The organism is Pseudomonas wadenswilerensis (genome assembly GCF_024749185.1).
Taxonomy (GTDB): domain Bacteria; phylum Pseudomonadota; class Gammaproteobacteria; order Pseudomonadales; family Pseudomonadaceae; genus Aquipseudomonas; species Aquipseudomonas wadenswilerensis.
Window position 1 is genome coordinate 1,972,501 of the sequence record NZ_CP087191.1, and the last position, 222,906, is coordinate 2,195,406.

Below are 222,906 nucleotides of genomic sequence, written 5' to 3' on the forward strand. Positions count from 1 at the left end.
TAAAGAAAGCGTAATAGCTCACTAGTCGAGTCGGCCTGCGCGGAAGATGTAACGGGGCTCAAACCATACACCGAAGCTACGGGTGTCACTTAGGTGACGCGGTAGAGGAGCGTTCTGTAAGCCTGTGAAGGTGAGTTGAGAAGCTTGCTGGAGGTATCAGAAGTGCGAATGCTGACATGAGTAACGACAATGGGAGTGAAAAACTCCCACGCCGAAAGACCAAGGTTTCCTGCGCAACGTTAATCGACGCAGGGTTAGTCGGTCCCTAAGGCGAGGCTGAAAAGCGTAGTCGATGGAAAACAGGTTAATATTCCTGTACTTCTAGTTATTGCGATGGAGGGACGGAGAAGGCTAGGCCAGCTTGGCGTTGGTTGTCCAAGTTTAAGGTGGTAGGCTGAGATCTTAGGTAAATCCGGGATCTTAAGGCCGAGAGCTGATGACGAGTTGCCTTTAGGCGACGAAGTGGTTGATGCCATGCTTCCAAGAAAAGCTTCTAAGCTTCAGATAACTAGGAACCGTACCCCAAACCGACACAGGTGGTTGGGTAGAGAATACCAAGGCGCTTGAGAGAACTCGGGTGAAGGAACTAGGCAAAATGGCACCGTAACTTCGGGAGAAGGTGCGCCGGTGAGGGTGAAGGACTTGCTCCGTAAGCCCATGCCGGTCGAAGATACCAGGCCGCTGCGACTGTTTATTAAAAACACAGCACTCTGCAAACACGAAAGTGGACGTATAGGGTGTGACGCCTGCCCGGTGCCGGAAGGTTAATTGATGGGGTTAGCTAACGCGAAGCTCTTGATCGAAGCCCCGGTAAACGGCGGCCGTAACTATAACGGTCCTAAGGTAGCGAAATTCCTTGTCGGGTAAGTTCCGACCTGCACGAATGGCGTAACGATGGCGGCGCTGTCTCCACCCGAGACTCAGTGAAATTGAAATCGCTGTGAAGATGCAGTGTATCCGCGGCTAGACGGAAAGACCCCGTGAACCTTTACTATAGCTTTGCACTGGACTTTGAATTTGCTTGTGTAGGATAGGTGGGAGGCTTTGAAGCGTGGACGCCAGTTCGCGTGGAGCCATCCTTGAAATACCACCCTGGCAACTTTGAGGTTCTAACTCAGGTCCGTTATCCGGATCGAGGACAGTGTATGGTGGGTAGTTTGACTGGGGCGGTCTCCTCCTAAAGAGTAACGGAGGAGTACGAAGGTGCGCTCAGACCGGTCGGAAATCGGTCGTAGAGTATAAAGGCAAAAGCGCGCTTGACTGCGAGACAGACACGTCGAGCAGGTACGAAAGTAGGTCTTAGTGATCCGGTGGTTCTGTATGGAAGGGCCATCGCTCAACGGATAAAAGGTACTCCGGGGATAACAGGCTGATACCGCCCAAGAGTTCATATCGACGGCGGTGTTTGGCACCTCGATGTCGGCTCATCACATCCTGGGGCTGAAGCCGGTCCCAAGGGTATGGCTGTTCGCCATTTAAAGTGGTACGCGAGCTGGGTTTAGAACGTCGTGAGACAGTTCGGTCCCTATCTGCCGTGGACGTTTGAGATTTGAGAGGGGCTGCTCCTAGTACGAGAGGACCGGAGTGGACGAACCTCTGGTGTTCCGGTTGTCACGCCAGTGGCATTGCCGGGTAGCTATGTTCGGAAGAGATAACCGCTGAAAGCATCTAAGCGGGAAACTTGCCTCAAGATGAGATCTCACTGGAGCCTTGAGCTCCCTGAAGGGCCGTCGAAGACTACGACGTTGATAGGTTGGGTGTGTAAGCGCTGTGAGGCGTTGAGCTAACCAATACTAATTGCCCGTGAGGCTTGACCATATAACACCCAAGCAATTTGCGTCGAATGACCAGATTGCGGTGTTGTGAAGACTGCAAAGCCGAGAATTTGTAACTCACAAGCATCACATACCCGATTCGCTGGAGTGTCTAACAAGACCTTCTGGCAACAGAATTTCTTGACGACCATAGAGCATTGGAACCACCTGATCCCATCCCGAACTCAGCAGTGAAACGATGCATCGCCGATGGTAGTGTGGGGTTTCCCCATGTGAGAGTAGGTCATCGTCAAGATTAAATTCCGAAACCCCTATCTGCGTATGCAGGTAGGGGTTTTGTCTTTCTGGGGTCTGTGGGAGCGGCGTCGCACCGCCGCTCTCACAGGACTGAAAACCAGGCCAAAAAAAACCACCCCGCAGGGTGGTCTCTTCACATCCATTTACCGACTCAGTCGCCGTAATACTCGCAACCACTGGTGCAGGTCTCATGAATGCGCACCTTGGAAAGCTCAGGCAACAGCGGCTTGACCTGGTCCCAGATCCACTTGGCGATCACTTCGCTGGTCGGGTTCTCCAGGCCAGGAATATCGTTCAGGTAGTTGTGGTCCAGTTGCTCGTACAGCGGCTTGAAGATCGCCTTGATCTCGGAGAAGTCGCGGATCCAGCCGGTATGTGGATCGAGCGGGCCAGTCAGGTGCAGGGCAACCCTGAACGAATGGCCGTGCAGGCGACCGCACTTGTGCCCTTCAGGCACGTGGGGCAGGCGGTGGGCCGATTCGAACGTAAACTCTTTAAAGATTTCCACGATGTCTTGACTCAGTAAACCAATGCTGGCGGCCAGTTTACCAGCATGGTCACTTCAGTGGTTGCAGATGCGCGTGCAGCTTGCCGGTTTCTATCAGCTCGAGCAGCTCATCGCCCAGGCGCTGGCTTTCGGCCATTGCCTTGTGCCAATAACGCTGACGGCTGCCAGCATCGCCCATGAAGCGCTTGAAGTCGCTACGATCCGGCAACTTGCCGTAGGGAAGGCTGGCCAGATACTGCGGCGAGGGTGCCAGCAGCAGCACGTTGCGCAGCCGATCAACATCGCCACGGCGCCACGGCAGGGCCTTGTCGAACCAGCCGGGGATGACCTTGTCGGTGAAGTGCGGGTAGAGCACCAGGTCATTGCCGGCGTAGGGCAGGTCCAGGTGATAGTCCAGCAAGCCGCCATCCCGATAGGTTCCCTGGCCCACGCCCGGAATATCGCGCACACCTTCCATGACCATGGGGATAGACCCGGAAGCCAGCAGGGCATGGCGCAAATTGGCGACGTCCAGGTGCAGGCAGCGCGACGGGAAGTCAGTCAATGGCTGCAGCGGCGGAGCACTGCGGGCATCATGAAGAATGATCCGCTCGAAGTGACGGGACAGGCGCGGGCGGCCGATCAGGTTGTCGGCGATCACAGACGACAGGCCCATGCCCAAGCGTCCGCGATGATCGTGAGCAAGCAATCCACGGCTCTTCACCACCATGATGTTCAGGCGATAGTCAGCACTTTCGAGGATCTGCGCGTCGCGTCCTTCGAGCAATTCATCGAGCATGCGCTCGCAGCTGCGGCTGACTTCGGCTTGAGTCACACCCTTGGCAAAGTCTTGTTCGGTGTACAGCTGCCCCAAGCGCCGCAGGGCCTGGGCCGGGTTGGGCAGGCAGGCACTGGCGAAGCGCCAGGAGCCGATCGAGGCACCGATCAGCGCCCGTTCACGCGGTGCGCCGGGCAACCACTGGCCGAACAATGCCAGGTCCAGCCCTTGGATGCCCAAGGCCTTGGGGCCGCCCGCAGCGCCTGGCAACACACCCACATCCGCTGCCTGCAAGCCACCTTCGCGTATGCGTTGCAGGGCACGGCTGCCGGCCTTGAGGGTCAGGGCCGGGTACTTGATATGGATTGCGCTCATACGGGCCTCGCGGTCTTGAGCCGGTAATTATAAAGAACAGCGTCCAGATGTGGGGCTGGGCTGCGCTATCATGTCGCCAGTTGTTTTCAGCTTCAATTAAGTTCGGTTGGGTACTCTAGGCCCCGTAGAAACATTTTTGATCTCAACGGAGAGACACGATGAAAACTTTGACTGCCCTGTTCGCCACTGCTGCCCTTGCCCTGAGCGCCAACGTTGCGCTGGCTAAAGATGTACAGCCTGACGAAGTCGTAAAACTGGTCAACGCCAAGACCATCAAGTCTCTGGACGAACTCAAGGCCGCCGCCGTGGCCAAGCACCCAGGCGCAACCGTCACCGATTCTGAGCTGGAAGACGAGTACGGTCGCTACATCTACAAGGTCGAACTGCGTGACGCCCAGAATGTCGAGTGGGATGTCCACATGGATGCCAAGACTGGTGAAATCCTCAAGGATGCCCGGGATAACTAATGACCGTTCGATTGCGAACAGCACAGACACTTCTCATTGCGCTGTTGGCCCTCTGCTCGCTGGCTTCGGCCCGTGACCTCGATCAGGATGAAGCCCTGCAACTGCGGGAGCGGGGCATCATCCTGCCGTTGGAGCAACTGCTTAAAGACGCCCTGGGACGCTATCCCGGGGCGAGGTTGCTGGAGGCGGAGCTGGAAGAGAAACACGACAGATACGAGTACGAGGTCGAATTGCTGACCCCTGAAGGCGTAGTGCGCGAGATCAAGCTCGATGCTACCAATGGAGCGCTGCTCAAAGACGAGGAAGATGACTGATGCGCCTGTTACTGGTCGAGGACAACGTGCCGTTGGCAGATGAACTGACCCAGAGCCTGCAACGCCAGGGGTATGCGGTCGACTGGCTGGCCGACGGCAGGGATGCGGTCTACCAGGGCAGCAGCGAACCCTATGACCTGATCATTCTCGACCTCGGCCTGCCCGGCTTGCCGGGCCTCGAGGTGCTGGCCCAGTGGCGCGCATCGGGGCTGTCGACACCGGTGTTGATCCTCACCGCGCGTGGCTCCTGGGCCGAGCGCATCGAGGGCCTCAAGGCCGGCGCCGATGACTACCTGAGCAAGCCGTTTCACCCGGAAGAACTGCAGCTGCGCATCCAGTCGCTGCTGCGTCGTGCCCGTGGCCTGGCCAACCAGCCGACCCTGGAAGCCGCCGGCCTGCAACTGGACGAAGGCCGCCAGTGTGTGACCCGCGCCGGTGTCGACATCCAGCTCACCGCTGCCGAGTTTCGCCTGCTGCGTTACTTCATGCTCCACCCGCAACAGATCCTCTCGAAAAGCCACCTGGCCGAGCACCTCTACGACGGTGAAACCGAGCGCGATTCCAACGTCCTGGAAGTGCACGTCAATCACCTGCGCCGCAAGCTCGGCCGCAGCGTGATCGAAACCCGCCGCGGCCAGGGTTATCGCTATGCCGGGAGCAGCGAGTGAAGTCGATCCAGGCACGCTTGAGCCTTGGCCTGATTGCGGTACTGGTGCTGGTCGGGCTGGTCCTGGCCCAGCTCAGCCTGTGGCTGTTCGAAGCCGGGCTGCAACGCTACCTGGAGACCGGCCTGCGCAAGGAAAGCGAAAACCTGCTGGTGGCGCTGGTGCGCGGCCAGACCGGCCTTGAACTGGATGAGCGACGGATTTCCTCGGCCTACAAGCGGCCGTTTTCCGGCTATTACTTTCGCATTGATTTCGACGGCGGCAGCTGGCGATCGCGTTCGTTGTGGGACATGGACATGCCAGCGCCGCAAAGCCCCGGTCTGCACACCGGACTGGAACTGGGGCCTGAAGGCCAGCAACTGCTGGTACTGCGCGCCGATTACCGGCGCCTGGGTCAGGCCATTTCCATCAGCGTCGCCCAGGACTACACCCCGGTACGGGATGGCTTCAGGCGCATGCAGCAGATCGGCCTGGGCCTGGGCCTGGTCGCGCTGTTGCTGATCCTGGTGCTGCAACGCATCACCGTGACGCGCTCTTTGCGCCCACTGGAGCGTGCCCGCGAACAGATCGCCCAGCTGCAGCAAGGCCAGCGTTCGCAGCTCGATACTCAGGTACCGACAGAACTTGAGCCCCTGGTCGCGCAGATCAACCACTTGCTGGCCCACACCGAAGACAGCCTGCGCCGTTCACGTAATGCCCTGGGCAACCTCGGTCATGCCCTCAAGACGCCTCTGGCGGTGCTGCTCAGCCTGGCCTCCAGCGAACGCCTCAAGGACCTGCCGGAAGTTCGTGCCCAGTTGCGCGACCAGCTCGAGCAGATCCAGCAGCGCCTGAGCCGCGAGCTCAACCGCGCGCGGCTGGCCGGTGACGCATTGCCGGGCGCGCAGTTTGATTGCGATGCCGAATTGCCAGGGCTGCTATCGACCCTGGGCATGATTCATGGCGAAGGCCTGGAGCTGAGCAAGCATGTGCCGCCGGGTTTGCTCCTGCCTTGGGACCGTGAGGACCTGCTGGAGCTGCTGGGCAACCTGCTGGACAACGCCTGCAAATGGGCGGACAGCGAAGTGCAGCTGAGCATCGAAGAACAGCCGCAACACTATTGCCTGTGGATCGACGACGACGGTCCCGGCATCCCGGAGACGGCCCGTGAACAAGTTCTCGAGCGCGGTACCCGGCTTGACGAGCAGGTCGATGGCCACGGCCTGGGCCTGGGTATCGTGCGCGACATCGTCGAGGCCTGGGGCGGGCAGATGCGTTTGCTGGAAAGCCCGCTGGGTGGTTTGCGGGTCAGCATCGAGCTACCGCGCAAGGTCAGATAGCATCGCGGGGCAAGCCCGCTCCCACAGACTTTGTGGGAGCGGCGGTGCGGCGATCCGACTTGACCCGCGATGAGGTCTGCAAATTCTAACCGCGCCGCACCTGCCCATACGCCTGACTAATCCGGTCAATCACCATCGCCAGCGCCACAATCGCCAACCCGGCCTCCACCCCTTTGCCAACATTGAGCGTCTGAATCCCCGCCAGTACATCTTCCCCCAACCCGCGCGCGCCAATCATCGAAGCGACCACCACCATCGACAGCGCCATCATCACCGACTGGTTGAGCCCGGCCATGATGCTCGGCATCGCCAGCGGCAGTTGCACCCGCCGCAGTCGCTGCCAGCGACTGGCGCCCAGGCCGTGGGCCGCCTGGATCAGGCTCGGGTCGATCTGGGTCAGGCCCAGTTCGGTCAGGCGGATCAACGGCGGCAGGGCGTAGATCAGGGTGGCGAAGATCGCCGGTACCTTGCCCAGGCCGAACAGCATCAGCACCGGGATCAGATAGACGAAGCTGGGCAGCGTTTGCATGACGTCGAGCACCGGCATCAGCAGCTTGCGCGCCAAGGGCCGGCTGGCCAGCAGGATGCCCACCGGGATGCCGATCAGCACGCACAGGCCGGTGCTCACCAGCACCAGCGCGCAGGTTTGCAGGAGCTTGTCCCACAGGCCGACCACGCCGATCAGAAACAACAGGCCGCTGAGCACCAGGGCGCGGGTGATGCTGCGGCTGGCGTGCCAGGTCATCAGCGCGACGATCACCAGCAACAGCCACCAGGGCGTCAGGCGCAGCAGGTTTTCCAGGCCGACCAGCACGTGCAGCAAACCATCGGAAACATTGCGCAATTGATCGCCGTAAGCCAGTACCAGCCAATCGACGAAGCGGTTAACGGCGTCGGCAAAGGAGAAGTGCAGCGCTTCGGGGAAGCCTCCACTCACAGGCTCGCCTCGACCTTGCCCGCGACTTCGGCGGGTAGCCAGGCTTTCCAGATGCCCGGGTTATCGCGCATGAACCTGAGCGCTGCCTCCTTGGGCGCCTCGCGCTTTTCGCTCATCTGCGCCAGGGTCTTGTTGAGGGTGTCGATAGGCAGGTCCACCTTGGCGAAGAACTCGACCAGTTCCGGATAATCCTTTTTGAATGGCGCCGAAACACCGATGGACAATTTTGCCGGCAGTGAACGCGTGCCTTGCGGGTGCGGATGGCTGGCGTCGGTCAGGGTCTGCCAGGCCTCGGCATTGAACGGCGGTTCCTCAAGGCGTACCAGGTCGAAACGCCCCATCAGCGGGGTAGGGCTCCAGTAGTAGAACAGCACCGGTTTGCCACGGCGTATGGCCGAGGTGATTTCGGCATCGAGTGCGGCGCCCGAGCCACTGCGAAAGTTCACATAGTCATTGTGCAGGCCGTAGGCCTTGAGCTTCTGGCTGTTGACGGTCTCGGAAGTCCAGCCGCTGGGGCTGTTGAGGAAGCGGCCCTTGTCGGGGGATTCGGGGTCCTTGAACACGGCCTTGTACTGTTTGAGGTCGGCCACCGAGCGCAGGTTCGGCGCCAGATCCTTGATCACGTACGCCGGCACATACCAGCCCTCATCGGCATTCTTCACCGTATCGCCGATGCTGAACACCTGGCCGGCCTGCTCGGCCTTGATCCAGGCGGGGCTGCGACCAGCCCATTCTTCGCCGATGACCTGGATGTCGTTGCGGGCCAGGGCCACTTCCATGCTCACGGTGCTGCCGGGCAGGGTGTCGGTGGGGTAGCCGTAGCCTTTCTCGACGATCAGCCGCAGGATCTCGGTGGTGAGGCTGCCGCTTTCCCAGGTGATGTCACCGAAGTGGATGGGCGTGGAGTTGTCGGCGGCGTGGCTGGAGGGTATCAGAGCCAGCGCAAGGAGAGCGCTGGCCAGTAGGGTAGTGATCGGCTTCATTGTGCCTCGCTCGCAGGGTAGGGAGTCTGGCAAGTGTAGTAGAGGAGAGCCGGCAGGTTTTTGTGGGAGCTGGCTTGCCAGCGATGAGGCCTGCATGAGGCTCCACCAGCGAGCGCTTTGCGCTCGATCGCTGGCAAGCCAGCTCCCACGGGGTTACACCCGGAACTGATCCATCAGCCCCTGCTGCTGGTTGGCCAGGCTGTTGAGCGACTGGCTGACCCGCGCCGATTCGTTGGCCTGTTCCGACAGCGACTCGGTGACGTCACGAATGGTCGCCACGTTGCTGTTGATCTCTTCGGCCACCGCGCTCTGCTCTTCGGCGGCGCTGGCGATCTGCAGGTTCATGTCGCTGATCACCGTGACCGCATCGCCGATCTGCTGCAGGGCCGTGACCGCCTGGCTGACCTGCTCGACGCTGCCCTGGGCCTGGCGATGGCTGCTGTCCATGGCGCCGACCACTTCACGGGTACCGGCCTGCAGCTGTTCGATGACCTGGCGGGTTTCTTCCACCGATTCCTGGGTGCGGCGGGCCAGGTTGCGGACCTCGTCGGCCACCACGGCAAAACCACGACCGGCTTCACCGGCACGGGCGGCTTCGATGGCGGCGTTGAGGGCCAGCAGGTTGGTCTGCTCGGCGATCGAGCGGATCACTTCCAGCACCGAACCGATCTTCTCGCTGTTCTCGGCCAAACCTTCGACCTGGCCCATGGCGGTACTCATGTCGGCGGCCAGGGTGTCGATGCTGCTGGTGGTGCGGTCGATCACGGCCAGGCCCTGGCGGGTGGCCTGGTCGGCGTCACGGGCTGCCTGGGCGGCTTGCGCTGCGCTGCGGGCGACGTCCTGGGCGGTGGCGCTCATTTCATGGGAGGCGGTGGCCACCTGATCGACCTGGCGATACTGCTCTTCCATGCCGGCGCTGGTCTGGCTGGCGATCGCCGAGGACTGGTCGGCGGTATCGCGGGCGGCCTGGACCGAGCGCTTGACCTCGGCAATGGTCGGCTGCAGCTTGTCGAGGAAGCGGTTGAACCAGCCGGCCAGCTCACCCAGTTCATCGCGCTTGTCGTAGGTCAGGCGGCGGGTCAGGTCGCCTTCGCCGCTGGCGATGTCCTTGAGCATGGCCGCGACGCCGAGGATCGGCCGGGTCACGGTGCGCGCCATCAGCCAGATCAGCAGCAGGCCGACGATAGCCGCCAGCAGGCCCAGGCCCAGTTCCATCAGGGTGCCGCTGGTGTTGCGCTGGTCGAGCTCTTGCTTGAGGGCTTCGGCCGGGCCGGTCAGGGCGCTTTCCGGCACATCGAGCAGCACGCCCCAGGGTTTGCCGTCGGGGATCGGCGCGAACGAGGCCAGCACTTTCAGGCGCTGGTTGTGGTGGATGCTGTGCAGCGGAGTGCTATCGCCGAGCAAGCGGATCAGCTCGGCGCCTTTTTCCATGTCGACCTGGTCAAAGCGCTGGGCCAGCTTGCTGGCGTCCGGGCTGTAACCGGCCAGCAGGCCCACGGGGCTGAGAATGCCGACCTGGGTCTGGCCCTGGTAAAGGTTGCGGCTGGCCTGTTGGCTCATGGCCTGCAGGCTGTTGAGGTTGATGTCGATGGACAGGGTGGCGATGACCTTGTCGGCCGCCATCAGCGGGAACACGATGCTGGTCATCAGCACCTGCTGGCCGTTGATTTCATAGAAGTAGGGCTCGATCACACAGACCTTGCGGGTCGTGCGCGGGCACACCGACCAGGTGTTGGCCGGCTCGCCGCTGGGGCCGATGCTGGTGTCGTTCATGTCGCGCTCAGGCAGCGCCATTGAGGTCAGCTGGCCCGGGGTCGGTTGCGACCAGTACAGGGCAAAGCGGCCTTTCTCGTTGCTGCCCAGTTCTTTCTGGTCGACGAACAGCGAGTCCTTGTTGTCCAGGGCGTTGGGCTCGAACACCAGCGACAGGCCGAGCAGGTCGGGGTTGGCCTGCAGCGCGGCGCGCACCTGGCGGGTCATGTCTTCGCGCAGGTCGAAGGCATCGAGGAAGCGCTTCTCGGCCTGCTCGCGAAGGAACAGTACCTGGCGGGAGAAGCCGGCACCGTACTGGTAGGCATCCATGAACTGGCGACGGATGTTCAAGGCCTGGACTTCACCCTGGGACTCGATGCGTCCTTGGGCCGCTTCAGTGAGCATCTGCATGCTGCTGGCCTTGACCAGTTGCGTGCTGTGCTCCATGCGGTACAGCGAGAGTCCCACCAGCAGGGTAACGATGCCGGCCAGGCACAGGCCGGCCAGCAGGGTGATCTTCCACTGAATGGAAAGTTGTCTGAACGACATGGCGAAGTCCTTTGATCCTGAAAGATTGAGGCTGCCGACTTTATCGGCTGCGATGCCGTTTTCTTTATTCAAACGTTCAATTGAAATGCGTCGTTTTCGGTCACGGAAGCGACTAATTGTCGCAGGCGCGAAATTCCGTTTTTTTGACAAGCGCGGGGGTCTGCTTCAGAGTGTGCGCCCTCCATAAAAATACCTGTCGTTCGGCCACTGCTCCCGAGCAGTCTGTCGCCGGATCGGTCGCTTTTTGTCTGGTTTCTAGAGGTCACAGAATGAATGCAGTAATTGCCGCGGTCGGCATCATGCTGGTATTGAGCCTGTCCCGCGTGCATGTGGTGATTGCCCTGATCGTGGGTGCCCTGGCGGGTGGGCTGGTCGGCGGCCTGGGCATCGAAGGCACGCTCAAGGCCTTCAACGGCGGGCTGGGTGGCGGTGCCACGGTGGCGTTGTCCTACGCTTTGCTCGGCGCCTTCGCCGTGGCCATCGCCAAGTCGGGCATGGCCCATGCCCTGGCTGATCGTGCCTTGGCCATGATCGACCGGCAGGGGCACAGCAACGGCGGCAAGGTCAAATGGCTGCTGATCGGCCTGCTGTTGGTGGTGGCAATTTCGTCGCAGAACATCCTGCCGATCCATATCGCCTTCATTCCGTTGCTGGTGCCGCCGCTGCTGTATGTGCTGACCAAGCTGCAGATCGACCGGCGCCTGGTGGCCTGTGTGATGACCTTCGGCCTGATCACCCCGTACATCTTCCTGCCGGTGGGCTTTGGCAACATATTTCTCAACCAGATCCTGCTGGGCAGTGTCAGCCGCAGCGGCGTGGATGTCAGTGGCGTCAACGTCACTCATGCCATGGCCATCCCGGCGGCGGGCATGCTCTTCGGTTTGCTGGTGGCGGTGTTCATCAGTTATCGCAAGAAGCGCGTGTATGACCTGGAGAAAATCGAGCAGGTCGAGCAGGTGGCCGTGAGCTACAACCCGCTGACCCTGCTGGTAGCGGGCTTCGCCATTGCGGCGGCGTTCATCATCCAGTTGTGGCTGGACTCGATGATCATCGGCGCCATGGCCGGCTTTCTGATCTTCTCGGTGTCGGGCATCGTGCGCTGGAAAGACACCGACGACCTGTTCACCGAAGGCATGAAGATGATGGCCATGATCGGCTTCATCATGATCGCCGCCTCGGGCTTTGCCGAGGTGATGAAAGCCACTGGTGAGGTCAAGACCCTGGTCGAGGCCTCGGCGGCCTGGATCAATCACAGTAAAGGCATCGGTGCACTGCTGATGCTGCTGGTGGGGCTGCTGGTGACCATGGGCATCGGTTCGTCGTTCTCCACCGTGCCGATCCTGGCGGCGATCTTCGTGCCGCTGTGCGTGCAACTGGGCTTCGATCCCGTAGCGACCGTGTGCATCGTCGGTACTGCCGGTGCCCTGGGCGACGCCGGTTCACCCGCGTCGGATTCGACCCTGGGGCCGACCTCGGGCCTGAACGTCGACGGTCAGCACCACCATATCTGGGACACTGTGGTACCGACCTTCATCCACTACAATCTGCCGTTGCTGGCGTTCGGTTGGCTGGCGGCGATGATGCTCTAGGGCTGCGCAGGGGCTGAGCGCAAGGCTCAGCCTTTGGCGGGTGGCGGCGAGATGCGGTTAAGCACCATGTTGCCGCTCTTGTTCTGGGTCAGGTACACCGGCAACACCTTGGGCAGGGTACTGACCAGACGCTTGATCTCGCTGGTGTTGTAGATGCCGCTGATGCGAATGCTACCGGTGCTGGTGTCAGCCAGTTGCAGGGGTTTGTCCAGGTAGCGGTTGATCATCGGCAGGGCCTGGGCCAGGCTCTGGTTGTCAAGGATCAGCTTGCCATTGCGCCAGGCCAGGCTGTTGTCCTGGCTGTAGGTCTGATCCAGGTGCGGTTCGTAATCACCCGCCCGGTAGCTGGCCTGCATGCCCGGGCCAAGGCGGTAGCTGCTGTCGCTGGCCTTGCCGTCACTGCTGACCAATACCGAACCTTCCACCAGGGTCACCTTGACCTGATCGTCATACTTCCACACGTTGAACTGGGTGCCGGTGACCCGGGTCCAGCCATTGGCCGCGTGCACCACGAAGGGATGCTGACTGTCGTGGCTGACCTTGAAGAAGGCTTCGCCCTTGATCAGCGTGACCCGACGCTCGTCCTTGTAATTGGTGAAACGCAGTTCGGTGTTGAGGTTGAGTTCGACTTCGCTGCCGTCGCTGAGCACTACGCGGCTCAGATGCTCACTGCTTTCCAGGTACTGATAGCTGTTGGGCAGCCAGCCTTGCTCCCAACCGATCCAGGCGCCAGCCGGCAGGGTCACCAGGGCGATGGCTGCGGCCGTGGCGAACCGCTGCCAGGTGCCGCGGCGGCGCTGAGGCAGGGGCACGACGTTGTCGGGGAAGGTGCGGGGCAGATGGTCGGCGGTCTGCCAGATGTCCACCATCGCCTGGTATTCCTGCAGGTGCAACGGATGAGCCGTCAGCCATTGCTCGAACGCCAGCCGCTCGGCGGCGGTGCAGTCTTCAGCTTGCAAGCGCAGGCACCACTGCGCAGCGGCATCGGTGATGGCATCATGTTCGGCGGCGCTGAGACTGGTGTGGTTCATTGAAACTCCCGGTTTTGTCCATTCTACCTTGCAGGGTAGGTGGCCGAGAACCGAGATAATGGCGAATGACTATCAGTTGTAGGTTTTTTTACCGCCAAAACCCCGTAAAACCACGGATTTGACAATGATTGCTTACAAAATCACGGACGAAAGGTAGGCCTGCGCCACCGGGCAGCAGCGCAGGCCGTTCTTCAGAACTGCGCGGCGTCAAGCTCGAACAACGAGGCACTGCCGGCACGAATGCTGGCTTGCAGCGACAGCGTCCGGGGCAACAGGCGTTCGAAAAAGAACGCCGCGCTGGCGAGCTTGGCGCCGTAAAAGTCCGGGTCTTGCACCAGCGCGTCGCGGGCGACCGCGGCCATGCGCGACCACATGTAGGCGTAGGCGACGTAGCCGAACAATTGCAGGTACTCCACAGATGCCGCGCCAATGGCATTCGGGTCGCGGCTCGCTTGCTCGCACAGCCACTGGCTGAGGTCCTCCAGCTCGTCCAGGGCGTTGAGCAGCGGCTGGCGAAAAGGCGGTTCGGTTGCGCTGAACTGGCGAATCTGCGCGGCAAAGGCCGCCAGCGCCTGGCCACCATCGGCCACGACCTTGCGCCCGAGCAGGTCCAGGGCCTGGATACCGTTGGTGCCCTCGTAGATCTGTGCGATGCGCACATCGCGCACCAGTTGCTCCTGGCCCCATTCGCGAATGTAACCATGGCCGCCGAACACCTGCTGGCCGAGCACACAGCTTTCCAGGCCGTTGTCGGTAAAGAAGGCCTTGGCCACCGGGGTCAGTAGCGCCACCTGACGTTGCGCCGCGTCGCGTTCATCGGCGTCTTCGGCGTACTTGGCGATGTCCAGTTGCTGGCCGACGTAGGTGGCGAAGGCGCGTCCGCCTTCGGTGAGGGCGCGCATGGTCAGCAACATGCGCCGCACATCCGGGTGGACGATGATCGGGTCGGCAATCCGCTCCTTGTCCTGGGCACCGGTGGCTGCCCGGCTTTGCAGGCGCTCACAGGCGTAGCGGGCGGCGTTCTGGTAAGAGGCCTCGGCACAGCCGATACCCTGGATGCCGATCGACAGGCGTTCGTAGTTCATCATCGTGAACATCGCCGCCAGGCCGCGGTTCGGTTCACCGATCAGGTAGCCGGTGGCGCCGTCGAAGTTCATCACGCAGGTGGCCGAGGCCTTGATGCCCATCTTGTGTTCGAGCGAGCCACAGCTGACCGCGTTGCTCTGGCCCAGGCTACCGTCGGCATTGACCAGGCGCTTGGGTACCAGGAACAACGAGATGCCCTTGGGCCCGGCCGGCGCATCCGGCAGCTTGGCCAGCACCAGGTGGATGATGTTGTCAGTCAGGTCCTGGTCGCCGCCAGTGATGAAGATCTTGGTGCCGCTGACCTTGTAGCTGCCATCGGCCTGGGGCTCGGCCTTGCTGCGGATGATGCCCAGGTCGGTACCGGCGTGGGGCTCGGTCAGGCACATGGTGCCGGCCCACTGGCCACTGTAGAGCGCCGGCAGGTAAGTGGCCTTGAGCGCGTCGCTGGCGTGGGCGTCGATCGCCAGGCAGCAGCCGGCGCTCAGGGCCGAGTACAGGCTGAAGCTGCAGTTGGCGGCATAGAGCATCTCTTCGAACTGCACCGCGAGCATCTTCGGCATGCCCAGGCCGCCAAATTCCGGGTTGCCGGCCAGGCCCACCCAGCCGCCGTCGCGGTAGGTCTGCCAGGCCTGGCGAAAGCCGTCCGGGGTGCGCACTGCACCGGCCTCGAACGCTACGCCCTGTTCATCGCCGCTGCGGTTGAGCGGGGCGAGCAACTGGCCGGTGATTTTCGCCGCCTCTTCGAGGATGGCCGTGGCGGTGTCGGCATCGACCCGCTCGGCCAGGGCTGGCAGGCGCGCCCACAGGGCCGGGCCATGGAACACTTCATGAAGGACAAAGCGCATGTCGCGCAGGGGAGCATTGAATTCAGGCATGGCAGTTCTCGCAGTCAAAAGGGGTCAGAGCGCCTTGGCCCAGTCGCGCAGCAGGTACTTCTGGATCTTGCCGGTAGAGGTCTTCGGCAATTCGCTGAACACCACGGTTTTCGGCAGTTTGAAGCCGGCCAGGTGCTCGCGGCAAAAGGCGATGATCTCGGCTTCGCGGGTGCCCTCGCAGCCGGCCTTGAGGGTGATATAGGCGCAAGGGGTTTCCCCCCATTTGTCATCCGGGCGGGCGACCACGGCGGCTTCGAGTACCGCCGGGTGCTTGTACAGGGTGTCTTCGACCTCGATGGTGGAGATGTTCTCGCCGCCGGAAATGATGATGTCCTTGAGCCGGTCCTTGATTTCCACGTAGCCGTCGGCATGCCACACCGCCAGGTCGCCAGTGTGGAACCAGCCGCCACGGAAGGCTTCGGCGGTGGCTTCGGGGTTTTTCAGGTAGCCCTTCATCACTGTGTTGCCGCGCATGAAGATCTCGCCCAGGGTGTTGCCGTCGCGCTGTACCGGCTCCAGGGTCTGCGGGTCGGCGACCATCAGGCCTTCGAGGGTCGGGTAGCGCACGCCCTGGCGCGACTTGATTCGCGCCCGTTCGGCCAGCGGTTGTTCATCCCATTCAGCGTGCCAGGCACAGACCGTCACTGGGCCATAGACCTCGGTCAGGCCATAGACGTGAGTGACCTTGATGCCCATTTCTTCCACCGCGCCGATGACCTTGGCCGGCGGCGCCGCGCCGGCGACCATGGCATTGACCGGGTGATCGATCGCCGCCTTGGCCGATTCGGGCATGTTGATCAGCGCATTGAGCACGATCGGCGCACCGCACAAATGGCTGACCTGATGTTCGCGGATCAGGGTGAGGATCTTCTGCGGGTCGACCCGGCGCAGGAATACATGGGTGCCGGCCAGGGCAGTGACGGTCCAGGGGTAGCACCAGCCGTTGCAGTGGAACATCGGCAGGGTCCACAGGTACACCGGGTGGTTGCCCATGGCCCAGGTCATCTGGTTGCCGAGGGCGTTGAGGTAGGCGCCGCGGTGGTGATAGACCACGCCCTTGGGGTTGCCGGTGGTGCCGGAGGTGTAGTTCAGCGAGATCGCCTGCCATTCGTCTTCGGGCCAGTGCCAGGCGAATTCGGGGTCACCTTCGGCGAGAAAGGCTTCATAGTCCAGGTCGCTGACCGCCTGGCCTTCTCCGTACTCCGGGTCATCGACATCGATCACCAGCGGCGGGTATTCCATCAGCGCCAGGGCCGCTTCAATGACCTTGTGGAACTCGCGGTCGCTGATCAGTACCTTGGCTTCGCCGTGCTCGAGCATGAACGCGATGGCCTCGGCATCCAGGCGCACGTTGAGGGCGTTGAGCACGGCGCCGATCATCGGCACGCCGAAGTGCGCTTCGAGCATGGCCGGAATGTTCGGCAGCATCACCGCCACCGTATCGCCCTGACCGATACCGCGCCCGGCCAGGGCGCTGGCCAGGCGACGGGAACGTTCGTAGGTCTGTTGCCAGTTGCGCCGGATCGCGCCGTGGATCACCGCCGGGTACTGGCCGTAGACGGCGGCGGTACGCTCGATGAAACTCAAGGGGCTCAAGGCAACATGATTGACAGGGGCGGGCGCCAGGCCCTGGGAGAAAATCGACATGAGGTCGTCCTGTGCAGGAGGCAGTCGCCCGTGGCGAACTGAAACCTCCGATGGCTGATTGTTAGCTCTGATCAGGTTTCGTGAAGGGCAGGCCCTTCCGCTGTCGCAAGTTTTACGCGAATGGCTATGGTAACTGGAAGATAGACTATAGCAATATGGTATAAATACTATAAAAGCCCTGAGGCGCCGCTTTGGATACTTCTTTCACCTTGCTGCTGGCCAAGGATCCGCAACCGAGCCTGTTGCTGGATGCTTCAGCCAGCGTACTGGCCAGCAACCCGGCCTTGCAGGCGCTGCTCGGGCCCTGGCCGCAGCGTGACGTCGAGCACTGGCTGCCGAGCAACTACCGGGCACTGGTGCGCGCCTGCCTGGAGCAAGGGCGGGCGATCAATGAGGTCGAGGCGCCGGTGGCCGGGCAGATCCTGCTCTGGACCTTCATCCCCGATGACGCCGCCCAGCAGGTGCTGGCGCGTTGTCGTGATGCCACCCTGGAGCGCCAGGGTGAACGTGACGCCAGCCAGGCCCGGCGCCTGTACCGGCTGATCACCGAGAACACCACCGACCTGATTTCCCGGCACACGCCTGACGGCAGTTTTATCGATGCCTCGCCCGCCGCGTTCCGCCTGCTGGGCTACTGGCCGGAAGAACTGCGCGGGGTGCAAGTGCAGTCGCTGTTCCATCCCCAGGATCGCCAGCAATCGTTGTTGCAGGCATCCCAGGCGCTGGAGCAGGACGGCTACCAGACCATGACCTGCCGGGTGCGGCACCGTGACGGGCGTTACCTGTGGTTCGAGATCGCCAGCCGCGCCATCCGCGAAACCTATACCGGTGCCGTGGTGGAGATTGTCAGCGTCTCGCGGGACATCAGTGTCCGTATCGAAGCCCAGGAAAACCGCCGGCGCCTGGCCGAGGTGGTCGAAGCCAACACCGACCTGGTGCTGTTCAGCGACCGCGACGGCCGGCTCAGCTACCTCAACCGCTCGGCGCGGCGGACCCTGGGGTTGCAGGGGGTAGAGCCGCTGCCCGGGTTGCACGCCTTGCTCGACCCGCAGCTGCAGCAGCGCTTGCACAGCGAAGGCTGGCAGCGTGCCGAGCAGCACGGCGTGTGGCAGGCCGAGGCGCGGCTGATCCCGCACCAGGGCGGCGCGGCGTTTCCGGTATCGCTGGTGTTGCTGGCCCATCGCGCTACCGGTGGTGAGCGCTACTACTCGCTGGTGGCCCGCGACATGACCGAGCGTGAACTGCGCGAAAGCCAGCAACGCCGCCATCAGGACGAACTGGCCCACAGCGCCCGGCTGATTACCCTGGGCGAGCTGGCCTCGGGGATTGCTCATGAAATCAACCAGCCGCTGGCGGCGGTGGTCAACTATGCCAGTGCCAGCCAGCGTTACCTGCAAGCCGTGGAGCGCGATCCGCAGGCCGCGCAACGCGTCGCCCAAGGCTTGCAGCGCATCAATGAACAGGCGACCCATGCCGCTGAAGTGATCAAGCGCTTGCGCGCCTTTTTGCGCAAGGAACCGCGACGCCTGCAGGCCTTGGCGATTGCCGATGTCGTGGCTGAAGCGGTACGCCTGTGCGACTGGGAGGCCAGCCGCGATCAGGTGAGCATCGAGCAGCGTGTGGACGAGGGGTTGCCACCGGTGTATGCCGACCGGGTGCTGCTCGAACAGGTGCTGCTTAACCTGTTGCGCAATGCCATCGACGCCAACCGTGACCAGCACGACGGCCAGGCCTCGCGTATCCTGCTCAGCGCCGAGCTTGCGGCGGGCTGGCTAACGATCCGGGTCAGCGATCAGGGGCCGGGGGTGGCGGCCGAGCGCCTGGATGGCATCTTCACCCCGTTCAACACCAGCAAGCCGGACGGCCTGGGTTTGGGCCTGAGCATGAGCCGCAGTATCGTCGAAGGCTTTGGCGGCACCTTGCAGGCACAGCCTGGCGAGGCGGGCGGATTGATCTTGTGCTGTCGGCTGGCGCCGGTGGCAAACAGTGGGGAGTGATATGCAGGAACCGCGGGTGTATGTGGTCGATGATGATCAGGGCATGCTCGATTCGACCGTGTGGTTGCTCGAGTCGGTGGGCTTGCAGGCGCTGCCGTTCACCAGTGGCCAGGCGTTTCTTGACGCCTGCGACGGCCATGTGCCGGCCTGTGTGCTGCTGGATGTGCGCATGCCGGGGATGGGCGGCTTGAGCGTGCAGGACGCGTTGCGTGCGCGGGGGATCGATTTACCGGTGATCTTTGTCAGTGGCCACGCCGATGTACCGATCGTGGTGCGGGCCTTCAAGGCCGGGGCTTGCGATTTCATCGAAAAACCCTACAACGATCAGTTACTGCTCGATAGCGTTCAGGACGCGCTCGGGCAAGTGCGCCATGCCGGGCCGCTGGAAGCGGTGCAGGCGCGTGTCGACAGCCTCACGCCCCGCGAACGTGATGTGTTCCTGCCGCTGGTGCAGGGCTATACCAATCGGGAAATTGCCGAGCAGCTGGAGGTCAGCATCAAGACGGTCGACCTGTATCGCTCGCGGGTGATGAAGCGCATGCAGGCCGATCACTTGCCGGCGCTGGTGGGGATGGCGATTGCCTGCGGGCTGGTGCAGCCGTTGAATTTGCGTTGACTGGATCGCGGGGCAAGTCGGCTCGCCCCGCGATGGGTATTAAGGTCTGCGCCCCAGCAACAAACCGACCACCAGGCCGAACCCCGCGGAAATCGCCACCGTCTGCCACGGATGGCCACCGATGTAGTCCTGGGTGGCATCCACCACTGGCTGCGCCTTGCTGCGCACGCTGGTGACCGCATCACGGGCCTGCTTCAATTTCAGTCCGATCTGGGCGCGCAGGGTTTCGGCTTCTTCGCCAACCAGTGCGGCACTGTCGTTCAGTAGTTTTTCCGACTCTTCGATCAACGCCTGCAGTTCACTGAAAGCCTGATCCTTGATTTGCTCGGCATCGCTTTGCACGGTGGTTTTCCTGGCCATGGGCGCTTCCTCGTCAGTTGATGGCATTGAACAGTGGATGCCGCCGGGCGCGGAAAGTTGCAGCGGTTTGCCGGGCCCCGGCGGCTACAGTGTAAGATAGCGCCTATTTTCCAGCGGCAGGACACCCCTCATGAGTTTCAATCTGGCCAACAAGAGCTTCGCCGAACGGGCGCAGATCGAGGACGAGAAAGCACGACTGTTCGAGCTCTGGCAGACCAACCTGGGCAAGGCCAAGGCCGACGCCGCCCGGCTGATCGCCGAAAAACCACGGCGCAAGGGCAAGTGGGCCGAATGGGTCCGGGCCGAACTGGACGGCATGTCGCCGCCCGAATACGCCAACATGGTCCGCAGTGAAGTCAACAAGCTGATGGCAGCGGCCAAGTAAGCCTCAGGCGAACACCGCCAGTACCGCTTCACGGACTTTCTCCAGCGCCGGGTCCGGTTGCCCGCCGGTGCGCCAGCCCAGTTCCACCGGATATTGCGGCAAGGCCAGCGGGCACGGCAGCACCACCAGGCCGGCGGTTTCGGCAATGGTCCGGGCGGCATGGCCGGGCAGGGTGGCCAGGCGCTCGCTGCCCTTGAGCAAGTAAGCCAGGGCAGCAAAATGGCTGGTCGACGCCGCCACCCGGCGACTCAAGCCCAGTTCGGCCAGTGCCTCGTCGACGATGCCGATAAACCCCCCTGACGACACCAGAATCTGCTCCCGCGCCACGAACTCATCCAGGCTTAATGCGCTTTGCCCGGGCGCCATGCTGTGCGGGTCGAGCAGGCACAGATAATCCCCTTCATCGAGCACCCGGCGGCTGAGCAGGCGGGCGGAAAACCCGCCTGAGGCCAGCGCCAGATCAAGGCTACGATCAAGTAAAGCGCGGGCGACGATCTGGCTGTGAGTCTGGCGAAAGATCAGCCGCAGGCCCGGCGCCAGCCGTTGCACCTGCTCGATCAAGGCCCGGCCGTAGGCAATCTCGAAATCATCGGAGAGGCCCAGGGTCACTGCCCGGCCTTCGAACTGTTCGGCTTGCGGATCGAGCAGGGCCAGGCTTTGCCGGCATTTGTTCAACGCTTCGCTGATCAGCGGCTTGAGCTGGTTGGCCCGCAGGGTTGGCGCCAGGCCACGCCCGGTGCGCATGAACAGTGGGTCGCCATAGACCTCGCGCAAACGCCGCAAGGCAGCGCTGACTGCCGATTGGGTCAGGCCCAGGCGTACGGCAGCGCGGCTGGCGCTGACTTCGTCGTGCAGGGCTTCGAAGACCTTGAGCAGGTTGAGGTCGATGTCGGTGATATTTGCAGGATTCATATCATTCAGAAACGAAGTGGGCTTTATTCATGATTGGTCCGGCGCCGACAATCTGCAATACCCATCGCCCACCCGGAGCACCCGCTAATGACCAAGTCCGTCGTCGCCGCCTTGCAGATCGGTTCATCGCCTGAAGGCAAAGCCCATACCCTGGAGCAGATCCTTGCGTACGAGCAGGCCATCAGTAACGCGGGCGCCAGCCTGGTGGTGATGCCCGAAGCGCTGCTGGGCGGTTATCCCAAGGGCGAGACCTTCGGTACGCGCCTGGGCTACCGCCTGCCCGAAGGCCGCGAGGCCTTCGCCCGCTACTTCGCCAATGCCATCGACGTACCCGGCAGCGAGACCGAGGCCCTCGCTGGGTTGTCGGCGCGTACCGGCGCCAGCCTGGTGCTCGGGGTGATCGAGCGTAGCGGCCATACCCTGTATTGCAGCGTGCTGTTCTTCGAGCCCGAGCAGGGCCTGGTGGCGGTGCACCGCAAGCTGATGCCCACCGGTACCGAGCGGTTGATCTGGGGCCGTGGCGACGGCTCGACCTTGCCGGTGATCGAAGGCCGTGCCGGGCGTATCGGCGCTGCGGTGTGCTGGGAAAACTACATGCCGCTGCTGCGCACAGCGATGTACGCCAAGGGCGTGGAGCTCTGGTGTGCACCGACGGTGGACGAGCGTGAGCTGTGGCAGATGAGCATGCGCCATATCGCCGCCGAAGGCCGTTGCTTCGTGATCAGTGCCTGCCAGGTGCAGGACTCGCCCAACGCGCTGGGCATCGAGGTCGCCGACTGGCCGGGCGAGCGCCAGCTGATTGCCGGGGGCAGCGTGATCGTCGGGCCGCTGGGTGAAGTGCTGGCCGGGCCATTGGTCGGTGAGCGCGGTCTGCTGTGTGCCCAGATCGACACCGCAGAGCTGGTGCGCGCCCGCTATGACTTCGACGTGGTCGGCCATTATGCGCGGCCGGACATCTTCGAGCTGAGCGTGGATGAGCGCAGCAAGCCCGGCGTGCGCTTCATCAACCAGGGCTGAGTCTTACCAGGGCGCGCTGGCCGGTTGTGGCAGGTTGAGCCGGCCGCTGTCGCTGAAGCGCCGGGTGCCGAAGGCGCCGCCGGCCAGCTTGCCGCGCACCGTGTAGGGCAGGCCGTCGAGGCTGCGCACCTGGCTCAGGCCCACGGCCTGGCGCAGCACCGAGAACGCGGTGATGCTCACCGGCACCACCAGCACGCCTTCGCTGAAGCGGCCGATACTGCCGCTTTGATCACTCACGCCAGCTGCCAGCGGCTGGCCGTTGACCTCAAGGTTGAGGGCGATGCCGTTGTAGTCGATCGCGGTTTCATTGGGGTTCTGCACGCGGATCTTCACCGCCATGCGCAGCTCCAGGTCCTGGCCGGGCAGGGGATCGATACCGATCACGCTGATGTTCACCGGGTCGCGGGACTGGAACAGGGCGCAGGCGTTCAGGCCGCCGATCAACAGCAGGGCCAGGCAAAGGCGTAGGAATCGGGTCACAGGCACAGCTCCAGCGCAGGAGAACAACTCCGAGTGTGGCAAATGCACAGCGGCGTTGAAAGTGCTGTGCGTTATGAAAGATACTTGTTCTCATTAACGCCCGCTAATTCCTCCCACTGGCCCATCGAATCCTTCATGTTGACGTCTCCCGTGTCCGGACTGCTTTCAAGCTTCCAGGAACATTACGATGACCTGCTGCAGTTCCTGACCCGGCGCATGAGCGACCGGCAGCGGGCCGCCGACGTCGCCCAGGAAACCTACCTGAAGCTGGTGAAGATCGAGCAGCAGGAGCTGCCGGTGCTGCATGCGCGCAGCTTCATCTTTCGCGTGGCCGGCAACCTGGCGATCGATACCCTGCGCCGCGAGCAACGCATGAGTGCCAACCTCGACGACAGCGAAGCGGCGCGCCAGGTGCCGTGCCCGGCGCCAGCGCCGGAAGCGGCGTTGCTGGCCAGTGAACGCCTGGAGCTGCTCGATGAAGCCTTGCTGCAATTGTCGGCCAATGCCCGTCAGGCGTTGCTGCTCAACCGCGTCGAAGGCCTGACCCAGGCGCAGATTGCACAACGGCTGGGCGTTTCCGAGAGCATGGTGGCAAAATACATCGGCCAGGCCTTGCGCCATTGTCGCGACTGGCTCAAACACAACCATGACTGATGCCCTTGCCATGCCCGCGCCGCAGCCGATCAGCGATTTGTCCGATGATGCCCTCGACTGGCAGGTACTGCTGCATTCGGGCAACGCCAGCGCCAGCGACCAACAACGCTACCAGCGCTGGTGCGCGCTGAGCCCGGCTCACGCCGAGGCCGCGAGCGAAGCCGAGGCGTTGTGGGCGGACCTCGGGCAGACCCGCGCGGCGGCTGAAGTCGTAGCGACGGCGCCACGTCGGCGGCGCTGGGGCTCGAAAATTGCCGCTTCGCTGGTGCTGGCGCTGGTCGGATATGGCAGTGTGCAGCAGGCACCAGCCTTGCTTGCCGACTACCACACCGGGGTTGGCCAGCAGCAACGCATCACCCTGGCCGATGGCTCGCAGGTCACCCTCAACAGTGGCAGCGCCTTGTCGGTGGATTTCAGCCGTGGCGAGCGCCGCGTTGTCCTCAAGGCCGGCGAGGCCTTGTTCGAGCCGGCCGCCGACCCGCGGCCGTTCGTGGTCGATGCCGGGGCTGAGCCCGTGCAGGGCAGCGCCGCGGTATTCAGTGTGCGCCGTGACGGTGCACGCAATCGCGTGGTGGTTGCCCAGGGCCAGGCGCGGGTCGGCGGGCAGTTGCTGGAAACATCGCCCGATGCCCGGGCGCAAACCGCCTGGCAGCGCGGCAAGCTGATCTTCAACGGCAAGCCGCTGCGTGAAGTACTGGCCGAGCTTGAGCGCTATCAGCACGGGCGTATCGTGCTGTCTGACCAGCAACTGGCGGCGCTGCAGGTCAGCGGGGTGTTTGACCTGAACGACCCTGAGGGGCTGTTGCGCACCCTTGAGCAGCGCTATGCATTGAAGGTTACCTACCTGCCCTGGCTGGCGGTGGTGTACTGACGGGTCTCATCGCTGGCAAGCCAGCTCCCACAGGTATTGCATGCACCGTACCTGTGGGAGCTGGCTTGCCAGCGATAGGGTCGTAACTGCGCAAAAAATATTTTCAAATTCCCACTGCAAGTTCTTCCCCGCCCAATCGTCGTAGTGAGACTGATCAGCAATCCATTCTCATTTACAACCATTTGCCTGGAAGACAACAGTGAAGGGTCCGCTCAAGCCAATCGCCCGTTCCACCGGTTATTTCAAACACGCCCTGCTGGCCTCCACTGCCGTTGCCGCATTGCTCGGCACGCTACAAGTGCACGCTGCCGATGCGGTAAATGCCGCCAGCACCCAGCAGGAACGTGAAGTATCCCTGGACCTGCCAGCGCAGAGCCTCGACCAGGCCCTGACCGCCTTCGCCGACCAGGCGGGCCTGCACCTGCTGTTTACCAGCCAGGACGTGGCCGGCCGGCAAAGCCCGGCGCTCAATGGCCGCTACAGCATCGCCCAGGCCCTGCAAAGCCTGCTGGCCGGCAGCGGCATGAGCTGGCAGTTCAGCGAGCAGAACACGGTGATCCTGCGCAAGAGCGCGGCGGCGCAAAGTGTCAGCCTCAAGCCCATCGAAGTCAGCGTGGCCTCGCGTACCAGCACCTCGATCAGCGAAATCCCCGGCACCGTCTGGGTGGTCGACCAACAGCAATTGCGCGAGCAGATCGACAGCGGCGTCAGCCTCAAGGAGGCCATCGGCAAACTGGTACCGGGCCTGGACCTGGCGCCGGAAGGGCGCACCAACTACGGCCAGAACATGCGCGGGCGCAACGTGCTGGTGATGATCGACGGCGTCAGCCAGAACAGCTCACGCGGGCTGTCGCGCCAGTTCGACAGCATTTCGCCGTTCAACGTCGAGCGAGTCGAAGTGCTCTCCGGCGCCAGCGCCATCTATGGCGGCGGTGCCACCGGCGGGATCATCAACATCGTCACCAAGAAGGGCGAGGCGGGGCCGGCGCGCTTTGAAACCCAGCTGGGCGCCAGCAGCGGCTTCAACAACAGCGACGACCTGTCGACCCGCATCGCCCAGTCGATCAGCGGCGGCAACGAGCGCGTCAACGCGCGCCTGGGCGTGTCCGCCGAGCAGAACGAAGCCTTCTACGACGGTGCCGGCGACCAGATATTCATCGACAACACCCAGACCGACCTGCAGTACAACCGCACCATCGACGTGCTCGGCAGCCTGGGCCTGAAATTCAACGACGAGCAGAGCCTCGACCTGCTGGCCCAATACTACGACTCGGGCAACCACGGCAGCACCGGTATCTACTTTCCCAACCTCAACTACAACGGCCCTTCGGACCTGGAAGATGCCGAGCTGCGTGGTGGCTATTCCACCGACCTAGAGCCGCGCACCAAGCGCCTGCTGCTCAATGCCAACTACCACCACAGCGATGTGCTCGGCCAGGACTTCTACCTGCAGGCCTCGTACCGCAAGGAAGACGACAACTTCTATCCGTTCCCGTACTACAACACCGGCAAACCGGCGGGCTCCAAGGGCGTGTACTTTGCCGCTTCGCAGCAGAACTTCGAGGTCAGCAGCCTCAAGGCGCTGTTCGCCAAGCAGTGGGACAGCCTCAAGCTGACCTACGGCGTGGACCTGGACCGCGAGCGCTTCAATGCCGACCAGACCACCTTCGATGCCCTGACGTCGTCCGAAAGCGGTGGCCTGGACCTGGATGAAGCCAGCAAGGCGGCGCGCTACCCCAGCTACCGGGTCGATGGCATTTCGGCCTACGCCCAGCTGGACTGGAAGGCGACCGAGAACCTGACGGTTTCCGGCGGCGCCCGGCGCCAGCAGATGGACGTCGATGTCGGCGATTTCAAGAGCGTGCCCGGCGGCAACAACGACTACCAGGTCAACCTGTTCAACCTTGGCGCCATCTACGACTTCAAGAACGGCCACCAGGTCTGGAGCAACTACGGCGAAGGTTTCGACCTGCCGGACCCGGCCAAGTACTACGGCAAGCCGGGCCTGAGTGTCGAAGACAACCCGCTGGCCGGGATCAAGAGCCGCCAGGTGGAACTGGGCTGGCGCTATGCCGACCTGGACTGGGACGCCCAGGCGGCGGTGTACTACATCTGGTCGGACAAGATCATCACCACCGACATGGCCACCCTGACCATCAACGTCGAAGAACAGAAGAGCCGCGACTTCGGCTTTGAAGGCGCGCTGACCCGCCACTTCGAAAGCGGCTGGGAGGCCGGCAGCACCCTGCACCTGGTGCGCTCGGAAGAGGAAGACAAGGACGGCGACTGGATCAAGCGCGATGCCCGTTATGCGTCGCTGTCCAAGTCCACTGCCTTCGTCGGCTGGAAGGGCGATGGCCGTAGTGCACGCCTGCAGGCCAACCACGCCTTCACCCTCAAGGACGATGCCGATCACACGATCAGCGGCTACACCACCTTCGACTTGCTGGGCAGCCAGGACACCGGCTTCGGGACCTTCAGTGCCGGCATCCAGAACCTGCTCGACAAACAGTACAGCACCGTCTGGGGCCAGCGCGCGACGCTGTTCTATTCACCGACCTACGGCCCGGCCTACCTCTACGACTACCAGGGCCGTGGCCGCACCTACACCCTGACCTGGTCGCTGGCCTACTGAGTCAGGCGAAGGCTGCCAGCAGGTCGGCCGCGAAGGCCTGCTGGGCGTCGCTGGGCACCTGGGCGCGATGGCGCACCAGCACGAACGGCACGGTGAAATCCAGCGCCGGGTCCAGGCCCTGCAACAGGCCGCGCTCAACCCAAGGCTCGGCGTAGTGGCAGGGCAGGTAGCCGATGTGCTGGCCGGAGAGGATGAAGGTCAGGGCACCGTCCACCTGCTCTGAACGGGCTGCGCCACTGGTGCCGTCAAAGGGCTCCTGGCGGCTCTGGAAACGGTAGGGGTGTTCGACCTGGTCGGCCTGCTGCAACGCCTCCAGGCTAACGTCCGGCTGGCCGGCCAGCGGATGATGGCTGGCGCAGTACAGGCGCTGGTTTTCTTCGAACAACGGCGTGTAATCGAACGCCGCCTGTTTGCCGGAAAAATAGCCGATGGCCAGGTCCAGGCGTTGCTGCAACAGTTGACGCTCAAGGTCTGCCGGCATGGCGCTGACCAGTTCCAGGCGCACCGACTCGTCACGCTGGCGAAAGCGCTCGATGGCCCGCGCCAGGCGCAAGGTCACGGTGCTTTCCTGGGCTTCGGAAATGCCGATGCGCACCTCGCCGAGCAAACGCCCGGCGACACCATTGGCCTGATGGCGAAACGCCTCGATCTGCACCAGCAGCTCGCGAGTGGCCTTGAGCAGCACTTCACCCTTGGCGGTAAGGCCAAAGCCGCCCTTGCCGCGGCTGCACAAGCGATAACCCAGACGGGTTTCCAGGCGCGCCATCTGCTGGCTGATGCTTGGCTGGCTCAGGCCCAGCACGCCCTGGGCGGCGCTGAAGCCACCAGCCTCGACTACAGTGACGAACAGCCGCAGCAGATGCAGGTCGAGGTCGTGCAGTTGTCCCAACATCAAACATTGCTCCCGATGAATGTCAGGTTAATTGACTTGCCATTTTAGTAATGTAACCCGGCAGGCATGCTGGCGGCATCCACTGACAAAGGTGCCCGACATGCGTACATCCCTGTGGTTGTTGTCCCTGGTCCTGGCCTTGCCGGTGCAGGCCGAGGAAAAAGTCCTCAATCTGTACAGTTGGGCCGACTATGTCGCCCCCGAAACCTTGCAGCGTTTCGAGCAGGAAACCGGTTACAAGGTGCGCTACGACACCTTCGACACCACCGAAGTCCTGGAAACCAAGTTGCTCACCGGTGGCAGTGGCTATGACGTCGTGGTGCCGTCCGCCAGCCTGCTGGCCCGCGCCCTGGCTGCCGGTGCCTTGCAACCGCTGCAGGCCCAGGCCATGCCCGGCTACGGCAATCTAGACAAAGACCTGCTGGCCAAGCTGGCCGAGGTCGACTCCGGCAATCAGTACGCCGTGCCCTACACCTGGGGTACCCTGGGCCTGGGCATGAACCTTGAGGCGGTGCGCCAGCGGCTGGGCGATGCACCGCTGGACAGCCTCGACCTGTTGTTCAAGCCCGAGTACGCCAGCAAGCTCAAGGATTGCGGGATTGCCATGTCCGACTCGCCCCAGGAGGTGATTGGCGTAGCCTTGAATTACCTGGGCAAGGATCCCTACAGCCGCGACAAAAACGACCTGGCGGCCGCCCAGGCGCTGCTCAAGCAACTGCAACCCTCCATCCGCTATGTCGCCAACGGCCGGCAGATCAACGACCTGGCCAACGGCAGTGTGTGCCTGGCCCTGACTTACAACGGTGACGCGGCCATGGCCGCCGACCAGGCGCAAAAGGCCGGCAAGCCGTACCGGGTGATCTATCGCATTCCCCGCGAAGGCACGCTGATCTGGCAGGACAACCTGGTCATGCCCAAGGACGCGCCGCACCCGGACGCCGCCCGCGCCTTCATTGCCTTCATGTTGCGCCCCGACTCGGTGGCGCCGTTGACCAACACGCTGTTCTTCGCCAATGCCAACCAGGCCGCCACGCCCCTGGTGGACGAGGCGGTACGCAGCGACCCGGACATCTACCCTTCGGCCGAAGTGCGCGCGCGGCTGTTTGCCGACCGCAGCATGAGCCTGGCCGACATGCGCCAGCGCACTCGCCTTTGGACCACCTTCCGTAGCCGCCAATAACAACAGACCAGGAGCCCGACCATGGACCTCGCCCCCGACAACGACCAGGCCATCACCCGCGACAGCCTCTACGGCACCATCGCCGAAAACACCTTTGCCGGCATCACCAGCTTCTCGCGCCGCCGCTACAGCCGCGACCTGCGCGGTGTCGATGTGGTGGTCAGCGGGGTGCCGTTCGACACCGCCACCAGCAACCGCCCCGGTGCGCGTTTCGGGCCGCGGGCGATTCGCGCGGCGTCGGTGCAGCAGGCCTGGGCCCGGCACTGGCCGTGGGAGTTCGACCCCTTCGAGCACCTGGCAGTGATCGACTACGGCGATTGCAACTTCGACTACGGCAGCCCGCATACCGTGCCCGAGCGCATCCAGGCCCATGCCGAGCAGATTCTCGAAGCCGGCTGCGCCATGCTCACCCTGGGCGGCGACCACTTCATCAGCTACCCGCTGCTCAAGGCCCACGCACGCAAACACGGACCGCTGGCGCTGATTCACTTCGACGCCCACAGCGACACCTGGCCGGACGAGGAGGGCCAGCGCGTCGATCACGGCACCATGTTCTGGCATGCTGCCCGTGAAGGCCTGGTGAACCCGGCGCGCTCGGTGCAGATCGGCCTGCGTACCACCAATGACGATACCCAGGGCTTTGCCGTGCTCGACGCCCGCCAGGTGCATCGCCGCGGTACCCAGGCGATCATCGAGGCGATTCGGCAACGGGTCGGCGACCAGCCGGTGTACCTGACCTTCGACATCGACTGCCTGGACCCTGCGTACGCCCCAGGCACCGGCACCCCGGTGTGTGGTGGGCTGACCACGGTGCAGGCGCTGGAAATCCTCGGCGGGCTGCGCGGTATCAACCTGGTGGGCATGGACCTGGTGGAAGTCGCGCCGGCCTACGACCATGCCGATATTACTGCCCTGGCCGGCGCGACCCTGGCCATGGAGATGCTCTGCCTGTATGCCGCCCGGCATAAGGTCGATAGCTGATCCGGTAACAAAATGAATCACCTCCGGGGGAATTCGAGGTTTCCCGGCGAACCTGTCGCGCCTTAGGCTATCCAACGCTTGGGCGCGCTGGTTTTCGGCGCCGCGTGGTGCCGGAGGTGAATACCGTGAACCGATCCCTGTCGGGCCTGGCAATGGCCCTGCTCTTGAGCTCGCCGCTGCAGGCTGCGCCCGTTGCCGCGCCGTTGCAGCTGGCGGCCAGCAACAACAACCCCTACAACAGCCCGATCATGCGCGCCAACCCCAACAGCCGACAGGGCAGCGTGCCGGCCACGCCGCCTGTGCGCGGCCCTTCGACCCAGCCCAATCCGCGCCCGCCGACCCTTGAAAACCGCGGTATCGGCAATGGCGAAAACATCCGCCGCGAACAGACCACCCCGCGCCTGGAACCCACCCGCCCGCCGCGCGCACCTGCGCCCGGGCCCTGAGTAACAGGCCCTCCCTGGAAGGAATCGCTGATGTCCCCACGCACCTGGCTACCCACCCTGATGACCGCGGCGTTGCTGCCGCTGCTGGCCCACGCCGCGCCCGAGCGCGATTTCAAGAGCGAGGAGGGCAGCGTCAAGGTCAGCACCCTCGCCGAGGGCTTGCGCAACCCCTGGGCCCTGGCATTCTTGCCGGACGGCCAGGGCATCCTGGTGACCGAGCGGGCTGGCAACCTGCGCATCGTCAGCCCCGAAGGCAAGGTCGGGGCACCACTGGGCGGCGTCCCTGAGGTGTGGGCGCAGGGCCAGGGCGGCCTGCTCGATGTGGTGCTGTCGCCGACTTTCAAGCAGGACCGCATGGTCTACTTGTCCTATGCCGAAGGCGGCGGGGAAGGCGGCACGGCCGGCACAGCGGTGGGCCGCGGGCGCTTGTCAGCAGACAGTGCCAAGCTTGAAGACTTCAACGTGATTTTCCGCCAGCAACCCAAGCTCTCCAGCGGCAACCATTTTGGCTCGCGCCTGGTGTTCGACCGCAACGGCTACCTGTTCATCGCCCTTGGCGAGAACAACCAGCGGCCGACTTCGCAGGACCTGGACAAGCTGCAGGGCAAGCTGGTGCGCATCCTCCCGGACGGCACGGTGCCCAAGGACAACCCTTTTGTCGGTCGCGATAACGTGCGCCCGGAAATCTGGTCGTTCGGCCACCGCAACCAGCAGGGCGCGGCGCTCAACCCCTGGACCGGCGAGTTGTGGACCAACGAGCACGGGCCCCGTGGCGGTGATGAGATCAACATCCCCAAGCCCGGCAAGAACTTTGGTTGGCCGATTGCCACCCATGGCATCAACTATTCGCTGATGCCGATTCCCGAAGCCAGGGGCGAGCATGTCGATGGCATGGTCGACCCGCACCATGTCTGGGAAAAATCCCCGGCCATCAGCGGCATGGCGTTTTACGACAACCCACGCTTCAAGCCGTGGGAGCACAGCCTGTTCATCGGCGCGCTGGCGGCGCAGGAGCTGATTCGCCTGGAACTCAACGGCGACAAAGTGGTGCATGAAGAGCGTTTGCTCGGCGAGCTCAAGGCGCGGATCCGCGATGTGCGGGTAGGGCCGGACGGGTATCTGTACCTGCTGACCGATGAGCGTGATGGGGCGCTGCTCAAAGTCGGGCTGGATCTTTAGAGTTGCACCGAGCCCTGTGGGAGCTGGCTTGCCTGCGATCGAGCGCGCAGCGGTCGTAATCCAGGCGCCTTCTGATGTGCAGGCTGTACTGGCCCCATCGCTGGCAAGCCAGCTCCCACAGAATGCGGGCTTGCCCCATACTGCGCTGCAGCCGCAGAATGCCTGCTTTTGCGACGGACGCCGCGCATGTCCTGCTTCTCCGAACAGTCCCCCCTGACCCTCTACCGGCAGGCCATTGCCAGCCAGGGGTTTGTCAGCGACCCGGCCCAGCTGCAGGCCGCCACGGCCCTGCAAACCTGCTTCGAGGCCCTGCAGCGCGGCGAAACCCCAACGGGTGTCTACCTCTGGGGCCCGGTCGGACGCGGCAAGACCTGGCTCATGGATCAGTTCCACGCCTGCCTGCAGGTACCGGCCCGGCGCCAGCACTTTCACCACTTCATGCGCTGGGTGCATCAACGTCTGTTCCAGCTCAACGGCACGGCCGAGCCCTTGCAGGCGCTGGCCTTGTCCCTGGCCGAAGAAATCCGCGTGCTGTGTTTTGACGAGCTGTTCGTCAACGACATCGGCGATGCGATCATTCTCGGTGGCCTGTTCCAGGTGCTGTTCGAGGCCGGGGTGGTGATCGTTGCCACTTCCAACCAGCCGCCCGAGCAGCTCTATAGCGACGGTTTCAACCGTGAGCGCTTCCTGCCGGCGATTGCCGCCATCGAGCAGCATATGCAGGTGGTCGCCGTAGCAGGGGAGCAGGACCATCGCCTGCATCCGGGCGCGGCGCAGCAACGCTACTGGGTACGCGACAACGGCCGGCCCAGTGCCCTTGAGCAGGTCTTCGCCCAGTTACGTGGTGATCAAGCGAGCGCTGGCCAGCCGCTGCAGATCGGCTCGCGCAGCTTGAACGTAGTGCAACGCTGCGACAGCGTGCTCTGGTGTCGCTACGCCGACCTCTGTGAGCAACCCTTTGCCGCCATGGATTTCATGGCCTTGTGCGACAGTTTCCAGGCCATCCTGCTGGGCGAGGTGCCGGCCCTCGGCGCCCGCCAGCGCCCGGCGAAGATTGCCCGCGGCACCGAGGATGGCGCCCAGCGGGTGGTGGCCGGGGACCGCGAACTGCCGCAGCTATCAGTACATGACGACAGCGTGCGGCGCTTCATCGCCCTGGTCGATGAATGCTACGACCGTCGAATCGCCTTGTACCTGGAAGCCGAGGTGGCGCTGGAAGCACTCTACACTCAAGGGTATCTGGAGTTCCCGTTCCGGCGTACGCTCAGCCGTTTGCGGGAGATGCAACTGCAACGCTTTTGCTGAGGAATCGATCATGGCCGAGCCTCTCTCGCACTACCTGCTGACCATGGCCTACCAGAATGGCTGGGCCAACCACAGGGTGTACAAGGCCTGCAGGCAACTGAGCCAGGACGAGTTCGTCGCCCCACGGGCGAGTTTCTTCCCGTCGATCAAGGCCACCCTCAACCACATCCTCACCGTCGACTGGTTCTACCTGCAGGCCCTCGAGTGCGAGCAGCGCGGCGAAGCGCCCGACCCGGACAGCCAGCGCTTCTTCGAGCCCGATGAGCCTTATGCCACCTGTCTGGAACTGCACGCCGAACAGGTCCAGGCCGACCACCGGCTGATCACCTACTGCAGCCAGCTGCGTGACGACCAGTTGCACCGTTACGTGAATATCGTGCGCCCCGACTGGGTGCAGCGCGAGCAACGCCTGCGCCTGCTGTCGCACCTGTTCGAGCACCAGATCCACCACCGCGGCCAGGTGCACGCGATGCTCAGTGACACCTCGGTGCGCCCGCCGCAGCTGGATGAGTTCTTCTGTGAGGATGAAGCGCACCTGCGCGCCCAGGACTTTGCCGAGCTGGGCTGGACCGAGGCGCAGATCTGGGGGCGCTAGTGCTGCATCCAGCCGAGCGTCAGCAGCGCCAGCACCAGGTAACGGCCGGCTTTGGCGACAGTGACCAGCACTAAAAAGCGCCAGAACGGCTCGCGCATGATCCCGGCAATCAGCGTCAGCGGGTCGCCGATCACCGGCATCCAGCTCAGCAGCAGCGACCACTGGCCATAGCGCTGATAACGTTGCTGGGCTTTTTCCAGCTGCTCGGGCTTGAACGGGAACCAGCGTTTGCCGCGAAGGTGCTCGATGCCGCGGCCCAGCAGCCAGTTGACGATCGAACCGAGCACGTTGCCGGCGGTGGCGATCAGCAACAGGCTGACCATGGCTTCAGGTTCGCGCAGCAGCAGGCCGACCAGCACGGCTTCCGATTGCAGCGGCAGCAAGGTGGCTGCGCCGAAGGCGCTGAGAAACAGCGCCCAATAGCTGAGCATCACGGTCAGATCAGTAGTTGGCGACCACTTCGTCCTTGCCCTCAAGGGTCAGGCCGATGACCTGGTAGGCGTCCTTGTGGTCGCCCATTTCCATGCCCGGCGAGCCCATGGGCATGCCCGGTACGGCGAGGCCCTTGAGATCGGGGCGCTTGCCCAGCAGCTTGATCTGCTCAGCCGGTACATGGCCTTCGACGAACTTGCCGTCGATCACCCCGGTGTGGCACGAGGCCAGACGCGGTGCGACACCCAGGCGCTGCTTGACCGCGCTCATGTTCGGCTCGACATGGTCATTGACCGTGTAGCCGTTGTCTTGCAGGTGCTTGATCCATTCCTTGCAGCAGCCGCAGTTGGGGTCGCGGTACACGTCGATGGTCTGCCCGGCCTGAGCCAGGGTACTCAGGGCCAGCAGGCCGAAGGCGACGATTTTCTTGCTCAGCATGGTACTTCTCCACTTCTAGAAACGCAGGCGCACACCGGCGACCAGGCGGGTCTGGCCGATATCGCCGTGCTCATCACGGATCTGTTCGGCGTTGTTGCCATAGGCCCGGTTGAAGCTGATGCCCAGGTAAGGGGCAAAGCCGCGGGTGATTTCGTAGCGCAGGCGCAGGCCGATCTCGCTGTCGGCAAGGCCGCTGCCCTGGTCCCGTGTCGCGTCGTTACGGCCGTAGAAATTGGCCTCGAGCGACGGTTCGAGGATCCAGCGATTGGTCAGCAGGATAGCGTAACTGCTCTCCAGGCGCAGCGCGGTTTGCTGGCGCTCGCCGACATAGGCGGTGGCTTCCAGCTCCAGGCCATACAGCGGCGTGCCCTGGATACCGAAGGCGGCCCAGGTTTGCCCACTGGCCGGCTTGAAGTCCTGGCGCAGACCGCCGACCAGTTCCCACCAGGGGCTGATGGCGTGCCCCCAGAGGGCCTGCAGCTCGGCCTTGTGAGTCACACCTTGTTCGCGCTCACCCTCGGTGCGCAGCCACAGGCGATCGACATCGCCGCCGATCCAGGCATTGGCGTTCCAGTTCAGGGCGCTGCTGCTCTCGAAGTTCTGGTATTCCAGTTGCTCGACGATCACCGCCCAGTTCATCTGCCGGTCATGGACCTGATGACCGGGCAGGGGCGGGAAGGCCGCCTGGCGCTCGGCGTCGGTGATCGGACGCAGTGGCGTGCGTGGAGTGCCCGGCGCCATGCTGTGGTTCATGCCTTGATGGTTCATACCTTGATGGTTCATGGCACCGTGGCCCATGGCGGCATGATCCATGACTTCGGCGCGAGCCTCTTCACTGGCCAGCAAGGCCAGCAGGGCGAGGCTGCCGAGCAGTGGGCGATTGAGAAGCTCATTCATCGACGCGTACCTCGCGGAACATGCCCATCTCCATGTGATAGAGCAGATGGCAGTGATAGGCCCAGCGCCCCAGGGCGTCCGCGCTGACCCGGTAGCTGCGCCGGCTGCCCGGCGGGATGTCGAGGGTGTGCTTGCGCACCTGGAAGCGCCCGTGTTCGTCCTCCAGGTCGCTCCACAGTCCATGCAGGTGGATCGGGTGGGCCATCATCGTGTCGTTGACCAGGGTGATGCGCAGGCGCTCGCCGTAGGTCAGGCGCAGCGGCTCGGCGTCGGAGAACTTGATGCCATTGAACGACCAGGCGAAGCGCTCCATGTGCCCGGTCAGGTGCAGTTCGATCTCCCGTGACGGCTCGCGGCCATCGGGGTCGGCGAAAGTGCTTTTGAGGTCGGCATAGGTCAGCACCCGGCGGCCGTTGTTGCGCAGGCCGATGCCCGGGTCGGCGAGGTTGGGCTTGGGGTTCATGGTCTGCATGTCGACCAGTGGGTTGCCGGTTTCGCTGGCCGGGTGCTGCTGCATGCCGGCCATCATCGAATGGTCCATGCCGGCCATCTGGCTGTGGTCCATGCCGGCCATCTGGCTGTGGTCCATGCCGCCCATGTCAGCCATGCCAGCGTGACCCATGTCGGCCATGCTCAGGATCGGCCGCGGGTCCGGTGCCGGCACCTCGGCGCTGAGGCCATTGCTGCGCGCCAGGGTGCCACGGGCGTAGCCGCTGCGGTCCATGCTCTGGGCATACAGGGTGTAGGCGGGCAGGTCACCGACCCGCACCAGTACGTCATAGGTTTCGGCCACGGCGATGCGCAACTCGTCGACCTCGACCGGCTGCACCGGTTGGCCATCGGCGGAAATGACCGTGAGCTTCAGGCCCGGAATGCGAAAATCGAAGTAGCTCATCGCCGAGCCGTTGATCAGGCGCAGGCGCACGGTGTCGCCGGGCTGGAACAGGCAGGTGAAGTTGCCGTCCGGTGGCTGGCCGTTGAGCAGGTAGGTGTAGGTGGCGGCGCTGATGTCGGCAAGGTCGGTGGGGCTCATGCGCATGGCGGCCCAGGCCTTGCGCTCGGCGACGGTTTGCCGCCAGCCGTTGCTGGCGACATCGTCGATGAAGTCACCGACGGTGCGCTTGTGATAGTTGAAGGCGTCCGACTGCTTTTTCAGGGTCGCCATCAGCTCGGCGGGGGCCTGGTCGCTCCAGTCGCTGAGCAACAGCACGTAGTCGCGCTGATAGCGATGGGCTTCGGGCTCTTTGGGTTCGATGACGATCGCCCCGTAGACCCCGGCCTGCTCCTGCAAGCCGGAATGGCTGTGGTACCAGTAGGTGCCGCTCTGCGCCAGGGTAAACCGGTAGAGGTACTCGCCACCGGGTTCGATGCCGGCAAAGCTCAGGCCCGGCACCCCGTCCATGTTGGCCGGGAGGATGATCCCGTGCCAGTGCAGCGAGGTCGGCTCGCCCAGGCGGTTGCGCACGCGCAATGTCACGGTGTCGCCTTCACGCCAGCGCAGGGTCGGGCCGGGCAGGCTGTTGTTGATGGTCAGGGCCGTGCGCGAGCGGCCAGTGATGTTCACCGGCGTTTGACCGATAAACAGCTCGAAGTGCTGGCCGCTCAGTTCATTGCTGAACACCGCAGGTGCGGCAAACGCTGGCAGGCGCCAGAGGCCGAGACCGGCCAGGGCGCTGCCGGCGGCAAAGCCCTTGACGAAGGTGCGGCGGGTCGGGTGTCGAAGCATGGGTGCCATTCCAGGGGCTGGGATGGCACGACCTTAGCCAGCACTGACTGTCAGCAAACTGAGCAGTGGATTACAGATTTGTCAGCTGCCCAGGCATGCACGCGTTCACTTGTGGCCGCAGGTCGGTATACTCCGCGCCGCACGGAGCCCACCACTATGAAGGATCAGCGATTCATGCAGGCAATCAAGGCCTATTTCAAACGCCACGGCCACGACCCGTTCAGACTTGGCCAGGGGCGTATCAGCGGTTACATTTCGGCCGCCCTCGGGCTGCTCAGCCTGCTGGCGGTATTGTGCTTTCTGTTTCCGCAGTGGCTGACCTTTGCCGAGTTCCGCAAGGTCTACAGCGTGCACTTTGCCCGCACCGCGCTGCTGATCGGGCTGATCCTGGCCTTTGCCCTGGGCACCCTGAACATCCTCCTCAACAAGCGCAAGCGCCTGGGCTTTACCGGCATCAGCGCGGCAGGGCTGGCGATGTTTCTGGGGGGCACCAACATCCAGACCGAAACCATCGGCCAGACCCCGTACTCGCTGGGCCTGGACTGGTTCGTGCTGGCGCTGCTGGTGTCGGCGATCATCTTCATCCCGCTGGAAAAGCTCTACGCCAAGGACCCGCAGCAGAACATCCTGCGCCCGCACTGGCGCACCGACCTCAGCTACTTTTTCGTCAGCCATATGCTGGTGCAGTTCATCCTCATCTTCGTCACCGCCTCGTCCGGCTGGCTGGCCGGCTGGGTGGTCTCCGACACCTTGCAGGCCAAGGTGCAAAGCTTGCCGATCGTCGTGCAGTTTCTGCTCGCGGTGTTCGTTGCCGACCTCGGCCAGTACTGGCTGCACCGCCTGTATCACGTGGTGCCGTGGATGTGGCGTTTTCATGCGGTGCATCACTCGAGCACGCACATGGACTGGCTGGCCGGTTCGCGTATCCACTTCTGCGAGATTCTCCTGACCCGCACCGGGGTGCTGGCACCGCTGATCCTGCTGGGCTTCTCGCCCCAGGCAATGAACGCCTATGTGATCCTGGTGGGCGTGCAGGCGGTGCTGGCCCATGCCAACGTGCGTATCGACGGCGGCTGGCTCAACTACCTGCTGGTACTGCCGCGCTATCACCACTGGCATCACGCCCGGCACAAGGATTACATTTACAAGAACTACGCAATCCACACGCCGCTGGTGGACATGCTGTTCGGCACCTTCAAGCTGCCGCCCAAGGAATGGCCGGCGCGTTATGGCGTGTTCGGCAAGGACCTGCCTGAAGGTATCGTGCGCCAGCACCTGTATCCGCTGCGCAAAGCCGAACCCAAGGCGCCCGTACCGCCACCGGCTGCCTGAAGCGGCTTTGTGCCCGGCCCCTGACTGCGTTAGCCTTGAGGGGTCAACGCCATTGGGGGCAAGGAGTATCCATGGACAAGGTTATCGTGATCACCGGCGCCAGCCGCGGCATTGGCGCCGCCACCGCGCGCCTGGCCGCACGCGCCGGTTACCGCATCTGCATCAACTACCTGCGTGACGACGAGGCCGCCCAGCGGGTGCTGGCCGAGGTCCGTGAACTGGGCGCCGAGGCCATTGCGGTCAAGGCCGACGTCAGTGTCGAGGACGAGATCATCCAGCTGTTCCAGCGCGTCGATGCCGAGCTGGGGCCGGTCACCGCGCTGGTCAATAACGCCGGTACCATCGGCCAGCAGAGCCGGGTCGAGGAAGTGTCGGAGTTTCGCCTGCTCAAGCTGATGAAGACCAACGTGGTCGGGCCGATGTTGTGCGCCAAGCACGCGCTGCAGCGCATGTCGACCCGCCATGGCGGGCAGGGTGGGAGCATCGTCAACGTCTCGTCGGTGGCCGCGCGGTTGGGCTCGCCCAACGAATACGTCGACTACGCTGCCTCCAAGGGCGCGCTGGACACCTTCACCCTCGGCCTGGCCAAGGAAGTGGCCGGCGAAGGTGTGCGGGTCAATGCCGTGCGCCCGGGCTACATCTTCACCGACTTCCACGCGCTCAGCGGCGACCCGGACCGGGTCAGCAAGCTCGAACCGGGCATTCCCATGGGCCGTGGCGGTCGGGCCGAAGAAGTGGCCGAGGCGATCCTCTGGCTGCTGTCAGACCAAGCTTCTTATTCGACCGGCAGCTTCCTCGACCTCGGCGGCGGGCGCTGATCAGCCCATCATCTCCTCGATGCGCTGGGCCAGGGTATCGAGGCTGAACGGCTTGGTCAGCACCCGGGTAGTGGGCTCGAAAACCCCAGTGCCGAGCACCGCCTGCTCGGCATAGCCGGTGATGAACAGTACCTTCAGCCCAGGCCGCAGTTGGCGGGCCGCGGCTACCAGTTGTTGGCCGTTCATGCCGCCGGGCATGCCGACATCGCTGATCAACAGGTCGACGGTCGCGCCGTTTTGCAGTGCATGCAGGGCGCTATGGCCGTCGCCGAATTCGATCTTGGCGTAACCCAGGTCGCTGAGTACCTCGCCGACCAGCATGCGGATGGTTGCTTCATCATCGACCAGCATCACCGTCATGTCGCGCAGGTCACGCTGCTTGCGTGCAACCGGCAGCGACTCTTTGGCCGGCAGGCTGGCGCTGTCCAGGCGTGGCAGGTACAGGTGCACACTGGTGCCCTGGCCAGGTTCCGAATACACCCGCACCTGGCCACCGGACTGGCGGACGAAACCATAGACCATCGACAGCCCCAGGCCCGTACCCTGGCCCACCGGCTTGGTGGTGAAGAACGGATCGAAGGCGCGCGCCAGCACCTGCGGTGGCATGCCGCTGCCGTTATCGCTGACGCTCAGGGCCAGGTAGTCACCGGGGGCCAGGTCCAGGTGCGCGGCGACCTGGTCGTCAGCCTGCAGATGACGGGTTTCGATGGTGATCCGGCCGCCGGCCGGCATGGCGTCACGGGCGTTGATACAGAGGTTGAGCAGGGCGTTTTCCAGTTGCGATGAGTCGATGCTGGCCCGGCACGTAGTGCTGGCGGTAAACAAATCGATCTCGATATGCGGGCCAACGCTGCGGCGGATCAATTCGGTCATGCCGCTGACCAGGCGGTTGACATCGATGGTGCGTGGTTCAAGGGTCTGGCGCCGGGAAAAGGCCAGCAGCCGGTGGACCAGGGAGGCTGCGCGGTTGCACACGTCCTGGGCGGTACGCAGGTAGGGGTCGATATGCTGGTGGCGGCCGCGCCCGAGCAGGTTGCGCGACAGCTCCAGGGAACCGCTGATGCCGGTCAGCAGGTTGTTGAAGTCATGGGCGATGCCGCCGGTGAGCTGGCCGACCGCTTCCATTTTCTGCGCCTGGCGCAGGGCCTCTTCGGTGTTGCGCAGGCGCTTTTGCTCGCGGATCCGCTCGCTGATGTCGTAGGCGAACAGGTAGGCACCGATCAGTTGCCCGTGGGCATCATGCAGCGGGCTGAAACGCAGTTCGTAATGGCGACGCTGGTCACCCTCGCCAAACTCGGTTACGTCGACGAAGGCCTCACCTTTGAGCGCCCGTGTCCAGAGCAGCAGGCCGCGGGCGCAGTCTTCGGGATGCTTGGCCATCAGTTTCGGCAAGCTGTCGCCGACACTCGGTGTCAGGCCGAAAATCTGCCGGAACTCGTCGCGGGCAGCGCGGTTGATTGCCAGCCAGCGCATGTCCAGATCCACCACCTGGATCTGCGCCAGGGTGGCTTCGACCACATCGGTGAGGATCTTGCGTTCTGCCACTGCCTGGGCAACCCGTTGTTCCAGCTCCTGGTTGAGACGCCTGAGGGCGGATTCGGCGCGCTTGCGTGCAGTCACATCCTGGAACAGCACCGCCACCTGCTTGCGGCTGGCCGGCTCCAGGCGAAAGGCGCAGATGTCCAGGTGGCGGCCGGTGACCACCAGCTCCTGGTCAAAGCGGATCGGGTTGCCGCTGTGCAGCACCGGACCGTAGCGGGCAATCCAGCCTTCCGCCTCATCGGGGACCAGCTGCCGCAGGGTTTGGCCTACCACGTTGTCGATCCCGGCATGCTTGGCGTAGGCGGCGTTGGCTTCGATGTGGATATAGTCGCTGAGCGGGCCGTGGGGGCCGTCGAAGAATTCGATGATGCAAAAGCCTTCGTCCATGGCCTCGAACAGAAATCGGTAACGCTGCTGGGTGTCGGCCAGGGCCTGATTGTCTGGCTCATGGCCTGCGCCGTTGCGTTCGGCCAGCTGTTCTTTGAGCAGATTGTTTTGCTGCTGCAACTGCTCAAGCTGCTGGCGAAGGGACTGCAGTTCGCTCGACGACATGCGCGTGTTCCGACCTGGGGACTGTGGCAAATGTAGCGTCCCGCGCAGCACTCAACAACTGCGCGGCTGCAGGTCGGGCGGATCAATGGCCGTGGTAGCGAGCGCTGGCCCATTCCCACCAGAGGGCGTTCAGTTCACAGTACGGTGCAATCCGCCCGGTGGTTTCGGCATACAGGTCGTCCCGGTCGAGTTTCGAGGGGATGAAACCCAGGCTGCGCAGGTCTCGGTCGATCAGCGCTGCGCTGCTGTCCAGCGCCTTGATCGGCTGGCGTTGGTAGGGGCGCGGGTCTTCACCGTAATACACCTTGGCCGGGCCGAAGGGTACGCCCTCAAGGCGGATATGACCGAGGTTGTTCAAATGGCCTTCAGCAATGCTGCCGTCGGCGAAGATAACCTTGTAGGCCGCGCCGGGAACCCCGCCCAGCTTGCCGTCGTCCAGGCTCAGCTCCAGCCAGTTGCTGGTGGCCGCCGGGTTGATCTGCTCCCGGCTGAGTTTGCCGGCATCGGTGGCCGCCGGATGGGTACTGACCGTACCGTGCTCGCGCAGGCTGTCGACGCGCCGCGACTGCGGTTTGCTGGTTTGCGCCGGGGTGCGCAGGCTGCTGCCCGAAGCCTCGGCAGAGCTATTGCGTTGCACCGCAAGCCACGGCATCAGGCGTTCGTCGATGCGTTCGATCAGATCGTCCAGGTGTTCGCCGGCCTGCTCCAGGTCGCTCAGCACCAGCGCCTGGCGTTGCTCATCGAGTGCCAGGAAAGCCGCACTGGCACGTACCGCCATGATGATCTGCGCAAGCTCTGCACGCAGCACCTCGGCGTTCAGGCTTTCTTCAAGCAGGGCATCCGGGCTGGTCTTCAGTTTGCAATTGAGCAGCACATGGCGCAGCAAATCGTAAAGCTGCTCGGCGTGTTTTTGCGGGTCGCGATTGACCAGGCGCAGCACGCGCTTGAGCCCGTGGCCGGGGCCGGGTACCCAGCCGAGCAGGGCCAGGGCCAGGTCAAAATAGGCGTCGTCCTGCTCCTGAGCGTCGCCAGCAAGGTCCAGGGCCAGGATCGCCTCGACCGTGTCATAGGTGTTAAGGGCCTGGGCCAGGTGTGGGATGTTGCCGGCGTCGATGGCATCGGACAGGGTCACGCCGGCAGCCTTGATGTCGTAGGCGAAGTCTTCGTCGCTGTCTTCGTCGTCCTCTTCGTCGATAACTTCTTCGTCCTCGTGCTGGTCTTCAGCGTCGCCCAGGCACTCCCAGCGTATGGCTCGGTAAACCGGCAGTTTGCGGGCGTGTTCGAGCAAGTCATGGGGGAAGATCACGTGCAGCAGTGCGCGGGTATCGATGCCGTAAAGCAGGGCCACGGCTGCCGCCTCGAACGACCAGTAGCCGACGTAGCCGCTTATATCGTCGCCATGGGTGTCGTACCAGCTGGCGTGCAGGAAGTGCTCGTACCATTGCTCGCAGTAGCCCTGCAGGCGGCTGGCCGCTTGCTCGGGGCTGGTGGCGTAGATGGTTTGCACCAGCGGCGTGGCGTAGTCCTGGTACCACTCATCGACATCGTAACGGTCGGGCAGCACCCGGCTCAGCAGGTCTTCATAGAGGGTGTCTTGTTCGGCGTAGCCGCCGTTGTCCATCAGCGCGACGAAGCGTTCGAGCAGGTCGTGGCGGCCGAGCAGGATGCACAGGCTGATGACCTGCATGCATTCGTGATGCTCTTCGACATCGTCCAGATTCAGCGGGGCGACGTCCGGTTCTTCGGCATACACCGCCATCTTGCGTTGCAGTTGCTCGTACTCTGTGATCAGCGCCTCGAGCAAGGCGGGCAGGGCGTCGAAGTCGACGCCGGCGGTATAGCTGATCAGCAGTTTGTCCAGCGCCAGGCCCTTGAGCCTTTTGCCGCTGAATACCGCTTCCTGTTCGTCGGAGCCGGCCTGCAGGCGGTTGTTGCGCAGGAATGCACGGCTTTCTTGGTCGTGTTCGAGGAAACGCTCGTAGCGTTGCGGCGAAAGAAAATGCTGTCGCTTGTGCATGCCATCCATCCCTGGGAAATTCGAGCGCGCAGGGTGCAGCAAGCGCACTCGAAGTTCAACCGCCGCTCAGAACGAACGGACGATTTTGCCCAGGGTCTCCATGGCCTTTTCCGATTGCTCGGTCCAGGGGCTGCCATAGTTCAGGCGGATGCAGTTGCGAAAGCGCCGGGTCGGCGAAAAAATCGGCCCGGGGGCGATGCTGATGCCCTGGGCCAGGGCCATCTGGAACAGTTTCAGCGAGTCCATTTGCTCGGGCAACTCCAGCCACAGGAAGTAACCGCCAGCTGGATGGCTGACCCGGGTCTGTGGCGGGAAATACCGGGCAATGGCTGCGAGCATCGCCGCCTGTTGTTCCTCCAGGGCGTAGCGCAGCCTGCGCAGGTGGCGGTCGTAGCCGCCGTGCTGCAGGTAGTCGGCGATCGCCGCCTGGGCCGGCATCGAGGCGCACAGCGAGGTCATCAGCTTCAGCCGTTCGATCTTTTGCGCATAGCGCCCGGCCGCGACCCAACCGATGCGGTAGCCGGGGGCCAGGCTCTTGGCGAAGGAGCCGCAGTGCATCACCAGGCCGTCGGTGTCGAAGGCCTTGGCCGGTTTCGGCGCCTGCTGGGCGTAGTACAGCTCGGCGTAGACGTCGTCTTCGATCAACGGCACCTGATGCTCGCGCAAGAGCTCCACAAGCTGCTGTTTCTTTTCCTCCGGCATGCTTGCGCCTACCGGGTTCTGGAAGTTGGTCATGCACCACACGGCCTTGACCGGGTGTTTGGCCAGGGTCTGGGCCAGTACCCCGAGGTCGATGCCTTCGCGCGGGTGCACGGGGATCTCCACCGCCTTGAGCTTGAGCCGCTCGAGGATCTGCAGGCAGGCATAAAACGCCGGCGCTTCGATGGCCACCAGGTCACCGGGCTCGGTCACCGCCTGCAGGCACAGGTTCAGAGCCTCCAGCGCGCCGTTGGTGATCAGCAGCTCTTCCATGGGCAGCATCAGGCCGCCGACCATGTAGCGCAGGGCAATCTGCCGACGCAGTTGCGGGTTGCCCGGCGACAGGTCGGTGACCACCATGCGCGGGTCCATCTCGCGGCTGGCGCTGGCCATGGAGCGGGCCAGGCGTGGCAGCGGGAACAGGTTGGGGCTGGGGAACGCCGAGCCGAAGGCCACGGTTTGCGGGTCCTTGATCGAGTCGAGAATCGAGAACACCAGCTCGCTGACATCCACCTCGGTGGACTCGCTGGCCTGCTCGATGATCTGCGGCTCGCTGAACTGGCGCGGCGCGTGGGCGTTGACGAAGTACCCCGAGCGTGGCCGGGCACGGATCAGCCCACGGCGCTCCAGCAGGTAGTAGGCCTGGAATACCGTGGACGGGCTGACGCCGTGGGTCTGGCTGGCATATCGCACCGACGGCACGCGCTGGCCGGGGCCGAGGACCCCGGAGCGAATCAGTTCGGCAATGTCGTCGGCGAATTTCTCGTAGCGTTTCATCATGGCTCGAAAGGTTTCGGATGCTCGGGCAGTGTATGGGATCAGCGGTTCAAAGGCGCGACAAAACGGCTGTGGGCGACGCTGCGGATGCCCGGTTCGTCGGTGTCGATCAGTTCGAAGCTGATGTCCTGGGAGCTGCTTTGTGGGCGCTCGGCCAACATCGCCACCGACACCGGCAAGTCGCTCATTTCCCCGGCTGCCAGGCTGAACTCGGTCTTGCCGTGCAGTTCGAAGCCTTCGGCGTCGAGCAGGCGCAGGCGGTAGTGCTGGGCTTGCTGGGTCTTGTTGATGACCTTGAGGGTGTAGATGTTCTCGATCTGCCCGGCATTGTTCTCACGGAACAGGCCGCGGTCCTTGATCACGTCCATCGACACCATCGGCCGCTGCTGCAGGGCGATGACCAGGGCGCCGATCATCACCACCAGGGCGGTGACGTAACCGAGCAGGCGCGGACGCAGCCAGTTGGTGGTACCACCTTGCAGGGTGTGTTCGGACTTGTAGCCGACCAGGCCGCGGGCGTAGCCCATCTTGTCCATGATCGAGTCACAGGCATCGATACAGGCAGCGCAACCGATGCACTCCATCTGCAGGCCGTCACGGATGTCGATACCGGTCGGGCAGACCTGCACGCACATGTGGCAATCGATGCAGTCGCCCAGGCCCTTGGCCTTGTGGTCGATTTCTTTCTTGCGCGGGCCGCGGGACTCGCCTCGGGCCGGGTCGTAGGCGACGGTCAGGGTGTCCTTGTCGAACATCACGCTCTGGAACCGCGCATACGGGCACATGTGCATGCACACCGCTTCACGCAGCCAGCCGGCGTTGATGTAGGTGGCGCCGGTGAAGAACAAGATCCAGAACAGGCTGACTCCGCCCAGTTGCAGGGTGAACAGTTCTTCGGCCAGCGGGCGGATCGGCGTGAAGTAGCCGACGAATGTCAGCCCGGTCAGCAGGCTGATGCCCAGCCACAGGGTGTGCTTGGCCGAGCGCCGGGCCAGTTTGTTCAGGCTCCATGGCGCGGCATCAAGCTTGATGCGCTGGTTGCGTTCACCTTCGGTGATTTTTTCGCACCACATGAAGATCCAGGTCCAGGAGCTCTGTGGGCAGGTATAGCCACACCACACCCGGCCGGCGAACACCGTGATGGCAAACAGGCCGAAGGCGCAGATGATCAACAAGGCCGAGAGCAGGATGAAATCCTGTGGCCAGAAGGTGGCGCCGAAGATGTGGAACTTGCTGTCGGCCAGGTCCCAAAGCACGGCCTGACGACCGCCCCAGTTCAACCAGACGGTGCCGAAGAACAGCAAAAACAGAAAACCCGCGCCAGCCAGGCGCAGGTTACGAAACAAGCCGGTGAAGCTACGGGTGTGGATCTGTCTGTCGCTGCTGGCAGGCTTCTTCTTGAAGGTGGAAGGCTCAGCAATTTCAACGATCTGGACGGGGATTCTATCGCTCATGGTTCGTCGCTCATCAGGCCTCGATCAGGCCAGAGCACTATGGCGCCCCATCTGTTTGCATAACAGGCTCAGGTATCTGGATAAAAACCGTATCAGATTTCTGGTCGAAACCCTGTAGGCCTTAGATTACCGAGCCTGGCTCGGATGCCTTGAGATGCCTGCGACCATCCACCGCACCCGCTACAGTGAGGGCATCGGCCTCCTGTTCGGTGATTGGCACGCGCTCGCCTTTGAGCACTGCGACAGACATGCGCAGTTCGGCGTCAGTGATGACTTCGACATCCTTGGCTTCACCCTGGACATGCATGTCGTCACTGATCAGGGTGCAGCGCTGATTGGTTTCATCTATTTCAATAGGCATGGCCGCTTCCTCATGGCTGGTGTCCTATTGCTTGAGACCGCAGCGCTGCCCCGGATACTGGCAACAACCGATCAGCGGTCAACGGCGCACTTGCCGTCACCGCCGTTGTCCACCGATTAATCCCTTCTGCATGGACAACGCCCATGGACGCCTGGTGGCATCAAGTCTGGATCACCCTGGTGGCGGAGTTCGCCGACATCACCGATGCCAAGCAGCTTACCCAGGTGACGGTGCGCCTGATCATGGCGGCGTTGCTTGGTGCCGTCCTCGGTTTTGAGCGTGAGCTCAAGGGCAAGGCCGCCGGGGTGCGCACCCATATGCTGGTAGCCCTGGGCGCGGCGCTGTTCGTGCTGGTGCCGCGCATGGCCGGGGCCGACGACGCGGCGCTGAGCCGGGTGGTACAGGGGATCGTCGCCGGGATCGGCTTTCTCGGTGCCGGCACCATTCTCAAGGGCCACGACCAGGATGCCGGGCATGTCAAAGGCCTGACCACGGCGGCGGGCTTGTGGATGACGGCGGCGATCGGCGTGGCGGCGGGCATGGGGCGTGAAGCAACGGCCGTGATCAGCACCTTGCTGGCCTTACTGGTATTGGGGGTGATGCCGCTGGTGGTAAACCGCTTCGAGAGGGACGATGAGGATGAAAACGGGGAGGGCGGGAAGCACTGAGGGGAGCCTAGGCTCCCCTCAAAGATTGTTGCGTGCTCTTTTTTTGTTATTGGAGGGCGGCCTGTTGTTGTTTTTGGCGACCGTTGCCTCTGTATCACTGGCGATCCCCATCCGGGATCAAGAGCAAACGTATTTTTTTGAGCGCTGATCTACCTTCATCATTGCTGATCCAACCGTGACCTGCGCTACCTTGGGGTAGTTTTATTGTTCTGTGTCCGGTTGCGGGGCAAGCCCCTGGAAAGCACATCCTCTCCAAAAAAATCTGTTAGCTGCGCCTCTGTCGTGTTGTTCTTGTTATGTCAGAGTCGTTTCGTCTTATTTTTATTGGGTGTGTCGCACTTTTTATTGTTCTTGTACCTGAGATATAGCAGGTGCCGTGCCAACTTTTTAAATCACAATAAAATCAATGACTTATAGGTTTCGCTGAAAATCTGGACCGAGAAATTCTGTCGATTTGTTTCCGTGTTACCCGGAATTTCCCTGAAAAGTGCGGGTGCGGTAACACCCAGGCCCTGACCTGGCTGTTACCGCCTGTGTTCAACGTGCATTACGGGCGCGTGCCACCCGCGAACCGCTGGCGCGGCCGAGCACTTCACTGATACGCAAGCCCGCGGCGATCAGGCGCTCCAGGTCTATACCGGTGTCGATGTCCAGGCCCTGGAGCATGTACAGCACGTCTTCGCTGGCAACGTTACCGCTGGCGCCCTTGGCGTAAGGACAGCCGCCAAGGCCCGCAACAGAGCTGTCGAATACACTGATACCTTCGAGCAGGCTGGCATAGACGTTGGCCAGGGCCTGGCCGTAGGTGTCATGGAAGTGACCGGCCAGTTGGTCCCGTGGCACCTGGGCGCCGACCACTTCGAACAGGCGCCGGGTCGCCCCGGGGGTGCCGGTGCCGATGGTGTCGCCCAGCGACACTTCATAGCAGCCCATGTCGTGCAGCTCGCGGGCCACCGGGGCGACCTGTTCGGCACTGATCATGCCTTCATAGGGGCAGCCCAATACACACGATACATAACCTCGTACCCGCACCCCGTGCTGGCGCGCCGCTTCCATGATCGGTACGAAGCGCTGCAGGCTGTCGCTGATCGAGCAGTTGATGTTGCGCTGGGAGAACGCCTCGGACGCGGCGGCAAACACCGCGACCTCCTTGACCCCGGCCGCCAGCGCATCTTCGAAACCACGCAGGTTCGGCGCCAGCGCTGCGTAGGTCACCCCGCTGTGTTGCTGGATATTGGCAAACACCTCGGCGGAGCCGGCCATCTGCGGTACCCACTTGGGCGAAACGAAGCTGCCCACTTCTATATAGGACAGGCCTGCCGCACTCAGGTCATCGACCAGACGCACCTTGTCGGCCACGCTGATGGGCTGGGCTTCGTTCTGCAGGCCGTCGCGCGGGCCGACTTCGACCAGGCGGACTTTTTCAGGCAATGACATGGCAGGGTTCCTCAGGGCTCAATGGCTGTTTTTCTGGTTGTTCAGGGTGGCGGCCAGGGCTTGTTCGCAGCGCTCTTCGGCGGTGTCCAGCTCCAGTTGCATCTGCTGGATGTCCAGCAGTTGCTGCTCAAGCTGGGCCCGGCGTTCGGCGATCTTGGCCAGCATGCTGTGCAGTTGCTTGAGGTTGCCGCTGGTAGGATCGTAGAGCTCGATCAGCTCTCGGCACTCGGCCAGGGAAAAACCGATGCGCTTGCCGCGCAGGATCAGCTTCAGGCTGACCTTGTCGCGGGCCGAGTAGACCCGCTCCAGGCCACGGCGTTCGGGGCTGAGCAGGCCCTGTTCTTCATAGAAGCGGATCGCCCGGGTGGTGATGTCCAGCTCGCGGGACAGGTCGGAGATGCTGTAGGTCTGGCTGCTCATTGCTTGGCTCGGTAAAAGGGCATGGAGCTAAGCTAATTGCAGGTTGACGTATACGTCAAGCAAGGATTGGCAGGGCTATGCCCTGCATCGCCGGCAACGCCGGCTTGTGTCTTGAGGTAGGAATAGAATCAGAAGTGAGAGCGGTGAATGGCAAGCTGTACGCCGGTAGTGCTTAAAGCACGTGTGGGAGCAAAGCTGCCATTCACCTCTCCACTCTGGCCCGAGCCCGAACAGTTGATTGAGCGCCTCTCGAATCACAAGCGTGGGCCAAGCCAGAGCGCTCTCACAACTGAGTGTAAGAGGGTTCAGCCATGTTGTCTTCTGTTGGAATCGACACTGCCAAAGCCACTTTGGAAATCTGCATCAAACCTCAGAAAATCCGCTTCGAAGTGGCCAACAACTCCGCAGGCTTCGAGGCGTTGCTTGAGCGTCTGAAGGACTTCAAGATCAGTCGAGTGCTGATCGAAGCGACAGGCGGCTACGAGAAAGATGTGTTGATCGCCCTGGCCTCAGCAGGACTGGAAACCATCTGCATCAACCCAGCCCGTGCCCGGAAATTCGCCGATGCCATGGGTAAAAAAGCCAAAACCGACAAGATCGACGCCGAAGTCCTTGCGGACTTCGCTGCACACCTCAGCGTTCCTCAAAGCCAACCGATCAGCCCGGAACGCGAAGAGCTGCGCGAGTTGGTGAAGCAGCGCGCCCAATTTGTGCAGAGCCGTGATGACTACAAACGGCGTCGCCTGCAATGCCGCTCGGCAATGGCGATGGCCCACTTTGATGAGCACATAGAACACCTGAAAGTGCTGATCAAACGCCTCGACGAAGAAATTGACCAGGCGATGGTGCAACTGGACGATACCAGGGCGAGTCAGTTGTTGGCGGTGAGCGGAATCGGTCGGGTAACCGCCGCAAATCTGCTCGCCTCACTGCCTGAACTGGGGCAGTTGGACCGCCGTCAGATCGCCGCGCTGGTGGGCGTAGCGCCTTACAACAACGATAGTGGTAGCCATCGAGGGCACCGCCAGATATGGGGTGGTCGGGCCCATGTAAGGCGAGTGCTGTACATGTCGAGCTGGATCATCATCCGTCACAACACAGAATTTAAAGCACGCTACGAAGCACTTCGGGCACGTGGCAAGTGCGCCAAGGTGGCACTCGTAGCTTGCATGCGGGTGCTGATCGTCAGGCTGAATGCAATGCTGCGGGACAATACCCCTTGGCGAGTGCAAACAGCCTGATCAAGACAGTTGCTCCCACAATGGTTCTGTGTTCACTGCAACGGCACCTCAGCCTTGGCCGCCCGCTCATCCTGCGCCACCACCCCCTGGCACAGCTCGATGATCTGTTCGCGCATCCAGCGGTTGGCCGGGTCCTGGTCGGTGCTTTCGTGCCAGTACAGGTGGGTTTCCAGTGACGGCACGTCCACCGGCAGGCTGACATGATTGAGCTGGTGGCGGTGGGCAAAACGTTCCGGCACGGTCATGACCATATCGGTCTGCTGCAGCACCTGCGAGGCCATCAGGTAGTGCTGGGAGCGCAGGGCGACCTTGCGCTGCACGCCCATCTTGCCCAGGGCCAGGTCGACATAGCCCAGGCCATTACGGCGGCTGGAAATATGAATGTGGGTCATGCCCAGGTAATCGTCCAGGCTGAGCTTGTCCTTGAACAGCGGATGGCCCTGGCGCATGGCGCAGACGTAGCGGTCTTGCATCAGCTTGACGTGGCGCACCTGCGGGTCGGTGTTGAGCGGAGCATCGACGGCAAAGTCCAGGCGCCCGGCAGCCAGCTCCTTGGTGGTTTCCCGGCGCTTGCACAGGAAGCTTTCGATCACCACCGCCGGGGCCAGGCGGCGCAGGCGCTGGAACAGCGGCGGCAAAATCACCGCCTCGGTGAGGTCGGTCATGCTGATGCGAAAGGTCTTGTTGGCCTGCAGCGGGTTGAAGATGCGGCTTTCTTGCACCGATACGCGCAACAGCGAGAGGGCATTGCGCACCGGGCCGATGATGTTCTGCGCCATCGGCGTGGGCACCATGCCCTGGGCGGTACGCACGAACAGCGGGTCGTTGAAGGTTTCGCGCAGGCGAGCCAGGGCGTTGGACACTGCCGGCTGGGTAATGCCGACGATCTGCCCGGCCCGGGTCAGGTTGGCTTCGGTATAGATGGCATCGAAGACGATGAACAGATTCAGGTCGACCTTACTCAGGTTCATGGGCGCTGCTCTTGTTGGTGTTATAGGTCGATCATATATCGGTTATGAATGTTTATACACGCCGAGAATAGGCTAGGTGGATTTTGCCTGCTGATCTAGGATCTTTATCAGATCCCTTTTCCACTGAAGGTACTGCCCATGGATTTCGCCTATTCACCCAAGGTCCAGGCGCTGCGCGAACGTGTCACGGCGTTCATGGATGCCTATGTCTATCCCGCCGAAGCGGTATTCGAGCGCCAGGTTGCCGAAGGCGATCGCTGGCAGCCGACCGCGATCATGGAGGAGCTCAAGGCCAGGGCCAAGGCCGAGGGCTTGTGGAACCTGTTCCTGCCTGAGTCGGAACTGGGTGCGGGCCTGACCAACCTTGAATATGCCCCCCTGGCCGAGATCATGGGCCGCTCGTTGCTGGGCCCCGAGCCGTTCAACTGCTCGGCGCCGGACACCGGCAACATGGAAGTGCTGGTGCGTTACGCCAATGAAGAACAGAAGCGCCAGTGGCTGGAACCGCTGCTGCGCGGTGACATCCGCTCGGCATTCGCCATGACCGAGCCGGACGTGGCGTCGTCCGACGCTACCAACATGGCTGCCCGCGCCGTGCGTGACGGTGACGAGTGGGTAATCAATGGCCGCAAGTGGTGGACTTCCGGTGCGTGCGACCCGCGTTGCAAGATCATGATCTTCATGGGCCTGAGCAATCCGGAAGGTCCGCGTCACCAGCAGCATTCGATGATCCTGGTACCCACCGACACACCCGGGGTGAAAATCGTTCGCCCGCTGCCGGTGTTCGGTTACGACGACGCGCCCCATGGCCACGCTGAAGTGCTGTTCGAGAACGTGCGCGTGCCTTACGAGAACGTGCTGCTCGGCGAGGGCCGCGGTTTCGAGATCGCCCAGGGGCGCCTTGGCCCGGGCCGCATCCACCACTGCATGCGGTCGATCGGCATGGCCGAGCGGGCCCTCGAGCTGATGTGCAAACGCTCGGTGGAACGTACCGCCTTCGGTCGGCCATTGGCACGCCTGGGTGGCAACATCGACAAGATCGCCGACTCGCGGATGGAAATCGACATGGCCCGGCTGCTCACCCTCAAGGCCGCCTACATGATGGACACCGTGGGCAACAAGGTCGCCCGCAGCGAAATCGCCCAGATCAAGGTGGTGGCGCCGAACGTGGCCCTCAAGGTCATCGACCGGGCGATCCAGATCCACGGCGGTGCCGGTGTCTCGGGCGACTTCCCGCTGGCCTACATGTACGCCATGCAACGCACCCTGCGCCTGGCCGACGGCCCGGACGAAGTGCACCGCGCGGCGATCGGCAAGTACGAGATCGGCAAGTACGTGCCCAAGGAAATGCTCCGTAGCGGTCATTGATGTTTGCCGCGCAAGCCCGTCTCTTTTGTAGGGCTGGGCTTGCCCCGCGAACGGGTCGAGAACAGCGAAAACAACACCCCACCGCTAAGCAGGGCAATGGTCACCCCCAGCGACAGCATCGGCGGTACGGCACCGATCAGGCCGTGATAGAAAATCTTGCCGCCGATGAACACCAGCACCAGTGCCAGCGCGTACTTGAGGTAGATAAAGCGGTGCATCAGTGCTGCCAGGGCAAAGTACAGCGCCCGTAAACCGAGAATCGCGAAGATGTTCGAGGTGTAGACAATGAACGGATCCTGGGTGATGGCAAAGATCGCCGGCACGCTGTCGACGGCGAACACCAGGTCGGCCAGTTCGATCAGCACCAGGGCCAGGAACAGCGGCGTGGCATAGCGCAGCGCCTTGCTCTGCCCGGTGGGGGTGATGTGCACGAAAAAACGCGGGCCATGAAGCTCGTCGGTCACCCGCAGGTGGCGCCGCACGAATTTCAGCACCGGATTATTGGCCAGGTCCGGGTGGGATTGTTCTCCGGAGAACAGCATCTTCACCCCGGTGAACAGCAGGAAGGCACCGAACACATAGAGAATCCAGTCGAACTCCTGTACCAGCGCACTGCCCAGGCCAATCATGATCGCCCGCAGCACCACTACCCCGAGAATCCCCCAGAACAGCACCCGGTGCTGGTAGCGGCGGGGGATGGCGAAGAAGCTGAAGATCATCGCCATGACGAACACGTTGTCCATCGACAGCGACTGCTCGATGAGAAAGCCTGTGTAGAACTCCAGGGCTTTCTGCGCCCCCAGCTCGAACCACACCCACACGCCGAACAGCACGCCAACGCTGAAATAGCCGCCATACAGCAGCAGGCTTTCGCGCATTTCGATTTCGTGCAACTTGCGGTGCAGTACGCCCAGGTCCAGCACCAGCAGGGTCAGGACGATGCCGAGAAAGGCCAGCCAGAACCACAGGCTGGTGCCGAGGAAGTCGTTGTCGAGAAATACCTGTAGAGCTGCCATGAGCCCCTCCTTTATGTCGACGTTGCTGAGCAACAGTGACTCCGACATGGCGGCTTGGCAGCCGTCAGAGGGGCCCGGCGTCACTAAGGACAAGCCTAGCCCCAGGGAGGGTGAGCGCCCAATCGAGGCTGTAACAATTGATTGCCCAGGCTGCCAGGCAGCAAGTCAGTAGACCCACACCTCGACCCGTCGATTGCGGATACGCCCTTGCTCGGCAGTGTTGGCCGCCACCGGCAGTTCGTCACCCAGGCCGATGATCTCGCGCAATTCGACGCCGCTGCGGGCCAGCTCCCGCCGCACTGCCATGGCCCGCAGCCGCGAAAGCAGGGCAGCGCGCCGCGGGTCATCCTTGGCATCGCCGAACCCCACCAGCACCACCTTGTTGGCCAGCTTGTGCCGCGCCTGCAGGTACTGGACGACCCGCTGCACATCGCGCAGGGCCTTGTTGTCGAGGCTGGCGTTGCCCTCCTGGAAGCGAAAGTTGACCGACAGGCGCTGGGCATCATTGGCAAGGCTCAGGTAACGGCGCGGCATGTCGGCACGGGGCTGAACCTTGCCGCTCTGCACCTGCTGGCCGACGAAGCCGTTACGGGTAACGATGGCCTGGCCCTGGGGGCTTTGGGCGAACTCGACCAGGGCTCGGGCCAGCGGGTTGGCCTGGCCGGGCGGCAGATAGAAGTACAACCGTCGCGACAGTGGATAGTCTTCGCTGGCCACCAGCGCCGGTGTCGGCAGCATGGCCTGGGACTCACCGTCGGCAATCGCCACGACTTTGGCGCCATGCACCGTGGCCAGGCTGCTGAAGCCGATGGCCTGGCGGTCGCCGAGCACCTGGCTGGCCAGTTGTTCAGCCGATTCGAAGCGTCTGGCGGTGTCGGCCAGCGGTTGCTGGGCCGGGTCGAGGACCAGCGCCTTGAAGGTTTCGAAGGTCCCGGAGCGGTCGTCGCGGGCGTACAGGTTGATCGGGCCGCTGCCGATACCCAGTTGTTCCCAACGGTTGATCTGCCCGGAAAAAACCTGCGCCAGCTGGGTGGTGGTCAGCTGCGGCAGCGGGTTGTCGGGATGGACGATCACCGCGACACCGTCCAGGGCGATGATCTGCTCGGCAGCGGCACTGTTGAGGTCGCCCAGGGCTTGCAGCTCGCTCAGCTCAACCGGCTTGATCGGGCGGGAGGAGGCGGCCAGTTCTGCCTGGCCGGACTTGAGTGCGCTAAAGCCGGTGCTGGAGCCGTGTGCGGCGATGTCGATGAGCAAGGCCTGGCCGTTGCTGCCCCGGGCACGGACCTGGAGTTCGTTGGCGGCATCGCTACTGACGATGCTGATGGCGCTGGCGCCTTGTTGCTCGAGCAAACCGGTGACCAGCGCCGGTGCCAGCGCGGCACCGATGGTGTTGGAACCCTGGATACGCAATTGCGCCTGCGGGGCAGCGGCGCCAATCAGCGGGAGCAGGCAAAGCACGAGCAGGGAGAGGTGGCGCAACATGCCGTCTGGCACTCATGGGCAAAGGGTGTGCCGGGAGATTAAGACGGAAGGGTGACCAAAAGATGACAGCGTTTTTGCCAACCTGCGCCAATCCTGTGGGAGCCGGCTTGCCGGCGATGCTTTTCCGCGGCCGATACCGTGCTTGGCCAGCCGGGTCTCATCGCTGGCAAGCCAGCTCCCACAGGGTCTGCGTCTGAACTAGCCCAGTTCAAGCCAGATCGGCGCGTGGTCCGAAGGTTTTTCCATACCGCGCAAGTCATAGTCGACCCCGGCATCCTTGATCCGCGGCAGCAGCCCCTGGGAAGCCATGATCAGGTCGATGCGCAGGCCACGTTTGGGCTCGTCTTCAAAGCCGCGGCTGCGGTAGTCGAACCAGCTGAAACGGTCGGCCACTTCCGGGTGCAGGTGGCGGAAACTGTCGACCAGGCCCCAGTTCTTCAGGCGCGCCATCCACTCGCGTTCTTCCGGCAGGAAGCTGCATTTGCCGGTCTTCAGCCAGCGCTTGGCGTTGTCGGCACCGATGCCGATGTCGCAGTCTTCCGGAGAGATGTTCACATCACCCATCACCAGCAATGGCTGATCGTTCTGGAACTGGGTTTCCAGCAGCGCCTGCAGGTCGCTGTAAAAGCGCTGCTTGGCCGGGAATTTGGTCGGGTGGTCGCGGCTTTCGCCCTGGGGGAAGTAGCCGTTCATGATGGTGATCGGCGTGCCATCGGCATCGGCGAAGGTGCCCCAGATGAAGCGGCGCTGGGCTTCTTCTTCATCGGTGCTAAAGCCCTTGTGCAGGCTCAGTGGCGCCTGGCGCGAGAGCAGGGCGACGCCGTAGTGGCCCTTCTGGCCATGAAAGTGTACGTGGTAGCCCAGGGCCTGGACCTCGGCGAGCGGGAACTGCTCGTCGCTGACCTTGGTTTCCTGCAGGCCGATGACGTCGGGCTGGTGCTTTTCGATCAACGCCGCCAACTGGTGGGGCCGGGCACGCAGGCCATTGATGTTGAACGAGACGATCTTCATGGAAGCACAATCCTGGTAAAACCCAGGATCCTAGCCGACATCGGCGGCGTCGGCCAGCGTGGCGATCCACTCGATAGGTTGCTAACCTGTGGCACGAGGTGAACGTTGGCACCCCGAACACCTCAAAGGCAATGAATGCCCATTTCCGGAGGTTTGCCAGCATGCCCGAATCGACTGCCGCACCGGCTGAAGTCCGTCTGCTCGATGGCGGCTACAGCCGCGAGGCGCGCTCCCTGCTGTATCACGCCTATCGCCACGAACCGACCTTTGCCTTTTTGTTCGAAGCCCAGCGCCCGGGGTTCGACCAGCGTATTCGCGCCACCGTGCGCGAGCGGGTCAAGCAGCATTTTCTCCAGGACTTGCCCGCCATTGGCCTGCTGGTCGATGACCGCCTGATCGGCATCGCCCTGATTGCCCCGCCGCAGCGACGCCTGGGCATCACCGAAAGCTGGGCCTGGCGTATGCGCATGGTGCTCAGCACCGGCTTTCGCTGCACCCGCCGCTACCTGGATTACCAGGCCGCGCTGATGGCCTGCCTGCCCAGTGACGCGGTGCATGTGTTGCCGCTGCTGGGGATTCACCCGCAGTTCCAGGGCAAGCACTATGGTGAACAATTGTTGCAGGCGGTGCACGACTGGTGTGCCGTGGATGAGCATTCCCAGGGCGTGGTGCTGGACACCGGCAACGAGCACTACCTGGCGTTTTACCAGCGTCAGGGCTATCAGGAAATTGGCGAGATCGCGGTAGGCCCGGTCCGCGAACACGTGTTCTTCCATCCCAATCCACAGTCGTCGCAGCAGGCTTCGGCCTGAATTGCTCAACCGCGAGGAAAACCTTGGGCTCCATGCTGCCGCCAAGCTCTGGTAGCATCCGCGCCTATGACGCATTCAGGACGATTCACCTGCGGTTTGATTCTATGGTTTGCCAGCATCGGCGCGTATGCGCAAAGCGAGCTGGTGGTCCGGGTCAAACCTGCCAATAACGAACTCAAGGCCAATGTCGAAGGCTATATCGGCAGCCTTGGTAAACGCGATGAAGAGGCGCTGTTGCGCTTCAGCCGCGGCGCAGTCGAGCAGGCGCGCAAGGCCGCTCAGGCCCTGGGTTATTACCAGGCGCAGATCGACAGCGAGGTCAAACCACCGGCCAAGGCCGACAAGGGGCCGCAGCTGGTATTGAACATCGATCCCGGCGAGCCGGTACACCTGCGTGATGTGACTATCCGCATCGATGGCCCGGCCAGCGAACTCAAAGCCTTCCGCATTCCCGACAGCAAGGCGCTGCGCTCGGGCGCGGTGCTCAACCATGGTCATTATGAAGACGCCAAGCGCCTGATCCAGAACCAGGCATCGCGCTACGGCTACTTCAGCGGCCACTTCGTCCGCCAGCGCCTGGCGGTCGACCCGCAGGCGGGCGTCGCCGACATCGAACTGATCTATGAAAGCGGCCCGCGCTACCGTCTGGGCAAGGTCAGCTTCGCCGGCGATACCCCCCTGGATGAAGACCTGCTGCAACGCATGGTGCCGTTCAAGGCCGACACGCCTTACGATTCCGAACTGATTGCCGACCTCAATAATGCCCTGCAATCGAGTGGCTATTTCGAAGGCGTACGGGTCGATGCCGCACCCACCGCCGCAGTCGATCAGAGCATCCCGGTGGCCGTCCGGCTCGAGACTCGCAAGCCGCGAACCATGGGCCTGGGCCTGGGTTTCTCGACCGACGTCGGGCCGCGCGGCAAGGCCAACTGGACCCGCCACTGGGTCAATCCGCAGGGCCATAGCTACGGTTGGGAAACCGAGCTTTCGGCGCCGCGGCAGAACGTCGGCCTGTGGTACGACATCCCGCTCGACCCGCCGCTGACCGACAAACTGCGTTTTGCCGGTGGCTACCAGAACGAAGAAATCGCCGGCACCGACACCTTGAGCAAGCTGCTCACGGTCGGCCCGGAATGGCACAGCAAATTGCCCAGCGGCTGGCAGCGGGTCATCTCGCTGAAGTACCAGCGCGAAGAATACAAGCTCGGTGACGATTCGGGCCTGAGCAACCTGCTGATGCCCGGCATTAGTTATTCCTACCTGCGCAGCGACAACCGCATTGACCCGCACAACGGCTATCGCCTGCAGTTCGATGTGCAGGCGGCCAAGGAAGGGCTGGTTTCCGACACCAACCTGCTGCACGCCAATGTGTTGCTCAAGGGCCTGACCACCCTGGGCCAGAACCATCGCTTCCTCGGCCGTGTGCAGTTCGGCGGCAGCGCCACCAACAGCTACAAGAACTCGATTCCGCCCTCGCTGCGCTTCTTTGCCGGTGGCGACCAGAGCGTGCGCGGCTACGATTACCAGACCCTGTCGCCAAAGAACTCCGACGGCGATCGCATCGGCGGCCGTTACCTGGTAGCCGGCAGCGCCGAGTACCAGTATTCGGTCGCCGAGAAATGGCGGGTGGCGACCTTCATCGACCAGGGTAATTCATTCAACAATCTGGAGCTCCCCAGCCTCAAGACCGGTGTCGGTATCGGGGTGCGCTGGGTGTCTCCGGTCGGGCCGCTGCGTCTGGATCTGGCCCGCGCGCTGGATGACGACGGCGGTTTCCGTCTGCACTTCTCCATGGGGCCGGAACTGTGAGTCGCGTTATCAAATTCATCGTTCTTGGCCTGCTGGCCTTGCTCGTACTCCTTGTGCTGGGTGTGGGCCTGATGCTCGGTACCCAGGCCGGCAGCCGCTGGGCACTGGGGCTGGTGCCGGGGTTGCAGCTGGATAACTTCCAGGGGCGCCTGGCTGGGCAGTGGCAAGCCGAGCGCTTGCTCTGGGAACAGGGTGGCGATCGGGTCGAGCTGCTGGCGCCGGTATTGGCCTGGTCGCCGGGCTGCCTGCTGCGCATGACCCTGTGCATCGATCAATTGGAAGCCGACCAGGTCAACCTGGCCTTCGCCCCCGGCGAGCCGAAGCCCGACAGCGGGCCGCTGCAGCTGCCGGAACTCAAGCTGCCCATGGCCATCGAGCTGGGCACCGTGCGCATCGGCCATCTGCGCCTGGACGGCAATGAACAGCTCAGCCAACTGCAACTGGCCGCCCACTGGACCACGGCCGGGCTGCAGATCGACAGCCTGCAACTGCAGCGCGATGACCTCAAGCTGAGCCTGCAGGGCTCGCTCAAGCCCGAAGCCGATTGGCCGTTGCAGGCCCAAGGGCAGCTGCAGTTGCCGAGTGTCGATGGGCAGCCCTGGCAACTGGCATTGCAGGTGGACGGCGACCTGCAGAAAACCCTCAAGCTCAAGGCTGACAGCAGTGGCTACCTGCATGCGCGCCTGACCGGCGAGCTGCAAGCCCTGGCCGACAACCTGCCGGCGCAACTGCAGATCAGCAGCGAGGCGTTCAAACCCTCGGCCGAGCTGCCCGACACCCTGCAGCTGAACAAACTGCAACTGAGCGCCAAGGGCAACCTGCAAAGCGGCTATCGACTGCTTGGCACGGCCAGCCTGCCCGCCGAACAGGGTCCGGTGGCGCTCAACCTGCAAGGCCGGGTCGATGCCAAAGGCGCCGAACTCAGTGCCCTGGACCTCACTGCCAGCGCCGAGCAGGCGCTGAAACTCAAGGCCAAGGCCAACTGGCAGCAAGGCCTGAGCGCCGAAGCCAGCATCGACTGGCTGGATTTCCCCTGGCTGCGCCTGTATCCGCTGGAGCAAGCGCCCGAAGTTGCCTTGCGCCGTTTCAACGGCCAGGTGCAGTACCGCGATGGCAACTACCAGGGTGAGTTCAAAGGTGACCTGGACGGTCCGGCCGGCGCCTTCAGCCTGAGCAGCCCGTTCAAGGGCGACCTCAAGCAGGTCAGCTTGCCGCAACTGCTGCTCAATGCCGGCCAAGGCAAGGCCGCCGGCAGTGTCGGCGTGCAGTTTGCCGATGGCGTGGCCTGGGATGCGGCACTGGAGCTGTCGGCGCTGAACCCGGCGTACTGGCTGGCCGAATTGCCCGGCACCCTGGCCGGCCCGTTGCGCAGCAAGGGGGCAATGAAAAACGGCGAGTTGCGCCTGGACGCCGACCTTGACCTCAAGGGCCGTCTCCGTGGTCAGCCCGCAGTGCTTAAAGCAGTGGCCCAAGGGGCAGGGCAGGAATGGACCCTGGGTACCCTGGACATCCGCCTGGGCGACAACCACATCAATGGCAGTGGCAGCCTGCAGCAGCGCCTGGCCGGACAGATCGATATCAACCTGCCGCGCCTGGGCCAGCTCTGGCCGCAGCTGCAAGGCCAGGTCAAGGGCCGCCTGGAGGTTGCCGGTACCTTGCAGGCACCCCAGGGCAGCTTCGTGCTGCAGGGCCAGCAACTGGCCCAGGCCGACAACCGCGTGCAGCGCCTGAGCCTGGAGGCGCGTCTTGATAACGCGCAAAGAGCGGTCATCGACCTGCAGGCCGGCAGCATTCGCCTGGGCGATACCAGCCTCGGAATGCTCACTGCCAAGGGCGCCGGTGATCTTCGCCAGCAAAAACTGCAACTGGGCCTGGACGGGCCGCAGCTCAAGCTTGACCTGGGTCTGGATGGGCAACTGGACAAGGGCAACTGGCGCGGTCGCCTGGCCAGCGGCGAAATCCAGGCCGGAGGCCAGGACTGGCGCCTGCAGGCGCCGGCCAAACTGCAGCGCCTGGCCAGCGGCCAAGTGGATTTCGGTGCCCATTGCTGGCGTTCCGGCCAGGCCAGCCTGTGTGGTGAAGACCAGCGCCTGGCGCCCGAGCCGCGCCTGCGCTACCACCTCAAGCAGTTCCCGCTGCAAAGCCTGGCGCAGTGGCTGCCCAAGGACTTTGCCTGGCAGGGGCTGCTCAATGCCGACATCAACCTTGACGTACCGGCCAGCGGGCCCAAGGGCACCATCCTCATCGATGCCAGCGGCGGCACCTTGCGTGTGCGCGAAAAGGACCAGTGGCTGGACTTCCCCTACCAGACCCTGCGCCTGCAAAGTACCCTGGGCCCGCGGCGCATTGACACCCGTCTGGATTTCCAGGGCGACAAGCTCGGCGAGCTGGTGGTGAATACCCGGCTTGATCCGCTGGCAAAAAACAAACCCCTGAGCGGTGACTTCCGCCTCAGCGGCCTGGACCTGGCCATCGGCCGTCCGTTCGCGCCGATGGTCGAACGCCTCAATGGCCAGCTCAACGGCAGCGGACGCCTGTCCGGCACCTTGCTGGCTCCCCAGGTCAATGGCAGCCTGAACCTTGCGCGTGGTGAAGTCAGCGGCGCCGAGCTGCCGATCAGCCTTGAGGACCTGCAACTGCAGGCGCTGATCGCCGGCGAACAGGTCCAGCTCAACGGCAGCTGGAAAAGCGGCGATGCGGGCCAGGGCAGCCTGAGCGGGCAGATTGGCTGGGGCCATGCCCTGGCAGTCAACCTGGCACTGCAGGGCCAGCGTTTGCCGGTCAACGTCGAACCCTACGCGGCCCTCGAAGTGGCCCCGGACCTGAAGATCAGCCTGATCGACGACAAGCTCGCGGTGACCGGCAAGGTGCTGGTACCCAAGGGCAAGATCACCGTGCGTGAACTGCCGCCGTCCACGGTCAAGGTCTCCGATGACACGGTGATCCTGGGGCATCAGACCGAGGAGGGCAAAGCACCGATGGCCATGGCCATGGATATCGACGTCCAGGTGGGCCAGGAGAAACTCTCGTTCAGTGGTTTCGGCCTGACCGCCAACCTGTTGGGGCACGTGCATATCGGTGACAACCTCGATACCCGTGGTGAGCTGAGCCTGGCCGACGGTCGTTACCGTGCCTACGGCCAGCGGCTGACAATCCGCCGTGCGCGCTTGCTGTTTGCCGGGCCCATCGATCAGCCGTACCTGGACATCGAGGCGATTCGCAAGACCGATGACGTGATTGCCGGTATCCGCTTGAGCGGCAGCGCCGAGCAGCCTACCACCCAGGTGTTCTCGGAGCCGGCCATGAGCCAGGAGCAGGCGTTGTCCTACCTGGTCCTCGGGCGGCCGTTGGGCACCACGGGGGAAGACAACAACATGCTCGCTGAAGCCGCGCTCGGCCTGGGCCTGGCAGGCAGCGCCGGGATCACCGGCAGCCTGGCCTCGAGCCTGGGCATCGATGACTTCCAGCTCGACACCCAAGGCAGTGGCAACAACACCGCCGTGGTCGCCAGCGGCAACCTGACCGAGCGCTTGAGCCTGCGTTACGGGGTGGGGGTGTTCGAGCCGGCCAACACCATTGCCTTGCGCTACAAGCTCAGCAAGAAGGTCTACCTGGAGGCGGCCAGTGGCCTGGCCAGTTCCCTGGATATCTTCTACAAGCGCGATTTCTAGGGGCGGTCCTGGTCAACGCACGGTCGCGGCTTCGATGAACTCGTTGCTGTCGTCCGTGGGCTGGACAGGGGTGGACAAGCGAAGCGGGGTAATCAGTTTGGTGTACTCCTCGATCAGCCGGTTCAGCGCTTCCGGTGGTTCACAGGCCTGGAACTGCATGCGGATCTGCACTTCATCGGGGTCGCGTGCTGCATCGCCATTGCGTTTGCTCTGGCCGCCGACCGTTACATAGAAGCGCTCGCGTTGCAGGCTCTCGCTGGCCTCGGTGGTTTCGGTGTTTTGAATCCGCACAGAGAGGTCTACCTGCATGCGCTCCAGTGCCAGCCCCCGCGGTGACACCAGTGCGATCAGCGGGATCTGCATCGTGTGCTGATCGTCCATCGCCACTTCGACCATCTTGGCTTTCATCGGCGTGCCCAGTGCCTCGGCGTCATAGTCGAAAAACTGGTCGAACAGCTTGATGTACTGCTGGGCAATCAGGTTGTTGGTGGCCGCGGCGGCTTCCTGCAGGCCGCGAGTGATATCGCACAGGTCGCTGGCGATGATGGGCGCGTTGTTCGGCGGGCGCGGGTCCAAGCTGTGTGCACTCCTGGAAATCTTCAGCTCAAGCCCCCTCCAGCAGAGAGGGCCATTGGCGAAGGGTTACGCTGAGGTACCCAACGCAAGGGTGGTGGCTGTCAGCTGGAGCTTGTAACCGGCTTGCTGGCGGCTTCAGTGAGGGCATCGATGACCCGCATCAGTGCTTCAGGTGGTTCCATACGACGTACTTTGGTATTGAAGGCGTAGCGGGCACGGGTATCGGTCTTGCGGGTTTGCGTCGACTTGTGGCTGACCTGGCCTTTGAGCTCCATCTTGAACTTGCCGAAGCCAAAGGACGCGGCAGTACTCACTTCACCTGCGGTTTCGCTACTGGATTCGGCCTGTTGGCTAATGGTTACTTCGAACTCGACATTCCCTTCCTCGATGACGATGTTGGGGTGAGCGATCGCCGCCATGAGCGGGATGCGCATGGTTTTGGAGACGGTTCCCTTGGCTGCCCCCTGTTCATCGGTAACGGTTTCGTCGTAATTGAATTCGATGGCGACCGCTTTGCCATTCTCGACACAGACGCCCATGAGGAAGTCAGCGTAAGACTGGCTGGCGGCGACTTGGGCCTGGACCATTGCCTGCAGCGGTCCGGCGATCATCCGATCCAGGGGTAGGGCGTTCATGACCGAACCGATCATATCGTTGTCGACTGTTGCCATGGGGGATTTCCTTATCGTGGGTGCGCACCTTGTGCGCGGGTTGGGAATCTAGGGTAGTTGTCTGCTGACATCAGCGCGGGCAAGCGTCCTGGCGGCGAATATTGCCGATCTGACGCAGGCTCAATCCGTACTTGTTGGCCAGCATGCTGCGCGACAGGCCATCGGCGCTTTCCTGTTGAATCTGCTGGTTGCGCAGTTGGCGCAGGAAATGGTCAACCTTGGGGATTTCCAGTGCCATGCCGGCAAATCGCTTGATCAGCGCATCCAGCGCGGGCGCTGGCAGAATTTCCGCCAGGGCCGTGCGTTCGCGGTGTTTGGGAATGTACTTGGGGCGTCCGCCATAGGTGTTCGTCAGGTTGTAGGCATGTTCAATGCCAAGGCATTCGATCAGCATCTGCAGCGAGTGGGGCAGTTGCTCGACGTCGATTCGGTCCAGGTCGCTCAGTTCCATGGTGACTTCCTTGTGGGCGATAGTTCGGCACCTTGATGATCCGTGCCATGCGGCTGAAGCCATTGCAGGTAGCATCAGCGCGGCAAAGCGCGTCTGCCTGTCGTGGCTTGAGCTGGATTCTCGGCTACCGGGCAGAACGGAGGCTAGGCAGCAAGTGGGGCAGAAGGGGTGGCCGATTTGCACGCTTTCTGTAGGACTGGCATTGCTTCGATGTGGGAATGGAATACAGCCTCAAGCGCTGAGCCTTGACTACCCGTTGGTAAGGTAATTTCACCTTTGTCTGGTTGGCCAACCCATGCTCACTCGCAAGGGCGAGCCAGCAGCAGGCTGACCTGGCCCAGATAGCTGGCCGGCCGGCTGACTCCATGTTCAGGGAAGCTGCGCCAGTCGACCCACACGCACACAGCGGTCACCTCCTGTGCGGCAACCTTGCCGATGACCCTGGGGTGAAAGTCACGGCGATACAGCACCTGCGTCTGCTTCAGCGCGAGGGCCTCATCCGCTGTGGCCAGGGTAGCGGCAACCAGTGCCGGGATTTGTGCCTGGGGCACATCGAAGTGCACGCCTCGTGCGCCAGAGTCCAGGTGCCCGGCCTGTCGGGTGCGTTGCCAGAGCTGTTGCCATTGGCTGCTACCGGCGCTGCCCGCCAGCTGTGCGCCGAGTTCCAGCAAAACGTTTCGAGGTTGGGATTCGGTCGGCAAGGCATGAGCCTTGAAGGTGCCAAGCAGTAGCAGGCTGGCCAGCAGGGTGCGCATGAGCATGGTCGACTTCCATTCGTCTGGGCGTCAGCCCGGGAAGCCATGTTGGCAATGCAGTGCTGTCGGCAGAAGCGGGAAATTGTCCGCTGTCCGGTGGGGGACGTTGTATCATGCGCTCGGCCCGCGTCGGGCCTTTTCGCCGATGTCGCAAGGAAATACCCAATGACTCAAGGTCAACGCCTGAAATACTCCATCCTGATCTCCCTGCTGGTGCTGGGGATCATGCTCGGCCTGTCCTACCTGCAAAAGCAGGGGACGATCAGCGAGCAAGTGTTCCAGTACATCGCCATCGGTGTGGCGGTGGTTGTGGTGGTGGTCAATGGCATCATGCGGCGCAAGGTCAAGACCTGAGGCCGTAAGCGTGGCCGGCTTTGGCCGGCCGGGCGCTCAACGAGAGATGGCCTGCTCCAGCACTTCACGGGCCTGGGGGTTGAGGCTGTAGCATTTATCGCTGCCCAGGCTGATCACGCCTTCGGCGCACAAGCGCTTGAGCACTTCGCGAACGCTGAGGAACGACAGCGGGATATCCAGTTGCTCGAGCTGGCTGTGTATCCCGCGTACACCGATACTGCGACCATTGCGATCGGCCATGTGCAAGGCATCGATGACCTTCAGGCGAATCAGGCTGGTGCGCAGGCCAAAGGCCCGGAGCAGCTCGCGGATGTGTTCATTGCCGGGACGCTCGTTTTCGCCGGCTTCAGTTCTTTCAGTCACAGGTTGGCTCTTCGTGCGTCCAGGGCCAGCTATCACCGCTGACTGTTGCTGGTTGTACATGTGAATGCTCCATTTCTTGGCCTGTCCAGATAAGCAAAAGTGTTTGCCTACACCTATAAGACGAATGAGCGCGGCAAAACTGCAGTACCTGACGAAAAAAATCTGCAGATTCACCTTCTAAAGACGTATTGAGCTGGCTGAAACCGTAAATTTTCCCGGCGTATTTCGTTCAATCAGAACGACTTTTCCCTGATTGAGCTGGAGTGCGCGTGATCAAGCCTCGTCCTTTTGCAACCCTTTGTATGGCCGGGCTGCTCGCCGGTCTCAGCCTTCCCGTCCAGGCGCGGGTGGCAGCGGGCGATGCGTCTGCCGAAATCCGCCGTACCAGTTTCGGCGTGCCGCATATCCTGGCCCAGGACGAGCAGGGCCTGGGGTACGGTATTGGCTATGCCTATGCGCAAGACAACCTGTGCCTGCTGGCTAACGAAGTGGTCACCGTCAACGGCGAGCGTTCGCGTTACTTCGGTCCCAAGCAGCGCACTTTCGAGCAGCGCGAAAACCTGCCCAGCGACCTGTTCTTCAATTGGCTGAACACGCCGACGGCGGTGTTCGGCTTCTGGCAGGCACAACCGCCGGCCATGCGCGCGCGCCTTGAGGGCTATGCCAAGGGTTACAACCGCGCATTGGCCGAATTCAAGGCCCAGGGCCAGGGCGCGCAATGCCTGCAGGCAGAGTGGCTGCGGCCTGTCACCACCCTCGATCTGGTCAAGCTGACCCGCCGCTTGCTGGTCGAAGGCGGTGTCGGCCAGTTCGCCGAAGCATTGGCCGGAGCAACGCCGCCCAACATCGTCGCCCAGTTGCGCCCCGACCTCAGCGTCGCCCAGGCGCGCCAGGAGCAATTTGCCGTCGAGCGCGGCAGCAACGCCGTGGCGATCGGTGCCGAGCGTTCATTCAATGGCCGTGGCATGCTCCTGGCCAACCCGCATTTTCCCTGGGCAGGCGGCATGCGTTTCTATCAGATGCAACTGACCTTGCCGGGCAAACTGGATGTCATGGGCGCGGCCTTGCCGGGGCTGCCGCTGATCAACATCGGCTTTAACCGCCATCTGGCCTGGACCCATACCGTAGACACTTCCAAGCATTTCACCCTGTATCGGCTGGAGCTGGACCCCAAGGACCCGACCCGCTACCTGCTCGACGGCAAGTCGCTCGCCATGACCCATCAACGCCTGAGCGTGACGGTGAAGGGCGAAGATGGCCAGTTCAAGCCCGTGACCCGTGACGTCTACAGTTCGGTATTCGGCCCGATCGTGCAGTGGCCGGGGCGCCTGGACTGGAACAAGCAGTACGCCTTCAGCCTGCGTGACGCCAACCTCGACAACACGCGGGTACTTGAGCAGTGGGATGCCATGAACCGCGCCGATAGCCTGAAAAGCCTGCAAGCTTCGGTGCAGCGCCTGCAGGGTATCCCCTGGGTCAACACCCTGGCGGTGGATGCCAAGGGCCAGGCGCTGTACCTGAACCAGTCGGTGGTGCCCTACGTCGATGCCGCCTTGCTCGCCCAGTGCAGCGATCCGGCCGCCGGCCAGGAAATGATCGTGCTCGACGGCTCGCGCAGTGCCTGCAACTGGAAGGTCGACCCGCGCGCCGCGCAGGCCGGCATCTTCCCCGCGCAATTGCAACCGAGCCTGAGCCGTAGCGACTTCGTCCAGCACTCCAACGACTCGGCCTGGATGGTCAACCCGGCCAAACCGTTGCAGGGCTACTCACCGTTGATCAGCCGTGAGGGTCAACCCCTGGGCCCGCGCAGCCGCTTTGCCTTGCAGCGCCTGGCGAGCTTGAGCGAGAAGGGCAAGATCAGCCAGGCGGACCTGCAGCAGATGGTCATGGACAACCAGGTGTATGTCGCCGAGCTGGTCATGCCTGACCTGCTCAAGTGGTGCGCAGGGCAAACCGCCGATGCCCAGCTCGGCGCGCTATGCGCCAGCCTCAAGGCCTGGGACCAACGCGCCAACCTCGACAGTGGCCTTGGCCTGGTGCACTTCCAGAACATCATGCAGGCCCTGCAGGGGCGCAAGGACTTCTGGCGGGTCGGCTTCGACGCCGCCGATCCGCAGCACACACCGCGGGGGCTGGCCGTCGATCAGGCCGACGTGGCCAACGCCTTGCGTGAGGCAGCCTTGGCTTCAGTCGCGCAAGTGACCAAGGCCGGGCTCAGCAATGACGCGCGCTGGGGGCAGATCCAGCAGGCTGCCGATGGCACGCCGATTCACGGCGGGCCGGCGAGCCTGGGCGTGTACAACGCGATCCAGAGCGTACCGGTTGCCGCCGACAAGCGCCTGGTGGTCAGCGGCACCAGCTACCTGCAACTGGTAACCTTCGATGAGCGGGGGCCGCATGCCCTGGGCATGCTGGCGTTCTCGGAGTCCAGTGAGGCAGGTTCGGCCCATGCCGGTGACCAGACCCGGGCGTTCTCGGCCAAGCAGTGGCAGGTGATTCCATTCACCGAGGCGCAGATCAAGGCCGACCCGCAGTATCGTCTGCAGGTGATTCGTGAGGTTGAGGGCGCGACGCTGGCGAAGTCCGCGCCTTGATTCAATGAACCAGATCCCTGAGCAGCAAGCCGAAGGCCAGATCGACCTGCTCGGGGATCGGCAGATACACCGTATGCCCATCCCCCGGCGCCACTTCGATCGTGCCACCCTGGCGATCACGCAACTGGTGCAGGTCGAAGTGGTAATTGCCCTTCGGCGTCATCAATTCCAGATGATCACCCACCGCAAAGCGATTCTTCACCCGCACTTCGGCCAGGCCGTTGATCCGCTCGCCGCTCAGTTCGCCGACGAACTGCTGGCGCTCGGACACCGAGTTGCCACGCTGGTAGTTCTGATATTCATCATGCACATGCCGGCGCAAGAAGCCCTCGGTATATCCGCGCTGGGCCAGTGATTCGAGGTTGAGCATCAGGTTGCGGTCGAACTCGCGCCCGGCCGCGGCATCGTCGATGGCCTGGCGGTACACCTGGGCGGTGCGCGCGCAGTAGAAGTGCGACTTGGTCCGGCCCTCGATCTTCAGCGAATGCACGCCCATGCGCGTCAGCCGCTCGACATGCTGCACCGCGCGCAGGTCCTTGGCGTTCATGATGTAGGTGCCGTGCTCGTCTTCGAAGGCCGGCATGTCTTCGTCGGGGCGGTTGCTTTCCTGCAGCACGAACACTTGCTCGGTCGGTGCGCCGAGACCCAGGGTCGGCTCTACCTCGCGAACGATTTCACCGGTGACATTCTCGCTCGCCGGGGTGGCCTTGTACTGCCAGCGGCAGGCGTTGGTGCAACTGCCCTGGTTGGCATCGCGGCGGTTGAGGTAGCCCGACAGCAGGCAACGGCCGGAGTAGGCCATGCACAGGGCGCCGTGGACGAAGACCTCAAGCTCCATCTGCGGCACCTGTTGGCGAATCTCCTCGATCTCTTCCAGCGACAGTTCACGCGACAGGATCACCCGGGTCAGGCCCTGGCTGCGCCAGAACTCGACGCTGGCCCAGTTCACCGTGTTGGCCTGCACCGAGAGGTGGATCGGCATCTGCGGGAAGTGCTGGCGCACCAGCATGATCAGGCCGGGGTCGGACATGATCAGTGCATCCGGGGCCATGTCGATCACCGGCGTCAGGTCCCTGAGGAAGGTCTTGAGCTTGGCGTTATGCGGGGCAATGTTGACCACCACATAGAAGCGCTTGCCCTGGGACTGGGCCTCTTTGATACCTAGCGCGAGGTTGGCGTGATCGAATTCATTGTTGCGCACGCGCAGGCTGTAGCGCGGCTGCCCGGCGTAAACGGCGTCAGCGCCGTAGGCGAAGGCATAGCGCATGTTCTTCAGCGAGCCGGCGGGGGCGAGCAGTTCGGGTTTGGCGAGAAGGGTCATGATCGGGCTGCGGCAAAAGGCGCGAATGCTACGCCGGCTGCGGCAGGCTTTTATTGATCTGCATCAACGGCACTTTTACCACTGCCCGGGGCACTAACGAATAGAACGTACAAGGAGCGCACATGAACGAAACCGTCATGCAACACAAGGCGTTGCTGGCACTGCTGGTGCTGGTGACCATTGCCTTTATCTGGATTCTCCTGCCGTTCTATGGCGCGGTGTTCTGGGCAGTGATCCTCGGTATCGTCTTCGCTCCGCTGCAACGCCGGCTGCTGGCACGCCTGGGCTGGCGGCGCAACCTGGCCGCCGGGCTGACCCTGTTTATCTGCCTGGTGATCGCGATCTTGCCGGTAATCATTATCAGTACCCTGCTGGTGCAGGAGGGGGCTGCGCTGTACAAGAGCATCGAGAGCGGCGAGCTGGACCTGGCCGGCTACATCGAACGCTTCAAGAACATCCTCCCGGCCTTCGTCCAGAATTTCCTCGAGCGCATGGGCATGGGCGACCTGGCCGGCCTGCGCGACAAGATCACCAAGGGTGCGGTGCAGGGCAGTCAGTTCTTCGCGACCCAGGCCTTCAGCTTCGGCCAGGGCACCTTCGATTTTCTGGTGAGCTTCGCCGTCATGCTCTACCTGCTGTATTTCTTCTTGCGTGACGGCGCCGAGCTGGTGCGCAAGATCCGCACGGCGGTGCCGCTGGCCGAGCAGCAGAAGCGTCGCCTGCAACTGAAGTTCAACCGCGTGGTGCGCGCCACGGTCAAAGGCAACCTGTTGGTGGCGGTGACCCAGGGCGCCCTCGGCGGGATCATCTTCTGGATTCTGGACATTCCCAGCGCCCTGGTCTGGGGGGTGCTGATGGCTTTCCTGTCGCTGCTGCCCGCGGTGGGCGCGGGGATCGTCTGGGCGCCGGTGGCGGTGTACTTCGTCGCTACCGGAGCCTTCTGGCAAGGCGCGGTGCTGGCGGCCTACGGTGTGTTCGTGATCGGCCTGGTGGACAACGTGCTGCGTCCGATCCTGGTGGGCAAGGACACCAAGATGCCCGACTACCTTATTCTCGTCTCCACCCTCGGTGGCCTTGCCGTGTTCGGGCTCAATGGCTTCGTCATCGGCCCGCTGATCGCCGCGCTGTTCATGTCCAGCTGGGCGATCTTCGTCTCGACCAAGCCGCAGGTGCAATTGCCCAGTTAGCGGAAGCTGTACGACACCCCGGCGTAGACGCCGAAGCCTTCGCCCGGGGTCGAGCGGGCGGCGTCCGCCCCCTTGTCGTCGTAGCCCGGGGTAACGGTGGCGGCGTAGCGTTTGTTGGTCAGGTTGCGCAGGTCGAGCCAGGTTTGCCAGTCTTGTTTCGGCGAGTTGTAGCCCAGGGTGGCGCCGAGAATGGCATAGGCGTCGGCCGGGTAGCTGTTGGCGTAGTCGACCTGGACCTTGGACGCCATCTGCGTGTTGATCCCCGCATACAAGCCGCTGGGCAGGTCGAAGCGCAACTCGGCCTGGTAGTAGTGCATGGGGATGCCCGGCAGGCGGTTGTCGCCAAAGGTATCGTCGTCGCGGTAGTGGAAGTCGCTAAAGGTGTAGGCCTGGCGCAGGGACAGCTTGCCGACGCCGCCGCGTTCCCAGAGCAGGCTGTCGAGCCCGGCCTCGATGCCCTGGTGCACGGTTGGGCTGGCGTTGAACTCCTTGGCGGGCTGACCTTGCACGATCTCCACGGCCAGCAGCTCATGGCGTACGTTCGAGTAGTACCAGGCCAGGTCCCAGTGGCCGATGGACGACTCGCCGCGGGCACCCAGCTCCAGGGTGGTGGCGGTCTGGTTTTGCATTTCAATCGGTTGCGTGTTGCTGGTCGAGCTCCAGATCAGCGCCCACGGGTGCGGCGGCTCCACCGAGCGGCTCAGGTTGCCATAGACCTGCAACTGCGGGCTGATGTCGTAGCGCAGGCCCAGGCGCGGGGCGTAGTCCCAGTCTTGCTGGCTGACCTTGCCGCCGTTGTCCGGATAGGTCACCGCGCTTTCGCGGCGGGTGTAGATCGCCGCCAGGCCGCTGGTCAGCCACAGGTTGCGGATCAGTTCCAGTTCGTTGCCAACATGCAGGACGGTGTCCGCACCCTGGTAGGTGAAATCTCGCGTTTTCGCACCGAATACCCCATTCACCCGCGCGTACTGCGAAGCACCGCTGTTGGGCAGGTGCTTGGTGGTGCGCCAGCCGACGGTGGTTTTGCTCTCGTGACCGAACAGGGTGTGGCGGCGCTGATAATTCAGGGTGCCGCTGACGTCGGTGTAGGCGACCTTCAGGCGCATCGGGCCCTCACGCAGATCCATCGGATAGTCGTGATAGACCAGGCCTGCTTCCAGTTGCGAATCGTCATCGAGATAGAAGGTGGTCTTGTTGCCCAGCCAGGTACTGCCCGGCTGCGGACGGCTGTCATCGCGGCTCAGGTAGGCCGGGTTGGCCGCGCGCGGGTCGTGCTTGATCTGCTCCTGGGTCAAGCGTCCGGCCAGATCGTTCTCGGTTTCGCGGTAGCGCAGGTAAAAGCGGGTTTCCAGGTTCGGGTTGAAACGGTAGCCGACGTTGGCGGCGATGCCCTTGCTGCTGCCGCTGCTGTGATCCTGGTAACCGTCGTATTCGGAATCGGTCAGCGCTACGTAGTAGTCCAGGTCACCCAGTACCTGGCCGGAACTGATCTGGCGCTTGGCGTAGCCGCGGCTGCCGATCTCGTAGCGCAGTTGCAGCGGTGCGGCGTCGCGGCCGGTGTGGGTGATGTAGTCGATGGCGCCGCCCAGGGCCAGTGACCCCTTGTCGAAACCGTTGGCGCCGCGCAGCACTTCGGCGCGGCTCAGCCACAGCGGCTCGAACAGCTCATAAGGGGTGCCACCCGGGCCGGTCAACGGCAAACCGTCGAACATCGTGTACACGCCCGAGCCATGGGCGCCGGGTGCGCGGTTGATGCCCGAACCGCGGATCGACAGCTTGATGCCATCGTTGCCGGCCGACTGGGCGAACACCCCGGGTTGGTAGGCGAGCACATCCTGGTTGCTGGCGACCCGGCCTTGCTCCACTCGCCGCATGTCGATCAGGTTGCTGGCGCCGGGCACCTGCTGCAGGCGATCGCGAGCGTCCTGCAGTTCGCTGTGTTCCTGTTCCTGGATCAGTACCTGACCGAGTTCGATGCCTTCGCCGGCCTGGACCGACGCGGCACAGGAGATCAGCAAGGCGAGGGAGGAGCGGGGTAGGGTGGGGCGCATCGAGGGGGTTCCGGGACTGTGAGCGGGTATCTGACGTCGCAACTATCAGACGAAGCACAGTCGCCGATCTGTACCGGCCTCATCGCTGGCAAGCCAGCTCCCACAGGATCATTACCAAATCCTGTGGGAGCTGGCTTGCCAGCGATGGTTGCAGAGCAGCCCAAAACAAAACACCCCGCCGAAGCGGGGTGTTTGTCATAGCCAGATCGATCAACCGATCAGTTGCAGCCCGGCATGCTGAACCATGTCCAGCAGTGGCTGCGGGTACACACCCAGCACGAAAGCGAGGATGGCGATGGCCAGCAGCATGACGCCGCCAGTACGCTGTTCCCAGTTCAGCGGGGCGTCGTGGCGACGCAGGTTCGGCTCGATCAGGTACAGGGTGACCATCACGCGCAGGTAGTAGAACACGCCGATGGCACTACCGATCACCAGGGCACCGACCAGCCACCACAGCTGCGACTCGACGCCGGTAGCGATGATGTAGAACTTGCCGATGAAGCCTGCGGTCAGCGGGATACCCGCCAGCGACAGCATCATCACGGTCAGCACCGCGGTCAGGTACGGACGGCGCCAGAACAGGCCGCGGTACTCGTACAGGGCGTCGGCGTCACGGCCGTTGTACGGCGACGACATCAGGGTGATCACGCCGAAGGCACCGAGGCTGGTGATCACGTAGGTGACCAGGTACACGCCGATGGCTTCGACGGCCAGACCCTTGCTTGCCACCAGGGCGATCAGCAGGTAGCCGAAGTGGGCAATCGAGGAGTAACCGAGCAGACGCTTGAGGTTGCTCTGGGTCAGCGCCAGCAGGTTACCGATCAGGATCGAAGCCACGGCGATCACCGACAGCACGGTGGTCAGCACGCCGCTGCTGGCAGCAGGGGAGAGCATGAACAGGCGTACGACGACGGCGAACACGGCAACCTTGCTGGCGGTGGCCAGGAAGGCGGCAACCGGTGCCGGAGCACCTTCGTAGACGTCCGGGGTCCACAGGTGGAAAGGCACCAGCGACAGTTTGAAGGCCAGGCCGACCAGCATCATGCCCAGGCCCAGCTGGGCGATCATGCTCGGCATGCTGGTGGTTGCCAGGGCCTTGCCGATACCGTCGAAGCTCAGGCTGCCGGCGTCGGCATACAGCAGCGCCATGCCGAACAGCAGGAAGGCGGAACCGGCGGCCGAGAGCACCATGTACTTGATGCCGGCTTCCAGCGAACGCTTGTTGAAGAAGGCATAGGCCACCAGGCCATAGACCGGTACCGACAGCAGCTCCAGGCCAATGAACAGGCCTGCCAGGTGCTGCGCGCTGACCAGTACCAGGCCGCCCAGTGCCGACATGAGGATCAGCAGGTACAGCTCTTCGCGGTTGCCCGGGTAGCCTTTGCCGCCATCACCCAGATACGCGTGGGCGAGGGTGACGCAGGCCAGGGTGGCGACCAGGATCAGCGCCATGTACAGGCAGGCGAAGTTGTCGATGGTCAGCAGCGGGGTGACCGCCAGTGGCGCAACCTTCAGGGCCGGGATGATCGACAGCAGGGCCAGGTTCAGGCCCACGATGGACAGCAGGAAGGTTTGCGAGTGGTTGCGGCGCCAGGCGATCGCCAGCATCACCACGACAGTGGTGATGGTGGTGATCAGCAGCGGCGCAAGCGCGATAAAGTGTTGAATCGTCAGGTCCATAGCGCTCTTACCGGGCCGAAGCGAGTTGAGTGAAAGCGGTACCGAACCACTGCTGCACACCGCTCATGGTGGCGGCAGAAGTGTCCAGGAACGGCTGCGGGTAGATGCCCAGCAAGATCAGCAGGCCAGCCAGGCCCAGCACCATGATCAGTTCACGGGTATCCATGCCAGCCAGGGCTTCATCGGATTTGGCCGGGCCGAAGTAGGCGCGGTGAATCATGATCAGCGAGTACACCGAACCGAACACCAGGCCGGAAGTGGCGATCACGGTGACCCATGGCGAGGCGACGAAGCTGCCGATCAGGATCAGGAATTCGCCCACGAAGTTACCGGTACCCGGCAGGCCCAGCGACGCCGCAGCGAAGAACAGGCTGATGGCCGGCAGGTAGGCGATACGGTGCCACAGGCCACCCATCTGACGCATGTCACGGGTGTGCAGGCGCTCGTACAGCTGGCCGGCGAGGATAAACAGTGCCGCCGCCGACAGGCCGTGGGCCAGCATCTGAATCACCGCACCTTGCAGTGCTTGCTGGCTGCCGGAGTAGATACCGATCAGCACGAAGCCCATGTGCGAAACGCTGGAGAAGGCGACCAGACGCTTGATGTCGGTCTGGGCGAACGCCAGGAAGGCACCGTAGAAAATCCCGATCAGACCCAGGGTCATGGCGATCGGCGCAAACTCGGCCGAGGCATTCGGGAACAGCGGCAGGGCGAAACGCAGCAGGCCGTAGGCCGCAGTCTTCAGCAAGATACCGGCGAGGTCGACGGAACCTGCGGTCGGTGCCTGGGCGTGAGCATCAGGCAGCCAGGAGTGGAAGGGTACGACCGGCAGTTTGACCGCGAAGGCGATGAAGAAGCCGAGCATCAGCAGGTATTCGGTGCCCGCCGGCAGTTCGGCCTTGAGCAACTGGGTGTAGTCGAAGGTGATCACACCGGTGTTGCTGTAGTTGACCAGTACCAGGCCGAGGATCGCCACCAACATGATCAGGCCGCTGGCCTGGGTGAAGATGAAGAACTTGGTCGCGGCGTAGATCCGGGTCTTCTTGCCGTCCGAGGAACTGTGACCCCAGAGCGCGATGAGGAAATACATCGGCACCAGCATCATTTCCCAGAAGAAGAAGAACAGGAACAGGTCCAGGGCGAGGAACACACCGACCACGCCACCGAGGATCCACATCAGGTTGAGGTGGAAAAAGCCGACGTGGCGGGTGATCTCTTTCCAGGAGCACAGTACCGAGAGCACACCGAGCAGGCCGGTGAGCAGGATCATCAGCAGCGACAGGCCGTCGAGGGCCAGGTGCAGGCTGATGCCGAAGCGCTCGATCCACAGCACTTTGAATTCGACCGCCCACTCAGGCGCGGCGCCCGGTGCAGGGGCCAGGGTGTAGTCCCCGTTGGCCCACAGCCAGAGGCCGATACCAAGCAGCAGGGACATGGTCAGCAGCGCAATCCAGCGCGGCAGGGTGGCGCCGAAGCGCTCACCCAGCCAGCACAGCAGGCCACCGATGAAGGGGATCAGGATCAGCCAAGGCAAAATCATGACGGGCTCAATTCCTTTCGCAAAGTCGCAAGGTTCATATCAGACCGCAGCCATAACAACGGCACCGAGCACAAGCACGGCACCTACGGCGATCGAAGCGGTGTACCAGCGCAGCTGACCGGTTTCGGTTTTGCTCATGGCGGCATGACCGCCCTTCGCCATACGCGGAATCAGGCCGATGCTGCGGTCAACCGGATCCTTGCGCAGGATGTGGCTGATCAGCAGGTAAGGTTTGACGAACAGCTTGTCGTAGATCCAGTCGAAGCCCCAGGCGACGAACCACCAGGCCGACAGCACACGACCGATGCCGCTGTTGGCGATCGCGGTAACCAGGCGACGCTTGCCCAGGAACAGCATCGCGGCCAGCAGGATACCGGCGATGGCGATGGCGCCCGAGGCGATTTCCAGGCTGTGCTTGGCTTCGCCGCCAGCATGGCCGACGCTCTGCGGCAGCACGCCTGCCAGTGGTGGATGAATCCAGGCACCGACGAAGGTCGACAGCACGATCAGCACGCCCAGTGGCAGCCAGTGGGAAATCCCGTGGCCGGCGTGAGCTTCGGTCTTGGCTTCGCCGTGGAAGGCGATGAAGATCAGGCGGAAGGTGTACAGCGAGGTCATGAACGCACCGACCAGGCCGGCGTACAGCAGACCGTTGTTGCCGCTGGCGAAGGCTTCCCAGAGGATCTCGTCCTTGGAGTAGAAGCCGGCGGTCAGCAGCGGCAGGGCAGCCAGGGCGGCGCCACCGACGATGAAGCTGGCGTAGGCCAGGGGCAGTTTCTTCCACAGGCCGCCCATCTTGAAGATGTTCTGCTCGTGGTGGCAGGCAACGATCACCGCACCGGAGGCAAGGAACAGCAGGGCCTTGAAGAAGGCGTGGGTCATCAGGTGGAAGATCGCGCCTTCCCAGGCGCCAACGCCCAGGGCCAGGAACATGTAGCCGATCTGGCTCATGGTCGAGTAGGCGAGGATACGCTTGATGTCGGTCTGGACCAGGGCGGCAAAGCCGGCCAGTACCAGGGTCACGCCGCCGACCACACCGACCAGGTGCAGGATGTCGGGTGCCAGGGCGAAAAGACCGTGGGTACGGGCAATCAGGTAAACGCCGGCGGTAACCATGGTTGCCGCGTGGATCAGTGCCGAAACCGGGGTAGGGCCGGCCATCGCGTCGGCAAGCCAGGTCTGCAGCGGCAGCTGGGCCGATTTACCGACCGCGCCACCGAGCAGCATCAGGGTCGCCAGGACCATCCAGAAATCACCCGCCTGGAACTTCTGCGGCGCCAGTACCAGCAGCTCCTGCACGTTCAGGGTGCCGAGCTGGGCGAACAGGATGAACAGGCCGATGGCCATGAACACGTCGCCGATACGGGTGACGATGAAGGCTTTCAGCGCGGCGTTGCCGTTGTTGCGGTTGCTGTAGTAGAAACCGATCAACAGGTACGAGCACAGGCCCACGCCTTCCCAACCGAAGTAGATGAACAGCAGGTTGTCGCCCAGAACCAGGAACAGCATGCTGGCAATGAACAGGTTGGTGTAGGCGAAGAAGCGCGAATAGCCGGCTTCACCACGCATGTACCAGGACGCGAACAGGTGGATCAGGAAGCCGACACCGGTGACCACGCCGAGCATGGTGACCGACAGACCATCCACGTACAGGGTGAAGTTCGGCGCAAAGCCGTCCACCGACATCCACTGCCACAGCAGCTGGCTGTACGCGCCGCCTTCCGGCGGGGCGATGTTGAACTGCCAGATCACGTAGGCGGCCACGGCGGCCGAGAGGCCCACCGAGCCGACGCCGACCAGCGCCGACAGGTTCTCGGACCAGCGACCGCGCGAGAACGACAGCAGCAGGAAGCCGATCAGGGGGAATACGAACGTCAGGAAGATAAGGTTCATCCGCGCATCTCACTGGCTGCATCGATATCGAGAGTGTGGAAGCGGCGATACAGCTGCAACAGGATCGCCAGGCCGATACTGGCCTCGGCCGCTGCCAGGCTGATCACCAGGATGAACATGATCTGCCCATCCGGCTGTGCCCAGCGGCTGCCAGCGACGATGAAGGCCAGTGCCGAGGCGTTCATCATGATTTCCAGGCTCATCAGCACGAAAAGAATGTTGCGGCGCACCATCAGGCCTACCAGGCCGAGGCAGAACAGGATGCCGGCGACGGCCAAACCATGTTCGAGAGGAATTGCTGGCATGTGATTACTCCTTCGCCTCGTTGCGGCCGAGATGGAAAGCCGTCACCGCCGCGGCGAGCAGCAGCATCGAGGCCAGTTCCACCACCAGCAGGTAAGGGCCGAACAGGCTGATGCCGACGGCCTTGGCGTCAACGGTGGTGTGGCCGATGCCGGCACCGCTTTCGCTGACGAACAGCACGTACAGCAGCTCGACCAGCAGCAGTGCACCAAGCACCACCGGGCCGAGCCAGATGCCCGGCTTGAGCCAGCCGCGTTCCTGGGCGACCGAAGCCGGCCCGAGGTTGAGCATCATCACCACGAAGACGAACAGCACCATGATGGCGCCAGCATAGGCGATCACTTCCAGGACACCGGCGAACGGAGCGCCGAGGGCGAAGAAGGTCATCGCCACGGAGATCAGCGAAATGATCAGGTAGAGCAGGGCGTGCACGGGGTTGGTGTTGGTGATCACCCGAAGGGTGGACACCACAGCGACACCGGATGCGAAATAGAAAGCGAATTCCATCTTTCTTCCTTAAGGGAGCAAGCTCTTCACGTTGATCGGCTCGGCTTCGTTCTGCGCGGCGCCTTTCGGCTTGCCGGCAACAGCCATACCTGCAACACGGTAGAAGTTGTAGTCAGGGTTCTTGCCGGGGCCGGAGATCAGCAGATCTTCTTTCTCGTAAACCAGGTCCTGACGTTTGAACTCGGCCATTTCGAAATCCGGCGTGAGCTGGATTGCGGTGGTCGGGCAGGCTTCCTCGCAGAGGCCACAGAAAATGCAACGGGAGAAGTTGATGCGGAAGAACTCCGGGTACCAACGACCGTCTTCTGTTTCGGCTTTCTGCAGCGAGATGCAACCGACCGGGCAGGCCACGGCACACAGGTTGCACGCTACACAGCGCTCTTCGCCATCCGGGTCGCGGGTCAGGACGATGCGGCCACGGTAGCGTGGCGGCAGGTAGACCGGCTCTTCCGGGTATTGCAGGGTGTCACGTTTGCGAAAACCGTGAGAGAACACCATCACCAGGCTGCGCAGCTGGGTGCCAGTGCCCTTAACGATGTCGCCAATATATTTGAACATGGGTCAAATCCTCACTGGGCCGCAACAGCTGGCGTGTTGAGCAACACGAGCGCAGCGGTCACCAGCAAATTGATCAGGGTCAGCGGCAGGCAGAACTTCCAGCTGAAGTCCATCACCTGGTCATAGCGCGGGCGCGGGATCGAGGCGCGCAGCAGGATGAACAGCATGATGAAGAACGCGGTCTTCAGGGCGAACCAGACGAACGACAGTTGCGGCAGGATGCCGAACGGGCCGTGCCAGCCGCCGAAGAACAGGGTTACCAGCAGCGCCGAGATCAGGATGATGCCGATGTACTCACCGACGAAGAACATGCCCCATTTCATGCCGGCATATTCAATGTGGTAACCGTCGGCCAGTTCCTGTTCCGCTTCCGGCTGGTCGAACGGGTGACGGTGAGTCACGGCGACGCCAGCGATGAAGAAGGTGCAGAAGCCGAAGAACTGCGGAATGATGAACCACAGGTTCTGGGCCTGGTAGTCAACGATGTCGCGCATGTTGAACGAGCCGACCTGGGCCACGATGCCCATCAGCGCCAGGCCCATGAACACTTCGTACGACACGGTCTGGGCCGAGGCCCGCAGGCTGCCGAGCAGGGCGTACTTGTTGTTCGACGACCAGCCGGCGAACAGCACGGCGTAGACCGACAGACCGGCCATGGCGAAGAAGAACAGCAGGCCGATGTTCAGGTCCGCGACACCCCAGGTCGGGGTGATCGGGATGATCGCGAAGGCGATCAGCAAGGCGCTCATGGCCACCACTGGCGCCAGGGTGAAGATCACCTTGTCGACGAAGGGCGGGTTCCAGTCTTCCTTGAAGAACATTTTCAGCATGTCGGCTGCGATCTGGAACATGCCGAACGGGCCGACGCGGTTCGGACCGTAACGGTCCTGCCACCAGCCCAGCAGGCGCCGCTCGACGAAGCTGAGCAGCGCACCGCAGACCACCACGGCCAGCAAGACCACGATGGCCTTGATGACGGTAATGATCACATCGATCACTTCAGGGGTGAACCAGGTCATTGTGCTGCCTCCTGCAGGCCTTCGACGGATGCACCGAAGATGGCTGGCGGAATGCCGGCCAGGCCTTTCGGCAGGGCAACCAGGCCTGCGCCCAGTTCTTCATTGATGCGCAGCGGCAGACGCAGGGTCACGCCTGCCACGTTCAGGCTGAGCAGGGCGCCGTCGTTGACACCCAGGCGGTCGGCTTCGGACTTGGCCAGGGCCACGTAGGCTTGCGGGATGCGCTCCTGCACCGGCGCTGCGCGCGAAGAGTTCTCTTCGCTGCCGAACAGGTGGTAGAACGGTACGGCCTGCCAGGTGCCGCGGGCCGGAGCGAAGGCTGCCGGAACGCTGGCGAACCAGTTCAGCTTGTCGCCCTGGGTTTCGATCAGGCGGGTGCCCGGGTCGCCTGCGCGCAGGTGACCACCGACCTCGTCCTGGAACTTGTTCCAGGCTTGCGGCGAGTTCCAGCCCGGCGACCAGGCGAACGGCACTTGCGAGCGCGGTTCGGCCGAACCCGAGTAACCTTCCATGGAGAAGGCGAATGCGGAGTCCTTGTCTTGCGGGGTACGCGGCTCGTGCACGCTGATGTCGGCGCGCATGGCGGTACGGCCGGAGTAGCGCAGCGGCTCACGCGCAAGCTTCATGCCCTTGATGCGGAACGAAGCGGACGGTGCGGCGTTGACAATGCCGGTCAGTTGCGGCGCGGCAGCGGCGCAGGCGCTGGTGACGTGGTCCAGCTGGGTCCAGTCGACCGGCTTGTTGAGCAGGGTGGCACGCAGGGCGTGCATCCAGCGCCAGCCTTCGTGAACCAGGATGCTGCTGTCCAGGTAGGTAGGGTCGAACACCTGGAAGAAGCGCTGGGCACGGCCTTCCAGGCTGACCAGGGTACCGTCGCCTTCGGCGAAGGACGCCGCCGGCAGCACCAGGTGGGCGCGGTCGGTGGTAGCGGTCTTCTGGTGATCGGCAACGATTACGACTTTGGCAGCGGCCAGGGCAGCGTCGACCTTGGCAGCGGCAACGCGGCTGTACAGGTCGTTTTCCATCACGACGATGGCGTCGGCCTTGCCTTCGATCACTGCGTCCAGCGCGGCATCGATCGACTCGCCACCGAGCATGGCCAGGCCGAGGCTGTTGGCCTCAGGCACCACCAGGCTCAGGGAACCGTTCTTCTCGCGCAGCTTCAGGGCCTTGGCGATGTTGGCCGCGGCTTCGATCAGGGCGTTGGAACCCAGCGAGGTACCGGCAACCACCAGCGGACGGTTGGCGGCCACCAGGGCGTCGGCGATGCGCTTGGCCAGGGCCAGGGCTTCGGCGTCCAGGCCGTCGACGGCAGGGGCGCTCGGGTCGATGGCATGGGCCACGGCGAAACCGATGCGGGCCAGGTCGTCCGGCGCTGCGTGCACGCACTCTTCGGCGACGTCATCGAGCTTGGTTTCGGCCAGGCTTGCGATAAACAGCGGGTACATGGCGTGCTGGCCGATGTTCTTCACCGCGGCATCGAGCCAAGGCTGAACGCGCATGGCATCGGCCATGGCTTCGGCCTTGCCCTTGACCGACTGACGCAGGGCCAGGGCCACACGGGCGGCGGTCTGGGTCAGGTCTTCGCCAAGTACGAACACCGCGTCATGGTCTTCCATGTCGCGCAGGGTCGGGACCGGCAGCGGGCTGTCGTTGAGCACTTGCAGGGCCAGGCGTACGCGGGCCAGCTCACCGGCTTCCATACCCGAGTAGAAGTGCTCGGCACCGACCAGTTCGCGCAGGCCGTAGTTGCTTTCGAGGCTGGCGCGCGGCGAGCCGATACCGACGATATTGCGCCCGCGCAGCATGTCCGCAGCCTTGTCCAGGGCGGCATCCAGGCTCAGCTTGGTGCCGTCGGCCAGCAGTGGCTGACGTGGACGGTCGGTGCGGTTGACGTAGCCATAGCCGAAACGGCCACGGTCGCAGAGGAAGTACTGGTTGACCGAACCGTTGAAGCGGTTCTCGATCCGGCGCAGTTCGCCGTAACGCTCACCCGGGCTGATGTTGCAACCGCTGGAGCAGCCATGGCAGATGCTCGGGGCGAACTGCATGTCCCATTTACGGTTGTAGCGCTCGGAGTGGGTCTTGTCGGTGAACACACCGGTCGGGCAGACCTCGGTGAGGTTGCCGGAGAACTCGCTCTCGAGGGTACCGTCTTCAACGCGACCGAAGTAGACGTTGTCGTGGGCACCGAATACGCCCAGGTCGGTACCGCCGGCGTAGTCCTTGTAGTAACGCACGCAACGGTAGCAGGCGATGCAGCGGTTCATCTCGTGAGCGATGAACGGGCCGAGCTCCTGGTTCTGGTGGGTACGCTTGGTGAAACGGTAGCGGCGCTCGTTGTGGCCGGTCATGACCGTCATGTCTTGCAGGTGGCAGTGACCGCCTTCCTCGCACACCGGGCAGTCGTGCGGGTGGTTGGTCATCAGCCATTCGACGACGCTGGCACGGAATACCTTGGCTTCTTCGTCTTCGATGGAAATCCAGCTGCCATCGGTGGCAGGGGTCATGCAGGACATGACGATGCGACCACGGGTGTCGTTCTCGTCGGTGTACTGCTTGACCGCACACTGGCGGCAGGCACCGACGCTACCGAGCGCCGGGTGCCAGCAGAAATAGGGGATGTCGAGGCCGAGCGACAGACACGCCTGTAACAGGTTGTCTGCGCCGTTGACTTCGAGCTCTTTGCCGTCTACGTGGATAGTGGCCATGGTTCAAAGTTCTTCGTTGGCCCGCGTCTGCGGGCGTGGCTAATGGAAATCTGTGTGCCTGCAGCCCGCGACAGGTGTCCCCGGGCGAGCTGAGCAGGCAAGCGGGCGGCACGGACCGCCCGCGTTGTTATTCGTTATGCGCCGACGACGATCGGCTTCGCCAGGTCCGGGCGCAGGCCGGCAGCGGCAGCAGCCGGTGCCTGGCTGGCGATGCCAGCCTCGAACTCAGGGCGGAAGTACTTGATCGCGCTACCCAGCGGCTCAACGGCGCCCGGTGCGTGTGCACAGAAGGTCTTGCCTGGGCCGAGGAAACCGACCAGACCCAGCAGGGTCTCGATGTCGCCCTGCTGGCCCTGGCCTTGTTCGAGGGCGCGCAGGAGCTTGACGCTCCACGGCAGGCCGTCGCGGCACGGGGTGCAGAAGCCACAGGATTCACGGGCAAAGAACTCTTCCATGTTGCGCAGCAGCGAGACCATGTTGACGCTGTCGTCCACGGCCATGGCCAGGCCGGTACCCATACGGGTGCCGACCTTGGCGATGCCACCGGCGTACATTTGCGCATCCAGGTGCTCGGGCAGCAGGAAACCGGTACCGGCGCCGCCTGGCTGCCAGCACTTGAGCTTGAAGCCATCGCGCATGCCGCCGGCGTAGTCTTCGAACAGCTCGCGGGCGCTGACGCCGAACGGCAGTTCCCACAGGCCCGGGTTCTTGACCTTGCCGGAGAAGCCCATCAGCTTGGTGCCGTGGTCTTCACTGCCTTCGCGGGCCAGCGACTTGTACCAGTCGATGCCGTTGCCGACGATGGCCGGCACGTTGCACAGGGTCTCGACGTTGTTCACGCAGGTCGGCTTGCCCCACACGCCAACGGCGGCAGGGAAGGGCGGCTTGGAGCGCGGGTTGGCGCGGCGGCCTTCGAGGGAGTTGATCAGTGCGGTTTCTTCACCGCAGATGTAGCGCCCGGCACCGGTGTGGACGAACAGCTCGAAGTCGAAGCCGCTGCCGAGGATGTTCTTGCCCAAAAGGCCTGCAGCCTTGGCTTCCTCGACCGCACGGTTGAGGTTGCGCGCTGCGGTGGTGTATTCGCCACGCAGGAAGATGTAGCCGCGGTAGGCTTTCAGCGCGCGGGCGCTGATCAGCATGCCTTCGATCAGCAGATGGGGCTGTTGCTCCATCAGCATGCGGTCTTTCCAGGTGTTGGGCTCCATTTCGTCCGCGTTGCACAGCAGGTAGCGGATGTTCATGGATTCGTCTTTGGGCATCAGGCCCCATTTGACGCCGGTCGGGAAACCCGCACCGCCACGGCCCTTGAGGCCGGAATCTTTCACGGTCTGGACGATATCGTCCTGGGACATCTGCGCCAGGGCCTTGCGGGCGGCGGCGTAGCCGTCCTTGGCCTGGTACTCGTCGAGCCAGACCGGCTCGCCGTCGTCACGCAGGCGCCAGGTCAGCGGATGGGTTTCAGCCGAGCGCGCAATGCGGTTGGCCGGGCCGAAGGAAGTGATGGTCATACGTAACCCTCCAGCAGCTTGGAGACGCCAGCAGGCTGCACGTCGCCAAAGGTGTCGTCGTCGATCATCAGCGCCGGGGCCTTGTCGCAGTTACCCAGGCAGCACACAGGCAGCAGGGTGAAGCGCCCGTCTGCGGTGGTCTGGCCCAGGCCGATGCCCAGTTCGGTCTGGATCTGGCTGACCACCGACTCGTGGCCGCCGATGTAGCAGACCATGCTGTCGCAGACGCGGATGATGTGCCGGCCAACCGGCTGACGGAAGATCTGACTATAGAAGGTGGCCACGCCTTCGACGTCGCTGGCAGGAATGCCGAGCACTTCGCCGATGGCGTAGATGGCGCCGTCCGGCACCCAGCCGCGTTCCTTCTGGACGATCTTCAGGGCTTCGATGGACGCCGCGCGCGGGTCCTCGTAGTGATGCATCTCGTGCTCGATGGCCGAGCGCTCGGTTTCGCTCAGGGCGAAACGGTCGGTTTGGATAAGCGTGCTGTTCATGCTTAGCGGTCCACGTCAGCCATAACGAAGTCGATACTGCCCAGGTACGCAATGAGGTCCGCGACCATGCTGCCGCGGATCACCGAAGGGATCTGCTGCAGGTGCGGGTAGCTCGGGGTACGGATCCGGGTGCGGTAGCTCATGGTGCCGCCGTCGCTCGTCAGGTAGTAACTGTTGATGCCCTTGGTCGCCTCGATCATCTGGAAGGATTCGTTGGCCGGCATGACCGGGCCCCACGAAACCTGCAGGAAGTGAGTGATCAGGGTTTCGATGTGCTGCAGGGTGCGCTCTTTCGGCGGCGGCGTGGTCAGCGGGTGATCCGCCTTGTACGGGCCTTCCGGCATGTTGCGCAGGCACTGGTCGATGATGCGGATACTCTGGCGCATCTCCTCGACACGGACCATGCAGCGATCGTAGGCATCGCCGTTGTGGGCCAGCGGCACTTCGAACTCGAAGTTCTCGTAGCCGGAGTAAGGGCGGGCTTTGCGCAGGTCGAAGTCAAGACCGGTGGAACGCAGGCCAGCACCGGTGACGCCCCATTCCAGGGCCTCTTTGGTGTTGTACTGGGCAACGCCGATGGTCCGGCCCTTGAGGATGCTGTTCTGCAGGGCGGCCTTGGTGTACTCGTCGAGGCGCTTTGGCAGCCAGTCGACGAAGTCCTTCACCAGTTTTTCCCAGCCGCGCGGCAGGTCGTGGGCAACACCACCGATGCGGTACCAGGCCGGGTGCAGACGGAAGCCGGTGATGGCTTCGATCACGGTGTAGGCGCGCTGACGGTCGGTGAAGGTGAAGAACACCGGGGTCATGGCGCCGACGTCCTGGATGTAGGTCCCCAGGAACAGCAGGTGGCTGGTGATGCGGAAGAACTCGGCGAGCATGATGCGGATCACGTCGACCTTCTGCGGCACCTGGATGCCGGCCAGCTTCTCCACCGCCAGTACGTACGGCAGGTTGTTCATCACCCCGCCGAGGTAGTCGATACGGTCGGTGTAGGGGATGAAGCTGTGCCAGGACTGACGCTCGGCCATTTTCTCGGCGCCACGGTGGTGGTAGCCGATGTCCGGGACGCAGTCGACAATCTCTTCGCCGTCCAGCTGCAGGACGATACGGAAGGCACCGTGGGCCGAAGGGTGGTTCGGGCCCAGGTTGAGGAACATGTAGTCCTCGTTGGTGCCCTGGCGTTTCATGCCCCAGGCCTCAGGGTTGAAGCGTGCGGCTTCTTCCTCGAGTTGCTGCTTGGCCAGGGTCAGGCTGTACGGATCGAATTCGGTGGCGCGGGCAGGGTAGTCCTTGCGCAGCGGGTGACCTTCCCAGGTCGGCGGCATCATGATCCGGGTCAGGTGCGGGTGGCCGGCAAAGTCGATGCCGAACATGTCCCAGACTTCACGCTCGTACCAGTTGGCGTTGGGCCAGATACCGGTGACGGTGGGCAGGTTCAGGTCGCCTTCGCTGAGGGCCACCTTGATCATCACGTCGCTGTTCCGCTCCACCGAGAGCAGGTGGTAGAACACGCTGAAGTCTGCGCCCGGCAGGCCGCGGCGCTGGGTGCGCAGGCGCTCGTCGACGCCATGCAGGTCGTAGAGCATGCTGTACGGCTTGGCGACATGGCGCAGGAAACCCAGCACGTCCTTGAGTTTTTCGCGGGTAACCCAAAGCACCGGCATGCCGGTGCGGGTTTCCTGGGCGACGAACGCTTCGGGGCCGAATTTGTTGTTCAGTTCGACGACCACATCCTGGTCGTCAGCCTTGTAAGGCGGGATATAAATAGCGGTGTCCGCTGTCATGGTCTCGGTCGCTTTCGGTCAACGTAGAGAATGAAGCCAGGCTGCCTGTCGCACATGCGCAGGCAACAGGTCGCTGGATCAGACTTCGTCGGGGCTGCGCAGGTTGGTGACCTGGATGCGCTGTTCACGGCGTTGCTCTTTCTGCGACGGCATCTCGGCACGGTAAATGCCTTGATCACCGACAACCCAGGAAAGAGGGCGACGCTCCTGGCCAATCGACTCCTGCAACAGCATCAGGCCTTGCAGGAAGGCTTCAGGGCGTGGCGGGCAGCCAGGCACGTAGACATCCACGGGGAGGAACTTGTCGACCCCCTGAACGACCGAGTAAATGTCGTACATGCCACCGGAGTTGGCGCACGAACCCATGGAGATGACCCACTTGGGCTCGAGCATCTGCTCGTACAGGCGCTGGATGATCGGCGCCATCTTGATGAAGCAGGTGCCGGCGATGACCATGAAGTCGGCCTGACGCGGCGATGCCCGGATGACTTCGGCGCCGAAGCGGGCGATGTCGTGGGGCGCCGTGAAGGCCGTGGTCATTTCCACGTAGCAGCAGGAGAGGCCGAAGTTGTACGGCCACAGGGAGTTCTTACGCCCCCAGTTGACCGCGCCACTGAGCACATCTTCAAGTTTGCCCATGAAGATGTTCTTGTGGACCTGGTCCTCTAGCAGCGAATCGGAGACGGTTTCCCGTTCTCCGATTGGATATTGCTCGTTGGGAGCATCCGGGTCGATTCTGGTGAGATTGTATTGCATTGCCAAAGCCTCATTGTTTCAGCTTCGCTTGCCGCTTGCGACGACCTTCGGGAGCCCAGTCAAGTGCTCCGACGCGCCATAGGTAGACAAGACCTGCCAACAGAATTGCTATGAAAACGAGTGCTTCGACGAATCCGGTCCAGCCGCTTTCGCGGACGGACACAGACCATGCAAAGAGAAAGAGGGCTTCGATATCGAAGATCACGAACAGCATCGCGACCAGATAGAATTTGGCTGACAGACGCAAGCGGGCGCCGCCAGTGGGCAGCATGCCGGACTCGAAGGGCTCGTTCTTGCTGCGGCCCCAGGCCTTGCTGCCGAGCAGGGCGGACAGGCCGAGCATGAAGGCACACAGGCCTACGACACCCAAAAGGAAAATGGCAAAGCCCCAGTTGTGGGCGATGAGTCCTGTCGAATCGGGCATGCTGAAAATCCTTATACAGAGACCAGTCTCTGCGGCTTGAAAAGAAGTAGAGCAGTGACGATATGTCGCAGCGGAATCTATCGCGCTGATTTTATGGGTAAACCCGGTGCAAGTAAAATTTCTGCAGCAAATTTATTCGTAAGATTAAGAACAAAAATCTTTCGTAACAGGCTGCAGGCCACGTAGACCGGGCATTGCCCCGGGTTCTGTTAATTATGTTTCTTGCAACGCGTAATGAATCAGCAACTTCGTAATGATAATTAATATCATTTGAGGTTGTGCGATTAGTCCTACTGTTCGAGTCAACTACAAAGTTGTGCAACATAGCCGTCACCTGCAAGTTTCCACCCCCTGTGTTTTAACCTGTTTTTTCTTGCCTCGCCGCGCTCTGGATCAAGGCTTTTGTCGATTGCCTGGTGTAGGCCGAGGCGGCGATGGCCCACTGGCCCAGCCAGTAGGCGAGGATGATCAGGTACTGGGCGGCGCCAAACGGGCTGACGAAGCGGTCGATACCGATCAGGCTGTCGGAAAACACGAAAGCAACCGCGCCCAGTGCCGCGAGGCCGCCGCAGGCCAGGGCGCGCCAGAGCATGGCGCTGATGGCCAGGGCATACACGGTGACCGGAATCAGCAATTCACCCAGGCCGGAACTGATCAGCAGGCCCAGCAGCGCCGCACCGACAATCGCCGAGCCCAGCAGTGCAGCGGGCGCCAGTTGGCGGTCCTCGCCCAGGTAGCCGCGCAGGTAGGCCAGGTGCGCGCAGAGAAAGGCCGCCAGGCCAAACACGAACAGATCGCCAGGCACGGCCAGGAGTATGTCGCCGAGCAAGGAAAAGCCCAGGCCAATGATGATCCAGCGCCGGTAGGCGGTGGGCTCGGCGCTACTCAGCCAGCAGATCAGCGCCAGCACCGGGATCGGTTTGACCGCCAGGCCCAGCAGCGCGTTGCCGCTGGCCAGTGCATATAGATAGAAGGCTGCACCCAGCAGGGCCAGGCAGAGCAGGGTGACGGGGCGGGGCATGGCCGATCCTTGGTGTTGTTGTGCACCTAGCATAGCCAATGGCAATTAATAAGGAAGCCCTGTGCATTTGCAGGGGGCCTATCGCTGGCAAGCCAGCTCCCACAGGTGCTGCATGCACTGTGCCCGGTGGGAGCTGGCTTGCCAGCGATGGCGGCACCACCACATCCTGATAAAAAAACAAAACCCGGGACCCCATCACAGGCCCCGGGTTTTGCGTGTTACCCGAATGTCAGCAACCGATCCGTGATCAGTGGAACTGCTCTTCTTCGGTCGAGCCGGTCAGAGCGGTCACCGAAGACTTGCCACCCTGGATAACAGTGGTCATGTCGTCGAAGTAGCCGGTACCGACTTCCTGCTGGTGGGCGACGAAGGTGTAGCCTTTCGACGCGTCAGCGAATTCTTGCTCTTGCAGCTTCACGTAGGCGGTCATGTCGTTGCGGGCGTAGTCGTGCGCCAGGTTGAACATGCCGTGCCACATGTTGTGGATACCCGCCAGGGTGATGAACTGGTGCTTGTAGCCCATGGCCGACAGTTCGCGCTGGAACTTGGCGATGGTTGCGTCGTCCAGGTTCTTCTTCCAGTTGAAGGAAGGCGAGCAGTTGTAGGACAGGATCTGGTCCGGGTATTCCTTCTTGATCGCTTCGGCAAAGCGGCGAGCTTCGTCCAGGTCCGGCTTGGCGGTTTCACACCAGATCAGGTCGGCGTATGGCGCGTAAGCCAGGCCGCGGGCGATGGCTTGATCCAGGCCTGCACGAACCTTGTAGAAGCCTTCCTGGGTGCGCTCGCCAATCACGAATGGCTGGTCGTACGGGTCGCAGTCGCTGGTCAAAAGGTCAGCGGCGTTGGCGTCGGTACGGGCCAGGATAATGGTCGGTACGCCGGCAACGTCAGCCGCCAGACGGGCAGCGGTCAGCTTCTGTACGGCTTCCTGGGTCGGAACCAGTACCTTGCCGCCCATGTGGCCGCATTTTTTCACCGAGGCCAGCTGGTCTTCGAAGTGAACGCCGGCGGCGCCTGCTTCGATCATGTTCTTCATCAGCTCGTAGGCGTTGAGGACGCCGCCGAAACCGGCTTCAGCGTCAGCCACGATCGGTGCGAAGTAGTCGACGTAGCCTTCGTCGCCCGGGTTCTTGCCGGCTTTCCACTGGATCTGGTCGGCGCGACGGAACGAGTTGTTGATGCGCTTGACCACGGTTGGGACCGAGTCCACCGGGTACAGCGACTGGTCTGGGTACATGGACTCGGCCGAGTTGTTGTCGGCAGCCACTTGCCAGCCGGACAGGTAGATGGCCTGGATACCGGCTTTGACCTGTTGTACGGCCTGGCCGCCGGTCAGGGCGCCCATGCAGTTGACGAAATCTTTCTCTGGACGGAAGGACGGGTGTGCGCCCTGGGTGACCAGCTTCCACAGCTTCTCGGCACCCAGATGGGCCAGGGTGTGCTCAGGCTGGATCGAGCCACGCAGACGAACGACATCAGCGGCGGTGTAGGTACGGGTCACGCCTTTCCAGCGCGGGTTCTCGGCCCAGTCTTTTTCGAGGGCTGCAATTTGCTGTTCGCGTGTCAGTGCCATGGAAATAAACCTCGTCGCATCGGTCTTGGGTAAAAATTCTCGCTCTCTACTGCGCAGATCAGAAGCCAGGCAAAGGTCAGTATGGGCGAAATATGCGACGGTCGAACGATGGGGCTCGAAGAGGGGAAGTGAGCAGGTGGGCGAGGTTTTCGCTGCAGGGTGGCTCGTGGTTGCCGAACTGCAATGAACAGTGCTGCCGGGTACCTTTTGATGCGCTTCCGTCCCTCGGGACAACTTCGTTCCAGTCGCAATCTCGTCAAACTGCCTTGTGGGCGGTACAGACACGAGCCGGCTCAGGTGGGTGAGTTAGAGCGCGGCTCGAAAGCCCTTGCCAGGGCCTCTGATCAGCGGGAGCGGGGCCATCATGCCTCGACGTTTCGGGGTCGTCAAATGTTTTGTAGTGGTTTTTTATCACCACTACATCTTTGGTCTAATACGACTCATCAGTCAGTTTCGAGGCCTTTGGTCGAGGCCTTGATTTGTCTGGGTTCAGTCCAAAGCATCGACTTTTACCCGCAATGTCATGTTTTCACCGCGCTGGGTGCTGTAACTGAGGGCCGAAGCGCTGCGTTCGGACTGACTCTGCTGGTTGACCCCTGCCAAGGTGATCCACTCACCGAGCTTGCCGGTGACTTTTGTGTCGGTACTTTGCACCTTCACTACATCAGGACGTTCCTGGCTCATCCGGTCATTGTTGGTACTGATGTTCAGGTGCACGGTGTCGCCAGTGACGCTGGCGGTGACGTAAAAGCCCTGGGTGACGTTGCGGTATTCGGTGTCACTTTGCACCCGGCCATAGCCATCGGTACTGGTGCTGGTGATCGGGATGCTCTGCCCGACCTGGATCAGCGCCGGGCTGCCTTCGCTGGCTTGCACCTGTTGCAGGCCGCCTTCGCGGTTGGCAGTGCCGTAGCGAATGACCCGGGCATTGCCGCGGTTGTCCTGGAAGTTGCTGTCGTTGTTGTCGACGCTGATCAGCAGTTTACGCGGCGCGGTGTCCAGTTGCTGCAGCAGGGTGCGCAGGTCGTCGATGCGTTCGGGCTCGGCGTTGACGATCAGTTTGTTTTCAAAGGCGCTGACGCTGCCGTCCTTGCCGATGAAGGCTTGCGCGGTGGGGAGGATTTCAGCGCTGGTGCGGTGGCTCAGCGGCAGGACTTCGGTGGCGGCCAGCGTACTCAGGCTGAACGACAGAAGCAGGGAGGTGAGAAGGGGGCGTAGCGGCATGTCCATGATCTCCGCGGGTGGAGTGGACATGATGGCAAATTTGTAGCAGTTATGGGAGCGAGGTTGTCAGGCTGAGGACTGCTTCGCAGCCCATCGCCGGCAAGGCCGGCTCCCACAAGGATCAGGTTGGCATCGAACCTGTGGGAGTCGGCCTTGCCGGCGATGGGCTGCAAGGCTGCCCCAATCGCAATCAGGCCAGTTCGCGCGACTCGCGAACCATGTCCACGTGCGGAATGCCCGCCTCGAGGAACTCCTCGCTGACCACCTTGAAACCAAGGCGCTCGTAGAATGGCGTGGCGTGCACCTGGGCGCTGAGCATCTGCTGCTTGAGGTCACGGTTCTGCGCTTCGACGATGACCGCCTGCATCAGCGCGTCGCCGACCTTCAGCCCGCGCCAGTCCTTGAGTACCGAGACCCGGCCGATATGGCCGTCGGGCAGCAGGCGCGCGGTGCCGATGGCATAGTCACCTTCCATGGCCAGGAAGTGCACGGCAGTGTTGTCGTCGGCATCCCATTCCAGCTCCGGCGGCACGTTCTGTTCGGCGATGAACACGGCTTCACGAATACGGCGGATATCGGCGTTGTCTTTTTGCCAGTCGGCGAGCCGGACGCGGATCTTATTCATTGGCAAACCCCAGGCTTCCTTGTTTGACCAGTTCGCAGATCAAGGTAATGCCTTGATCGTTTTCAAGCCACTGCTCAAGGTTTTCAATATGCAACGCATCGGCGGCGCAGATCAGCTTCAGCAGTTCGCGCAGGTCGCCCGGCAGCAGGCGGCTCTGGCCGCTGGCGAACAGCAGCAGGTTGTCGTCGACTTCCGACCAGGCCAGGCGCGCGCTCGGGTTGCGGATCAGAATCGCGCCCTGGGCCAGGCTCTCGATCAGCTCGACTTCATCCAGCGTCTCGCCGCTGACCAGCTCCGGGTAACGCGGTTCGGTCATGAACTGGCCGAACCAGGTCAGCAGCAGGCGCTCGTCACCCATGTGCTCGGTGAGCAGCTTTTTCAGGCGGTCGAGGGCGTCGTGCTGAATCTGGTGCGGGTCGCTGACCGGCTCGGCGTCGGCGTCGGTGTAACGCTCTTCGTCGGGCAGGAACTGGCTGAGGAAGTCGGTGAAATGGGTCAGCACTTCAGCGGCGCCCGGCGCACGGAAGCCCACCGAGTAGGTCAGGCAGTCATCTTCGGCAATGCCGTAGTGGGCCAGGCGCGGCGGCAGGTAAAGCATGTCGCCGGGCTCCAGGGTCCACTCGTCGCTTTGCTCGAATTCGGCCAGGATGCGCAGGTCGGCGTGCTCCAGCAGCGGGCTGTCGCTGTCGCACATCTGGCCGATCTTCCAGTTGCGCTTGCCCTGGCCTTGCAGCAGGAACACGTCGTAGTTGTCGAAGTGCGGGCCAACGCTGCCGCCAGGCGCTGCAAAGCTGATCATTACATCGTCGATACGCCAGCTTGGCAGGAAGCGGAAGTGCTCCAGCAGCTCGCCGACTTCCGGCACGAACTGGTCGACCGCCTGCACCAGCAGGGTCCAGTCGCGCTCGGGCAGGGTGCTGAAGGCATCTTCTTCGAACGGGCCGCGGCGCAGTTCCCATGGGCGTTCGCCGTGCTCGATGACCAGGCGCGATTCGACTTCTTCTTCCAGGGCCAGGCCGGCCAGTTCGTCAGCGTCGATCGGGCTTTCGAAGTCCGGGAAGGCCTGGCGTACCAGCAGGGGTTTCTTCTGCCAGTAGTCGCGCATGAATTCGCGGGCAGTGAGGCCGCCCAGAAGCTGCAGAGGAGTATCAGGATTCATGTGTAACCTATTGAAAAAAAGTAATTTTCTTTCGGTAATAAAAACGCCCGGCTGAGCCGGGCGTTTACGCGCAGGGCGCAGATCAGATGCGTTTGGCTTGAGCCGCAGCGTTACCGATGTAGGAGGCTGGAGTCAGCTTCTTCAGCTCGGTGCGTGCTTCTGCCGGCATGTCCAGGCCATCGATGAAGGTCAGCAGCGCTTCAGGGCTGATGCCTTTGCCACGGGTCAGCTCCTTGAGCTTCTCGTAGGGGTTCTCGATGTTGTAGCGGCGCATGACGGTCTGGATCGGCTCGGCGAGGACTTCCCAGCAGGCGTCCAGGTCTTCGGCGATACGGGCTTCGTTGATCTCGAGCTTGCTGATGCCCTTGAGGCTGGCCTCGTAGGCGATCACGCTGTGGGCGAAACCGACGCCCAGGTTGCGCAGCACGGTGGAGTCGGTCAGGTCACGCTGCCAGCGCGAGATCGGCAGCTTGCTGGCCAGGTGCTGGAACAGCGCGTTGGCGATACCCAGGTTGCCTTCGGAGTTTTCGAAGTCGATCGGGTTGACCTTGTGCGGCATGGTCGAGGAGCCGATTTCGCCAGCGATGGTGCGCTGCTTGAAGTAGCCCAGGGAGATGTAGCCCCAGACGTCGCGGTCGAAGTCGATCAGGATGGTGTTGAAGCGAGCGATCGCGTCGAACAGCTCGGCGATGTAGTCGTGCGGCTCGATCTGGGTGGTGTAGGGGTTGAATACCAGGCCCAGCTCGTCTTCGATGAAGGCGCGGGCATTGGCTTCCCAGTCGATCTGCGGGTAGGCCGACAGGTGGGCGTTGTAGTTGCCCACGGCGCCGTTGATCTTGCCCAGCAGCGGTACGGCGGCAACCTGGGCGATCTGGCGCTCCAGGCGGTAGACGACGTTGGCCAGCTCTTTGCCCAGGGTGGTTGGCGACGCCGGTTGGCCGTGGGTGCGCGACAGCATCGGCACGTCGGCGAAGCGGTGGGCCAGCTCACGGATGGCCTGGGTGATCTGGCGCATCAGCGGCAGCAGCACGCTATCGCGGCCTTCGCGCAGCATCAGGGCGTGGGACAGGTTGTTGATGTCCTCGCTGGTGCAGGCGAAGTGGATGAATTCACTGACCTTGGCCAGCTCCGGCAGCTTGGCGGCCTGCTCCTTGAGCAGGTACTCGATGGCCTTGACGTCGTGGTTGGTGGTGCGCTCGATCTCTTTGACGCGCTCGGCGTGCTCGAGGGCGAACTCATCGGCCAGGCCGTTGAGCAGGGCGTTGGCTTCGGCGGAAAAGGCCGGAACCTCGGCGATCTGCGGGTGGGCGGCCAGGCGCTGGAGCCAGCGAACCTCGACCAGGGCGCGGAAACGGATCAGGCCGTATTCGCTGAAAATAGGGCGCAGGGCCTGGGTTTTGCCGGCGTAGCGGCCGTCAACAGGGGAAACCGCAGTGAGCGAGGAAAGCTGCATGGGGTGTTCTCGGACAGTCAGGCTTTGAAAAGGGCGCATATCATACATGAAAAACGCGCCCGGGTCGGGTGGCTGACAAATGGTCTGCCGGTAAATCTGTAGATTTTTGCTGGCCTCATCGCTGGCAAGCCAGCTCCCACAGGTGCAGTGCATGCCGTCCCTGTGGGAGCTGGCTTGCCGGCGATTGGCGTTCAGCCACGCAACATCGGATACAGCTCTTTGAGCAGTTTGCGCCGGCTGATCACCAGCTGCCAGCGATGTCCGCCCAGCTGTCGCCACAGGCGCGCGGCGCGAATGCCGGCGAGCAGCAGGGCGCGAATCTTCGAGGCATTGCTCGGCTGTTGCAGGTGGCGCATGTCGCCGTGTACCTGGATGCGCTGGCGCAGGGTGCTCAGGGTGTCCTGGTACAGGGCGCCGCTGGAAGCAATGACGTTTTCATGCACCAGGCCGAAATGCTCGGCCTGGGACTGGATTTGCGGCAGGCGGTTGCCGATCACATCGAGCATGTCGCCGCGCTTGGCCAGCTGACGCTCCAGGCCGAGCATCGACAGTGCATAGCGCAGCGGCTCGCGCTGCAGGCTGCCCGGGTCGCGTTCCAGGGCGCTGGCCAGGGCGCGGTAGCCGTCACGCAGGTTGAGGTCGTCGCCGCCGAACACCTCCAGGGTGTCCTTGGGGTCGCGCACCAGCAGGCTGCCGAGCATGCAGCCAAGGTTGGCCTCGCTGGCCTGGCCGGTGCGGGCGATACGGTCAACCAGCACCGCGGCCTGGAACACGCCACCCAAGGCAATCAACTGCTCTTGCATGGCATTCATGCGCGCGCGCTCCACGGCTCGGCGGTTTCGATCACGCCGCCGCCGAGGCAGATTTCGCCGTCATAGAACACCACCGACTGGCCTGGCGTCACCGCCCGCTGTGGCTCGTCGAACACCGCGCGGTAGCCACTTGCGGTCTGTTCCAGGGTGCAGCCCTGATCGCTTTGGCGGTAGCGCACCTTGGCCGTCAGGCGTCGAGGGCTGGACAGGTCGATGGGGTTGACCCAGAAGATCTCCGACGCCAGCAGGGCGCGCGAGAACAGCCACGGGTGTTCGTTACCCTGGCCGACCACCAGCACGTTGCGGGTGAGGTCTTTCTCCAGTACGTACCACGGCTCGTCACCGGCGTCTTTCAGGCCGCCGATGCCCAGGCCCTGGCGCTGGCCGATGGTGTGGTACATCAGGCCGTGGTGACGACCGATGACTTCGCCGTCGGTGGTCTGGATCTCGCCCGGTTGCGCCGGCAGGTACTGCTTGAGGAAGTCGCTGAAGCGGCGCTCGCCGATAAAGCAGATGCCGGTGGAGTCTTTCTTCTTCGCCGTGGCCAGGCCGTGTTTTTCGGCGATGGCGCGTACTTCGGGTTTTTCCAGTTCGCCGACCGGGAATAGCGTGCGGGCGATTTCCTTGCCGCCGACCGCGTGCAGGAAGTAGCTCTGGTCCTTGTTTGGGTCCAGGCCCTTGAGCAGTTCGGTGCGGCCATCAGTGTCGCGGCGGCGCACATAGTGGCCGGTGGCGATCAGGTCGGCGCCGAGCATCAGGGCGTAGTCGAGGAAGGCCTTGAACTTGATTTCGCGGTTGCAGAGGATGTCCGGGTTCGGCGTGCGTCCGGCCTTGTATTCGGCCAGGAAGTGCTCGAAGACGTTGTCCCAGTACTCGGCGGCGAAGTTGGCGGTGTGCAGCTTGATGCCGATGCGGTCGCACACGGCCTGGGCATCGGCCAGGTCTTCGCGGGCGGTGCAGTATTCGGTGCCGTCGTCCTCTTCCCAGTTCTTCATGAACAGGCCTTCCACCTGGTAGCCCTGCTCCATCAGCAGGAGGGCGGAGACGGAAGAGTCCACGCCGCCGGACATGCCGACGATAACGCGTGTCTTTTCGGGTTCGTAAAGTGCTGGACTGGTCATAGGTACCGGCTGTGTATCTGGAAAAAGACAACGATTCTATCAGGCTGCGGCCTTCAAGGCATCGTTGCTGTCAGTCGCGGATCAACGCCAGGCTGTGCAGCGGGCCGGCCAGGTAGTCGTCGATGCAGCGCGGTACCAGCTCGCTGCGCCAGCGCTCGGGGTCGGCCAGCAGCTCCTCGCGGCTCAGCCACACGGCACGGACGATGTCGCTGTCCAGGGCGCGCTCGGGATGGTGCTTGAGCGGGCGCGCGGCGAAGCAGATGCGCTGGTAGGTCACACCATTGCTGGGGGCGGTATAGAGGTAGATGCCGACCAGGCCGGTCAGCTCGACCTCCCAGGCGGTTTCTTCGAGGGTTTCGCGCAGTGCGGCGTCGAGCAGGCTTTCGTTGGCCTCGAGGTGGCCGGCGGGCTGGTTGAATACGTGCTTGCCGGCCTTGAGCTCCTCGACCATGAGGAAGCGGCCCTGGTCTTCGATGAGGGTGGCGACGGTGATGTGGGGTTGCCAGGTCATGTTCTGGATCCTTGGGTGATTTCTCGGGCCCTATCGCTGGCAAGCCAGCTCCCACAGGATCACCGCTGACCGTGTGGGAGCTGGCTTGCCAGCGATAGGGCACTGCCGTAGTCCGGAAAAGCGAAAGCCCCGGTGCGTGGCCGGGGCTTTCGATGTTACGTCAAGCGAACCTTACAGTGCGGCAATCGCGCTGTTGAAGGTCTGGCTCGGGCGCATCACTTTGCTGGTCAGCTCGGCATCCGGGTAGTAGTAACCACCGATGTCAGCCGGCTTGCCCTGAACGGCGTTGAGCTCGGCGACGATGGTCGCTTCGTGCTCGGCCAGGGCTTTTGCCAGTGGCGCGAAACGCGCTTGCAGGGCGGCGTCGTCGCTCTGGGCGGCCAGGGCCTGGGCCCAGTACAGGGTCAGGTAGAAGTGGCTGCCACGGTTGTCGATACCGCCGACCTTGCGCGCAGGGGACTTGTTGGTGTCCAGGAACTGGCCGGTGGCCTGGTCCAGGGTCGCCGCCAGTACCTTGGCTTTCGGGTTGGTGTAGGCAGTGCCCAGGTGCTCCAGGGAAGCGGCCAGGGCCAGGAACTCGCCCAGGGAGTCCCAGCGCAGGAAGTTCTCTTCAACCAGCTGCTGTACGTGCTTGGGTGCCGAACCGCCGGCGCCGGTTTCGAACAGGCCGCCGTTGTTCATCAGCGGCACGATCGACAGCATCTTGGCGCTGGTGCCCAGCTCCATGATCGGGAACAGGTCGGTCAGGTAGTCGCGCAGTACGTTGCCGGTAACCGAGATGGTGTCCTGGCCGGCGCGGATGCGCTGCAGGGAAACCTTCATGGCCTCGACAGGCGACAGGACGCGGATGTCCAGGCCAGCGGTGTCGTGGTCTTTCAGGTACTGCTGGACCTTCTCGATCAGCACGCCGTCGTGGGCACGCTGAGGGTCGAGCCAGAACAGCGCCGGGGTGTTGCTGGCGCGGGCGCGGTTGACGGCCAGTTTGACCCAGTCCTGGATCGGTGCGTCTTTGGTCTGGCACATGCGGAAGATGTCGCCGGCTTCGACTTCCTGGGACAGCAGCAGGTTGCCCTTGCCGTCAACCACACGGATCACGCCGTCGGCCTTGGCCTGGAAGGTCTTGTCGTGGGAACCGTACTCTTCGGCTTTCTGCGCCATCAGGCCAACGTTCGGCACGCTGCCCATGGTGGTCGGATCGAAGGCGCCGTGTTGCTTGCAGTCTTCGATGACGGCCTGGTAGATGGTGGCGTAGCAACGATCCGGAATGACGGCCTTGGTGTCTTGCAGTTGGCCTTCGGTGTTCCACATCTTGCCCGAGTCACGGATCATCGCCGGCATCGAAGCGTCGACGATGACGTCGCTCGGCACGTGCAGGTTGGTGATGCCCTTGTCGGAGTTGACCATGGCCAGGGCCGGGCGGACGTCGTAGACGGCTTTGATGTCCGCTTCGATCTGCGCCTGCTGCTCGGCCGGCAGCGCCTTGATACGGGCGTACAGGTCGCCGATACCGTTGTTCAGGTTGAAACCGATCTGCTCCAGTACTGCGGCGTGCTTGTTCAGCGCGTCCTGGTAGTACTCGGCAACGATCTGGCCGAACATGATCGGGTCGGAGACCTTCATCATGGTGGCTTTCAGGTGCACCGACAGCAGCACGCCCTTGGCTTTGGCATCTTCGATCTCGGCGGCGATGAACTTGCGCAGCGCCTTGGTGCTCAAGACTGCGCAGTCGACGATTTCACCGGCCTTGACCGCGGTTTTTTCTTTCAGAACGGTGGTGTTGCCGTTCTTGTCCAGCAGTTCGATGCGCAGGCTGTCATCGGCGTCGATCAGCGCGGCTTTCTCGCTGCCGTAGAAGTCGCCCTGGCTCATGTGTGCCACGTGGGACTTGGAGTCGGCAGCCCAGGCGCCCATCTTGTGCGGGTGCTTGCGTGCGTAGTTCTTGACCGACAGCGGGGCGCGACGGTCGGAGTTGCCTTCACGCAGGACCGGGTTCACGGCGCTGCCCTTGATGCGGTCGTAGCGAGCCTTGGCTTCTTTCTCGGTATCGGTAGCGGCGGCTTCAGGGTAATCAGGAATGTTGAAGCCCTTGGCTTGCAGTTCCTTGATCGCGGCCTTCAGTTGCGGAACCGAGGCGCTGATGTTCGGCAGCTTGATGATGTTGGCTTCTGGTGTGGTTGCCAGTTGGCCCAGTTCTGCCAGATGGTCGGCCACTTGCTTGTCGGCGCCGAGCTGTTCAGGGAAGGCAGAAAGGATACGGCCGGCCAGAGAGATGTCCCGGGTTTCTACGGCGATGTCGGCGCAAGCGGTGAAGGCTTCGATGACGGGGAGCAGTGAATAGGTGGCGAGGGCGGGGGCTTCGTCGGTGAAGGTGTAGATGATCTTGGATCGGGTGGGCATATTCGGGTTAACTCTCTGTTTTGCTGAGCGTGCGCAGAATCTCGAGGTGCGCAGGGTAGGCGCTTCGCTCAGACACATCCATGAGCAGAAGGTCGAAGATTCTGGGCGGTGATGGTGGATTGCATCAGTCGAGTGTCAAACGGCTGAACTGCGGTAACAGCCCAGTCTTGTCGGGGCCGCAGGTCTCGTTTCAGACGGTTCGCCCCCAGTGACCCTTTGGTCACCGGGCGAGTATACCAAAGCCTTGGTCGTATTGATCAAGATCAACCCGTCGCAGGGGCTTTTTTAGACCAAAGATGTAGGCGTTGCTGCCCTATCGCAGGGCATTTGCGCACGTGGTTCCCGTTGCCGTTCAACTGGGGTACGCTCAGGGGATCCAGATGACGAACCACACCAAAAAAAACGGAGTGCAGCATGGGATACCAGAAAATCAAGGTTCCGGCAGTCGGCGACAAAATCACCGTCAATGCGGACCATTCTCTCAATGTTCCTGATAATCCGATCATCCCGTTCATCGAAGGCGACGGCATTGGCGTAGACGTCAGTCCCGTCATGATCAAAGTGGTTGATGCTGCTGTAGAGAAAGCCTATGGGGGCAAGCGCAAGATTTCCTGGATGGAAGTCTACGCCGGTGAAAAAGCCACCCAGGTATACGACCAGGACACCTGGTTGCCCCAGGAAACCCTCGATGCGGTGAAGGACTACGTCGTCTCCATCAAGGGTCCGCTGACCACCCCGGTCGGTGGTGGTATCCGCTCCCTCAACGTTGCCCTGCGCCAGCAGCTGGACCTGTATGTCTGCCTGCGCCCGGTGGTGTGGTTCCAGGGCGTGCCAAGCCCGGTGAAAAAGCCGGGTGACGTCGACATGGTGATCTTCCGCGAAAACTCCGAAGACATTTATGCCGGCATCGAATGGAAGGCCGGTTCGCCGGAAGCGACCAAGGTCATCAAGTTCCTGAAAGAAGAAATGGGCGTCACCAAGATCCGTTTCGACCAGGACTGCGGCATCGGCATCAAGCCGGTCTCCAAGGAAGGCACCCAGCGCCTGGTGCGCAAGGCCCTGCAGTATGTGGTGGACAACGACCGCAAGTCGCTGACCATCGTGCACAAGGGCAATATCATGAAGTTCACCGAAGGTGCCTTCAAGGACTGGGGCTACGAAGTGGCCAAGAACGAATTCGGCGCCGAGCTGCTCGATGGCGGCCCATGGATGAAGTTCAAGAACCCGAAAACCGGCCGTGAAGTCATCGTCAAGGACGCCATCGCCGACGCCATGCTCCAGCAGATCCTGCTGCGCCCGGCCGAATACGACGTGATCGCCACCCTCAACCTCAACGGTGACTACCTGTCCGACGCCCTGGCGGCGGAAGTCGGCGGCATCGGTATTGCCCCGGGCGCCAACCTGTCCGACACCGTGGCGATGTTCGAGGCCACCCACGGTACCGCGCCGAAGTACGCCGGCAAGGACCAGGTCAACCCGGGTTCGGTAATTCTCTCGGCCGAGATGATGCTGCGTCACCTGGGCTGGACCGAGGCGGCCGACCTGATCATCAAGGGCACCAACGGCGCCATCGCCGCCAAGACCGTGACCTACGACTTCGAGCGCCTGATGGACGGCGCGACTCTGGTCAGCAGCTCCGGTTTCGGTGATGCCTTGATCAAGCACATGTAAGCGGCACAAGAAAACCGGCCAGTCCTTGCGGGCTGGCCGGTTTTCTTTTGTCTGATCGCCGGCTCAGGCTTCAGTCGTTTGCGGGCTGGGGGTGGGGGAGGCTGTGGTTGGTGCGGTCGCATTCTCGATTTTGACCGCATGCAAGCCTTTGGGGCCCTGGATGATCTCGAAGCTGACGGATTGTCCGGCTTTCAGGGTTTTATAACCTTCCATCTGGATAGCCGAGTAGTGTGCGAACAGATCCTCTGTTTTCCCGTCTTCATTGATGAAGCCATAGCCCTTGGCGTTGTTGAACCACTTGACTTTACCGCTTGCCATCCTCATATCCCTCTGCAAAGGACTCCATCACTGGAGTATCATCCACTCCATCCGCATATGAACCTGCGAAAATTCTGGTTGACTGCGCGGATCTTTATCGACCACGGTGGGTTCTTATTGGTTGTAACACCGTTTTGCCGATAGTCAAGGTGAGGTGACGGCTGTCCCGCGTCGCCTGTGCGGTCAACCCATAAACCAACCTGTCGAAATGATGAAATTCTTTCCATGCATGCACATAGCCAGATTCGACTAACATTCAATCAGGATCGCCCGCAATCGCATGAGGACGATGGTTCTGGCCTGGCGGTACAGGAGGCCAAACCGGCCCTGCAGGCGCCACCCATGTACAAGGTGGTTTTGTTTAACGATGACTACACACCGATGGATTTCGTCGTCGAAGTGCTCGAGGTGTTTTTTAACCTGAATCGCGAGCTGGCGACCAAGGTCATGCTGGCCGTCCACACAGAAGGACGGGCAGTGTGCGGATTGTTTACCCGTGACATCGCCGAGACCAAGGCCATGCAGGTCAACCAATACGCAAGGGAAAGCCAGCATCCGCTACTCTGTGAAATCGAGAAGGACGGTTAATCGCCGGCCACTTGGGTATGAGGTGAAGCTATGTTAAACCGCGAGCTCGAAGTCACCCTCAATCTGGCCTTCAAGGAGGCACGCTCGAAACGTCATGAGTTCATGACCGTCGAGCACCTGCTGCTGGCACTATTGGATAATGAGGCCGCCGCGACCGTTCTGCGCGCCTGCGGCGCAAACCTCGACAAACTCAAACACGACCTGCAGGAGTTCATCGACTCCACCACGCCGTTGATCCCCGTGCACGACGAGGACCGCGAAACCCAGCCAACCCTGGGCTTCCAGCGTGTACTGCAGCGCGCAGTCTTCCATGTCCAGAGCTCGGGCAAGCGTGAAGTCACCGGTGCCAACGTGCTGGTTGCGATTTTCAGCGAACAGGAAAGCCAGGCCGTGTTCCTGCTTAAACAGCAGAGCGTGGCCCGCATCGACGTGGTCAACTACATCGCCCACGGCATCTCCAAGGTGCCTGGCCATGGTGAACACTCCGAGGGCGAGCAGGACATGCAGGACGAGGAAGGCGGTGAAACGTCATCCTCGGGCAATCCTCTGGATGCCTATGCCAGCAACCTCAACGAACAGGCCCGTCAGGGGCGCATCGATCCGCTGGTCGGTCGCGAGCTCGAAGTCGAGCGCGTGGCGCAGATCCTCGCCCGTCGGCGCAAGAACAACCCGCTGCTGGTCGGTGAGGCCGGTGTCGGTAAAACCGCCATCGCCGAAGGCCTGGCCAAGCGTATCGTCGACGGCCAGGTGCCGGACCTGCTGGCCCACAGCGTGGTCTACTCCCTGGACCTGGGCGCCTTGCTGGCCGGTACCAAGTACCGCGGTGACTTCGAGAAGCGCTTCAAGGCGCTGCTCAACGAGCTGCGCAAACGTCCGCAAGCGATCCTGTTCATCGACGAGATCCACACCATCATCGGTGCCGGTGCGGCTTCCGGTGGGGTAATGGACGCCTCCAACCTGCTCAAGCCGCTGCTGTCTTCGGGTGATATCCGTTGCATCGGTTCGACCACCTTTCAGGAATTTCGCGGCATCTTCGAAAAAGACCGGGCCCTGGCGCGGCGCTTCCAGAAGGTCGATGTCAGCGAGCCATCGGTGGAAGACACCGTGGGCATCCTGCGCGGGCTCAAGGGGCGGTTCGAGAGCCACCACAACATCGAGTACAGCGATGAGGCCCTGCGCGCCGCTGCCGAGCTTGCAGCGCGCTACATCAATGACCGGCACATGCCCGACAAGGCCATCGATGTGATCGACGAGGCGGGTGCCTACCAGCGCCTGCAGCCGGTGGAAAAGCGGGTCAAGCGTATCGACGTGCCGCAAGTCGAGGACATCGTCGCCAAAATCGCGCGGATTCCGCCAAAACACGTGACCAGTTCCGACAAGGAGCTGCTGCGTAACCTGGAGCGCGACCTCAAGCTCACGGTGTTCGGTCAGGATGCGGCGATCGATTCGCTGGCGACCGCCATCAAGCTGTCCCGTGCCGGCCTCAAGGCGCCGGACAAGCCTGTCGGTTCGTTCCTGTTTGCCGGCCCTACCGGGGTGGGTAAAACCGAAGCGGCGCGGCAGCTGGCCAAGGCCCTGGGTGTCGAGCTGGTACGCTTCGACATGTCCGAGTACATGGAGCGGCATACCGTTTCGCGTCTGATCGGTGCGCCTCCGGGCTACGTCGGTTTCGACCAGGGCGGCCTGCTCACCGAAGCCATTACCAAGCAGCCGCACTGCGTGTTGCTGCTCGACGAGATCGAGAAGGCCCACCCGGAAGTCTTCAACCTGCTGCTGCAGGTGATGGACCACGGTACCCTGACCGACAACAACGGGCGCAAGGCGGACTTCCGTAACGTCATCGTCATCATGACCACCAACGCCGGTGCTGAAACCGCTGCGCGGGCCTCGATCGGCTTCACCCAGCAAGATCATTCCTCCGATGCAATGGAAGTGATCAAGAAGAGCTTCACGCCGGAGTTCCGCAACCGCCTGGACACCATCATCCAGTTTGGCCGCCTCAGCCACGAGACGATCAAGAGCGTGGTGGACAAGTTCCTCATCGAGCTGCAGGCGCAACTGGAAGACAAGCGCGTGTTGCTGGAGGTAAGCGATGCGGCGCGCAGTTGGCTGGCGGCCGGTGGCTACGATGCGCAGATGGGCGCGCGGCCAATGGCGCGGCTGATCCAGGACAAGATCAAGCGGCCGTTGGCCGAGGAGATCCTGTTCGGCGAGCTGGCCGAGCATGGCGGTGTGGTGCACATCGACATCCGCGATGGCGAACTGGTGTTCGACTTCGAGACCACGGCTGAGATGGCGTAAGGCAGGCTGGGGCTGCTATGCAGCCCATCGCTGGCAAGCCGGCTCTCACACAATCCCTGTGGGAGCTGCGGTGCGGCGACCCGACTTGCCAGCGATGCTTTTCCAGAGCCAACAAAAACGCCCGGCATTTAGCCGGGCGTTTTCGTTGGTGTCGCTTAGCGGGCGCGGTAGGTGATGCGCCCCTTGCTCAGGTCGTAGGGCGTCAGTTCGACGCGGACCTTGTCACCGGTCAGAATACGAATGTAGTTCTTGCGCATCTTTCCGGAGATGTGCGCGGTAACGACGTGCCCATTTTCCAACTCCACACGGAACATGGTGTTGGGCAGGGTGTCGACGACAGTGCCTTCCATTTCGAAGCTGTCTTCTTTCGACATGCAGTAAAGCCCTCGGTGTCCAGTTAATGGCCCGGTGCACAGCTGCGCCAGGCAAAAAAAGTGGCGTGCATTGTGCCCGAAAAATGGGCCTCAAGCCAATGATTTCAGTTCAACGTCACCCAACGCTGATTGATCAACAGCTCGATGGGGCGGTACTGGGTCTTGTAGTTCATCTTTTTGCAGTTTTTGATCCAGTAGCCGAGGTAGACCGCGTCCAGGCCCAGGCGCAGGGCTTCGGTGATCTGCCAGAGGATGGCGAAGCGGCCCAGGCTGCGCCGTTCTTCGTCCGGCTCGTAGAAGGTGTATACCGCCGAGAGGCCGTTGGGCAGCAGGTCGGTGACCGCCACGGCGAGCAGGCGGTCTTCCAGGCGGAACTCGTAAAAGCGCGAAAATGGCAGGTCGCGGACCAGGAAGGTGGAAAACTGGTCACGGCTGGGGGGGTACATGTCGCCATCGGCATGGCGCTGCTCGATGTAGCGCCGGTAAAGCTCGAAATATTCCTCTTTGAATGCCGGGCGGCCAGCGTTGACGGTGAGGTCGGCATTGCGCTTGAGGATGCGTTTTTGCTGGCGGTTGGGCAGAAAGCGTGCAGCCGGGATCCGCGCCGGCACGCAGGCGTTGCAGTTCTGGCAATGCGGGCGATACAGATGGTCGCCGCTGCGCCGGAAGCCCATTTCCGACAGGTCTGCGTAAACGTTGACATCCATCGGCTGGCTCGGGTCGAGAAACAGCGTGGTGGCTTGTTCGTCTGGCAGGTAGCTGCAGGAATGGGGTTGAGTGGCATAAAACTTCAACCGCGCCAGCTCTGTCATGATCAACCCCTCGGGAGGTGCTTTTGTTTTAAGTGTAAGCCAGCTGGAAAAACTCGCCTAGCAAACCCAGCTGGCGCTGCTGGGCTGGTCGAGATAACGCTGAAGGTAGTCGGCAAAAGTGGCCCGGGCGATGGCGCGGGCGCCGAGGCTGTGCAGGTGGTCGGTAGGCATCTGGCAGTCAATCAGGACAAATCCTGCCTGTTGCAGATGCTCGACCAGGGCCACGAAGCCGACCTTGGAGGCATTGTCGGCGCGGCTGAACATCGACTCGCCGAAAAACAGCCGGCCCATGGCCAGGCCGTACAGCCCGCCCACCAGTTCACCGTCGCGGCGCACCTCGACCGAATGGGCAAAGCCCTGCTGGTGCAGTTTCAGGTAGGCCGCCTGCATGCTGTCGGTGATCCAGGTGCCGTCGGCGTAGTCGCGGGGGGCGGCGCAGGCGTTGATGACAGCGGCAAAGTCCTGGTCGAAGCTGACCTGGTAGTGACCCTGGCGGATGAGCTTGCGCAGCGAGCGCGACACGTGCAATTCGTCGGGAAACAGCACGGTACGCGGGTCGGGCGACCACCAGAGGATCGGCTGGCCGTCCTGGTACCAGGGGAAGCAGCCGTGGCGATAGGCCTGCACCAGGCGTTCGGCGCTCAGGTCGCCGCCGGCGGCGAGCAGGCCGTTGGGGTCGCGCAGGGCTTTGTCCAGCGGCGGAAAGGTGAGGGTGTCGCGGCTCAACCAGGTCAGCATCGTGGTCCAGTGATGGAAGAGGGGAGGGCACCCAGCATGGCCTGAAAAAGCCTCGCGGGACAAGCCCGCTCCTACAGGCGTGGTGCCTGCAGGCAACTTGCATGACCCTTTGTTGTCACACTTGCACAAAAACACCGCATAAGCCTTTGTCACAAAAGAAAATGCGTGCTCAAATTGCTGTATAGGAAATTGGCCCCCGTTTACGCTTCATTCTGGCGTGCCGCCATGGCGGTAGGCGGGCAGTAATGTTAAAAGTAGTGGTTTGTTGACTGTTCAGTTGGGTCAATCACTGTTGGACGCGCAATGAGCGCAGGAATAGACGCGTTTTGAAGAAATCCACCGCAACACCCAGTCCCTTGCCCGTGCCGCTCTGGCGCCAGCAGCTGCACTATCGGCTCAAGGAAGGTGCGCTGATCGCCGTGGGCGCGCTGTGCCTGTACCTGTGGATGGCCTTGCTGACCTACGACCAGGCCGATCCGGGCTTCAGCCATACCAGCAACGTCGAGCAGGTACAGAACGCCGCCGGCCGTGCCGGTGCCTATTTCGCCGACATCCTGTTCATGGTCCTGGGCTATTTCGCCTACATCTTCCCGTTGCTGCTGGCGATCAAGACCTGGCAGATCTTCCGCGAACGCCACCAGCCGTGGCAGTGGAGTGGCTGGTTGTTCTCCTGGCGCCTGATCGGCCTGGTGTTCCTGGTGCTTTCGGGTGCGGCGCTGGCGCATATCCATTTCCATTCCGCCGCCAGCCTGCCGGCATCGGCCGGTGGCGCGCTGGGCGAAAGCCTCGGCGACCTGGCCAAGAACGCCCTGAACGTGCAGGGCAGCACCCTGATGTTCATCGCCCTGTTCCTGTTCGGCCTGACGGTGTTCACCGACCTGTCGTGGTTCAAGGTCATGGACGTCACCGGCAAGATCACCCTCGACCTGTTCGAGTTGTTCCAGGGCGCCGCCAACCGCTGGTGGGAGGCGCGCAACGAGCGCAAGCGCCTGGTGGCGCAGCTGCGCGAGGTCGATGACCAGGTCCACGAGGTAGTCGCCCCGGTAGCGCCAGATCGTCGCGAGCAGGCCAAGGCCAAGGAGCGCATCATCGAGCGCGACCAGGCCTTGAGCAAACACGTCGCTGAGCGCGTGCAGCAGCCGGCGCCGGTGATCATGCCGGCCCCGGCCAAGGCGCCGGAACCGAGCAAGCGCGTGCAGAAGGAAAAACAGGCGCCGCTGTTCGTCGACAGCGCCATCGAAGGCACCTTGCCGCCGATCTCGATCCTCGACCCGGCCGAGAAAAAACAGGTCAACTACTCGCCAGAATCCCTGGCCGGCGTTGGCCACCTGCTGGAAATCAAGCTCAAGGAATTCGGCGTCGAAGTCTCGGTAGACTCGATCCACCCGGGCCCGGTAATTACCCGTTACGAAATCCAGCCGGCCGCTGGCGTCAAGGTCAGCCGCATCGCCAACCTGGCCAAGGACCTGGCCCGCTCCCTGGCGGTGACCAGCGTGCGGGTGGTTGAAGTGATCCCCGGCAAGACCACCGTCGGTATCGAGATCCCCAACGAAGACCGGCAGATCGTGCGCTTCTCCGAGGTGCTGTCGTCGCCACAATACGACGAAGCCAAATCGCCGGTGACCATGGCCCTGGGCCACGACATCGGCGGCAAGCCGGTGATCACCGATCTTGCGAAGATGCCGCACCTGCTGGTGGCCGGTACCACCGGTTCCGGTAAGTCGGTGGGCGTCAACGCCATGATCCTGTCGATCCTGTTCAAGTCGGGCCCGGAAGACGCCAAGCTGATCATGATCGACCCGAAAATGCTCGAACTGTCGATCTACGAAGGCATTCCGCACCTGCTCTGCCCGGTGGTCACCGACATGAAGGACGCCGCCAACGCCCTGCGCTGGAGCGTGGCCGAGATGGAGCGGCGCTACAAGCTGATGGCGGCCATGGGCGTGCGCAACCTGGCGGGCTTCAACCGCAAGGTCAAGGACGCCGAAGAAGCCGGCGAGCCGATCTACGACCCGATGTTCAAGCGCGAAAGCATGGACGACGTGCCGCCGCTGCTGAAAACCCTGCCGACCATTGTCGTGGTGGTCGACGAGTTCGCCGACATGATGATGATCGTCGGCAAGAAGGTCGAAGAGCTGATCGCCCGTATCGCCCAGAAGGCCCGTGCTGCCGGTATTCACCTGATTCTCGCGACCCAGCGGCCCTCGGTGGACGTGATCACCGGCCTGATCAAGGCCAACATCCCGACCCGCATGGCCTTCCAGGTCTCGAGCAAGATCGACTCGCGGACCATCATCGACCAGGGCGGCGCCGAACAGTTGCTCGGCCACGGTGACATGCTCTACATGCCACCAGGCACCAGCCTGCCGATTCGTGTGCATGGCGCCTTCGTTTCCGATGACGAGGTCCATCGCGTGGTCGAGGCCTGGAAACTGCGGGGCGCCCCGGACTACAACGAGGACATCCTCAGCGGCGTCGAAGAGGCCGGCAGCGGCTTTGACGGCGGCGGTGGTGGCGGAGACGGCGACGATGCCGAAACCGATGCGCTGTACGATGAAGCCGTGCAGTTCGTGCTGGAAAGCCGCCGTGCGTCCATTTCCGCCGTACAGCGCAAGCTGAAGATCGGCTACAACCGCGCTGCGCGGATGATCGAGGCAATGGAGATGGCCGGTGTGGTCACCGCCATGAACACCAACGGTTCGCGCGAAGTAATTGCCCCCGGGCCGTCCCGCGACTGATGATCCAACCTGCTGGCGGCCAGTGACGGCGGCCAGCCCCTTCATACTGCAACGAGGATTTCCATGCGCCTGATTCGCATGCTGTTGGTTTCCGCTATGGCCCTGTCCAGCGCTTCGGCAATTGCCGCCGATGCCGATGCGGCACGCCTGACCCAGTTGCTGGACAAATCCAGGACCATCAGCGCCAATTTCTCTCAACTGACCCTCGATGGCACCGGCACTCAGCTGCAGGAAACCACCGGGCAGATGGCCGTGCAGCGCCCGGGCCTGTTCTACTGGCACACCGATGCGCCACAGGAGCAGGTGGTGGTGTCGGACGGCAAGAACGTCACCCTGTGGGACCCGGACCTGGAACAGGCTACCATCAAGAAACTCGACCAGCGCCTGACTGAAACCCCGGCACTGTTGCTGTCCGGTGACGTCTCGAAGATCAGCCAGAGCTTCGACATCACCTCTAAAGAGCAGGGCGAGGTCATGGATTTCGTGCTCAAGCCGAAAACCAAGGACACCCTGTTCGACTCGCTGCGCCTGTCGTTCCGTCGCGGCCTGGTCAACGACATGCAACTGATCGACAGCGTCGGCCAACGCACCAACATCCTGTTCACCGCGGTCAAGGCCAACGAGGCGATCCCGGCGAGCAAGTTCAAGTTCGACATCCCCAAAGGTGCGGATGTCATCTCCGAGTAAGAGGTAGTAGCGCCGTCCATGGACCTGTTTCGTAGCGACCCCGTAGCCCAGCCCCTGGCCGCGCGCCTGCGCCCGGCCAACCTGGACGAGTACGTTGGCCAGGAGCACCTGCTGGCCCGCGGCAAGCCGCTGCGCGAGGCACTGGAAGCGGGCGCACTGCACTCGATGATCTTCTGGGGCCCGCCCGGGGTCGGCAAGACCACCCTGGCGCGGTTGCTGGCGCAGTTCTGCGACGCCCACTTCGAGACCGTTTCGGCGGTGTTGGCCGGGGTCAAGGAAATCCGCCACGCGGTGGACATCGCCAAGCAGCAGGCCGGGCAGTATGGGCGGCGCACGATTCTGTTCGTTGATGAAGTGCACCGCTTCAACAAGTCCCAGCAGGATGCCTTTTTGCCGTATGTGGAAGACGGCACGCTGATCTTCATCGGCGCCACCACCGAGAACCCTTCGTTCGAACTGAACAACGCGCTGCTGTCGCGGGCACGGGTCTATGTGCTGAAAAGCCTCGACGAAGCCGCGCTACGCAAGCTGGTCAACCGCGCCCTGACGGAAGAGCGTGGCCTGGGCAAGCGCCAGTTGCGCGTTGGCGACGAAGCCTTCCAGATGCTCATGGCTGCCGCCGATGGCGATGGCCGGCGCATGCTCAACTTCCTCGAAAACGCCTCGGACCTGGCAGAGGATGGCGGTGAAATCGCTGTCGAATTGCTGCAGAGCCTGCTCGGTGACAGCCGCCGGCGTTTCGACAAGGGTGGCGAGGCCTTCTACGACCAGATCTCGGCGCTGCACAAGTCGGTGCGCGGCTCCAACCCCGATGGCGCCTTGTACTGGTTCGCGCGCATGCTCGATGGCGGCTGCGACCCGCTGTACATCGCCCGCCGCGTGGTACGCATGGCCAGCGAAGACATCGGCAACGCCGACCCCCGCGCCTTGAGCCTGTGCCTGGCGGCCTGGGACGTGCAAGAGCGCCTGGGCAGCCCGGAAGGCGAGCTGGCTGTGGCCCAGGCCATTACCTACCTGGCCTGTGCACCGAAGAGCAACGCGGTGTACATGGGCTTCAAAACTGCGCTGCGCGAAGCTGGCGAGCACGGTTCGCTGGAAGTGCCGCTGCACCTGCGCAACGCCCCGACCAAGCTGATGAAGCAGCTGGGCTATGGCGATGAATACCGCTACGCCCATGACGAACCGGATGCCTACGCCGCCGGCGAAGACTACTTCCCTGACCACCTCGCGCCGCGCCAGTACTACCAACCGGTGCCGCGCGGCCTGGAATTGAAGATCGGCGAGAAGCTCAAGCACCTGGCCGAACTCGACCGCAACAGCCCGCGGCAGCGCAGAAAACCATGATTGCCGTGATCGCCGCAGTCAGCGCCGGGGGCATTGTCGGCACCCTGATGCGCTTTGCCACTGCCAATTGGGTCAACGCGCACTGGCCACACCACTTCTATCTCGGTACGCTGGCGGTCAATCTGATTGGCTGCCTGCTGATCGGCTTGCTCTACGGGCTGTTTCTGCATCGCCCGCTGGTGCCGGTCGAGCTGCGTGCGGGCCTGATCGTCGGCTTTCTCGGCGGTCTTACAACCTTTTCATCCTTTTCACTGGATACCGTGCGCCTGCTCGAAAGCGGGCAGGCGCCGCTGGCCTTCGGGTATGCCGGGGCCAGCGTATTTGGCGGGCTGCTCGCAACCTGGGCTGGCCTGTCCCTGACCAAATTCTGAACCAACGAGAGAACGATATGCTCGATTCCAAACTGTTACGCGGCCAACTTCAGGAAGTGGCGGACCGCCTGGCCTCCCGTGGCTTCAGCCTGGATGTCGCGCGCATCGAGGCCCTGGAAGAACGCCGCAAGGTGGTACAGACCCGTACCGAACAACTGCAGGCCGAGCGTAACGCCCGTTCCAAATCCATCGGCCAGGCCAAGGCCAAGGGCGAAGACATCGCTCCGCTGATGGCTGACGTCGAGCGCATGGCCGGCGAACTGGCCAGCGGCAAGGTCGAGCTGGACGGCATCCAGGCTGAACTGGATGGGATCCTGCTGGGCATTCCCAACCTGCCGGACGAAAGCGTGCCGGTCGGCGCCGATGAAGACCACAACGTCGAAGTCCGCCGTTGGGGCACCCCGCGCGCCTTCGATTTCGAGATCAAGGACCACGTTGCCCTCGGTGAGCTGAGCGGCGGCCTCGACTTCGAAACCGCAGCCAAGCTGTCGGGCGCCCGTTTCGCCCTGCTGCGCGGCCCGATCGCCCGTCTGCACCGCGCCCTGGCGCAGTTCATGATCAACCTGCACACCAGCGAGCACGGCTACGAAGAAGCCTACACCCCGTACCTGGTCCAGGCCCCGGCGCTGCAAGGCACCGGCCAGTTGCCCAAGTTCGAGGAAGACCTGTTCAAGATCAGCCGCGACGGCGAGGCCGACTTCTACCTGATCCCGACCGCCGAGGTGTCGCTGACCAACATCGTTGCCGGCGAGATCCTCGACGCCAAGCAACTGCCGATCAAGTTCGTCGCCCATACCCCGTGCTTCCGTAGCGAAGCCGGTGCGTCGGGCCGCGACACCCGCGGCATGATCCGTCAGCACCAGTTCGACAAGGTCGAGATGGTGCAGATCGTCGAGCCGGACAAATCCATGGAAGCCCTGGAAGGCCTGACCGCCAACGCCGAGCGCGTGCTGCAAGCCCTGGAACTGCCGTACCGGGTGCTGGCGCTGTGCACCGGCGACATGGGCTTCAGCGCGGTGAAAACCTACGACCTGGAAGTCTGGGTGCCGAGCCAGGACAAGTACCGCGAAATCTCCTCGTGCTCCAACTGTGGCGACTTCCAGGCCCGCCGCATGCAGGCGCGCTGGCGCAACCCGGAAACCGGCAAGCCGGAACTGGTGCACACCCTCAACGGTTCGGGCCTGGCGGTCGGCCGTACCCTGGTGGCGGTGCTGGAGAACTACCAGCAGGCCGACGGTTCGATCCGCGTGCCGGAAGTACTCAAGCCGTACATGGGTGGCCTGGAGGTCATCGGTTAAATGGAATTCCTGCCGCTGTTCCACAAACTGCGCGGCAGCCGTGTGCTGATCGTCGGCGGAGGTGAAATTGCCCTGCGCAAATCGCGTCTGCTGGCTGATGCCGGGGCTGTGCTGCGGGTAGTGGCGCCCGAGATCGAAGTGCAACTGGCCGAGCTTGCCCGGCACAGCGGTGGTGAAATTCTCAGCCGTGGTTACCAGCCGGGCGACCTCGACGGTTGCCAGCTGATCATTGCCGCCACCGACGACCAGGCGCTCAACGCCCAGGTCTCGGCGGATGCCCAGCAGCGCTGCGTACCGGTCAATGTGGTCGATGCGCCGGCGCTGTGTTCGGTGATTTTCCCGGCCATCGTCGACCGCTCGCCATTGGTGGTTGCGGTGTCCAGCGGCGGCGATGCGCCGGTGCTGGCGCGGTTGATTCGGGCCAAGCTGGAAACCTGGATCCCTGCTGCCTATGGCGAACTGGCCGGCCTTGGCGCGCGCTTTCGGCACAAGGTCAAGGCGCTGTACCCGGACGTCAATCAGCGTCGCGGCTTCTGGGAAGATGTCTTCCAGGGCCCGATTGCCGAGCGGCAACTGGCCGGGCAGGGCGCTGAAGCCGAGCGTCTGCTGCAAGCCAAGATCGACGGTGCCACCTACCAGGCGCCGGGCGAGGTGTATCTGGTCGGCGCCGGCCCCGGTGACCCGGACCTGCTGACCTTCCGCGCCTTGCGCCTGATGCAGCAGGCCGATGTGGTGCTCTACGATCGCCTGGTCGCCCCGGCGATCATCGAACTGTGCCGCCGTGATGCCGAGCGCATCTACGTCGGCAAGCGCCGCGCCGATCACGCCGTGCCGCAAGCGCAGATCAACCAGCAACTGGTCGACCTGGCGCGTCAGGGCAAGCGTGTGTTGCGTCTGAAAGGTGGCGATCCGTTCATCTTCGGCCGTGGCGGCGAAGAGATCGAAGAGCTGGCGGCCCAGGGCATTCCGTTCCAGGTGGTGCCGGGGATTACCGCGGCCAGTGGCTGCTCGGCCTATGCCGGCATTCCGCTGACCCACCGCGACTATGCCCAGTCGGTGCGTTTCGTCACCGGCCACCTCAAGGACGGTACCAGCGACCTGCCGTGGGATGACCTGGTGGCGCCGGCGCAGACCTTGGTGTTCTACATGGGCCTGGTTGGCTTGCCGACCATCTGTGCCGAGCTGATTCGTCACGGGCGGGCGGCGGATACGCCGGCGGCACTGGTGCAGCAGGGCACCACGCCAAATCAGCGGGTGTTCACTGGCACCTTGGCCGACTTGCCCAAGCTGGTGGCCGAGCATGAAGTGCATGCGCCGACCCTGGTGATCGTCGGCGAAGTAGTACAGCTTCGCGAGAAGCTGGCCTGGTTCGAAGGCGCCCAGCCTTGAAATCATCGCTGGCAAGCCAGCTCCCACAGGCACTGTATGCACTGCACCTGTGGGAGCTGGCTTGCCAGCGATGAGGCCGGTTTGCCTGGCCTCACACTCCAGTCTTGTTCCAGATTCCCCGCCCCACCAGTCGCTCCCGGTCATGCCCCAGCTCAAAATCCTGCAACGGCCCCTTGGGCACAATCCCGTTCGGATTGATGGTCTTGTGGCTCATGTAGTAGTGCTTCTGGATATGCTCGAAATTCACCGTCTCGGCGATCCCCGGCCACTGATACAGCTCCCGTAGCCAGTTCGACAGGTTCGGGTAATCGGCAATGCGCCGCAAGTTGCACTTGAAGTGCCCGTGGTACACCGCATCGAAGCGAATCAGCGTGGTAAACAGCCGCCAGTCGGCCTCGGTCAGGTATTCCCCGGCCAGGTAGCGCTGGGTGCCGAGCAGCCGCTCCAGATGATCCAGTTCGGCAAACACCTCATCAAAAGCCTGCTCATAGGCCGCCTGCGAAGTGGCAAAGCCTGCCCGGTACACGCCATTGTTGACCGCCGGATAGATCCGCTCGTTAAGCGCCTCAATCTGCCCGCGCAGCGCTTCGGGATACAGGTCCAGGCGATTGCCGGTCAGCTCGTCGAAAGCCGAGTTGAAGATGCGAATGATCTCCGCCGACTCATTGTTGACGATGCGTTGCTCGTGTTTATCCCACAGCACCGGCACCGTGACCCGGCCGCTGTAGTGCGGATCGTCACGGGTGTAGCGCTGGTGCAGGAAGTCCAGGTGCTCGAGCTTGTCGCCGGTCGAGCCGTTGCTCTGGTCGAAGGTCCAGCCATGCTCGCCCATCAGCCAGCTGACCACCGACACATCGATCAGGTTCTCAAGGCCCTTGAGCTTACGCAAGATCAGGGTGCGGTGGGCCCAGGGGCAGGCGAGCGATACATACAGGTGGTAACGGCCGGCTTGCGCGGCGGGCAGGGCGTTGCGCCGTTGCGCGCTTTCACGCTGGAAAGCGCCGTCTGCGCTGCTTTCATACCACTGGTCATGCCAGCGTCCGTCGATCAACAGGCCCATGCAGAGCTCCTTGGCGATTCGTTCTGAGTTAGAACCCAGTGTACGGAGCTGGGTTCGAACGAATAGCGCAAAGTCCGGGCCTGTTTGATCGGCTTATTCGATCAGTGGCGCTGATCCCAGTAGCGTTGCGCCTGGGCGAAGGCTTCCTCTCGGGATTGACCCAGGCCGCGCAGGGCCAGGGCCATGGTCGCCACCACGGCCAGTTCGCCATAGCTGTTCTGCTCATCACCGCGCCACACGGCCAGCAGTTGCCCGGGCTCAAGGCTCGCCGGTTTGACGTGGCGCTGGGCTACCAGGGCGGGCCATTCTTCATCCCAGTCGAGGCCATTGGCGGTGCCATACAGGTGGCTGCTGGTGTCCGGGTTGATCTCGATCTCGCCACCATCGCCCTTTACCACGATCGCCGTGTCGCCCAGCAGGCGGCTGGCCTCGCGGTGCACGGCCTGGTAGCCGGGGTGGAAGATGCTCTGCAGGCCGCAGCGCGCATTCAGCGGGTTGAGCACCCGTGCCAGGGAATGAATCGGCGAGCGCAGGCCCAGGGTGTTGCGCAGGTCGATCATTCGTTGCAGGCGTGGCGCCCAGTCTTGCAGCGGGATGAACGCCAGCTTGTGGGTGTCCAGCGCTTCAGACACCGAATGCCAGTCCCGGCACAATGGAATGCTCAGCAGTTCCAGCGATTGCTCGGTATACAGCCGCCCGGCCGTGTGGGCGCCGCCACCGTGCAGCAGGATGCGCACGCCGTTGGCCGCCAGGCACTTGGCGGCCAGCAGGTACCAGGGCAAATGGCGCTTCTTGCCGGCGTAGCTTGGCCAGTCCAGATCAACCTGGATCGGCGGCGCCTGCAGCCGCTGACGCAGCGCTTCGGTGAAGCCGGCCAGCTCTTCGGGGCTTTCTTCCTTGTGCCGCAGCAGCATCAGGAAGGCGCCGAGCTGGGTTTCCTCGACCTTGCCGTCGAGCAGCATGCCCATGGCCTCGCGGGCTTCCTCGCGGCTCAGGCCACGGGCACCGCGCTTGCCCTTGCCAAGGATGCGCACGAACTGGGCAAACGGATGTTCGGCCGGGGTTTCGGTGATCAGCGGGGTGAGCTCGGTCATATGCAATTGGTCGGCTTTGGCAGGCCCGCAAGTTTTGCGGCGAGTTTGGCGGGAGTGCCCTTGAACAGGCGGTTCAGGTGCAGGCTGTTGCCTTTTTCCGCGCCCAGCTTGAGCGCGGTGTACTTGATCAGCGGGCGGGTGGCCGGCGACAACTCGAACTCCTGGTAGAAGTCGCGCAGCAGGGTCAGCACTTCCCAGTGTTCCGCGGTCAGCTCCAGGTTTTCATGGGCGGCGAGGGCGCTGGCGACCTCCTCGGACCAATCACCGAGCTCGACCAGGTAGCCGTCTTTATCCAGGGCGATGCTGCGTTCGCCGACAGTCAGGGTGCTCATAGCCAGCTGTTGACCTTGTCATAGTGCAGCGACAGCTCGACGAAGGCCGGGTAGTCGATAGCCTTGCCCAGGTCGTTGATGGCAATGGCGCGGGCCTGCAGGTCTTCGTCCAGGGCGAACAGACGCCCGTCCAGCTGGCTGGCCTGCAGCGCGCGCAGCGGCTCGCTACCGGGCTGCAGGGCATACACCGCATCGCCGCACAGCAGCAGGCCGTCGGCGCTGCCAAGCAGGCGCAGGCAACTGCTCAGGCGGTTGTCGCCAAATGGCGAGTGGCAAATCACGTGCAAGGTGCTCATCAGAGGGTCACCACCTGGTCGAAACGGTCGATCAACGCGGCCAGCGCAGCGTCATCCAGCACCTGCACCGGCAGGCTCAGGGTGTCGGCAGCAAGGCCGCGCTCCTGCAGGCTGCTGCTGGCGGCGAACAGTTCCTCGATACCGAACATCGGCAATGCCTGCAGGTTGGCCGCGAGGTTCTTCTGCTGCAGCTGGGCCGGCTGCTGGCCGGGGGCGAGCTGGAACACGCCGTCATCGAGAAACAGCATGCCCAGCGGCAGGTCGAAGGCACCGCCGGCCAGGGCGATATCCAGCGCCTCGCGGGCGGATGGCCCGGCCCACGGCGCCTGGCGGCTGATAATCAGCAAGGACTTGGCCATCTCAATCGCCTCCAAAGCACATCAGTCGATCGGCGACTTGCGCCGCCTCATGCAACTGGCCCAGCCCGGACAGCTCCCAGGGCGCTGGCAGGTTGACCGCCGGGCGCTGGTAGCGCTGGGCTTCCTCGGCATTGAGCACGCCGCGGCGCAGAGCGGCGGCAATGCACACCACGGCATCGAGCTGCTGCGCGCTGACGAACGCGCGCCACTCGGTGGGCAGGTCCAGCTCATCCTGGGGCGTCACGACATTGCCCGAGGCGCTGTGCACGCCGTCCTGATAGAAAAACAGCCGGACAATCTCATGCCCGCCAGCGAGCGCCGCCTGGGCAAAACGCAGGGCGCGGCGCGAGGAGGGCGCATGGGCCGGAGAAAAAACCGCAATGGCGAACTTCATGGAAGTCTCTTTCAGCAAATCTGCGGGAATGATAAAGCAAAAAGCCCGCAGCAACATGCCGCGGGCTCTTCAGGGCTTACCTCGCCCCCTGTGGGAGCTGGCTTGCCAGCGATGGCTTCAACACTGTCTCAAGCCTTGTCTTTATGCTCCGGCAAGAACCAGTTCAGTACCAGGGCACAAATCCCCCCGGTGGCCACCCCCGACTCCAGCACATTACGCAGTGCCGACGGCATATGCGCGAGGAACTCCGGCACCTGCGCCACCCCCAGGCCCAGCGCCAGCGACACGGCAATGATCAGCAGCGCGCGACGATCCAGGCTGATGCTGGCAAGGATATTGATCCCCGAAGCCGCCACCGCGCCGAACATCACCATCGCCGCGCCACCGAGCACCGGCTCCGGCACCGCTTGGATCACCCCGGCCACGCTCGGGAACAGGCCGAGGATCACCAGCATCGCCGCAATCCACACACCGATATGGCGGCTAGCGATACCGGTCAGCTGAATCACGCCATTATTCTGGGCAAAGATCGAGCTCGGGAAGGTATTGAACACCCCGGCCAGCAGCGAGTTGGCGCCGTTGACCAGCACGCCGCCCTTGATCCGCTGCATCCACAGCGGGCCTTCCACCGGCTGGCGCGAGACCTTGCTGGTAGCGGTCACATCACCAATGGCTTCCAACGAGGTCACCAGGTAGATCACCAGCATCGGAATGAACAGCGCCCAAGAGAAACCCAGGCCGAAATGCAGCGGTACGGGCACCTGGAACAGCGCAGCTTCGTGCATGCCGGTGAAGTTCAGGCGGCCCAGGTAACCGGCCAGGGCGTAACCCACGGCCAGGGCGATGACGATGGCGCAGCTACGCATCCACACCACCGGAATACGGTTGAGGATCACGATGATCGCCAGCACCACGCCCGACAGCAGGAGGTTCTCGCCATTGGCGAAGGTGCCGTTGCTCATCGCCGCAAAGCCGCCGCCCATACTGATCAGGCCGACCTTGATCAGGGTCAGGCCGATCATCAGCACGACGATACCGGTCACCAGCGGGGTAATCAGGCGTTTGACGAACGGCAGAATGCGCGAAATGCCCATCTCCACGAACGAACCGGCAATCACCACACCAAAAATCGCCGCCATCACGCCTTCGACCGGCGTGCCTTGCTTGACCATCAACGCGCCACCGGCGATCAACGGCCCGACAAAGTTGAAGCTGGTGCCCTGCACAATCAAAAGCCCGGCGCCAAAAGGCCCGAAGCGACGGCACTGCACGAAAGTGGCGATCCCGGAGATCACCAGCGACATCGACACGATCAGGTTGGTATCACGGGCCGAAACCCCCAGCGCCTGGCAAATCAGCAGGCCAGGGGTGACGATCGGCACAATGATCGCCAGCAGGTGCTGCAACGCCGCCAGCATCGCGATCAACGGACGCGGCCGGTCTTCAAGGCCGAGGACCAGTTCATTGGCCTGCGCGGGTGCGCCGGGTCCTTGCTCGATTGAACTCATGGGAGTGCTGCCCCGGAAGAAAAAAGGAGCGCATTCTACGGGCCCGCACCCGTTTACGGTAGTGCCTTGAGGCTGGCACCTATCCCTGTGGGAGCTGGCTTTGCCAGCGATGCAAGGCAAAGCCTTGCCAAACCCCACCCACAAAAAAGCCCGCCGAAGCGGGCTTTCTCTCAACGCATCACACCAGCAACCAATCAGTCATCGCGACCCATCAGGCCGAACAGCTGCAGCAGGCTGACGAACAGGTTGTAGATCGACACATACAGGCTGATGGTTGCCATGATGTAGTTACGCTCGCCACCGTGAATGATCGCGCTGGTCTGGAACAGGATGCACACTGACGAGAACAGCACGAAGCCGGCGCTGATCGCCAGCTGCAGGCCGCTGATCTGGAAGAACAGGCTGGCCAGCACCGCACCCATCAACACGAAGAAACCGGCGGTGATGAAACCACCGAGGAAGCTCATGTCCTTGCGGGTAATCAGCACATAGGCCGACAGGCCACCGAAAACCAGGGCCGTCATCGCGAACGCCGAGCTGACCACCTCGGCGCCACCGGCCATACCCAGGTAACGGTTGAGGATAGGGCCGAGCAAGAAGCCCATGAAGCCGGTGAGGGCGAAGGTGGACACCAGGCCCCAGACCGAATCACGCAGCTTGTTGGTGAGGAAGAACAGGCCGTAGAAGCCGATCAGCACCACGAAAATGTTCGGGTAGCCGACGCGCATCTGCTGCGCCACGTAGGCCATGATGCCACTGAAGGCGAGGGTGATAGCCAGCAACCCGTATGTGTTACGCAGGACGCGGCTGACCTCCTGCTGCTCGACCTGCTGGCCGTGATTGACGGCGTAATCCTGTTCGCGCATGGCGACACTCCTGTGGGTTTGAAACGTTCAGATGCAAAGATCATAACAGAGCCGCGCAAAGCGGCCACATAGAGAGTTTGACAGCTTGTTTCATTTCGGTATTATGGCGCCCGCAATACGAGGAAGCGTGGCCGAGTGGTTTAAGGCAACGGTCTTGAAAACCGTCGATGGGCAACTATCCTAGAGTTCGAATCTCTACGCTTCCGCCATCTTCAAAGCCCTGATTATTCAGGGCTTTTTGCGTTTCTGGGGCCTAGAAAAGCCCCTTATCAGTTCGGGCATAAGCCTATGAGTTCCGATACTTTTCGGAATGAGTTCCGAAACTTTCCTTATTTTGACGGTTTTGCGATGGCTCCAACCCGGCGATAAACCCGCTCGGTGATGTCGCCTTTGGTGTGCCCCAACAGCAGGCTGGCGTCCTCAATATCCTTGATTTCGGATGCTGCCTTCGGGCGAATATCGCGGAACTGGAACTGCGTGATCCGAGACGCTAAGAGACTGTCGCCTTCCTCCAAGGCTGTCGATCTGGCCAGGGCCCGAGCTTCGTCCCAGCGATTGCGCAGCATCGATGCAGACATGCGCTTGCCCCGCTCGCTGACAATCAAATAGCTGGAGCTGTGCTCCTGGTTCCGCGTAGCCATTTGCTTGATCAGCTTGCCTAGGCTGTTATCTACGCCGTCCACCGAGAGCATGATGCGCAGCTTCTTGTGTGTCTTGTTCTGCTGCACAACCAGATACCCCCCCTCGATATCGTCCCGCCTCATCACCAGTACGTCCGCAGGACGCTGGCCCGTCAGATACGCCAAGTCCATGGCGTCCTTCAGCTCTGGTACTGCTTTTTTGTACACCGCATCCCATACCGCGTCATTGGCGTAGAAGTCCCGAGGCGTTTCCTTGTTTTTGCGCACACCCTGGCAAGGGTTCTCTTTTGCTGTGAGCCCCCATTCCCGGGCCATATTGAATACATGGGAGAGCGTGGCAATCTCGCGATTCGCCCGCACCTTCGCCGATCGCGCATCCCGGTACTGCGCAATCATTGCTGGCGTGAGCGCATCTATTGGCGCGCTATCGAAGACAGGTCGAAGCTGGCGCAGCTCCGAGAGGTTGTCCTTCTGCGTGCGCGCTCCTTTCTTCGGGATGATGTCCCGCTCATACCTATCGAAGATCGCCTTCATCAGGCGCAAGTCCTGTGGCTTTTCCTTCGCCTCTAGCTCGGCCCACTTCAGGCGGGCCAGGTCCAAGTCAGTCCCGAGCGATATCTCTTTGCCCGTTGCGTCGCAGTAGTAGTACCCGACCCAGACCTTCCCGCTCTTGCGCTTGCGCTTCCGGCGGTAGACGTTTGGCGGGAGGTCCCTGTTTTCTTTGCTCCGTGGTCGCATCTCAGTTCACTCGGGAAAAATCTGGTTTCCAGGTTGGTTCGGGTAGTGGGGGAGGTGTCGTGGGTACTACCTCCAAGGTCATGCCCAGCTTCATTCGGGCGTACTGGCGACCAACCAGTGGTCGCCCGCCACGGCTTTCGACGAAGTGCCATTGGCGTTCTTCAAGCCATCGGCGCTGGTAGCCCCTGGCCTTGTAGCCGGTCAGCTCGGCCAGTTCTTTCTCCGAGAGAATTTCGGTTTCCATGGGATAGGTTCCACGCCGCGCATGGCGGCTGAGGTGGGGAGGGGTTAGGTTCGGTGCTTGATGATCAGCTCGCCGGCCTTCGTCAGCGCGTGGCCAGCTGCAGCGGCGGACACTTCGCCACCAGTGAGAGCCTTGCTCAAACAGTCGGTCACCTGCGCCAAGGCCAGAAGTAGCTCTTCCTGCAGCTCGCCTTCGGCCCGGCCGATATCCCAGAAGCGCTGCCCCCAATGATCAGCGGGAGGCGGGTTGGTGTTCTGCTTGCCGAAAGCCAAAGCTCCGACGATCGAGTCACACAGGTCCTGCTTGTAGGCGTTTTCGCCGTCAATGCTCAGGCCAGACCGGCGTAGGGTGCTGACCACCTCACCAAGGACAATGCCTTGGTCCTTCAGGACGATGTCCTTGCCGGGCTCGCCAGGCGTGTAGATGACCAGGGCGAGCTTGGCCTCGGGCCACAGGTTGTTGCTGATCTGCACCAGGGCGTCGTTGGCGGCTTCGTGAAAACGGGTTGTTGCGGACATAGCTCATCCTTGCCCGCCTACCGGCAGGCGCATATGGTTAAATGGGAAGTCAACAAGGAGGATTGATATGAGCAAGACAGCCAAGAACACGTTCACTATCGCTGGTGGCCCAATGACTGCATTGGGAATCGCTTTCGCTGCAGTTGGTGCGTCTGGGCAACCAGCATTCGGTTACACCGCTGCGGGCTTGCTCATTCCAGGTTTTGCATTGATCGCGACCGGAATTTGGTCGAAACGCCGGCAGGCTTGAGTTGTTGTAGGGGGGGTTAAGGCTGGGCGTTATGCGAGACCGCGTGCGCCAGGTGCCGGGCGTAGGTGGAAACGGCGCGCCAGTAGGCGGCCATCGGCCCCTTACGGCGGAGCCAGGATTTTTCGGCCTCGGCGTCGGCCTGGGCGCGCAGCTCTCGAAGCACTGCTTCGATTCGCGCGCGGTCTTCGGCCGGGAGTTCCAGTAGGGCTCGGCCCGCCGGAAGTTTCAGTAGCGGGTTGATGTAGCCCATGAGGCCTCCTGATGATATGTGACCTGGTTAATGCTCATCGTGGCCCCTTCCCGATCATCCAGGCCATGTAGAGCGGGGCGGCGATGGGTAGGATCATCATGGCTGTACCTCAATCTCAACATCGTCGTGGATCCACTCTATGTCGAGCAGGTCATCCTCAACGATCTGGCTCTCGCGGAGGTCGCTCATCTCCACCAGGTCCTGAGCCTCATCGTCAGCTACGTTCTCTATGACCTTCCGGAAGTTCACGACGGCCTTCCCGGTCAGGATGACTGTCTTGCTCACAGCGAATACCTCTCTTCATTCCAGCGCACTGGCGCCTTTGCAGGGGTAGGGGTGTCTTGTTCGTGCGGGGAGAGCTGGCGCTCGTTGTCGGCCTGCAACTGGCTGTCGGGGATGCAACTGATGCCGACCCCGTTCAGCAGGTAGCAGGTGACGCCGCGCTGGCTGTCGTGCTGCACGTCGATGACGTTCTCGGTTGCGCTGGCGCCGGTGGCCAGCAGCAGGAGGCAGAGGGCGAGGCGGGTCATCAGTAGTCCTCCCAGTTCAGCTCTTTGATGAAGTCGCCACCCGAGCACAGTCGCTCGTCGTCGATAGTGTCCACGCCCTTGAGGTCTTCCAAGGCGGTCTTTGCACGCTCCAGTGCCAGCTCGGCATGGCCAAGTTGCCGGCGCTTTCGGACCTTGTAGGAGTTCAGGGCCTTCGCCTTGTCCGGGTAGGCGAACCGGCGGCCGGACGATTCTTTCAGGACGCGCTTGATGTGCGGGCTCTTCCGGCCTTCAGCCACCCACTTCTCGGCCCATCCAGCGTTGCGATCCCGGGTGATCCAGTAGCACTGCTCAGACTCGCGCAGGACGACGAAGCGCTGACAGACGATGATCACTCCTTCAGGACTGATCTCGTCGATGTAGCGGTAGTGGTCTGGCCGCGCTTGCTGCATTTCTTCAGGCATGACTTCGTCCTTGCCGCTGCCGCGGCTATCAAGAATTGCGTGTTGTAATTTCGAATTGGTTCAAAGAACCGGAGTAGCGGTGTAGTCGTTGGCCCCCCTGTATGCCTTACTTATTGATTAGCTAAGGAGGAACGACATGCGCACCAGAGGTAGCGCCTATTGGGAATGGGCAGACCCAACGCTTCATAGCCGAACTCATGAAGAGGAACTCAGCGGTGGAGCGACTATCGATGTTCAGGTCAGGCTGTCCCGGAAAGGTATTACCCAGTTGTTCATCGGGGTGTACGCGGCGACGGGTATGCCGCTATATGAAGAAGGCATGGACTGCCGCTCCAGTGAATCTATGACCCGCGCGCTGGCCTGGGGAGTGGGCAAGGCCCGGCACATTGCCGAGCAGGGTGTGGCACAGGCGCCGATGCGCGCTCGAAAGGCCTGATTAATTGAGTGGAGTACAAATGTGCTCCTTGGTCATTCTGGGGTAATGGCCTCTGTGTTCAGCCGGCGGACTTCTTCGAGGCAGGCATTCCAACCTTCGTTGTGGCAGTCGATAAGTACGTCGCTTTCTTCGGTGTCTCCGGGCTTTCGGCCGGGCAGCACCAGCGCTCGTTGCCCATCCCTGAACGCCTTGGCACCCTGGTCGGCCATGTCACCGGCGCTGAAGCCGTCGGAGATTGGTGGGTGGCGGTAGAGCTTGTCACCGCACCGCAGCGGGCTTCCGTCTTTCCCGTAGATGAAGTCGATGAACAGGCCGTCGTCACTCTCGTCGACTATGGCCACCGGCTCGCCCAGGTGCTGGGCGGCTGGCGCATCAAGCAGGCCCTGCCAGAACTCAGCATGAGGCGAGGGGCAGGGATGGGCTTGGTACTGCAGCAGCTTCACCAGGCGCTCAATTTCATCGCGCGGCACGCTGACCATCTGTTCGGTGTTGCTGGATCGGTTTTCTGTGGGCATGGGGATACCTCGATGCGTATCATTCGCGGCCAAAAAATGGGAGGGGATATGCTCAACGACTATGGGAAGAGCCTGTTTAAGCCATGGCTCTCAGTTCAAAATGTGGTTCTGGTTCTTGCCGGAATATTTGTTGCTGGCCTGGCCATTCGGATTTACTCGCTGAACAGCTCAGAAATTGCGAGTTGGGTTCAAGCTTTCGGTTCGATTGCTGCCATTTGGGGTGCGTTCGCGATTAGTAATGGTCAGGTTAAGAGGGCCCAACAGGAAAAAAGAGATGAAGCGAAACAACGTTTTGCTGCTTGCTATGCTGTGGTTCAGAGCGCTGCGGAGCACTGCAACTCCTTGAAAGTGATGATCAGCCAAAATCCCCCGCCGCAAGTCTTCACTATGAGCTGGGATTCCGTACTGGGCGAGATGCTGCAGGCATCCCTCAGTTCTTTGAGGCAGATCCCAGCACATGAGTTGGGTAGTTACGAGGTGGTGGTGGCTTACCAGGCAATTACTGGATCGATGGCGAAAATTCTGGGACTAGTCGCTGATTTCAAAGCGCGCCAAGCTTTCGTTGACGCAGAGGCTGGGTACCTATTCGGTGAGATGTACACACAGTGCAGCCTGGTGGCATTTCGCTGGGAAAAGTTCAAACAAGAATCAGGTTTCAGCGAGCCAGAGGAGAGCTGAGCGGCCTGCTTTTTAGCCTGCTAGTGCATCTTTCGCTGGTGACTGATCCAGCAGGAAGTCCAGTTGGGCGGCGCCTTCGATCCAGGCCGTGTCCAGACGCTGGCGGGCGATGGATGCGTATTCGGGGTTCAGCTCGCAGATGACCGATTGCCGGCCTTCCTGCATAGCGACGAGAGCGGTGGTACCGGCGCCGCCAAAGGGGTCGAGCACCATCCCGCCGCGCGATGAGCCAGCCAGTACGCAAGGGCGGATCAGGTCGGGCGGGAAGGTGGCGAAGTGGGCACCCTTGAAGCTATGCGTGGCCACAGTCCAAACGCTTCGCTTGCTGAGGCGCCCGCCCTGGCGGAGATCCTTATCCCTCAGTTGTTGGTACTTTTGCTCGATGAGCGTGCCGATCTGTGTAGCGAACTGCTCGAGCCCAGCTGTATCGCTTGTAGAGTTGGCGTTTCCCTCGCCATCAATCTTCACTGACACATGGATCACGGTGCCGCCGCCCGCTCCAGCTGCCGCTGCAGATACCGGCCCGGCCCCCAGCGGCGTGATCGTGCCGCCCTCGGCCCCCATCATCAGGTAGGTTTTGCCTCCCTGATTCAGCAGCTCCGGGCCCAGTTCGTTGACCTGATAGAGCGAGTTCGCCGCTACCGGGCCGCCGGCGGCACGTTGACCAGAGACGAAGTTGTCCATGATCTCCGGGCTGTAGCCGGCCTGGGTTGAGCCTGCAGAGGAAGGTGCGCTGCCGCCACTGAACCAGGCGCCCAGCGCACTGCCGGCAATGCTCGACAGCAACCCTGAGGCAGCCTGCCGGGTGGCAATCCGCGCCATGTCCGCCAGGATCGATTTGGTGAAGTCGGCGAACGAAAACTTGCCGGATATGGCGAAATTCGCGACGGCGTCGTCCATCGAGCTGAAGGTATTGGTGAACAAGCTCTTGGTCTGCCCGGCGACATCCCGGGCCGACTCCAGGTAGTTCTGGAAGGCCGACGAGGCGCCACTGCGCCAATTCCCCTGGGCCTCTGAGATCTTGTCGTAGTTGTCGACCACGGTGTCGCGGTACTTGTCCTCGGCCTTACCCAAGACATCCAGGTCACGCTCGTAGTCATTCTGGCTGTACTTGTCCGGAGCTGTGCGGCGGCGATCCAGTAACTTGGCGCGCTCATCGTTGAAACGATCAGTGGCCCCATCCAGGTCACGCTGCAGTCCGGCTTGGCGATCACCAAGTCCAAGAGAGCTTGCAGCCCTGGTACCGGAAGCCGAAAGTGCGGCACGTTGGCGCTCCAGCTGATCGACGTAGGCCTGAGTGGCTGCCTTCTGTCGTTTCAGCCGCCCCTCCTCGTTCGTGGCCAGCACGGCCAGTTCCGAATCAGCGTCCTTCTGCGCCTTGACCATGTTGGCCCGGGCATCGGCGATCTTCTGGTCCAACTGGACCCGCTGGGCAGCCGAGGTGCCGGCCTTGCCCTTGGCAGCTTCGAGCGCCGTGATCTCCGCCTGATAGGCGTTGGTCACCTCGTCCTTCTGCTGCTCGATGATGGCCGCGCGTTGGGCTGCGTACGACTCCTGGGAGATGATGCCGGCCTTCTGGGCTGCATCCAGCTCCTTCTGGTTGTTTTTGTACTCAGCCAGGATGGAGTTGAGAGCGTTCTTCTGTGTATTGAAGCCGGAGAGGTCTACAGCACCAGGGCGCCCGACTGGGTCCTTGTACTGCTCGGCGATGTTGCTGCGGACCCTGGCGACAGCCTCAGGATTGAGTCGCGCGTCGGCTGGATCCTTCTTCCTGATGACATCCAGCGACCGCTCGTACTCCTTGAGCGCCTCGCTGCGTTTCTTAGAGTTGGTCCAGGCTGACTTCTCCAGGGCATCGACCTTGGCCATAGCCTTGATGGTCTTCTCGTTGGCTTCCGCCTCCTGGCGATCGAATGCAGCGTTTTCCTCCTGAGCTGCTTTCTTGTCCTTCAAAAACTGGAGCTGGTCGGTATAAAAGGTGACCATCTCCTTTTGATTCTGGAAGGCACCCACGTCGCCGCGCTCGGCACCGGCCAAGTTGAGCTCGGCCTGGCGAATATCGTCGTCGATGCTCTCTCGACCAATGTTTTTCAACTGATCGGCAGCCTTGGCGACTGCGTTGTAACCGCGTTCCCACCAGCTCAGGTTCTCGATGATCTTCGGGGTGCGCTCGTTGATGGCGTCTGCGAAGGCTTCGGTGGCGAGCTTGACGGCGTCCGCGTGCCTCCCTTGCTGCTCAAGAGCGGCAATCTGCGAGTAGACCGAGCTCGTCAAGTAGTTGTACTGCGTGTTCAGCGCGACCGAGGCTTTCACTGGGTCGTCCGCCAGCTTGACGAACTCGGCAACGCAATCAAGGGGCGGTGATGGCTATCGAGACTTTTACCTGGCCTGTGCAAAGCGGCGAACAGGGCGAGGTTACGTTCGCCGTACGCACCAAGAAGTTCGGCGATGGCTACGAGCAATCGGTTGGCGAAAGCCTGAACAACCGCTCGCAGTCCTGGCCCGTCACGTACACCGGCACTAAGGAGCGAGTGAAGGCCGTGCAGGCCTTCCTCGATCGCCACAAGGGCACCAAAGCCTTTTTGTGGACGCCTCCGCTTGGTGAGCTTGGCCTGTACAAGTGCGCCGGCTATCAACCTAGCAACCGCGGCGGGCGGATCTACGCCCTGACTGCAACCTTCACGCAGACATTCCATCCTTAAGGTCAATCCATGCCCCTGATCAGAGACATCCAGAAGCTGGAGCCTGGCAACGAGGTCATCCTCTTCGAGATCGACGGCTCCGAATACGGCGCCGATGTGCTTCGATTCCACGGCCACGCCATTCCACACTCGCCGGAAGAACTGGCTGCAGCCGGGGCTGATGCAGATCAGCTGCCGGCCAAGTCGATCTTCTGGCAGGGCAATGAGTATGCGGCCTGGCCAGTGCAGATCGAAGGTATTGGGGCGGACAGCAACGGCTCTGCAACCCGGCCGACATTGTCAGCCGGCAACGTCAACGGCCGTATCACTGCGCTGTGCCTGGCGTTCGACGACCTGCTGAAGTTTCAGCTGACCGTGCGCGAGACCCTGGCCCAGTACCTGGATGCCGAGAACTTCCCAGACGGCAACCCTGGAGCGGACCCGACCCAGGAGGCGCTCGAGATCTGGTACATCGACCAGAAGACCGGCGAAGACGGCGAGATGGTCGTGTGGGAGCTTTCTTCCCCGGGCGAGATTGACAGCTTCGGTCTGCCGGGCCGGCAGATGACCACCTTCTGCCACTGGGCCATGACCAATGGTTATCGGGGCCCTGACTGCAACTACACCGGCGCCGCGATGTTCGACGACGAGGACAACCCCACGGACGACCCTTCGAAGGATCAGTGCAAGGGCTGCCTCAGCTCCTGCAAGTTGCGCTTCGGCGAAACCAACGAGCTTTCCTTCGGCGGCTTCCCAGCCGTATCCCTGATCGCACGGAGCTGACCATGCGCAAACACATCCTGGCCGCCGTGCAAGCGCACGCCGCGGCTGAATACCCACGCGAGTGCTGCGGCCTGATCCTGGCCGTCGGCCGAAAGCAGATTTACGTGCCATGCACCAACACAGCGAGCGACCCGGGCGAAGAGTTCCGGATCGCGCCGGAGGAATACGCAACTGCAGAGGATCGAGGAGAGGTGATAGGAATCGTCCATTCTCACCCCGATGCTACATCTAGACCGTCACCTCGGGACCTGGCCATGTGTGAAGCCACGGCGCTGCCATGGCACATCCTGTCTTGGCCAGAAGGCGACCTGCGCACTATAACCCCAAGCGGCAGCACGCCGCTGCTGGGCCGGCCATTCGTGCACGGCGCCTGGGACTGCTGGCAGGCCTGCGCGGACTGGTATCAGCGGGAGTGGGGGCTGGAGTTCCCGGCCTACGCACGGGAGGACGGTTGGTGGGAGCAGGCCGCCGGGCCCAGCCTGTACGAGCAGGCCTATGAGGCGGCTGGCTTCTACCAGGTCGACCGGCCGCAACGCGGCGACATGATCGTCATGGAGGTGGGGCGCACGGCGCATCCGAACCATGCCGGGATCTACCTTGGCGCAGATCCGCAATTACCAGATGAGCAGATCCAGGTGTTCGGCCAGGGACCATTCCTGCTGCACCACCTGTACGGCAGGCCATCAGAAATCATCGTGTTCGGCGGGCCTTGGCTTGCCCGGACACGCCTTGTTCTGCGTCATCGGGACGCGAAGTCACTTACATGAGGCGCCGGCACTGTAGGAGAACGGTATGAACAGGTCGTCCTGGATTAGAGCGCAGTCGATTGCAAATCTGGCGACATTTTCTGGGGGCACCCCCCAGGAGCTTCACTCAGTAGTAGTGACTGACGTTATGGTAGAAGCTGCAAAGGATTACTTTTACAGCCTCTACGATCCTTCTTTGACAGACACGATAATCGAGGATTTATTTAGGATTATGTCAGTGCTTCAGCCGAGGGCTCAGGCAGTGCAAGCAGAGCCTCTTGAACTTTTTTAGCTATTTCATCGAATTGCTTGAACTTGTCTTTGGCTGCCTCTGGTGATTCACCCTGCATGAGGATATGCGCTAGAAGCTCAAGGTTTGTGCTCGTGAACATAAGGTTTAGTGAAAGAAGCTTCAGATTTTCAAGCGTAAACTCTTTTATCAATTGTTTTCCCTCAGAGTTTAGGCGGATATCGCAGGCCGCGTTTGCGTGCTCAGCACCTTCTGGGGATTGATACCATTGCCAGTGTGCAACTTCGTTACGGATTTTCGAAAGATCTTCGTAATCTTTCAGGCAGCTGTTTAGACGCTCCAAGATTGGCGCAGCGGTTTCGGGCTGGGATGTTTTTGTTTTATAGTTGGCGAAGTCCTTAACCGCTCGCAAGAAGCTATTCGCGCGCAAGCCTAGAGACTTTGCAAGGATAAAGCTTTTTGGGCTCGATATTTCGGTATAGTGCTGAAACAGCTTAAAAAGGGGTGTCTCGCACAGCGCATGATTGACCGCTATTTGGCCTATCTCACGCTTCATTGCATCGCTAGGGCCCGCCCTATACCCCCACTTTTCTGGTTCCTTATTCATCTAAATCTCCTAGGTCACCAATTTCTCAGTCCATAGGCTTGCAGGCAACGGACTGGCTTAGTTTCAGGCTTGCTCTTGGTAATAATTAATTGTTTCTTTCAGGGAGTTGGAGAATTCGTAAATCTCATCGAGAGAGTTGATCGGATGCCGGGTTTCATTTTTGTCCTTATCAAAAATTCCTAGATATTTTTGTGCTCGGTTGAAATGAAGTCTTGCGATTGGCTTTCGATTGTTGTCGTCGAGTAAAATTCCGAAATAACTTTGCGTATCACGGTGAGCAATGCGTTTTGCGTCAACTACAGTCCGAACTATTGCTTTTACAATATGGAAGCCTTCAAGCTCCTCCATTGTGGTGAGGACTCGATCTTCCGCAGCTTCGATGGAGTCTGCCTGAGTCTCGTTTATTACGTTTTCGGCAGGGGTCGGATAGGGAACTCCGCTGATTGCTGATTTTAGCCGATCATTGATTTGGTCATTTATGAACTGTGAGGCGGCTTTTCGCGTGAGTAGCGCGAATTGTTCTCTTACCTTTTGGGTTATCACGCCATCGTATATTCGAGAAGCGAAAAAGCGTACGAAGTCATCGTCAGGGTTACTGAATTGAGTGGACATCTCTCGCTTTATCTGGCCGACATACTTGAGCTCGCCTGCTGCATTGATAATGGAGTCAACGTCAAAGGCTGACTTTGTGAGCTTCTGTAATTCTGGTATTACGTGCTCATCAATGTCCAGTAGGTCAATTTCTAAGAATGGCTTTTCATCCATTTTATTGGGGGCGTCTAAGTCGGTAAAGAACTTGTACAGTCGGCCGTTTGTAAGGATGGATATTCTTGCGGTGGTTACATGGAAATATCGGAATAGTTGGCTTGCATGGTTGATGTTAAGTGGCTCGCCTACTTTTTTTGTCTCTATAAGGATCTGGATCTCTCCGCCTTTCAAAATCGCGTAGTCGATCTTTTCACCTTTTTTGGTGCCTATATCGCATACGTATTCTGGCACAACCTCCGAAGGATCGAAGACGTCGTAGCCTAGAACAGTATGGATAAACGGCATCACGAAAGCTGTTTTTGTGGCTTCTTCTGTTTGGATCGTCGATGCCAATTGTTTTACTTTGGCCGACATCACATTTAACCGCTCTACAAATTCCATTTTCAGCTCCAATGCAACACCGCCCGCTTTTGGGACCGTACAGGCGTAACGCTACTACGGCGCCGCAGAGAGAGAGTACTGAGAATTTATCCACGCTGGATGCCCGGCCAGGTCCGCGCTACAGTCACCCATTTCAAGGGAGGGATCACATGCGAATTCTGATTGGGGCGGTGGCGGTGGCGGTGCTGGCGGGGTGTGTGTCGCCCAACGACTTGAAGGAGAGCGGACCTAGCCTCGAAACCAAAACTGCAAAGTCCCCGCGGGACTATTCACGGTGTCTCACTCCGAAATGGCAGGACCTCAATTCGAATGTAGTGGCAACCGAGACCGAGAGTGGGTACAGCATCAAGCTCAACATTGACATGGTTGGAACTCCAGCCATGGCTATTGCTGATGAAGCAGCAGGTGGCGCCACAGTGCGAGTCTACGTTCGCAACAGCACCTGGAGTAAGTGGGTTGATGTAGCACGGACCTGCTTGTAGAGAAGTCGAAGTTCGAAGCCGCCTCAGGGCGGTTTTTTTATGTCTGGAGAAGATGAATGTCTGCTATTTGCTACGAGCCGATGACCATTGTCAGGTTGTACGGTGTGCTCAGGAAGTTCGGTCGAGAGTTTCGGCTTTCCGTGAAGACCCCGGCCGAGGCGGTCAAGGCTCTCTGCGTGCAGATCCCAGGGTTCGAGAAATTCATTTCCAATGCGAAGTCGCGAGGGCTTGAATTCGCCATTTTCAGAGGGTCGAAGAATCTTCAGGAAAAGGAGTTGGGCTTCAGCGGAACTGGCGAAATTCGAATTGCACCTGTGGTGGTTGGTAGTAAGCGCGGAGGCAGTCTGCAGACCATCATCGGGGCTGTCTTGGTCGCCGCAGCGTATGTCGTTTCTTTCACGCCATTTGCCGCTGCTTCGCCGTTCCTCTACCAGGCAGGTGCGGCTTTGATGATCGGCGGCGTCATCCAGATGCTCAGCCCCCAAGCCAAAGGACTGAAGACCAGCGCCGCTCCTGAGAACACCCCGGGTTATGCGTTTGGCTCAGCCAAGAACACCACGGCAAGCGGCAACCCCGTACCGCTCTGCCTTGGGCGCCGGCGGTGGGGCGGCGCGATCATCAGCGCCGCGATCTATGCCGAAGACCAGATGTAACCCGCACACAGAACACCGACCGCCGCCTGGCGGTTTTTTTACGCCTGGAGGAAAGCATGGGCGCAGCACAGAAACTGGATATCGTCGGCGCCAAGGGCGGCTCGGATAAGCCGAAACAGCCTACAGAGGCGCCGGACAGCCTGCGCTCGGTTGCCGTGGCAAAAATGCTGATCGCCGTGGGCGAGGGTGAGTTCGAAGGCACGCCAACCGCCCGCGACATCTATCTGGACAGCACACCTCTAGCCGATCCGACCGGCAATCTGAACTTCCCGAACGTGAAGTGGGAATGGCGCACCGGCTCGGTGGAGCAGGGCCATATCCCAGGCATCCCGTCCATTGAGAACGAGATCAGCGAAAGCGTTGAGCTGCGTAGCGACAACGCCTACATCCGCGCTATCGACAGGTTGGAGCTGTCTGCGATCCGCCTGCGCTTTGCCTGGCCAATGCTCCAGTCGATTGACGAAGGCGGCAACGTCAACGGCTACCGGATCGAGTATGCCGTGGACCTGGCCACCGACGGCGGCGCCTATCAGCAGGTGCTGCTGGAGGCAGTCGACGGCAAGACCACCAGCACTTACGAGCGTACCCGGCGTATCGACCTGCCGAAGGCCACCAGTGGCTGGCTGCTGCGCGTCCGCCGCCTGACGCCCAACCAAAACAACAACAAGATTGCCGACACCATGCAGATCGTCGGGCGCACTGAAGTGATCGACGCCAAGGTCCGCTACCCGAACACCGCGCTGCTGTACATCGAGTTCTCGGCCGAGCAGTTCCGCAACATTCCGGCGGTCACTGTGGACTGTGACGCCCGCAAATTTCAGGTGCCCAGCAACTACGACCCGCGCACCAGGGTTTACACCGGGGTCTGGGATGGCACCTTCAAAGAGGCCTGGACCGATAACCCGGCCTGGCACACCTACGGCATCACCGTGAACGACCGATTTGGCCTGGGCCGACGCATCAAGCCCTGGCAGGTCGACAAATGGGAGCTTTACCGGATCGCCCAGTATTGCGATCAGTCGGTACCGAACGGGAAGGGCGGCCAGGAGCCGCGCTTCATCTGCAACCTGAACCTGCAGAGCAAAGCCGACGCCTGGGGCCTGCTGCGCGATATTTCGGCGATCTACCGGGGTATGACTTACTGGGCGCAGGGGCAGGTGTACAGCTTGGCTGACATGCCGCGCGACACCGACTTCGACTTCGCCTACACCCGGGCGAACGTCATCGACGGCAAGTTCACCTACTCGAGCGCCTCGGAGCGCACGCGCTACAGCCGCGCCTTGATCAGCTACGACAACCCGGCGAACAGCTACGACACCGATGTCACCTCGGTGACCGACCAGAAGCTGCAGCGCCGCTACGGCGACAATGTGCTGGAGATCAGCGCGATCGGCTGCACTCGCGAGTCGGAGGCCCAGCGCCGCGGTAAGTGGGCGCTGCTGACGAACTCGCGGGATCGTGGCATCACCTTCAAGGTCGGGCTCGATGGGCGAATCCCGTTGCCGGGCTATGTGATCCCGGTCGCGGATGAGCTGCTGGCGGGCCGGCCAATTGGTGGGCGCATCTCGGCGGTGTCCGGCCGCACGATTGGCTTGGACCGTGACACCCAGGCCAAGGCAGGTGACCGCTTGATCCTCAACCTGCCGGATGGCACCTGCCAGGCGCGAACCGTTCAATCGGTGAGTGGCCGGGCCGTAACGGTCACCACCGCCTACTCGGTGGCGCCTGAGCCCGAGCTGGTGTGGGCGCTTGACGCCAACGACCTGGCGGTGCCGCTGTACCGTGTGACCAGCGTGACCCGCCCAGAGTCTGGCGTGTTCGAGATCAGCGCGGTGCAGTACGACCCAAGTAAATTCGCGCACATCGACACCGGCGCCCGCCTGGAGGAGCGGCCGATCAGCGTGATCCCGATCACAGTCGTTCCGCCGCCGGCGAGCGTAAACCTGACCTCGAACTACGCCGTGGAGCAAGGCCTCGCGGTCAGCACTATGACCATCGCCTGGCCAGCCGTGAATGGCGCTGTGGCCTATGACGTGGAGTGGCGCAAGGACAACGGCAACTGGATCAAGCTGCAGCGCACCGGCACGACCTCGGTCGACGTGACCGGGATCTACGCCGGTGCCTACCTGGCCCGGGTGCGGGCGGTGAGTGCTTTCGATATCTCGTCGATCTGGAAGAGTTCCAGTCTCACGCAACTGACCGGTAAGGCCGGCCTGCCGCCGGCGGTCACCAGCCTCACTGCCACCAGTGAGCTGTTCGCCATCGGCTTGAAGTGGGACTTCCCTCCTGGTGCCGAGGACACCCAGCGAACTGAAATCTGGTACGGCCCTGCCAATAGCCTGGAGGACGCCACCAAGTTGACCGACCTGGCCTACCCGCAGAGTGATTACAAGCTGCAGGGCCTGGCTGCTGGCGTGGCGTTCTTCTTCTGGGCACGCCTGGTCGACCGTACAGGCAACATCGGGCCGTGGTATCCGGTGGAGAATGGCGTGATGGGGCGGTCCAGTGCGGATGCTGGCCCGATCCTAGAGCTGATTGCCGGCCAGATCACCGAGACTGAGCTGGGTCAGGAGCTGATCAAGGAAATCGAGAAGATCTCCGGCGACGGCCCTGGTTCGGTGAATGATCGTCTCGAGACTGCCAAGCAGGAACTGGAAGACCTGATCAGTGAAGTTACTGACGCTCTGGTCTACGTGCCTACCAGCAGCTACCTGAAGGACGACAACGTCCGCCAGGGCCAGCGACTGTACGTGGCTATTCAGGACGTGCCGGCCGCCGAGGATGGCAGCAACGCACCGCCAAACCCCGTGTACTGGCTGGATGTCGGCAGCATTGCTTCGACAGCCAACGCGCTTGCCTCCCAGGTGCAGAAGAACACCGCCGACATTACCGAGGTCGACGGCAAGATCACCGCCACGGCAAGCCAGCTCAACGCCGTACAGGCGGCCAATCGCGACGACAGTGGCGAGGGTGACCTGGCTGATGCGATCGACAGCTACAACAGCAAGGCGTCGTTTGCCCAGCAGGTGCGCGCTCAGGCCGCTGAGAACCTGGCGACCGTGGAGCGCTTCACTACCCTGGATGCCCAGGTGGGGAGCAACAAGGCCGGCCTCAGCCTGCTGGAGTCGGTGGTGGCGACCAACGAGCAGGCCACGGTCAGCCGAATCGGCCAGCTCAAAGCCGCAGTCGATGGCAATACCGCGCATATCCAGGAGGTCGCCGAGGCGCAGGTGACGACTGACGAGACCGTGGCTTCCCTGCGAACCTCGGTCGAGGCGTCGTACAGCGCTGGGCGAGACGACAATGGGGAGGGCGAGCTGTCTGGCGCCTTGGAAGCGTGGGGTTCTACGGCGAAGTTCGCGCAGGAGACCCGCGTGCTGGCCAACGCTGACTTCGCTCAGGCTCGCCGCACAGAGCAGCTTGAGGTGTCGGTCGGTAAGACCAACGCCGCAGTGCAGACCGTGAGCCAGGCCCAGGCCGCCGCCGACGGCAAGGCTTCGGCGATGTGGGCGGTGAAGATGGAGGTGAACGCTCAGGGTCAATACGTTGCCGCCGGCATCGGCCTGGGCATCGAGAACGGTCCTGCCGGGTTGCAAAGCCAGTTCCTGGTCAGCGCCGACCGCTTCGCCGTGGTGAATGGGATCAATGGAAACCTGTCTTCACCATTCGCGGTGCAGGGCGGCCAGGTGTTCATCAACCAGGGTTTCATTCAGGACGGGACGATCACCAACGCCAAGATCGGCAGCTTTATCAGCTCGACGGACTATGTGCCTGGGGTGTCGGGATGGCGCCTGGATAAGTCAGGCACTTTGGAGTTCAACGGCACGGTCGCCGGGGGAGGTCGTCTGACGATCACCAATCGGGCCGTGAAGGTGTTCGATGCAGCGGGTGTGCTACGCGTGCAGCTTGGAGATTTAACCGCATGAGTCACGGTCTACGAACGTTCTCGGGTGCCGGGGTGATGGAACTGGATACCACCAGCTTCACCTATCAAATCCTTCACAACGAACTGCTCGACTTCACCACCACCACGTCCAGGACCATCAGCATCCCAGGCTTCGATCCCGATAAATGCTCGGCAGTTCTGTTGCCCATCGATGCGGTAGATGGGAGCAATCGTGATACCCACGCGACGGCCATGCCATACATCTCGCTCGCCCCGGGCGTGGTGACGGTTTTGTCGCGGCACCCAAACGAAACCGATTTTCGGTTTGTGACCGTGATTCGGGTCCGCCTACTTGTCATGAGGTTTCGCAATTGACCTTTGGATTTTACGCCAAGAACGATGACTCCTTCGTCCAGATCGACTCGGAGAAGCCCAGGCTATGCATGGTGCACAAAGGCACCTATGCAGCGTCTTCCGGGTTTGTGGCGAGCGTTGTGTTTCCAGCGCCGATCACCACCCAGGAGCCGCCCTGTATCTTCATCCGGCCCAGCACCACCAGTGCCACCGAGCTTTACCGGTACCTGAATATCAGTGGCAGCCCAGGCAACTGGACCGGTTTCTCGATCGAGGCCGCCAACGTCACCTACAGCCCATCCGGCAAGTGGTTCGCCGCAGTCTTTGCTTCCACTGGAAACAGTCAGTTTGGGCTGCGGTTGTTCGACGCTAGCGCAAACTTGGTCTACGACTCGGGCGCCCCTGCGGTGATCTTCACCAAGGCCTCCAACTCGTGGGTTTATGTTGGGCAAGTCCAGCTGGAAACCGCCAATGCTTACTACTACCGCACGCCGGTAGCGGCCAGCCTGGCCGAGGATGAGTACCTGATGCTCAACCCGTTCTCTCGCTCGATGCTGGCGCATGCGGTGCGGGCATCGTCGTGCGGTATCAGGATGCAGTACTCAGGCGGCTATCTGGAGATGTACCTGGTCAACGTCGCCGCCTGGACGGATATCGGCCGGGTTGCCGCGGTGTTCGCAAAGCTCAACGTTTGAGCCTCAGGCTCGACCCCTACTTCGATGTAACCAAATTTTAGGAGATACCATGCCCTGGTACAGAGCAGGCAGCGTGGCCATTACTGCTGGCCAACAAACCGTCACCGGCACCGGCACGGCGTTTTCCGCCAACAGCCGGGTGGGTGACGCATTCCAAGGGCCTGACGGGCGCTGGTATGAGGTGACCAACATCGCCAGCGCCGCGGTGCTGTCGATCTATCCGGCCTATCAGGGCGCGACAGTCACCGGCGGATCCTATGGGCTGGCGCCCATGCAGGGCTACGTCAAGGATTCTGCCGATAAGCTCCGCCAGATCGTTGAGCAGTGGGGCGCCACCCTGGCAGGCCTGGGCAGCGTGTCGACAGAAGATGTCGTTCCGGTTGCCAAGGGCGGCACCGGCGGGACGACTCAGGCCACGGCCCGAACTGGGCTGGGCCTGAAGTCTGCAGCGGCCGCCGACATCATCGGCGAGCTGAGTCAGTCTGGCGGCACCCCTACAGGGGCGCTCATGCAGTACGTCACCAACGCCGTGGGCGAGTACTGGAAGTTTGCCAGCGGCCTGATGATCAGCGCCCACCGGGTCACCATCGGCACCACTGCCTGGCGGGCGGCGGATCCGCTCCTCGATACCTGGATGTGGGGAGCAGCCTGCCGGTGACGTTCATCGCCGCGCCGAAGTGCTTTATCCAAATGCGCGACGGTGATGTGTCAGGGCGGGCAGCATGGGTGACGACCTACACCTCGACCGTGAGCTCGGTCACGCCCTGGTTTGCAGCCATTCCAACATCCACCGGCACAGGTGGGTTCAGCTTTGAAGTACTTGCAGTGGGGAGGTGGTTCTGATGCGCATTCAATTGAAGCCCTTGGGGTCGAGCGACACGCTGGCCGTATCGCGGCAGGGGAGTGTCCTGGTGATCAACGGTAAGGCGTTCGACTTTGGCCAGGTCCCGGACGGTGCCACGCTGCCAGCTGCTGCGGTCTCCTGCGCCTGGCTGGCTGGTCCGGTGGAGCGCGTGGCGGGGCAACTGCAAATCACATTGCTGTTGCCACACCTGGACGATGCGCCGGCGGCGGCCCGCTTTCCTGTCGACATTCTCAACCCGCCTGACGGGCAGGTGCTGCTGCCAACGGGTGCCAGCGAGGCCAACGAAGTGACCAGTACCGGCGTTGTCGACTGGTCGCAGATGGTCACCCAGGAAATGAAGGCCCAGGCGACCGCCGACCGGCATCTGGCGGAGGTGGTGGCCGAGACTGCCGCGCGCCGTTCAACCGCAGATGCCGCTATGGCGCCGCTGCAGGACGCGGTCGATATCGACGACGTCACCGAGGCTGAGCTGGCAGCGCTGAAGGCCTGGAAGAAATATCGCGTGGCCTTGATTCGTCTGCCGGACCAGGCCGGCTACCCCGCGACCATTGATTGGCCAGTTGCCCCAGCCTGACTGCCACAGTGAACACCCACACCCGCCATCGAGCGGGTTTATTTTTGCCTGGAGAAACGCATGCCCCCTTTGACCGAGCAGCAGTTGCTGCAGATCCTCCCGAACGCCCGCCCAGTCGCGGGCATTTTTTTGCCTGCGCTGAACCGGGCCATGGCGCGCCACAAGATCGACAGCCCTGTGCGTGTGGCGGCGTTCCTGGCCCAGATTGGGCATGAGTCGGGTCAGCTGCGCAACTTGGTTGAGAACCTGAACTACAGCGCCGAGGCGCTGGTGCGCACCTGGCCCAGCCGATTCACCGCGACTTCAGCGGCAGTCTGCGCGCGGCAGCCGGAGAAGATCGCAAACATCGTCTACAGCGGGCGCATGGGCAACACCCGCCCGGGGGACGGCTGGCGGTACCGTGGGCGCGGCCTGATCCAGCTAACCGGCCGGTCGAACTACGTCGCCGCCGGCGCCGGCCTGGCCTTGCCGCTAGCGGACAACCCCGAGCTGCTCGAGCAGCCTGAGCACGCCGCCATGTCCGCCGCCTGGTGGTGGTCGACCAACGGCCTGAACGAACTGGCCGACGCCGGCCGCTTCCAGGATATCGGCAGCGTGATCAACACCGGCAAGCCTGGCCGGGTGCCGCACGGCGCTGCTGAGCGTAGGGCGCTGTATGACCTTGCGCTGAAGGTGCTGGCGTGATCAGCGCGCGCACGATCGGCGCGGTAGTGTCGCTTGCGTTGGTAGCCTGGGCGTTCTGGGGTACCTACGAGCACGGCCGCTCGACCATGGACGCCGAATGGCAGGCGCGCTGGGCTGTCCGTGATGCAGGCGATCAGCAGGCATGGGCACTGGCCGAAGCTACCGAGCGCGAAAAGGAACAGGCCCGGCAACAATCAATGAATAAGGCGATTCAAGATGGACAGAAGATCATCGACGAGGCGCTTGCAGATGCTGCTGCCGCTCGCGCTGCTAATGGCAGCCTGCGGGACACAGCAGAGGACCTTGCCCGCCGTCTCGCAGCCCAGGCTCGCAACCATTCCTGCACTGCCGCCACAAGCCAGACAGCTGCCCGCGTTGCCATGGTGTTTGCCGACGTGTTCGAGCGCGCTGATGAAAGAGCGGGCAATCTGGCAGCAGCTGCTGATCAAAGCCGGGGGAGAGGAGTGACGTGCGAGCAGGCCTACTTCTCGCTTGGCGAACAGTAATTGCTGAGAGCTCAGTGGAATGCGCAAGCCATCAAAGAAGCGAGTGATGAAGATGTTTTGATGGATTTAGCTTGTTCATTAGGCTGTATAAATATACAGTATTTTGAGGTTGCAGGCCGTCTGGCCAAGGTGCCGACCGACGCAGCCACCATTGAATTTTTTCGTGTCACTCACAAGGAAAGTCAGATGACAACTACCTACACCGCTTCAAACTCCCTGCCCTTTGCAGCGCTTCCTACCACCAACGGCGTAGTTCAGTATTTTCGCGCTACGATGACCAATCCGGCCGATGCTACCTATGCCCCTGATGGGCTCGCAGCGGCTCCGATCTATGGCTTGGGTGGGCAACTGCTGCAGGGTGACGAGATCGTTGCTGGCGGCAATGTCACGCTGGTCTCGCATATTGGCCCTTTGCTCAACGGCGGCGCTTTGTGCTGGGTGTTGATCAGTTGTGACGGCGGTGCACAGCAGGTCGCCAATGCAACACGTAGCCAGCACGCGGTAACCCTGGGTCAGATCTCGATCGCGTCGGGAGCTGCTCCGGGCGATGTGAAATTTTCGGCTGCCAATTCCGTTCCTGCGGGTTGGCTCAAAGCAGATGGTGCAGTGATTTCGCGCAGCACTTACTCGGCGCTCTTTGCTGCAATCGGCACGACCTATGGAGCAGGGGATGGCGCGTCTACTTTCGCGCTGCCTGATCTGCGTGGTGAGTTTGTCCGCGGCTTTGATGATGGTAGAGGGATCGATGCCGGGCGCGCATTCGGATCGTCCCAAAAGGGCACTCTGTACCCGTACGACACTACCGAAAGTAAGGCCAATGGCATCTGGAGTGCATCGACAACCCAAAACACTGGCCCAGCCTCGCAAGCAGCGATGGGCGTAGATCCTTTCTCTACCACCGACTATCCGACCGTTACCGTCGGTGGGGTTGATGCGACTGTCAACTATGCATTGCCGGGTCTCGCCGGGGATCGCGGTTACTCAGGCGTTTCTCGCCCTCGCAACATCGCGCTGCTTGCATTGATCAAGCATTAAGTTTTCTCCTTCGGAACAAGTGCATATTCTTTGGCGGCGTACTCCCTCTACGCCGCTTTTGTGCACTCTGACCTTCGCGCTGGCTGACATGCTCGTTAGAGCTGATGAAGATGTATGGCGGAACAGTAGCCGGACAAGCGTGCGAGGTACCCTATACTGCTTTGGTCAAATAGCGGAGCGGTAGCGTGAAGAAGACCCTGACGGGAGTGATCGAGGCTGGCGAGCCGCTGATTCAGCAGGCCATCGATGCACAGCGGCGCTACCAAGCTGCCCAGGACGCCGGCGAACCAGCGGCAGAAATCGAACGCCTGCGCCTGGAGGCCGAATCACTCTATCAGGCTGTCACTGAGTATCAGCTGCGGTCGCTTGGCGGTCCTGCGCGCACGCTGCACTGAGAGCTAGCCCTTCGGCGGCATTGCGCCCCAGGTGGCAGGGCAGCCCCCAATGTGTCGATTCTTCAGTTCGGTGTTTTCTACCAGGGCATCGGACAGCTCCCAGGTCGTGCGCTCGATCGTGGCGTTCAGCTGGGTGCCGATATGCAGCGGTCGCAAGCAAGTGCCCGCAGATTCCGCTGCTGCCGCCCGGGGCCAGGCAGCCACCCGCGCCGCCATGGTGCTCTCCGACCTGCTCGCACGGGCTGATGCTCGAGCGGGAGAGCTGGCGAAAGCGTATGACCGAGCCCGAATAGCCGGGCAGGCGTGTGAGGATTTTTATGATGGGTTAACAGAGGGTCGCAGCGATGCACGCGACAGTATAGAATCTGAGCACTAGAAGTAGTTGAAACTATTTATTTAGAGGTTGAAAGTGAAAGATTACTCTTGTCATATTGTGCAGCTTGCTTTGTTTGTAAAGCAGGGGAAAATTCAGCCTGATGAGCTGAGTGCGAAGATAAGAGGGGCTTTGGTTATCGGTGATTTTAATACTATGATCGTGCCAGATGCGCCCGGAATGCCTGATGAATTTCCTCGCTTGCAAATACATACGGTGCGCGGCTATAGATTGACATCAAGTAATGCTAGAGTCGATTTCTTTTTGGATCTGCCTCTAGGGGTGGACGAAAGATTGCTTGGCGAGTTCACGCAAAATTGCTCCGCGTTACTCGGCGTGTTACATGGCTTTGGGTGTGCGTATTCTAGGATTGGTTTTGTGAAGACATATTTTTCTGCAGATGAGCGTGCTGAAAAAACATTTATTGATCTTGTGTCAAAGTTGTCTTCTGATGATGTTTCGGAAGTTCAATTTTCACTAACAAAAAAAACGTCTATCAGTGGCTACTCTTGTAATGATATGTTTTCTTTTACGAGCGCATATATGTCTGGTCGTCGTGGTATTGTTACAGTTAGAGATATTAACACTGACCCGAACGTAGATTTGAATCTAGATGCTGAGAAAGCTGAGTCTTTAATTACCGAGTTCAATTTTTTAAGCGGGAAGGATAGTATTGTTCGATTTACGGGGGAGCACTGATGTCTAAGAAGGAGGGCAAGGGAAGCCTTTTTGATTACTCGTCAAGTAGTACTGGGTATTCAATGCAAATGCCGAGTTTTACAGTGCATACGGATTCAACGGGTAGTGCTGCACAGTCTCCGCCGCAAGACATGCAGGAGGCTGTCGATCAATATACTCAGGCGGCGATTCTAAGTGCGACTAACCGGTTGGAAGCTCTGTTTAATGAAAAGGTGGTGTTTCTTAATCAGGCAGAAGAAAAAGTTTCTGCCATGCTCGATCGTTCAACCTCGCTTGTTAAAAGCATTGAGGGTAGCCTGGAAGTTTCGAAGAGGCTGACCGAAAAATCTATGCAGACCCAGGATGAGGTTCAGAGGGAAGTTAAGGAGATTAAAGGGAATTCTATTGCTGCGCTCTCTATGTTTGTTTCGTTTTTTGCGTTTATCACTGTATCGATAAATGTTTTTTCAAAGGCGGGTAGTGTTGTCTCTGCTTCTGTGCTTGTTTTGATTTTTTGGTGCTTGCTCATTGGTTTTAATATTTTAATTTCTTTGCAGTTTAATGTGCTAAAGAATACTGGGGTTGCCTGGTTTACATTGGTTCTTGTTGCGGCTGTGTCTGCCTCTTCAATCATGGTTATGTATTATGCTGCGCCAGACCTACTGCTTGCTAAAACCTCTCATGCGCTACTGGATGGAGCCAAGTAATATTGTTTGCCCCCCCTCCCTATGAATACTGTTGATCTCATGCTCGGTTCATCCATAGCGTTGGATGCGATCGCGAACTGGGGTAGTAATTTGTCACATGAAGTGTTTGGACGAGAAGATCGCCGCCGGCAAGCTGTTGATGAAGCAGGCGCTGGACGCATCGCGCCGGTACCATGAAGCTCGGGATTCATTAACCGCAGCCGAAGAGGTTGAGAGCTTGCGACTCGAGGCAGAATTGTTGATGACGGCCGTTCAGGAATACATGCGGCGAGTGCTCGGCGGTGAAATCGCTACCCGTCACTAAATCGGCCGTATCAGCTCTGGGCCTTGATTACGCACATTGCCGACGGCCGCGCTCACCCGGTACCACTCGAAGACATCCGAAGGCTCGCCCAGGTTGAGGGCCATCTGTTCCGCCTGCTCCTTGGGCATGGTCGGGTCAAGCCATTCTCGGGCCAGCTCTGGGGCCAGGACCACCGCGCGCCGGTCATGCACGTCGACCATGCCACCCGCGCTGTCGGCGGTGATGATGACGAACCCGTCATGCTCGTTCGGCTCTTCGCCAGGCTGTCCGGTACTTGCGCTGAACTGGCCAATGCCGGCGCACAGGGAAGGGCGGCCATCCCGGCGCCGGATCAGGTAGGGCTGCTTTTTCGGCCCGCCCTCATCGACCCACTCGAACCAGTTGTCGATCGGCACAATGGCCCGGTGCGGCCAGATCGCGCGGAAGAACGGGCCGTGAGCCACCTTCTCGCCCCGGGCATTGATCGGCGCGGCGCGATCCTTGGCCCAGTGCGGCCGCCAACCCCAGCGCACTAGGTCAGCATGCAGCACTCCACCCTCGAGCCGAAGTAGGGCGACCCTGGTGGTCGGGGCGACGTTGTATCGCTCAAGCGGATGGTCACCGACACTGTTGGCAAGCGGGTAGGGCATGCTCAGGGCATCGACGAAGTCGTGAATGCCGTGGTACTGGCTCAGTCTTCCGCACATATGGTCGGTCTCGATCCCCGCGTCTACTCAGAGTAGCTGGTTAGACTTGCCGCTGATCGGTAATTGCCAGGCCCTGGGCAAATCCATAGCATGCTGTGTTTTTATACAGTGGTGCCCGGCATGCGCTTCCTCATCCTGCGCTGACGAAAGCTTGGCGTTGCCATTCCTGCTGATCAGCTGCGAAAGATGCAGCCGCTGGCCGGCGACATCCAGATTAGTGAAGGTCACAGCGACAGCCTGGGCCGTTCGACAATCAGCGCCTGGATCTTCAGCTCAGGGCCAGCCTCTGACGCTTTCCCGCGGCTGCTCGACGTGAAGATCACCGGCATGGCCCAGGTCGGAATGAACCTGACCGGGATCGAGGAAGTGGACGGTGCTTTCTATGCGCAGTCGTGGTGGTGCCGGGCTGAGTAGGGGGCTGGGGGGGCTGGCCACGACTGGCGCCACCGGCGTGGCTCATGGAGCCGCACGAGGCGAACTTGCCCCAGCGGCTACTTAACGAATTGTTGCCATTACCGATGCCGGTGACTAGGGACTGATTGCGCTGTCAGCCTGCCAAGCGTATGTGCGCACTATGTTTTCTTGAACCTGCACCGCCTGAAGAGCGTGAGGACCTCAGGAATCCTTCTCGATTGCCTTCTTCAGTTCATCTAATGATGCATTCCGGAGGGAGACAGTGAGTTGATTATCCTTCCCCTTGTAGTACGCATACGGGGAGTCAGCAGTGGCGCGACGAATAGTGCCAACATGAACCCCACTCTTACGAACCTCAACCTTCCAGCCGCCTGAAAGGCTAAATTCCTTGAACGTGATCATCCCCAAAGCTCTCCAGATGGTTTCACCGGATGTTAGCGCCAGAGTGGTGGCTTTCATAGACTTCGGCGATTGGAGATACGACAGCCCCTTGAAGACGGGGGGTTTTTCTTGGCGGTGAATAAGGGGCTGATAGCTGGCTTACATGGGCCGACGCTCTGGTAGGTAGCTGAGCAGGCATGCAAGGCGTCCTATACTGCGCTGATCAACAGGTGGAGCAGTAGCTTGAAAAGGACAGTGGCAGGAATTATCGAAGCGGGTGAATCACTCATACAGCAAGCCATCGAAGCACACCGGCAATATCACGCGGCACAAGATGCTGGCATGCCCGCCGAGGAAGTTGAGCGCCTGCGCCTAGAGGCCGAGTCGCTATACCAGACTGCCAGCGAGTATCAGCTGCGTTCGAATCTAATCTCGGCTGTAGGGCAGCAGGGCGCCGCGAAAGTCAGGCGCTCCTTGAATGCCTCACAGGTAATTCACGATAAAGGTCACTTCGGAGTTGGCGCTGCCCGCCTGGAGTTCTTCAGTGCCCAGGCGGTAGTAGGCTGCGGATAGCGGGATCTTGAAGTTGAGGCCGGTCGTGGTGAACGCGTCGAACGGGTAGCTGGTATTGAGTGCGATTGGCTGGCCGAGTGCATTCATCAATTGCAGGCCGATGCCTTTAGCCGTGGACCCGGCGTTGAGCGCAACAATGCCGTTCGGGCCGTCGATGACCGGGGTGTTGGCCTTGAGCGAGTAGGTCACTTTCTTGATGCCGGTCTGGCATTGATTCAAGGCAATGTCGAAAGGCACCGTTCGCGGCTTGGCGCCAGCCTCGCGAAACTCTTGGAGTTGATAGTCGTCACCCATGGCTACGGAGACGGCAGGAGTCTGGCAGGAGGCGGCATTCACTACCAGAGCATTGGCCAGGTTGAATTTATTCAGAATCAGCTCGCCTGATTGCAGGTTGCCCAGATTACCGGCAGCAATATTGACTTGCGATGCCAATGGGCCTGACTTGATGATTTCCAGGCGGACCGTGCCGGATGCAATACCATAGCCTTTTGGGCTGATCGCAAATAAAGAAGGCTCATATCGACTTAACATGTCCATCCAGATACGGAACGAGAGCCCCGTTTTACCTAAGGGGAAGGTCGTTGCGAGACTGGCCGGGGTGCCTAGCGCTGGATTTACTGCCACGCCATATTGCGAGGTCGAATTGCACGACCAACTGTGCGATGTCGATTGCTGCGCGGTGTCCTGGTAGACCACTGTGCCATCCGGCGTGTCGGCGGGGATTGTCAGGCCACCACTGGCCAGGCCTGCGCCGAAGTTGAGGCTTTGAGTGGTGGGGGAAAGGTTGAATGTGCAATTCGCCGCTATCGCGTCCGACGCGCAGGCCAGCAACGTCGTCGCGACAATGCCGAGCAGGGGATTCTGTAGAGTCAAATGCTTCATGAAGAGGGCTACACGGGGCGGAAGGAGCGTTGCAGCCTAATCAGTCAAAGTATCAATGGATATCAGGCGATTCTGAATCATAGAGCCGCGCGAGGCGAACTTGACTCAGCGGCGGCTCAACGAATTGTCGCCATCACTGACGACGGCGATCAAGGATTGATTGCCCTACGAGTGGCACGAGGTATCGGGAGGTAAGCTGTAAAAAGACTGCTTTCGACCCATTGCTGCCCTTCATTGGAGAACCTGAATCAGTACGAAAGGGACGTCTGCGTCCCTTGGTTTCAAAAGGGGAAGCCTGTACTCAATAACCGGAGAAGCCTTGACCGAACCCTCATTGGCGGTGTATGAGCCGGTCCAGGCTTCGACAGCAGGAAGAATCTCAGCGGGCTTGGGCAGCTCAATTCGTTCAACGCGACCAATTGTCCGTTGAATCCATCAAGAGAGTGAATCGTCGGATTCCAAAGTGCGATGCCCAATCCTGAGCGGGCGGCTTCGATTGCCTGGGCGTAGTCACCCATCACCCTGTCGATGGGCTTCGAAGTCAGGCGTTTGCCATGATGGCTCATCCACGCTCGCCACAGTGTCGTGTCGCCGCTGTGTAGCAGCGCAGTATCCTGTATTAAAGACAACGGCTGTTCGTTCATGGCGAGAACTTCGGGTGACACCACGGGGCAAAGCGACTCCTCGAATAGTGGCTCCTCGTCTCCGTCATTCCATTGTCCGCGCCCGTATCTGATGGCCAGATCGACCTCCCCTGAGGACAGGCTGGCATTCAATGCAGAGGTGACCAGTTCGATACGTAAATCCTGAGTCGTACCTTCGAGTTCGGTTAGGCGCGGGATCAACCAGAAACGCGCGAAGGACGGCGTAGTGGCCAATTTGACGATGGGCAAGGTATGGCCGACGGGCCGGGGCTGTCGCGCTTGTTTCAGTTGGTCAAAGGCATGGGCGACTTTGGCCAGCGCGATTTGTCCAGTGGCCGTCACGGTGACACCGCGCGCATGGCGGTCGAACAGGGAGCATTGAAACCATTTTTCAGCCATTTCCACACGTCGGCTGATGGTCGCATGTGTAACTTCCAGTTCCGCTGCTGCAGCAGTGAAGGAACCTGTACTGGCGGCGGCAAGGGCAGCTTGCAGGGCTTCGAAAGGAGGGAAAATATCGTCTGAGCTGTACGTCATATGCACAGCTTATGGATAAGTAGTGCTATAGGTCAACAGCCCGGGGGTTTCTATGCTGCGCTGCCATATTTATTGAGATAGCAGCATGTCGTGTTTGAAAGCGCTCATTTCGCCATTGGTGTTCATCGCTCAAGTGGCAGGGCTTTGGGCGGGCAATTATTGTTATGCCGCCTCGAGCTTGGAAAGGCCAATCGTACGAGGTTATGAAGGGAATGGAGGCGTCACCGTTGAACTGGTCATGTCTGGCTCACCTGGAAAAGAATGTGCATTGCTCAGGATTCGAGGAACGGAAGCGGAAGCGGGGGCCGTGGTACATCAGGCAAACGTTCAGCGCTCACCGGTTTCGACATCCTTTGTAGAAATTATCAACGGGGTTTCACGGACAATTTTTGAGGTACGAATGCATCAGGGTTTTCTTCCGCGTAAAGACCAGGAGCCTTATGTCTTGGGAGAAAGCGCCCGCTTGGAGAGACTGAGTAATATCGGCATGGAGCTACAGAGGTTTGGAACTGAGGAATTTGCCGCTCATCAAGCTGGGACACAGACCGCCTTGTGCGAAGATTTGACCGGAAACCGTCCTTGATCGAACGGATTCTTTTGGCCGGAAGGTGAAACTGGTGGTCGTCGCTGATCTGGTTGATCCATAGCGAAGCCTGAATAGCCGTTGGCCTATACTGCGCTGACCAAATATCCGGAGCAGCAGTGTGAAGAAGACCCTGGTGGGAGTTATCGAGGCGGGAGAGCCGCTGATACAACAGGCCATCAATGCGCAGCGACGCTACCACGCCGCCCAGGACGCCGGCCAGCCGGCACAGGAGGTCGAACGCCTGCGGCTGGAGGCCGAGTCGCTGTACCAGGCTGTCACCGAGTACCAACTGCGGTCGCTCGGCGGGCCTGCACGCTCGTTGCACTAATTTCAACTTATCTCCGGCCGTCTGGCGTCGGCGGCATGCCGCCGTAGGTGCGAGGAATCCCGCCGATCTGCCGATTCTTCAGCTCTGTATTTTCCACGAGTGCGTCGGACAGCTCCCAGGTCATGTGCTCGATCCTGGCGTTCAACCTGGTGATCTCGGCCGCCTGGGCCTGATGGATGGCCACCAGCTTTTCGATGTTCTCCCTGGCCTGGTCGAGCTCATGTTGTAGCTGCTCGCACTCGGCCTCAACAAGCCGCGCATGCTGGCGCAACATTTGAACAGGCGTGGGCATGCCCAGCGCGAAGCTGTCGTCTTCGATGATCACGGTCTCGCCCATTTATACTGTTTGGATGTACAGTAATCGAGGTGAGCGTATTTTGACCATCGGAGCTGACGAGAGGCAGAGCAGTCTGGGGAACTAACCTATCGGGAATCTGGCGCTAGCGTGCTCCGGCGACGAAGTCTCTGCACACTACATCCGATATGGCCCGGGCAAGGGATCCTTTGAACAAGGGCGTAGGCTCATCGTCACCGCTGGCGTTTTCAAGGTCCGTCACCGAAGAGCCGGCGCCCAAGAACAGTACCCTGCGCTGGACGCAATCGAACTGCCGCTTTGAGTAGCTGATCCCGCTGATGCCTGTTCTCTGAGTGATCACCTCAAGGCCTGAATCGGTCTCGGTCACGCTGATAATCGAATACTCAGCATTAGGATCGGACGGGGCTGTAATGGGGGCAGCATGTGCCCACGGGCTTAACACCACCGCTGACCAGATGGCAATTTGCTTCCCTATCATGGCTATTCCCTGTGCGTTTTGAACGGTGCAGGGAATATACGGTAGTGGACATTTCCGGGATGTGAAGGAGGCAGGTTAGAAAGCTGACGAGTTGCAGGAGGAAGGGATTGTGTTCGGTCGGCAGGACGCCGAAGGAGGGGTGAAAATTGGTTCCAAAACTCAAGGCACGTACCGTGGCAGAATGCGGCCTGTAGCCGGGCGGTAACTCGAAAGTTTTGGAACTGAAATGTGGTGCAAGGGTGCGGCGGGCTGGCGTCTTCGTATCGGTCTTGAAAACCGCGTTTCTGGGGCATGGAAAAATGTCGGCGCTGACAAAACTTCGGCTACTTGGTGGGCTTTGCCAGCGCTCCTACGCGGCGGTAAACCCGCTCAGTGATTTCCCTGCTACGAACGGAAAACGATAAGGCGCTGGCGGGCAGCGCGGGAGGGTCAGTCCCGTCGGACCCTGAAGCCGAACATGCACTCAACATCATGGTGTTCGCGCTTTTGATAGGCCTTGAACTTGGCCTGCGAGGGCGTGCTGGCCAGCATCTGGGCTTCAACTCAAGCAAGGGCACAGGGCAGGACAGATGGTTTTGGCGGTGCCTTGTAATTTGAGCTTACTGGAATGGTAACTGTCTCGAGTCCGTAACTAGCACGGGCTGAACAAAGCCTTCGGTATCACCATTCAGCCACGATTGTTCTGTTCGTGATACGTAGAATTTAACGGCTGCGCCAAATTCGTCGGTTGAAGCTGCTGCGATCAATGTGTGCTGCGGATACTGCGTGCGCCACTGCTGAGACACTGCGTTGATCAACAGCAAGGCATGTGCAAGATGATCGTCCTCCAGGTAATCGTCGATACGCAGTGAGTTGACCCAGCATTCAACGCTCGTCTCGTCCGGGCAGAGCGCTCTTTGCACAGTTCGAAGTCTTTTCTTGAAAACGGTCAGTAGAAAGCACCCCTCCCACTCACTGAACCCTTCCGCGATCAGTCTAATCAGCTCATTTGGCAAATTTTTACCGCTGAGCGTTACTGCCTCAAGCTCTTGGGACATCAGCTGATTTATGACCACTCCGACTCCCCTAAGTACCTTTCCATGGCGTTGTCTGCCGAGTTGTTAAGCTTTTTGTCTTCCAACAGCATGTTGACGGATTTGGACGCGTCTATGAAGGTTTTCGTGTCCGGATCGTCTACTTTGTGGCTGAAGGTCGCGACGGGATGTGGGTCATGGCATTTTTTCATGTAGACGCCGGCCTTCGCGGCCAGAGTGGTAGCCGCACTGTGCTTATCTGTTTGCCAATCGCCGCGCCAAGGCCCCTCCAAATGAACCAGACCAAGTAGAGCGAGGCGGCCCGGCGTCGCGCCCTTGAAGATCAGCTGCCGGCCAACAACGAAATCCACCACCCGGAAGGGCGCAAGCCACGAACCTTACGCGCCGAAGGTCTTTTCCACGGAATGAGGTTGCACAAAACAGCTGTATGTATGTACAGTTGTTTTGTGGCTGAGAATTCACTCGGCTCAACTTAACGAAACTCGTTTCTATGGAGAAACTTTATGAATGGAAGCATTGTTCGGTTTGCTCTTTTGCTCGGCATCGCTGCCGGATCTATCGGCGCAGCTCAAGCTGATAGTTCGCCTGTTGGCCTGTGGCGAATGACGTCGTTTACCATTCCGGGCGGAGCTGTGGCGACTAATCAGTCGGTCTGCCTAAAGGCCGATAGCACTTGGTATTCCACCAGTGAGCCGAACTGGAATGGCAGCTGGTACAAGAACGAAAAAGAGGTCCGTTGGTACGGAAGTATTCCTATCGCTCAGATCGGTAATGTCGCAAGCATGGCGATGGGCAAGCTGGATAGCCCCACCACCATGACTGGCAACTATTCGGAATGGACCGCCCCCGGCACTCCGCCTCTTTCCTTCGACCGGCACTTCACCTACTCGATGACCTTTCTACAGGCTGAGTGCCCACCACCGAAGTAGTGAACAATAGGCGAGGGGCATCGAGTAAAGCTGCCCCTCGCTCCATTCCTTTTAAATCGAACTGGAACGGCGGCCAGCCCAGGACGTCGGCCAGCCGGCGAAATACCAGCTATGGTCACTCGGCGGGCCCGCACGCTCACTGCACTGAGCTTGGCGTCGGGCTCAAGCACGAGTGCTTGCGAGAAGCCGGTAGCGAACAAAGCGTGTGCCGTCGACGTTGACCTCTCCGTCCGGTTGAAACCCTACTCGAAGAATACCCTTGATCCGGGTTCTAGTCGGTGCAAGCAAGACAGTGACCGATTCCAGCCCCATCTCCTGAAAGGCTCGCCGAACGATCTCATCATAAATTGCTTTGCCCAGGCCCCAGTAGTCCGGATGTAAAACCAGGGCGAGGTCTGCATCACCTTCTGTTTGCTGCAACCCACCCCAGCCGGCAAATTTTTGATCCACCATGAACGCCCAGGGGCCATATCCGTTGAGCATCCACTGCGACTCTTTTTCGGCGACCCACGCTGAGCATTTGGCTTGGTCGAAATCAGGGCGGCCCAAGGGCATGTGGCGCAAGACAACCGGGTTGTTGTTGAGGTCGATGATGTCGGCGCTGCTGATTTCACTGAGTCGCTTGAATTGCAGGTCCATGCTTTGCCTTTTCCGCGATGTTTAATGCTGGTTTGCACCCGCGCAGACGAACGAACCTAGCCGGCGGGCTTGTGCTCTGCAGTCCCTTTCGCAAGGTCAACGGCGGCGGTAATGGCTGCTCGCGCTTGCGGGCTGTTCTTCCAGCAGGTCGAGCCTAGCGCGGCTGACGCCTGAGCCAAAATGTCACTGACATCCGATTTGGCTAACCCTGCTAGCGATTCAATACCCATCTGTTCGAGCCGGGTAATGACGGTTGTGCCTACGCCCTTGAGTGTGAGCAATGCCGCTCGCTCTTTCGGTGAAAATGGCATCTGAGAAATCCTTTTCAGGGTATGAGTATTTGGAGGATTGCATGGGAGATCATATAGGGCAGGTGGGTTCCTGTTCACTCCAAGTGCAGGTAGCCCTGTGGGATTATTCGGCCCACACGACCTGATAAAGGACGGATACAACAATCAACCTTAAGAAAACACATTTAAATCAATCTGTTAGCTTCTTTCTGGAGTTCGGATACAAAAAATTTCAAAACTCCCGTGTACAGGTGTGGAATGCCAAGGGTAATTTCACCCTCAAGCTGTGCGGTCAACTGCAATGGAATGCAGCCTGTAGCAACCCGGATCTTCATGCCTCCACCGGGTTTGCACCTACTACAATAGAGGGAGCTAATCGTGAACTGCATTTTCTGTGCAATCGCCAAGAAAGAATCACCGGCTGCCGTTATCTACGAAGACGAGCAGTGCCTGGCCTTTCTCTCCATCCAGCCGATTACTCCTGGCCATGTCCTGGTCATTCCCAAGGCCCACGCAAGCGGCCTGGGTGATATCCCTCCTCAAACCTGTGGCCACATGATGCGTGTGGGTCAACGGGTGGCGGCCGCCCTGCGTGAAAGCGGCTTGAGCCTCAATGAACACCCCTGCGAAGGTATCAACCTGCTGCTGTGCGATGGCGCTGTGGCCGGGCAGACCGTGGGCCACGCCCACCTGCATGTACTGGCCCGCTTTGTCGGTGACGGTTTCAACCTGGGTCATGCGGACCTTCCACTCGCTACGCCCCAAGTGCTGGGCGAGCGCGCAGAGCAGATCCGTCGAGCCTTGACCTCGCTGCCACCGGTTTAACTGCAAGTCGCTTTAGTTTAAAGGCACGCCCGCGATAAGAGGGTTGCGTGCCTTGCTGTGCGCAGTAAGCAAATCATCAACTTGTAGGCATCTACGCAAGGAGGCGAAGCTATGTATTGTACTGTGGAAACTTAGGTCGTGCGCTGGGCTGAGTTGAACACTACAGATCACAATAAGAAGGGAATTCTCATGCCGTCACTCGCAAGTAACAAGGCTGCCTTGCCTTCGGCAAATATGCAGTTGGTAAAGGATGATTCAGCCGGATCGGCAATCTACAGTTTCTATGATTCAGTACTTCAAGACTTGTGCCAGTCTGACAAGGTCCAAGTCAGGCAGGTGGTTACGCCAGCGCAGTTTCTCGAACTGTCTCGTGCCCGCAGCCGGTTGTACGGGCAGCGAAAGGTTTACTACAAGACGTTGTTTGGTAACGCGGTCGACGACACCGTATGCCTGGATGAGTACGACCCGCGTTCCTACGTGTTTGCCTTTTATTATGATGGTGAAATTATCGGCACCCAGCGTATTACGCCTTTCCCTCACGAGTCGGGCGAGTTCATCAGCCATGAACAACTGGTGCGGTTCTCCGGGCCCAATTACGAGAATGAGTGCGTCGAACTCTCGCGACTTATTGTCGACAAGCATTCCCCGGTCAAGAACGTGGTCAACGGCTTGGCGATGACCGGCGCCTCGCTGGTCGCCCTGGAAGGCGGCTACAAAACCTTCATCACCTACGTAAAACCGCGGCTTGCGCCGAAGTTCGACAGCTTCGTCTTTGATCAGGACGGTATCTTCTTCCAGATCAAAGCCCGCGGTGATCACTACTACGCCCTGTACAAAGGCGATCTGATGCCGTCGGTCACGCCCTTCTTCGGCCTGCAAAGCTGCCCTGTAGACCTGAAGGACATTGATGATTTGATTCGCTACACCTTGGCGGCCCGTACCGCGAGGCAGTCACTGGCGGGATGAGCATCCAAAAACAACGACAACATTGAGGTTGATCCAAGATGGAAGCCAGGAACAAAGAAGTGGTCATCGAGTTTTACGAGCGCATGTTTGGCCAGCGGGAACTGGCGGTCGCCGATACGTTGATTGCCGAGGATTATGTACAACACAACAATGTATTTATCCCACCGCGCCGCGAAGGCTTCAAGACCTACTTTACGCAGTTCTTCAAAACATTCCCCGAGTCGGGTACCAGCATTGAACGGGTATGCGCCGAAGGCGATTATGTCTTCCTGTATGCCAAGCACTGGGCCAAGCACAGGTTCTTTACGGTGAATTACAAGGTGATCGATATCTATCGTGTGGAAAACGGTGTGCTGATGGAACACTGGGACACTATCGAAGGCCTGGGGTTCTTCTCCAAGTTCATCTACATCATAAAGTCCGTGCTGCGCCTGTAAGTCCGTGTTCGCTTGATATTATAAAAAGTGTCATGAATGATTTATCAACCCGCCAAGGAAGAGAGTGAAATGACTGAAGTGACCGCGTTTCGCAAAGAGCTGAAAGCCATCTGTGATGCCGAATGGGAAAAGATCAAGGCCGGCCGCTTTTTCCAGATGATGAAACGCCCCGAGTTGCAGCGTGAGCTTTACATCAAGTCGATTGTCCAGGTGTATCACTACACCAAGAACAACGCGATCAACCAAGCGGTGGCGTGCTGGAACCAGGACCATAAAAAGGTCGGCCTGCTGCGTTTTGCGATGAAGCATGCGCTGGAAGAACTGGGCCATGAAAACATGGCGTACAACGACCTGATCGCCATTGGCGTCGACAAGTCCGAGTTCGATAAGCCGATGCTGCCGGCCACAGAGGCGTTCTACGGCTACCTGGATTTCGTCTCTGTGTGCCGCGGCATCATTCCACGGCTGGGCTACAGCTTCTGGGCCGAGGACTGCTACGAGCACCTCGAGCCATTGATGGATGTCTGCAAGAACCATCTCAAGCTGACCGACCAACAACTTACCTTCTTTGTCGCCCACGCGATCATCGACGAGAAACACTCCGAGCAAGTCAACGCAGCCATCGACCGCTGGGTCGTGACCGACGAAGAAAAAGAGTCGGTCAAGCAAGTCGCACGCACCACGGTTTACTTGATGGGCAAGATCCTCGAGTCGGTCGCCGACGAGTTCTGAGGCTTGGCAACAGGCGTCCTCGCGCACCCGCTGCGCGAGGAGTTTTTACAGGGCGTGCATAACAATAAAACGATCGGCCGGTCTGGCGCTTGTCCAACCGCCTGGCTGCCTCGGTCAATTCACTAGGAGGTGACATGAGTAGCAATAGCGACATGATTACCTGGGGCATGATGTTGCGCAAAATCCCCTCGATCGCCCGGGCCATTCCTCGGCTCGTCAGGGGAATCAAAGCTTCCAAGCTCAAGGTCGATCAGCCCTGCGGCCTGGGGTGGGCCTTCGAACAGGCGGTTGCGCGCAACCCTCAAGGACCGGCGTTGCTCTACAAGGACAATCGTTTCAGTTATGAACAGGTCAACCAGTGGGCCAACCGTTTCGCCCACTACCTGCTTGCCCGTGGCCTGAAAAAAGGCGATGTGGTCGGTATATTTATTGAAAATCGCCCGGAATTGCTGGTCAGCGTGCTGGCGGTCAGCAAGATCGGCGGTATCTGCGCCATGCTCAACACCTCGCAGACCAACAACGTCCTGATCCACAGTTTGAGCCTGGTCAATCCCTCGGCGATTATCGTTGGCGAAGAGTTGGTGCCATCCTTTGACGCGGTGCGTAACGAGGTTGCCATCGATGAGTTGAGCACGTTCTTCCTGGCTGACACCGACACCACTCGCGATGCGGGCGTCGCGCCCGAGGGTTACATCAACCTGACCCGCGTCAGCGAAGCGCACTCCGCTGTCAATCCGGCGACCACCCAGCAGGTCTACCTGGACGACGCCTGCTTCTACATTTACACCTCCGGCACCACCGGTTTGCCCAAGGCCGGGGTGTTCAAGCACGGGCGCTGGATGAAAGTCTACGGTAGCTTCGGCATGATCGCCCTGGATATGCGCCCCGATGACATCGTCTATTGCACCTTGCCGCTCTATCACGGCACCGGGCTGTGCGTGAGCTGGGGCTCGGCATTGGCCGGGGCCTCGGGTTTCGCCATCCGCCGCAAATTCAGCGCCAGTCAGTTCTGGAATGACACACGCAAGTTCAAGGCCACCACCATTTGCTACGTCGGTGAATTGTGTCGCTACCTGATCGACCAGCCTCCCGCCGGCAACGATGGCGACAACCCGGTGGTGAAAATGATTGGCAACGGCCTGCGCCCGGGCGTGTGGGTCGACTTCAAGAGACGCTTCAACATCGAGCGGGTCTGCGAGTTCTATGCCGCCAGTGACGGCAACATCGGCTTTACCAACATTCTCAACTTCGAAAACACCATCGGCTTTGCCATCAACGCCTGGTCGCTGGTGGAGTACGAACACGACACCGGCGAGCCGCGGCGCAGCGCGAACGGTTTCATGCAGAAAGTCGGCAAGGGTGGCCAAGGTTTGTTGCTGGCCAAGATCGACGACGACGCCCCATTCGACGGTTACACCGATCCGGAGAAGAGCAAGAAGGTGGTGCTGTACGACGTTTTCGAGAAGGGCGATCGTTACTTCAACAGCGGCGACCTGATTCGCGATATCGGCTTTGGCCACGCCCAATTCGTCGACCGCCTGGGGGACACCTTCCGCTGGAAAGGCGAAAACGTCTCCACCACCGAAGTCGAAAACATCATGGTGCAACACCCCCACATCGCCGAAGCCGTGGCCTACGGTGTGGAAATCAAGAACACCAACGGTCGCGCGGGGATGGCCGCCATCACCCCATCGGCCCCGCTGGAGCAACTGGATTTTTGCGACCTGCTGCGCTTCGTCAAAAGCCAGATGCCCCACTACGCGGTGCCCATGTTCCTGCGCATCAGGACCTGCATGGAAACCACCGGCACGTTCAAATACCAGAAAACCAAGCTAAGGACCGAAGCCTTCGACCCCAGCCAAACCGGCGAAGACCCGGTCTACGCTTGGCTACCGGGCACCGAAACCTACGTGCGCGTGACTGAGCAGGTGCTGCAGGACATTCATGGCGGCAAGTTCCGCTACTGAAGGGCAACTGCGCGCGCGTCAAACCACAAGGCTGAACAAATGCGTAAGGCTGCTCACTCAAGCGGAGCAGCCTTACGCGCTCTGGTATCCCCGTCATAGCGCTCCGCGCCCCATTGGATGCATGCCCACGACCACTTGATTACAGCGCTAGGTGCTCTGGCCCTTGTGGCGCAGGGCATTCCGAGGTACAGGGTAAAGTGCCTTCAGCTGTGAGATCGCAGGAGCGTTCGATGATGTCCACTCCCTCACTGCCGGCCATGCTGCCCCTCAAGCGCGATGTGCGCCTTGCGCTGACGGTCTGGACGATCTGGTCGTCGCGCCAGCGCGCGTTGAGCGAGGTCAACGTACACTGCCTCAACCTCCCCCTGGCGCTGGACACCTATGCCGAAGGTATCAACAGGCAGAACTGGCCGCGAGCGAAATCAAGGAACTCGTCGCGCAACTCATGACGATGCAGCAAAGCAGTCCGCTGCAACCGCTCATGGACACGCCTTGTGTCGGATCTTGGGCTCGCGAACGCATGGACGCATTCCGTCGCCTCACCAGAACTTTAGCGCTGACTTTGAATCATATGGCACATCAATCATCGCCTCTGGAGGCGTTCGAATCATGAGAAAACCTTTGTAGCTGTTTTTGCGTGTGCGTTTGCACTGGGGGCAACTGCGCTGCTGCCTGCCGAGTTTTCGCCCATTGGCTCAGCCTACGCGAAAGACGGTGGCCATGGTGGAGGAAATGGCGGCGGGCATGGCGGGAATGGCGGAGGCCGGGGCGGTCAAGGCAGCAAGGGTGATGGCTTTGGTGGAGATCATGCAGGTAAGGCAACCCGCGATCATGGCGTGAGCGGCAATCACTACGGCAGCGACCGCAACGACGATAATGGCCATGGTTCCGCCACCTCTGGTATCGCCCACTCCAAGGATACTCGTGGCCTGTCAAAGTCGACGGCTATTTCTCGAACTACTCCAGGCGATCATAATTCCAAAGGACTGAGAAATGCAGTCAGCTCGTCCTCAAAGAATGACCGTTGAGGCGTCTACTTCTATCTGTCCATCGTTAGTAAAGTAGCCCAGCCCCGCGCTGGGCTTTTTTGCATTTGGCTACCGCCCAGCCCCGCGCCGATGCCGCCCGATGCTCATGAACGGCTGAGGGTGGCGTGTGAGCGGTCCAGGGCAACGAGCGTGGAGTAGCGGCGTCTTCAGCGATCAATCAGGGCGTGCGGGCATGTGCCCGAAACCTGGCATCGTCTGAATCCCAAACCAACTGATACCCCCCGCCATTCGGCACAGGGTTGGCAATCTCGTACTCTCGCCACTCCGTCATTGCCCGACCATCGATTTCCGTTGGCTTGCGCTCAAGCAACCACACAACGGCATTGATGAACTGCCCATGTGAAAACACTGCAATATCCTCGGCAGGATGCGCGGCGAGTCGATCCAGGAATACTTTCGCCCGAGAGACGAAGTCCAAAAACGACTCCGCTCCCACGCCATCCCGCAACGCTGGATCTGACTTGGCCCAATACGCCTCGACCCAGTCCCGCCGCTGGGTAACTGTGGTGTTGGCGCAGCGCGCCGGTTCAAGGTAGGTGAATTCTTGAACTGGCCAAGTTTCGAACGCTGCAGCAGGGAAGGCCGTGGCCGTCGCCTTGGCGGTTGCCTGGGCTCGGGAGAACGGTGAGGCAACGATCAACTGCGGCGCCTGGGTGAACGACCGGGCTACTCGTTGCGCTTGTTCGACACCCTTCTGCGTAAGGGGAATGCTTGCGTGATCGCGACTGGCTTCGCCTGCGTTTGCGGCGCTTTCACCGTGGCGAATCAGCCTGGTTTGCTTCATTGTTTACCTGTCTTTTGAAAGTGCATGGGACAATCTGGTTTAACATGACGCCAGATCAACAAGGAGGATTGATATGAACAACCCCAGCAAAAAGCCCTTCATCCTTGCCGGCGGTCCACTCATCGCCATGGGCGCAGGCTTTATTGCCGTGGGCCTGTCCGGGCAACCTGCATTCGCTTACACCGGCCTGGGCTTGCTTGTTCCCGGTGTAGTATTGGTCGCGATCGAGTTCTGCTCGAGGCGTCGACAAGCTTGAGGGGTAGGCATCAGCAGCATTGTTCACGATAAGGATATCCGTGCAAAACCCACAACCGACCGATCCATCCGATTCCCTCGCAACTTCACCCCCCGAAACGTTGATGAACTGGTCGATCAAGGCTCGCCTCATTGCGCCCAAGGACCTGCGCAATGGCATCCTGGCGATTACCATCGGGATGCTCGGGGTAGCCGGTATGCTCAGTTGGCTGGGGGGCGACAATTGGGTCTACGGGATATGTGCCGTTATGTACGTCCTGATGCTGCTGTTATTAACGGTCAGAACCCACCTCTCATTCCAGCTCACCCGCGACGGTATAACGATCAGCAAGTACGTACGCTCCGATCGCGCCGCCAGAATCACCATCGTGGTGGTTGTGGTGATCGAAGCGGTGGTGATGCTCTGGCTGGCGGTGGCGACCGGCACCTGGTGGCTGTTGCTGACGCCGCTGTTTATCGCCTACATCCTGCTCACCCGCGAGATGGCGCCGCCTTCGCCCGAAGCCTGTACGGAACATGAGCACGGCCCCGGCTGGGAGCAGTATCGCTACCTGACCATTGACCGCAAGCGCCGCATCCTGGTCCCGCATATCAGTGAGCTGTCCATCGGCTTCGAACTGCGTTTGCCCGACAAGGCGATGTTCGAAGAGTGCCTGGCGCTGTTACGTGAACTGTTGCCAGCGCAGGTCGAGTATCTGGAGCGGGATTGGGAGTACGCCTGACGCAACGCCAAAAGCAGCGCCCGTTAGTTTGCCTGCTTACCCAAGCCCTGCAACTTTTCCTGTAAATGCCGGATTTGCCAGTTGTCCTCGGGGTAGAACTGTCGGGCTATCTGGAGGGCTTGCGTATAGGTGCTGCGGGCTTTGCCGGTGTCACCCCTGGCTTCATGGATTTTGCCCAGGTTGTAATAGCGCAGCGACACTTTGGGGTGACGCTCGCCAAAGAATGCGATGTCGCTGCTCAGTGCCTTGTTCAGGAAGGCTTCGGCCTTTTCGTATTGTGCAAGGCCGAAGTAGGCGTCGCCGATGTTGTTCCAGCGGATGGCGACGCTAGGGTGGTTCGCACCATGGTTGGCCAGGTCGATATCCAGTGCCAGCTGATAATAGCCCAGTGCGTCCTGGTATCGGTGCTGAAGGTGGTAGGCAAAACCCAGGTTATTCAGTGCCGTGGCTACCGACGCGTCGTGTTCACCCAGCCGCCGCTTTCTGATCGCCAGGTTCTTTTCAAGGTTGTCGATGGCCTGGTCATACTGCCCCAGTTTGCTCAACGTCGTACCTAGGTTGTTGTAACTGTCGGCGGTGTGCAGGTCATCGTTGCCAAGTACTGCGATGCGCATGTCCAAGGCTTTCTGATGCTGGCTCAGGGCAGTCTCGAAGTTGCCCAGTCGCTCGTGGAAGTAACCAAGGTTGCTCCAGTAGGTCGCCTGCTGGCTGAGCGATACTTGGCCGTTGCGTTCGGCCGCTGCAAGTGCTTGGCTCATTAGCCGTATTGCCTGGCGATCATCCCCCAAGGCCGACACTGCCCGGGCTTTGACATTCAAGGTTTCGCTATCGCCAGGATCGCTTGAAAGCACGCGATCCGCTTCCTGGATCGATGCCTGGTATTCGTCCGCCAGTAACAGGTTCAAGGCTTTTTCGCTCGGCGGGGCAAGGGCGGCGCTTGCACACGCCATCATCACCAGCAACGGGAGAGGCAGCAGCATGTTCAATACATGAATACGCATGGTGTTCCTTCTAGTCGACGTGCAGTTCCAGCATCAGCTCTGCAGCTGTTTTGCTACGGCCTGTTCTCTTTTCAGTGCAATGGCCAGCATCGCCGCCGCTGTAATCCCGGGCATCATGAAGATATAGATTGTCGTTGGGAACGTGCGGCCAAAGTAGGCCCACGGCACGCCCCAAAGTGCGGTCGCGACCACCCCGGCAATCAGCAGGCGCTTGTAGCGTACTTCGGGGGTTGTGGCCATTGAGATCGCGTAGATTTTCCAGCTCGTCCACAGGCAGAACACTGACATCGAGATCGGCAGCAGAATGATCGCCCAGGCGAGCCAGCCTGTTGACGCCAGTGAGCCGAGTGCGCCAGCGAGAAAGAACAGTGCCCCCCAGATAAACACCAGGGTGACGGGCAACAATCCGGCAATCGCGCCGAAGGTTAGAACAATTCGAAGTTTGACCAGGTTACTCAAGAATCCGTCCATGGCTTGCGGCGCTCTCCATTCAAGCAGGGCGCCATCATACCCTTGCCGTCACCCAGGCAAAAACAAGACCTGTCGGCAAGGAATTTGGGAAGCGGGGCAGGGTGCTTTGCCTGGAAACTGATTTCAGTTTAGGCCGGAGGTGTTTGGGGATAAACGCCCGGGGCTGAAAGCTTTATTGGTGAAACAGTAACAATGCCGTTTGCCGCACAAGCAATAAGCGCTAATGGCGGTTATTATCCGCGCCCGCAGTGTGTACTGCGGATGTCTTAGTCAAGGAGCAGGCTTGTAATGAGTCGACGTGCTGCATGGAAGCTGATGGTGGGTGCGGGTATCGGGCTGTGTGTATTGCTCGTTGTGGCCCTGCTCAAGGAGCCCAGGGTGGTGCTCGCGAAGTTGCAGTTCCACGGCGGTGCCCATCCTCGCGATGACGCCAGGCAAGTACACGAGGTTTACCGCCAGGCCGTCGAGCAGCTGTTGGCCGCCCAGCACATCGATACGCAACGGCTGCAGATCGAACTCGATCCCCAGCAAAGTGACACCCTCGTGCTGCGTGGCCCTGAGCCAGCCCTGAGCGCCGCGCAGCGCCAGGCCTTGGCCAGCCAGCTCGATGCCATCCTGCAGGCGCGCAAGGCGGTGGTCTACAGCGTGCAATTGCAGCTGGACTACAGCCAGGCCAAACGACTGAATGCAGCGGGGCGGGAAATCGGCCCGGCCCCTGCCAACGTCGTCGCGATGGGACGCAAGGTAATACCGCTGTGGTTCGACTTTCCCTACGAGACGAGCCTCGATACCCGCATCAGCGACAGCGAGCGGCGCCATGCCTTCGCCGGTAGCAGCACGGTCAAGGCCGAAGTGGGCTGCCAGCTCGACAGTTTCGTGCAGAGCGCCTTGCCGTTCGTCATCACCGGCTTCAAGGCCGACAGCGCGCAACTACAGGGCGGCATGGACATTCTCACCCACGATAAGTTGACCCTGCGCGTGCCTGCCAGCCTGTATTTTGACGACCGTGACCTGCGCGAGCGCCTCGAGACGGGTGGGCTCAAGGTCAGCGTGGGAAGCGAGATGTCCTATGGCAAGTTTCGCTCGACCTGGCTGACGATTGAGTTCGGATCGCTTGGCGAGCACCCCTACCAACCCTTCGACATGGCCGACGCCGGGCGCCAGGGCCTGCGCGAGATGTGTGGCAACTACGCGTATCAGGCCGGGCGGCCGTTTTCGTTCTTCTACGGGGTAGGGCTGGACCGGCTGCAAAAGGTCGATATTGCGCCGCAGGGCTGAAGCTGAGCAGGAGCGCCGGTGTCGTGCCCGGCGTGATAGCATGCCGCCGCGTTTCAAGGCGCGTCATCCAACCTTCTCCACTGGCGTCACCGAAAGGACTCAGCAAACCCATGTATTTCACCCTGGAATTCTACAGCGCCCTCACTTCGCAGTTCTGGACGCCGGTCCTCGCCGGCGTACTCACCTGGATTCTCCTCTGGTTCCGCAGCCAGTCCTACGACGGCACCGGCGCCTGGACCCTGGGCTTGATCGTGGTGCTGTGCGCGGTGGCGTTCTTCCCCAATGGCTACCACGCTGTGTTCAACACCGGCCCGACCTTCTACACCCATGACCGTATCTACGCGCCTGACTACTCGGCAAAGTTCACCGCCGATGTGCTGCTGACCATCGCCGGTATGCTGGTGGGCATGCTCGCACGCAAGATCGTTATCAGCTTGCGCTAATCGCGAAACTTCACCACCTGGTTGCACTCGGGGCACTCGATCAGCTTCTGGGTGAAGACCTCGTGGGGCAGTAACCCGCGGTGCATCAACAGTCCTTCTCCCGGCTTGTACAGATGGTGCATGGATTTGTTGCATTCCGGGCAGCGCACAAACAGCGCGGTGAAGAAGAACAGGCAAAGGCCGGCGATGGCAAAGACTACGTAGGCTTCGAAGTACCGCGTTGCATCACGGTCGAACAGCACCCAGATCATGTAGAGGCCGCCGGTCCAGATCGTAATGTTGAGATCGACCTGCATGAGGATGGCGAGAAAACGGTGCTTGAGGGGTTTCAACAGGATCATCCATTGATCGTTCAAAGGCGCAATTGCGCAGGGGGATGCTAGCGCTACGGCGGCTATTCTACTCAAACGGGCGGCGCCAACCACTACCCCAACGACGCCACGCTGTTGAGCAAGGTCTTGACCAGTTGCGCCTGGCGCGTGGCGCCGGTCTTGGCGAAGACACCGCGCAGGTGGGCGCGCACGGTATTGCGCGATACCCCGAGTGCTTCGGCCGTCTCATCAAGGGTCTGGCCATCCATCACCAGCATGGCCACCTCGGTTTCCGTGCGGGTCAACTGGAACAGGCTGCGCAGCAGGTTGCGCGAGGCCTGTGGCGAGTCCGCCGGGTCGCGGATGAACACCGCCACGGCCGGGCGTCGGGTGCCGTTCTGGGCCTGGTAGCTCATGGCAATCGGGCGCAGCAACAGGTTCAGCGGCATCTCGCCGCTGGGCCGTGCCAGGGTCAGCACCTGCAGGTCGTCGAGGCCGCGCTGGCGCTGTTTCAACACCGCCTGGATGGCATGCTGCAGCGCGCGGTTCTCATGGCTGGCAAAGGCACACAGCTTGTCGTGCCTGCAGTCCAGTCCGTCGCGACTGTCAAACAGGCGCTGGGCGGCGCGGTTGCAGCGCATCATCCGGCCGTTCTCGTCGAGGATGGCCGTGCCGACCATCAGGCGGTCGATGGTGGCCGCATAGAGCTGGCGCTCGGCATCCAGTTGATCCACTGCCGAATGCAGGTCTACAGCCTGTTGCAGGTGCGGCAACAACAGGCGGATCAAGTTGATCTGCGCTTGATTGAAATCCTCGCTGGCGTGGTCGCGGCAGGCGAACAGGGCGCAGTGCATGCCGGCGGCGGTGCGCATGTTGGCCACCAGTACATGGCGCAGGTCCAGCGGCCGCAGGTAGTTGCGGTAAAACTCATGGCCCAGCCAGGCCTCGGTGCCCAGCACCTGGTCGGCACTGGCGACCTGGTCCACGGGCCAGTCGATGAACGGGCAGATCGAATAGTAATGCTCGCTGTAGGAGGGCTCGCCAGGCAACAGCGGGCCATGTACCGAGGCATTGACGATCAGCCCGGGGCGCTGGTGGTCGGGATTGCGCAGCACCAGGGTGAAGAAGCTGGCGGCGAAGCGTTGGCGCAGGACGTCCAGCAAACTGGCCCAGGGCGTCGACTCCAGCGGGCCGTGATAGACCAGCCCGAGCAGGCTGCTGAGCTCGGCAGGGGCAATGTCGAGGCTGGCGTGCAGGTCCGGGCAGGTAGGAAAGGGCAGGGTCATGCGCGCCTCTTTGGCTGCGTGTTGTTATGGCTCGAGTATCGACCTGGGTCAGGGAGACAAAATCGTCCGTTTGGCTTAGATGGCCGGGCGCTGATGAGCGCAGCGCACGCTCCAGGGTGCAACGCTGCGCCCGGTCGCCGTTACAACGCCAGCAGGGCCTCGACGATGCGTTCGGCAGCGGCCTCGGCAGTCTCGTGCTGGGTATCGATATGGATATCCGGTGCCACCGGTGGCTCGTAGGGCGAATCGATGCCGGTGAAGTTCTTCAGCTCACCACGTCGGGCTTTCAGGTACAGGCCCTTGGGGTCGCGCTGCTCGGCCAGGGCCAGCGGCGCATCGATGAAGATCTCGAGGAAATTGCCATCGCCCGCCAGGCCCCGGGCCATGTCGCGTTCGGCACGGAACGGCGAGATGAACGACACCAGGGTTATCAGGCCAGCATCGAGCATCAGCCTGGCCACCTCCGACACCCGGCGGATGTTCTCCACCCGGTCGGCTTCGGTGAAGCCCAGGTCGCGGTTCAGGCCGTGGCGCACGTTGTCGCCATCGAGCAGGTAGGTGTGTCGGCCCAGGGCATGCAGCTTGCGCTCGACCAGGTTGGCGATGGTCGACTTGCCCGCGCCGGACAACCCGGTAAACCACAGCATTCGTGGCGCCTGGCCCTTGAGCGCGGCATGGGCCTCGCGGTTGACGTCGATGGCCTGCCAGTGCACGTTTTGCGCCCGGCGCAAGGCAAAGTGCAGCATGCCGGCGCCGACCGTGCGGTTGCTCAGGCGGTCAATGACGATGAAGCCGCCAGTGTCGCGGTTGTCGGCATAGGCATCAAAGGCGATCGGCCGGTCCAGGTGCAGATTGCACACGCCGATGCCGTTCAGCTCCAGGGTCTTGGCCGCCAGGTGCTCGAGGCTGTTCACATCGACCCGGTGCTTGAGGTTGGCGCAGCTCATGCCGACGGTGCGGCAACCGATCTTCATCAGGTACGGGCGGCCCGGCAGCAGCGCTTCTTCGTCCATCCATACCAGGGTCGCCTCGAACTGGTCGGCGACGGCCGGCGGGGCGTCGGCCAGGGCGATCAGGTCACCGCGGCTGATATCGACTTCGTCCTTCAGGGTCAGGGTCACGGCCTGGCCGCACAGGGCTTGCTGCTGTTCTCCGGCACTGCCAAGGATGCAGGTGATCTCGCTCTGCTGGCCTGAAGGCAGCACGCGGATGCGCTCGCCGACGCGCACGCTGCCGGCCGCAACGTTGCCGCAATAGCCGCGAAAATCCAGGTTCGGCCGGTTCACCCATTGCACCGGCAAGCGGAACGGCGCCTGGCTCTGCCGGGCTTGCTCCAGCGGCACGTCTTCCAGGTGCGCAAGCAGGCTCGGGCCCTGGTACCAGGGGGTGTTGGGGCTGGTTTCGAGCATGTTGTCGCCGCGCAGTGCCGAGAGCGGGATGCACTGGATATCCTGCAGGCCGATCTGTGCGGCGAAGGCGCGATACTCGGCTTCAATGCGCTCGAACACCGCCTGCGAATAGCTCACCAGATCGAGCTTGTTGATCGCCACCACCACTTTGCGGATGCCCAGCAGCGACACCAGGTAGCTGTGCCGGCGGGTCTGGGTCAACAGGCCCTGGCGGGCATCGATGAGGATCACTGCGAGGTCGGCGGTGGACGCACCGGTGACCATGTTGCGGGTGTATTGCTCATGGCCGGGGGTGTCGGCAACGATGAACTTGCGCTTTTCGGTGGCAAAAAAACGGTAAGCCACATCGATGGTGATGCCTTGCTCGCGCTCGGCGCTCAAGCCGTCGACCAGCAGGGCGAAATCCAGCTCCTCGCCCTGGGTGCCGAGTTTTTTCGAGTCAGCTTCAAGCTGGCCCAACTGGTCTTCGAACAGCACCTTGGACTCATACAGCAAGCGGCCGATCAGGGTGCTCTTGCCGTCGTCGACACTGCCGCAGGTGATGAAGCGCAGCAGCTGTTTGTTCTGTTGCTGTTGCAGGTAGGGCGTCAGGTCGCCATTGCGTGCATCGGTGATCGCGTTCATCAGAAATACCCCTCTTGCTTCTTCTTCTCCATGGAGCCGGCCGAATCGCTGTCGATCAGGCGGCCCTGGCGTTCCGAGGTGCGGCTGACCAGCATTTCGCTGATGATCGCCGGCAGGTTATCGGCGTCGCTGTCGATGGCGCCGGTCAACGGGTAGCAACCCAGGGTGCGGAAACGCACCTTGCGCAGTTCCGGGGTTTCTCCAGGCCGCAGTGGCAGGCGCTCGTCATCGACCATGATCAGCGTACCGTCGCGGCGTACCACCGGGCGTTCCTTGGCGAAGTACAGCGGCACGATGGGGATCTGTTCGAGGTAGATGTACTGCCAGATATCCAGCTCGGTCCAGTTCGACAGCGGGAACACGCGCAGGCTTTCGCCCTTGCGTTTGCGTGTGTTGTACAGGCGCCAGAGCTCCGGGCGCTGCTGTTTGGGGTCCCAGCGGTGCTGCTCGGAGCGCAGCGAAAACACCCGCTCCTTGGCCCGCGACTTTTCTTCGTCGCGCCGGGCGCCGCCGAACGCTGCGTCGAAACCGTAGTGGTCCAGGGCCTGCTTCAGGCCCTGGGTCTTCCACACGTCGGTGTGCAGGGCCGAACCGTGGGTGAAGGGGTCGATGGCCTTTTCCAGACCTTCGGGGTTGATATGCACCAGCAGGTCCAGGCCCAGACGTTCAGCGGTCTTGTCGCGAAATTCGATCATCTCGCGAAACTTCCAGGTGGTGTCCACGTGCAGCAGGGGGAAGGGCGGCTTGCCCGGCGCGAAGGCTTTCATCGCCAGGTGCAGCATCACGGCGCTGTCCTTGCCGATCGAATACAGCATCACCGGGTTTTCACACTCGGCCACCACTTCGCGGATGATCTGGATGCTTTCCGCTTCCAGCCATTGCAGATGAGTCAACATCGAATACCTCCTCGAGTTCTGCCGGGATTGGCACCGGCTGAACGTCACGGTAGGTAATGGGGGGCGGTGGCTTCTTCGTCTGCTTGGACGAAGAATGCTGGACTGGCCTCATCGCGGGTCAAGCCCGCTCCCACAGGTTTAGTGCTGTTCTGAGCATTGATGCAGTACCTGTGGCAACGGGCTAGCCCCGCAATCCAGACGACACGGACAAGGTCAAGGCGCCGACCCGAACAACCGCTCGGCATGGGCCTTGAGTGCCACGGCCACGGCGTCGAAGCCCTGTTTCACCCAGGGGCCGTGGTCGGCCATGACCTGGTCGGCGGTCGGGCCGAGGAACTGGTCAGTGGTGTGGTAGCGGCAACTCGCTGGCCCACTGCGTTCGATCAACTGCTCGCGCCGCGCCGCATCAGGGTTGTCGGCACTGGCGTGCATCTCCCAGGCCAGCAAGCGATGCGGCTCGAAGTCGGCCAGGCGTTCGACCACCTTCAGCAACTCACCAGGCCGGCGTGGGTCGGGCAGGAACAGGTTGACCGGCTCGCCGAGCACCAGGCTCGACTCGACCTTGACCGTGTAGGGGTTCCACTGCGGGTAGGCGGGCAGGTCGATGAGGATCGCCCAGACCAGTTCGGCCGGGGCATCGATGTCCACGGTCAGCGAACGGACCAGGTTTTTTTCTGCACTCATGGGTGGCTCCTGTGAGGGTGACTGCGCGCCACAAGGGGGCGCCAGTGAGCCGGGGCTCAGGCGCGATCCTCACCGCTTGTGCCCGGCGGCTCCTCGTCCAGGCGGACTAGATCGGCGGTTTAGTCCGCACGGACGAAGCCGCGCTGCCGGGCTCCTCCCTAAGGTCGGGTACAACGGCGGACCCTCCGCCGGCAGAGGAGACTGACATGGCTACAGACACACCCCAACAGGCGGTCATCAGCGGTGAGAGCTGGACCCGTTTTTGCGAGCAGTTGCGCCGCAGCGGCGAACAGATCCTGCGCGCCGAGGCTCCGGCCGACGAGCAAACCCGCGCCGAAGGCTTTCGCTACCTGACCCGCTTGCTGCGCATCGCCCTGGAGATGCACCTGGAGTTCGCCGATCCAGATTTTCCCGGGTTCATCACCCCCTCCCATGAAACTGCCAAAATCGGTGCCGATAACCCCGACAACCTGTACCGCTATGCACGCCTGAACGGTGAGCACGAGTACCGTGTCAGCGGCCAGCGCGGCAGCGTCGCCTACCTGAGCTTTGGCTCGCAAAAGGGTGGTTACGAAACCGACGGCAAGATGATCCAGACCGGCTTTATCGACGCCGGGCAATTGCAGCTGGATGCCGAGGGCAACTTCGAGATCATCCTCAGCCAGCACCCGCCGGCCAGCGGTAACTGGCTGCCCCTTGAGCCGCAGAGCAATGCCTTGATCGTGCGCCAGACCTTCCTCGATCGCAGCAGTGAGCAGCCGGCGCAACTGCACATCGAGCGCCTGAATGGCGGCCAGGCACCCGCGCCGCTTGACGCCGCACGCCTGCAGCAAAGCCTGCAGCGAGTCGGTGGTTTCGTCGAGAACACCGCACGGCTGTTCGCCGACTGGGCCCAGGGCTACCAGCAGCACAGCAACCAGTTGCCGGCCGCCGACCAGGCGTTGTGCCAGGCAGTGGGCGGTGATCCGAACATCTTCTACTACCACTCGTACTGGGCACTGGCCGACGACGAAGCGCTGCTGATCGAGGTCGACCAGATGCCGGCCTGCGACTTCTGGAACCTGCAGATCAACAACTACTGGATGGAGTCGCTCGACTACCGCTACCACCGCATCTGCCTGAACAAGCATGCGGCGCAGCTTGCGGCGAACGGCAGCCTGCGCATGGTCCTCAGCCACCGCGACCCGGGCCTGGCCAATTGGCTGGAAACCGCCGGCCACCCCCACGGCACCCTGTGCCTGCGCTGGGTTGGCGCCAAACAACCGGTTCAGCCGACCACCCGCGTGGTCAAACTCAATGACCTCAAGGAGCTGGCAGTATGAGCGGCAACGATTTTTCCCTGGACCTGCTGCTGGCCGAGGCCAGTGCTCGCGCAGGCGGTCTTGACGATTTTGGCCCGGGCGATTTTCGCCAGGGCCTTGAAGTACTGGGGCAGGCCCTGGAGCAGGAAGCGCGATTATCGCCACAAGGGCGCCTGCTGCTGCGCGAGAAGCTATTGGCGCAATTGGTCAATCGCCTGGTGATCGAAGACCACTGTCGGCGCCTCCCTGAGATTCTCGAGATTGAGATCAACGACCCGCTGGTGATCGTCGGCCTGCCGCGTACTGGTACCACGCTGCTGCAACGCACCCTGGCGGTGGACTCGCAGTTCAGCAAGGCGCAGTGGTGGGAAACCCGCTACCCGGCGCCCCTGAGCGGGGAAACCCTGGAACAGCCGCTGCAGCGCATCGGCCGGGCGCGTGCCGAAGTAGCGGCGATGGTCGAGCTCCTCCCGCAGTTGCTGGCCATTCACCCACTGGACGCCGAGCAGCCCGACGAGGAGTTCATGCTGATGGAGCACTCGTTCCTCTGCGCCATGGACTCCTACGTCAACGTCCCCAGCTATACCGCCTGGCTCGATCGCCAGGACCAAACCCAGGTCTACCGTTACCTCAAGCGCACCTTGCAGTTCCTGCAGTGGCAGCAGGCACGCCGTGGCATTGCCCCGGGCCGGCGCTGGCTGCTCAAGAGCCCGCAGCACTTGCATACCCTGGAGCTGTTGTTCGAGGTGTTCCCCGGGGCGCAGGTGGTGCTTACCCATCGCGAACCGGGCAAAACCATCCCCTCGCTGGCCAGCTTCATCCATACCCTGTGGCAGCTGTACAGCGCCCAGGCCGATGCCCAAGCCGTTGGCGAGCAGTGGAACCGGCGCATGGCACGGGCACTGCGCCATGCCATGGCGGTACGCGACAGCCTGCCGGCCGGGCGCTTTCTCGATGTGCGGTTCGAAGACACCCTGGCCGCACCGCTGGCGGTGGTCGAGCGCATCTACCGCTTCGCCGGCCTGGAATGCACCGCGTCGGTCAACGCGGCCATGGACCAATGGCTGGCCGCCAACGGCCGGGAAAAACGCGCCACCCATCACTACAGCCCTGAGCAGTTCGGCCTCAGCGACGCGCTGCTGCAACGTGACTACGCCGAGTACCGCGCCCGGCATATCCACGCCTGAGCCAAACCCATAACAATAAAAGGAGTCATCCCATGCTACTCAAAGACAAAGTCGTGATGGTTTCGGGCGTCGGCCCCGGGCTGGGTATCAAGCTGGCCCTGGAGGCCGCGCGCGAAGGGGCGCGGGCCGTGGCCATCGGCGCCCGCGACCAGGGCCGGCTGCTGGAGGCACAACAGCGCATCAAGGCCGTTGCCGACCACTGCGAAGTGTTGTGCGTGGCCACCGACATCACCGATGTGCAGGCCTGCCAGCGTTTCGCCGAAGCTACCCTCAAGCAGTTCGGCCGTATCGATGCGCTGATCAACAGCGCCTTCTCCCATGGTGGTTTCCAGGCCGTGGACGAGGCGGACAACGACCCGCTGCGCGAAGCGCTGGAGGTCAACCTGCTGGGTTCGCTGAACATGAGCCGCGCGGTGCTGGCGCCCATGCGCGAACAGGGCGCGGGGGCGATCGTCATGATCAACACCCTGGGGGTGCGCAAACCGTATCAGGGCGGCGCCGCCTATGCCGCGTCGAAAAGCGCCCTGGCCGCCAGCGTGCGTTATCTCGCCAGCGAACAGGCGGCCCACGGCTTGCGGGTCAATGCCCTGGCCTGTGGCTGGATGTGGGGCGAGCCGGTGCAGGCCCTGGTGCGCCAGAGCGCGGTGGCCCGCGGTGTCAGCGAAGCGCAAGTGCGCGCCGAGTTCAGTGCCGGCATCCCTGGCGGGCGCATGCGCAGCGACGAGGAGTGCGCCCGCGCCGCAGTGTTTCTGGCATCGGACTACGCCAGTGCAATCAATGGCGCGCAGCTCGATGCCAACGGCGGCGAAGTGATGTACTGAGGAGGGGGGCAGATGAACACCATCGATCACTGCGCCTTCAACGGCGATGCCGACGGGCTCTGCGCCTTGCAGCAACTGCGTCTGGCTGGCGAACTGGCGCCAACGGTGCACCTGGTCAGCGGGGTCAAGCGCGACATCGAGCTGTTACGCCGGGTCCAGGCCGGGCCCGGCGAGCGGGTCACGGTGCTGGACGTGGCCCACGAACAGAACCGTGAAGCCACCCGGCGCCTGCTCGATGCCGGCGCCCGGGTGCGCTACTTCGACCACCACTTTGCCGGCGAACTGCCGCGCCACCCGGCGTTCGAGTCGTTCATCGACACCGCCGCCGAGGTGTGTACCAGCCTGCTGGTCAACCGTTATCTGGGCGGGCGCCATCACCGCTGGGCGGTGGCGGCTGCCTTCGGTGACGGTATGACCGGCCCGGCGCTGGCGCTGGCGGCGCAACATGGCCTGGACGAAGAGGATGTGCGCGCTCTGGAGGAACTGGGCCTGTTGCTCAACTACAACGCCTATGGCGACAGCCTGGCCGACCTGCACTTCGAGCCGTTGGCGCTGGCCGCCGAGCTGTTGCCGTATCGCGATCCGCTGGACTTCATCCGCCACAGCACCAGCTTTACCACCCTGCGCAGCGGCCATGCCGCCGACATGGCCGCCGCCACAGGCCTTGAGCCGTGGCAGGCGGGCCAGGGCGTGCTGATCTACCGCTTGCCTGCGCAACCCTGGGCGCGTCGGGTCAGTGGCGTGCTGGCCAACCAGCTGGCAGCAGGGGCGCCAGGCAAGGCGATCGGCTTGCTCAGCGCCAGGGCCGAGGGTGGCTGGGGGTTCAGTTTGCGGGTGCCGGAAGATGCCGGGCTGGCGGCAGATGCCTTCTGCCGCCAGTTCCCCTCCGGCGGCGGGCGCAAGCGTGCTGCCGGGATCAATCGCCTGACTGACGCGCAGTTGCAGGAAGTCGCTGAACGTTTGTTGGATTGCTATCGCTGAGAAAGACCAACGCCCCGACCGGATCGGGCGGGGCGTTGGGTTTTGCTGCGCGGGGGGTTAGCGGGTACCGAGCTTGCGCAGGTTGCCGGGAGTGAACTCGTCGGCGGCAAAGTTACTGGCGTTGAGCTTGGCCGGTTTCTGCTCGTCAAGCAGGCGGTCGACCAGGTAGGAGCCGGCGATCAGGTCATGGTAGATCCCCAGGCGGGCATGGAAACGCTGGATCTCATAGGCGTACACCGAGGTCTGCATGTTGGTGCGCCACAGTTGCCCGCGGGCGTCGAAGTTGTCGGCCAGGGTCGCGGCCCAGCTGTCTTCATCGATGTAGATCAGGCGCTTGGCATAGATGTGCCGGGCAGATGGCTTGAGCGTCGCCTGCAGCACCCACACCCGGTGTTTTTCATAGCGCATCAGCTCCGGGTTGATATGGCCGCTGGTGGAGAGGATCTGCGCGGTATTCACCTCGGGGCTGTCGATCTTGTAGTTGTTGTAGGGGATGTAGATCTCTTTCTTGCCGACGATGCTCCAGTCGTAGCGGTCGGTGGCACCGTTGAACAGGCGGTCTTCATCGTAGACGCGAAAGCCGCCGGCGCCGGTTGGCGAATCGTAGCCGACGGTTGGCGCGCGGCGTACCCGGCGCTGGCCCGGGGTGTACTGCCAGGCCTGGCGCGGCTGGGCGGCGGCGTTGATGAACTCGTGGCCGACGATGATTTCGCCTTTCTTGCGCACCGGCTCAAGCGTAGTGAGCAGGAAGTCGGTGAACACCCCATTGACGCTTTCCACGCTCTGCTTGGGGTCGGACCACAGCGAGTAGATCTTGTAGTTGACCTTTTCCAGGGCCTTGTTGTTGTCGGCATAGACCACCACCTGCTGGTAGTTGGCCTCTTCGGTAGTCGCCCGCGCCTGCATGTTGTGGTTGAGGATCAGCTCGTTGCCGTTTTTCGGGATCGGGAACGGCGAGGCGCCAAAGGCGTTGATTGCATCGTTGCCGTCGGCGCTGAGCGTGGCGTTGAGCGCGTTGCGCTTGAGGGCATCCTCGCTGGCCTGGTCGACCCTGAAGTCCCGATGGCTGGGGTAGACCGGAATCTTGAACGAGCTCGGGTAGCGCTTGAACAGTGCCTTCTGGCCGTCAGTGAGGTTGGCGGCGTACTGCTCGACGTTCTGCGCGGTAATGGTGAACAGCGGTTTTTCGTCGGCGTAAGGGTCAGGGTAGGGCGTGCCGGGGCCGGCGAACTTGAGCTGTGGTGGCAGGCCGCGCCATTTTCCGGTCCAGGCCGGAATGCTGCCATCGGCGTTGCCGGCGCGTTCGGCGCCGACCGGGGTCAGGTCCTTGCCCAGGCGCGCGGCATCGTCGTTGCTGACATTGGCGTGGGCCAGGCTTGCGCCGAGCAGGGCGGCCGCGAGGGTGGTGCGCAACCAGGGATGCGTGAGAGTAGACATGCGGTGCTCCTCCATCAGGGGCTTCAGAAGCGGTACTTGAAGTTGAGGGCGACGTTGTCGCGGTCGGCCAGGGGCGAATTGTTGGCATTGCCCAGGTAGGCGTTGTAGAGCGCTTCGACGGTGAAGTTGCCGAGGTAGCGCCAGGTGGTGCCGATGCTCGCGCGCTCATCGCCTTGCCCGGCATTGATCGAGCCAGTCAGGGCGCTGTCGTGCTGGGCGGCGCTGCTGTAGGTGACCGGTACCGACATGTCCCAGCCGCTGAACACGTCGTTGTAGTCGAAGGTCGCCTGTACCGTGTAGCCCCAGGCGTCGCGGTCCAGGACCAGGCTGTCGGTGCCGGGCAGGGTCAGGCCGGGGGCCAGGGTCACCGGGGTCGAGGCGTCGTTGTCGAGCACGGTGTTGTAGACCAGCTCGCCGACCAGGGTGGTGTTGTCGGCAAAGGCGGTCGGGCCGACCACGTGGATCATCGACACCTGGGCCTGCAGGGTCTGCGCCCGCACGGGGCTGGAGAAACCGTTGTCGACCATCACCGGCGCGCCGTCGCGGTAGCTGACTTCACCGGCGATGCTGGTGTCGCCGAGCACGGTGCCGAAGCTGGCGCCGTACTGGTCGATGTTGTCGAAGTAGCGCACGCGGTAATGGCCCAGGTCGGTCTGGAAATCCAGCGACGGGTTCTTGTCGTGGTAGCGCGAGTAGTAGAGGCCGAACTCGGTGTTGTTCAGCGACTCGGCGGTGTAGCGCAGGGCCACGCCGTACTGGCCGCTGTCACTGGGTTCGTCGTCCTTGAGGCGGGTGACGAAGCCTGAGGCATCGCTGAAGCCGCCGCGGTCGATCAGGTCGGTGCTGGAAAAATAGCTGCCAACCCCGAACAGGTCGGTCTTCTCCCATTTGTACTGGTAGTAGGCCTGCAGCTCCAGGGCGTCGGTCAGGCTGAACTGGCCGAACACCTGGCCCACCGGCAGCAGCACTTCCTTGACCTCGACCCCGGGGGTGGTGGCCTTGGTCGCATCGACCGGGCTCTGGGCGGCGGAGATGCCCGGGTAGAACAGACTTTCACCCCAGCTCACCACCTGATCGCCGACTCGCAGATTGAGGTTGTGGCCGCCGACGTCCCAGCTGCCATAGGCATAGGCGTCGAGCAGGCGCAGGTCGTCGCGGTGCTGGTCGATGGTGTCCTGGGAGAAGCGGTCGGCGCGCCGGCAGTTGCCGCTGGCCAGGCAGTTGGAGGCACCGGTGCCGTTGTCGTTGCCCTGGTCGTAGACGTTGTCGTAGAAGCCGGCAGCGCGCATGAACAGGCCGAAGTCGTTCTGCCACTTGAGGTTGGCTTCGGTGAGAAAGCCGACGCGGTTGGTGATCAGGCTGCCCCTGTCGAAAGCGTTGTCGCCATCGTTGCCGTCGGCGTTGGCCACCAGCTTGTGGTCGCGGCCCTCGGTACGCCAGGCCAGGCTGTAGGTCAGGGTGGTGTCCCAGTCGATGCTCAGGTCATCGTTGGCCTGGAAGGTCAGGGCGCTGGCCGGGCTGCCCAGGCCGCCAGCCAGCATCAACATCCCCAGGCGCACGCAGGTGTTCAGTGAAGGTGGGGCGATTGTTGTTTTTATCATGTCGTCCTCATGCCGCGGTCAGACCTGCCCGACCGCCGTATTCAAGGTGGGAGGTGAAGCTGGGGCGACTATGGAATCCCCTTGGCGGCGCAACATCGTCCAAGCGGACTAAGCGAAACCGCCGAGTGAGCAGGGCGTTGGCGCTAGTCCCATCGGACGATGTTGGCCGGTGCCGGGCACCGAACAATCAGCGGGCCAATGCCCCCGGCCGACAGCCGGCGCGGCCTGTTGTCTGTTGCCCTGGAAAAGGTGAACACATGAACGAAGCCGGGATCGAGTGGGACCAATGTTGCGACGTGCTGGTGATCGGTTCGGGGGCCGGCGGCATGACCGCCGCCCTGCGCGCCCACGACCTGGGGCTCAAGGCCCTGCTGATCGAGAAAAGTAGCGAATACGGCGGTACCTCGGCGGTATCCGGCGGCGGTATCTGGATCCCGAACAACCCGCGCATCAGCGCCCTGGGCGGGCAGGACTCGGCCGAAGAAGCCATCGCCTACCTCAGGGCCGTTACCCATGGCGAGATCGACGACGGGCGCATCGAGACCTATGTCGAGCAGGGCCGGCGGATGCTCGAATACCTCGAACAACACTCGCGGGTGCGCTTCGAGGCGCAACCGCAATATGCCGACTACTACCCCGAAGTGCCGGGCGGCAAGCCCGGCTATCGCTCGATGGACCCCTTGCCGTTCGACGCGGTGCAGCTGGGCGACGAATTCCTCAAGATGCGTGCGCCGTCACCGGGCACGCTGATGATGGGCCGGATGGCCATGACCATGAAAGAAGCCCAGGTACTGCTGTGTCGCGGCAAGGGCTGGCTGCGCCTGACCCTGCGGGTGATGTGGCGCTACTGGCGTGACCGCAAGGGCCGCAAGCTGTCGCGCCGGGATCGCTTCCTGACCCTGGGCAATGCCCTGGTCGGGGCCTTGCGCTGCTCGATGCTCGACCGAGAGGTACCGCTGTGGCTCGACTGTGCGCTGGAGCAGCTGCTGATTGTCGACGGGCGGATCGGCGGCGCCCAGGTCCGCCGCGACGGCAAACTGGTGAGGATCAAGGCGCGTCACGGGGTGATCATTGCCGCCGGGGGCTTCGAGCGTAACCAGGCGATGCGTGACCAGTACCACCCGCAGCCCTCGCAAGCCAGCTGGAGCGCGACGCCGCCGAACAACACTGGCGACGGCATTCGTGCAGGCCAGGCAGTGGGTGCGCGTACCGCGCTGATGGAACACAGCTGGTGGGCGCCGACCACCCATGTGCAGGGCGAAGAGAAGCAGCGCGCACTGTTCGTCGAACGTACCTTGCCGGGGTGCGTCCTGGTTAACGCGGCTGGCGAACGCTTCGTCAACGAGGCTGCGCCCTACACCGACATCGTCTACGCCATGTATGCCAACAACCGTGAAGGCGCCAGCAGCGTGCCGTGCTGGATGGTCTTTGACGCCAGTTTTCGCCGCAAATACCCCTGTGGTGCGCTGTTGCCGGGCTATGCCCAGCGCGACTGGCAGTTGCCCCGGCACCTGCGCGATTACTTTCACAAGGCCAGCAGCCTCGAAGCACTGGCGAGCAGCATCGGTGTCGACCCTGCCGGCCTGGCGCGTACCGTGCAGCGCTTCAATGCCATGGCCAGCCTGGGTCGCGACGAGGATTTCGCCAAGGGCGAATCCTTGTTCGACCGCTATTACGGCGACCCTGGCGTGCAGCCCAACCCGTGCCTGGCGCCGTTGCTGCAGGCGCCGTTCTATGCGGTGCGGGTCGACGCCGGTGACATCGGCACCAAGGGCGGCTTGCTGACCGATGTGCATGCGCGGGTATTGCACGAGGACGGCCAACCGATCCTCGGCCTGTATGCCATCGGCAACAGCGCTGCATCGATGATGGGCCGTACCTATCCGGGGGCGGGTTCGACCCTCGGCCCGGCCATGACTTTCGGCTACCTGGCCGCCAATCACATTGGCGCGCTTGCCAGTAACCCCCAGGCCCAGGTGGCACTGGTTTCTTGAGGATGCACCCCATGAATACACAACACAGGCAGGTTGCCGTGGTTACCGGCGCCAGTCGCGGTGTCGGCCAAGGCATCGCTCTGGCCCTCGGCGCGGCCGGCATGACCGTTTATATTACCGGCCGCGCTCGTGGGCAGGGCGGTTCACGTTTGTATGGCCACGCTCTGGACGGTGACCTGCAGGCCACCGCCCAGGCCATCAGCGCCGTGGGCGGGCAGGGCATCGCGGTGACCTGCGATCATGGCGACGATGCCCAGGTGCAGGCGCTGTTCGCCCAGGTTGAACGCGAATGCGGGCACCTGGATCTGTTGGTCAACAACGCGGCCTTCATCCATGATCAGTTGATCGAGCCGGGGCCGTTCTGGGCCAAGCCGCTGGAGCTGGTGCGCATCCTCGATGTCGGCCTGCGTTCGGCCTATGTCGCCAGCTACCATGCTGCGCCGTTGTTGCTGCGCAGCCGTCAGGGGCTGGTGTGTTTCACTTCCTCGTTCGGCGCTGGTTGCTACATGCACGGGCCGGCCTATGGCGCGCAGAAGGCCGGCTGCGACAAGCTGGCCGCCGACATGGCCATCGATTTTGAAGGCCAGGGCGTGGCGGCCTTGTCGCTGTGGCTCGGCCCGCAATTGACCGAACGCACGCGGGTTGCCGGCGAACAACATGGTGAGCAGTACAAGGCGTTCCTCGCCGATGCCGAGACCCCGCAGTTCAATGGGCGAGTGATTCATGCGCTGCTCAACGATCCGCAGTTGATGAGCTATTCCGGGCAAACCCTGATCACTGCCGAGATAGCCGGGGGTTATGGCATCAGCGAAGCGGGCGGGCGCCAGCCGCCTTCGCATCGTGGCTTGCTGGGGGACCCGCGCCAGCAGCATCCGGCGCGGGTGATCTGAGCGGCGGATTGCGACCCCTGCGGGCTCGATCGCCGGCAACGCCGGCTCCCACAATGGATATGCATGCACCGGCCCCTGTGGGAGCCGGCCTTGCCGGCGATGGGCTGCACAGCAGCCCTCACACCCAGCCGCGCAACACCTGCTTGGCCACCTTGCCCGTGGCATTGAGCGGCAAGGCCTCGACCACTTGCACCCGCCGCGGCACCTTGTAATTGGCCATCTGCTCTCGGCACCAGGTAGTGAACTTTGCCACGTCGATCACCTGCCCAGGCACCGCCAGCAAAAAGGCCATGGCCACTTCCCCCAGACGTTCATCGGCTATGCCGATCACTGCAGCCTGGGCCACCCCCGGGTACTGCAACAGGGTCTGTTCGATCTCCGCCGGGTAGACGTTGAAGCCACCGGTGATGAACATGTCCTTGAGCCGGTCGGTGATGCGCAGGTAACCGTGTTCATCGAGCACGCCGATGTCGCCGGTGTGCAGCCAGCCCTCGGCATCCACCGCTTCCAGGCTGGCCTGCGGGTCGTTGAGGTAGCCGCGCATCAGGTTGTAGCCACGAATCAGTACCTCGCCGGGCACGTTGGCCGGCACGCTGGCGCCGCTGCTGTTGACGCAACGGATCTGAACCCCGGGCATGGCCCGGCCGCTGGTGCTGGCGACCCGTTCGGCGCTGTCACCGGGGCGGCAGATGCTGGCAAAGCCGCAGGCTTCGGTCAGGCCGTAGGCGGTGACGATGGTGGCAAAGCCCAGCTCCTCGCGCATGCGCCCGATCATCTCTACCGGGATCGCGGCGGCACCGGTGACGGCGATGCGCAGCGAACTCAGGTCGTAGTCCAAGCGTTGCGGGTGGGCCAGCAGTGACTGATAAAGGGTCGGCGGCCCGGGCAGGATGTTGATCCGCTCGCGCTGCACACAGTCGAGCACGGCCTGCACCTCGAACACCTGCTGCGGGACGATGGTGCAGCCGCGCATCAGTGCCGCCAGCCAGCCGGCCTTGTAGCCAAAGGAATGGAAGAACGGATTGACGATCAGGTAGCGATCGCCCCGGCGCAGGCCGACGATCTCGCTCCAGTCGCGCACCACTTGCAGGTTCTGGCCGTGGGCGGTCATCACACCCTTGGGTTTGCCGGAAGTGCCGGAGGTGAACAGCAGATCAGACAGGGTCTGCGGCCCGACGTGCTGCTCACGGGCTTGCAGCAGGGCGTCCGGCACCCGTTCCGCGAGGGCCATGAAGGCCTCCCAGGCCAGGCCGCTCTGTGGCTGATCTACCGGTCGCAGGCTGATCACCTCACGCAGCGCCGGCAGCGCTTCGCCGACGAGCATGGCGGGGTAGTCGGTGTCGAGAAAGCGGCTGATGCAAAACAGCACGCAGGTGCCGCTTTCGCGCAGGATATGCCCGGCTTCGCTGCCCTTCATGCGCGTGTTCAGTGGCACCAGGGTGGCGCCGACGCTCTGCAGGGCGCCGGCGGCGACGATCCATTCCCACAGGTTGGGCGCCCACACCGCCACCCGGTCGGCCACTTGTACCTCCAGGGCCAGCAGGGCGCGGGCGGCCTGCTGGCGCAACTGATCAAGCTGGCGGTAGCTGATGATCTGCCCACCGTCTTCGATGGCCGGCTTGTCGGCGTATTCCCGGGCCGCGTTGGCGAACAGTTGGGCGATGGTCTGAGCGTTTTCGACAGGCAGCATGATGCCTCCTCAGGCTGAGGATGAATGAGCAGGGAAGGGGCCGGGCGGGGTGCCCGGCACACGGGGTCAGGCGCTAGGCGGGGCGAAGCGGCGGCCAGCGGAAAAACCGCCGTCCACGGCAATCATCTGGCCGCTGACGAACGAGGCTTCGTCGGAGGCGAGGAACAGCGCGACATTGGCCACCTCGTCCGGCTGCCCGGAACGGTTGAGCATGTGCTGCGAGGCGAAGAAGGCGTGGAACGCCTGTTGTTCGCGGACCATGCTGGTCATCGGTGTTTCGATCAGGCCAGGGCACAGGCCGTTGACGCGGATGTTGGCGTAGCCGTAGTCGATGGCCATCGAGCGAGTCAGCTGGTTGATGCCACCTTTGGAGACGTTGTAGGCGACGTTGCCGTCGCAGCCCTGCAGGCCGAAGATCGAGCCGATGTTGATGATTGAGCCGCTGCGCTGGGACTCCATCTGCGCCAGTACGTGTTTGCTGGTGAGCATGCTGCCGGTGAGGTTGATGTCCAGCACCCGCTGCCAGTTGGCGGTCGTGGTCTGGGTCACGCTGCCCTGGTCGGCGACGCCAGCGGCATTGACCAGCACATCGATACGCCCGAAGCGGCTGATGACTTCGCTCATCACCTGCTGCACGCGGGGTTCATCGCGCACATCCAGGCTCATGAACAGGCCGGGAAAGTCCGCCGGGGCCTCGCCAATGTCCAGGCCGACGACCTGGGCACCCTCGGCCATGAAGCGGCGCACGCACGCCAGGCCGATACCCGATGCGCCGCCGGTGACCACGGCGACCTTGTTGTGCAAACGAGCCATAACTGAACCTCTGTTTTATTGTTGTGGGGCTTCTGGCGCCGAGTCTAACCGCAGTCGGGGCCGCAGTGATCGTCCGATGAGACTAGCGGGCACAGGCCCTCACCCGGGGAACTTCAAGCGTACCCGCGCGCCCAACGGCCGGCTCTGGCAAGCCAGGGTCCAGCCTTCTGCCAGCTCCCGGGCGCTGAGCACATCGTTGCGCGCCAGGCGGGTTTCACCCTCGAGCACCGTACACATGCAGGCCCCGCAAAAACCTTCTTCGCAGGATGACGGTACCTCCAGGCCCGCCGCACGGCAGCTTTGCAGCAGAGTATCGCCGGGCTGGCAGGCGACTTCGTGTTGCTGGCCGTCGAGCTCGACCAGCAGCAGCTCGCAGGCCGACTCACTGGCGGCCGCGCGGGCAATGGCTTCTTGCGCTGCGACTTCATCGGGATCGGGCGGGGAGACGAAACGCTCGACATGGATGCACTCGGCGGCCTCGCCCAAGGCCAGCAGGCTGCGCTCGACGGTGTCCATGAACGGCCCCGGGCCGCAGATGAAGTAATCGCCGCCACGCATTTCGCCCACCAGTTGCTGCACCTGGGCGTCGCGCAAAAAACCTTGCAGCGAATCGAGCAGGTGGATCACCTGCAGGCGTTGCGGGTGGTCCTGGCTCAGCTGGCGCAGTTCGTCGCGAAAGATCACCGAGGCTTCGTCGCGGTTGGCATACACCAGCCGGATCGGCCGTTCGCTGCTGTGCAGCGTCGACTTGAGGATCGAAATCACCGGGGTGATGCCCGAGCCGCCGCCGAACAGCACCAGTGGTCGCGCCGGGTCGCTGGCCTGGCTTTCATCCAGGCAGAAGTGCCCGGCTGGCGGCAGCACCTCGAGCCAGTCGCCGACCTGCACCTGCTGGTTCATCCAGTTCGATACCCGGCCCCCGGCGACCCGCTTGATGGTCACCTTGGGCCGGGCATCGCACAGCGGCGAGCTGGCCATGGAGTAGCAGCGGGTCAGCAGTTTGCCGGCACAGGGCACGCGAAAGCTCAAGAACTGCCCCGGCTGGTAGCGAAAGCGCTCGCGCAACTGCGCCGGCACCTCCAGTACCAGCGAACGCGCATCGGCGGTTTCGTCGATGACCGCGCAAACCTGCAGCCGATAGCTTCCGGTGGCCGAAACCAGCGAGTCCTGCCCAAGCGCTTGCATGCCCATGTTCATCCTCGCCTCAGATGCCGCTGATCAATTGCGCGTTGTCCACGCGCAGTTCGGCACCGTTGACGAAGTTAGATTCGTCGCTGGCCAAAAACAGCACCACGTTGGCGATATCGCGCGGCGCGCACATGCGGTTCATCGGATCCTGGTCGAGCAGCGCCTGGTCGATCGGCTGGCCACCGGCCAGGGCCTGGGTCATCGGCGTGTTGACGCCGTCCGGGTGCACACTGTTGCAGCGGATGCGATAACCCTGCTGCTTGCAGTGCAGGGCAATGGAGCGGGTCATCGCCGCCACCGCGCCCTTGGAGGCCGAGTAGGCGCAGAACATCGGCATGGCGCCGAGGGCGGCTACCGAGGACATGTTGACGATCGAGCCGCCGCCGCTGTCCTTCATGGCTTCAATGGCATATTTGCAGCCGAGAAAATAGCCGTCGCCGTTGATCTTCTGCACCTTCTGCCAGGTTTCCAGCGAGGTGTTCTCGATGGTTCCGGCCACCAGGATGGCGGCATTGTTGACCAGTACATCGAGGCGCCCGAAGTGCTCCAGGGTGGTCTTGATCACCTGCTGCCAATCGCTTTCGCTGGCGATGTCGTGGCGGATGAACAGCGCATTGCTGCCGATCTGCGCGGCGACTTCGCGCCCGGCCTGTTCATTGAGGTCGGTGAGCACCACCCGGGCGCCCTGGCTGGCCAGCAGCAGGGCGTCCTCGCGGCCGATGCCGCTGGCGGCGCCAGTGACGATGCAGACTTTGCCTTCTACACGTTGCATGGTTGTTCTCCTGATGGTGCGGGGTTGGGGGCGGTGCGCGCGGCGATGTGCGCCGCGGCGCGCCGCCCGGAATAGATGCAGTCGGCCAGGGACAGGCCGGAGACATACAGGTTGGAGGCGACACCCACGGCATTGCGTCCGGCGCTGTACAACCCGGCGATAGGCGTGCCGTGCAGGTCGAGCACCGCGCCGCTGCCCTCGTCGACGCGCAGGCCGCCCAGGGTCAGGGCCGGGCAGGGGAACAGGCGGCCGTCGTAGGACAGGTCCAGCGCATACCAGGGGCCGCTGTCCAGCGGGCAGAGCATGGCTGCCGACTTGCCCAGCGGGTCGGCGATTTCGCCACGGGCCGCACGGCTGTACTGCGCCACGCTCTGGCGCAGGTTGCCCACGGGCAAGCCGCAGCGTTCGGCCAGTTGTTCCAGGCTGTTGCCGCGTTTGGCGTTGAACAGCAGGTTGAGCAGCACCGGCAGGCGCTGGAAGTTCCACACCTTGCCCGGGCCGACCTGCTTGAGCGCCTGGCGCACCAGGGCGCGATTGAGGATCAGGATGGCCTTGCCGTTCTGCTCCTCGACCATGGCATGGCCGAGGGTGGCGCCGTACACCTCTTCGTTGCAGTAGCGCTGGCCGAAGCCGTTGACGATCATGCCGCGGGCCCAGGCCAGCGGTGGGTTGATAAAGCGCCAGGCGCTGACCTTGTCCATGCGTGCCAAGGTGCCCCCGGCGCTCTGGCCCAGGAGCAGGCCGCTGCCATCGCAGGCGGTGGTGCCCAGCGGCAGGCCGGCCAGGTACTGCGGCGCATGCCGGGCTACCAGGGCGCGGTTGAAGATGAAGCCGCCACAGCTGAGCAGCAGGCCTTTTTCGGCGCGGATCAGGGTGCGCACTGCATGGCGCTGCTCGATCTGCCGCAGGCGCTTGCGCAGCATGTCGGCCAGCGCCGGGGCGTACATATGGATGGCACTGGCCCAGCGCGCCAGGCGTGCATGGCGGCGGGCAGGGCGGCTATCGGCAGGCAGTTGCCAGGCCACCACACCGAGTACCCGGTCGTGGTTGTCCAGAACCAGTTGGCGGACTTCGCACTGGCTGCGCAGGCGCACGCCCAGCGTCAAAGCGCTGGCGCGCAGCGGCGCAAACAGGCTGGCACCGGACATGCCAGGGCCTTTGGCCCGGTGGCCGCGCGGTGCGGGGCTGGCCTGCGCGGCGTAGGCCGGCACCGCTTCGTTGCCTGAGTAATAGAGGTAGTATCGGTCGCTGGGGTAGGAGGTTTTCTGCGGCGGCACACTGGCTTCGAAAGCCACGCCGTGGCGTTCCAGCCAGACCAGCTGCTCGCAGCTGCGCTCGCAGAAATCGCGCAAGGTGCCGGCCGATACCGCTTCGCCGACTTCCTGGTTCAAATAGTTGAACATTGCCTCGCTGTTGTCCGGGTACCCGGCGCGCTGCTGGTAGGGCGTGCCGCCGCCGGCATAGACCACGCCACCGCTGAGCGCCGTGGCACCGCCACCGGCGAAGCGGTCCAGGGCCAGCACGCTGAGCCCGCGGCTGGCGGCCTCGATGGCGGCGCAGACACCGGCGCCGCCAAAACCGACCACCACCAGCTCGGCCTGTGCGTGCCAGTGCAGCTGTTCGGCACTGTCCACTCGCAGTGGCATCAACCCGTTCAGGCTGCTCATGCGCCGGCCTCAGCCCGCTGCCGCAATCATGCGCGCCGGCGCCGCCGTGGTGGTGTAGCTGCCATCCAGGTACACCAGCGGGGTGATGGTCGGGCTGGTGCGGATGCGCAGGATGCGGCCGATGAAAATGGTGTGGGTGCCATAGGTCATGCGCCCATCCTGGCGGCACAGAATCGACGATTGGGCATCGGCCAGAAACGGAATGCCTTCTTCGCTGGTCTGCCAGTCGCCACGCTCGAAGCGCGCCTCGCCCTTGATCGCGCCGCTGCACAGGTGCGCAAGGTCCTGCTGCTCGACACCGAGGATGTTCACGCAGAAGTCGGCACCGTCTGCCAGGGCGGCATGCGGTGAGGCGCTGGTGTTCACGCAGATCAGCAGCGACGGCGGCTCGGTGCTCAGCGAATCGACCGCGGTGGCGGCCATGGCGAAGCGCTGGGTGCCGTTGCTGGTACTGATGATGGTCACGGATTTGGCCAGGCGGCGCATGGCCTGGAGCATGTCGGCTTTGAGATTGTTGTTGTTCATCGCACGGCCTCTGGTTGGCTTGGAGTGCGATGAATTCTTGCAACCGGCGCAAGGCCCAACATCGTCCGAGGGGACTAGTCGAGGCGCGCCGTCGCGGCATGGTCCGTTTGAGGGATGTTGGCCGCCGGGCGCCTTGCTTGAATGCCGGGGTAGAGGCCGGTTGCGCCTCTGCTGCACGCGCGCCCCGGCGGACGGGGTGATCAGAGGAGAACAACAACATGCTCAACCAAGACCTGATACGCCAGCGTCTGGCCCAGCGCGCCCGCGAGCTGGTGCCGATCCTGCGTGAACGTGCCGCCCATGCCGCGCAACTTGGCCAGCTGCCGGCCGAAACCCTGCGCGATTTCCACGAAGCCGGCTTTTTTCGCATCCTCCAGCCGGCGCGCTGGGAAGGCTACGAGCTGCAGCCGCGGGATTTCTTCGAGGTGCAGATGACCCTGGCCGAAGGCTGCATGTCGTCGGCCTGGGTGCTCGGGGTGGTGGCCATCCACAACTGGCAACTGGCGCTGTTCGACGACCGCGCCGCCCAGGATGTCTGGGGCGAGGATTCCAGCGTGCTGATTTCTTCGTCCTATATGCCGGTGGGCAAGGTCGAGCGTGTCGAGGGCGGCTTCAAGCTCAGTGGGCGCTGGGGTTTTTCCTCGGGCAGCAAGCACTGCCAGTGGGCATTTCTCGGCGCCCTGGTACCGCCCGAAGAAGCCGGCGGGGCGCCGGACTACCGGACCTTCCTGGTGCCGCGCAGCGACTACCAGATCATCGACAACTGGAACGTCATGGGCCTGGAGGCGACTGGCTCTCACGACATCCAGGTGAGCGATGCCTTCGTCCCCGACTACCGCACCCACCGCGCTGTCGACGGCTTCATGCAATACAGCCCGGGTAACGCGGTCAACAGTGCGCCGTTGTTCCGCCTGCCGTTCGGGCAGATCTTCGTGCGCGCGGTGTCGTCTTCGGCGATTGGGGCCCTGCAGGGCGCGATCGACTTGTTCGTCGAGCACAACCGCAGCCGCGTCGGCGTCAACGACGGGCGCAAGATGCTCCAGGACCCGGCGGCGCAAACCGCCCTGGCCAATGCCATGGTCTGCGTCGACGAGTGCCGCACGGTGTTGCTGCGCAATTTCGATTTCATGCTCCAGGCCGCCGAGGCCGGCGAAGCGCTGGCCATGCAGGCGCGGGTGAAGATGCGCTACGACTCGGCGCTGGTCGCCGACAAGTGCGCCAAGGCGGTGGCCGAGCTGATGTTCAACAGCGGCGCCTCGACGATCTTTCGCAGCCACGCCATCAACCGCGCCTTTCGCGACATTCATACCGGCCGCGCCCACGTCGCCAACAACCCGGCCAAGTACGCCTGGAACCTGGGCGGCGTGAGCATGGGCCAGGACAGCAGCGACTTCTTCCTCTGAACCGGTCGAACACAGAAACCGGCTAGTCCGTTTGCGGGATTCGAGCGGCGCGGCGATCCCCGAGCATGGTGGCAAGGCGCGGGTCCCAGGCGCCGACCGAGCCGTTAACAAGAACAAGGATCAAGCATGAAATTCTCATTGATTTACGAAGCACAGACGGTGGACTCCAGTCGCGAAGGCGACCGCAAGATCTTCGATGACACCGTCGAGCAGGCGGTGCTGGCCGACCAGCTCGGTTTTGACACCTTCTGGTGCGTGGAGCACACCGCACTGAGCAACTACTCGCACATGTCGGCGCCGGAAACCATGCTCGCCTTTGTTGCCGGCAAAACCGAGCGCATCGGCATTGGCCATGGCGTGGTGTGCCTGCCGCCGGCGATGAACCACCCGGTCAAGGTCGCCGAGCGCATCGCTACCCTCGACCTGCTGTCCAAGGGCCGGGTGCATTTTGGCGTGGGCAAGGGCGGCACCCAGCAGGAGGCCGGTACCTTCGGCTACGACCTGGCGACCCTGCAGCCGCAGATCGATGAAGCCATGTACCTGATCCCGAAAATCTTCGTTCAGGACGAGATCGAGCACCACGGCGACTTCGTGCAGATCCCCAAGCGGCCGATCCATCCCAAGCCGTACCAGGACCCACACCCACCGATGTACCTGGCCTGCACCAACACCGAATCGCTGAAGAACGCTGGTGGCCGCGGCATGGGCGCGCTGGTGCTGGGCTTCGGCGGCCCGGAAGAAATCGCCAAGAAGGTCGAGGTCTATCACCAGGCCTGGGACAACCGTGACGAGAAGAAGCAGGTGGGCTTTCGTCCCAACCGGCATATTGCCGCGCTGTGCCCGGCCATCGTCCTTGACGACAACGAACTGGCGCGGCGCATCGGCATCCGTGGCCAGCGCTACTTCATGGAGTCGCTGGGCTACTGGTACGGCGGCGGCGAGCGTCCGGACCCGGAAAAGTGGAAGGACGATACCTACGTCGACGGCAACGGCCAGGCGGTGATCAAGTCGCGCTTTGCCTCCGAGGAAGTCAGCGTCGACTTCTCCGACCCGACCATGGCGATGATGAACCCCAACCATGCCTATGGCACGGTCGAAGATTGCATCGGTTACGTGCAACGCCTGATCGACGCCGGCGCCGACGAGATCCTGTTCATCTGCCAGATGGGCACCGTGCCGCAATGGGCCCAGCTGGAGACCCTGCGCAACATCGGCGAGAAGGTGATTCCGCATTTTCGCAAGCAGTAAGGGTAAGCATCGCGGGTCAAAGCCGCTCCTGTGTAGGCGCGGGCTTGTCCCGCGAAACTAGCCCGCTCCCGCTAGTCCCAACAGACGATGCCCGGCCTTGCGCGTCGGGCTTGAATAGCGCTCAACACGTCGATCAACGCGAGGATAACAAGCATGGATATCCGCGGTCTGGGTTACGTCACCCTGCTGTCCACCGACCTGGCGCAATGGCGTCATTACGCAACCCAGGTGCTGGGCATGATGGTGGCCGGTGAGGGCGCTGACAGCGCGCACCTGTACCTGAAAATGGACGAGCGCCCGTACCGTATCCTGGTGCTCCGCAGCGAGCAGGACGGCTTCGGTGCCTGCGGTTGGGAGCTGGCCGGCGAGGCCGCGTTCGAGCAGGCGATCGCCGAGCTGCAGCAGGCCGATATCGCAGTTGAGCGCGGCAACGCTGCCCAGGCTGAACTGCGCAAGGTCCAGGCCCTGGCGCAGTTCAGCGACCCGGACGGCAATCGCCACGAGCTGTTCTGGGGCCCGCGCCAGGATTTTGCCCGCTTTGTCTCGCCGGTGGCGGTCAAGGGCTTTGTCACCCATGAGCTGGGCATGGGCCACGTGGTGCTGCCGGCGCCAACCTTTGAGTGCTGCCGCGATTTTTATCAGCGGGTCATGGGCTTTGGTCTTTCGGACCTGATGAAAGTGCGCTTCACCCCAGACCCGGCCGAGCCGGAAAAACGCATTCACTTCCTGCACTGCAACAACGGCCGTCACCACTCCCTGGCGATCTTCGAATGCCCGGTGCCCCATGGCTGCGTGCACATGATGGTCGAGGTCGACGGCCTGGACGAGGTCGGCCGCGCCCTGGACCGCATGCACGCCCACGGCGTCAAGCTCTCGGCCACCCTCGGCCAGCACACCAACGACCAGATGGTCTCGTTCTACATGAAAACCCCGGCAGGCTTTGACCTGGAGTACGGCTGTGACGGCCTGGTGGTCGACTGGAACCAGCACACCCCCTTCGAAAGCACGGTGGTCAGCCACTGGGGCCACGACTTCAGTGTCGGCCGCCAATGAGGACAACGATGATGGACAAACAAATGACCACGGCGCAGATGGTCGGCCAGCTACGTGACGGCATGACCCTCGGCATTGGTGGCTGGGGCCCGCGGCGCAAGCCCATGGCGCTGATCCGCGAGATCCTGCGTTCCGACCTCAAGGACCTGACCGTGGTCGCCTACGGCGGCGCCGACGTCGGCATGCTCTGCGCGGCCGGCAAGGTGAAGAAGCTGGTGTTCGCCTTCGTCTCGCTCGATTTCATTCCGCTCGAGCCGTACTTTCGCAAGGCCCGCCAGGACGCCGCCATCGAGGTGATGGAGATCGACGAAGGCATGCTCCTGCTTGGCCTGCGCGCCGCGGCCATGGGCGTGCCGTTCATTCCCACGGCGGTCGGCCTGGGCACCGATGTGCTGCGCCACAACCCGCAGATCAAGCTGGTGGCTTCGCCCTATGCCGACGGCAAGGACTGGGTGGCGATGCCGGCGCTCACGCTCGACGCCGCGCTGATCCACGTCGACCGTGCCGATGCCCGCGGGGTCTGCCAGATCAGCGGCCCCGACCATTACATGGATGACCTGTTCGTCCGCGCTGCCCGCCACAGCTACGTCACTTGCGATCACCTGGTCGACAGCGACTACTTCCACAGTGCGCCGGAGCGCGCTCATCAAGTGTTCTGGGAGCGCAACCTGACCACCGCGGTGGCCCATGTGCCGGGCGGTGCGCACCCCTCGTCGTGCGCGCCGCTGTACGGCTTCGATGTGCCGCACTTCAAGGCCTACGCCGCCTCGGCCCAGGCCGAGGAGGGCTGGCAGGCCTATGTCGAACAATTTGTCGCCTGCTCCCACGAGCAGTACCTGGAACAGGTCGGTGGCCTGGCCGCCATCCGCCAGCTTCCCCTGCCGGTTTTCTAAGCGAGTTTCCCTATGACCACGCCAGCTACGACGTACAGCCTCGCCGAACTGATGATCTGCGCCGCCTCCGAGGCCTGGCGCGACGACGGTGAAGTCCTGGCCACCGGCATCGGGGTGATCCCGCGCCTGGCCGCCTCCCTGAGCATGCTGACCAGCAACCCGCAGCTGTTGATGACCGACTCGGAAGCCTACATGGTCGCTGAACCGGTACCCCTCGGCGCGCGCAACGGCTATCAAGCCAAGCGCGATAGCTGGATGGGCTTTTCGCGAATCTTCGACAACGTCTGGGGCGGCAAGCGCCATGCGCTGGTCGGTCCGATCCAGATCGACCGCTTCGGCCAGGCCAACCTGTCGTGCATCGGCGACTACGCCCGGCCCAAGGCGCAGATGCTCGGGGTGCGCGGCCTTCCGGGCAACTCGATCAGCCATGCCAACTCGTTTTTCGTGCCCAGCCACAACCGCCGGGTGTTCGTCGAAGGCGAGGTCGATATGGTCTCGTCGATCGGCTACAACCCCGCGCGCCTGGCCCGTGGCTGGGCGCTGGACGAGGTGGACATCCGCCTGATCGTCACCGACCTGTGTGTCCTCGATTTCCAGGGCCCGCAGCACCAGGTGCGGATTCGCTCGCTGCACCCGGGGGTGAGCGTCGACGAGGTTCAGGACAACACCGGCTTCGCCTTGCAGGTGGACGCCGATTGCCCGGTCACCGCCGCGCCAAGCGAGGCGCAGCTGCAGCTGATCCGTCGCCTCGACCCGCACAACCTGCGGGCCAGCCAGTTGAAAGACAACCCCGCCGGCCAGCGCAACCTGCGTTGAGCCGGGCCCGGGCAGTACGCCTTGCCGGAGAAGCAATCGATGAGCGAGCAGAACAATAACAACCAGGCCGAGGTGGTGCTGTACGAGGTCCGTGGCGAGGTGGCCATGGTCACCATGAACCGCCCGGAGTACCACAATGCCCAGAACTCGCGCATGACCTACGCGCTGGACGCGGCGTTTCGCCGGGCCTGCGCCGACGACGCGATCAAGGTCATCGTGCTGTGCGGGGCCGGCCGGCATTTTTCGGCCGGCCACGACATCGGCACGCCGGAGCGCGACGTCAACCAGAGCTTCGAGCGCGTCAGCCTGTGGTACGACCACGTCGACAAGCCGGGCGGCGAGTTTCTCTATGCCCGCGAGCAGGAAGTGTACCTGGGCATGTGCCGGCGCTGGCGCGAGATGCCCAAGCCGACCATCGCCATGGTCCAGGGCGCGTGCATTGCCGGCGGCCTGATGCTGGCCTGGGTCTGCGACCTGATCGTCGCCAGCGAGGATGCCTACTTCACTGATCCGGTGGTGCGCATGGGCATCCCCGGGGTCGAATACTTTGCCCACGTGCATGAGCTCAACCCGCGGATCGCCAAGGAGTTCCTGTTCATGGGCACACCGATGCCGGCGCCGCGCGCCTACCAGATGGGCATGGTCAACCGGGTGGTGGCGCGCGAGGCCCTGGAGCAGGAAACCCTGGCCATCGCCGAACGCATTGCGCAGATGCCGCGCCTGGGCCTGCAACTGAGCAAGCAGGCGGTGAACAATGCCGAGGACCTGATGGGCAAGCGCGCGACCATGGACATGGTATTCGGCCTGCATCACTTCGCCCACGCCCACAACGAACTGGTGTCCGGCGACCGCCTGGGTGGCTACGACGCCCGCGCCATGGCCAGTTCCCAGCGCAAGCCGGAGGGGGCGTAAGCATGACGGTCTGCCTGCAAACACCGCTCACCGAACTGCTGGGTTGTCGCTACCCGATCATCCAGACCGCCATGGGCTGGGTTGCCGAGCCGCAACTGGTGGCCGCCACCGGCAACGCCGGCGGCTTCGGCTTTCTGGCCGGGGCAACCATTGAACCGGCGCGCATGGAGGCGGCGATCGTCGAAACCAAGCGTCTCAGCGCCCAGCCGTTCGGGGTCAACTTTCACATGTACCAGGCCAATGCCGCCGACATCGTCGAGCTGGTGCTGCGCCACAAGGTCAAGGCGGTGAGTTACAGCCGCTCGCCGGGCAAGCAGATGATCGCCCGGCTCAAGGACGCCGGCGTAGTGTGCATACCCACGGTCGGCGCCCTCAAGCATGCGCAGAAAGCCGTGGAAATGGGCGCCGATGCAGTGACCATCCAGGGCGGCGAGGGCGGCGGGCATACCGGTTCGGTGCCGACCTCGCTGCTGCTCGGCCAGGTGGTCGATGCGCTCAAGGTGCCGGTGGTGGCCGCTGGCGGCTTCAAGGACGGCCAAGGCCTGGTCGCGGCCCTGGCCTATGGCGCGGCGGGCATTGCCATGGGCACGCGCTTTTTGATGAGTGCCGAAAGCCCGGTGCCAACCGCAACCCTGGCCCGTTACCTGGCGGTCAAGGACCCGGCGGCAGTGATTGTCAGCCGCGCCATCGACGGCATGCCGCAACGGATGATCCGCAACGAGCTGCTCGATGCGCTGGAAACCAGCGGCGGCCTCAAACGCTGGTTGCTGGCGCTCAAAAGCGGCCTGGCCTACCGCCGCCACAGCGGCACCAGCCTGGCGCAGTTGCTCGCCAGCGCCCTGAAAATGCGCGGCAGCGGCGAACTGAGCGCGGCGCAGGCGCTGATGGCCGCCAACGCGCCGATGGTGATCCAGAAGGCCATGGTCGATGGCCTGCCGGCCGAGGGCGTACTGCCGGCCGGGCAAGTGGCCGCGAGCATTCATAGCCTGCCGAGCTGCGCCGAACTGATCGAACAGATCGTCCGTGACGCCGAAGCGCGCCTGGGCGAACTGAGCCGCCGTATTTCATGAAGGGGAAAGGCATGAGCACATTTAGCGTCACTATCGACAACGGCATCGCCGAGCTGGTCTTCGACCGGCCACCGGTCAATGCCTTCGACTGCCAGGGCTGGGCGGCGATCGCCAGCGCCATCGAAGCGCTGGGCCGCGATGCGCAGGTGCGGGTGATCGTCATCCGCGCCGAAGGCCGCGGCTTCTGCGCCGGCGTCGATATCAAGGAACTGGCCGCCGACGGCAACCTGATCGTCGCGGTCAACAAGGGTAACTACGACAGTTTCAAGGCCATTCACCGCAACCCGAAACCGGTGATCGTCGCCGTGCACGGCTTTGTCCTGGGTGGTGGTATCGGTATCTGCGGCGCCGCCGACATCGTCGTCGCCGCCGACTGCGCGCGCTTTGGCGTGCCTGAGGTGGACCGCGGCGCCATGGGCGGCGGTGCCCACCTGCAGCGCCTGTTCCCGGTGCAGAAGGTGCGCCACATGTACTTCACCGGCGAGATGATCGATGCCGCCCAAGCCTACCGCCTGGGCGCCGTCGAACGGGTGGTCAAGCGCGAGGCGTTGCGCGAGACCGCCCTGCAGATCGCCCGCAGCATTGCCGCCAAGAGCCCGGCGATGATCGCCCTGGCCAAAGAAGCGCTCAACGGCATCGAGGACGGCAATCTGGAAGACAAATACCGCTGGGAGCAGGGCTTCACCCTCGAAGCCTACCGCACCCAGGATTCCCAGGAAGCGCGTGACTCGTTCGTCGAGAAGCGCGATGCCCACTTCAACGGCTGAAGGCACCGCCATGGACCTGACTTACACTGCGGCCCAACAGGCTTTCCGCGCCGAGGCACGGGCCTGGCTTGCGGCCAACGTACCAGCGCAACCGCTGCAATCATTCGACACAGAGCTTGGCTTTGCCCAGCATCGGGCCTGGGAGGCCCGGCTCAACGAAGGCCGCTGGGGCATGGTCACTTGGCCGACCGAGCTGGGCGGGCGTGGCTGCGACCTGATCGAATGGCTGATTTTCGAAGAAGAGTACTACCGCGCCGGGGCGCCAGCGCGGGTCAACCAGAACGGCATCTTCCTGCTCGGCCCGACCCTGATGGAGTACGGCAGCGAAGCGCAGAAAGCACGCTTTCTGCCGCGCATGGCCACCGGCCAGGACATCTGGGCCCAGGGCTGGTCGGAGCCGGGTGCCGGTTCCGACATGGCGGCGATCCGCTCAAAAGCCGAGCGGGTCGGCGATCACTATGTGATCAACGGCCAGAAAACCTGGTCGACCCGGGCGGTCTGGGCTGATTGGGTGTTCGGCATCTTTCGCACCGACCCCAACTCCCAGCGCCACCATGGCCTGACCTTCATCCTGTTGCCGCTCGACACCCCCGGTATCAGTGTACGGCCGATCCCGCAGCTCAATGGCTTGCCGGGTTTTGCCGAAATCTTCTTCGATGACGTCAAGGTGCCGGTGGAGAACGCCCTGGGCGGCGAGGGCATGGGCTGGCACGTGGCGATGTCTACTGCCGGTTTCGAGCGCGGGCTGATGCTGCGCTCGCCGGCACGCTTTCAGGAAACCGCCCGGCGCCTGGTACAGCTGTACCTGGCCAACCGCGAGGCCGCCGACCGAGACCCGGCCATTGCCGAGGCGGTGATGCGCGCCTGGCTGGACGCCGAGGCCTACACCCTGGCGACCTACATGACCGCCTCGCAACTGGTCAAGGGCGGCAAGATCGGCCCGGAATCCTCGACCAACAAGATTTTCTGGTCGGAGCTCGACCAGCGCATGCACGAAACCGCCCTGAGCATCCTTGGCCTGCGCGCCGAGCTGCTGCCCGAGGCGCCGGCTGCCGGCGATGTCGGCCAGTGGCTGGACGGTTTCCTGTTTGCCCAGGCCGGGCCGATCTATGCCGGCACCAACGAGATCCAGCGCAACATCATCGCCGAGCGCATGCTCGGCATGCCCCGCGCCTGAGGAGCAGACCATGGACTTTAGTTTCAGCAGCGATCAATTGCTGTTCCAGGACAACGTGCGCAGCTTTCTGCTCAACGAAGTGACCCCGGAACGCCTGCGTGAACTGTGGCAGAGCGACAGCGGGCGCTGCGCTGCGCTGTGGGGGCAATTGGTGGAACTGGGCCTGAGCGCCATCACCGTGCCGGAAGCCTGCGGCGGCATGGGCATGAACGAACTGGATTTCATCCTCCTGGCCCAGGAGTGCGGGTACGCCGGGTTACCCGAGCCGCTGGTGGACACCATGCTGGTTGGCGTGCCGCTGCTCGCCGGCCTTGATGCGCAGCATGCGCCGCTCCAGCAGCGCTGGCTGGCGCGGATTGCCGAGGGCCGGGCGCGCCTGGCGGTGGCCGAACCGGGCAATCCGCTGGTCAGCGATGCGCATGTCGCCGACCTGCTGTTGCTGGCCCATGGCGACGAGGTGCATGCCGTGGAGCGCAGCGCGGTGAGCCTCATCCGCAATGCGTCGGTAGACCCCAGCCGCCAGCTGTTCCAGGTGCAGTGGACACCGAGTGCTTCTACCTGCGTGGCCAGCGCTGAACAGGCGCAGCACTTGTGGGCTGGCGCGTTCAACCGCGGCGCCCTGGGCAATGCCGCGCAACTGCTGGGGCTGGCCAAGCGCATGGTCGACCTGGCGGTGGACTACAGCTTCGAGCGCAAGCAGTTCGGCAAACCGGTGGGCTCGTTCCAGGCGGTCAAGCACCTGATGGCTAATGTCGCAGTGCAGATCGAGTTCGCCAAGGGCCCGCTGTACCGCGCCGCCCATGCCGTTGCCCATAACCTGCCGGGCCAGGCCGTGCAGGTGTCCCACGCCAAGCTTGCTTGCGCCGAAGCGGCGGCGCTGGCGGCGAAGAACGCCATCCAGGTGCACGGCGCCATGGGTTACACCTGGGAGGTCGACCTGCAGCTGTTCATGAAGCGTGCCTGGGCCCTGGACAAATGCTGGGGCGACCGTGGCTTGCACAAGGCGCGGGTACGCGCCGCGCTATTCGACACTGGCCTGGCGATTGGCGCCGGCAGCACATTCTGATCCTGTCTTGTTGAGGTAGACCATGCCTGAAGCCTATATCGTCGACGCCCTGCGCACGCCCACCGGGCGGCGCAAGGGCGGCCTGAGCCAGATTCACGCCGCCGACCTGGGCGCCCATGTGCTGCGTGCGCTGGTCGAGCGTAACGGCATCCCCGAAGACGACTACGACGACGTGATTTTCGGTTGCGTCGACACCATCGGCCCGCTGGCCGGCGACATCGCCCGCACCAGCTGGCTGGCTGCCGGGCTCTCCGAGCAGGTCCCCGGTACCACCATCGACCGCCAGTGCGGTTCGTCCCAGCAGGCCGTGCACTTTGCTGCGCAAGCGGTGATGAGCGGCACCCAGGACGTGGTGATCGCCGGGGGCGTGCAGACCATGACCCAGATCCCGATTTCCTCGGCCATGACCGCCGCCGGACCCCTGGGTTTTCAAGACCCGTTCAGCGGCTCCGAGGGCTGGGTGCGGCGTTACGGCGCGCAGCCACCGACCCAGTTCCGCGCAGCGCAGATGATTGCCGAGCACTGGGACCTGAGCCGCGGCGAACTTGAGGCCTACGCACTGGAATCTCACCAGCGGGCCTTGCGTGCCATTGAGCACGGTTACTTCGAGCGCGAGATCGTCCCGCTGGCGGGGGTCGAGCATGACGAGACGCCGCGCCACACCAGCCTGGCGAAGATGGCCGAGCTGGAATACCTGTTTGGTTGTGACCGGGTGACGGCGGCGGTGTCGAGCCAGACCTGCGATGCTGCCAGTGCCTTGCTGATCGTCTCGGGGACGGCCTTGAAGCGCTACGGCCTGACGCCGCGGGCGCGCATTCATCACCTCAGCGTACGCGGCGACGACCCGGTGTGGATGCTCACCGCACCGATCCCGGCCACCGCCCATGCGCTCAAGCGCGCCGGCATGACCCTGGCCGACATCGACCGGGTGGAAATCAACGAAGCCTTCGCCTCGGTGGCCATGGCCTGGCTCAAGGAGACCGGCTACCCCCACGCGCAGACCAACGTCAATGGCGGCGCCATCGCCCTCGGCCACCCGCTCGGCGCCACCGGCACGCGGCTGATGTGCAGCCTGCTCCATGAGCTGGAGCGCAGTGGCGGCCGCTATGGCCTGCAGACCATGTGCGAAGGCGGCGGCCAGGCCAACGTGACCATTATCGAGCGCCTGTAGGCGCCAGCAACCACACAGGGGAGAACGACAATGCACAGCTGCGAGAACCGCGTAGTGATCATCACCGGCGCCGGCGGCGGGCTCGGCCGCGCCTATGCCCAGGCCTTTGCCAGCGAAGGCGCGAAGGTGCTGGTCAACGATATCAACCGTGATGCGGCCCAGGCGGTGGTGGCGCAGATCCAGGCGGCAGGCGGCGTGGCGGCGGCCAACAGCGACGACATCACCCGCTATGACGACGCCGGGCTGATCGTGCGCCAGGCCATCGAGACCTTTGGTGGCCTGGATGTGCTGGTCAACAACGCCGGCATCTGCCGCGACCGGATGTTCGCCAGCCTCACCGAGGCGGACTGGGATGCGGTGATGGCCGTGCACCTCAAGGGCCACTTTTGCCTGGCCAGCCATGCCGTGCGCTACTGGCGCGAGCAGGTCAAGGGCGGCGCCAAGCTCACCGCGCGGATCATCAACACCAGTTCCGGCGCCGGCTTGCAGGGCTCGATTGGCCAGTCCAACTATGCTGCGGCCAAGGGCGGGATTGCTTCGCTGACCCTGGTGCAGGCGGCGGAGCTGGGGCGCTACGGCATCACCGCCAACGCCCTGGCACCGGCGGCGCGTACCGGTATGACCGAAGCAGTGTTTGCCGAGGTGATGAAGCGGCCGGAGCAGGGCTTTGACTACTTCGCCCCGGAGAATGTCGCGCCATTGGTGGTGTGGCTCGGTTCGGCGGCGTCCCAGGCGGTGACCGGGCAGATGTTTGAAGTCGAGGGCGGCAAGTTGTCGATTGCCGACGGCTGGCGGCGCGGGCCCCAGGTGGATAACCAGGGGCGCTGGGCGCTGGCTGATGTGGGCGCAGCGGTGGAGCACCTATTGGCTGAGTCGCTGCCAGCACAGAAAGTCTATGGCAGTTGATTGAGGTTTTGCGCCGATGAGGCGGGCCGCGCCATCCGCGAGGGTGGCGCGGTTTTTTGCATTTATGGGCTGGCTGCACTGGCCCTATCGCTGGCAAGCCAGCTCCCACAGGTCCCGTACCAACCTTGAGGGCACTGCCAATCCAGTGGGAGCCGGACTTGCCGGCGATCGAGCGCGCAGCGGTCGCAATCCAGCCGCCACCTGATGTGCTGGCAGTACTGGCCCCATCGCTGGCAAGCCAGCTCCCACAGGTCCCGCACCAACCTTGAGGGCACTGCCAATCCAGTGGGAGCCGGACTTGCCGGCGATCGAGCGCGCAGCGGTCGCAATCCAGCCGCCACCTGATGTGCTGGCAGTACTGGCCCTATCGCTGGCAGCCAGCTCCCACAGGTCCTGCACCAACCTTGAGGGCACTGCCAATCCAGTGGGAGCCGGACTTGCCGGCGATCGAGCGCGCAGCGGTCGCAATCCAGCCGCCACCTGATGTGCTGGCAGTGCTGGCCCTATCGCTGGCAAGTTGAACTGGCCTAATGATTTTGGACACCTTCGTCGGGCGCTATTATGGCGCCCAATTGGAGGCAAAATCAGTGCGAAAATCTTACTCGAACGAATTCAAAATCAAAGCTGCCGAGATGGTGCTGGACGATGGTGAGTCAGTCCCTGATGTCTGCGAGAGCCTTGGTCTAGGGCGGACCGCGCTTCGTCGCTGGGTCGAGCAACTGCGCCAGGAACGAGAAGGTCAAACACCAGTCGGCGCCAAGGCCATCACTCCAGAGCAGCAGCGAATCCAGGAGCTGGAAGCGCTAGTCCGGCAAAAGGACCGGGATATCGAAATCCTAAAAAAGGCCAGTGCTCTCCTGCTTCGGGACTCCAAGGATCGTTCTCGCTGATCAACGAACTGAGTGAGCAATTTGGTGTTTTCGACTGCTGTCGCGTCCTTGGAGTTCGGCGCAGCAGTTTCTACGCATGGCGAAAACGCCAGGGACGAAAGGATCCGGTCAGAGAGGATCTGCGTTCAACGATGGTCAGCCTTTTCAAGGCCTCTCGTAGCTCTGCTGGGTCGCGAACGCTGGTTCGGGAATTGCGTCGTGCTGGCCATAAAGCCGGGCGATACAAGGTACGTATGCTGATGAAGGAAGCCGGTCTGCAATGCAAGCAACGCAGGCCGCATCGTTACCGATCATCGGGCACAGAAGCATTGATCGCGAGTAACCAGCTCAAGCGAAACTTCAACGTCTCGACGGTCAACCAGGTGTGGTGCGGCGATGTCACCTACATCCAGGTAGGCAAGCGTTGGCTGTACTTGGCGGCTGTGATCGACTTGTATGCTCGCCGAGTGGTGGGCTGGGCTTTCTCAATGATCGCCGATGCCCGGCTTGCCTGCGAGGCGCTACGAATGGCGGTCGAATCTAGAGGTAGACCGGCTGGAGTGATGTTCCACTCGGATCAGGGTTGTCAGTACACCAGCCATAAATTCAGGGCTGCTCTTGAGGAGTACGGTCTGGAACAGAGCATGAGTCACCGAGGCCAGTGCTGGGATAACGCCGTCATGGAGCGCTTCTTCGGTGCATTGAAGTCTGAGTGGATGCCAGCAGAAGGTTACGAAACCGAAGCGCAAGCACAGTTAGACATCCAGGCTTATCTGATGCGTTACAACCTTAAGCGTCTCCACAGCTACAACGGCTATGAAACCCCGGTAGCCATGGAGAAAAAGCTCAAGGTTGCGGTATGAACCTAAACCGGTGTCCAAAATCTGTTGACCAGTTCAAGTCAGCTCCCACAGGTCTCGCACCAACCTTGAGGGCACTGCCAATCCAGTGGGAGCCGGACTTGCCGGCGATCGAGCGCGCAGCGGTCGCAATCCAGCCGCCACCTGATGTGCCGGCAGTACTGGCCCCATCGCTGGCAAGCCAGCTCCCACAGGTCCTGCACCAACCTTGAGGGCACTGCCAATCCAGTGGGAGCCGGACTTGCCAGCGATCGAGCGCGCAGCGGTCGCAATCCAGGCGCCACCTGATGTGCTGGCAGTACTGGCCCTATCGCTGGCAAGCCAGCTCCCACAGGTCCCGTACCAACCTTGAGGGCACTGCCAATCCAGTGGGAGCGGGCTTGACCCGCGATCGGCTGCAATCCAGGCACATCGGCCATACGGACTAGGCGAGGCAAACGATTCTGCCGCCAACGCATCTGGCCACACTCGCCGGTACATCCGCCAGACGAGTAAAAGGCGCCGCGATGGAATTTGCATTCAGCGACGAACAGGAAATGATCCGTACTTCGGCCGAGGGCTTTCTCGCCGATGTCTCCAATTGCGCCGCCGTGCGCGCGGCCATGGGCAGCGACAAAGGCTACGACCCGGCCCTCTGGCAGCGCCTGTGCACCGAGATGTACTGGCCGGCGATTCACATCCCCGAGGCCTACGGTGGCCTGGGCCTGGGCTTTGTCGAACTGAACATCCTGCTCGAACAGATGGGCCGGCGGTTGTTCTGCTCACCGTTCTTCGCCACCGCCTGCCTGGCCACACCCGCTTTGCTGCTGACCGCTGACGAGGCGCAGAAAAACACCTGGCTTGCGCCTATTGCCGAGGGCCGCCTCACCGCCACCCTGGCGTTCACTCGCGGCAGCGGCTGGGGCGCGGAGGATATCCAGGCCACGGCCAGCGCCGAAGGCGAGGGCTTTGTCGTCGATGGCCTGTTCGGCCAGGTGATCGACGGCGACTGCGCCGGCTTGTTGATCGTTGCTGCCCGTACTCCGGGCAGCACCAGTGAGAGCGGGATCAGCCTGTTTGCCGTCGAGGCCGGCCGCGAAGGCATCGAGCGCCAGTGGCTGCCGACCATGGACCAGACCCGGCGCCTGGCGCGCCTGCAGTTCGACCGCGTCTATCTGGGCCCCGAGGCGCTGCTGGGTGAGGTCGGCAACGCTTGGCCGGCCTTGCACAAGGTGCTGCAGTTGGCCTGCATTGGTCTTGCCGCAGAGCAGGTCGGCGGGGCCCAGCAGGTCCTCGACCTGAGCGTCGCGTATATGCAGGAGCGCCAGCAGTTCGGCCGCCCGATCGCCAGCTTCCAGGCCCTCAAGCACCGCGCCGCCGACATGATGCTGCAGGTCGAGTGCGCACGCTCGGCCAGCTATTACGCCGCCTGTGTGGCCCAGGAAGTGCTCGACCCGCAGGGCGACCCGCAGGTGGCCGCCGAGCTGCCGCTGGCCGCCGCCCTGGCCAAGGCGCAGTGCTCGCAAAGCTATTTTCACTGTGCGGCGGAGTCGATCCAGCTGCATGGCGGCGTCGGTTTCACCTGGGAATACGACCCACACCTGTATTTCAAGCGTGCCCGCGCCAGCGAGAGTTACCTCGGCGCACCGGCCTGGCATCTGCAGCAGATCGCCACGCTGATCATCGGAGAGCAGCCATGAAGATCAGTTTCAGTGAACAGGACGAGCGCTTTCGTCAGGAGGTCGCCGACTGGCTGGCTGGCAACCTTTGCGGTGAGTTCGAGCCCCTGCGCTTTCGCGGTGGTCCGGGCGACGAACACATGTACCCGCAGCAGCGCAAAGCCTGGGAGCGCAAGCTGGCCGAAGGCCGCTGGACCTGTGTCGGCTGGGCGCCGGAGCATGGCGGCCGGGGCCTGTCGATCAGCCAGCAGGTGATCTTCCATGAAGAATACGCCCGCGCCGGCGGCCCCGGGCGCATGGGTCATATCGGCGAAGGCTTGGCCGGGCCGACCATCGCCGCCTTCGGCAACGACGAGCAAAGGCGCCGCCTGCTGCCCGGCATCGTCAGCGGCACGCAGTTTTGGTGCCAGGGCTACTCGGAACCAAGCGCAGGCTCCGATCTTGCCAACGTCAAGACCCGCGCCAGTCTTGAACACGGCAGATGGGTGATCAACGGCCAGAAGGTCTGGACCTCGCTGGCCCACGAGTCGGACTGGTGCTTCGTGATCGCCCGCACGGAGCCTGGCAGCGTCGGCCATCGCGGCCTGTCGTTCCTGCTGGTGCCGATGGCCCAGGCCGGCATCAGTGTGCGGCCGATCGAGCAGATGACCGGTACCTCGGAATTCAACGAAGTGTTCTTCGACAACGCCAGCACCGATGCCGCCAACCTCATCGGCCAGCCGGGTGACGGCTGGAAGATCGCCATGGCCTTGCTCGGCTTCGAGCGCGGGGTCTCGACCCTCGGTCAGCAGATGCAGTTTGCCAACGAACTGAACGAGGTCATCGCCATCGCCAAGGCCAATGGCGCAGCCCGCGACCCGCTGCTGCGCCAGCGCCTGGCCGAAGCCTGGTGCGGCTTGCGGATCATGCGCTACAACTCGCTGCGCATGCTCTCCGGTGCCCAGGACGGCGCGCTGCGCAAGGAGGCGACCATCTACAAGCTGTTCTGGTCCAGCTGGCACGCCAACCTCGGCAAGCTGGCCATGGACGTGCTCGGCCCCGACGCCGAACTGCTCGAGGCCGCGCCCTACCAGCTCACCCGGCTGCAATCGCTGTACCTGTTCAGTCGCGCCGACACCCTGTACGGCGGCAGCAACGAGATCCAGCGCAACATCATCGCCGAGCGCGCCCTGGGCATGCCCAAAGAACCGCGCCTGCGTCCCTGACCGAAGGAGTTAGTCGATGTCCACCCCCAACTATGTAGCGGGCCATGGCCTGTTGCGCGGCAAGTCCGTGCTGATCACTGCGGCGGCCGGTTCCGGTATCGGTTTTTCCGCCGCCTTGCGTGCCGCCGAAGAGGGCTGCCGGGCTTTGATGATCAGTGATATCCACGAAGGCCGCCTGTACGAGGCGGTGGGCAAGATTCGCCAGGCCACTGGGCTTGCCGAGGTATTTGGCGTGCTGTGCAACGTCACCGACGAAGCCCAGGTGCAGCACCTGGTCAGCTGCGCCGAGCGCGACCTGCACGGCGTTGATGTGCTGATCAACAACGCCGGCCTCGGCGGCTCACGGGCGCTGGTCGACATGCCCGACCAGGAGTGGCAGCGGGTGCTCGACGTCACCCTCACCGGCACCATGCGCATGACCCGCGCGATGTTGCCGAAGATGATGGAGCGCCGCGCCGGGGTCATCGTCAACAACGCCTCGGTGCTCGGCTGGCGCGCGCAGAAGGAGCAATCGCACTACGCCGCGGCCAAGGCCGGGGTCATGGCCCTGACCCGTTGCGCGGCGGTCGAGGCGGCCAGCCACGGTATCCGCATCAATGCGGTCAGCCCGAGTATCGCCCTGCATGATTTTCTCGCCCGCTCCGCACTCCAGGCAGTGCTTGAACAGCTGGCGGCCAACGAAGCCTTCGGTCGCGCCGCCGAAGTCTGGGAGGTGGCCAACGTGATGATGTTCCTGGCCAGCGACTACAGCTCGTACATGACCGGCGAAGTGCTGTCGGTTTCCAGCCAGAGGGCCTGAGCATGACGCGCATATTCGACACGCCGCACGCCTTGCACGAAGCCGTCGGCGAGGTGCTGGGCGCCAGCGACTGGCTGCTCATCGACCAGGCGCGCATCGACCTGTTCGCCGAGGCCAGTGGCGATCACCAGTGGATTCATGTCGACCCGCAGCGCGCCGCCAGCGGCCCGTTTGGCGCCTGCATCGCCCACGGCTACCTGAGCCTGGCCCTGGTCAACCTGTTCCTGCCGCAGATCGTCGACGTGCGCGGCATCGCCATGGGCGTCAACTATGGCTGCGAACGCGTGCGTTTTCCCAGCGTGGTGCCGGTGGGTTCGCGGGTGCGGGGCAATGCCCAGCTGATCAGCGCCGAGCAGGTCAGTGGCGGCGTGCAGGCGGTGATCCGCGTCAGCGTCGAAATCGAGGGCCAGCAGCGCCCGGGTTGTGTGGTCGACACCATCAGCCGTTATTACCCCGCCTGAATCCAGGCATCGGAGCACTTGAACATGAATGAAGCCGTTATCGTTTCTACCGCCCGCACGCCGATCGGCAAGGCCTTTCGCGGTGCTTTCAACGACACCGAAGCGCCTGCTCTCGGCGGCCATGTGCTGCGCGAGGCCGTACGGCGCGCGGGCATCGAGGCCGACCAGGTCGATGATGTGATCATCGGCGCCGCCGCCCAGCAGGGCACCCAGGGCTACAACCTCGGGCGCTTGTGCGCGATTGCCGGCGGCCTGCCGTCGTCGGTGGCCGGGATGGCCGTCGAGCGCCAGTGCGCCTCGGGCCTGATGAGCATTGCCCTGGCGGCCAAGGGCATTATCTGCAATGAAATCGACATCGCCGTTGCCGGCGGCCTGGAGTCGATCTCGCTGGTGCAGAACAAGCACAAGAACCTCTACCGCAATCAGTCCAGCGCCGTGCTTGAGCGCGACCCGCAGGCGTACATCCCGATGATCGAAACCGGCGAAATCGTTGCCCAGCGCTACGGCGTGTCGCGCCACGAGCAGGATGCCTATGCCTTGCAGAGCCAGATGCGCACCGCCCAGGCGCAAGCCGCTGGCCTGTTCGACCTGGAACTGGCGCCGCTGAGCACACGCAAGGCGATCGTCGACAAGGCCAGCGGCGAGACCCGCTTCGAGACCGTGACCTTGCTGCACGACGAATGCAATCGCGCCGACACCACCCTGGCCAGCCTCACCGCGCTGGAGCCGGTGTGGCAGGGCGGGCAGTGGACCGAGCCCGGGCGTTTCATCACTGCCGGCAACGCCTCGCAGCTGTCTGACGGCGCATCGGCCTCGGTGTTGATGAGCGCCAAGCTGGCCGAACAACGCGGCCTCGCACCGCTGGGTATCTATCGTGGCCTGGCGGTGGCCGGTTGCAATGCCGATGAGATGGGCATCGGCCCGGTCTACGCCATTCCCAAACTGCTCAAGCGCCATGGCCTGAGGGTCGAGGACATTGGCCTGTGGGAGCTCAATGAAGCCTTCGCCAGCCAGGTTTTGTACTGCCGCGACACCCTGGGTATCGACAACCAGCGCCTGAACGTCAACGGCGGGGCGATTGCCATCGGCCACCCGTTTGGCATGTCGGGTGCGCGCATGGTTGGCCACGCCCTGATCGAGGGCAAGCGCCGCGGCGTGCGCTATGTGGTGGTAAGCATGTGTATTGGCGGTGGCATGGGCGCCGCTGCATTGTTCGAGGTGGCTTGAGCATGAACCTACCGACTGCGCAGGAAGTCCAGGGCCTGATGGCCCGTTACATCGAGCTGGTCGATGCCGGGGATATCGAGGCGATCGTGCAGATGTACGCCGATGACGCCACGGTCGAAGACCCGTTTGGCCAGCCGCCGATCCACGGCCGCGAACAGATTGCCGCGTTCTATCGCCAGGGTTTGGGCGGGGGCAAGGTCCGCGCCTGCCTGACCGGGCCGGTACGGGCCAGCCATAACGGCTGCGGGGCGATGCCGTTTCGCGTCGAGATGGTCTGGAACGGCCAGCCCTGTGCACTGGATGTCATCGATGTGATGCGCTTTGATGAGCACGGCCGGATCCAGACGATGCAAGCCTACTGGAGCGAGGTCAACCTCAGCGTGCGCGAGCCGCAGTAGGGCTCAGGCAAGGCCCACCCCACCGGGGTGTGGCCTTGCGGGAGGCAGCGCTTACTGCGACTTTGCCGCGTCGAGAAACACCGGGCGCTCGCCGCCACCATGCACGGCAATGTCGGCGCCGCTGACATAACGGGCCAGTGACGAGGCCAGGTACAGGCAGCTGTCACCGATGTCTTCGGGGCTGGCCAGGCGTTGCAGCGGGATGGTCGCCGCGACCTCGGCCAGGTCGCCTTCATCACCATAGTGCAGGGCTGCCTGCTCGGTGAGGATCAGCCCGGCGGTGACGGCGTTGACCCGTACCTTGGGTGCCCACTCTACCGCCAGCGAGCGGCTCAGGTTGAGCAAGCCGGCCTTGGCCGCGCCGTAGGCGGCAGTGCCGGGGGAAGGGCGGGTGGCGCTGACGCTGCAGATATTGATGATGCTGCCGCCGTCGGCCTGGGCCTGCATGATGCGGTTGGCCTGCTGACTGAGGTTCAGCGGCGCCAGCAGGTTCAGGCGGATGATCGATTCGCTGAAGCGCGGCGAGGCGCTGGCGGCTTCGGCATAGGGGGCGCCACCGGCGTTGTTGATTAGCACGTCAAGGCGGCCGAAGCGCTCGACGATCGCCACCATCATCTGCTGGACCTGCTCGATGTCCCGCACGTCGCAGGCCAGGAACAGCGCCTCGCGCCCGGCGCTGGCAGGCAATGTGGCAGGCGCCTGGCGCCCGCAGATCACCACCTCGGCGCCGCACTCGAGAAAGCGCCGGCTGATGCCGCGGCCCACACCTTTGCCACCACCGGTGACCAGAACCACCTTGCCGCGAAAATCCATAGGGTCGTGCATGCCTGCCTCGTGTTCGCCACAGTAATGAGCTGGATGCTAGGCAGCGCACGGGCAGGGGCCAACGTCCGAAGGGACTAGTAGTCCTGTCGGACGATGTTGGCGCGGCGGCCGATCTCAATAATCCCGGTACAACAACAAGCCGGGAGGACACCTCATGGGCGCATCAGCGCAAGGGCACGTGGTAACGCTGCCCGATGGTTTGCAGCTGCATTACCAGGATGTTGGCACGGGCGAGGCGGTGGTGTTCATCCACGGCAGCGGCCCGGGCGCCAGCGGGCATAGCAACTTCAAACAGAACTACCCGGCATTCGCCGCGGCCGGGTATCGGGTGATCGTCCCCGACCTGCCCGGTTACGGCGCTTCGAGCAAGCCGCAAACGGTCTATAGCCTGGACTTTTTCGTCAGTGCCCTGGGCGGGTTGCTCGATGCCCTGGATATCCAGCGCTGCGTACTGATCGGCAACTCCCTGGGCGGTGCCATCGCCATCAAGCTGGCGCTGGACCAGCCGCAGCGGGTCAGCCGGCTGGTGCTCATGGCCCCAGGCGGGCTGATGGACAAGGAGCAGTACTACCTGCAAATGGAAGGCATCCAGAAGATGGGCGCCGCCTTTGCCAACGGCGAGCTCAACGATGCCGCCGGCATGCGCCGCCTGCTCAGCCTGCAGCTGTTCGACCCGGCGCTGATCAGCGACGAAACCGTGGCCGAGCGCGTCGCGGTGGTGGGCCAGCAGCCGACCTGCGTACTGTCGAGCATGCAGGTACCCAATCTGGCGTCGCGCTTGCCTGCGCTGCAGTGCCCGATCCTCGGCTTCTGGGGCATGAACGACAAGTTCTGCCCGGCTTCCGGCGCGCAGACCCTGCTTGCCGCCTGCAGCCGGATTCGCTTCGTGCTGCTCAGCGAATGCGGGCACTGGGTGATGGTCGAGCACCGCGAACTGTTCAACCGCGAATGCCTGGCGTTCCTCGCGGAGGCACGGGCATGAGCGAGCACTTGCATCGCCAGTATGGCGAAGAGCTGTACCAGGCCCTGTGCAGCGGCAGCACCCTGGTGCCGTTGAGCGAGCGTTGGGCGCAGATCAGCATCGAGGATGCCTACCATATCTCGCTTTACAGCATCGAGCGGCGGGTGGCGGCGGGTGACCGCATCGTCGGCAAGAAGATCGGCGTCACCTCGGCGGCGGTGCAGCGCATGCTCGATGTGCACCAGCCGGATTTCGGTTTTATCACCGAGCAGATGGCCTTTGCCGATGACGCGCAGATTTCCCTGAGCGCCAATCGCCTGATCCAGCCGCGCGCCGAAGGCGAGATTGCCTTCAAGCTCAAGCATGACCTGGTCGGCCCCGGCGTCACCGAGGCCGACGTACTGGCGGCGACCGAGTACGTCATGCCGTGTTTCGAGATCGTCGATTCACGCATCCAGGACTGGCGTATCCGCATCCAGGACACCGTCGCCGACAACGCCTCCTGCGGGGTTTTCGTGCTCGGTGACAGCCAGGTCGATCCGCGCCAGCTCGACCTGCCCAACCTGCGCATGCAGGTGTTCAAGAACGGCGAGCTGATCAGCGAAGGCCTCGGCTCGGCGGTGCAGGGCAACCCGCTGACCGCGGTGGCCTGGCTGGCCAACACCCTGGGCGCCTTCGGCATCCCGTTCAAGGCCGGGGAAATCATCCTTTCCGGCTCGCTGGTGCCGTTGGAGCCTGCCAGGGCCGGCGACCAGTTCTCCCTGACCATCGACGGCCTGGGCAGCGCCCGGGTGTCGTTCTGTGCCTGACCTGCGAGGTTGACGCGAATGAGCAAGAAACTGAAAGCGGCCATTATCGGGCCGGGTAACATCGGCACGGATTTGCTGATGAAAATGTGTCGCTCCGAGTGGATCGAACCGGTGTGGATGGTCGGTGTCGACCCACAGTCCGAAGGCCTCAAGCGCGCCCGCGAACTGGGCGTGAAGACCACCGCCGACGGCCTGGACGGGTTGCTGCCGCACGTACTCGACGATGATATTCGTATCGCCTTCGATGCCACTTCGGCCTATGTGCATGCGCACAACAGCCGCAAGCTCAACGCGCTGGGGGTGATCATGGTCGACCTCACGCCGGCGGCCATCGGGCCGTTCTGCGTGCCGCCGGTCAACCTCAAACAGCATGCGGCGACGCTGGCGATGAACGTCAACATGGTCACCTGCGGTGGCCAGGCGACCATCCCCATGGTTGCGGCGGTGTCGCGCATCCAGTCGGTGGCCTATGGCGAGATCGTCGCCACGGTGTCTTCCGGCTCGGTGGGCCCGGGCACCCGGCAGAACATCGACGAATTCACCCGCACCACCGCCGGTGCCGTCGAGCAGATCGGTGGCGCCCGGCGCGGCAAGGCGATCATCGTCATCAACCCGGCCGAGCCGCCGCTGATGATGCGCGACACCATCCACTGCCTGACCGACGAGGAGCCCGACCGCGAGGCCATCCGCGCTTCGGTGCTGAGCATGGTCAAGGAAGTGCAGCGCTACGTGCCCGGCTACAAGCTGATCAACGGGCCGATTTTCGATGGCCGCAAGGTGTCGATCTTCATCGAGGTCGAAGGCCTCGGCGATTTCCTGCCCAAGTCCGCCGGCAACCTCGACATCATGACCGCTGCGGGTTTGCGCACTGCCGAGATGTTTGCCGAAGAAGCCCACAAGGGCACCCTGCAATTGCCCGTCCGTTGAGTGGAGAACTGCCATGAATCTGCAAGGTAAAAGCGTCCGTCTGCACGACATGAGCCTGCGCGACGGGATGCACGCCAAACGTCACCAGATCAGCCTGGAGCAGATGATCGCGGTGGCCAGCGGCCTGGATGCGGCCGGTGTGCCGCTGATTGAAATCACCCATGGCGATGGCCTGGGTGGGGCTTCGCTGAACTACGGATTTCCTGCCCACAGCGATGAGGAATACTTCGCGGCGGTGATCCCCAGGCTCAAACAGGCCAAGGTGTCGGCCTTGCTGCTACCGGGAATCGGCACCCTTGATCACCTGAAAATGGCCCATGAACATGGCGTCTCGACCATTCGTGTGGCGACCCACTGCACCGAGGCGGATGTTTCCGGCCAGCACATCGGCATGGCGGCGAAGATGGGCCTGGACACCGTCGGTTTCCTGATGATGGCGCACATGGTCAGCGCGGAAAAACTGCTGGAACAGGCGCGGCTGATGGAAAGCTACGGCGCCAACTGCATCTACTGCACCGACTCCGCGGGCTACATGCTGCCGGCTGAAGTCAGCGAGAAGATTGGCCTGTTGCGTGCCGGTTTGAATGCCAGCACCGAAGTCGGTTTTCATGGCCACCACAACCTGGGCATGGCGATTGCCAACTCGCTGGCGGCTATCGAGGCCGGCGCCGTGCGCATCGACGGCTCGGTTGCCGGGCTGGGAGCGGGGGCGGGCAACACGCCGCTGGAAGTGTTCGTCGCCGTGCTGGAGCGTATGGGCGTGAGCAGCGGCGTTGACCTGTACCGAATCATGGACGTGGCCGAGGACCTGGTGGTGCCGATGATGGACCAACCCATTCGTCTCGACCGTGATGCCCTGACCCTGGGTTATGCCGGGGTCTACAGTTCGTTCCTGTTGTTTGCCAAGCGTGCCGAGCTCAAGTACGGCATTGCCGCGCGGGACTTGCTGGTAGAGCTAGGGCGGCGGGGCACGGTGGGCGGTCAGGAAGACATGATCGAAGACCTGGCCCTGACCCTGTCGCGGGCGCGTGGGGTGATGCCGACCTGAGAGGCGCGCTGGCTTCATCGCCGGCAAGGCCGGCTCCCACAATGGATCTGAGTACAGCGCTGAACCTGTGGGAGCTGGCCTTGCCAGCGATCGAGCGCATAGCGCTCGTAGTTCAGACAACTCCTTGCTGCGCAGGCTGCCCCGGCCTCATCGCGGGTCAAGCCCGCTCCCACAGGCCCCCATGGCCATGAACAACGCAGCAATCGCCCGGGCCTCATGCAACTCCCCACTGGCCACCCGTTCCGGGATCTGCGCCAGCGGTACCTTGATGCATTCCAGCGGCTCGGGCTCATCTCCGTCCAGGGCACAAGGGCTCAGGTCCTGGGCCAGTACCACGCGATAACGATGACACAAATGCCCCGGTGCCAGGGTCAGTTCGCCCAGTTCGGTCAGCCGTGCCGCGCGCAGGCCGACTTCTTCGCACAGCTCGCGCTGCGCCGCCTGCAGGTAGCTTTCATCCGCTTCGGCACCGCCCTTGGGCAGCCCGAGGATGGTGCCCTCTACACCCACGGCGTACTCGCGCACCATCAGCACATGCTCGGGATCGGGCATCGCCACCAGCATCACCGAGCGGTAGCCGGTACCGCGCAAACGTTCGTAGATGCGCCGCTGGCCATTGCTGAATTGCAGGTGCAGGGCTTCGATCTGGAAATGGCTGCTTTCAGCCAGCAGTTCGGTCTTGAGGATGGTCGGACAATTACGCATATGCAGGCCCACGCGGTGACGGAGGGTGGATGCCTGCACTGTGCGCTGTACTTGGCGGCCCGCCATCGTCCAAGCGGACGAGGGCGCCGCTTCAGCCGAGGGTCGCCACGCTGCGCAAAATCAAGCGCACCAGCATGGTCTGGCGGGTCACGCCGGTCTTGGAAAAGGTCGAACGCAGGTGGGCACGCGAGGTGTTGCGGCTGATACCCAGTTCTTCCGAGGCTTCATCCAGGGTCAGGCCGTTGGCCAACAGCATGGCCAGCTGGGTTTCGGCCGGGGTGAAATCGAACAGCGCACGGACGATCTCCTGCGGCGCTGACGATTGCTGCTCCGGGTCGCTGATGAAGATCACCACGGTCGGGCATTGCTTGCCTTCGCTCCAGGTCGACAGCGGTACCGAGCGCACGATGATGCCAAGGTCGGCGCGCCCGGACGGGCGTTGCACGCGCATGGCCTCGACCACCGAGGGGTTGCTGCTTTTTTGCGACAGCAGTGATTGCTTGACCAGGCGGCGGAACTCCTGGGTGTCGCGCGCGGTACCGACCTGCAGGCCGTCGTTGACCAGCTTGATGCCGTCCTTTTCCTGGATCAGCCGCTCGGCAACCTGGTTGGTCTGCAGCACCTTGCCGGTTTCGTCGAGGATGATGGTGCCCACCGCCATCTGGTCGACGGCGCCGGCGTAGAGGTTGCGTTCGGTTTCGATGCGGTTGAGCTGCATGTGCAGCTTGATCGAGCGTTCCAGGTGCGGGATGAAACGCGCCAGCAGGGTTTTTTCTTCATCGCCGAAGGGCTGGTCGTTACGCCCGCGGCTGATGCGGATGCGGCACTGGGCGCCATCACAGGTGTTGATGTCGGCACCGAGGATATGGAACACGTCCACCGGCTCGAGAAAATTCTTGTAGAACTCCGATTGCAGCAGCTCGTCGTTGGAAACGTAGCTGGCGAGGGTCACCACTTCACGGTTGGGCAGGTCGACGAATGGGTCGAGGGCAAAGAAATGCTTGTTATAGGAGGCGGTGGTTTCGCTCGAACTGCCGGTGGTGTTGACCATCAGGCCGTCGACGTGGGCGCTGGGCGGGCGCAGGATGAAGGTGACGTATTTGCTGTGCAGCTGCAGGTTGAGCTGGTTGAGGAAGGTGACCCAGGGAATGTTCTCCATTGGCCCTTGGTAGAGGTGACCGAGCAAGTCGCTGAACGACTCTAGGGTGAGGCACGGCTGCATAGGGAACTACCATTTTTTATTATTAGCGTTGGCGATGGCAGAGAATAATCGTCGTCGACGCGTGCACGCAACGCTCCGTACACGCATCCGGACAGGCGTAACGCACGCCTGTCCGAAGCTGTCGGCAAGGCTCAGGCACGCTCGCCGTCAAGTACCACGAAACGCTTGTTGTCACGGGTCTCGGCAGGCAGCAGGGCGACGTCGGTATAGAACTGTTCGTACCAGCGCCGCAACTGGTAGACCGGGCCATCGCCGTCGCACAGCAGCGGGTTGTCGACCCGGGTCTTGCTGTGCCAGATCGCCACGTCTTCGTAGAAGGCGGCCTGGGCCTGTTGCACATAGGCCTTGGCCATGGCCTGGTTCTGTTCCTCGCTCAGCCCGGGGATCTTTTTCACCAGCACGCCATAGCGCAGGGTGAAGCTGTTGAGGTCGATCGGCACATGGCAGTTGAGCAGGATCGAGTGGATCGGCTGGCCGTTCATCGCCCCGGTCATTTCGGTGATCTGGTAGGCCGGGCCGAAGTAGGTGGCCACGGTGCTCAGCTCGCTGTCGCCAGACAGGCGCTCGCTGCGGGCGCGCATGATCTGGGTGGCCAGGTGGCCTTCGAAGACGTTGCTGAACTCGGCCACCGGCGCGCCATGGACCGTGCCGAAGTGCGCCATGTCGGCGACGTTGTCGATCAGCTCGCGGCAGTTGGTGTCGATCTGCAATTCGGCCACTTCCCAGCTGGCCCACTCGTCACTGAAACAGGCATCGATGCGCGGGATCGCCTGCTCGGCGATCGGCGGGTTGCCTTGCGGGTCGTTCCAGACGAACAGCAGCTGGTTTTCCTCCATGATCGGCCAGCGCTTGACCTTGGCCCGTGGCGGAATGCGCTTGGCGTAGGGAATGTCGTCGCAGACGCCATCGGCGCCCCAGCGCCAGCTGTGGAACGGGCAGCGGATCGAGTTGCCTTCGATGCAGCCGGTGCTCAGATCAGCGCCCATGTGCGGGCAGAAGCCGTCGAGAATGTTCAGTTGGCCGTCTTCACCCTGGAACGCCACCAGGCGGGTGCCAAACACGTCCAGGCGGTGGGCCTTGCCATCACGGTATTGCGCGGCCAGGCCCAGGCAGTGCCAACCACGGGCGTAGCGGTCTTCCAGCAGCTTGGCTTCAATGCGGTGCAGGGTGCTCATCTTATTGTTCTCCGGTGTATCACGGGGTGTGCTGTGCGAGTGATTCTGCCGCCCCTGTACTGGCGGGCATCGTCTGAACGGACGATGGCCGCCCGCTGGCTGACGGCTCTACTGGTGCAATCAAGCCAGCAGCGGGAGAGCAAAATGAGCAACGAGCAGGGGCGGGTGGCGGTGATTACCGGCGCAGCCAGCGGTATTGGCCGGGGCCTGGCCGAGCATGCGGCAGGGCTGGGCATGCAGTTGGTGCTGGCCGATGTCGATGGTCCGGGCTTGCAGACGCTCTGCGCGCAGCTGCAAGGGCAGGGGGCGCAGGCGATCGCCCAGGTGACCGATGTCAGCGATGTGACCCAGGTCGAGCGCCTGCGCGATGTCGCCCTGGCGCATTTTCAGCGGGTCGACCTGCTGTTCAACAATGCCGGGGTGATGCAGACCGGCTACAGCTGGGAAATCAGCCACGAGCAATGGCAGCGCATGCTCGCCATCAACCTGCAGGGGACGATCAATGGCATCCGCAGTTTTGTCCCGCTGTTGCTCAAGCAAGGCCACCCGGCACAGGTGATCAATACCGCGTCGCTCGCCGGGCTGCTCAGCAGCCCGTTGATGGCGCCGTACAACGTCACCAAGCAGGCGGTGGTGGCGTTGTCCGAGACCCTGCAGTTCGAGTTGAGCATGCTCGGCGCCCAGGTCTCGGTGTCGGTGCTCTGCCCGGGGCCGGTGGCCAGTGACATCATGGCCTCGAACCAGGCCCGCGATCAGGCCGGCGCAGCGTTCAGCGCCGTACTTGACGACAGCATCCGCCAGGGCATGACGCCCCGCGCCTTGGCCGCCCAGGTGTTTGCGGCCCTGGCCGAGCAGCGCTTCTGGATCTTCCCCCATAAAGACTTCAAACCCGCCCTGGAGCTGCGCCTGCGCAGCATCCTTGAAGAAACCAACCCGCAGTTCCAGATGATCGATGTGCAAGGAGATGCCCATGCCGCTCGATAAGCAGATCGTCGCTGTGCTTGAGCCGTTCAGCGCCCGGGGTGAGCCCGACTACGGCCAGCTCGATGCCGCGCAGTACCGCCAGTATGCCGACCACCTGTTGCCGCCGATCCTGGGCCCGGTCATGGCTGAAGTGCGCGACCTGCGGGTGGCCGGCGCTGCCGGTGAGCTGGATGCCCGGCTGTATCGGCCGCTGGATCAGGACAACCTGCCGCTGCTGGTGTTCTTCCATGGTGGCGGCTTTGTCATCGGCACACTCGAAACCCATGACCACCTGTGCCGGGCGCTGGCCAGTGCAACCGGCGCGGTGGTGGTCTCGGTTGCCTACCGGCTGGCACCGGAGGCGCGCTTCCCGGCGGCGCCGCTCGATTGCTATGCCGCCACCTGCTGGCTGGTCGAGCAGGCCGGCAGCCTGCGGGTCGATGGCAGCCGCCTGGCACTGGCCGGCGACAGCGCCGGGGCCAACCTGGCGATCGCCGTCAGCCGCCTGGCCGCACAGCACCAGGGCCCGCGGATCCGCTATCAGTGCCTGTTCTACCCGGTCACCGATGGCCGTTGCGACAGCGCTTCATACCAGGCGTATGGCGAAGGTTATCTGTTGTCGCGGGCGATGATGGCCTGGTTCTGGCGCAGCTACCTGCAACGCCCTGAGCAGGTTGAGGATCCATTGGCCTCACCGCTGCTCGCCGAATCGCTGAGCGGGATGCCAGCCACCACGCTGATCACTGCCGAGTACGATCCGCTACGCGACGAAGGCGAAGCCTTTGCCGAGCGCTTGCAGCGGGCGGGTGTGGCGACTCGGGTCGAGCGCTGCGCGGGCATGGTGCATGGTTTCATCAGCATGACGGCGTTTGTCGAACGCGCTGGCACGACCCTGGCCGGCGCCGCGGCAGACCTGCGCCGGGCGCTGGTCTGAGCGGCGGTTTTCTAGTCCGTTTGGACGAAGCAGGTTGTCGCAGCAGTTTTTAGTCTGGGGCGCACAACGTCTTTTCCTCGTCTGTGGTGGAATGGCCATGAAAACAACAAAAACAATTTGCCTTGCCTTGACTGTCTGCGCCTTTGGCGCAGCCTATACCGCTCTTCTGAACCGCCCGTTACCGGCGCCAGTGACCATGGCTTACTACTGCCAACCCGGCTTCCAGCCTTGTTACATCCCGGTGCCGAGTGTTGCCAGGTTGATGCCCTAGGCTTTCTTGCCCAACGCCAGCAGCGCTCTCTCGTGGCTCAGTGGCTGCATGACTCCGGGCGAATCGCTGATGTGCACATACAGGTAGTGCTGGCCTTGGTCATCGCGCAGTATCCGGTGCACCTGGATCGCCTCCGGGTGATAGCGGCGCTGGGTACGGTCGAGCAGCACTTCGTGGTGATCAATCCGGAGCCGTCGCAGCGCCGTTTCGAACTCGCTGTCGACGGCCTCGCGCAGCTTGCGCATGCGGTGTATCGACAGATAGCCAAGGCCAAAGGTCAGCGCGAAGAAGAACAGCGCCTGCAACAGTGATTTGTAGTGCTCCATCCTGGATTTGATTAACTCTTGATTCGTGTGGTGAGCGGCGCTTGCTTGACCTGACCGTGGAGCACAATGGCTATCCCTGCCAGTATTTGCCACACAGTACCCGAGTTTGACGTCGAATGCTGTTGCCTCAATCCAGATCCTGCGCCGAATGCCGCTCTGCCACCTGACTCGCCTCATCGCCCCAGGTGCGGTTCACCCGCAGGCCGCGGAGCACCGCCGGGCGTTCGGCAATCGCTTGTGCCCAGCGTTGCACGTGGGTGTAGTCCTGCACGCCGAGGAACTCGCCCGCCGAGTACAACCTGCCCAACGCCAGCTGGCCATACCAGGACCAGACGGCAATATCGGCGATGGTGTAGCTATCACCGGCCAGGTACTTGCTTTCCGCCAGGCGGCGGTCGAGCACATCCAGCTGACGCTTGGTTTCCATGGTGAAGCGGTTGATCGGGTACTCGAATTTCTCCGGCGCGTAGGCGTAGAAGTGACCGAAGCCGCCGCCCAGGTAGGGCGCCGAACCCATCTGCCAGAACAGCCAGTTCATGGTCTCGGTACGACCGGCCGGGTCGGTCGGCAGGAACTCAGCGAATTTTTCGGCAAGGTAGAGCAGGATCGAACCGGACTCGAACACCCGCAGCGGCGGCTGCACGCTGTAGTCGAGCAGGGCAGGGATCTTCGAGTTGGGGTTGACCTCGACGAAGCCGCTGGAGAACTGCTCGCCTTCGCTGATGCGAATCAGCCAAGCGTCGTACTCGGCGCCGGTATGCCCGAGCGCCAGCAGCTCTTCGAGGAGGATGGTGACCTTCACGCCATTGGGCGTGGCCAGGGAATACAGTTGCAGCGGCTGCTTGCCCACGGGCAGGGCCTTGTCGTGGGTCGGGCCGGCCAGCGGACGGTTGATGTTGGCGAACTCGCCGCCAGACGGCGCGTCGTGCTGCCAGACCCGAGGCGGGACATAGGGTGCCTTGCTCATGCGATGAACCTCCTGGTGTGCTCGAGGGGCTCATGTTCCGGTCTGGCGCGCGCGGTTGTCAAACAGGGCTGCTGGTGCTTCCCGGGGAGCCTGCGGCACAGGCTCCGGGGCTAAAGGGCGGGCGTTCTAGAAGCTGTACTCGAGCACGCTGGCGATGGAGGTTTGCACCCGGCGGTCGACGATCGGACTGTCACTCACATGCCCGGAGAGGTTCTGCACATCCAGCAGGGTATGCAGGCGGGTGTTTTCGCCCAGTGGCAGACTCCAGGTCAGGTTGACGCCCTGACTTACCAGGCCGCCGTGGGTCTTGTGTGCGGCAAAGCGGCTGTTGGCGGCTTGCTGCTCGCTGACGCCGTACCAGGTGCGGACGTAGTCGGCGTCACCAAACAGCGCATTGATGTTGCCGGTCAGGCTACCGAAATCACCTTCGTACAACGATGTGCCGACACTCAGCTCCAGGGTCTGGTAGGCGGAGCCGGTGTCTTTGTTGCTGTCTTTTTTCAGCGCATGTTCGAACGTCGCACCGAAGGTGACCGGCCCCCAGGTGTAGGACCCTTCCATGCCCACCAAGGCGCGGGATTTGATCGATCCCATGCCACGCAGGCGATCGGAGCCGCGGTAGCCTTTTTTGCGGTCTTTTCGCTCGTCGCTGGTGCCGATGTAGGTGCTGAAACTGGCGTCATCCCATTCCTGTTTCCAGCCTAGGCCTTTGTCCTGTAGGAAGAATCCATAAGGGCTTTCGATCTCGAAGCCGAGCATCGGTACTGTCGAGCGCTCACTGCTGCCGCTGTAACGGGGTGCATTGGCCGCGCCGCCTTGCAGGGTAAATAGCCAATCGTCAGCCAATAAGTCCGCCGAGGCGGTCACCAGGCAGAGGCCGGTCAATGCAGTGTAAATCCTTGTTATCTTCATGGTGGTTTACGTTGTTCTCGTGGGCTAAAGTTTGTTTAGGGTACGGGACTTGGTTGTTATCATCAGTGTGCAGAATGTAAAACTCTGTTAGTGCCATGATTATTCAATGGGCTTCCAGTTTTTGTAGAACATCCGGCGAAGCCCGAAGACCAACTTCGAGAACAGCAGCACCAGGCCGCTCAGTAGGCGGTGAACAGCGGACGGGCGGACGATGTCGATAAACAGGCAATAACGTTTGCCACTGCTGTTGTTGTACGAGGCATGTAGCAGGGTGTCATCGAAAATAAACAACGGCTGGTCGTGCCAGTAGTGCTTTTCCTGTTTTACCTGGATGTATACACCTTCGTTGTGCAACGGTGGACTGATGTTGTAAAGCACCCGCAGCATCAAACGCAACGGCCCAAAATGAAAAGAGGTTGACTGGTTTTCATTGAACACCGACACGCCCACCGTCTTTACATAAGCGAACGGTTGCTGAAGCGCAGGAATATTCAGTTGCGTGCTGGACGAGCGCCCGTACCACTGGAAGAACAACATCCCGCGCTTGTTGTTGTGCATCCGCGATTCCAGGTGTCGGATGATCTCGAACTTGTGCCGCAGCGAAATCTCGATCACCTGCCGGACCTCGCGATTGCAGGCGTCAGGCAGGTCATGCAACTGATAGATGTGCTTGTTGGGTTTGCACAGCAGGTCGATCAGGGTGTTGAAGGGTGACAGCACCCAGGTATTGCGCCCGCCACCGAGAAAATATTTTTTGACGATGTGTTTGTCGACCGCACCGTTACGGCCGAGGTCATAAACACCGCAGGCGACAAACATCAGTATTAACCCTAGCGTCAGCAGGGTGTTCGAGTAAATTAGAAAAGCCACTACAGCGAAGCTCGCCAAGTGGACGATCTGTTTGCGAAGTTTTTTGCTCATGCGTACCGCCTGAAAGAAGTCAGCTGTCCCGGATTGCAGCGTATCGGGAGTTGCTGTAACGTTCTTTCAGGCAAATGTAATAGAGTTTACATCTGCTGTTTGCGGGTGCTCATTAAGTACTCCGGGTGGCCGGTGTGTTCATCCACGGATTCGTTGATGATGGTAAAACCCTGTGCCAGGTAAAACTGCACGCTGGCGCTGTTTTCTTTATACACCGACAGCGTCAATTCTGTGCAGTGCTGCTTGGCATGGGTAATCAATGCTTTGCCAATACCTTGACCTTGGCACGCCGGGCGGACAAAGATCGCCGCCAGGTTATTATCATGTACTGCATAAAAGCCAGTCGTTTTGCCTGCTGCTTCGAATACATAAACCTGCGAGGCGGGTAAGTAGAGCGTGCGCATGTTGTCGACCTGGTCTTGCCAAACGGCCGGGTCGACAAAGTCATGCGCCTGGATCGAGGCCGTTAACCAGATATCCAGAACCGCATCCATGTCGTTTGCTTCAAATTGTCTGATCATTGCGTGCCTCTGTTAGTTGCTGTTGCGCTGCAGCCCGGTCTTGCGCGGTCACGGAAGTGAGTTTTGCCAGGCGCGGGGCCAGCCAGTTGTTCAGGTCGTCCATATAGCTGAAGACCACCGGTACGAAGACCAGGCTGAGCAAGGTCGACGTCACCAGTCCGCCGATAACGGCAATCGCCATGGGCCCGCGAAAGCCCGCATCGGCGCCGCTGCTGAGGACCGCTGGAATCATACCGGCGACCATGGCGATGGTGGTCATTACGATTGGCCTGGCACGTTCGGCACCTGACTGTATCAGTGCCAGGTGCCGGGGCATGCCGGCGCGGCGTTTTTCGATGATGAATTCGACCATCAGAATCGAGTTCTTGGTGACGATGCCCATCAGCATCAGCAAACCGATAACCACCGGCAGGTCGATGGCGGCGCCATACAACAGCAGGCCGCCGATGGCACCGCCGACTGCCAGGGGCAGGGAGACGAGGATGGTCACTGGCTGCAGGAAGTCGCGAAACAGCAGGACCAGCACGGCAAATACCATGAGGATGCCGAAGGTCATGGCCGTGGCGAACCTCTCGAACATTTCATTCATGTACTCGGCGTCGCCATACTCCACCTCGCGCACGCCAAGGGGCAGGTGCTGCAAGGCGGGTGTGGCCTGGATCGCTTCCAGGGCCGAGCCGATGGTCACCCCGGCCAGATCGGCGTCCACCGAGATTCGCCGCAGCCGGTCGAAGCGTTCGATCCTTGTCGGGCCACTGCCGTAGTCGATGTCGGCGACACTGTACAGCGCCAGCGTGCCGCCATTGTCGCTGGCCACCCGCAGGTTGCGCAGCGTGTCGAGGTCGCCTTGCTGCGCCTCGGCAAGTTGCACGCGAATCGGTACTTGCCGGTCGTGGAAGTTGAAGCGCGCTGAATTGGCATTGATATCGCCCAAGGTGGCAATTCGCGCCACGGTGCCGATGGCCTGGGCACTGACGCCAGAGCGCGCGGCCTCATCCAGGCGCGGGCGGATCAACAGCTCCGGGCGCGGCAAGGGTTCGTTGACCTGGACATTGGCCAGTCCCTTGATCATGCGCATATCGCTTTGCAGCGCGTAAGCGGCCTGGGACAGTTGCTGGGCGTCGGCACCGACGAGAATCACCGAGATGTCTCGCGCCGCACTGTCGCTGCGAAAGGCAAAGCGCACATCGGCGAACTCACCGAGGACCGGTCGTAGTGCGTGTTCGAATGCCTTCTGGCTCACCTCGCGCTGCTCGGGTGGCACCAGGCGCACCAGCAATTGGCCGCTGGCGACATCGGTGGCGCCGGAGGCATCTTCGCCGCCGGCGGTGCTGAAAACGAACATCACTTGTGGCTGCTGGCGCAGTTTCGCGGCCATCTGTTGCAGGGTCCGGTCGGTCTGCGCCAGGGGCGTGCCGGGTGGCAGGGAGACATCGATGCGGCTCAGGCTGGTATCGCTGACCGGCATGAAACCCGAAGGCAGCAACGGTACCAGGGCAAAGGAGGCCAGCAGGAAAACCGCCGCGATCACCAGGCTCTTGCGTCGATGCGCCAGTGCCCACTCAAGCAGGCGCAGATAGCGAGCGAGCAAACCAGTGGGCGCTTGCGTTGCCTGCTGCTGATGTTCAGTCGATTTGGGCTTGAGCAAGTAGGCGGCCATCAGCGGCGTCACCAGCCGTGCCACCAGCAGTGAGCTCAACACCGCTGCCGACACGGTGATGCCGAAGGGGGTGAAATACTGGCCGACAAAGCCGCCGATAAAACTGACCGGCAGGAATACCGCAACGATGGTCGCGGTAATTGCCACCACGGCAAAGCCGATAGCATCGGAGGCATCAATGGCCGCCTGGTAGGGGCGCTTGCCTTGATCCAGGTGACGCTCGATGTTCTCGATTTCGACAATTGCATCGTCGACCAGGATGCCGATTACCAGGGTCAGGGCCAGCAAGGTGATGCTGTTGAGGCTGTAGCCGAACCAGGCCATGGCGGCGAAGGTCGGCAGGATCGACAAGGGCAGGGCGATGGCCGCCACCAGGGTCGCGCGCCAGTTGCGCAGGAACAGGAACACCACCAGCACCGTCAGCAGCGCGCCTTCGATCAGGGTCATGATCGCGGCGTTGTAGCTGGCCAGCGTGTAGTCGACCATCGAGGCGACCTGCTGGACTTCGATATCCGGGTGATGTTGCTGCAGGCGCTGGAGCGCAGCCTCTACCCCTGCGGCCACCCGGGTATCGCTGGAGCCCTTGGCGCGAAACACGGCAAAACCGACCACCTGCTCACCGTTCAGGCGCGCCAGCGAGCGCATTTCACCGGCGCCATCGACCACGCTTGCCAGCTCGTTCAACCGCGCCCAGCGTCCGTCCGGCAGGGCGATTGGGGTGTCGCCCAGGGCTTGCACGGTCAGGGCGCTGCCCAGTGTGCGTATGGATTGCTCGCTGTCGGCGAGAATCGCCCGCCCGCCAGGCACGTTGCTGTTGCTGTGCAGCAGCTGGGTGTTGACCTGGTCGGCCGAGATGCCCAGCGCCTCAAGGCGATCGGGCTTGAGTTCGACCTTGACCTCACGCTCGAGGCCGCCCAGGCGCTGCACTTTTTGCACCCCGGGCACGCCAAGCAGTTCCCGGCCGAGTACATCATCGACAAACCAGGACAGGTCCACGGCATTGCGGGCGCTGGATTTGACGGCGTAGTTGAGGATCGCTCCGCCCTCGACATCAATGCGCGTGACCAGCGGCTCTTCGATAGTCTGCGGCAAGTCCGCGCGAATTTGCCCGATGGCGTCGCGGATGTCGTTGGCGGCCCGGTCGGGGTCGACACCGAGCTGGAACTCCACGGTGGTGACCGAGATGGCATCGGCGATCGTCGAGGTGATGTGACGGATACCGGCCAGGCCGGACACCGCGCGCTCGACCCGCTGGGTGACCGCATGTTCGAGTTCGCTCGGCGCGGCACCGACCTGGACTACGGCGACGGTGATCACCGGAAAGTCGACCCGCGGGTTGGCGTTGATCGGCAGGTCGGCAAAGGAAATCCAGCCCGCCACGGCCAGCACCAGGAACAATACCAGGGTAGGGATGGGCCGCCGAATGGCCCAGGACGACACCGCCAGGTTCATTGCTCCAGCTCCTGTGCCAGGCTGACCACGTCGCCGTTGCGCACGAAGGCCGAGGCGCTTGCCACTACCCGCTCACCGGCGGCAAGGCCGCTGCTGACCTGCACCCGCAGGCTGTTGCGCTGGCCGAGGACCACGCTACGCACGCTCGCCTGGCCCTTGATGTCCAGGACCATGACGGTGGCGCCGCCATCGTCGGCAAAGGTCACCGCCCGTAGCGGAATGACCACCGCGGCCGCGGTAGTGCCGGTTTCGATCCTGCTGCTGGCGAAACTGCCAGCGCGCACATCGGCCGTTGCCGCGAGGCTGATGCGCACGCGCCCGAGCCGGGTGCCGGCATCCACCTTGGGCGCCAGCAAACGCACCGTGCCGGCAACGCTATCGGCCATGCCGGCAACTTGCACCTGTACCTCGGTACCGACCCGGATGGTCTGCAGCGCACTTTGCGCCAGCTCGCCATCGAGCTCGAGTTGCCCGTCACGTATCAGTTTGAACAGCGGCTCACTACCGGCCATGGCACCCAACCGCGCGTGGCGTTCGGAGATGATGCCGTTGACCGGGGCCAGGATGATGGCCTTGTCGCGGCGAGTGCGGGCGTCAGTCAGTTGCGCGATGGCCTGTTGGTGCTCGGCCTGGGCGGCAGCCAACGCGGCGGCGCTGGAGTGGGCCTGGGCGCGCTGCT

The 222,906-nt window shown here is 62.4% G+C and carries 217 protein-coding genes, 1 tRNA gene, 2 rRNA genes and 5 pseudogenes (2 of these 225 cut by a window edge); 108 read left to right on the forward strand and 117 right to left on the reverse strand.

Going from position 1 to position 222,906, the window contains the following annotated elements; translation table 11 throughout:
* A 23S ribosomal RNA gene (locus LOY45_RS09085) occupies positions 1–1,818 on the forward strand (it extends 1,073 nt beyond the left edge of the window).
* A gap of 136 nt (positions 1,819–1,954) precedes the next feature.
* Positions 1,955–2,070, forward strand: a 5S ribosomal RNA gene (gene rrf, locus LOY45_RS09090).
* Between the two features lie 153 nt (positions 2,071–2,223).
* On the opposite strand, the gene queD is transcribed toward rrf, so the two are convergent.
* Together queD and LOY45_RS09100 are read right to left on the reverse strand one after the other, a co-directional pair.
* Positions 2,224–2,580 (reverse strand): 6-carboxytetrahydropterin synthase QueD, encoded by a 357-nt coding sequence (queD, locus tag LOY45_RS09095; RefSeq protein WP_258578991.1) that lies wholly within the window; start codon positions 2,578–2,580, stop codon positions 2,224–2,226.
* 49 nt (positions 2,581–2,629) lie between these two features.
* Complete coding sequence (locus LOY45_RS09100) at positions 2,630–3,712, reverse strand: patatin-like phospholipase domain-containing protein (protein ID WP_258578992.1); 1,083 nt, start codon at positions 3,710–3,712, stop codon at positions 2,630–2,632.
* 158 nt (positions 3,713–3,870) lie between these two features.
* Here LOY45_RS09100 and LOY45_RS09105 point away from each other — a divergent pair, with 158 nt between their 5' ends.
* From LOY45_RS09105 to LOY45_RS09120, 4 genes are read left to right on the forward strand one after another with little or no spacing between them, the layout of a single operon-like run.
* Entirely contained in the window at positions 3,871–4,179 is a 309-nt protein-coding gene (locus tag LOY45_RS09105) for a PepSY domain-containing protein (protein WP_258578993.1), read from the forward strand.
* The gene (locus LOY45_RS09110) at positions 4,179–4,493 is read left to right on the forward strand and encodes a PepSY domain-containing protein (protein WP_258578994.1); all 315 of its coding nucleotides are present in this window, start codon (positions 4,179–4,181) and stop codon (positions 4,491–4,493) included. The genes LOY45_RS09105 and LOY45_RS09110 overlap by 1 nt, the downstream gene beginning before the upstream one ends.
* Positions 4,493–5,161 carry a response regulator transcription factor gene (locus tag LOY45_RS09115; RefSeq protein WP_115087842.1) on the forward strand — a complete coding sequence of 223 codons (669 nt, stop codon included), beginning with the start codon at positions 4,493–4,495 and terminating at the stop codon, positions 5,159–5,161. The genes LOY45_RS09110 and LOY45_RS09115 overlap by 1 nt, the downstream gene beginning before the upstream one ends.
* Positions 5,158–6,477: a sensor histidine kinase gene (locus tag LOY45_RS09120; RefSeq protein WP_134063406.1), complete on the forward strand. Its 1,320-nt coding sequence runs from the start codon at positions 5,158–5,160 to the stop codon at positions 6,475–6,477. Before LOY45_RS09115 ends, LOY45_RS09120 begins: the two co-directional genes overlap by 4 nt.
* Before the next feature lie 85 nt (positions 6,478–6,562).
* Here LOY45_RS09120 and LOY45_RS09125 read toward each other — a convergent pair whose 3' ends face one another.
* The 3 genes from LOY45_RS09125 to LOY45_RS09135 form a co-directional block, all read right to left on the reverse strand.
* Positions 6,563–7,414: an ABC transporter permease gene (locus LOY45_RS09125; RefSeq protein ID WP_258578995.1), complete on the reverse strand. Its 852-nt coding sequence runs from the start codon at positions 7,412–7,414 to the stop codon at positions 6,563–6,565.
* The gene (locus LOY45_RS09130; protein ID WP_258578996.1) at positions 7,411–8,397 is read right to left on the reverse strand and encodes an ABC transporter substrate-binding protein; all 987 of its coding nucleotides are present in this window, start codon (positions 8,395–8,397) and stop codon (positions 7,411–7,413) included. The genes LOY45_RS09125 and LOY45_RS09130 overlap by 4 nt, the downstream gene beginning before the upstream one ends.
* A 153-nt stretch (positions 8,398–8,550) precedes the next feature.
* Entirely contained in the window at positions 8,551–10,698 is a 2,148-nt protein-coding gene (locus LOY45_RS09135) for a methyl-accepting chemotaxis protein (protein ID WP_258578997.1), read from the reverse strand.
* Between the two features lie 269 nt (positions 10,699–10,967).
* On the opposite strand from LOY45_RS09135, the gene LOY45_RS09140 reads away from it, so the two are divergent.
* Positions 10,968–12,287: a Na+/H+ antiporter family protein gene (locus LOY45_RS09140; RefSeq protein WP_115087837.1), complete on the forward strand. Its 1,320-nt coding sequence runs from the start codon at positions 10,968–10,970 to the stop codon at positions 12,285–12,287.
* Positions 12,288–12,313: 26 nt separating this feature from the next.
* On the opposite strand, the gene LOY45_RS09145 is transcribed toward LOY45_RS09140, so the two are convergent.
* The 3 genes from LOY45_RS09145 to LOY45_RS09155 all read right to left on the reverse strand — a co-directional run bounded on the left by LOY45_RS09145 (position 12,314) and on the right by LOY45_RS09155 (position 16,926).
* Positions 12,314–13,318, reverse strand: coding sequence for a FecR family protein (locus tag LOY45_RS09145; protein WP_115087836.1), 1,005 nt, complete (start codon positions 13,316–13,318; stop codon positions 12,314–12,316).
* 191 nt (positions 13,319–13,509) lie between these two features.
* Positions 13,510–15,279 carry an acyl-CoA dehydrogenase C-terminal domain-containing protein gene (locus LOY45_RS09150; RefSeq protein ID WP_258578998.1) on the reverse strand — a complete coding sequence of 590 codons (1,770 nt, stop codon included), beginning with the start codon at positions 15,277–15,279 and terminating at the stop codon, positions 13,510–13,512.
* A 24-nt stretch (positions 15,280–15,303) separates the two neighbouring features.
* Positions 15,304–16,926 (reverse strand): acyl-CoA synthetase, encoded by a 1,623-nt coding sequence (locus LOY45_RS09155; RefSeq protein ID WP_115087834.1) that lies wholly within the window; start codon positions 16,924–16,926, stop codon positions 15,304–15,306.
* Between the two features lie 191 nt (positions 16,927–17,117).
* Here LOY45_RS09155 and LOY45_RS09160 point away from each other — a divergent pair, with 191 nt between their 5' ends.
* Together LOY45_RS09160 and LOY45_RS09165 are read left to right on the forward strand one after the other, a co-directional pair.
* Positions 17,118–18,923 (forward strand): PAS domain-containing sensor histidine kinase, encoded by a 1,806-nt coding sequence (locus tag LOY45_RS09160; RefSeq protein ID WP_115087833.1) that lies wholly within the window; start codon positions 17,118–17,120, stop codon positions 18,921–18,923.
* A gap of 1 nt (position 18,924) precedes the next feature.
* Positions 18,925–19,539 (forward strand): response regulator transcription factor, encoded by a 615-nt coding sequence (locus tag LOY45_RS09165; RefSeq protein ID WP_115087832.1) that lies wholly within the window; start codon positions 18,925–18,927, stop codon positions 19,537–19,539.
* A gap of 39 nt (positions 19,540–19,578) precedes the next feature.
* On the opposite strand, the gene LOY45_RS09170 is transcribed toward LOY45_RS09165, so the two are convergent.
* The gene (locus LOY45_RS09170; protein ID WP_115087831.1) at positions 19,579–19,899 is read right to left on the reverse strand and encodes an ElaB/YgaM/YqjD family protein; all 321 of its coding nucleotides are present in this window, start codon (positions 19,897–19,899) and stop codon (positions 19,579–19,581) included.
* Positions 19,900–20,029: 130 nt separating this feature from the next.
* Here LOY45_RS09170 and LOY45_RS09175 point away from each other — a divergent pair, with 130 nt between their 5' ends.
* The gene (locus LOY45_RS09175; RefSeq protein ID WP_010226580.1) at positions 20,030–20,284 is read left to right on the forward strand and encodes a hypothetical protein; all 255 of its coding nucleotides are present in this window, start codon (positions 20,030–20,032) and stop codon (positions 20,282–20,284) included.
* Positions 20,285–20,287: 3 nt separating this feature from the next.
* Here LOY45_RS09175 and LOY45_RS09180 read toward each other — a convergent pair whose 3' ends face one another.
* Complete coding sequence (locus LOY45_RS09180; RefSeq protein WP_115087830.1) at positions 20,288–21,196, reverse strand: LysR family transcriptional regulator; 909 nt, start codon at positions 21,194–21,196, stop codon at positions 20,288–20,290.
* A gap of 87 nt (positions 21,197–21,283) precedes the next feature.
* Between LOY45_RS09180 and LOY45_RS09185 the strand changes: the two genes are divergently transcribed.
* On the forward strand, positions 21,284–22,213 hold the full coding sequence (locus LOY45_RS09185; RefSeq protein ID WP_115087829.1) for a carbon-nitrogen hydrolase family protein: 930 nt from the start codon (positions 21,284–21,286) through the stop codon (positions 22,211–22,213).
* A gap of 3 nt (positions 22,214–22,216) precedes the next feature.
* Here LOY45_RS09185 and LOY45_RS09190 read toward each other — a convergent pair whose 3' ends face one another.
* Positions 22,217–22,693 carry an LEA/WHy family protein gene (locus tag LOY45_RS09190; protein WP_115087828.1) on the reverse strand — a complete coding sequence of 159 codons (477 nt, stop codon included), beginning with the start codon at positions 22,691–22,693 and terminating at the stop codon, positions 22,217–22,219.
* 135 nt (positions 22,694–22,828) lie between these two features.
* Between LOY45_RS09190 and LOY45_RS09195 the strand changes: the two are divergent.
* The 3 genes and pseudogenes from LOY45_RS09195 to LOY45_RS09205 all read left to right on the forward strand — a co-directional run.
* Positions 22,829–23,335, forward strand: a pseudogene (locus LOY45_RS09195) (RNA polymerase sigma factor); the annotation flags it as partial.
* Between the two features lie 4 nt (positions 23,336–23,339).
* The gene (locus LOY45_RS09200; protein ID WP_233674777.1) at positions 23,340–24,218 is read left to right on the forward strand and encodes a FecR family protein; all 879 of its coding nucleotides are present in this window, start codon (positions 23,340–23,342) and stop codon (positions 24,216–24,218) included.
* A 199-nt stretch (positions 24,219–24,417) separates the two neighbouring features.
* Positions 24,418–26,853 carry a TonB-dependent receptor gene (locus LOY45_RS09205; RefSeq protein ID WP_258578999.1) on the forward strand — a complete coding sequence of 812 codons (2,436 nt, stop codon included), beginning with the start codon at positions 24,418–24,420 and terminating at the stop codon, positions 26,851–26,853.
* Between the two features lies 1 nt (position 26,854).
* Here the strand turns inward: LOY45_RS09205 and LOY45_RS09210 are convergent, their stop codons facing one another.
* On the reverse strand, positions 26,855–27,745 hold the full coding sequence (locus tag LOY45_RS09210) for a LysR family transcriptional regulator (RefSeq protein ID WP_258579000.1): 891 nt from the start codon (positions 27,743–27,745) through the stop codon (positions 26,855–26,857).
* 100 nt (positions 27,746–27,845) lie between these two features.
* Between LOY45_RS09210 and LOY45_RS09215 the strand changes: the two genes are divergently transcribed.
* The 6 genes from LOY45_RS09215 (at position 27,846) to LOY45_RS09240 (ending at position 33,431) form a co-directional block, all read left to right on the forward strand.
* A complete protein-coding gene (locus LOY45_RS09215; RefSeq protein ID WP_258579001.1) occupies positions 27,846–28,925 on the forward strand; it encodes an extracellular solute-binding protein in 1,080 nt (359 codons plus the stop codon).
* 21 nt (positions 28,926–28,946) lie between these two features.
* Complete coding sequence (gene speB / locus LOY45_RS09220) at positions 28,947–29,906, forward strand: agmatinase (RefSeq protein WP_115087823.1); 960 nt, start codon at positions 28,947–28,949, stop codon at positions 29,904–29,906.
* A gap of 125 nt (positions 29,907–30,031) precedes the next feature.
* Positions 30,032–30,352, forward strand: a complete 321-nt coding sequence (locus tag LOY45_RS09225) for a hypothetical protein (RefSeq protein WP_115087822.1) — start codon at positions 30,032–30,034, stop codon at positions 30,350–30,352.
* A gap of 30 nt (positions 30,353–30,382) precedes the next feature.
* Entirely contained in the window at positions 30,383–31,531 is a 1,149-nt protein-coding gene (locus LOY45_RS09230) for a PQQ-dependent sugar dehydrogenase (protein WP_258579002.1), read from the forward strand.
* Between the two features lie 186 nt (positions 31,532–31,717).
* Entirely contained in the window at positions 31,718–32,836 is a 1,119-nt protein-coding gene (gene zapE, locus LOY45_RS09235; protein WP_258579003.1) for a cell division protein ZapE, read from the forward strand.
* Positions 32,837–32,846: 10 nt separating this feature from the next.
* A complete protein-coding gene (locus LOY45_RS09240; protein WP_258579004.1) occupies positions 32,847–33,431 on the forward strand; it encodes a DinB family protein in 585 nt (194 codons plus the stop codon).
* Here LOY45_RS09240 and LOY45_RS09245 read toward each other — a convergent pair.
* The 4 genes from LOY45_RS09245 to LOY45_RS09260 are packed head-to-tail and all read right to left on the reverse strand — an operon-like array spanning position 33,428 to position 36,924.
* Positions 33,428–33,862 (reverse strand): YqaA family protein, encoded by a 435-nt coding sequence (locus tag LOY45_RS09245; RefSeq protein ID WP_258579295.1) that lies wholly within the window; start codon positions 33,860–33,862, stop codon positions 33,428–33,430. The two genes, LOY45_RS09240 and LOY45_RS09245, sit on opposite strands and share 4 nt — an antisense overlap.
* Before the next feature lie 10 nt (positions 33,863–33,872).
* A complete protein-coding gene (locus tag LOY45_RS09250; RefSeq protein WP_115087817.1) occupies positions 33,873–34,301 on the reverse strand; it encodes a DUF411 domain-containing protein in 429 nt (142 codons plus the stop codon).
* Positions 34,302–34,316: 15 nt separating this feature from the next.
* Positions 34,317–35,198 (reverse strand): copper resistance protein B, encoded by an 882-nt coding sequence (locus LOY45_RS09255; protein WP_115087816.1) that lies wholly within the window; start codon positions 35,196–35,198, stop codon positions 34,317–34,319.
* Entirely contained in the window at positions 35,191–36,924 is a 1,734-nt protein-coding gene (locus tag LOY45_RS09260) for a copper resistance system multicopper oxidase (RefSeq protein WP_258579005.1), read from the reverse strand. The genes LOY45_RS09255 and LOY45_RS09260 overlap by 8 nt, the downstream gene beginning before the upstream one ends.
* A gap of 156 nt (positions 36,925–37,080) precedes the next feature.
* Between LOY45_RS09260 and LOY45_RS09265 the strand changes: the two genes are divergently transcribed.
* Together LOY45_RS09265 and LOY45_RS09270 are read left to right on the forward strand one after the other, a co-directional pair.
* Entirely contained in the window at positions 37,081–38,256 is a 1,176-nt protein-coding gene (locus LOY45_RS09265) for a sterol desaturase family protein (RefSeq protein WP_233674773.1), read from the forward strand.
* A 71-nt stretch (positions 38,257–38,327) separates the two neighbouring features.
* The gene (locus LOY45_RS09270) at positions 38,328–39,074 is read left to right on the forward strand and encodes an SDR family oxidoreductase (RefSeq protein WP_115087814.1); all 747 of its coding nucleotides are present in this window, start codon (positions 38,328–38,330) and stop codon (positions 39,072–39,074) included.
* Here the strand turns inward: LOY45_RS09270 and LOY45_RS09275 are convergent, their stop codons facing one another.
* The 5 genes from LOY45_RS09275 to LOY45_RS09295 all read right to left on the reverse strand — a co-directional run bounded on the left by LOY45_RS09275 (position 39,075) and on the right by LOY45_RS09295 (position 46,476).
* Positions 39,075–41,168 (reverse strand): hybrid sensor histidine kinase/response regulator, encoded by a 2,094-nt coding sequence (locus tag LOY45_RS09275; RefSeq protein WP_233674772.1) that lies wholly within the window; start codon positions 41,166–41,168, stop codon positions 39,075–39,077.
* A gap of 82 nt (positions 41,169–41,250) precedes the next feature.
* Positions 41,251–43,185 carry a PoNe immunity protein domain-containing protein gene (locus tag LOY45_RS09280; protein WP_258579006.1) on the reverse strand — a complete coding sequence of 645 codons (1,935 nt, stop codon included), beginning with the start codon at positions 43,183–43,185 and terminating at the stop codon, positions 41,251–41,253.
* A 66-nt stretch (positions 43,186–43,251) separates the two neighbouring features.
* Positions 43,252–44,661 carry a GntR family transcriptional regulator MpaR gene (gene mapR / locus LOY45_RS09285; RefSeq protein ID WP_010226541.1) on the reverse strand — a complete coding sequence of 470 codons (1,410 nt, stop codon included), beginning with the start codon at positions 44,659–44,661 and terminating at the stop codon, positions 43,252–43,254.
* A 41-nt stretch (positions 44,662–44,702) separates the two neighbouring features.
* The gene (gene ccoG, locus LOY45_RS09290; RefSeq protein ID WP_115087811.1) at positions 44,703–46,115 is read right to left on the reverse strand and encodes a cytochrome c oxidase accessory protein CcoG; all 1,413 of its coding nucleotides are present in this window, start codon (positions 46,113–46,115) and stop codon (positions 44,703–44,705) included.
* A gap of 121 nt (positions 46,116–46,236) precedes the next feature.
* On the reverse strand, positions 46,237–46,476 hold the full coding sequence (locus LOY45_RS09295; protein WP_115087810.1) for a DUF3203 family protein: 240 nt from the start codon (positions 46,474–46,476) through the stop codon (positions 46,237–46,239).
* 143 nt (positions 46,477–46,619) lie between these two features.
* On the opposite strand from LOY45_RS09295, the gene LOY45_RS09300 reads away from it, so the two are divergent.
* Positions 46,620–47,144: an MgtC/SapB family protein gene (locus LOY45_RS09300; protein ID WP_115087809.1), complete on the forward strand. Its 525-nt coding sequence runs from the start codon at positions 46,620–46,622 to the stop codon at positions 47,142–47,144.
* 537 nt (positions 47,145–47,681) lie between these two features.
* Here LOY45_RS09300 and LOY45_RS09305 read toward each other — a convergent pair.
* Positions 47,682–48,581 (reverse strand): hydroxymethylglutaryl-CoA lyase, encoded by a 900-nt coding sequence (locus tag LOY45_RS09305; RefSeq protein ID WP_258579007.1) that lies wholly within the window; start codon positions 48,579–48,581, stop codon positions 47,682–47,684.
* An 18-nt stretch (positions 48,582–48,599) separates the two neighbouring features.
* Complete coding sequence (locus LOY45_RS09310) at positions 48,600–49,001, reverse strand: MerR family transcriptional regulator (RefSeq protein ID WP_028944211.1); 402 nt, start codon at positions 48,999–49,001, stop codon at positions 48,600–48,602.
* A 311-nt stretch (positions 49,002–49,312) separates the two neighbouring features.
* Here LOY45_RS09310 and LOY45_RS09315 point away from each other — a divergent pair, with 311 nt between their 5' ends.
* On the forward strand, positions 49,313–50,242 hold the full coding sequence (locus tag LOY45_RS09315; RefSeq protein ID WP_258578010.1) for an IS110 family RNA-guided transposase: 930 nt from the start codon (positions 49,313–49,315) through the stop codon (positions 50,240–50,242).
* Positions 50,243–50,274: 32 nt separating this feature from the next.
* Here the strand turns inward: LOY45_RS09315 and LOY45_RS09320 are convergent, their stop codons facing one another.
* Positions 50,275–51,213: a LysR family transcriptional regulator gene (locus tag LOY45_RS09320; RefSeq protein ID WP_258579008.1), complete on the reverse strand. Its 939-nt coding sequence runs from the start codon at positions 51,211–51,213 to the stop codon at positions 50,275–50,277.
* 138 nt (positions 51,214–51,351) lie between these two features.
* On the opposite strand from LOY45_RS09320, the gene LOY45_RS09325 reads away from it, so the two are divergent.
* Positions 51,352–52,581, forward strand: coding sequence for an acyl-CoA dehydrogenase (locus LOY45_RS09325; protein WP_233674727.1), 1,230 nt, complete (start codon positions 51,352–51,354; stop codon positions 52,579–52,581).
* On the opposite strand, the gene LOY45_RS09330 is transcribed toward LOY45_RS09325, so the two are convergent.
* From LOY45_RS09330 to xthA, 3 genes are all read right to left on the reverse strand, one after another.
* Positions 52,575–53,597 (reverse strand): TerC family protein, encoded by a 1,023-nt coding sequence (locus LOY45_RS09330; protein ID WP_134063362.1) that lies wholly within the window; start codon positions 53,595–53,597, stop codon positions 52,575–52,577. The two genes, LOY45_RS09325 and LOY45_RS09330, sit on opposite strands and share 7 nt — an antisense overlap.
* A 165-nt stretch (positions 53,598–53,762) precedes the next feature.
* On the reverse strand, positions 53,763–55,079 hold the full coding sequence (locus LOY45_RS09335) for a substrate-binding domain-containing protein (RefSeq protein ID WP_115087804.1): 1,317 nt from the start codon (positions 55,077–55,079) through the stop codon (positions 53,763–53,765).
* Between the two features lie 198 nt (positions 55,080–55,277).
* Positions 55,278–56,090, reverse strand: a complete 813-nt coding sequence (xthA, locus tag LOY45_RS09340; RefSeq protein WP_115087803.1) for an exodeoxyribonuclease III — start codon at positions 56,088–56,090, stop codon at positions 55,278–55,280.
* A 161-nt stretch (positions 56,091–56,251) separates the two neighbouring features.
* Between xthA and LOY45_RS09345 the strand changes: the two genes are divergently transcribed.
* The 3 genes from LOY45_RS09345 (at position 56,252) to LOY45_RS09355 (ending at position 62,382) form a co-directional block, all read left to right on the forward strand.
* A complete protein-coding gene (locus LOY45_RS09345) occupies positions 56,252–56,902 on the forward strand; it encodes a GNAT family N-acetyltransferase (protein WP_115087802.1) in 651 nt (216 codons plus the stop codon).
* Positions 56,903–56,968: 66 nt separating this feature from the next.
* Positions 56,969–58,711, forward strand: a complete 1,743-nt coding sequence (locus tag LOY45_RS09350; RefSeq protein WP_134063359.1) for an autotransporter assembly complex protein TamA — start codon at positions 56,969–56,971, stop codon at positions 58,709–58,711.
* Positions 58,708–62,382, forward strand: a complete 3,675-nt coding sequence (locus LOY45_RS09355; protein ID WP_258579009.1) for a translocation/assembly module TamB domain-containing protein — start codon at positions 58,708–58,710, stop codon at positions 62,380–62,382. Before LOY45_RS09350 ends, LOY45_RS09355 begins: the two co-directional genes overlap by 4 nt.
* 12 nt (positions 62,383–62,394) lie before the next feature.
* Here LOY45_RS09355 and LOY45_RS09360 read toward each other — a convergent pair whose 3' ends face one another.
* The 4 genes from LOY45_RS09360 to LOY45_RS09375 all read right to left on the reverse strand — a co-directional run bounded on the left by LOY45_RS09360 (position 62,395) and on the right by LOY45_RS09375 (position 64,841).
* A complete protein-coding gene (locus LOY45_RS09360) occupies positions 62,395–62,928 on the reverse strand; it encodes a DUF2589 domain-containing protein (protein WP_233674739.1) in 534 nt (177 codons plus the stop codon).
* A 131-nt stretch (positions 62,929–63,059) separates the two neighbouring features.
* Entirely contained in the window at positions 63,060–63,629 is a 570-nt protein-coding gene (locus tag LOY45_RS09365) for a DUF2589 domain-containing protein (protein WP_115087799.1), read from the reverse strand.
* 70 nt (positions 63,630–63,699) lie between these two features.
* Positions 63,700–64,080 (reverse strand): Mor transcription activator family protein, encoded by a 381-nt coding sequence (locus LOY45_RS09370; RefSeq protein ID WP_134063353.1) that lies wholly within the window; start codon positions 64,078–64,080, stop codon positions 63,700–63,702.
* A 299-nt stretch (positions 64,081–64,379) separates the two neighbouring features.
* Positions 64,380–64,841: a hypothetical protein gene (locus LOY45_RS09375; RefSeq protein WP_258579010.1), complete on the reverse strand. Its 462-nt coding sequence runs from the start codon at positions 64,839–64,841 to the stop codon at positions 64,380–64,382.
* A 159-nt stretch (positions 64,842–65,000) separates the two neighbouring features.
* On the opposite strand from LOY45_RS09375, the gene LOY45_RS09380 reads away from it, so the two are divergent.
* A complete protein-coding gene (locus LOY45_RS09380; protein ID WP_115087782.1) occupies positions 65,001–65,189 on the forward strand; it encodes a hypothetical protein in 189 nt (62 codons plus the stop codon).
* A gap of 36 nt (positions 65,190–65,225) precedes the next feature.
* Here LOY45_RS09380 and LOY45_RS09385 read toward each other — a convergent pair whose 3' ends face one another.
* Positions 65,226–65,612: a fe2+ zn2+ uptake regulation protein gene (locus LOY45_RS09385; protein ID WP_115087781.1), complete on the reverse strand. Its 387-nt coding sequence runs from the start codon at positions 65,610–65,612 to the stop codon at positions 65,226–65,228.
* 242 nt (positions 65,613–65,854) lie between these two features.
* On the opposite strand from LOY45_RS09385, the gene pvdQ reads away from it, so the two are divergent.
* Entirely contained in the window at positions 65,855–68,146 is a 2,292-nt protein-coding gene (pvdQ, locus tag LOY45_RS09390; RefSeq protein WP_134063422.1) for a bifunctional acylase PvdQ, read from the forward strand.
* 1 nt (position 68,147) lies between these two features.
* Here pvdQ and trhP read toward each other — a convergent pair whose 3' ends face one another.
* The gene (gene trhP / locus LOY45_RS09395) at positions 68,148–69,467 is read right to left on the reverse strand and encodes a prephenate-dependent tRNA uridine(34) hydroxylase TrhP (RefSeq protein WP_233674732.1); all 1,320 of its coding nucleotides are present in this window, start codon (positions 69,465–69,467) and stop codon (positions 68,148–68,150) included.
* A 122-nt stretch (positions 69,468–69,589) separates the two neighbouring features.
* Here trhP and LOY45_RS09400 point away from each other — a divergent pair, with 122 nt between their 5' ends.
* Positions 69,590–70,654, forward strand: coding sequence for an AI-2E family transporter (locus LOY45_RS09400; RefSeq protein WP_115087778.1), 1,065 nt, complete (start codon positions 69,590–69,592; stop codon positions 70,652–70,654).
* On the opposite strand, the gene LOY45_RS09405 is transcribed toward LOY45_RS09400, so the two are convergent.
* From LOY45_RS09405 to LOY45_RS09520, 24 genes are all read right to left on the reverse strand, one after another.
* A complete protein-coding gene (locus tag LOY45_RS09405; RefSeq protein WP_258579011.1) occupies positions 70,651–72,705 on the reverse strand; it encodes a TonB-dependent receptor family protein in 2,055 nt (684 codons plus the stop codon). The genes LOY45_RS09400 and LOY45_RS09405 overlap by 4 nt on opposite strands.
* 210 nt (positions 72,706–72,915) lie before the next feature.
* On the reverse strand, positions 72,916–74,385 hold the full coding sequence (gene nuoN / locus LOY45_RS09410) for an NADH-quinone oxidoreductase subunit NuoN (protein WP_115087775.1): 1,470 nt from the start codon (positions 74,383–74,385) through the stop codon (positions 72,916–72,918).
* A 7-nt stretch (positions 74,386–74,392) separates the two neighbouring features.
* Positions 74,393–75,925 carry an NADH-quinone oxidoreductase subunit M gene (gene nuoM, locus LOY45_RS09415; protein ID WP_115087774.1) on the reverse strand — a complete coding sequence of 511 codons (1,533 nt, stop codon included), beginning with the start codon at positions 75,923–75,925 and terminating at the stop codon, positions 74,393–74,395.
* A gap of 39 nt (positions 75,926–75,964) precedes the next feature.
* Positions 75,965–77,818, reverse strand: a complete 1,854-nt coding sequence (gene nuoL, locus LOY45_RS09420; protein ID WP_258579012.1) for an NADH-quinone oxidoreductase subunit L — start codon at positions 77,816–77,818, stop codon at positions 75,965–75,967.
* Positions 77,815–78,123, reverse strand: coding sequence for an NADH-quinone oxidoreductase subunit NuoK (nuoK, locus tag LOY45_RS09425; protein ID WP_028944232.1), 309 nt, complete (start codon positions 78,121–78,123; stop codon positions 77,815–77,817). Before nuoK ends, nuoL begins: the two co-directional genes overlap by 4 nt.
* Before the next feature lie 4 nt (positions 78,124–78,127).
* Entirely contained in the window at positions 78,128–78,628 is a 501-nt protein-coding gene (nuoJ, locus tag LOY45_RS09430; RefSeq protein ID WP_115087772.1) for an NADH-quinone oxidoreductase subunit J, read from the reverse strand.
* Between the two features lie 9 nt (positions 78,629–78,637).
* On the reverse strand, positions 78,638–79,186 hold the full coding sequence (gene nuoI / locus LOY45_RS09435; RefSeq protein WP_009400993.1) for an NADH-quinone oxidoreductase subunit NuoI: 549 nt from the start codon (positions 79,184–79,186) through the stop codon (positions 78,638–78,640).
* An 11-nt stretch (positions 79,187–79,197) separates the two neighbouring features.
* On the reverse strand, positions 79,198–80,205 hold the full coding sequence (gene nuoH / locus LOY45_RS09440; RefSeq protein ID WP_038996049.1) for an NADH-quinone oxidoreductase subunit NuoH: 1,008 nt from the start codon (positions 80,203–80,205) through the stop codon (positions 79,198–79,200).
* A complete protein-coding gene (gene nuoG / locus LOY45_RS09445) occupies positions 80,202–82,916 on the reverse strand; it encodes an NADH-quinone oxidoreductase subunit NuoG (protein WP_134063343.1) in 2,715 nt (904 codons plus the stop codon). The genes nuoH and nuoG overlap by 4 nt, the downstream gene beginning before the upstream one ends.
* Before the next feature lie 134 nt (positions 82,917–83,050).
* Positions 83,051–84,424, reverse strand: coding sequence for an NADH-quinone oxidoreductase subunit NuoF (gene nuoF / locus LOY45_RS09450; protein WP_115087770.1), 1,374 nt, complete (start codon positions 84,422–84,424; stop codon positions 83,051–83,053).
* Complete coding sequence (gene nuoE / locus LOY45_RS09455; protein WP_115087769.1) at positions 84,421–84,918, reverse strand: NADH-quinone oxidoreductase subunit NuoE; 498 nt, start codon at positions 84,916–84,918, stop codon at positions 84,421–84,423. Before nuoE ends, nuoF begins: the two co-directional genes overlap by 4 nt.
* A 2-nt stretch (positions 84,919–84,920) precedes the next feature.
* On the reverse strand, positions 84,921–86,702 hold the full coding sequence (gene nuoC, locus LOY45_RS09460; protein ID WP_134063341.1) for an NADH-quinone oxidoreductase subunit C/D: 1,782 nt from the start codon (positions 86,700–86,702) through the stop codon (positions 84,921–84,923).
* A 78-nt stretch (positions 86,703–86,780) separates the two neighbouring features.
* Complete coding sequence (locus LOY45_RS09465; RefSeq protein ID WP_010220398.1) at positions 86,781–87,458, reverse strand: NADH-quinone oxidoreductase subunit B; 678 nt, start codon at positions 87,456–87,458, stop codon at positions 86,781–86,783.
* A gap of 10 nt (positions 87,459–87,468) precedes the next feature.
* On the reverse strand, positions 87,469–87,882 hold the full coding sequence (locus tag LOY45_RS09470) for an NADH-quinone oxidoreductase subunit A (RefSeq protein ID WP_010220397.1): 414 nt from the start codon (positions 87,880–87,882) through the stop codon (positions 87,469–87,471).
* Positions 87,883–88,240: 358 nt separating this feature from the next.
* The gene (locus LOY45_RS09475; protein WP_115087767.1) at positions 88,241–88,903 is read right to left on the reverse strand and encodes a lysoplasmalogenase; all 663 of its coding nucleotides are present in this window, start codon (positions 88,901–88,903) and stop codon (positions 88,241–88,243) included.
* Positions 88,904–89,150: 247 nt separating this feature from the next.
* Entirely contained in the window at positions 89,151–90,476 is a 1,326-nt protein-coding gene (gene aceA, locus LOY45_RS09480; protein ID WP_115087766.1) for an isocitrate lyase, read from the reverse strand.
* Between the two features lie 489 nt (positions 90,477–90,965).
* Positions 90,966–91,700, reverse strand: a complete 735-nt coding sequence (locus LOY45_RS09485) for a secretin N-terminal domain-containing protein (protein ID WP_258579013.1) — start codon at positions 91,698–91,700, stop codon at positions 90,966–90,968.
* Positions 91,701–91,890: 190 nt separating this feature from the next.
* A complete protein-coding gene (locus LOY45_RS09490; protein WP_115087764.1) occupies positions 91,891–92,325 on the reverse strand; it encodes a GNAT family N-acetyltransferase in 435 nt (144 codons plus the stop codon).
* The gene (locus LOY45_RS09495) at positions 92,318–93,484 is read right to left on the reverse strand and encodes a ribosomal protein uL16 3-hydroxylase (protein WP_115087763.1); all 1,167 of its coding nucleotides are present in this window, start codon (positions 93,482–93,484) and stop codon (positions 92,318–92,320) included. Before LOY45_RS09495 ends, LOY45_RS09490 begins: the two co-directional genes overlap by 8 nt.
* A gap of 82 nt (positions 93,485–93,566) precedes the next feature.
* Positions 93,567–94,937 carry an adenylosuccinate lyase gene (gene purB, locus LOY45_RS09500; protein ID WP_115087762.1) on the reverse strand — a complete coding sequence of 457 codons (1,371 nt, stop codon included), beginning with the start codon at positions 94,935–94,937 and terminating at the stop codon, positions 93,567–93,569.
* A gap of 191 nt (positions 94,938–95,128) precedes the next feature.
* The gene (gene hflD, locus LOY45_RS09505; protein WP_045201395.1) at positions 95,129–95,749 is read right to left on the reverse strand and encodes a high frequency lysogenization protein HflD; all 621 of its coding nucleotides are present in this window, start codon (positions 95,747–95,749) and stop codon (positions 95,129–95,131) included.
* Positions 95,746–96,870: a tRNA 2-thiouridine(34) synthase MnmA gene (gene mnmA, locus LOY45_RS09510; RefSeq protein WP_010226758.1), complete on the reverse strand. Its 1,125-nt coding sequence runs from the start codon at positions 96,868–96,870 to the stop codon at positions 95,746–95,748. The genes hflD and mnmA overlap by 4 nt, the downstream gene beginning before the upstream one ends.
* Positions 96,871–96,940: 70 nt before the next feature.
* Positions 96,941–97,381, reverse strand: coding sequence for an NUDIX hydrolase (locus tag LOY45_RS09515; protein ID WP_134063337.1), 441 nt, complete (start codon positions 97,379–97,381; stop codon positions 96,941–96,943).
* A 171-nt stretch (positions 97,382–97,552) separates the two neighbouring features.
* Positions 97,553–99,778: an NADP-dependent isocitrate dehydrogenase gene (locus LOY45_RS09520; protein WP_115087760.1), complete on the reverse strand. Its 2,226-nt coding sequence runs from the start codon at positions 99,776–99,778 to the stop codon at positions 97,553–97,555.
* 414 nt (positions 99,779–100,192) lie between these two features.
* On the opposite strand from LOY45_RS09520, the gene icd reads away from it, so the two are divergent.
* The gene (gene icd, locus LOY45_RS09525) at positions 100,193–101,449 is read left to right on the forward strand and encodes an NADP-dependent isocitrate dehydrogenase (protein WP_123567421.1); all 1,257 of its coding nucleotides are present in this window, start codon (positions 100,193–100,195) and stop codon (positions 101,447–101,449) included.
* Positions 101,450–101,512: 63 nt separating this feature from the next.
* On the opposite strand, the gene cspD is transcribed toward icd, so the two are convergent.
* Positions 101,513–101,767, reverse strand: a complete 255-nt coding sequence (cspD, locus tag LOY45_RS09530; protein WP_134063333.1) for a cold shock domain-containing protein CspD — start codon at positions 101,765–101,767, stop codon at positions 101,513–101,515.
* 225 nt (positions 101,768–101,992) lie between these two features.
* Here cspD and clpS point away from each other — a divergent pair, with 225 nt between their 5' ends.
* Positions 101,993–102,355 (forward strand): ATP-dependent Clp protease adapter ClpS, encoded by a 363-nt coding sequence (gene clpS, locus LOY45_RS09535; RefSeq protein ID WP_009400967.1) that lies wholly within the window; start codon positions 101,993–101,995, stop codon positions 102,353–102,355.
* Positions 102,356–102,385: 30 nt separating this feature from the next.
* A complete protein-coding gene (gene clpA, locus LOY45_RS09540; RefSeq protein ID WP_115087757.1) occupies positions 102,386–104,656 on the forward strand; it encodes an ATP-dependent Clp protease ATP-binding subunit ClpA in 2,271 nt (756 codons plus the stop codon).
* A gap of 155 nt (positions 104,657–104,811) precedes the next feature.
* On the opposite strand, the gene infA is transcribed toward clpA, so the two are convergent.
* The 3 genes from infA to aat form a co-directional block, all read right to left on the reverse strand.
* Positions 104,812–105,030 carry a translation initiation factor IF-1 gene (infA, locus tag LOY45_RS09545; RefSeq protein ID WP_002553999.1) on the reverse strand — a complete coding sequence of 73 codons (219 nt, stop codon included), beginning with the start codon at positions 105,028–105,030 and terminating at the stop codon, positions 104,812–104,814.
* Positions 105,031–105,134: 104 nt separating this feature from the next.
* Complete coding sequence (locus LOY45_RS09550) at positions 105,135–105,842, reverse strand: arginyltransferase (RefSeq protein ID WP_115087849.1); 708 nt, start codon at positions 105,840–105,842, stop codon at positions 105,135–105,137.
* A gap of 57 nt (positions 105,843–105,899) precedes the next feature.
* Positions 105,900–106,580 carry a leucyl/phenylalanyl-tRNA--protein transferase gene (gene aat / locus LOY45_RS09555; RefSeq protein WP_233674853.1) on the reverse strand — a complete coding sequence of 227 codons (681 nt, stop codon included), beginning with the start codon at positions 106,578–106,580 and terminating at the stop codon, positions 105,900–105,902.
* Positions 106,581–106,849: 269 nt separating this feature from the next.
* Here aat and ftsK point away from each other — a divergent pair, with 269 nt between their 5' ends.
* From ftsK to cysG, 6 genes are all read left to right on the forward strand, one after another.
* The gene (gene ftsK, locus LOY45_RS09560; protein WP_420832721.1) at positions 106,850–109,318 is read left to right on the forward strand and encodes a DNA translocase FtsK; all 2,469 of its coding nucleotides are present in this window, start codon (positions 106,850–106,852) and stop codon (positions 109,316–109,318) included.
* Positions 109,319–109,381: 63 nt separating this feature from the next.
* Entirely contained in the window at positions 109,382–110,005 is a 624-nt protein-coding gene (gene lolA / locus LOY45_RS09565) for an outer membrane lipoprotein periplasmic chaperone LolA (protein ID WP_115087754.1), read from the forward strand.
* Positions 110,006–110,023: 18 nt separating this feature from the next.
* Positions 110,024–111,349, forward strand: coding sequence for a replication-associated recombination protein A (locus LOY45_RS09570; protein WP_115087753.1), 1,326 nt, complete (start codon positions 110,024–110,026; stop codon positions 111,347–111,349).
* The gene (gene crcB, locus LOY45_RS09575) at positions 111,346–111,720 is read left to right on the forward strand and encodes a fluoride efflux transporter CrcB (protein ID WP_258579014.1); all 375 of its coding nucleotides are present in this window, start codon (positions 111,346–111,348) and stop codon (positions 111,718–111,720) included. Before LOY45_RS09570 ends, crcB begins: the two co-directional genes overlap by 4 nt.
* A gap of 17 nt (positions 111,721–111,737) precedes the next feature.
* Positions 111,738–113,018, forward strand: a complete 1,281-nt coding sequence (serS, locus tag LOY45_RS09580; RefSeq protein WP_115087751.1) for a serine--tRNA ligase — start codon at positions 111,738–111,740, stop codon at positions 113,016–113,018.
* Positions 113,019–114,407 (forward strand): siroheme synthase CysG, encoded by a 1,389-nt coding sequence (cysG, locus tag LOY45_RS09585; RefSeq protein ID WP_115087750.1) that lies wholly within the window; start codon positions 113,019–113,021, stop codon positions 114,405–114,407.
* A gap of 91 nt (positions 114,408–114,498) precedes the next feature.
* Here the strand turns inward: cysG and LOY45_RS09590 are convergent, their stop codons facing one another.
* The 8 genes from LOY45_RS09590 to LOY45_RS09625 form a co-directional block, all read right to left on the reverse strand.
* Positions 114,499–115,467: a glutathione S-transferase family protein gene (locus LOY45_RS09590; RefSeq protein WP_258579015.1), complete on the reverse strand. Its 969-nt coding sequence runs from the start codon at positions 115,465–115,467 to the stop codon at positions 114,499–114,501.
* Positions 115,468–115,568: 101 nt separating this feature from the next.
* Complete coding sequence (locus LOY45_RS09595; RefSeq protein ID WP_258579016.1) at positions 115,569–116,561, reverse strand: glycosyl transferase family protein; 993 nt, start codon at positions 116,559–116,561, stop codon at positions 115,569–115,571.
* A complete protein-coding gene (locus LOY45_RS09600; RefSeq protein ID WP_258579017.1) occupies positions 116,558–116,893 on the reverse strand; it encodes a TusE/DsrC/DsvC family sulfur relay protein in 336 nt (111 codons plus the stop codon). Before LOY45_RS09600 ends, LOY45_RS09595 begins: the two co-directional genes overlap by 4 nt.
* Positions 116,890–117,189: a sulfurtransferase complex subunit TusB gene (tusB, locus tag LOY45_RS09605; protein ID WP_258579018.1), complete on the reverse strand. Its 300-nt coding sequence runs from the start codon at positions 117,187–117,189 to the stop codon at positions 116,890–116,892. Before tusB ends, LOY45_RS09600 begins: the two co-directional genes overlap by 4 nt.
* The gene (gene tusC, locus LOY45_RS09610; RefSeq protein ID WP_233674860.1) at positions 117,189–117,548 is read right to left on the reverse strand and encodes a sulfurtransferase complex subunit TusC; all 360 of its coding nucleotides are present in this window, start codon (positions 117,546–117,548) and stop codon (positions 117,189–117,191) included. Before tusC ends, tusB begins: the two co-directional genes overlap by 1 nt.
* 1 nt (position 117,549) lies before the next feature.
* The gene (gene tusD, locus LOY45_RS09615; RefSeq protein ID WP_115087744.1) at positions 117,550–117,942 is read right to left on the reverse strand and encodes a sulfurtransferase complex subunit TusD; all 393 of its coding nucleotides are present in this window, start codon (positions 117,940–117,942) and stop codon (positions 117,550–117,552) included.
* Positions 117,943–118,070: 128 nt separating this feature from the next.
* Positions 118,071–119,450, reverse strand: coding sequence for a nucleobase:cation symporter-2 family protein (locus LOY45_RS09620; protein ID WP_045201415.1), 1,380 nt, complete (start codon positions 119,448–119,450; stop codon positions 118,071–118,073).
* A 194-nt stretch (positions 119,451–119,644) separates the two neighbouring features.
* Positions 119,645–120,316 (reverse strand): Bax inhibitor-1/YccA family protein, encoded by a 672-nt coding sequence (locus LOY45_RS09625; protein WP_036994557.1) that lies wholly within the window; start codon positions 120,314–120,316, stop codon positions 119,645–119,647.
* 121 nt (positions 120,317–120,437) lie between these two features.
* On the opposite strand from LOY45_RS09625, the gene LOY45_RS09630 reads away from it, so the two are divergent.
* Positions 120,438–120,525, forward strand: a tRNA-Ser gene (locus tag LOY45_RS09630).
* A gap of 120 nt (positions 120,526–120,645) precedes the next feature.
* On the opposite strand, the gene LOY45_RS09635 is transcribed toward LOY45_RS09630, so the two are convergent.
* The 3 genes from LOY45_RS09635 to LOY45_RS09645 are packed head-to-tail and all read right to left on the reverse strand — an operon-like array spanning position 120,646 to position 122,457.
* Complete coding sequence (locus LOY45_RS09635) at positions 120,646–121,695, reverse strand: tyrosine-type recombinase/integrase (RefSeq protein ID WP_258579019.1); 1,050 nt, start codon at positions 121,693–121,695, stop codon at positions 120,646–120,648.
* Between the two features lies 1 nt (position 121,696).
* Entirely contained in the window at positions 121,697–121,939 is a 243-nt protein-coding gene (locus LOY45_RS09640; protein ID WP_258579020.1) for a DUF4224 domain-containing protein, read from the reverse strand.
* A gap of 44 nt (positions 121,940–121,983) precedes the next feature.
* A complete protein-coding gene (locus tag LOY45_RS09645; RefSeq protein ID WP_258579021.1) occupies positions 121,984–122,457 on the reverse strand; it encodes a hypothetical protein in 474 nt (157 codons plus the stop codon).
* Between the two features lie 67 nt (positions 122,458–122,524).
* On the opposite strand from LOY45_RS09645, the gene LOY45_RS09650 reads away from it, so the two are divergent.
* Positions 122,525–122,707 (forward strand): hypothetical protein, encoded by a 183-nt coding sequence (locus LOY45_RS09650; RefSeq protein WP_258579022.1) that lies wholly within the window; start codon positions 122,525–122,527, stop codon positions 122,705–122,707.
* Positions 122,708–122,723: 16 nt separating this feature from the next.
* Here LOY45_RS09650 and LOY45_RS09655 read toward each other — a convergent pair whose 3' ends face one another.
* The 4 genes from LOY45_RS09655 to LOY45_RS09670 form a co-directional block, all read right to left on the reverse strand.
* Complete coding sequence (locus LOY45_RS09655; protein ID WP_258579023.1) at positions 122,724–122,957, reverse strand: hypothetical protein; 234 nt, start codon at positions 122,955–122,957, stop codon at positions 122,724–122,726.
* Positions 122,958–123,053: 96 nt separating this feature from the next.
* The gene (locus LOY45_RS09660) at positions 123,054–123,242 is read right to left on the reverse strand and encodes a hypothetical protein (protein WP_258579024.1); all 189 of its coding nucleotides are present in this window, start codon (positions 123,240–123,242) and stop codon (positions 123,054–123,056) included.
* Positions 123,239–123,487 carry a hypothetical protein gene (locus LOY45_RS09665; RefSeq protein ID WP_258579025.1) on the reverse strand — a complete coding sequence of 83 codons (249 nt, stop codon included), beginning with the start codon at positions 123,485–123,487 and terminating at the stop codon, positions 123,239–123,241. Before LOY45_RS09665 ends, LOY45_RS09660 begins: the two co-directional genes overlap by 4 nt.
* Entirely contained in the window at positions 123,487–123,909 is a 423-nt protein-coding gene (locus LOY45_RS09670; RefSeq protein ID WP_258579026.1) for a hypothetical protein, read from the reverse strand. The genes LOY45_RS09665 and LOY45_RS09670 overlap by 1 nt, the downstream gene beginning before the upstream one ends.
* Before the next feature lie 136 nt (positions 123,910–124,045).
* On the opposite strand from LOY45_RS09670, the gene LOY45_RS09675 reads away from it, so the two are divergent.
* The gene (locus LOY45_RS09675; protein ID WP_258579027.1) at positions 124,046–124,345 is read left to right on the forward strand and encodes a hypothetical protein; all 300 of its coding nucleotides are present in this window, start codon (positions 124,046–124,048) and stop codon (positions 124,343–124,345) included.
* 32 nt (positions 124,346–124,377) lie between these two features.
* Here the strand turns inward: LOY45_RS09675 and LOY45_RS09680 are convergent, their stop codons facing one another.
* Positions 124,378–124,860, reverse strand: a complete 483-nt coding sequence (locus LOY45_RS09680; protein ID WP_258579028.1) for a hypothetical protein — start codon at positions 124,858–124,860, stop codon at positions 124,378–124,380.
* A gap of 12 nt (positions 124,861–124,872) precedes the next feature.
* Between LOY45_RS09680 and LOY45_RS09685 the strand changes: the two genes are divergently transcribed.
* Positions 124,873–125,538, forward strand: coding sequence for a hypothetical protein (locus LOY45_RS09685; protein ID WP_258579029.1), 666 nt, complete (start codon positions 124,873–124,875; stop codon positions 125,536–125,538).
* A 12-nt stretch (positions 125,539–125,550) separates the two neighbouring features.
* Here LOY45_RS09685 and LOY45_RS26870 read toward each other — a convergent pair whose 3' ends face one another.
* Both LOY45_RS26870 and LOY45_RS09695 read right to left on the reverse strand, forming a co-directional pair.
* A complete protein-coding gene (locus LOY45_RS26870; protein ID WP_338106167.1) occupies positions 125,551–126,222 on the reverse strand; it encodes a DNA methyltransferase in 672 nt (223 codons plus the stop codon).
* Between the two features lie 21 nt (positions 126,223–126,243).
* Positions 126,244–127,524: pseudogene (locus tag LOY45_RS09695) on the reverse strand (phage tail tape measure protein); the annotation flags it as partial.
* A 377-nt stretch (positions 127,525–127,901) separates the two neighbouring features.
* On the opposite strand from LOY45_RS09695, the gene LOY45_RS09700 reads away from it, so the two are divergent.
* The 3 genes from LOY45_RS09700 to LOY45_RS09710 are packed head-to-tail and all read left to right on the forward strand — an operon-like array spanning position 127,902 to position 129,769.
* On the forward strand, positions 127,902–128,240 hold the full coding sequence (locus LOY45_RS09700; RefSeq protein WP_258579030.1) for a phage tail protein: 339 nt from the start codon (positions 127,902–127,904) through the stop codon (positions 128,238–128,240).
* Between the two features lie 9 nt (positions 128,241–128,249).
* Complete coding sequence (locus tag LOY45_RS09705) at positions 128,250–129,002, forward strand: phage minor tail protein L (RefSeq protein WP_258579031.1); 753 nt, start codon at positions 128,250–128,252, stop codon at positions 129,000–129,002.
* Between the two features lie 2 nt (positions 129,003–129,004).
* The gene (locus tag LOY45_RS09710; protein WP_258579032.1) at positions 129,005–129,769 is read left to right on the forward strand and encodes a C40 family peptidase; all 765 of its coding nucleotides are present in this window, start codon (positions 129,005–129,007) and stop codon (positions 129,767–129,769) included.
* Positions 129,770–129,978: 209 nt separating this feature from the next.
* Here the strand turns inward: LOY45_RS09710 and LOY45_RS09715 are convergent, their stop codons facing one another.
* Together LOY45_RS09715 and LOY45_RS09720 are read right to left on the reverse strand one after the other, a co-directional pair.
* Entirely contained in the window at positions 129,979–130,605 is a 627-nt protein-coding gene (locus tag LOY45_RS09715; RefSeq protein ID WP_258579033.1) for a hypothetical protein, read from the reverse strand.
* 63 nt (positions 130,606–130,668) lie between these two features.
* On the reverse strand, positions 130,669–131,754 hold the full coding sequence (locus LOY45_RS09720; RefSeq protein WP_258579034.1) for a type I restriction endonuclease: 1,086 nt from the start codon (positions 131,752–131,754) through the stop codon (positions 130,669–130,671).
* 538 nt (positions 131,755–132,292) lie between these two features.
* On the opposite strand from LOY45_RS09720, the gene LOY45_RS09725 reads away from it, so the two are divergent.
* The 14 genes and pseudogenes from LOY45_RS09725 to LOY45_RS09790 all read left to right on the forward strand — a co-directional run bounded on the left by LOY45_RS09725 (position 132,293) and on the right by LOY45_RS09790 (position 143,945).
* On the forward strand, positions 132,293–132,889 hold the full coding sequence (locus LOY45_RS09725; RefSeq protein ID WP_258579035.1) for a tail assembly protein: 597 nt from the start codon (positions 132,293–132,295) through the stop codon (positions 132,887–132,889).
* A 56-nt stretch (positions 132,890–132,945) separates the two neighbouring features.
* Positions 132,946–136,815 (forward strand): TipJ family phage tail tip protein, encoded by a 3,870-nt coding sequence (locus tag LOY45_RS09730; protein WP_258579036.1) that lies wholly within the window; start codon positions 132,946–132,948, stop codon positions 136,813–136,815.
* Between the two features lie 35 nt (positions 136,816–136,850).
* Entirely contained in the window at positions 136,851–137,150 is a 300-nt protein-coding gene (locus LOY45_RS09735) for a hypothetical protein (RefSeq protein WP_258579037.1), read from the forward strand.
* A complete protein-coding gene (locus LOY45_RS09740; RefSeq protein ID WP_258579038.1) occupies positions 137,147–137,824 on the forward strand; it encodes a hypothetical protein in 678 nt (225 codons plus the stop codon). The genes LOY45_RS09735 and LOY45_RS09740 overlap by 4 nt, the downstream gene beginning before the upstream one ends.
* Positions 137,825–137,873: 49 nt before the next feature.
* On the forward strand, positions 137,874–138,482 hold the full coding sequence (locus tag LOY45_RS26975) for a hypothetical protein (RefSeq protein WP_420832712.1): 609 nt from the start codon (positions 137,874–137,876) through the stop codon (positions 138,480–138,482).
* Between the two features lie 184 nt (positions 138,483–138,666).
* Entirely contained in the window at positions 138,667–139,263 is a 597-nt protein-coding gene (locus tag LOY45_RS09750) for a tail fiber assembly protein (RefSeq protein WP_258579039.1), read from the forward strand.
* Between the two features lie 60 nt (positions 139,264–139,323).
* Positions 139,324–139,947 (forward strand): glycoside hydrolase family 19 protein, encoded by a 624-nt coding sequence (locus tag LOY45_RS09755; protein ID WP_258579040.1) that lies wholly within the window; start codon positions 139,324–139,326, stop codon positions 139,945–139,947.
* A complete protein-coding gene (locus LOY45_RS09760; RefSeq protein ID WP_258579041.1) occupies positions 139,944–140,453 on the forward strand; it encodes a DUF2514 domain-containing protein in 510 nt (169 codons plus the stop codon). Before LOY45_RS09755 ends, LOY45_RS09760 begins: the two co-directional genes overlap by 4 nt.
* Complete coding sequence (locus LOY45_RS26875; protein ID WP_338106149.1) at positions 140,454–141,488, forward strand: tail fiber protein; 1,035 nt, start codon at positions 140,454–140,456, stop codon at positions 141,486–141,488. It begins immediately after the preceding gene.
* A 185-nt stretch (positions 141,489–141,673) separates the two neighbouring features.
* Positions 141,674–141,883, forward strand: a complete 210-nt coding sequence (locus LOY45_RS09770) for a hypothetical protein (protein WP_213601147.1) — start codon at positions 141,674–141,676, stop codon at positions 141,881–141,883.
* Positions 141,884–142,052: 169 nt separating this feature from the next.
* Positions 142,053–142,259 (forward strand): annotated as a pseudogene (locus LOY45_RS09775) (DUF2514 family protein); the annotation flags it as partial.
* Positions 142,260–142,292: 33 nt separating this feature from the next.
* Positions 142,293–142,955 carry a hypothetical protein gene (locus LOY45_RS09780; protein ID WP_258579042.1) on the forward strand — a complete coding sequence of 221 codons (663 nt, stop codon included), beginning with the start codon at positions 142,293–142,295 and terminating at the stop codon, positions 142,953–142,955.
* Entirely contained in the window at positions 142,955–143,641 is a 687-nt protein-coding gene (locus LOY45_RS09785) for a hypothetical protein (protein ID WP_258579043.1), read from the forward strand. The genes LOY45_RS09780 and LOY45_RS09785 overlap by 1 nt, the downstream gene beginning before the upstream one ends.
* A gap of 106 nt (positions 143,642–143,747) precedes the next feature.
* A complete protein-coding gene (locus LOY45_RS09790) occupies positions 143,748–143,945 on the forward strand; it encodes a hypothetical protein (RefSeq protein ID WP_420832713.1) in 198 nt (65 codons plus the stop codon).
* Here LOY45_RS09790 and LOY45_RS09795 read toward each other — a convergent pair.
* Positions 143,942–144,631, reverse strand: coding sequence for an SOS response-associated peptidase (locus LOY45_RS09795; protein WP_258579045.1), 690 nt, complete (start codon positions 144,629–144,631; stop codon positions 143,942–143,944). The genes LOY45_RS09790 and LOY45_RS09795 overlap by 4 nt on opposite strands.
* 186 nt (positions 144,632–144,817) lie before the next feature.
* Between LOY45_RS09795 and LOY45_RS09800 the strand changes: the two genes are divergently transcribed.
* Positions 144,818–145,045, forward strand: coding sequence for a hypothetical protein (locus tag LOY45_RS09800; protein ID WP_240047870.1), 228 nt, complete (start codon positions 144,818–144,820; stop codon positions 145,043–145,045).
* Between the two features lie 201 nt (positions 145,046–145,246).
* Here LOY45_RS09800 and LOY45_RS09805 read toward each other — a convergent pair whose 3' ends face one another.
* Both LOY45_RS09805 and LOY45_RS09810 read right to left on the reverse strand, forming a co-directional pair.
* Entirely contained in the window at positions 145,247–145,504 is a 258-nt protein-coding gene (locus LOY45_RS09805) for a hypothetical protein (RefSeq protein ID WP_134063294.1), read from the reverse strand.
* 405 nt (positions 145,505–145,909) lie between these two features.
* Positions 145,910–146,881 carry a fimbrial protein gene (locus LOY45_RS09810; protein WP_166675706.1) on the reverse strand — a complete coding sequence of 324 codons (972 nt, stop codon included), beginning with the start codon at positions 146,879–146,881 and terminating at the stop codon, positions 145,910–145,912.
* Between the two features lie 78 nt (positions 146,882–146,959).
* On the opposite strand from LOY45_RS09810, the pseudogene LOY45_RS09815 reads away from it, so the two are divergent.
* Positions 146,960–147,076: pseudogene (locus LOY45_RS09815) on the forward strand (lysis protein); the annotation flags it as partial.
* A gap of 86 nt (positions 147,077–147,162) precedes the next feature.
* Here LOY45_RS09815 and LOY45_RS09820 read toward each other — a convergent pair.
* Positions 147,163–148,062 (reverse strand): LysR substrate-binding domain-containing protein, encoded by a 900-nt coding sequence (locus tag LOY45_RS09820; RefSeq protein WP_134063289.1) that lies wholly within the window; start codon positions 148,060–148,062, stop codon positions 147,163–147,165.
* An 85-nt stretch (positions 148,063–148,147) separates the two neighbouring features.
* On the opposite strand from LOY45_RS09820, the gene LOY45_RS09825 reads away from it, so the two are divergent.
* Together LOY45_RS09825 and LOY45_RS09830 are read left to right on the forward strand one after the other, a co-directional pair.
* Positions 148,148–148,645 (forward strand): hypothetical protein, encoded by a 498-nt coding sequence (locus LOY45_RS09825; RefSeq protein WP_134063287.1) that lies wholly within the window; start codon positions 148,148–148,150, stop codon positions 148,643–148,645.
* A 121-nt stretch (positions 148,646–148,766) separates the two neighbouring features.
* Positions 148,767–148,976 carry a hypothetical protein gene (locus LOY45_RS09830; protein ID WP_115086741.1) on the forward strand — a complete coding sequence of 70 codons (210 nt, stop codon included), beginning with the start codon at positions 148,767–148,769 and terminating at the stop codon, positions 148,974–148,976.
* A gap of 7 nt (positions 148,977–148,983) precedes the next feature.
* Here the strand turns inward: LOY45_RS09830 and LOY45_RS09835 are convergent, their stop codons facing one another.
* From LOY45_RS09835 to LOY45_RS09845, 3 genes are all read right to left on the reverse strand, one after another.
* Positions 148,984–149,313: a hypothetical protein gene (locus LOY45_RS09835; RefSeq protein ID WP_134063285.1), complete on the reverse strand. Its 330-nt coding sequence runs from the start codon at positions 149,311–149,313 to the stop codon at positions 148,984–148,986.
* A gap of 1,056 nt (positions 149,314–150,369) precedes the next feature.
* Positions 150,370–150,807, reverse strand: coding sequence for a hypothetical protein (locus tag LOY45_RS09840; protein ID WP_258579046.1), 438 nt, complete (start codon positions 150,805–150,807; stop codon positions 150,370–150,372).
* Between the two features lie 8 nt (positions 150,808–150,815).
* On the reverse strand, positions 150,816–151,154 hold the full coding sequence (locus LOY45_RS09845) for a hypothetical protein (protein ID WP_258579047.1): 339 nt from the start codon (positions 151,152–151,154) through the stop codon (positions 150,816–150,818).
* A 153-nt stretch (positions 151,155–151,307) separates the two neighbouring features.
* Between LOY45_RS09845 and LOY45_RS09850 the strand changes: the two genes are divergently transcribed.
* Complete coding sequence (locus LOY45_RS09850; RefSeq protein ID WP_258579048.1) at positions 151,308–151,733, forward strand: hypothetical protein; 426 nt, start codon at positions 151,308–151,310, stop codon at positions 151,731–151,733.
* A 162-nt stretch (positions 151,734–151,895) separates the two neighbouring features.
* Here the strand turns inward: LOY45_RS09850 and LOY45_RS09855 are convergent, their stop codons facing one another.
* A complete protein-coding gene (locus LOY45_RS09855) occupies positions 151,896–152,372 on the reverse strand; it encodes a GNAT family N-acetyltransferase (RefSeq protein ID WP_134063277.1) in 477 nt (158 codons plus the stop codon).
* 56 nt (positions 152,373–152,428) lie between these two features.
* Positions 152,429–152,683 carry a helix-hairpin-helix domain-containing protein gene (locus LOY45_RS09860; RefSeq protein ID WP_115087700.1) on the reverse strand — a complete coding sequence of 85 codons (255 nt, stop codon included), beginning with the start codon at positions 152,681–152,683 and terminating at the stop codon, positions 152,429–152,431.
* 357 nt (positions 152,684–153,040) lie between these two features.
* Between LOY45_RS09860 and LOY45_RS09865 the strand changes: the two genes are divergently transcribed.
* The 7 genes and pseudogenes from LOY45_RS09865 to LOY45_RS26980 all read left to right on the forward strand — a co-directional run.
* A complete protein-coding gene (locus LOY45_RS09865) occupies positions 153,041–153,487 on the forward strand; it encodes an HIT family protein (RefSeq protein ID WP_115087699.1) in 447 nt (148 codons plus the stop codon).
* A gap of 189 nt (positions 153,488–153,676) precedes the next feature.
* Positions 153,677–154,453: an N-acyl amino acid synthase FeeM domain-containing protein gene (locus tag LOY45_RS09870; RefSeq protein WP_258579049.1), complete on the forward strand. Its 777-nt coding sequence runs from the start codon at positions 153,677–153,679 to the stop codon at positions 154,451–154,453.
* A 38-nt stretch (positions 154,454–154,491) separates the two neighbouring features.
* Positions 154,492–154,890 carry a nuclear transport factor 2 family protein gene (locus LOY45_RS09875; RefSeq protein WP_043859797.1) on the forward strand — a complete coding sequence of 133 codons (399 nt, stop codon included), beginning with the start codon at positions 154,492–154,494 and terminating at the stop codon, positions 154,888–154,890.
* A 69-nt stretch (positions 154,891–154,959) separates the two neighbouring features.
* The gene (locus LOY45_RS09880; RefSeq protein ID WP_115087697.1) at positions 154,960–155,622 is read left to right on the forward strand and encodes an iron-containing redox enzyme family protein; all 663 of its coding nucleotides are present in this window, start codon (positions 154,960–154,962) and stop codon (positions 155,620–155,622) included.
* A 134-nt stretch (positions 155,623–155,756) separates the two neighbouring features.
* A complete protein-coding gene (locus LOY45_RS09885; protein ID WP_134063275.1) occupies positions 155,757–157,589 on the forward strand; it encodes a long-chain-acyl-CoA synthetase in 1,833 nt (610 codons plus the stop codon).
* Between the two features lie 233 nt (positions 157,590–157,822).
* Entirely contained in the window at positions 157,823–158,038 is a 216-nt protein-coding gene (locus tag LOY45_RS09890; RefSeq protein WP_134063274.1) for a hypothetical protein, read from the forward strand.
* 201 nt (positions 158,039–158,239) lie between these two features.
* Positions 158,240–158,335, forward strand: a pseudogene (locus LOY45_RS26980) (hypothetical protein); the annotation flags it as partial.
* A 460-nt stretch (positions 158,336–158,795) separates the two neighbouring features.
* On the opposite strand, the gene LOY45_RS09900 reads toward LOY45_RS26980, so the two are convergent.
* On the reverse strand, positions 158,796–159,422 hold the full coding sequence (locus tag LOY45_RS09900) for a histidine phosphatase family protein (RefSeq protein WP_115087693.1): 627 nt from the start codon (positions 159,420–159,422) through the stop codon (positions 158,796–158,798).
* A 73-nt stretch (positions 159,423–159,495) separates the two neighbouring features.
* On the opposite strand from LOY45_RS09900, the gene LOY45_RS09905 reads away from it, so the two are divergent.
* Positions 159,496–159,678, forward strand: a complete 183-nt coding sequence (locus LOY45_RS09905; protein ID WP_134063268.1) for a hypothetical protein — start codon at positions 159,496–159,498, stop codon at positions 159,676–159,678.
* 103 nt (positions 159,679–159,781) lie between these two features.
* Positions 159,782–160,399, forward strand: coding sequence for a hypothetical protein (locus LOY45_RS09910; protein ID WP_258579050.1), 618 nt, complete (start codon positions 159,782–159,784; stop codon positions 160,397–160,399).
* Positions 160,400–160,422: 23 nt separating this feature from the next.
* Here the strand turns inward: LOY45_RS09910 and LOY45_RS09915 are convergent, their stop codons facing one another.
* Both LOY45_RS09915 and LOY45_RS09920 read right to left on the reverse strand, forming a co-directional pair.
* The gene (locus tag LOY45_RS09915; RefSeq protein ID WP_258579051.1) at positions 160,423–161,400 is read right to left on the reverse strand and encodes a tetratricopeptide repeat protein; all 978 of its coding nucleotides are present in this window, start codon (positions 161,398–161,400) and stop codon (positions 160,423–160,425) included.
* 33 nt (positions 161,401–161,433) lie between these two features.
* Positions 161,434–161,859, reverse strand: coding sequence for a hypothetical protein (locus tag LOY45_RS09920; RefSeq protein WP_134063262.1), 426 nt, complete (start codon positions 161,857–161,859; stop codon positions 161,434–161,436).
* A gap of 300 nt (positions 161,860–162,159) precedes the next feature.
* Here LOY45_RS09920 and LOY45_RS09925 point away from each other — a divergent pair, with 300 nt between their 5' ends.
* Together LOY45_RS09925 and LOY45_RS09930 are read left to right on the forward strand one after the other, a co-directional pair.
* Positions 162,160–163,149, forward strand: a complete 990-nt coding sequence (locus LOY45_RS09925) for a hypothetical protein (protein WP_258579052.1) — start codon at positions 162,160–162,162, stop codon at positions 163,147–163,149.
* A gap of 110 nt (positions 163,150–163,259) precedes the next feature.
* A complete protein-coding gene (locus tag LOY45_RS09930) occupies positions 163,260–163,592 on the forward strand; it encodes a hypothetical protein (protein ID WP_134063258.1) in 333 nt (110 codons plus the stop codon).
* On the opposite strand, the gene LOY45_RS09935 is transcribed toward LOY45_RS09930, so the two are convergent.
* The 5 genes from LOY45_RS09935 to LOY45_RS09955 all read right to left on the reverse strand — a co-directional run bounded on the left by LOY45_RS09935 (position 163,589) and on the right by LOY45_RS09955 (position 168,802).
* On the reverse strand, positions 163,589–163,933 hold the full coding sequence (locus tag LOY45_RS09935; RefSeq protein ID WP_115087687.1) for a hypothetical protein: 345 nt from the start codon (positions 163,931–163,933) through the stop codon (positions 163,589–163,591). The genes LOY45_RS09930 and LOY45_RS09935 overlap by 4 nt on opposite strands.
* 83 nt (positions 163,934–164,016) lie before the next feature.
* Complete coding sequence (locus LOY45_RS09940) at positions 164,017–165,189, reverse strand: helix-turn-helix transcriptional regulator (RefSeq protein WP_233674301.1); 1,173 nt, start codon at positions 165,187–165,189, stop codon at positions 164,017–164,019.
* Positions 165,190–165,329: 140 nt separating this feature from the next.
* On the reverse strand, positions 165,330–167,222 hold the full coding sequence (gene cysN, locus LOY45_RS09945; protein ID WP_258579053.1) for a sulfate adenylyltransferase subunit CysN: 1,893 nt from the start codon (positions 167,220–167,222) through the stop codon (positions 165,330–165,332).
* Entirely contained in the window at positions 167,222–168,166 is a 945-nt protein-coding gene (gene cysD / locus LOY45_RS09950; protein ID WP_258579054.1) for a sulfate adenylyltransferase subunit CysD, read from the reverse strand. Before cysD ends, cysN begins: the two co-directional genes overlap by 1 nt.
* Positions 168,167–168,331: 165 nt before the next feature.
* Positions 168,332–168,802 (reverse strand): SRPBCC domain-containing protein, encoded by a 471-nt coding sequence (locus tag LOY45_RS09955; RefSeq protein ID WP_115087683.1) that lies wholly within the window; start codon positions 168,800–168,802, stop codon positions 168,332–168,334.
* Between the two features lie 206 nt (positions 168,803–169,008).
* Here LOY45_RS09955 and LOY45_RS09960 point away from each other — a divergent pair, with 206 nt between their 5' ends.
* From LOY45_RS09960 to LOY45_RS09975, 4 genes are read left to right on the forward strand one after another with little or no spacing between them, the layout of a single operon-like run.
* Complete coding sequence (locus tag LOY45_RS09960) at positions 169,009–170,124, forward strand: DUF1214 domain-containing protein (RefSeq protein ID WP_134063252.1); 1,116 nt, start codon at positions 169,009–169,011, stop codon at positions 170,122–170,124.
* Positions 170,121–171,290 (forward strand): sulfotransferase family protein, encoded by a 1,170-nt coding sequence (locus LOY45_RS09965; protein ID WP_258579055.1) that lies wholly within the window; start codon positions 170,121–170,123, stop codon positions 171,288–171,290. Before LOY45_RS09960 ends, LOY45_RS09965 begins: the two co-directional genes overlap by 4 nt.
* Before the next feature lie 32 nt (positions 171,291–171,322).
* On the forward strand, positions 171,323–172,111 hold the full coding sequence (locus LOY45_RS09970; RefSeq protein ID WP_258579056.1) for an SDR family oxidoreductase: 789 nt from the start codon (positions 171,323–171,325) through the stop codon (positions 172,109–172,111).
* Positions 172,112–172,123: 12 nt separating this feature from the next.
* Positions 172,124–173,092 (forward strand): DHH family phosphoesterase, encoded by a 969-nt coding sequence (locus LOY45_RS09975; RefSeq protein ID WP_115087679.1) that lies wholly within the window; start codon positions 172,124–172,126, stop codon positions 173,090–173,092.
* A 57-nt stretch (positions 173,093–173,149) separates the two neighbouring features.
* Here the strand turns inward: LOY45_RS09975 and LOY45_RS09980 are convergent, their stop codons facing one another.
* Positions 173,150–174,529 (reverse strand): DUF1329 domain-containing protein, encoded by a 1,380-nt coding sequence (locus tag LOY45_RS09980; protein WP_115087678.1) that lies wholly within the window; start codon positions 174,527–174,529, stop codon positions 173,150–173,152.
* Between the two features lie 23 nt (positions 174,530–174,552).
* Entirely contained in the window at positions 174,553–176,130 is a 1,578-nt protein-coding gene (locus LOY45_RS09985) for a DUF1302 domain-containing protein (protein ID WP_134063248.1), read from the reverse strand.
* 257 nt (positions 176,131–176,387) lie between these two features.
* Between LOY45_RS09985 and LOY45_RS09990 the strand changes: the two genes are divergently transcribed.
* Together LOY45_RS09990 and LOY45_RS09995 are read left to right on the forward strand one after the other, a co-directional pair.
* A complete protein-coding gene (locus LOY45_RS09990; RefSeq protein WP_115087676.1) occupies positions 176,388–178,124 on the forward strand; it encodes an FAD-dependent oxidoreductase in 1,737 nt (578 codons plus the stop codon).
* Positions 178,125–178,135: 11 nt separating this feature from the next.
* Positions 178,136–179,014, forward strand: coding sequence for an SDR family NAD(P)-dependent oxidoreductase (locus LOY45_RS09995; RefSeq protein ID WP_115087675.1), 879 nt, complete (start codon positions 178,136–178,138; stop codon positions 179,012–179,014).
* Between the two features lie 118 nt (positions 179,015–179,132).
* On the opposite strand, the gene LOY45_RS10000 is transcribed toward LOY45_RS09995, so the two are convergent.
* The 6 genes from LOY45_RS10000 to LOY45_RS10025 all read right to left on the reverse strand — a co-directional run bounded on the left by LOY45_RS10000 (position 179,133) and on the right by LOY45_RS10025 (position 185,669).
* The gene (locus LOY45_RS10000) at positions 179,133–180,704 is read right to left on the reverse strand and encodes a FadD3 family acyl-CoA ligase (RefSeq protein ID WP_115085947.1); all 1,572 of its coding nucleotides are present in this window, start codon (positions 180,702–180,704) and stop codon (positions 179,133–179,135) included.
* Positions 180,705–180,770: 66 nt separating this feature from the next.
* Complete coding sequence (locus LOY45_RS10005; protein WP_115085948.1) at positions 180,771–181,517, reverse strand: SDR family NAD(P)-dependent oxidoreductase; 747 nt, start codon at positions 181,515–181,517, stop codon at positions 180,771–180,773.
* Between the two features lie 99 nt (positions 181,518–181,616).
* Positions 181,617–182,708 (reverse strand): ferredoxin--NADP reductase, encoded by a 1,092-nt coding sequence (locus LOY45_RS10010; protein WP_258579057.1) that lies wholly within the window; start codon positions 182,706–182,708, stop codon positions 181,617–181,619.
* A 13-nt stretch (positions 182,709–182,721) separates the two neighbouring features.
* Positions 182,722–183,477, reverse strand: coding sequence for a glucose 1-dehydrogenase (locus LOY45_RS10015; protein ID WP_134063242.1), 756 nt, complete (start codon positions 183,475–183,477; stop codon positions 182,722–182,724).
* Positions 183,465–185,144, reverse strand: a complete 1,680-nt coding sequence (locus LOY45_RS10020; RefSeq protein WP_258579058.1) for an FAD-binding protein — start codon at positions 185,142–185,144, stop codon at positions 183,465–183,467. Before LOY45_RS10020 ends, LOY45_RS10015 begins: the two co-directional genes overlap by 13 nt.
* A 9-nt stretch (positions 185,145–185,153) precedes the next feature.
* Positions 185,154–185,669 carry a flavin reductase family protein gene (locus LOY45_RS10025; RefSeq protein ID WP_115085952.1) on the reverse strand — a complete coding sequence of 172 codons (516 nt, stop codon included), beginning with the start codon at positions 185,667–185,669 and terminating at the stop codon, positions 185,154–185,156.
* A 218-nt stretch (positions 185,670–185,887) separates the two neighbouring features.
* On the opposite strand from LOY45_RS10025, the gene LOY45_RS10030 reads away from it, so the two are divergent.
* The 19 genes from LOY45_RS10030 (at position 185,888) to LOY45_RS10120 (ending at position 205,628) form a co-directional block, all read left to right on the forward strand.
* Entirely contained in the window at positions 185,888–187,072 is a 1,185-nt protein-coding gene (locus LOY45_RS10030; protein ID WP_134063238.1) for an acyl-CoA dehydrogenase family protein, read from the forward strand.
* Positions 187,073–187,198: 126 nt separating this feature from the next.
* Positions 187,199–188,320, forward strand: coding sequence for an LLM class flavin-dependent oxidoreductase (locus tag LOY45_RS10035; RefSeq protein WP_115085954.1), 1,122 nt, complete (start codon positions 187,199–187,201; stop codon positions 188,318–188,320).
* A gap of 153 nt (positions 188,321–188,473) precedes the next feature.
* Positions 188,474–189,373: a VOC family protein gene (locus tag LOY45_RS10040; RefSeq protein WP_258579059.1), complete on the forward strand. Its 900-nt coding sequence runs from the start codon at positions 188,474–188,476 to the stop codon at positions 189,371–189,373.
* Between the two features lie 11 nt (positions 189,374–189,384).
* Complete coding sequence (locus LOY45_RS10045) at positions 189,385–190,266, forward strand: CoA transferase subunit A (RefSeq protein ID WP_258579297.1); 882 nt, start codon at positions 189,385–189,387, stop codon at positions 190,264–190,266.
* A 12-nt stretch (positions 190,267–190,278) separates the two neighbouring features.
* The gene (locus LOY45_RS10050) at positions 190,279–191,082 is read left to right on the forward strand and encodes a CoA-transferase subunit beta (RefSeq protein WP_115085956.1); all 804 of its coding nucleotides are present in this window, start codon (positions 190,279–190,281) and stop codon (positions 191,080–191,082) included.
* 39 nt (positions 191,083–191,121) lie between these two features.
* Positions 191,122–191,994 (forward strand): enoyl-CoA hydratase, encoded by an 873-nt coding sequence (locus LOY45_RS10055; protein WP_115085957.1) that lies wholly within the window; start codon positions 191,122–191,124, stop codon positions 191,992–191,994.
* A gap of 2 nt (positions 191,995–191,996) precedes the next feature.
* Positions 191,997–193,064 carry an NAD(P)H-dependent flavin oxidoreductase gene (locus LOY45_RS10060; protein WP_258579060.1) on the forward strand — a complete coding sequence of 356 codons (1,068 nt, stop codon included), beginning with the start codon at positions 191,997–191,999 and terminating at the stop codon, positions 193,062–193,064.
* 11 nt (positions 193,065–193,075) lie between these two features.
* Positions 193,076–193,831, forward strand: a complete 756-nt coding sequence (locus LOY45_RS10065) for an enoyl-CoA hydratase family protein (protein ID WP_115085959.1) — start codon at positions 193,076–193,078, stop codon at positions 193,829–193,831.
* A 10-nt stretch (positions 193,832–193,841) separates the two neighbouring features.
* Positions 193,842–195,008: an acyl-CoA dehydrogenase family protein gene (locus LOY45_RS10070; RefSeq protein WP_258579298.1), complete on the forward strand. Its 1,167-nt coding sequence runs from the start codon at positions 193,842–193,844 to the stop codon at positions 195,006–195,008.
* 10 nt (positions 195,009–195,018) lie between these two features.
* A complete protein-coding gene (locus tag LOY45_RS10075) occupies positions 195,019–196,074 on the forward strand; it encodes an acyl-CoA dehydrogenase family protein (RefSeq protein WP_115085961.1) in 1,056 nt (351 codons plus the stop codon).
* Between the two features lie 22 nt (positions 196,075–196,096).
* The gene (locus LOY45_RS10080; protein WP_115085962.1) at positions 196,097–197,245 is read left to right on the forward strand and encodes an acetyl-CoA C-acetyltransferase; all 1,149 of its coding nucleotides are present in this window, start codon (positions 196,097–196,099) and stop codon (positions 197,243–197,245) included.
* Positions 197,246–197,275: 30 nt separating this feature from the next.
* A complete protein-coding gene (locus LOY45_RS10085; RefSeq protein WP_258579061.1) occupies positions 197,276–198,151 on the forward strand; it encodes an SDR family oxidoreductase in 876 nt (291 codons plus the stop codon).
* A 530-nt stretch (positions 198,152–198,681) separates the two neighbouring features.
* A protein-coding gene (locus tag LOY45_RS10090; protein ID WP_258579062.1) for an IS3 family transposase occupies positions 198,682–199,883 on the forward strand; the annotation gives its coding sequence in 2 pieces (ribosomal slippage) (positions 198,682–198,988 and positions 198,988–199,883; 1,203 coding nt in all).
* A 503-nt stretch (positions 199,884–200,386) separates the two neighbouring features.
* Positions 200,387–201,559, forward strand: coding sequence for an acyl-CoA dehydrogenase family protein (locus LOY45_RS10095; RefSeq protein ID WP_258579063.1), 1,173 nt, complete (start codon positions 200,387–200,389; stop codon positions 201,557–201,559).
* On the forward strand, positions 201,556–202,743 hold the full coding sequence (locus LOY45_RS10100) for an acyl-CoA dehydrogenase family protein (protein ID WP_134063230.1): 1,188 nt from the start codon (positions 201,556–201,558) through the stop codon (positions 202,741–202,743). The genes LOY45_RS10095 and LOY45_RS10100 overlap by 4 nt, the downstream gene beginning before the upstream one ends.
* Before the next feature lie 16 nt (positions 202,744–202,759).
* The gene (locus LOY45_RS10105; RefSeq protein ID WP_258579064.1) at positions 202,760–203,542 is read left to right on the forward strand and encodes an SDR family oxidoreductase; all 783 of its coding nucleotides are present in this window, start codon (positions 202,760–202,762) and stop codon (positions 203,540–203,542) included.
* Positions 203,543–203,544: 2 nt separating this feature from the next.
* The gene (locus tag LOY45_RS10110) at positions 203,545–204,003 is read left to right on the forward strand and encodes a MaoC family dehydratase (RefSeq protein ID WP_258579065.1); all 459 of its coding nucleotides are present in this window, start codon (positions 203,545–203,547) and stop codon (positions 204,001–204,003) included.
* A gap of 24 nt (positions 204,004–204,027) precedes the next feature.
* Entirely contained in the window at positions 204,028–205,230 is a 1,203-nt protein-coding gene (locus LOY45_RS10115; protein WP_258579066.1) for an acetyl-CoA C-acyltransferase, read from the forward strand.
* 2 nt (positions 205,231–205,232) lie between these two features.
* Complete coding sequence (locus LOY45_RS10120; protein WP_258579067.1) at positions 205,233–205,628, forward strand: steroid Delta-isomerase; 396 nt, start codon at positions 205,233–205,235, stop codon at positions 205,626–205,628.
* A 51-nt stretch (positions 205,629–205,679) separates the two neighbouring features.
* Here the strand turns inward: LOY45_RS10120 and LOY45_RS10125 are convergent, their stop codons facing one another.
* Complete coding sequence (locus LOY45_RS10125) at positions 205,680–206,453, reverse strand: SDR family oxidoreductase (protein WP_258579068.1); 774 nt, start codon at positions 206,451–206,453, stop codon at positions 205,680–205,682.
* 154 nt (positions 206,454–206,607) lie between these two features.
* Here LOY45_RS10125 and LOY45_RS10130 point away from each other — a divergent pair, with 154 nt between their 5' ends.
* Genes LOY45_RS10130 through dmpG form a run of 4 tightly spaced genes read left to right on the forward strand, consistent with a single transcriptional unit; the run spans position 206,608 to position 210,198 of the window.
* Positions 206,608–207,435, forward strand: coding sequence for an alpha/beta fold hydrolase (locus LOY45_RS10130; protein WP_115087508.1), 828 nt, complete (start codon positions 206,608–206,610; stop codon positions 207,433–207,435).
* Positions 207,432–208,223, forward strand: a complete 792-nt coding sequence (locus tag LOY45_RS10135) for a fumarylacetoacetate hydrolase family protein (RefSeq protein WP_115087507.1) — start codon at positions 207,432–207,434, stop codon at positions 208,221–208,223. The genes LOY45_RS10130 and LOY45_RS10135 overlap by 4 nt, the downstream gene beginning before the upstream one ends.
* A gap of 18 nt (positions 208,224–208,241) precedes the next feature.
* Entirely contained in the window at positions 208,242–209,150 is a 909-nt protein-coding gene (locus LOY45_RS10140; RefSeq protein WP_115087506.1) for an acetaldehyde dehydrogenase (acetylating), read from the forward strand.
* 13 nt (positions 209,151–209,163) lie between these two features.
* Complete coding sequence (gene dmpG, locus LOY45_RS10145) at positions 209,164–210,198, forward strand: 4-hydroxy-2-oxovalerate aldolase (protein ID WP_115087505.1); 1,035 nt, start codon at positions 209,164–209,166, stop codon at positions 210,196–210,198.
* A gap of 147 nt (positions 210,199–210,345) precedes the next feature.
* Here the strand turns inward: dmpG and nudE are convergent, their stop codons facing one another.
* From nudE to LOY45_RS10160, 3 genes are all read right to left on the reverse strand, one after another.
* Positions 210,346–210,903, reverse strand: a complete 558-nt coding sequence (gene nudE, locus LOY45_RS10150) for an ADP compounds hydrolase NudE (protein WP_115087504.1) — start codon at positions 210,901–210,903, stop codon at positions 210,346–210,348.
* Between the two features lie 91 nt (positions 210,904–210,994).
* Positions 210,995–212,125, reverse strand: coding sequence for a helix-turn-helix transcriptional regulator (locus LOY45_RS10155; protein WP_115087503.1), 1,131 nt, complete (start codon positions 212,123–212,125; stop codon positions 210,995–210,997).
* A 131-nt stretch (positions 212,126–212,256) separates the two neighbouring features.
* On the reverse strand, positions 212,257–213,300 hold the full coding sequence (locus LOY45_RS10160; RefSeq protein WP_115087502.1) for a 3-ketosteroid-9-alpha-monooxygenase, oxygenase component: 1,044 nt from the start codon (positions 213,298–213,300) through the stop codon (positions 212,257–212,259).
* 144 nt (positions 213,301–213,444) lie between these two features.
* On the opposite strand from LOY45_RS10160, the gene LOY45_RS10165 reads away from it, so the two are divergent.
* Positions 213,445–214,284 carry an SDR family NAD(P)-dependent oxidoreductase gene (locus LOY45_RS10165; protein WP_258579069.1) on the forward strand — a complete coding sequence of 280 codons (840 nt, stop codon included), beginning with the start codon at positions 213,445–213,447 and terminating at the stop codon, positions 214,282–214,284.
* A complete protein-coding gene (locus LOY45_RS10170; protein ID WP_258579070.1) occupies positions 214,271–215,197 on the forward strand; it encodes an alpha/beta hydrolase in 927 nt (308 codons plus the stop codon). Before LOY45_RS10165 ends, LOY45_RS10170 begins: the two co-directional genes overlap by 14 nt.
* A gap of 267 nt (positions 215,198–215,464) precedes the next feature.
* Here the strand turns inward: LOY45_RS10170 and LOY45_RS10175 are convergent, their stop codons facing one another.
* The 7 genes from LOY45_RS10175 to LOY45_RS10205 all read right to left on the reverse strand — a co-directional run.
* Positions 215,465–215,794 (reverse strand): hypothetical protein, encoded by a 330-nt coding sequence (locus LOY45_RS10175; protein ID WP_258579071.1) that lies wholly within the window; start codon positions 215,792–215,794, stop codon positions 215,465–215,467.
* A gap of 127 nt (positions 215,795–215,921) precedes the next feature.
* Positions 215,922–216,761 carry a glutathione-dependent disulfide-bond oxidoreductase gene (gene yghU, locus LOY45_RS10180; protein WP_115087498.1) on the reverse strand — a complete coding sequence of 280 codons (840 nt, stop codon included), beginning with the start codon at positions 216,759–216,761 and terminating at the stop codon, positions 215,922–215,924.
* Positions 216,762–216,887: 126 nt separating this feature from the next.
* Positions 216,888–217,673, reverse strand: coding sequence for a MipA/OmpV family protein (locus LOY45_RS10185; protein ID WP_167458907.1), 786 nt, complete (start codon positions 217,671–217,673; stop codon positions 216,888–216,890).
* 99 nt (positions 217,674–217,772) lie between these two features.
* Positions 217,773–218,594 carry an aspartyl/asparaginyl beta-hydroxylase domain-containing protein gene (locus LOY45_RS10190; RefSeq protein WP_258579072.1) on the reverse strand — a complete coding sequence of 274 codons (822 nt, stop codon included), beginning with the start codon at positions 218,592–218,594 and terminating at the stop codon, positions 217,773–217,775.
* 86 nt (positions 218,595–218,680) lie between these two features.
* Positions 218,681–219,115, reverse strand: coding sequence for an N-acetyltransferase (locus LOY45_RS10195; RefSeq protein ID WP_258579073.1), 435 nt, complete (start codon positions 219,113–219,115; stop codon positions 218,681–218,683).
* A complete protein-coding gene (locus LOY45_RS10200; RefSeq protein WP_115087495.1) occupies positions 219,099–222,227 on the reverse strand; it encodes an efflux RND transporter permease subunit in 3,129 nt (1,042 codons plus the stop codon). Before LOY45_RS10200 ends, LOY45_RS10195 begins: the two co-directional genes overlap by 17 nt.
* Positions 222,224–222,906 carry the 3' portion of an efflux RND transporter periplasmic adaptor subunit gene (locus LOY45_RS10205; protein WP_115087494.1) on the reverse strand. Its footprint extends 475 nt past the window's final position, so 683 of the gene's 1,158 nt are visible here — the last part of the coding sequence; its start codon lies off the right edge, out of view; it ends in the stop codon at positions 222,224–222,226. The genes LOY45_RS10200 and LOY45_RS10205 overlap by 4 nt, the downstream gene beginning before the upstream one ends.

What these genes read in the sequence shown, in the direction of transcription:
- purB (WP_115087762.1), bottom strand. Translation starts at nt 94,937, where the DNA reads ATGCAGCTTTCCTCGCTCACTGCGGTTTCCCCTGTTGACGGCCGCTAC.
- LOY45_RS10105 (WP_258579064.1), top strand. Translation starts at nt 202,760, where the DNA reads ATGTCCACCCCCAACTATGTAGCGGGCCATGGCCTGTTGCGCGGCAAG.
- LOY45_RS10135 (WP_115087507.1), top strand. Translation starts at nt 207,432, where the DNA reads ATGAGCGAGCACTTGCATCGCCAGTATGGCGAAGAGCTGTACCAGGCC.
- LOY45_RS09710 (WP_258579032.1), top strand. Translation starts at nt 129,005, where the DNA reads ATGCGCAAACACATCCTGGCCGCCGTGCAAGCGCACGCCGCGGCTGAA.
- LOY45_RS10010 (WP_258579057.1), bottom strand. Translation starts at nt 182,708, where the DNA reads ATGGGCATGCAAGCGCTTGGGCAGGACTCGCTGGTTTCGGCCACCGGA.
- LOY45_RS09210 (WP_258579000.1), bottom strand. Translation starts at nt 27,745, where the DNA reads ATGTTGGGACAACTGCACGACCTCGACCTGCATCTGCTGCGGCTGTTC.
- LOY45_RS10170 (WP_258579070.1), top strand. Translation starts at nt 214,271, where the DNA reads ATGCCGCTCGATAAGCAGATCGTCGCTGTGCTTGAGCCGTTCAGCGCC.
- LOY45_RS09515 (WP_134063337.1), bottom strand. Translation starts at nt 97,381, where the DNA reads ATGACCTGGCAACCCCACATCACCGTCGCCACCCTCATCGAAGACCAG.
- cspD (WP_134063333.1), bottom strand. Translation starts at nt 101,767, where the DNA reads ATGGCAAGCGGTAAAGTCAAGTGGTTCAACAACGCCAAGGGCTATGGC.
- LOY45_RS09130 (WP_258578996.1), bottom strand. Translation starts at nt 8,397, where the DNA reads ATGAAGCCGATCACTACCCTACTGGCCAGCGCTCTCCTTGCGCTGGCT.
- LOY45_RS10025 (WP_115085952.1), bottom strand. Translation starts at nt 185,669, where the DNA reads ATGAACAACAACAATCTCAAAGCCGACATGCTCCAGGCCATGCGCCGC.
- LOY45_RS09875 (WP_043859797.1), top strand. Translation starts at nt 154,492, where the DNA reads ATGGAAGCCAGGAACAAAGAAGTGGTCATCGAGTTTTACGAGCGCATG.
- LOY45_RS09705 (WP_258579031.1), top strand. Translation starts at nt 128,250, where the DNA reads ATGCCCCTGATCAGAGACATCCAGAAGCTGGAGCCTGGCAACGAGGTC.
- LOY45_RS10080 (WP_115085962.1), top strand. Translation starts at nt 196,097, where the DNA reads ATGCCTGAAGCCTATATCGTCGACGCCCTGCGCACGCCCACCGGGCGG.
- LOY45_RS09255 (WP_115087816.1), bottom strand. Translation starts at nt 35,198, where the DNA reads ATGAATGAGCTTCTCAATCGCCCACTGCTCGGCAGCCTCGCCCTGCTG.
- LOY45_RS09970 (WP_258579056.1), top strand. Translation starts at nt 171,323, where the DNA reads ATGCTACTCAAAGACAAAGTCGTGATGGTTTCGGGCGTCGGCCCCGGG.
- LOY45_RS10035 (WP_115085954.1), top strand. Translation starts at nt 187,199, where the DNA reads ATGAAATTCTCATTGATTTACGAAGCACAGACGGTGGACTCCAGTCGC.
- LOY45_RS09915 (WP_258579051.1), bottom strand. Translation starts at nt 161,400, where the DNA reads ATGCGTATTCATGTATTGAACATGCTGCTGCCTCTCCCGTTGCTGGTG.
- LOY45_RS09345 (WP_115087802.1), top strand. Translation starts at nt 56,252, where the DNA reads ATGCCCGAATCGACTGCCGCACCGGCTGAAGTCCGTCTGCTCGATGGC.
- LOY45_RS09735 (WP_258579037.1), top strand. Translation starts at nt 136,851, where the DNA reads ATGGAACTGGATACCACCAGCTTCACCTATCAAATCCTTCACAACGAA.
- LOY45_RS09140 (WP_115087837.1), top strand. Translation starts at nt 10,968, where the DNA reads ATGAATGCAGTAATTGCCGCGGTCGGCATCATGCTGGTATTGAGCCTG.
- LOY45_RS09925 (WP_258579052.1), top strand. Translation starts at nt 162,160, where the DNA reads ATGAGTCGACGTGCTGCATGGAAGCTGATGGTGGGTGCGGGTATCGGG.
- LOY45_RS09665 (WP_258579025.1), bottom strand. Translation starts at nt 123,487, where the DNA reads ATGACCCGCCTCGCCCTCTGCCTCCTGCTGCTGGCCACCGGCGCCAGC.
- nudE (WP_115087504.1), bottom strand. Translation starts at nt 210,903, where the DNA reads ATGCGTAATTGTCCGACCATCCTCAAGACCGAACTGCTGGCTGAAAGC.
- LOY45_RS09295 (WP_115087810.1), bottom strand. Translation starts at nt 46,476, where the DNA reads ATGCCTATTGAAATAGATGAAACCAATCAGCGCTGCACCCTGATCAGT.
- cysN (WP_258579053.1), bottom strand. Translation starts at nt 167,222, where the DNA reads ATGAACGCGATCACCGATGCACGCAATGGCGACCTGACGCCCTACCTG.
- LOY45_RS09495 (WP_115087763.1), bottom strand. Translation starts at nt 93,484, where the DNA reads ATGAATCCTGATACTCCTCTGCAGCTTCTGGGCGGCCTCACTGCCCGC.
- LOY45_RS10195 (WP_258579073.1), bottom strand. Translation starts at nt 219,115, where the DNA reads ATGATCAGACAATTTGAAGCAAACGACATGGATGCGGTTCTGGATATC.
- LOY45_RS10190 (WP_258579072.1), bottom strand. Translation starts at nt 218,594, where the DNA reads ATGAGCAAAAAACTTCGCAAACAGATCGTCCACTTGGCGAGCTTCGCT.
- LOY45_RS09645 (WP_258579021.1), bottom strand. Translation starts at nt 122,457, where the DNA reads ATGTCCGCAACAACCCGTTTTCACGAAGCCGCCAACGACGCCCTGGTG.
- LOY45_RS09325 (WP_233674727.1), top strand. Translation starts at nt 51,352, where the DNA reads ATGGATTTCGCCTATTCACCCAAGGTCCAGGCGCTGCGCGAACGTGTC.
- LOY45_RS09810 (WP_166675706.1), bottom strand. Translation starts at nt 146,881, where the DNA reads ATGAAGCATTTGACTCTACAGAATCCCCTGCTCGGCATTGTCGCGACG.
- LOY45_RS09725 (WP_258579035.1), top strand. Translation starts at nt 132,293, where the DNA reads ATGTCTGCTATTTGCTACGAGCCGATGACCATTGTCAGGTTGTACGGT.
- LOY45_RS09890 (WP_134063274.1), top strand. Translation starts at nt 157,823, where the DNA reads ATGTCCACTCCCTCACTGCCGGCCATGCTGCCCCTCAAGCGCGATGTG.
- LOY45_RS09700 (WP_258579030.1), top strand. Translation starts at nt 127,902, where the DNA reads ATGGCTATCGAGACTTTTACCTGGCCTGTGCAAAGCGGCGAACAGGGC.
- nuoM (WP_115087774.1), bottom strand. Translation starts at nt 75,925, where the DNA reads ATGATTTTGCCTTGGCTGATCCTGATCCCCTTCATCGGTGGCCTGCTG.
- tusC (WP_233674860.1), bottom strand. Translation starts at nt 117,548, where the DNA reads ATGGCCAAGTCCTTGCTGATTATCAGCCGCCAGGCGCCGTGGGCCGGG.
- LOY45_RS10120 (WP_258579067.1), top strand. Translation starts at nt 205,233, where the DNA reads ATGAACCTACCGACTGCGCAGGAAGTCCAGGGCCTGATGGCCCGTTAC.
- LOY45_RS10030 (WP_134063238.1), top strand. Translation starts at nt 185,888, where the DNA reads ATGCTCAACCAAGACCTGATACGCCAGCGTCTGGCCCAGCGCGCCCGC.
- LOY45_RS09685 (WP_258579029.1), top strand. Translation starts at nt 124,873, where the DNA reads ATGCGTATCATTCGCGGCCAAAAAATGGGAGGGGATATGCTCAACGAC.
- LOY45_RS10085 (WP_258579061.1), top strand. Translation starts at nt 197,276, where the DNA reads ATGCACAGCTGCGAGAACCGCGTAGTGATCATCACCGGCGCCGGCGGC.
- cysG (WP_115087750.1), top strand. Translation starts at nt 113,019, where the DNA reads ATGGAATTCCTGCCGCTGTTCCACAAACTGCGCGGCAGCCGTGTGCTG.
- infA (WP_002553999.1), bottom strand. Translation starts at nt 105,030, where the DNA reads ATGTCGAAAGAAGACAGCTTCGAAATGGAAGGCACTGTCGTCGACACC.
- LOY45_RS09655 (WP_258579023.1), bottom strand. Translation starts at nt 122,957, where the DNA reads ATGGGCTACATCAACCCGCTACTGAAACTTCCGGCGGGCCGAGCCCTA.
- nuoF (WP_115087770.1), bottom strand. Translation starts at nt 84,424, where the DNA reads ATGACCATCACTTCCTTCGGCCCGGCCAACCGCATTGCGCGCTCGGCT.
- LOY45_RS09365 (WP_115087799.1), bottom strand. Translation starts at nt 63,629, where the DNA reads ATGGCAACAGTCGACAACGATATGATCGGTTCGGTCATGAACGCCCTA.
- nuoE (WP_115087769.1), bottom strand. Translation starts at nt 84,918, where the DNA reads ATGAACAGCACGCTTATCCAAACCGACCGTTTCGCCCTGAGCGAAACC.
- LOY45_RS09860 (WP_115087700.1), bottom strand. Translation starts at nt 152,683, where the DNA reads ATGCCATTTTCACCGAAAGAGCGAGCGGCATTGCTCACACTCAAGGGC.
- LOY45_RS09715 (WP_258579033.1), bottom strand. Translation starts at nt 130,605, where the DNA reads ATGAATAAGGAACCAGAAAAGTGGGGGTATAGGGCGGGCCCTAGCGAT.
- LOY45_RS09835 (WP_134063285.1), bottom strand. Translation starts at nt 149,313, where the DNA reads ATGGGCGAGACCGTGATCATCGAAGACGACAGCTTCGCGCTGGGCATG.
- clpA (WP_115087757.1), top strand. Translation starts at nt 102,386, where the DNA reads ATGTTAAACCGCGAGCTCGAAGTCACCCTCAATCTGGCCTTCAAGGAG.
- icd (WP_123567421.1), top strand. Translation starts at nt 100,193, where the DNA reads ATGGGATACCAGAAAATCAAGGTTCCGGCAGTCGGCGACAAAATCACC.
- nuoG (WP_134063343.1), bottom strand. Translation starts at nt 82,916, where the DNA reads ATGGCCACTATCCACGTAGACGGCAAAGAGCTCGAAGTCAACGGCGCA.
- LOY45_RS09930 (WP_134063258.1), top strand. Translation starts at nt 163,260, where the DNA reads ATGTATTTCACCCTGGAATTCTACAGCGCCCTCACTTCGCAGTTCTGG.
- LOY45_RS10185 (WP_167458907.1), bottom strand. Translation starts at nt 217,673, where the DNA reads ATGAAGATAACAAGGATTTACACTGCATTGACCGGCCTCTGCCTGGTG.
- LOY45_RS09985 (WP_134063248.1), bottom strand. Translation starts at nt 176,130, where the DNA reads ATGATAAAAACAACAATCGCCCCACCTTCACTGAACACCTGCGTGCGC.
- LOY45_RS09955 (WP_115087683.1), bottom strand. Translation starts at nt 168,802, where the DNA reads ATGAGTGCAGAAAAAAACCTGGTCCGTTCGCTGACCGTGGACATCGAT.
- LOY45_RS09100 (WP_258578992.1), bottom strand. Translation starts at nt 3,712, where the DNA reads ATGAGCGCAATCCATATCAAGTACCCGGCCCTGACCCTCAAGGCCGGC.
- LOY45_RS09570 (WP_115087753.1), top strand. Translation starts at nt 110,024, where the DNA reads ATGGACCTGTTTCGTAGCGACCCCGTAGCCCAGCCCCTGGCCGCGCGC.
- LOY45_RS09155 (WP_115087834.1), bottom strand. Translation starts at nt 16,926, where the DNA reads ATGTCGATTTTCTCCCAGGGCCTGGCGCCCGCCCCTGTCAATCATGTT.
- LOY45_RS10095 (WP_258579063.1), top strand. Translation starts at nt 200,387, where the DNA reads ATGGAATTTGCATTCAGCGACGAACAGGAAATGATCCGTACTTCGGCC.
- LOY45_RS09975 (WP_115087679.1), top strand. Translation starts at nt 172,124, where the DNA reads ATGAACACCATCGATCACTGCGCCTTCAACGGCGATGCCGACGGGCTC.
- LOY45_RS09280 (WP_258579006.1), bottom strand. Translation starts at nt 43,185, where the DNA reads ATGCACAAGCGACAGCATTTTCTTTCGCCGCAACGCTACGAGCGTTTC.
- LOY45_RS26870 (WP_338106167.1), bottom strand. Translation starts at nt 126,222, where the DNA reads ATGGACAACTTCGTCTCTGGTCAACGTGCCGCCGGCGGCCCGGTAGCG.
- LOY45_RS09640 (WP_258579020.1), bottom strand. Translation starts at nt 121,939, where the DNA reads ATGGAAACCGAAATTCTCTCGGAGAAAGAACTGGCCGAGCTGACCGGC.
- LOY45_RS09185 (WP_115087829.1), top strand. Translation starts at nt 21,284, where the DNA reads ATGACCAAGTCCGTCGTCGCCGCCTTGCAGATCGGTTCATCGCCTGAA.
- LOY45_RS09240 (WP_258579004.1), top strand. Translation starts at nt 32,847, where the DNA reads ATGGCCGAGCCTCTCTCGCACTACCTGCTGACCATGGCCTACCAGAAT.
- LOY45_RS09850 (WP_258579048.1), top strand. Translation starts at nt 151,308, where the DNA reads ATGAATGGAAGCATTGTTCGGTTTGCTCTTTTGCTCGGCATCGCTGCC.
- xthA (WP_115087803.1), bottom strand. Translation starts at nt 56,090, where the DNA reads ATGAAGATCGTCTCGTTCAACATCAATGGCCTGCGTGCCCGGCCCCAC.
- LOY45_RS09315 (WP_258578010.1), top strand. Translation starts at nt 49,313, where the DNA reads ATGTTGTCTTCTGTTGGAATCGACACTGCCAAAGCCACTTTGGAAATC.
- LOY45_RS09490 (WP_115087764.1), bottom strand. Translation starts at nt 92,325, where the DNA reads ATGAATAAGATCCGCGTCCGGCTCGCCGACTGGCAAAAAGACAACGCC.
- lolA (WP_115087754.1), top strand. Translation starts at nt 109,382, where the DNA reads ATGCGCCTGATTCGCATGCTGTTGGTTTCCGCTATGGCCCTGTCCAGC.
- LOY45_RS09170 (WP_115087831.1), bottom strand. Translation starts at nt 19,899, where the DNA reads ATGGCCAGGAAAACCACCGTGCAAAGCGATGCCGAGCAAATCAAGGAT.
- LOY45_RS10130 (WP_115087508.1), top strand. Translation starts at nt 206,608, where the DNA reads ATGGGCGCATCAGCGCAAGGGCACGTGGTAACGCTGCCCGATGGTTTG.
- LOY45_RS09720 (WP_258579034.1), bottom strand. Translation starts at nt 131,754, where the DNA reads ATGGAATTTGTAGAGCGGTTAAATGTGATGTCGGCCAAAGTAAAACAA.
- LOY45_RS09165 (WP_115087832.1), top strand. Translation starts at nt 18,925, where the DNA reads ATGCAGGAACCGCGGGTGTATGTGGTCGATGATGATCAGGGCATGCTC.
- LOY45_RS09145 (WP_115087836.1), bottom strand. Translation starts at nt 13,318, where the DNA reads ATGAACCACACCAGTCTCAGCGCCGCCGAACATGATGCCATCACCGAT.
- LOY45_RS26975 (WP_420832712.1), top strand. Translation starts at nt 137,874, where the DNA reads ATGCCCTGGTACAGAGCAGGCAGCGTGGCCATTACTGCTGGCCAACAA.
- zapE (WP_258579003.1), top strand. Translation starts at nt 31,718, where the DNA reads ATGTCCTGCTTCTCCGAACAGTCCCCCCTGACCCTCTACCGGCAGGCC.
- LOY45_RS10100 (WP_134063230.1), top strand. Translation starts at nt 201,556, where the DNA reads ATGAAGATCAGTTTCAGTGAACAGGACGAGCGCTTTCGTCAGGAGGTC.
- LOY45_RS10075 (WP_115085961.1), top strand. Translation starts at nt 195,019, where the DNA reads ATGGACTTTAGTTTCAGCAGCGATCAATTGCTGTTCCAGGACAACGTG.
- LOY45_RS09305 (WP_258579007.1), bottom strand. Translation starts at nt 48,581, where the DNA reads ATGTCATTGCCTGAAAAAGTCCGCCTGGTCGAAGTCGGCCCGCGCGAC.
- dmpG (WP_115087505.1), top strand. Translation starts at nt 209,164, where the DNA reads ATGAATCTGCAAGGTAAAAGCGTCCGTCTGCACGACATGAGCCTGCGC.
- LOY45_RS09405 (WP_258579011.1), bottom strand. Translation starts at nt 72,705, where the DNA reads ATGCGCCCCACCCTACCCCGCTCCTCCCTCGCCTTGCTGATCTCCTGT.
- LOY45_RS09230 (WP_258579002.1), top strand. Translation starts at nt 30,383, where the DNA reads ATGTCCCCACGCACCTGGCTACCCACCCTGATGACCGCGGCGTTGCTG.
- LOY45_RS09650 (WP_258579022.1), top strand. Translation starts at nt 122,525, where the DNA reads ATGAGCAAGACAGCCAAGAACACGTTCACTATCGCTGGTGGCCCAATG.
- LOY45_RS10165 (WP_258579069.1), top strand. Translation starts at nt 213,445, where the DNA reads ATGAGCAACGAGCAGGGGCGGGTGGCGGTGATTACCGGCGCAGCCAGC.
- LOY45_RS10045 (WP_258579297.1), top strand. Translation starts at nt 189,385, where the DNA reads ATGGACAAACAAATGACCACGGCGCAGATGGTCGGCCAGCTACGTGAC.
- LOY45_RS10020 (WP_258579058.1), bottom strand. Translation starts at nt 185,144, where the DNA reads ATGAGCAGCCTGAACGGGTTGATGCCACTGCGAGTGGACAGTGCCGAA.
- LOY45_RS09335 (WP_115087804.1), bottom strand. Translation starts at nt 55,079, where the DNA reads ATGTTGCGCCACCTCTCCCTGCTCGTGCTTTGCCTGCTCCCGCTGATT.
- mapR (WP_010226541.1), bottom strand. Translation starts at nt 44,661, where the DNA reads ATGAAACGCTACGAGAAATTCGCCGACGACATTGCCGAACTGATTCGC.
- trhP (WP_233674732.1), bottom strand. Translation starts at nt 69,467, where the DNA reads ATGACCCTTCTCGCCAAACCCGAACTGCTCGCCCCCGCCGGCTCGCTG.
- LOY45_RS09980 (WP_115087678.1), bottom strand. Translation starts at nt 174,529, where the DNA reads ATGTCTACTCTCACGCATCCCTGGTTGCGCACCACCCTCGCGGCCGCC.
- LOY45_RS09885 (WP_134063275.1), top strand. Translation starts at nt 155,757, where the DNA reads ATGAGTAGCAATAGCGACATGATTACCTGGGGCATGATGTTGCGCAAA.
- LOY45_RS09330 (WP_134063362.1), bottom strand. Translation starts at nt 53,597, where the DNA reads ATGGCAGCTCTACAGGTATTTCTCGACAACGACTTCCTCGGCACCAGC.
- LOY45_RS10040 (WP_258579059.1), top strand. Translation starts at nt 188,474, where the DNA reads ATGGATATCCGCGGTCTGGGTTACGTCACCCTGCTGTCCACCGACCTG.
- LOY45_RS09675 (WP_258579027.1), top strand. Translation starts at nt 124,046, where the DNA reads ATGCGCACCAGAGGTAGCGCCTATTGGGAATGGGCAGACCCAACGCTT.
- LOY45_RS09550 (WP_115087849.1), bottom strand. Translation starts at nt 105,842, where the DNA reads ATGACAGAGCTGGCGCGGTTGAAGTTTTATGCCACTCAACCCCATTCC.
- LOY45_RS10055 (WP_115085957.1), top strand. Translation starts at nt 191,122, where the DNA reads ATGAGCGAGCAGAACAATAACAACCAGGCCGAGGTGGTGCTGTACGAG.
- LOY45_RS09625 (WP_036994557.1), bottom strand. Translation starts at nt 120,316, where the DNA reads ATGCGCGAACAGGATTACGCCGTCAATCACGGCCAGCAGGTCGAGCAG.
- aceA (WP_115087766.1), bottom strand. Translation starts at nt 90,476, where the DNA reads ATGGCACTGACACGCGAACAGCAAATTGCAGCCCTCGAAAAAGACTGG.
- LOY45_RS09245 (WP_258579295.1), bottom strand. Translation starts at nt 33,862, where the DNA reads ATGCTCAGCTATTGGGCGCTGTTTCTCAGCGCCTTCGGCGCAGCCACC.
- LOY45_RS09400 (WP_115087778.1), top strand. Translation starts at nt 69,590, where the DNA reads ATGAACGAAACCGTCATGCAACACAAGGCGTTGCTGGCACTGCTGGTG.
- yghU (WP_115087498.1), bottom strand. Translation starts at nt 216,761, where the DNA reads ATGAGCAAGGCACCCTATGTCCCGCCTCGGGTCTGGCAGCACGACGCG.
- LOY45_RS10125 (WP_258579068.1), bottom strand. Translation starts at nt 206,453, where the DNA reads ATGCACGACCCTATGGATTTTCGCGGCAAGGTGGTTCTGGTCACCGGT.
- LOY45_RS09375 (WP_258579010.1), bottom strand. Translation starts at nt 64,841, where the DNA reads ATGCTCATGCGCACCCTGCTGGCCAGCCTGCTACTGCTTGGCACCTTC.
- LOY45_RS10060 (WP_258579060.1), top strand. Translation starts at nt 191,997, where the DNA reads ATGACGGTCTGCCTGCAAACACCGCTCACCGAACTGCTGGGTTGTCGC.
- LOY45_RS09485 (WP_258579013.1), bottom strand. Translation starts at nt 91,700, where the DNA reads ATGCCGCTACGCCCCCTTCTCACCTCCCTGCTTCTGTCGTTCAGCCTG.
- LOY45_RS09215 (WP_258579001.1), top strand. Translation starts at nt 27,846, where the DNA reads ATGCGTACATCCCTGTGGTTGTTGTCCCTGGTCCTGGCCTTGCCGGTG.
- LOY45_RS09320 (WP_258579008.1), bottom strand. Translation starts at nt 51,213, where the DNA reads ATGAACCTGAGTAAGGTCGACCTGAATCTGTTCATCGTCTTCGATGCC.
- tusB (WP_258579018.1), bottom strand. Translation starts at nt 117,189, where the DNA reads ATGAGCACCTTGCACGTGATTTGCCACTCGCCATTTGGCGACAACCGC.
- LOY45_RS10000 (WP_115085947.1), bottom strand. Translation starts at nt 180,704, where the DNA reads ATGCTGCCTGTCGAAAACGCTCAGACCATCGCCCAACTGTTCGCCAAC.
- LOY45_RS09380 (WP_115087782.1), top strand. Translation starts at nt 65,001, where the DNA reads ATGACTCAAGGTCAACGCCTGAAATACTCCATCCTGATCTCCCTGCTG.
- LOY45_RS10015 (WP_134063242.1), bottom strand. Translation starts at nt 183,477, where the DNA reads ATGCAACGTGTAGAAGGCAAAGTCTGCATCGTCACTGGCGCCGCCAGC.
- ccoG (WP_115087811.1), bottom strand. Translation starts at nt 46,115, where the DNA reads ATGAGCGATAGAATCCCCGTCCAGATCGTTGAAATTGCTGAGCCTTCC.
- LOY45_RS09520 (WP_115087760.1), bottom strand. Translation starts at nt 99,778, where the DNA reads ATGCCCACCCGATCCAAGATCATCTACACCTTCACCGACGAAGCCCCC.
- LOY45_RS09880 (WP_115087697.1), top strand. Translation starts at nt 154,960, where the DNA reads ATGACTGAAGTGACCGCGTTTCGCAAAGAGCTGAAAGCCATCTGTGAT.
- LOY45_RS10200 (WP_115087495.1), bottom strand. Translation starts at nt 222,227, where the DNA reads ATGAACCTGGCGGTGTCGTCCTGGGCCATTCGGCGGCCCATCCCTACC.
- aat (WP_233674853.1), bottom strand. Translation starts at nt 106,580, where the DNA reads ATGCTGACCTGGTTGAGCCGCGACACCCTCACCTTTCCGCCGCTGGAC.
- LOY45_RS09795 (WP_258579045.1), bottom strand. Translation starts at nt 144,631, where the DNA reads ATGTGCGGAAGACTGAGCCAGTACCACGGCATTCACGACTTCGTCGAT.
- LOY45_RS09805 (WP_134063294.1), bottom strand. Translation starts at nt 145,504, where the DNA reads ATGAAAGCCACCACTCTGGCGCTAACATCCGGTGAAACCATCTGGAGA.
- LOY45_RS09910 (WP_258579050.1), top strand. Translation starts at nt 159,782, where the DNA reads ATGAACTGGTCGATCAAGGCTCGCCTCATTGCGCCCAAGGACCTGCGC.
- LOY45_RS09900 (WP_115087693.1), bottom strand. Translation starts at nt 159,422, where the DNA reads ATGAAGCAAACCAGGCTGATTCGCCACGGTGAAAGCGCCGCAAACGCA.
- LOY45_RS10115 (WP_258579066.1), top strand. Translation starts at nt 204,028, where the DNA reads ATGAATGAAGCCGTTATCGTTTCTACCGCCCGCACGCCGATCGGCAAG.
- LOY45_RS09600 (WP_258579017.1), bottom strand. Translation starts at nt 116,893, where the DNA reads ATGAGCACCCTGACTGTCGGCGAACGCAGCATCGCCCTGGATAAAGAC.
- LOY45_RS09475 (WP_115087767.1), bottom strand. Translation starts at nt 88,903, where the DNA reads ATGCCCCGCCCCGTCACCCTGCTCTGCCTGGCCCTGCTGGGTGCAGCC.
- LOY45_RS09870 (WP_258579049.1), top strand. Translation starts at nt 153,677, where the DNA reads ATGCCGTCACTCGCAAGTAACAAGGCTGCCTTGCCTTCGGCAAATATG.
- LOY45_RS09750 (WP_258579039.1), top strand. Translation starts at nt 138,667, where the DNA reads ATGCGCATTCAATTGAAGCCCTTGGGGTCGAGCGACACGCTGGCCGTA.
- LOY45_RS09590 (WP_258579015.1), bottom strand. Translation starts at nt 115,467, where the DNA reads ATGGGCCTGTTGATCGACGGACGCTGGCATGACCAGTGGTATGAAAGC.
- LOY45_RS10050 (WP_115085956.1), top strand. Translation starts at nt 190,279, where the DNA reads ATGACCACGCCAGCTACGACGTACAGCCTCGCCGAACTGATGATCTGC.
- LOY45_RS09250 (WP_115087817.1), bottom strand. Translation starts at nt 34,301, where the DNA reads ATGCTGAGCAAGAAAATCGTCGCCTTCGGCCTGCTGGCCCTGAGTACC.
- LOY45_RS09310 (WP_028944211.1), bottom strand. Translation starts at nt 49,001, where the DNA reads ATGAGCAGCCAGACCTACAGCATCTCCGACCTGTCCCGCGAGCTGGAC.
- LOY45_RS09990 (WP_115087676.1), top strand. Translation starts at nt 176,388, where the DNA reads ATGAACGAAGCCGGGATCGAGTGGGACCAATGTTGCGACGTGCTGGTG.
- LOY45_RS09260 (WP_258579005.1), bottom strand. Translation starts at nt 36,924, where the DNA reads ATGCTTCGACACCCGACCCGCCGCACCTTCGTCAAGGGCTTTGCCGCC.
- LOY45_RS09680 (WP_258579028.1), bottom strand. Translation starts at nt 124,860, where the DNA reads ATGCCCACAGAAAACCGATCCAGCAACACCGAACAGATGGTCAGCGTG.
- LOY45_RS09115 (WP_115087842.1), top strand. Translation starts at nt 4,493, where the DNA reads ATGCGCCTGTTACTGGTCGAGGACAACGTGCCGTTGGCAGATGAACTG.
- nuoI (WP_009400993.1), bottom strand. Translation starts at nt 79,186, where the DNA reads ATGTTCAAATATATTGGCGACATCGTTAAGGGCACTGGCACCCAGCTG.
- LOY45_RS09470 (WP_010220397.1), bottom strand. Translation starts at nt 87,882, where the DNA reads ATGCCCGATTCGACAGGACTCATCGCCCACAACTGGGGCTTTGCCATT.
- LOY45_RS09670 (WP_258579026.1), bottom strand. Translation starts at nt 123,909, where the DNA reads ATGCCTGAAGAAATGCAGCAAGCGCGGCCAGACCACTACCGCTACATC.
- speB (WP_115087823.1), top strand. Translation starts at nt 28,947, where the DNA reads ATGGACCTCGCCCCCGACAACGACCAGGCCATCACCCGCGACAGCCTC.
- LOY45_RS09995 (WP_115087675.1), top strand. Translation starts at nt 178,136, where the DNA reads ATGAATACACAACACAGGCAGGTTGCCGTGGTTACCGGCGCCAGTCGC.
- LOY45_RS09180 (WP_115087830.1), bottom strand. Translation starts at nt 21,196, where the DNA reads ATGAATCCTGCAAATATCACCGACATCGACCTCAACCTGCTCAAGGTC.
- LOY45_RS09200 (WP_233674777.1), top strand. Translation starts at nt 23,340, where the DNA reads ATGACTGATGCCCTTGCCATGCCCGCGCCGCAGCCGATCAGCGATTTG.
- mnmA (WP_010226758.1), bottom strand. Translation starts at nt 96,870, where the DNA reads ATGACCAGTCCAGCACTTTACGAACCCGAAAAGACACGCGTTATCGTC.
- LOY45_RS09820 (WP_134063289.1), bottom strand. Translation starts at nt 148,062, where the DNA reads ATGACGTACAGCTCAGACGATATTTTCCCTCCTTTCGAAGCCCTGCAA.
- LOY45_RS09300 (WP_115087809.1), top strand. Translation starts at nt 46,620, where the DNA reads ATGGACGCCTGGTGGCATCAAGTCTGGATCACCCTGGTGGCGGAGTTC.
- LOY45_RS09385 (WP_115087781.1), bottom strand. Translation starts at nt 65,612, where the DNA reads ATGTACAACCAGCAACAGTCAGCGGTGATAGCTGGCCCTGGACGCACG.
- LOY45_RS09635 (WP_258579019.1), bottom strand. Translation starts at nt 121,695, where the DNA reads ATGCGACCACGGAGCAAAGAAAACAGGGACCTCCCGCCAAACGTCTAC.
- nuoJ (WP_115087772.1), bottom strand. Translation starts at nt 78,628, where the DNA reads ATGGAATTCGCTTTCTATTTCGCATCCGGTGTCGCTGTGGTGTCCACC.
- LOY45_RS09150 (WP_258578998.1), bottom strand. Translation starts at nt 15,279, where the DNA reads ATGCCTGAATTCAATGCTCCCCTGCGCGACATGCGCTTTGTCCTTCAT.
- nuoL (WP_258579012.1), bottom strand. Translation starts at nt 77,818, where the DNA reads ATGAACCTTATCTTCCTGACGTTCGTATTCCCCCTGATCGGCTTCCTG.
- LOY45_RS09620 (WP_045201415.1), bottom strand. Translation starts at nt 119,450, where the DNA reads ATGAGTTCAATCGAGCAAGGACCCGGCGCACCCGCGCAGGCCAATGAA.
- LOY45_RS09825 (WP_134063287.1), top strand. Translation starts at nt 148,148, where the DNA reads ATGTCGTGTTTGAAAGCGCTCATTTCGCCATTGGTGTTCATCGCTCAA.
- LOY45_RS09105 (WP_258578993.1), top strand. Translation starts at nt 3,871, where the DNA reads ATGAAAACTTTGACTGCCCTGTTCGCCACTGCTGCCCTTGCCCTGAGC.
- LOY45_RS10110 (WP_258579065.1), top strand. Translation starts at nt 203,545, where the DNA reads ATGACGCGCATATTCGACACGCCGCACGCCTTGCACGAAGCCGTCGGC.
- LOY45_RS09350 (WP_134063359.1), top strand. Translation starts at nt 56,969, where the DNA reads ATGACGCATTCAGGACGATTCACCTGCGGTTTGATTCTATGGTTTGCC.
- LOY45_RS09175 (WP_010226580.1), top strand. Translation starts at nt 20,030, where the DNA reads ATGAGTTTCAATCTGGCCAACAAGAGCTTCGCCGAACGGGCGCAGATC.
- LOY45_RS09800 (WP_240047870.1), top strand. Translation starts at nt 144,818, where the DNA reads ATGCAGCCGCTGGCCGGCGACATCCAGATTAGTGAAGGTCACAGCGAC.
- LOY45_RS10155 (WP_115087503.1), bottom strand. Translation starts at nt 212,125, where the DNA reads ATGCAGCCGTGCCTCACCCTAGAGTCGTTCAGCGACTTGCTCGGTCAC.
- LOY45_RS09275 (WP_233674772.1), bottom strand. Translation starts at nt 41,168, where the DNA reads ATGTCGTCGAGCGAACTGCAGTCCCTTCGCCAGCAGCTTGAGCAGTTG.
- LOY45_RS09110 (WP_258578994.1), top strand. Translation starts at nt 4,179, where the DNA reads ATGACCGTTCGATTGCGAACAGCACAGACACTTCTCATTGCGCTGTTG.
- LOY45_RS09940 (WP_233674301.1), bottom strand. Translation starts at nt 165,189, where the DNA reads ATGACCCTGCCCTTTCCTACCTGCCCGGACCTGCACGCCAGCCTCGAC.
- LOY45_RS10175 (WP_258579071.1), bottom strand. Translation starts at nt 215,794, where the DNA reads ATGGAGCACTACAAATCACTGTTGCAGGCGCTGTTCTTCTTCGCGCTG.
- nuoC (WP_134063341.1), bottom strand. Translation starts at nt 86,702, where the DNA reads ATGACAGCGGACACCGCTATTTATATCCCGCCTTACAAGGCTGACGAC.
- LOY45_RS09370 (WP_134063353.1), bottom strand. Translation starts at nt 64,080, where the DNA reads ATGGAACTGAGCGACCTGGACCGAATCGACGTCGAGCAACTGCCCCAC.
- nuoN (WP_115087775.1), bottom strand. Translation starts at nt 74,385, where the DNA reads ATGGACCTGACGATTCAACACTTTATCGCGCTTGCGCCGCTGCTGATC.
- LOY45_RS09135 (WP_258578997.1), bottom strand. Translation starts at nt 10,698, where the DNA reads ATGTCGTTCAGACAACTTTCCATTCAGTGGAAGATCACCCTGCTGGCC.
- LOY45_RS09965 (WP_258579055.1), top strand. Translation starts at nt 170,121, where the DNA reads ATGAGCGGCAACGATTTTTCCCTGGACCTGCTGCTGGCCGAGGCCAGT.
- LOY45_RS09935 (WP_115087687.1), bottom strand. Translation starts at nt 163,933, where the DNA reads ATGATCCTGTTGAAACCCCTCAAGCACCGTTTTCTCGCCATCCTCATG.
- LOY45_RS10160 (WP_115087502.1), bottom strand. Translation starts at nt 213,300, where the DNA reads ATGAGCACCCTGCACCGCATTGAAGCCAAGCTGCTGGAAGACCGCTAC.
- LOY45_RS09755 (WP_258579040.1), top strand. Translation starts at nt 139,324, where the DNA reads ATGCCCCCTTTGACCGAGCAGCAGTTGCTGCAGATCCTCCCGAACGCC.
- LOY45_RS09855 (WP_134063277.1), bottom strand. Translation starts at nt 152,372, where the DNA reads ATGGACCTGCAATTCAAGCGACTCAGTGAAATCAGCAGCGCCGACATC.
- LOY45_RS09595 (WP_258579016.1), bottom strand. Translation starts at nt 116,561, where the DNA reads ATGACCGAGCTCACCCCGCTGATCACCGAAACCCCGGCCGAACATCCG.
- LOY45_RS09840 (WP_258579046.1), bottom strand. Translation starts at nt 150,807, where the DNA reads ATGTCCCAAGAGCTTGAGGCAGTAACGCTCAGCGGTAAAAATTTGCCA.
- clpS (WP_009400967.1), top strand. Translation starts at nt 101,993, where the DNA reads ATGCATGCACATAGCCAGATTCGACTAACATTCAATCAGGATCGCCCG.
- LOY45_RS09905 (WP_134063268.1), top strand. Translation starts at nt 159,496, where the DNA reads ATGAACAACCCCAGCAAAAAGCCCTTCATCCTTGCCGGCGGTCCACTC.
- LOY45_RS10065 (WP_115085959.1), top strand. Translation starts at nt 193,076, where the DNA reads ATGAGCACATTTAGCGTCACTATCGACAACGGCATCGCCGAGCTGGTC.
- LOY45_RS10070 (WP_258579298.1), top strand. Translation starts at nt 193,842, where the DNA reads ATGGACCTGACTTACACTGCGGCCCAACAGGCTTTCCGCGCCGAGGCA.
- LOY45_RS09730 (WP_258579036.1), top strand. Translation starts at nt 132,946, where the DNA reads ATGGGCGCAGCACAGAAACTGGATATCGTCGGCGCCAAGGGCGGCTCG.
- nuoH (WP_038996049.1), bottom strand. Translation starts at nt 80,205, where the DNA reads ATGACCTGGTTCACCCCTGAAGTGATCGATGTGATCATTACCGTCATC.
- LOY45_RS09465 (WP_010220398.1), bottom strand. Translation starts at nt 87,458, where the DNA reads ATGCAATACAATCTCACCAGAATCGACCCGGATGCTCCCAACGAGCAA.
- LOY45_RS10005 (WP_115085948.1), bottom strand. Translation starts at nt 181,517, where the DNA reads ATGGCTCGTTTGCACAACAAGGTCGCCGTGGTCACCGGCGGCGCATCG.
- LOY45_RS09265 (WP_233674773.1), top strand. Translation starts at nt 37,081, where the DNA reads ATGAAGGATCAGCGATTCATGCAGGCAATCAAGGCCTATTTCAAACGC.
- crcB (WP_258579014.1), top strand. Translation starts at nt 111,346, where the DNA reads ATGATTGCCGTGATCGCCGCAGTCAGCGCCGGGGGCATTGTCGGCACC.
- nuoK (WP_028944232.1), bottom strand. Translation starts at nt 78,123, where the DNA reads ATGCCAGCAATTCCTCTCGAACATGGTTTGGCCGTCGCCGGCATCCTG.
- serS (WP_115087751.1), top strand. Translation starts at nt 111,738, where the DNA reads ATGCTCGATTCCAAACTGTTACGCGGCCAACTTCAGGAAGTGGCGGAC.
- tusD (WP_115087744.1), bottom strand. Translation starts at nt 117,942, where the DNA reads ATGAAGTTCGCCATTGCGGTTTTTTCTCCGGCCCATGCGCCCTCCTCG.
- LOY45_RS10140 (WP_115087506.1), top strand. Translation starts at nt 208,242, where the DNA reads ATGAGCAAGAAACTGAAAGCGGCCATTATCGGGCCGGGTAACATCGGC.
- LOY45_RS09960 (WP_134063252.1), top strand. Translation starts at nt 169,009, where the DNA reads ATGGCTACAGACACACCCCAACAGGCGGTCATCAGCGGTGAGAGCTGG.
- pvdQ (WP_134063422.1), top strand. Translation starts at nt 65,855, where the DNA reads ATGGCCGGGCTGCTCGCCGGTCTCAGCCTTCCCGTCCAGGCGCGGGTG.
- LOY45_RS09785 (WP_258579043.1), top strand. Translation starts at nt 142,955, where the DNA reads ATGTCTAAGAAGGAGGGCAAGGGAAGCCTTTTTGATTACTCGTCAAGT.
- hflD (WP_045201395.1), bottom strand. Translation starts at nt 95,749, where the DNA reads ATGAATGCCATGCAAGAGCAGTTGATTGCCTTGGGTGGCGTGTTCCAG.
- LOY45_RS09270 (WP_115087814.1), top strand. Translation starts at nt 38,328, where the DNA reads ATGGACAAGGTTATCGTGATCACCGGCGCCAGCCGCGGCATTGGCGCC.